We start from the raw sequence: 230,686 nt of genomic DNA on the forward strand, positions 1-230,686 counted from the left end.
TTTGGCAAAGTTATGCTCACCCATCCATCCGGTTGCCACAGGAATCAATGAAAGCCAAAAGAGCAAATGTAAATTGGCCCAAAGAATTTTTCCATTAACCTTACTGAGGCTATGAATTAAATAATGGTGATTGTTCCAGTAAATACCCACATAAACAAAACTCAAAACATAACTTATGAACTTCGGAATCAGCGGTTTTAAATCGGCGAATTCATGACCTGCCGGTACTTTAATTTCTAAAATCATAATGGTTATGATAATAGCCAATACACCATCACTAAAAGCCTCAAGTCTTGTTTTGTTCATTTATTGTGTTTGTTGGTAAACATTTATTTTTGCCACGAATTAGAACGAATTATTCTTTTTATAATTAAGAATAAAAAATTAAATTTTACCGTAATACATTGCTTTTACGATTCCGTCAGAAAGTCCAATTTTTGGAACGTAAATCTGGCGTGCTCCACTCCATTTCATGGCATTCAGATAAATTCTGGTCGCATGAATAATAACGTCGGCACGATCTGAATTCAGACCCAATTCGGCAATTCTTTGCTCGTAACTTAACGAATTCAGGAAAGCATACTGCGAATTGATATAGATGTACGAAAGCGGTTTTTCCTGCTGTTTTCCGGACATTTTAAACAATTTATTGATGTTTCCACCCGAACCAATCAGGGTGACTTCTTCATAATCTGCGGTATTGGTTTTGATCCATTTTTCGATTTCATCCCAAACCACATCGTGCACCATATTATTTAACAAACGCACAGTTCCGGCTTTGAAAGATCGCGAATTGATCATTTTTCCATCAGAAAACAAGGTAAATTCAGTACTTCCACCACCCACATCCACAAAAAGATAGGTCTCGTCTGTTTTTAGTAAATGATGTAAATCTGTCGAAGCAATAATTGCGGCTTCTTTTTTACCATCAATAATCTCGATTTTTATGTCGGCTTTTTTCTTGATCAGGGCCACAACTTCTTTTGCATTATAGGCCTCGCGCATTGCCGAAGTGGCAAACGCCATATAACGTTCTACTTTATGTACTTTCATCAAAAGGTTGAATGCTCTCATCGCATCCACCATTCGATCTATATTTTCTGCTGAAATTTCTCCTACGGTAAAGGCATCTTGTCCCAAACGAATTGGCACACGAACAAGTGAACTTTTGTTAAACTGAGGTTCTTTCCCATCTTGTTCTACAACATTCGATATCAGTAGCCTCATGGCATTGGATCCAATATCTATCGCTGCAAATTTCCTTATATTAATCATGCTCACTTATGATTTTATTTTTTATTGTTTTTATTAATTGATGTGTTATACCACTTCTTCCTGAACCGTTATTTTATTCTGATAATATTTATACGTTTCAAACTGCGCTCTAAATGGAGCATGGTGATTTCTGGGCTTGTATTTATTATCAAGTTTATAGGAATGATATCTCACTTTAACATTCCCTTTCCACGCAATATTGAAATTGTCTATTAGTTCTTTCTTTATCTGAAGATCATAAATCGGACAGGTGACTTCGACTCTTCCGTCAAGGTTTCGGGTCATGAAATCGGCCGATGAAATATAGACTTCCGTTAATCCTGCATTTCCAAAAATATAAACTCTTGAATGTTCCAGATAATTGTCGACGATACTTATGGCTTCGATGTTTTCGCTCATACCCGGAATTCCCGGAATCAACGAACAAATTCCTCTTACCTGAAGCTGAATTTTAACTCCTGCATTACTGGCTTCGTACAATTTATCGATCATTTTAAAATCAGACAAACTGTTCATTTTTAATTTTATGTGTGTTTTTCTGCCTGCCAGTGCATGCAGAATTTCACGATCGATGAGTTTGATAAATTTTGATCGGGTATAATGCGGGGATACAATTAAATGTTTGTATCGGTGCACCCTGTAGTTGATATCAAAAAACTCGAATATTTTAGAGATGTCTTTCAAAATTTGCTGATGACAGGTAAACAGGGTTACGTCGGTATAAATTTTAGCCGTCGATTCGTTAAAATTCCCGGTTGAAATAAAGCCGTAACGACGTGTTTTGCTGTCTTCTACTCTTTCGATGACACAAATTTTACTGTGTACTTTTAAGCCTTTTATTCCAAAAATAAGATCAATTCCTTCTGTCTGCATTTGCTCGGCATAGGAAATATTGGATGCCTCATCAAATCGTGCCTGAAGCTCGATCTGAACGGTTACTTTTTTACCATTTTTCGCTGCATTAATCAAAGAACTGATAATCTGTGAGTTCTTTGCCAAACGGTATAATGTAATTTTTATACTGGTTACTTTTGGATCTAAAGCGGCTTCACGCAAAAACTTTGTCAGATACGAAAAGGACTGGTATGGAGCATGCAGCAAATAATCTTTTTTACTGATTTTTTCCAAAATACTGCCTTCAAGACTCAAGCCCGGAATTGGCAAAGGTTCGTTTGGCTTGTACAGCAAATCGTATCTTCCCAAATTGGGAAAACTCATATAATCACGTCGGTTATGATAACGTCCACCCGGAATTATACTGTCGGTTTCTACAATTTTCATTTTATCCAAAAAGAAACGCAAGGTATCTTCTTCGATTAAGTTGTCGTAAATAAAGCGAACGGGCTCTCCTATTCTTCTGTCTTTTACAGAGGATGCAATTTTTTCGAGCATACTCTTACTCAAATCACTATCGATATCCAGCTGGGCATCGCGTGTAATTTTGATCATGTGTGCCGAAACGCTTTTATAATCAAAAATATTGAAGATGTTTTTCAGATTGTAACGAATTACATCGTCAATCAATATCACATACTGCTTGTCACTTTCCGATGGCAGGACTACAAATCGGTTTATGGTTTTTGGAATTTCAATAACAGCGTAGCGCACTTCATCGTTGGTATTCATTTCCAATCGAACAGCCAAATAACCCAGGGTATCTTTAAGAACCGGAAATTCAGCCAGATCGTTTAAGATAATGGTCACCAGTTCAGGGCTTAACTTCTCTAAAAAAAAGTCTTTCAGATAGCTTTCCTGCTCTTTTGTAATTTGATCTTCATTGATGATAAAAATATTTTCGGCTTCGAGTTCTGCTTCGATATTGCCTAAAATACGCAAACTTTCAGATTGTTGCTGAATAACAATTTCGGTAATGTCTTTAATGAGCTGGTGTGCCGAAACTCCACCTAAATATTTTTCACCGGAAATTCCGGAAAGACTTAATCTTCGAATTGCAGCATAACGGACTCTGAAAAATTCATCTAAATTATTTGAAAAAATTCCAACAAAACGCAACCTGTCTAAAAGTGGAACCGAATTATCTCCAGCTTCCTGAAGTACTCTTGCATTAAACGCCAACCAACTTTTTTCTCTATCGATATATTTCTGTTCGTACACTTTATTTATTTTAAATCTTTGGGGAAAATTGTTTTATGAGTTTTACCTTTATTAATGGTGTTCCAACTGTCTGCATCAAACTGTAGTGATACAAAGCCTGAAGTAGGTACATTTTCGATAAAAACATCCCCAAATTTATTAACAAAATTTGTAATAGCCTCGTTATGTCCGAAAAGAATAACGCTTTCAAAACTATTATCACATGATTTGATAACTTTTTCGAGCTGTTTGTCATCAAAGGTATAAAGGTCGTCTTTATAAACGATACTTTCTATAGGATAAGAAATATTTTGCGCAAAAATAAGTGCCGTTTCTAAAGCTCTCGCCGCAGTACTACTCCACATGATATAGGTTTTAGGAAGAAACTTTGAAATCGTTGCCGATACTTCATGTGCATCTAAAATTCCTTTTTTCATCAATGGTCTGTCGAAATCTTTTAACGGGGCTTCCCAACTTGATTTTGCATGGCGTATTAAAATTAAGTTTTTCATAAGCTGAAGGTTTACATTCCTCATTAAAAGAGGTTGGTTTTTTATTGAACTTCTAATTTACAAAAGAAATCTTAAACCTTTTCTTTTTTTTATTTCTGTTAACATTTCAACAAAATTTTTAACGACGAACTGAAAAGTAAAAATCTAAAATCCTTAACAAAGGAAAACTTTCCTTATTTAACAAAAAGTGTTCTTCATCTATTAAATCAGACACTTAGTCGATATTTTCCATATTCATAAAAAATTAACCAAATAATTGATTATTAATCACTTACAAGAATCAAAAAGCAGCCTTTTTAACAAATAAAACAAAAAATTAGCCTCCATTTTTTTGTCAGAAATGGCAAAAAAAAGTGTTTTTTGCCCCCTTATTTAACAAAAAAAATACACTTCAACGAGTTTTTAGGTTAGTTGCGGAGAAAAAAAATCAAAAGTAATTACACGTTATAACTTTGATTCTGTTAAAATATCACAAGTACTTTCAAAAACAAAATCCTAAAATATGAAAACTAAAACTACTCTTCAAGAAGTGGGAAATTTCATTAAATGTGGTAAGTATATTTTCCCTTTTCACCAAAACATTCAACATGATGTCTTTTCTAAAATTAACTTAAAATCTTTATTGATTTTAATTTTAGGATTAACAATGTATTCTTCGGCAGTTTTTGCTCAGGAGATCCCTGTTAGGATTGGAAATACTATTTCATCAACTAAACTAACTTCCAAGACAGCAAAAACGGCAGCCACAACCGAAGCTGTTAGTGCTCTGGCAGCTGTTGCCGGTTCAATTGATGTTGCCAATCCTGCTGCAGGCTACAATGGTTATAATGCCGATCAGCTTGTTCGTAATGTATTAACGTCTGGCTGTTTAACCATCGACAATGTTCGCTTTGGTTATTACAGAAGAAACAATAACAACACCTGGACCTGGGTAAATCATACCTGGTCTTCGACTGCCGGAGACCGACAATTGGGGTACTACAGCAAAGGAACTTCTACATTCCCAATAGACGAAGGGCTTCTTTTGTCTACAGGGAAAATCAGTTCAGCCATGGGACCTAATACGTACACCAACAGGTCTGATGAAATGGTAAACGAAGCGAGTGATCCTGATTTGGCTGGAATTGCCGGCAGAACCATGCACGATGCCTCCATATTAGAATTCAATTTTATTCCGGACGGAAATCTTGTAGAGTTTAAATTTATTTTTGCATCTGAAGAGTATCTGGAATATGTAAATACGCAATTTAATGATGCTTTTGGATTCTTTTTAAGCGGCACCGGAATTACCGGGACGTATACCAATAATGCGATTAATCTTGCCCAATTACCAAATGGTGATGCGGTAACCATAAACAACATACACTCTGCCGGAACTAACGTAAATAATGTTGCGTTCCCGGCAGTAAACGACGCTTACTACTTAAACAATCCTCCTGGTTCTACCACTATGGAATATGATGGTTCAACTGTTGTTCTTACTGCTACTTATGCTGTTACACCTGGAAATACTTATAAAATAAAAATGGCTATTGCCGATGCATCAGATCAAAGATGGGATGCCGGTGTGTTTTTGAAAGCAAAAAGTTTTGCGACAAACACTCTGGTTATTACTAATCCTGCCCCTGTATGCGTTAATGGTACAGCAAACCTTACTTTGCCAGCAGTTACTGCAGGAAGTACTGCCGGACTTACTTATACGTACTGGCAGGATGCTGCAGCAACTATTCCTTATAACACTCCAACTGCAGCGCCAGTGGGGACTTATTACATTAAAGGTACAAATGTACAATCGGGCTGTTCTGATACGAAACCGGTTGTTGTGAGTCAGACCAATATTGTGATTACCGAAACTGCCGGTTCACATGTTGATGTAAAATGTAAAGGAACTACAACCGGATCAGCTACTGTAACAGCTACGGGAGGAACTGCACCTTATACCTATTCCTGGGCACCATCAGGTGGATCAGCAGCAACGGCTTCGAATTTAGCCGCAGGAACTTATACTGTAACCGCTACTGATTCAAAAGGATGTACCGGTACCAAACAAATAATTATTACGGAGCCAGCAGCTATCTTGACTGCAACCACTTCGCAAACCAACGTACTTTGTAATGCCGGAACTACAGGTTCTGCAACCGCTACTCCTGCCGGAGGAACTGGGCCTTACACCTATTCCTGGGCACCATCGGGCGGATCGGCAGCAACAGCTTCTAATTTAGCAGCTGGAACGTATACCGTAACGATTAAAGATGCGAATCTTTGTACGATAACCAAAACGGTTACCATTACAGAACCAACGGCGCTAACTGCTACCACGACACAAACCAACGTACTTTGTAAATCTGCAACAACAGGTTCTGCAACTGTAACTCCTGCGGGAGGAACAGGAGCTTACACGTACTCTTGGGCACCATCTGGAGGTTCAGCAGCAACAGCTTCTAATTTAGCAGCAGGAACGTATACGGTGACGATTAAAGATGCGAATCTTTGTACAATAACCAAAACGGTTACCATTACAGAGCCTGCAAATGCCTTGACTGCAACCTCTACGCAAACCAACGTACTTTGTACATCTGCAACAACAGGTTCTGCAACCGTGACTCCTACCGGAGGAACAGGAGCTTACACTTACTCTTGGGCACCATCAGGTGGATCAGCAGCGACAGCTTCTAATTTAGCAGCGGGAACTTATACGGTGACGATTAAAGACGCTAATCTTTGTACAATAACCAAAACAGTTACCATTACAGAGCCTGCAAATGCCTTGACTGCAACCACTACCCAAACCAACGTACTTTGTACATCTGCAACAACAGGTTCAGCAACCGTTACTCCTACGGGAGGAACAGGAGCTTACACGTACTCTTGGGCACCATCAGGTGGATCAGCAGCGACAGCTTCTAATTTAGCCGCAGGAACTTATACCGTGACGATTAAAGATGCGAACCTTTGTACGATAACCAAAACGGTTACCATTACAGAGCCTGCAAATGCCTTGACTGCAACCACTTCACAAACGAATGTAGCTTGTAATGCCGGAACTACAGGTTCTGCAACTGTGACTCCTACCGGAGGAACAGGAGCTTACACTTACTCTTGGGCACCATCTGGAGGTTCAGCAGCAACGGCTTCAAATTTAGCAGCAGGAACTTATACCGTGACGATTAAAGATGCTAATCTTTGTACGATAACTAAAACAGTTACCATTACAGAACCAACGGCACTAACCGCTACAACCACACAAACCAACGTACTTTGTAAATCTGCAACAACAGGTTCTGCAACCGTAACTCCAGCAGGAGGAACAGGAGCTTACACGTACTCTTGGGCACCATCAGGCGGATCGGCAGCAACAGCTTCTAATTTAGCCGCAGGAACTTATACCGTGACGATTAAAGATGCTAATCTTTGTACAATCACCAAAACAGTTACTATTACAGAGCCTGCAAATGCCTTGACTGCAACCACTACGCAAACTAATGTACTTTGTAATGCCGGGACTACTGGTTCTGCAACCGTGACTCCTGCTGGAGGAACCGGAGCGTATACTTACTCTTGGGCACCATCAGGTGGATCAGCAGCAACAGCTTCTAATTTAGCAGCCGGAACATATACCGTGACGATTAAAGATGCGAATCTTTGTACCATTACAAAAACAGTAACGATTACAGAGCCAACGGCGCTAACCGCAACAACTACACAAACCAATGTGGCTTGTAATGCCGGAAATACAGGTTCTGCAACAGTGACTCCAACAGGAGGAACTGGAGCGTATACTTACTCTTGGGCACCATCAGGTGGATCAGCTGCAACAGCTTCTAATTTAGCAGCAGGAACATATACGGTAACTATTAAAGATGCGAACCTTTGTGCCATTACTAAAACAGTTACCATCACGGAATCATCTACTTTGACCGCAACAACCACACAAACTAATGTGGCTTGTAATGCCGGAACGACAGGTTCTGCAACCGTAACTGTTGCCGGAGGAACTCCAGGTTATACTTACTCTTGGGCACCATCAGGTGGATCAGCTGCAACAGCTTCTAATTTAGCAGCCGGAACCTATACGGTAACGATTAAAGATGCCAATCTTTGTACCCTTACTAAAACAGTAACGATTACAGAGCCAACTGCTTTGACTGCTACAACCTCACAAACTAATGTGGCTTGTAATGCCGGAACTACAGGTTCTGCAACTGTGACTCCTGCAGGAGGAACAGGAGCGTATACCTACTCTTGGGCACCATCTGGAGGTTCAGCAGCAACGGCTTCTAATTTAGCAGCAGGAACGTATACGGTGACGATTAAAGATGCAAACCTTTGTACCATTACTAAAACAGTAACGATTACAGAGCCAACTGCATTGACCGCAACAACTTCACAAACCAATGTGGCTTGTAATGACGGAACAACAGGTTCTGCAACAGTAACTGCTGCCGGAGGAACCGGAGCGTATACCTACTCTTGGGCACCATCTGGAGGATCAGCAGCAACAGCCTCTAATTTAGCGGCAGGAACTTATACCGTGACTATTAAAGATGCCAACCTTTGTACGATTACTAAAACCGTTACCATAACAGAGCCAACGGCGCTGACCGCTACAACTACACAAACCAATGTGGCTTGTAATGCCGGAGCTACAGGTTCTGCGACAGTGACTGCTGCCGGAGGAACCGGAGCCTATACGTACTCTTGGGCACCATCTGGAGGTTCAGCGGCAACAGCTTCTAATTTAGCGGCAGGAACATATACCGTAACGATTAAAGATGCGAACCTTTGTACCATTACTAAAACCGTTACCATCACGGAATCATCTACTTTGACCGCTACAACCTCACAAACTAATGTGGCTTGTAATGCCGGAACTACAGGTTCTGCAACCGTAACTGTTTCCGGAGGAACTCCTGGTTATACTTACTCCTGGGCACCATCAGGTGGTTCAGCAGCAACAGCTTCTAATTTGGCAGCGGGAACTTATACCGTGACTATTAAAGACGCTAATCTTTGTACCCTTATTAAAACCGTTACCATAACAGAACCAACGGCGCTGACCGCTACAACTTCACAAACCAATGTGGCTTGTAATGCCGGAACTACAGGTTCTGCAACTGTAACTGCTGCCGGAGGAACCGGAGCGTATACATACTCTTGGGCACCATCAGGTGGATCAGCTGCAACAGCTTCAAATTTGGCAGCAGGAACTTATACGGTGACTATTAAAGATGCTAATCTTTGTACCCTTACTAAAACAGTAACGATTACAGAACCAACTGCTTTGACTGCAACAACTACACAAACTAATGTGGCTTGTAATGCCGGAACTACAGGTTCTGCAACTGTAACTGCTGCCGGAGGAACCGGAGCATATACATACTCTTGGGCACCATCTGGAGGCTCAGCAGCAACAGCTTCTAATTTAGCAGCCGGAACCTATACCGTAACTATTAAAGATGCTAACCTTTGTACGATTACTAAAACCGTTACCATAACAGAACCAACTGCACTAACCGCAACAACCTCACAAATTAATGTGGCTTGTAATGCCGGAGCTACAGGTTCTGCAACCGTAACTGCCGCCGGAGGAACCGGAGCGTATACCTACTCTTGGGCACCATCTGGAGGTTCAGCAGCAACAGCTTCTAACTTAGCTGCAGGAACATATACCGTAACTATTAAAGATGCTAATCTTTGTTCAATAACAAAAACAGTAACGATTACAGAGCCAACTGTATTAACAGCCACTACTTCACAAACCAATGTAGGCTGTGGAGGTGACAATACAGGATCTGCTACCATTACTGTTTCCGGTGGAACTCCAGGTTATACTTACTTGTGGTCTCCATCTGGCGGAACTGCTGCTACAGCAAATGCACTTGTTGCCGGAACTTATACGGTGACTGCAACAGATGCGAACTCTTGTACCATAACGAAATCGGTTACTATTATTGATGGAGATTCTACTAAACCAATCATAGATCCTCTACCACAAAGTACTACTATTAATTGTCCTGCAACACCAGTATTTGCAACTGCTACTGCAACGGATAACAATGGCGTGATTTCATCATTAACTTATACAGATGTAATTACTCCGGGTGGATGCGCGGGTTCTTACACTCAAACCAGAACCTGGACCGCTGTTGATGCCTGTGGAAATGTTTCACTTCCTGTGAGCCAGGTTATTGTTGTACAAGATATTTCTGCTCCAACATGGTCTACTCAAACTGCTTCTTTGGATAAAACTATCGAATGTAGTGATACAGCAGCCTTAACTTCTGCACAAGCCTTGTTCCCAACGGCAACTGATGCTTGTGATACCAATGTTTCAAACATTGTAAAAGTAAGCGGTGCTTTTGTAGCCTCTCAAGGTTGTTCTAATGCAGGAACCTATACCAATACCTGGACAGTAAAAGACGATTGCGGAAATACTTCGGATACTTTCACTCAGGTGATTACCATTCAGGATACTTCTAAACCAACATGGTCTACTCCAACTGCTTCTTTAGACAAAACTATAGAATGTAGTGATACAGCAGCCTTAACTTCTGCACAAGCCTTGTTCCCAACGGCAACTGATGCTTGTGATACCGATGTTTCAAACCTTGTAAAAGTAAGCGGTGCTTTTGTAGCCTCTCAAGGTTGTGCCAATTCAGGAACTTATACTAACACTTGGACAGTAAAAGACGATTGTGGAAATACTTCGGATACTTTCACTCAGGTGATTACTATTCAGGATACTTCTAAACCAACATGGTCTACTCCAACTGCTTCTTTAAACAAAACTTTAGAATGTAGTGATACAGCAGCCTTAACTTCTGCACAAGCCTTGTTTCCAACAGCAACTGATGCTTGTGATACCGATGTTTCAAACCTTGTAAAAGTAAGCGGTGCTTTTGTAGCTTCTGAAAGTTGTTCTAATGCAGGAACCTATACCAATACCTGGACGGTAAAAGACGATTGCGGAAATACTTCTGATACTTTCACTCAGGTGATTACCATTCAGGATACTACAAAACCAACCTTTACCGGAACGTTACCTGCCGACATTACTGTTTCCTGTGATGCTGTTCCGCAGCCTGCAAATATGGAAGCCTCTGACAATTGCAATGGCAACTTACCAATTGTTTTCAGTGAAACAAAAAGTAATATTGAAAATCAATGTGCTACAAATTATACTTTAACCCGTAAATGGACGACCAGTGATTGTGGTGGAAATACCATTTCTTACACTCAAATTATAACTGTAAGAGACACTACTCCGCCTACAGGAACAGCTCCTCTTAATGTAGCCAATTTGCAAACTATCGCTAATATTCCTGCCGGAAATCCAAGTGACATCAAAGACGCTAAGGATAATTGCAGCAGTACAGTTAACATTACAGTAAGTGACACTAACAATGGCGGAAGCGGCTGCGACGGAAGTCCTTACATCCTGACCAGAAGCTATACCCTAACCGATTGTGCAGGAAATAAAACCGTACTGGTACAAACCTTTACAGTAGCCAATACAGTTTCGGTAAGCGGAGTGGCTACCAATGTGAACTGTCTGGACGGAAAAACCGGTTCAATTCTGGTAACCAATAGTCCTGGTTCGACTGTGGTAATTAGAAACGCTAACAACGAAATTGTTGGAAACACCAATTTACCAGCCGGAACATACACACTTACAGCAACATCGCCTGTAAACAATCAGAATCAAACGTGTACGGCTACGGCAACAGTTACGATTACTGCAACTCCTAGTGGAACAACAACGATCAGCAGTAAAGCCTGTAACGATGATTCGACTCTTATAAACTTGTTATCCTTATTACCGGAAAACACTCCTACTACAGGAACCTGGGTGGACAACAATAATACCAACAGCATACAAGGAAATAATTTTAATCCTTTTGGTCTGGCGCTGGGCACTTATACCTTCGAATACAGAATACCGGATACATTCTGCCCAAGAACTATTGTACTGAATATGGAAGTAAATGATGATTGTAAAGTACTTGCCTGTGGAAGCGTAGTCGTTCATAACGCCTTCTCGCCTAACGGAGACGGAATCAATGATATCTTCAAAATAGACAGTATTGACGATACCACTTGTTATCCTGAAAATGATGTAGAGATTTACAACCGCTGGGGAGTATTGGTATTTGAAACACATAATTACAACAATCAAACCAATGCCTTTGATGGAATTTCAAGAGGCCGAACTACCGTCAAACAATCTGACGGACTACCAACAGGAACTTATTTCTATATTATTAATTATAAATCATTGGACGGAAATAATGTGCTTCAAAACAATAAAAAAGATGGGTACTTATATCTATCAAAATAAGAAAGAAAAAATATATTCTATTGTATCACAAACACATAAAGAAGCTTTTTACAATTAATTAATAAAAAAATCCTTATTTTTGAATATACAAATGCATAGACTTTTTTTCGATTTTCTTGGATAAAAAGTAGTACTAATGAAAATAATAAATACCACTATGAGAACAAAATTATTTTTCTTCGTCATTATGTTTGTAACAATTGCTGGTTATGCCCAACAGGATGCACAATTTACGCAATACATGTACAATACCATAAACATCAATCCCGCTTATGCCGGATCACGAGGAGCTTTAAGTGTTTTTGGATTGTACCGCACCCAATGGGTTGGACTCGACGGGGCACCTGAAACCAGCGCTTTCTCTGTAAATAGCCCGATAAACAACAGTAATCTGGGAGTAGGAGCCTCTTTAGTAAACGACAAAATTGGTCCAACCAATGAAAATAACATTTCTGTCGACCTCTCTTATACTGTTCAAACCTCAGCCGATTTTAAACTTTCGTTTGGTATTAAGGGAACAGCAAACCTGTTCAATCTTGATGTCAGCAAATTAAATCCGGAGAGCCAGGGAGATCCACAGTTTCAGGATCTAAACAATAAGTTTTCACCAAATGTGGGGGCCGGAGTCTACTGGCATTCTGATAAAGCTTATATCGGTTTGTCTGTACCCAACTTTATCGAAACCAATCGGTTTGATGATAACGACTATGCCATTTATAAAGATAAAATCAATTATTACTTAATAGCCGGTTATGTGTTTGATTTAGATCAATACCAATACATCAAATTCAAACCTGCTTTACTGACCAAAATGGTTGAGGGAGCACCGCTTCAGGTAGACGTTTCTGCAAACTTTATGTTTATGGACAAACTTGTGGTTGGACTAGCGTATCGTTGGAGTGCTTCAATAAGCGCCATGGTAGGGTTTCAAATAACCGACGGCCTTTATCTTGGTTATGGTTACGATCGTGAAACCACCCGACTGAACAACTATAATTCGGGATCACATGAGATATTCCTGCGTTACGAATTCTTCAAAAACAATGGTAAAATGACAACGCCACGTTTCTTCTAAAAATAATGATTATGAAAAATTATATACTCCTTTGCTTAACAATTATCTGTTCTTTTTCATTCGGCAGTTATGCGCAACAATCGAAAATTAATACTGCTGATAAAAACTACGATAATTATGCGTATATCAACGCTATTAAAACCTACGAACGTGTAGCCGATAAAGGGTACAAATCAGACGATTTGTTTAAGAAGCTCGGAAATTCTTACTACTTCAACTCTAACTTTGAAGCAGCCGCGAAATGGTATGGTGAATTATTTGCCATGAATACCGCTGTTGAGCCTGAGTATTACTATCGATATGCACAATGCTTGAAATCGACCGGGCAAACAGCTAAGGCTGCTAAAATCATGGAAGAGTTCGCGGCTAAATCGAAAAACGACGACAGAGCGAAATTATACGCCGAAGATGTAAACTATCTCGACAAAATTAAAGCCAATTCAGGCCGATACAAAATCGAAGATGCCGGAATCAATTCTAAATATTCCGACTACAGTTCTTTTGTGTACAATGGTAAAATATATTTTGCCTCTGCCAGAGATACCGGAAACTTTTCACAGCGCAAACACAAATGGACCGGAGAGTATTTTACTAATCTGTATTTTGCCGATACTGACCCTGCTTCCAACAGTGTTGTTAAGGTCAATAAATTTAAAACATCCCTAAATACGAAGTTTCACGAATCTTCTCCTGCTTTTACAAAAGACGGAAAAACGGTTTATTTTACGCGAAACAATTACATCAATGGTAAAAAAGGAAAAGATGACAACAAAATTACTTTAATCAAAATATACAAAGCTACTCTTGAAAACGGAAAGTGGACCAATATCACGACACTTCCTTTTGACAGCGACAATTACAGTACCGCACATCCGGCATTGAGTCCTGATGAAAAAACACTGTACTTTGCCTCTGATATGCCCGGAACTGTGGGACAATCTGATATTTACAAGGTGAGTATTAACGGAGACAGTAGTTATGGTACACCTCAAAACTTAGGAAAAACCATTAACACCCAAGGGAAAGAAACCTTCCCGTATGTGACCAGTGATAATGAAATTTACTTTGCTTCTGATGGGCATCCCGGTCTGGGAGGATTGGATGTTTTTGTGGGTAAAATTGAAGATAACGGAACCATTAGCAGCATTCAGAATCTTGGAGCAGATGTCAATTCGCCAAAAGATGATTTTGCCTATATTATTGATCCCGCTTCCAGAATAGGCTATTTCAGCTCTAATAAAGATGGCGGACAGGGTTCTGATGATATTTACAAATTCCTTGAGACCCGAAGACTACAATGCATCCAGGAGTTAAATGGAGTGATTACAGATGCCGAAACCTTAGCGATTTTACCAAATACAAAACTAACGTTGTACGACAATCAGGGAGCGGTAAAAAACAATACCATTTCAGATGCTACAGGTTTTTACAGTTTTCCGGTCGAATGCGGAAAAACGTATAATGTAAGAGCTGAAAAAGAAGATTATACTACCAAAGAAATAAACATCACTATTGGCAAACTTACCGGAAAAACGAGTCTTCCTATTGCTTTGGATAAAGCAACCTGCAAAGTCACCATTGGTGATGATTTAGGAAAATGTTTTGGTATTAAAATGATCTATTTTGATCTGGACAAATCAAATATTCGTACCGAAGCTGCTCTGGATCTGGAGAAAATACTTGATGTACTAAACAGTCATCCAACGATGAAACTTGATATTCGTTCGCATACCGACAGCCGTGCTACACACAAATACAATGCGGCCTTGTCTGATAGAAGAGCAAAATCAACTATTGCATGGCTGGTTAAAAACGGAGTCGCTAAAAACAGACTAACCGGAAAAGGATATGGAGAAACCCAACTGGTAAATGGCTGTTCTGATGGCGTACCTTGTACGGAAGAACAACATCAAATGAACAGAAGAAGCGAATTTATTATTACAGCCTTGTAAACTTTAATATTTTAAAAATTCAAATTCCAAATTCCAAAACCCGGTTCGGGAACTTTGGAATTTGGAATTTCTTTTTTTGGAATTTGCTTTTTGGAATTTGGAATTTGCTTTTTGGAATTTGTCTTTCGTAAAAATATTGGCACAAAAAAAATCGTTGCAATTCTGTGAATTACAACGATACATAAAAACTAACCAGTCCAAAATTCTCTTTACATCTTCACAAAGATGTTTGTATAGTATTTTTTACCTGTTTGAGGATCAATAGAAACTGATAGACCAAAGTGGGTATAATCTCCTTCGATATTTGCTTTATGTCCTGGGCTATCCAGCCAGGCTCTTAAAGCTGCTTCTGAAGTTTTATAATTGTAAGCAACGTTCTCGCCTACTTTTTTAGCTCCTAAAACACTCATGATATTATTAGAACGAGAAGTAAAATCATTATGATCAACCACATTGTTTGCGATCATGTACTTGTTATGCTCTTCGCATTTAAAGGAAACGTGATTTACTCTTTGCAGCGCATTAAGACCGATACTTACCCGATAGTCATTGATAAGTTTCATAGATTCGATTTCTGAATCATTGTACGTGTAGCTGGCAACAACCGTTTCGGTTTTAGTACCGTTTTCGGTAGCCTCTGCACTATCCGATGAACAGGAGCTCATTGCAACAAGTACGAAAACTATTGCAACGAACCTCATGTTATGCATCATCTTTCTCATAATCACATAGTAGTTTAACTTTTAAAGTAGATGTTGGGGCAAATCCTTTAAATTCTTTATTTAGACAAATTGATCTGTTATATTTTCTTACTCAAACATATCAAATCTACCGGTAAACTACAAAAATAATCGATGAACTACATAACAATTCTATATTAACATGTGTTTTTCTTACAAATTAAGACGATAGTCGTTCAATCTTCCACGAAAAGTCAGACTGACTCTGATAACGAATCCTGTCGTGCAATCTGTTGGGCCTTCCCTGCCAGAATTCTACCTCTAAAGGAGTTACTAAAAAGCCTCCCCAATTTTCAGGTCTCGGAATGTGTTTTCCTTCAAATTCTTTCTCTAATTTTTTCAAATTTTCTTCCAGAAAAGTTCGGGACGGGATCACTTCACTTTGCTTCGAAACAATCGCTCCGAGCTTGCTTCCGTCGGGACGAGAATCAAAATAACCATCAGATATGTTCTCCGCTGTTCGGGTGGCGATTCCTTTTATAATTACCTGACGTTCCATTTCCTGCCAGAAAAAAGACAAACAAACATGGGGGTTCGCTGTTATTGCTTTTCCCTTTTCTGAATCGTAGTTGGTATAAAAAATAAAACCTTCCTCTGAAAATTTCTTCAACAACACTACTCTGGATTTTGGAAAACCGTCCAACCCAATTGTTGAAACAGTCATAGCATTGACTTCTCCATTTCCGCCAAAATCTTCTACCTCATGAAACCATCGGTTAAAAAGATTAATTGGATCTTCCGGAATATTCGTTTCTAATAACTCACTCTTTTCGTAAGATTTTCTATAATTGCTTAAATCGTTCATAATTGCTGATTTTAGATTGTAGACTTTAGATTTTTACTTTGATTTATGAATACACGTAACCATTGGTAATTCATCCTCAAAAAACTCAAAACTCAAAACTCAAAACTTCTTCCATCATCTCCTAAGAGAACGTTTGGAAAAACAGTTTCAGCTTCTTCTTTAAAACGTTCGATACCATCGTATCGCGTTGAGTAATGCCCGAGTATCAATTGTTTTGCATTTGCTTTAAGAGCAATGGTCGCTGCTTCTTTTGCGGTTGAATGCAGCGTTTTCTGTGCTAATGCCGCTTCTGACTCCAAAAAAGTAGCTTCGTGGTATAAGACATCAACATCCTTTATTAAAGGAAGTACAGCTTCATAATAGGCGGTATCCGAGCAAAAAGCATAACTCATTGCAGGAATTGGATCAAAGGACAGCTTTTCGTTTTTTATTACAGTGCTATCATCCAGTGTAACATCGCCGCCGCCTTTTATTTTTTGATAGTACGCCGTATGAATATCATATTGCTGCACGGCTTCAACATTCAATTTTCGATCACCGGGTTTTTCCTGAAATAAAAATCCGTTGGTATACACACGATGTTTTAACGGAATCGTTTTTACAATAACCTTGCTGTCTTCAAAAATAACTTCGCTCTCTGTTGATTCTAATTCATGAAAAAACAAATCATAACTCGTCCAGGAATTGGACAATCTCAATTGCAAAGTAATAATCTCCTTCACTCCTTTCGGTCCATAAACATGTAAATCAGTCGTACGGCCTAAAAGCGCAAAAGTTGAGATCGTACCAATTAATCCATAAAGATGATCCCCATGCAAATGCGAAATAAAAATATGATTTATTTTAGAGAATTTAATTTTGTTCTTGCGCAGCTGTACCTGAGTTCCTTCACCGCAATCAATTAAAAACATTCTGTTTTTAATCTCTAAAACCTGCGAAGTCGGATTGGTAATTGTTCTGGGAGTTGCGGCATAACAGCCTAGTATGGTAAGCTTCATTTTAGATTGTTGATTTTAGATTTTAGATTGAATATATATTTTAGATTTCAACATTCAAAATCTAAAATCTGAACTCTAAAATCTACAATTAAAACCCGAGGTCTCTTTCAATTTCTTCCATTTCGATAATGTCATGTGCTTCCAAAAGTGATGGAACCACTAGTAATTTATCTGAAACAGCATTAAAGTCAAGATCAGAAACTACTACTACAAATGATTTTTTGGCTTTTTTCTGTTGTTTGGCCAAAGGCAGAAAAAGCTTTACTTCTTTTTCAGAAACATCAGTATCTGCAGACAAATCGATTATAATATTTTGTTTTTCAAAGGTTTTAAACTGTTGCGTTACTTTTTCCAAAAAAGCATTAAAATCTCCCTGGGTATCTTTAATGGTAACGGTATGTCCTTTTTGATCTACTTTCATCTTCTAATTTATAGGCTCTGTTAGAGAGCTAAGGTACGATTTTTTTGTGGTTTCAGGTTTCAAGTTTCAGGTTTCAGGTTTTATAACGTTCAGCTTATCGAACTTGAAACAAAAAAACTTGAAACAAAAAAATAAAAACTACTGAATCTTAGAAGCCAATAAATAAATAACGGCCATTCTGATCGCGACACCATTTTCAACCTGATTCAAAATCACGGAATGGTCTGAGTCTGCTACTTCAGAAGTTATCTCTACCCCTCTGTTGATTGGTCCCGGGTGCATGATTACGATTTCTTTTCCAAGAGAATCCAGTAAGGGTTTATCTACTCCGTACTGTTGTGCATATTCGCGTGTAGAAGGAAAAAAGTTTACATCCATACGTTCGTTTTGTACGCGAAGCATGTTGGCAACATCACACCATTCTAAAGCTTTACGCAAATTTGGTTCAACCGTAACACCAAGCGATTCGATGTATCTTGGAATCAGTGTTTTTGGACCGCAAACTTTTACTTCGGCTCCCTGCATCTTCAAAGCATATATATTGGACAAAGCCACTCTTGAATGCAGAATATCACCTACAATAACTACTTTTTTTCCGGCCACATCGCCTAATTTTTCTCTAATCGAGTAACTGTCTAATAAAGCTTGTGTTGGGTGCTCGTGTGCTCCGTCTCCGGCGTTCACGATACTGGCTTTGACATTTTTGGATAAAAAATAAGCCGCTCCGGGGTTGGAGTGGCGCATTACAACCATATCAACTTTCATTGAAAGGATATTATTTACAGTATCAATCAGGGTCTCTCCTTTTTTGACCGAAGACTGAGCTGCCGAAAAACTAATCACATCAGCAGAGAGTCTTTTTTGTGCCAACTCAAAAGAAAGTTTTGTTCTGGTACTGTTTTCAAAGAAAATATTGGCAATGGTAATATCTCGTAATGAAGGAACTTTTTTAATGGGTCTGTTAATGACTTCTTTAAAATGATCGGCAGTTTCAAAAATCAGGTTAATATCATTTTCATTGATATATTTAATTCCTAATAAGTGATTTACGCTTAATTCTTTCATTGTGTTTGTTTATATATTTATTTGTTTAATCGTTCAATCGCTTTCTTTACGACTAAATAGTTGACCGATTTAACGGTTCAACTATTTTTTAATTTCACTAATCATTTAATCGTTTGGCTTTTCCGATTAAACAATTAACCGGTTAACCGATTAAACTAATTGGTAATCAAATGCACCACATCTTCGCCGTCATTTTCTTTCCAGCTTACTTTTACTTTTTCACCATTAATAGCATCTACCTGACGACCACGATAATCGGGCTGAATAGGCAGATTGCGACTAAAACGCCTGTCGATTAACACTAACAATTCAATTTCTGAAGGTCTCCCAAAAGACTGAATTGCGGTTAAAGCAGAGCGAATGCTGCGTCCGGTAAACAAAACGTCATCAATAAAAATGACTTTTTTATTTTCAACTATAAAATTGATTTGGGTTTTATTGGCTTCAAGCGGTTTATCTGTACGACGGAAATCGTCTCTGAAAAATGTAATATCTAAATATCCCAGAGAAATTTCAGGTGTCTTGTACTCGCTCTCTAATATTTGTTTTAAACGTTCTGCTAAAAAAACACCTCTCGGCTGAATTCCGATTAAAATAGTATCTGAAAAATCAAGATGTTTTTCGATTAACTGACAAGCCAAACGATGGAGTATGATAGTAACTTCTTTTGAATTAAGTAATACTTTTTGGCTCATAATTAAGTATAATGTTTGGTTGGGCAAATATACAAAATCAGAATTTATTTGTTGCCTCTTTCTAAATACAAATATTGGAATAAATTTTTAAGGCTGTACGATCACAAAGCAGTATTCTAAATTTCGTAGGAATGAACAATATTCCGGCAACCAATTTCAATCCGTTGCCTATGAAACAACATTAGGGAAAGTTCCATAGGAACGATACCCATTACAAGCCAGTATTCCAAATTCCGTAGGAATGAACAATGCTGTAACAACGGATTTTAATCCGTTGCCTATGAAGCAAAAGAGATAAAAGTTCCATAGGAACGATCCATATCGCAAGCAGCTTATTTTAACCCTTGAAACAACACACTAATTATAATTCGCTTCTGCAACACCATCAACCCGCATTAATTCAGTCCAATATTTCTTGTTATTTTATTATATTTGAGAAACCAAAAACTAAAAATCATGAGAAAAATAATCGCCTTAGCAATGATTACACTCGATGGGGTGATGCAGGCACCGGGCGGCCCTCAGGAAGATACTTCGGGCGGTTTTGAATACGGAGGCTGGGTCGCACCATTTGGTGATGAATCATACAGCAAGGCCATGGAGAAACAAATGGAACCTTCGGATATTCTTTTGGGTCGAAAAACCTTTGATCTTTTTGAATCGTATTGGCCCGCGAATGCTGCTAACTGGCCCGGAATCAATGAGGTTACCAAATATGTCTTATCTACAAGCCGAAAAGATTCCCAATGGGAGAACTCGGTCTTTCTAAAAAACACAGAAGACATTCAAAAGCTTAAAAATTCAGAAGGCGATGACATTAAAGTTTGGGGTGGTGCCCACATGATTCAGTTCCTGCTTAAAAATGATTTAGTTGATGAGCTTTGGCTCAAAATTCATCCTTTACTACTTGGAAAAGGAAAAAAACTATTTGATGAGGGTGCAGTTCCAACTTCATTTGTACTGACTGACCATACGATCACCTCTACAGGAGTTATTATAGCCAATTACAAACGATCAGAACCCGTGAGAACCGGTACAATTGGAGGTTAAAAAACCGTATTTAAGCAACAACCACCTGGCATTGAAAAGATTTCTTCCGTGCCTGTGGTAGTTCTTTTTATTACGGCAACAAACTAAAACCTGCCAACAAGTAAAGCGCTCTTAAACCGAATATTTACCGAAAAAATGAATTCCTATCTCACCAAAATAGATGCTTTTATAAACAGCCTTGATCCGGAAACCTTAGCCGTTTTAAATAACATCTCGACTACCAAAACATTAAAAAAAGGAGCATTTTTGTTACGGCAAGACGAAATATGCAGTAAAAGTTACTTTATAGAAGAAGGGATCGTCAGAAAGTATTATCTCGATGACGGGAAGGAAATCACAACAGAACTCTACTTTCCTGATGATATAGCCGTATCTTTTAATAGTTATTGCCTGCAACATCCCAGTAAGGAATTCATTGAGGCTGTTACCGAGATTACCATTTCACAAACTGACTTTACCGCATTTCAGAACGCGAAGAAGCAATTTCCAAAATTAACAGAATTAGATTTGATGCTCACCGAGTATTACGCCATTTGGCTGGAGGACCGCTTGTTTCAGTTTCGCACCCTCGATGCTACCACGCGTTATCTTAAGCTAATCAAAGAACATTCGCATATTATTAAAAATATCCAGCTCACCCACATTGCTTCTTATCTTGGAATATCGCTGGAAACTCTGAGCAGAATCCGTTCCAGAATTTAAATGTATTATTTGACCTAAGTCAAATTTCACACAACTATTCATTTCGACATTTGTTTCCTAAAATATAAAAAAATGAAACAAAGAATTATAGGATTTGACCTGGCAAGAGCTTATGCCATTTTCGGAATGTTTATTGTGAATTTTAATATGGTTTTTGGCTCCCATAGCGACCCAAGTACTGTTGCTCAATTTATGTCTCTTTTTAGCGGCAACTCAAGTTCGGTATTTGTAATACTCGCCGGAATGGGTGTTGCGCTTATGACCAACAGAGCTGCCTATACTCCTTCCGAGAAGAAGCAGCTGAGAAATACCATTCTTAAACGAGCCGCTTTTTTATTTATTATTGGACTTTTACTCAACCTCATCTGGCCCGCCGATATTTTACATTTCTACGGTTGTTATATGTTTCTAATTGCTTTTTTTGTCTTTTTAAACAAGAAGTTTTTTCTGCTCCTGGCTGTGGTGGCGGTCTTTGGTTTTCACGTTTTAATTTTTATCATCCCCTATGAAACAGGCTGGAACATGGATACTTTTCAATACACAGATTTTTACACCCTCAACGGATTTATCAGAAACACTTTTTATAATGGCTGGAATTCTGTTTTTCCCTGGATTGCTTATTTTCTTTTAGGAATGTATCTTGGAAGACTAAACTGGAGCAGTACAAAGATTCAGAAGAAAATGTTTGCGATTGGATTTTTAGTGTATGTATCAATCGCATTACTTCAATTATTATCCGGTCAATTTGTACTTTCTGAAAATCTACATTTATTTATCAATGCCGATTACCTCCCGCCGTACCTCCCCTTTTTGTTAAGCACATCCGGATTTGCTCTGATGCTGATTGCCTTTTTTATGTACCTGGGAGAAAAATACGGAACGAACCGATATGTACAAAATTTTGCTCCAACAGGTCAAATGACGCTAACACACTATATTTCGCATCTCACTATTGGACTCATCCTGTTCTCTGTACTGATGAACAGGAGTTTAACCCAAGATCCAATCGATCAGGAAGCGACAAAACCAATTTATATTTTGCTGTTTTCAATTGCATATTTTGTGCTCAGTTATTACTTTAGTAGTCTTTGGGCAAAACGCTTCAATAATGGTCCGTTTGAAACTCTTATGCGTAAAATAGCCCGTTAATTAAAAATGCATCAAAGTTGTATTCAATCCTTTTAAAACGATAGATAATGAGAGTAAAAGTAATCGGAATTCCAGTTCAGGATCAGGAAAAGGCCTTACAGTTTTATACTAAAAAATTAGGTTTTGTAAAAAAGCATGATGTGCCTCTGGGCGAAAACAACAGATGGCTCACCGTTGTTGCTAAAGACGAACCAGACGGAGTCGAAATTTTACTGGAACCAGCACCCAATCATTTTGAACCGGCCAAAACCTATCAAAAAGCACTCTTTGACGCCGGGATCCCCTATACTCAATTTAACGTTGATCATCTTCAGGAGGAATACGATCGTCTGATTGGTCTTGAGGTTGAATTTAGTATGAAACCAACGGAAATGGGAAATGTAAAAATTGCTATACTGGATGATACCTGCGGAAATAAAATTCAGCTGATTGAAATGTTATTCTAATATTCCGTCAGATCTTCTTATCTAAAAAAACAAAATCCCATTCGCCGCGGCAAATGGGATTTTGATATTTATTTGTTTGTTTATTACTTCACAATTAGTTTGGCTGTAAACAATTTACGGGAATGTATTTTTAAAATATAAACTCCTTTTGGCAAATCCTGATTGATAAGTGAAAACTTATTGTTATTCACATTTTTAGTAGCATAAAGCAACTTTCCTTCCATGCTGTAAATTTCTATTTCGTCAATAGGATATTCCGACTGAATGAACGTTTCTGTATTGTTATTCGTTGGATTTGGATATACTCTCAAACCATTGTCAATTTTAAACTCATCGTTACCCAAATGCGGATCAATTACTTCAAAAGTAACTCTGTTTGATACTTCATTGTATGAATCATTGGTAAACATCACTAAAAAGTATTTTCCTTTTTCGGTAGGCAATTCGGGAGCCACAATGTTTTTAGTTCCTTCAGAAAGTCCTTCAAAATAGGTATAACTCACCAACGGTTTTTCGTTAGGATTATCCCCTTCATGGTAAATTCCCAACCAGTCTTTTACAATTCCCGGGGCATCTGTCCATGAGGCTGTAATTTGTTCCCCAAGATCGTAAACGGGTTTGTTGATCCATAATTCGGTAACAACAGCACCAATTTTAAAGAACACTTTATTTCCAATAGGATTAAATCCATCCTGTAAATAATATTCGGCATAATAATACCCTTTTGGCAATCCGGTAAAAGATTTAGCGTCTGCAACGGTTGTCACATATTGCCAGCTTGTTGCTGTAACTCCCGATCCCGGGTTAACGCCCATTCTGTAGATTCCAATCCAGTCTTTTGCCAACTGTGGACCATTCGTGTAATTAATAATCACCGGAGTACCCACAGAATATTCGGTTTTATCGGTAGTTAAGGTCGGAACAGGTCCTACGTAAAAATACTTTCGGGCTGCTATTTCGGTATACCCTCCATTTGAAAATATAGCAGCATAATAACGCCCTTTATTCGCCAGTCCGCTAGGGAAATTAATAAAACCACTTGTGCTGCCATCGGTATATTTCCAAGTTTGTGATGGTGTCGAACCTCCCGGCGTCTGCCCTTCTTTGTACAAACCAATCCAGGTCGAAGTACTGGCCGGAGCATCCGTATAATCAACTTTTATAGCTGCACCTTGCAAATAGGTCGAAGCATCTGTAACTATTGCCGTGTTTACGGTATTACTTCCGGTAATGGTAAAAGTCTGAACATCACTCCAAGGCGACCATTCCAAATTGCGGTCTCTGTATCTTAATTTTACATAGTACTTACCATTTGGAAGCGAATTAGAAGCCAGATCCATTTTGGTAATGTCTACGCCAAGATTAATATTTACGGTTGAATCTTTTTTGGTTCCATACTTCCCGTATAAGTTTTCGAAATCGCGGTATACTTCTTTCTTAACAATATCGAATGTTGGGGTCTGAGAAATCAAAAACTGACTGGTGTTTAACTTCTCGTCTGTAGTAGTGCTATAAGTAGATCCGGATACGGTTAACGGTAACGTATTTGTCGCTGTAAAAGTATTGGTGATTGAAGGTTTGGCCGGTGCAGCCTTGTTTTTATAGCGGTGAAATTCATCCATCAATTGGTTGTTCTTCCACTTATCAACGCTTCCGATCGAGTAACTTTCGATGTCCATTTTTCCGTTTGTAACGTCAATATCTACAATTTGATAAATCCAGTTACAGATTGTTTTCTGTACGTCATCAAAATCCTGTTCTGTCGAAGATCCCCAATATTGATCCCAGGCCGTACCTCCTGAAATGATATTATAAGTAGGCGTGTTTTTCAACTGTCCTCTGTGATAAAGATGATGGTGTGCCCCGATATGCATCGAATATTTTGGAGAAGTTACCAATAACGGAACGGCAGTATTACGCACCCAGGTCGAAATATCCCCCACATACTGTTCGGCCTGATAAGGTCTGTGACTTAGAGAAAAAATCCAATCTACTGTTGAATCTGCATTTGCTGCCGCAAGAACCTGTTGTAGCCAGCTAAGTTGTGCCGCTCCGGTATGTTCTGAACTTAAACTAATAAACAAAACATTACCGGCTTGTTGTGCGTAGTAATTCTCTGTTCCTGATGAAATGCCTTTATACGAAAGTTCACTAATATAAAAATGATCGTAATAGGAGTTCATTCCAAGAGTTCCGTAGGTTTCATGATTTCCTACTGTTGTCTGAATCGGTACATTCCCTGACAAACCTCTGTTCTTTTTAAAATGTACATTTTCATAATGATCTAAAGTCCCTACATCCACCTGATCTCCAACCATAAAAGTCATGGAGATATTATCATCTGGAGATAAGTCTTTCCCCCATTTTTGTCTTATCTTTCTTTTGGCAGCAGATACCAGAGAATCATAACGAGGCACCGCTTTCAATTGGTTATCGCCCATTATCAAAAAGCGAATGTGCCCGTTTGATGTGGCGGCCTGCCCCGGATTCGGTAGTGTTTTAAAAGAATAAACCGAAGACACATCCGCTCCGGTTTTTATTCTGTAGTAATATTTCGTATTCGGCGAAAGGTTAAGCAACTTCGCACTATGGTAAAAATAATTCCCAGGATAACCCGAATCTGTAAAAACGTTTGTGTTACCGGTAACGGTAACATTAAGACTAGTAGCTGTCGTCCCATATTCTACAATTGACTCCGGATTGCTCTCTGTTTTCCAGTTCACATAAATCGAGGTCGGTGTGGCATTTTGCAGATATGGAAATAAATTTTGTGCTTTGGAAGCATAACTCAGCCCCAGCAGCAGGAATAGAAAGTAAAGTTTTTTCATAGGTTGTTTTTGTTTTAGACCCAACAAAAGTATCCTACGAAAACGCAATAGCTTTTAAGAGAACATTACCTTTCCCTTATCTTTACTTCTCTTTATTGTAAAGTTGTTTAACTTTTTGAGCACAATTGGTTTTGATCTAAATCATAGAACTTTACCATCAAATTATGTAAGATCTTTTTTATTTTTTGGTGTAATTTTAAACTATATCAATTAGAATAACAGATTCTTAAAAACTCAAAGTCATGCAAAATATACTTAAACGTTTGTTAATGGTATTCGTGATACTATTTTCATTTACCAGCTGTGAAGTTATCGAGGGCATTTTTAAAGCCGGAATGGGTGTTGGAATATTTATCGTTGTCTTTATTATTGCGATACTTATATTCATTTTCGCTAAAGTGTTCGGCAAAAAATAGCAAAAAAAAATCCCGTTCGCAATGCGAACGGGATCTCTCTTATTATAAATTATAAAATTACAAATTGTACATCTTCTTTCTTAATTCCTGAATTTTTTCATCGTCCAGGTATTCGTCAAATGTCATGTAACGGTCTATCGCTCCGTTTGGTGTTAATTCTACTACTCTGTTACCAACGGTTTGTGCAAACTCGTGGTCATGTGTGGTAAAAATCACGGAACCTTTAAAATTTTTCAATGAGTTGTTGAAAGCGGTGATCGATTCCAAATCCAGGTGATTGGTTGGTTCGTCAAGCATTAAGATGTTGGCTCTTTCCATCATCATTCGGGATAACATACAACGTACTTTTTCTCCTCCTGATAATACACGGCTAGTTTTTAGTGCCTCTTCACCTGAGAAAATCATTTTCCCTAAGAATCCTCTAATAAAAACCTCATCACGCTCTTCTTCTGTTTTTGCGTATTGACGTAACCAGTCTACCAAAGTCAAATCATTTTCAAAGAAAGAATGATTTTCAGCCGGTAAATAAGCCTGATTGGTCGTAATACCCCAGTCGAAAGTTCCGGCATCTGCATTTTGCTGGTTGTTCAAAATTTGGTAGAAAGCTGTTGTAGCACGTGAATCTTTAGAGAAAAGAACGATTTTATCGCCTTTTGCCATATTCAAATCAACGTCTTTAAACAAAAGATCTCCTTCGATCGAAGCGGCTAATCCTTCAACATTCAAAATCTGATCTCCTGCTTCGCGATCCTGATCAAAAATAATCGCCGGATAACGACGGCTTGAAGGTTTAATTTCTGAAATGTTCAGCTTCGAAATCATTTTTTTACGAGAAGTAGCTTGTTTAGATTTTGCAACGTTCGCACTAAAACGACGAATAAATTCCTCAAGTTCTTGTTTCTTCTCTTCTGCTTTTTTGTTTTGCTGTGCACGTTGTTTCGCTGCTAATTGGCTTGACTCGTACCAGAAAGTATAGTTTCCAGAATAGTGATTAATTTTTCCAAAATCAATATCCGAAATATGTGTACAAACCGCATCTAAAAAGTGACGGTCGTGAGATACTACAATTACAGTATTTTCATAATTTGCCAGGAAGTTCTCTAACCAAGCGATGGTTTCAAAATCCAAGTCGTTGGTAGGCTCATCCATAATAAGCAAGTCCGGGTTTCCAAAAAGCGCCTGCGCCAAAAGCACACGTACTTTAATTTTTCCCTCTAAGTCACCCATTAAAGTGTAATGATGCTCTTCGTTAATTCCAAGGTTAGACAACATCGAAGCAGCATCAGAATCTGCATTCCATCCGTTCATTTCTTCAAACTGAACCTGAAGTTCTCCAATTCTGTCTGCGTTTTTATCGTTGTAATCCAGATAAAGTTCATCCATTTCTTTCTTAACAGCATACAAAACTTTATTTCCCATCAAAACAGTTTCCAAAACGGTATGCTCATCGAACATGTTGTGATTCTGGTTCAAAACCGACATACGTTTTCCCGGTTCCAAATGAATGTGCCCCGAAGTTGGATCGATATCACCTGAGATGATTTTTAGAAAAGTAGATTTTCCAGCACCGTTGGCTCCAATAACTCCATAAATATTCCCATGAGTGAAAGTAGTATTTACTTCGTCAAACAAAATTCGTTTGCCAAATTGAACTGATAAATTATTGACTGTTAACATGAATGTCTTTTTAATTAATTTTGTGCAAAAGTATGAAAAAAGGTTCAGAGTTGCAAAGATGTAAAGGCTCTAAGTTTTTTGTTTTGTGAAATGTGATTTGTAAGATGTTATTTGTGAAATAGGTCGTTTCATTAAACACAATAAGTTTTCACATCTGACAAATCACATTTTACAATTTACAAATCACATCTGACTTTCTTTCCTCAAAGCCACTTCTAAACTCTCAAAATTAGGAAGCACTTTAGCAATCATCCCCTCTTTGTTTAAGATAAAATGAGTTGGAAATGAATTCAGTTGTAAAGCTTCATTCATATATACTTTCATGTTTGGAATTACCGAATAGGCTAAAGGCCTCTTTACCAGAAACAGTTTCAGTTTTTCGGGAGCATCTTCGGCCAGACTCATGAAAACGATGTCTTTTCGGTTTTTGTATTCTTCTGCCAGACGATTCACCTGTGGAAATTCGCGTATACAAGGAGTACAATGGATGTACCAGCATTTTATAACGATTATTTTTCCTTTCATCGATTCATTTGAAACCAGGTTTCCATTGAGGTCTTTAAACAAAAACTTTGGGAATAGAGTTCCTTCCATTTTATAATTCTTAAGCGCATCAAAACCAATCTGATTGATGGTCGCTTTAATACTGGTATCGGAACCAGCCTCAATTTCGAATAATTGATAATAGTATTTGGAATCTTCTGATTTTAATCGAATTGGGATACAATTTCCATTGGCCAATTGGTCCAGAAAAGATTCTTTTGAAATTTCTTTGGAATGAAGGTCCAGTGCTGTGAAATATCTCGAAAGCATAATATTTTTCCCCTGATAGGCCGACCAGTCACTGAAATTCTTTTGAATCTGATTGGTATCAACTTCCGGGGCTCCGAATCTGTTCTGAGCGGTACTTATGGTGAAAAAGAGAAGAAATGTAATTAGGCTGATAAATTTCTGCATGGATTCTGAGATAATTGTATTTGATTTCAAAAGTAGTGAAAGTTTTGTTTTACCGCAAAGACGCAAGGTTCTCGCAATGTTCGCAAAGTTTTTTTTAAAGGTTTTGACGCGGATGGGACAGATTCGTTTCACGAAAACGCGGATTTACACTGATTTTTAAAATCCGTTCTATCTGTGTTCTTTATCGCAACATTACCATTAAATCATTTTAAACAAAAAAAAACCTGACAGCAAAAACTGTCAGGTTCATAATGCTCTCCTTCAGGTGAAAACCAAATAACAAATCACCTGAATTCGATGCATTTATTCGAAATAAAACTTAGATTAAAAAATAAATAACCAAACTCAATTTTAACCATTCCAATATTCTATTTCTGTATTTTTCATTCTTCAGTACTGTCCTTTAGTTCAAAAAGTTCATTACTTTGAATGATTTTTTATTTCCTGCTTTGTCTGTTACTACAACGATAAACAATTGTTTGCTCGAAAAGTTTACATCCTGAAGCAGTACTTCTTTATTATTCTGAATGTTTCTATGACGCACTAATGGCTGTCCAATAGTATTGAAAACCTCTACCTGAGCGATATCTCCAGTTTCACTGGAAACGGCTAATGCATCGTTTTTAAAATAAGCTACTGTACTGCTTTTCGTTTCGATTCCTTCAGGCAATGCTCTTGCTGCGGTCAGTCCTGCAAAATAAGCTGCATACGCTTTAGACAATTCAGCTGAATTACCACAAGAAGAGAAATCCCAGTTTACAGACCAAGTCATTAAACCTCTTAAAGAAGGATATGGTCCGCCTGGCTGCATGGTGTAGGTTCTTCCTGAAAAAGTAGTTCCTGTTCTTAGATAATGCATCGCATTAATTCCTTCAGCCGGCGTTATAAAACCGCTACCTGCTGCACTTGGACAAGCTGGTAATGCGATAAGAACTTTTGAGGCTGGTAAACCGTCATAACGCATTCCTGTAGTACCAATGGTGTGTCCTTTTATTACCATATCCGTTAGAGCTGTTACCATGTTTGCTCTCTTAGCTGAACCATAGTACTGACCATCTAATCCGTTTTCTCCTCCTGTGTTATACAATTGTACGGCTAACAAATCCAATTCATTACGTAAGTTTTGAATGATTGGCAGGAACGAACCAAAAGTGTCATTATAGGTAGAATATCCTCCTTGTACGTATTGTGTTTCAGGAGCTGCAGTTAATAAAAATCCAGGACCATAGTGCGCTTTTAATTCTTTGAAAGCATCTACTACGTTTTTCAATCTTGGATAAGCAGAAATACCCGCATACGAAATATCTCTTAAACCTCCTGCACTAAAATTCATCGATCCGCCTTCAAAATCAATATCAACTCCATCAAATTGATACTCATCAATGATTGCTTTCAGACCATTAACAAAAATGTTTTTTTGATTTACATTCTCCAAAACAACATGACCATTTTGACCTCCAATAGAAACAATAACAGGAACGCCGCTATCTCTTAAGGATTTTATATCATTTTTCAATAATTGTTTATTGAAAACTCCATTGGTCAAATATCTGGTATCATTTGTAGTTAATACTGGCGTATAACCATCACGATTAACGGTTTCTACGAAAGCATAATCCACTACGTTAAATTTACTTCCCACTATTTGAGAAAAATATAAAAATGGAGCAGAACCATTTTCCCAGGAATGTGCATATCCTAAAATAATTTTCCCTGCTGGAAGCGGAACGAATCTAGTTCCTACCTGAGTAATTTTAATGGTATTGTTTAATGTAGTTACCCCTAATTTATTATCGGTCGCTTTGATTACAATCGGATAATCCTGATAAGCAGCTGGTGTAAAATTATACGTATAGGTATTATTTGTACCTGCTGTCATGTTGAATGTACCTCCATTTATTGTAATCGTTACACCTGAAACCGATCCGTCACTATCAACAGCTGTAACCGAAATTGGAACAACCTGGAAAGTAGGCTGAGTTATAGTAGTATTAGATGGTGAATTCCAGGTCACTACAGGCAATGTATTCGGGCAGTTGGCACCTGAACAGTTTAATACAAAATTATATGTTTTTGTATCTGTTGTACCGTTTGACGCAGTAGCCGTAACCGTTAAGGTATGACTAAGCGAAAACTGATTGGCTACTGGTGTCCAAGTCGCAGTATAAGTTCCAGAAGAATTGGTAGCACTCAGGCTTTGTCCATTTATACTAAAGGCAACTGATGAGATTGTAGTAGCATCTGCAGCACTTAATCCAACACTAGCCACAAAATTAATTGCGGATCCTAAATTTATAGCAATCGTCGGAGTTGTTGGCGCTGTAATGGCAACTACTGGTTTAGTTACAACTGTCGCCTGAGTATTAAAGTTATAAACCTGTGGTGTCGTTGGCATCGCAAAATTTACCAGATTGTTTGGGTAATAATTTGTTCCGTTATTCTCCCATCCATTCAATTTTAAACTTAAAACTTGTGCATAACCTGCTACAACTGAATTGTCATAAGAAAAGTTCCCCTGAGCATCTGTTGTTGCGATAACACTTTTCCATCCGTGTGTATTATCGGTCCAAGGCACAACTAATTCTACTTTCGCTCCTGAAACCGGAACTGAACCATTTTTAACGGTTCCGCTAATTAGATTTGTACTGGCCAAATTTTGTGCGAAATCAAGTGTTCTGGCACCGGAAGCCGTTGTTGAAACTGCTGATGCCGGAGCAAACGTTAGATTTGTTTTGGCAGCTGTTACTTTATAATCTGCTCCTGAAGCCAGGTTTGCAAAAGAATAAGCTCCATTTGAATCGGTCACAGCAGTTAAAGTTGTTGCTCCCGAAACTGCCGAAACTACAGCACCCGATACTGGATTGGTTCCGTTTAAAACTCTGCCGTTCATCGTATAAGACGACGTTCTTGCAGTAGCAGTTGTATTGAAGTTATAAACTGTAGGTGTTGCAGGAACTGCAAAGTTGGCCAGATTGGATGGTAAATAAACCACCTCGTTATTCTGCCAGCTATTCAATTTCAAACTTGATATGATGGCATAACCGTCTATCACTGAATTAGCAAAGCTGTAATTTCCCTGAGCATCAGTTGTCGCGATAACACTTTTCCATCCATGTGCGTTATCCGTCCACGGTACAATTAATTCAACTTTCGCTCCTGAAACCGGAACTGAACCATTTTTAACGGTTCCGCTGATTTTATTTGTTCCAACATTAAATTCAGCAAAATTTAAAGTTTTATCGGCTATTAAGTTATTATAAACTGTTGAAGCCGGAGTATACGTTTTTCCAGCAGCGGCAGCCGTTACTGTATAATTTGCACCAGATGGCAGACTTAATGTGTAAAAACCACTTGCATTAGAAGTTGCAGAAACAGGCGCTCCCGCAGAAGTTGCGGTAACAGTAACTCCTGAAGCCGCTGTGGTTCCGTTTAAAATAGTACCGCTAACGGTATAGTATACAATTGCATCACCTTGTGTAAAATTCAACGTTTTATTGCTGTTTATTGCAGTGTATAGTGTTGAAGCAGGTGCATATAGAAAACCAGTTTTGGCAGCTGTAACGGTAAAGTCAAGTCCTGCTGTTAAACCTGTAACACTATATACTCCACTTGCATTAGAAACAGCTGTTAAAACTGTTGTACCGGAAGTGGCTGTAACCGTAACTCCTGAAACTGGTACAGCTGGTGTGGCATTACTTAAAACCGTTCCGCTTACCGTATACAAAGGTTGTGTTCCTTGGATCACAACTCCGGTTTGATCAGCAGCAACGTTTGTTAAACTAACTGCTGTAAAATTAAAAGCAGCTTTTGTTGCTGTAAGCGTATAATTCTGATTTTTAGGTAAATTATAGAATGTAAAATTACCCGTTGGAGACACTACACTTTGTAAAACTACATTAGTTGCGTTTTTAACCTCCACAGTAACGTTAGTTACCAAAGTAGTTCCATTTTTCACGGAACCTCCAATACTAACCGTTTCTGGCAAAATGCTTCCAAATGAAGTATCCACCTGAGTCAATAACGAATTTGGAATACTTCCTCTGGTATCCTGAGAAACTTCCCAAATCATACCTCCTCCAAGACTTTTGGACTTAATGTATTGTACTTTAAGATCCATTGATTGTTTATCTTCATACGTGATAAACTCCTTGGTAGTATTATTATATAAGTAAGGAACTTTTGTGGTATTGTCAAAATATCTAACCCAACCGGCAGCAGCCGCTGTTGGTGTCACCATCATCGTATTCGGATCCAAATAAGGATGCGGATTGGTAACCGGATTACCCACTAAGTCACAAATTTCGATACTTCCGGATCGCTCACATGCCCCGGCGCCATCCCAGGTTCCTGCAGGCGGTTGCGGATTCGTACAGCCCGGTGAAGTATTTCTTGGTGCAGCCACAAACAATCCATTAGTGGAGTTAACCGCTACATTTTTGAATATTTTACCATAAAATGGCAATCCCATAATTAGTTTACTAGGAGGAAAACCGATCACATTAAGATACTGATTGGTTAGTTCATCCAATGATTCAGATTGTGTAGCACCATAAAGTGGATCATTTGGGTTTCCACTGGCATACAAAGGAGCATTATAGCAGGTTTTATCGTACCAGTTACCTCCAAAATCATATCCGAAATAGGTAATATAATCGCAATAAGTCGAAATATCATCGGTCATTCCGTACTGCGCTTTGGTATTAGGTCCTACGTATTGAATTTTAACATCTCTAACGTTATTTCCCGCTGCAATGGTAATTAATTTATTAGGCATAGCCTGACGCATTGCTTTTAACAAAAACACTAAGTTTTTATTATCATCCGGATGATGTTTCTGTGCAGGTACAGGAGATCCGTTGACTATTTCGGTACCGTCTGTTCCTCCTTTTACAGGATATTCCCAGTCGATGTCGAATCCGTCAATAAACGGGTAAGTAACAATGAAGTTTGCCATATCTGCAGCCAGAGCAGCTCTTGCCACAGGACTTGCGGCAATTGGAGAAAGATCCTGACCTTTGGTCCATCCTCCAACAGAGATTAAAATTTTCAAGTGAGGATACTTTTCTTTTAACTTCTTCAAGTCATAAAAGTTCCCTTTTACAGGGGCATCCCATGGAATTCCGCCTTCCGTATGCTCAAAATCAGCATAGGTATCCAAACATTTTAATTTAGTATTCTCCGGACGGGCGGGGTCAAAAGTTGTCCCGTAAAAAGAATAATTCAAATGGGTCAATTTGCTCCCGTCTATCTTGGGAACATTGAAATCCCGGGCGTAAATAGCCCATTGCGCATAATACCCTACTACTTTTTTACCGTGGGCTGGTTGGGCCGACGCAAGCAAGGGAAACAGTAACAAAAAGAGTAATCTGTAATAATGTTTCATAGTTAATAAATATTGGTTAATAGAAAATAAATATTCCAATTACAATACCTTACCTGCCAAAATGCGGCAAATAAATACGATAACCGGGGTTCAATACAGCGCGAATAAAAAACATCGCGATACACTGGATTTTTAATTCATTACTTCTAAAAATAAATATTACTATTACTGATTCTAGCCATAATCATTTGTGAATAGTAGTGACTGATATTTATTTAATTTTTAAAAAAATTAGTTTAAACACAGAAGATAAATTTGGGATTCATCAATCTAAAATACTTTACTTTTTGTCATGTTTTGTTTTATGCGTCTTATTTGGTTTTTAAATGTTAATACTATTTTTGATGGTTATTTTTTTTTTATTACGAATTGGTTTTAAGTTAAAAAGACCGTCTAAATCACCATAATTACCTCTGCCAGAAGCCTCTGGCAGAGACAATAATTTACTAAATAACGTGGTAAAAAAACTTACTAAATACTAACTCAAACAAATCTTTAAATTAATTTTTTAAAACTTTCATACACTGATAATTCAACATCGGCGTGATCTTTACTGTTAATCTGCTCGATTAAATTTTTCAGATCCTCTCCTTTTAAAGTTGATTTATTGTCTAAAACAAGTAATAATTCCTGCGATGCATCATTCAATTTTTTAGACAACGGTAGTATATGCTGTATCAGTGGCGCATTGGCACTCAATTCAACCAACCCTTTGTTTACAGCGATCCATTTGTTAAAAAATGCTGCTACCTTTGCTTTATTCTCCGGAGTTTTACTCGCTAAATATTCTGCTACAGCAGCATCAAAAGCTAAAGAGTCTTTGGCATCCGGTGTACAGGCATCTGCAAAAAGGGTAAGCGGAGAATACATTTGATATTCCGTCCCTCCTTTGTTTCTTTTATAACCTTTTAAGGGCTCGCAAACGTTTGTAAATTCTTCTACAAAATCAATCTTCTGATTGTTCGAAATGTTTCTTAAAATAACATCCTTATTGCGAAGGTGTGTTATTCCTAGTTCTTCCAGTCTGAACGAAACGACATCAAGACGTTTGCGCATGCTGGCCAAATCTGTAATGTCTTCAGCCGACCAAAGTCTTTCAGCAATTGCAGCTGTTCTTGGCCAAAGTCTTGAATCGATTGTTGCTGGCGATACAAGTTCGCTCCACATTGTTGCTTCACCACCTAATACTCTCGCTTTTTCTTCGGCGGTTAAGTTGGCTCCTTTTGGCATTGGATCATTTAAATAATGACTTGCCACCGGATACAACAAATCGACATAATAGCCATTGGACATCACTGTTTTATAGCCTTTTTTTACTGATTCAATTAAGGACTGACCTGCTACTACTCCTTCATTAGGGCCTCTCCACGCATGAATAATGGCATCTTTTGACATGTTCTTGGTCAGAATTTCTTCCCAGCCCATTAACTGTTTCCCATGTTTTTTAAGCATCGGAATTAATTTCATGGTAAAATAGGTCTGTAATTCATGATTCGTAGTCAGATTATTTTTCTTCTTGAATTCCTGAATTTTTGGATTTGAATCCCAGTCTTTCCCTTCATTCTCATCTCCTCCGATATGAAAATAAGCTCCCGGAAATAAAGGGCACACCTCATCAAAAAGTTCACTTAATAGTTGATAGGTTTTAGGATTTGAAGGATCTAATGTTGGCGAAAAAATACCCGCATTTCTTTCAATTCCATAGGTCGCAATTGCGGTTCCCTGAATATTTTTTTCAGAAGTTCCTCCTGTCAGTGTAATCACTTTGCTTCCGATTTCCGGATAAGCCGTAAGTATTGCAGATGCATGACCAGGAACATCTATTTCCGGAACGATCAAAATACCGCGCTCATCAGCATATTTTACGATATTTTTAATTTCCTCTTGTGTGTAATACATTCCATCCGAAGCTTTTTCAATTAGTTTTGGATGTTTTTTCATTTCAATTCTCCACCCCTGATCGTCTACTAAATGCCAGTGAAGGACATTCATTTTCATAGCCGCCAAAGCATCAATATTTCTTTTGATCACGTCTACCGGCTGAAAATGTCTGGCAGCATCGACCATCAAACCTCTCCAGGTAAATCTCGGAAAATCGGAAACTTTTGATACCGGAAAGTAAAAAGAGTTGTTGTTATTCTGCATAATTTGCAATAAGGTTTCCAGACCGTGTAACGCTCCTAAATCACTTGTTGCATTTATTGTAATTTTGTTTTGTTTGATCTCCAAATGATAGCTTTCGTCTTCATACAAACCAATTTTTCCGCTCTTGGAACAATTGATTTGAAGCTCGGCTGTGGGAACTTCATTCAATTTGGTAATAAATCCCTGTTCGAAAAAAATACCTGTTCTACCATCCAATCGACGCAAAAAGCGTGTTACTCCTCCAAAAATTCGGGCATTAGGATTTCCGGTAATGTTTACTTTAAAATTTTTAGTTAAAGTAAAGTTACCATCGTTTAAAACAACACTTTGAGGCCAAGGCATAAGGTTTAGCTGCTCTTTTTGAACCTGAGCACTAGCTGTCACACCCGCTAATAGTAGGACTAATAAATATTTCATTTGTAATGTTTTTGGAAAGATGTTGCCTGAGACAACATTAATAATAAATAAAAGAAACAAAACTCAGAATGATTTCGATTGAATCCTCACTCCTCATGAAATCAATCTGAATTTTGCAATGCGATCCGCTCTCACCCGAATCTTATAACCTAATTTTAATAATCAAAACGTTTAAAAGCTTCAATAGCTTCATATTCTGCCAATCCTAATTCATCGTATAAAACGGCTGTATTTTTGTTACGGTCTTCGGCTCTTACCCAGAATTCTCTGGAGTCATTACCCTGGAACATTACCCTGTCTTTTTGAGACTGATGGTACAAAATGGCGTGACGTTTTAATAATACTTCTGAAGGAGAAAGCGGAACGGCCATGTCAATTTCGTGAATGTCCCATTCGTGCCATGCACCTCGGTAAAGCCACAACCAGCAGTCGTCCATGTACTTTTGTGGTTTTAATTCCTTCATCGCTGCAAAGATGGCATTCAGACAAACTTCATGTGTACCATGCGGATCGGCCAGATCTCCTGCCGCAAATACCTGATGGGGTTGTATTTGTGCAATGATATCTTTTACAATCGCTATGTCTTCAGCTCCCAATGGATTTTTCTTCACCTGTCCGGTTTCATAAAACGGCAGATCTAAAAAGTGGGTGTTCTCATCTTTTAAACCAATGTATCTGGTTGCCGCGTACGATTCTCTTCTTCGGATAAGTCCTTTTAATTTGCGAACTTCCAAAGAATCAATTTGATTTTCAGATTTGTTATTCAAAAATTCAATTACAGCTTTAAAGTTAATTCCCGAGGCAGCATCGCCAAGAAAATCTTTAGCCACTTCGGCAAATTTTAATGCCTCATCGTCTGTAACCGCTATATTTCCGGAGGTTTGATATACTACATGTACATCGTGACCTTGTTTTATCAATTTTGAAAAAGTTCCTCCCATAGAAATCACATCATCATCGGGATGCGGACTAAAAAGAATCACTCGTTTTTTTGCCGGATTGGCTCTTTCCGGACGATGCGAATCGTCGGTATTGGGTTTTCCACCCGGCCATCCTGTGATGGTATGCTGCAAAACGTTGAACATATTGATGTTCAAATCGTAAGCAGAACCTTCCTGCGCCAAAAGATCAGACATTCCGTTGTTGTTGTAATCTCTGTCTGTTAATTTTAAAATAGACTGTTTTGTTTTTTGGCACAACCAAACAATCGCTTTGCTTTTTAATTCCTGTGTCCAGATGCATTCACCCACTAACCATGGCGTTTTGAAACGCGTTAATTCTGAAGCTGCTGACTGGTCTAATACAAATGTAGCATTGGCATGATTCTGTAAAAAAGTAGCCGGAACTTCTGAACTGATATCGCCCTGAATAGTTCTCTTGATAATATCGGCTTTGTTTTGTCCCCAGGCCATCAATACAATTCGCTTTGATCTCATGATGGTCGAAACTCCCATCGTAATCGCTCTTTTAGGAACGTTGTCGATACCATTAAAATCAGAAGAAGCGTCGACTCTTGTAATGTGATCAAGTGTAATGATTCTGGTTCCGGAGTTGATATGGGATCCCGGTTCGTTGAAACCTACGTGACCTGTACGACCAATTCCTAATAATTGAAAATCAAGACCTCCGGCATTTTTAATATTCATTTCGTAGTCGATGCAATACTGATTGAGTTCTTCAATAGCAACGGTTCCGTCAGGAATATTTACATTCTCAGGTCTGATATCAATATGATTAAAAAGATGCTGGTGCATGAAATAATGATAGCTCTGATTGTTCTCTTTGCTCATCGGATAGTATTCATCCAGATTAAAAGTGATCACATTGCTAAAACTTAAGCCTTCTTCTCTGTGCATTCTCACCAATTCTTCATAAACTTTTATAGGAGAAGAACCAGTAGCCAAACCTAATACGCAAGATTTATTCTTTTCTTGTTTCGATCGGATCAATTGCGCGATTTCCTGTGCTACAATTACCGAAGCTTCTGCAGAATTCCTGAAGATTTCATTGTGGATTTTTTCAAATCGTGTCTCTTCAAACTTCCCCGCGCTTTTATAGCTGATATCAGGTTTTATTTCTAAAGCACTTTTCATTTCTTTTCTTTTTATAATAATTACAATTTTGGTTTTTGAAATGGTATAAGCAACTTGCGTCACTTATACCATTTACTAACCAAACTTAAATTCTTTTACTTCTTGGATTTATTTTTTTTAGAAATTTGGAGCATTAACATCCCACCAAAGTCTGGTTCCACCATTGTCTGGTCCTCCTAATTTGGCAAGTCCTGTCTCGTAACCACCTTTGTTACCTGCTTTCTCAGCAACAACAAAATTGATTCTTCTCACACCAAGATCTGTAGAAATTGTACCTCCACTATAATTTTTAAGTACTTTAAAAAGTTTAGGATATCCTGTTCTTCTGTAATCAGACCAAGCTTCTTGTCCTTCCGGGAAACCGGCAATCCATTTTTGAGTAACAATTTTTTGTAGTTTTACCTCATTAGTTGCTGCCGCATCCCAGGCAACAGTCACATTGTTTAATGGTGCTGCATTGTTTTCCGGGAACTTAGGATCGACATAAGCTACAGCAGTACCAATATTGTTTGCTGTATAAGCCGCCGCACCAGAAACTCCTCTTTGATCAAATGACGCCTGAATACCTGCTTCATATAATGATTTAGCATCTCCAGCCATATTCCAACCTCTCAAAGCTCCTTCAGCTCTTAAAAAATAAGCCTCCGCTGTAGTCATTAGTGTTATTTCTTTCGTTTTAATCACTGATCCAACTCGCGAAAAATTCTCGTGATCACTTTTTGAAGCCATAGCTATACCTGTACGTATACCTTTATACTGACCTGGAAATTCCGTTGAAGTCTCAAAATAAACCGGTAATCTTGGATCATTGTATCCTTTTAAAATAGATTCCATATCAGCAGACATCGCAATATCTCCCCATCCATTGCTTATAGTTTGAATTGGATTAGTATAAACAGGAGATACAATTTTGAACAAATCTGCATTTGTAGTGAAAACCCCAAATTTGTGTGCCACAGCTTTTTCAGCCTGAGTCTTAGCCAAATCTGGTTTAACTTTTACAACACGCATAGCTAATCTCAAACGCAACGTATTAGCAAATTTTACCCAAGCTTTATAGTCACCTTTATAGTCAGATATATCAGTTCCTGTAAAAACACTAACCTCACCAGCATCCACTCTTTTAGTTAATTCTGCCACTGCAAAATCCAGTTCACTAAACATTTGAGTATACACTTCTTCTTGTGAGTCATATGGAATAGTAGTCTCCAGAGTACCAAACTTAGAGTAAATAATAGGCCCATAAGTATCTGTAAGCCTATGCATTCCTTCTACTTTTAAAATCAAAGACAAGGCGTAAAACTGATCGTATTTTCCTTTTGCTTTGTTGGCAATATCATTGGCATTATACATTATATTCTTATAAGCAGTCTCCCAACAAGTACCATTCCAGTTATCAAGAAGATAGTAAGTCGTATTATTTAAATTCCCAAAAGGATGAGGAGTTGCCATATAACCGGACCAAACATCGCTATTTAATCCTTGTTGCAATTGATAAATATCTGGCGGAGTTAAAACCTGGATGTTATTAAACATCGGAGAAAATCCACCTTTAATATGATTAAAATCCTGCTCAAAAAGCTCTGGTGTGATACCATTTGGATTCGTATTTATGTCCTCAAAATTATCTGTACACGCAACCACCGTAAGTAACGAAGCACAGATTGTTGTTGCTTTTATTATTCTATTTAGTTTCATCTTTTTAATTTTTTAGAAAGTTACATTTAAATTAAGACCGATACTTCTGGTAGAAGGTAAACCATAGATATCAACACCTTGTAGACCTTGACCTGTACTTAATGCAATGTTTGGATCAAAAGGAGCATCTTTGTATATAAAAAATAAGTTTCTGGCGATTAAAGAGATACTGGCTGCCTGGATAAAAGGTAATGCTTTTGGATTAAAATTGTATCCAATTGAAACCTCTCTAACGTTTACATTTGTTGCACTATAAACATACTCTCCACTAATTCCTTGTCTACCTCCAACTTGTTTGTAATAAGACTCAGCACTCATTGTAGGAACAGCAACACCGTCGCTTGCTCTCACTCCGTTAATATTAACACCTCCAGCATTTCTGGCATCTCCAGATGCTTTCGAAACTCCATTAATATCGTTTACTGCTTCTGTTAAACTCATTACATCACCTCCAAAACGACCATCAATTAATACACTTGCAAAGAAAGATCCGAATTTAAATGAGTTAGAAAGACCTAACATAAAATCAGGATTAGAATTACCTACTTCCTCAAAACCAGTTTTTTGAATAGTCCCATCATCGTTTAACAATGGTCTGCCTTGCGCATCTTTCTTAATATTGATTCCTTCAATAACTCCAAATGGTTTTCCTTCAATTAATGCATATCTGTAACTGTTTACACCAGCATTGGTAAGGTTAATTCTACCTCCTAATTCAGTAGGAATTTCTTTTACTTTATTTCTGTTATGAGAATAGTTCACAGCTGCATCCCAAGAGAATTTATCTCCTCTAACGATTCCTGCATTTAAAACAACCTCTATACCTTTGTTCTCTATACTACCTGCATTAATTCCGTAAAAATCAACACCTTGTACGTTTCCAATCGGAGCCACTACTTGTAAATACTGATTCTTAGTTTCTGAATGATAGTAAGAAAACTCAAATCCTAATCTATTATTAAACAATCTCCATTCCGTTCCTAGCTCGTATTCTGTTTTTAACTCAGGTTTCAAACTTGTACCTGTTTTTGGTGCAACAATTGGATTGTATTTTGTACCGCTTCCTTGTGGAAAATAGTTTGTAGGAGACGTTATAAAAGGAGCGACATCATTACCAGCTCTAGCATAAGCTGCACGAACTTTACCATAGTTAATAAATTCCGGTAAAGTAGTCATCTCACTAATAATACCTGTTAAACCAACTGATGGATAAAAATATCCTCCTTCATCTGTATTCACTAAAGTAGAAGACCAGTCTTTTCTACCTGTTAGATCTAAGAACAACATATCTTTATAACCAAAAGTTGTTGCTGCAAATATGGATTGAATTTCTTTGTTGGATTCAATTAACTGATAATTTTCAGCATTGTTATTAAAATTATGCAATGTAAACCAGTTTGCATATTGTAAACCTCCACCAACTCCAGAATCCAGAACGGTTCTTTGATTGATCAATGTATTTCTTACACTGGTTCCAATGTTTGCATTGAATGTGAAATCTGAACCGATTTTTGTATTTATCGTTGCGATTAAATCGGCATAACGTTGTGTACTTAAAGAATTTTCATGGTAATATCTACCATTTACATGAGATAAGGCTCCCTGAGTCGTTGCATAAATAAATTTATCAAACTCACTTGATGCTCTATTATAACTATATCTGCTGGCAATACTTAACCAATTAGTTGCTTTATAAGTTAAAGCTAAAGACCCGTTAAAAAAATCATTCTTATCTTCTGATTTATTTCTGTTTATTACCCAATATGGATTTTGCATAAAATCTACATTAGATACCCAATTTTGAGCCATCAAATTTCTTGTTGGATCAAAAACTTCGAAATTATCTTTATAGAAATTAAAGTCATTTCCTCTTGGCATTAAATAAACACCCGTAAGTGCATTAAAATAAAGACCATTTACCGGTTTGTTTGCAATTGACTGAGAAGTATAATTTGCATTTGCAGCAAAAGTCAATTTATCTCCAAAAAACTTAGCGGTTTGACGAACTCCAAAGTTATTTTTCTTTAAACTATTTCCCGGAGTAATTCCAGAAGAAGAAGTGTTAGCATAAGAAAATGCAGTAGACGAATTTTCATTAGCAGTCGAGTACCCTACTGAACTAATTTGAGTAACTCCTGTATTAAAGAAATCTTTAACATGATCATCCGTTTTTTGTTTTGCTCCCCATGTTTCTGTTGCTCCTTTTAATGCAACGTAATCGGATTGAAATTTAGGCAAATAAGCTGCCGATTCAAAAGTAGTTACTGAAGAAGCAGTAATATTTGCTTTCCCAGTTTTAGCTTTTTTAGAAGAAAGTAAAATTACTCCATTTGCTCCCTGAGATCCATACAATACAGAAGCAGCTGCACCTTTAAGAACTGTCATTCCATCGTAATCATCAGGATTAACTAAAGAAACAACATCACCACCGTCACGATTACCTCCTGACAAACTTCCAAATGATTCAGTTGGCTGACCAGCTGTACCAGGGCTCAATATCGGAATACCATCAATAACATATAATGGCTGGCTATTCACAACAGATGAATTTCCACGGATAACTACTTTTGTAGATCCACCAGTACCTCCTGAACTTCTAGTTACAGCAACACCGGCAATTTTACCTGCAATTGTATTGATAACGTTGGCATCTCTTACACGTGTTAGCTCTTCTCCTTTAAGTTCCTGAGCGGCATAAGTCAAAGATTTTCTTGTTTTCTTAATACCTAATGAAGTAACCACTACTTCATTTAAAGCATTAGAAGCCGCTTGTATCATTTTTACATTAATTGTAGCAGCATCACCTACAACTATTTTTTGTGTTTCAAGACCTACATAAGTAAAAACTAAAGTCTGTCCTTTTTGCACCTCGATTGCGTATAGTCCGTCAAAATCGGTAGTAGCCCCCTTTTGACCTCCTTCTACTGCAACTGATGCTCCTGGCAATGGCAATCCATCAGAATCTGTAATCACACCTTTGACATTTTTTACCTGAGCAAGCGAAACTTGCGCCGTAAAAGCAATCATAAAGATTAAGAAAATTTTTTTCATGTTTATTTATTTTGTTAGTTATAGGGTAAAATTATTCTTAAGGGATTGTTAAAAAAAATAATTTATACAAACAGCACAAAATTTTAAACAAACGACATAAAACAATCAATAATATGCGATTCGAAAACGTTTTCTAGGCAATATCCTATAAAATTTTATAACAAAATAAATATTTACCACAAAAAAAAGAGCTTTTTAGGTACAATCGTTTAACAATCATTAACATTTTAATCACAATTACAAAGGAACGACACTCAATATTTCAGAATATACTTTACGAAAACGTTATCCGTTTAAAATACAGCAACACATTTCTCTTTTTCAAAATTTTCTTTAAAAGAATTGTGTTTTAGCAAGTAATTGTTTAAAGTTGCACAATATTATTAATCAGAGCATCAAGCCCTGTAAACTGTTAAATAAAAGTTGAACGAGATACGAAAATTAAAATTTGACATCAAACTTAAAAACCACGTTTGGTTTTGGGGCAGCTATTTTACTCTTAACTTTTTAAGATGGGGAGCTTACTTTAATGATTACCCTTATTCGTTTAAATCGAACCTGATCGAATTCTCGTTACACATTCCATTAGTCTATTTCAATTTATTTGTACTGGTGCCCCGTTACGTACTCAAACAAAAATATATTCAGTACACTTTTTTGATGGTCCTGAGCTTGTTGGGAGTCTATTTAATAAAAACCGGTCTTACCTATTATATTATATCTGAAAATATATGGCCCGAAGCCAACCGCGAGTACCATACTTTCGACATCAACCACGTATTGGCGGTTTGTATTGGTGAATTGTATGTGGTTGCCATGGCCTCTTCTGTCTACCTTACTTTAACCTGGTTGAGAGAAAGGGAAAGAAACAGATCTTTACGAGAAAATCAGTTTAGGATAAAGTTAAAATATCTTGAAAACCAGATTCAGCCTCATTTCTTTTTCAACACCCTGAATAATCTGTATGCTTTATCACTTGAATCTTCGGATAAAGTTCCGGATGTCATTATAAAACTATCCAATTTGATGGAATATGTTTTATATGATGTAAAAGGAACCAAATCTGTTCCGTTAATTAAAGAGATTGATTACATCCAAAATTATATCGAAATTGAGAAGTTACGCTTTGAGAATGTTGAAGTTACCATCAACTTAGAATCGAATATCGAGGATATTGTAGTCCCTCCGCTACTCTTTATTTCATTGGTCGAAAATGCCTTTAAACACGGCGGGGTCAACAATAATAACCTAAAAATTAAAATCAATTGTAAAGTTATTGACAATAAAATGTTAGACTTTGAAATCTTAAATAATTTTGTAATTTCACAAAATATTAATGCGAAAGGCGGAATTGGTCTCGCGAATACCAAAAAGAGATTAAAGCTGATTTACAAAAATGACTTCAGTCTAAAAAACACAACTAAATTAAATTACTATATAATCCGTTTGCAAATACCTCTTGATAATGAAAATTAAATGCGTGTTGGTTGACGATGAGCCTTTAGCAATCAAAGTCCTGCAAAATTATTTTACCAATTTTACAGATTTTGAGGTAATTGGCACATTTAATAATTCTCTGGAAGCACTTGATTTTATAAACAGCACTACTGTCGATGCTGTATTCTTAGACATTAACATGCCTATGATGACAGGTTTTGAACTTATTAGCTTGATCGAAAACAAAACCAAAGTTATCATTACAACTGCCTTTAGAGAATTTGCCGCAGAAAGCTACGATCTTGATGTTCTCGATTACTTAGTAAAACCTATTCCCCTTCCAAGATTTATAAAGTGCATCAATAAAATCACCACCGAATACAATTTAAAAAACAATATTAAAGTCGAAGCCAGCAAAGGAGACTCCCATATTTTTATCAAAGTCGATAAAAAAATGATGAAAATTAATATTGAAGAAATTCTGTTTGTGGAAGGAATGAAAGAATACATAAAAGTGGTGACTTCAGACAAAACTTATATCACTCATAAATCTTTAACCTCATTGTCTGAAGAATTACCGGCCGACCGGTTCCTGCGCATCCACAAATCCTATGTAATTGCACTCAACAAAGTAAAATCAATTGAGGGCAACCGCATTCAGATACAATCTTATACCATTCCAATTGGAAGAAATTACAGCAAAGAAGTAAAAAACAAAATTCTGGAATAAATTCAGCTTACTAAATCGATTTTCTAACTCGGTAAAAATTAACACATTGTTGAAAAAATCACGTCGTTGGTTTAAATTTAACATTATTTGTGGCTTTTTATTTTTTTTTGATACACTTAACAAATATATTTACGGTCTTCAAAAAACAATAAAATAAAAAATTAACCTCTTAAATTATGAGTTCAGAAAATGTTCAAACCAAATGGGGACAGTTTATCTCGTTGATAATTGTTTTCTTCTTTTGGGGTTTTGTTGGTTCGGCCAATGATATCCTGATTCCAGTTTTCAAGAAAGTATTTACCTTATCGCAAGTGCAATCGCAATTAGTAGCCTGGGCCTTTTATGCAGCTTACTTCGTAGGATCATTGATTTTCTTCCTGGTATCTTTAAAATTAGATGTTTTACAAAAATTCGGATACAAAAAAACACTTTCTGCCGGTTTACTATTATCTGCTTGTGGTTCATTTTTATTCATTCCGGCTGCAACAATGGAAAGCTTTCCTTTCTTTTTAACAGCTTTATTTACAGTAGGTTTAGGATTTTCAATCCAACAAATCGTAGCAAACCCTCTTGCAATTAAAATGGGAAGCCCTGCAACAGGTGCACACCGTTTGACTTTAGCAGGTGGAATCAACTCTTTCGGAACTACTATTGGGGCTATTTTACTTGGAATCGCTTTGTTCGGAATGGGAGACAACAAAAAAACAGCCTTATCATTAGAAGACATCAAACTTCCTTTTATTATCCTTGGACTTGCTTTTATCGTCGTAGCCATTTTCATGAACTTCTCTAAAATTGAAGATCCTGCCAAAGAAGACGAAGAAGAAATTAAAGTAGCACACGAAAAATTCAATATCTTAGATTATCCACAACTCTATCTTGGAATGTTAGGGATCTTCATCTACGTAGGTACAGAAGTAACTATTATCAGTAACCTTCCCGCTTTATTACACACAGCCGAATTTGGTAACATCCTCGAGGATGCTATTGCTCCATTTATTGCCCTTTACTGGGGAAGTTTAATGATTGGCCGTTGGAATGGTGGAGTTAACGTTTTCAACACTTCCAATCTGGTAAACACAGCACTTAAATTCATCGTACCAGCTATAGCATTTGGAGTAATTATTGGCGCTAACCTTTTTGCTGCACACGATGTTTCTTCGTTTTACATCTATCCAATCTGGATCTTATTGTTTATCGCAGTGAGCTTTGTTGGAGGTAAAAATGCCGGAAAAACATTAATGCTTTTCGGAATATCAGGTGTATTAATGATGTTTGCCGGATTGGTTTGCCCGGATCCGCAAATTGCTAAATTCTTTTTCATCTCAGGAGGTTTATTCTTGTCTATCATGTGGCCGTCTATCTTCGACTTAGCCATTGCAGGTTTAGGAAAAAACACTGGAAAAGCGTCTTCATTCTTAATTATGATGATTCTTGGAGGAGGAATTATTCCTTTAATTCAAGGCAGCATCTGTGATATCGACCTTACAAGTCCAAATGGAATTTTCGGAATTACATGGACCCATTTCTCTTATATTGTACCTCTTATTGGTTTTGCTTATTTAGGATTCTACGGTTTCTATTGCCCTAAGATTTTAAAAAGACAAGGTATCAACCATGTTGAAGGTGGTGGCGGAGGTCACTAAACCTGGATAAAATTTTAAATTCCAAATCTCAAATTCCAAATTCCAAATTCCAAATTCCAAACGTTCACTAAAGTTTTGGAATTTGGAATTTGTTTTTTTACCCTAATTACAAACAAACCCGACAGATTTACTTTAAAAATTTGGAATTTGGAATTTGAGATTTGGGATTTTTTATCCTAATTACAAACAAACCCGACAGGTTTCAAAAACCTGTCGGGTTTACATAAAACAAAAAAAACGCCATCTTTCTATTGAAAAATGGCGTTTTTAATTTATAACTAAGGACTACTTGTTTCCTTTTTCAAAATCAGCTACAAACTGAGCCAATCCAATATCTGTTAATGGGTGTTTCAACAATCCGTAAATTGCAGAAAGAGGTCCGGTCATTACATCAGCGCCAATTTTAGCACAGTTTACAATGTGCATCGTGTGACGTACAGAAGCTGCTAAAATTTGAGTTTCGTAACCGTAGTTATCATATACCAATCTAATTTCTTCGATCAAATTCAATCCGTCAGTCGAAACGTCATCTAAACGACCTACGAACGGAGACACATAAGTTGCTCCTGCTTTTGCAGCCAAAATAGCCTGTCCTACTGAAAATACAAGCGTTACATTTGTTTTAATTCCTTTATCAGAGAAATATTTTGCAGCCATAACACCTTCTTTTGTCATAGGCAATTTCACCACGATTTGATCATGCAATTCAGCCAGCTCCTCACCTTCTTTAATCATTCCGTCAAAATCAAGCGCATTTACTTCAGCACTTACATCTCCTTCAACCAAATTACAGATGTCAACATAATGCTTTAAAATGTTGTCTTTTCCAGTAATTCCTTCTTTAGCCATCAATGATGGGTTAGTCGTTACACCATCCAAAACGCCTAAAGCCTGTGCTTCTTTAATCTGAGCTAAGTTAGCCGTGTCAATAAAAAATTTCATAATCTATTTATATTTAATTGTGTGTTTAAAAATTTCGTGCAAAATTACAACTTATAATGATTCATCAGCATTTTTTCGTAAACTTTATCCGGAAGTGCACGCTTTAAAACAATCGAAAACTTCTGCATAAAAGCACCTACTTTGTAATGCACTTTTGGTTTTTCCTGTTGGATGATTTTATAAACTGCTTCGGCCATTTCATTTGGATTCCCTCCTGCATCAACATGCTCGTTCATCGTGGAAAGAATATCACCGTAGACTTTTTCGTAAGCCGAACCTTTTACAACTGGTGCGTGGTAACGTCCTGCTGCAATATTGGTTGCAAAATCTCCCGGTGCCACATTGGTAATATCAACTCCAAATGACTTCACCTCCATACGCAAAGCCTCCGTAATCAATTCCAAAGCCCCTTTTGAAGCCGAGTACACACTGCGGTAAGGCAATCCCATATAACCCGCGATTGAAGTGATATTAATAATCAAACCCGATTTTTGTTCCCTCATTTGAGGTAAAACAGCTTTCATCACTTCGATAGGTCCGAAAAAATTAGTTTCAAAATTATTTTTGATTTCCTCCGTCGGAATTTCTTCCAGAGGTCCGGTAATTCCAACACCCGCATTATTAATAACAACATCGAGTCTTCCCGAAGTAGCAATAACCTCAGCTACTGCCGATTTTATAGAATCGGCATTGCGAACATCTAAAGCAACTAATGGAAAAACTGAATGCTGTACCTTTTCAGGATTTCGGCTCGTTCCGTATACTACGAAACCTTTTTGATGCAAGAACTCTCCAATTGACTTCCCAATTCCTGAAGATCCTCCGGTAATTAAAACAACTTTACTCATTGTAAGTTTTATGTTAGATGTGAAATGTTATTTGTGAAATGCTCTCTGTGAAATGCTCTCTGTGAAATGAAATATACTTGACGCAGACTTTTAATTATGATCGTTAAATGTACTTGTTTATAAATAGAATCTCTGCAATACGAAAATCTTCTTCCCTAAAACATCTTACATCTTACAAGCAACATTTTACATTTCACAAAAAGGTCAAAAATAAAAAAATCCTCCATAAGGAAGACTACTTTTAAATTAATTCTAAAAAAAAATCCCGAAACATCGGGACTACAAAAAAAAAAAAAATGGCAAGCGACCTACATCGCACCGCTCAACCACGTACCCTTGCTATGTTCCCATCCTGGGGGAGTCTGCAGGAGCTGGTCGTGTAGGACTTGCCGGTGCAAATATACAATCTTTTTATATTTTTGCAAGACCTTTGTTGCTATAAAAATATCATCGTATATTGGCTTATTCAAATTTTAAACTATGAAAAAATATAACTTCCTAACTGTCATTTTATTAGGAATCACATTAATTGGATGTGGAGATACAAAAAAAGGTGAAAATTCTTTATTCACCATCGATGATTCGGCTTTTCCGGCTCATTTTTTGCCTCAGGAAGCCATTTCGATCGGCATTTTGAACCCGAATTCGAAAGAAATCGACAGCATTGCCTACTTCATAAACGATAAAAAAGTGGGAAGCACTAAAGGTGCTGAAAAATTCAAATTTGAATTAAAAGATCAAAAATTAGGATACCAATATTTAAAAGCGACCGTTTATTTTGGATCAGACTCCTCTGATGCTACCAAACGTGTTGAGCTGGTTTCGAATATTGAGCCTAAATTATTAAAATACAAAATAATCAATACCTACGCGCACGACAAACAAGCTTTTACGGAAGGATTAGAGTTTTATAAAGACACTTTATACGAGAGTACAGGGCAGGAAGGCGCTTCTTACTTAAGAAAATACGACTACAAAACCGGAAAAGTTTTCAAACAAGTCGATTTAGACAAAAAGTATTTTGGTGAAGGAATTACTTTTATCAATGGCAAATTATTCCAGCTGACCTGGCAAAACAAAACCGGTTTTATCTACAATGCCAACACTTTAAAACTGGAAAAAACTTTTGCTTACGAAAAAGATATCGAGGGCTGGGGAATGACGAATGACGGGAAATACATTTACCAAACCGATAAGACAGAAAAAATCTGGAAAATGGATCCTGCAACTCAAAAAATGATCGATTACATCAACGTTTACTCGGGAACTTCAAAAATTAAAGCCATTAATGAATTGGAATGGATTGACGGAAAAATCTACACCAATGTATGGTTTAAAGATGCAATTGCAGTTGTCAACCCTACTTCGGGAGCTGTTGAAGGGATTCTGGACATGTCAGGATTACGCAAACTGATGAGTGATGTGACCAAAGACGACGTTTTAAACGGAATCGCTTACAACCCAAAAACCAAAACTATTTTTGTTACCGGTAAAAACTGGAGCAAAATATTCGAAATAACAGTCTCAGAATAAATACAAACCCTTTGGGTAAAATTGAAAATTAAATTTCAACACATAGAAATATAGTTTACTAGATGCATTTTAACTAGTGAAACGCCTTTTTTAAGTTTACAATAACTATGTTTCTATGTGTTAAAACAATTTCACTCAACAAATTAAATACAAATTACATAAGCATGAGTTTCATTAATTCTCACAATTCATAGTGAAAATTCGTGAAATTTGTCTTTTACAACAATACCAACAATGACAACTCTTATAACAAACATCAAAGAATTACTTCAGGTTCGCGAAACTTCAATAGCTAAGGTTTCAGGAGCAGAAATGGCAGTACTTCCCACCTTAAAAAATGCGTATTTAATTTTAAAAGACAATCTTATTTACGATTTTGGTCTGATGGAAAATCTTCCTGAAGTTCCTGCCGATTTAACAATTGATGCTACAGGGCGAATTGTGATGCCAACTTGGTGCGACAGCCATACACACATTGTATATGCAGGAAATCGCGAACAGGAGTTTGTAGACCGAATCAACGGATTTTCGTATGAAGAAATTGCGAACCGTGGTGGCGGAATTCTAAACTCGTCCAAAAAACTCAATGAAACCTCAGAAGAAGAGATCTACGAGCAATCGAAACTTCGTTTAGAAGAAGTGATGCATTTAGGAACAGGCGCTGTAGAAATAAAATCGGGTTACGGACTTACGATCGAAGGTGAATTGAAAATGCTTCGCGTCATTCAGAAACTTGCTCAAAATTATCCTATTGCCATAAAAGCTACTTTTCTGGGTGCGCATGCTTTTCCTTTACATTACAAAGAAAACAAAGCAGGTTATATCGATGAAATCATCACCAAAATGCTGCCCGAAATTGCCCAAAACAAACTGGCCGATTATGTGGATGCCTTTTGCGAAACCGGATATTTTTCTGTTGAAGAAACCGAAAAAATCATGGAAGCGGGAATACAATATGGTCTGAAACCAAAAATTCATGTCAACCAGTTCAATTCTATTGGCGGTATACAGGCAGGAATCAAATACAAAGCCCTTTCTGTCGATCATCTCGAAATTATGAACCCGGAAGACATTGAAGCTTTAAAAAACACCGAAACAATGCCTGTCGCATTGCCGTCCTGTTCTTATTTTTTAAGCATTCCTTATACTCCGGCACGCGAAATGATCAAAGCTGGTTTGCCAATTGCTCTGGCTACCGATTTTAACCCTGGTTCTACTCCATCCGGAAATATGAATTTTGTAGTAGCAACGGCTTGTATCAAAATGAAAATGACTCCCGAAGAAGCCATAAATGCTGCCACCATAAATGGCGCTTATGCTATGGACCTTTCTGAAACACACGGAAGTATTACCAAAGGCAAAAAAGCCAATTTAATTCTTACCAAACCGATTTCATCTTACTATCAAATTCCTTACGCATTTGGCAGTAATTTAATCGAAAACGTTTTTCTTGAAGGTAAAATTCTTAAATAATAAAGCATAAAAAAAGGTCTGTGATTTTCTTCACAGACCTTTTTTATTTTAGTGGTATTTGTCCTAAACGGCTCGGTATTATCTTAAGCTAAAACTAGTTTTAGAAACCAATTCGTCATTATCAAAAACATTAATAAAGTAAGTACCTTTTTCAAAATCTTTACCAATTAAATCTTCTGAAACGTTTACTGTTTTGTTCTCATATCTAACGGTAGTTTTAAAGCTATACGTTAAAGTATTATCTCCAAAACTTTCTGTTTTCTTTTCTCCTAAAACATTGTTTTTAGAATCGATAACTTGTACATAATACGTTTTATCTCCTGATTTAGCGATTTGATTTTCAGCAATAGTAAAACTTACTTTCAAAACATCGGCACGGCTTGCTTTATCGGTTTCGATTTGTTTACCTGAACCTTTTACTTTGTAAGCGATCGTTTTTGTATTTAATACAGATAATTTAGCTCCTTTTTCAACAGTTTTAGCCAACTCTTCGTTTTGACCAACTAAAACTTCATTGTACTTTTTAGATTCTCCTAAAACTACAATTGTACTGTCTCTTTGAACTGTTAAAACGCCATTTTGTTTTTTCAACTCATCGTTTTCAGCAACTAAAGTTTTCATTTTACCTTGCATTGCCTGAACTTGTGATCTGTATTTAGATACATCTCCTTTAGATTTATTTAAATCATCCATTAGAGCTACTACTTTATCTCTTTCCTGAATTAACTCATCAGACATTGAAGTATTCTCAGCAATTGCAGCATCATAAGTTGATTTCAATTCCTGTAAATCTTTCATAACAGATTCTTTTTCTGTCATCGTCGTAGTAAGTTCAGTCTTAACTACATCTGTATCAGATGATAATTTAAAAATATACACTAAGCTACCAATCAGTAGGACTGCTAAAACTGCGATTACCGCTTTTAGACTTGAGTTGTTGTTCTTTGGGTTTTCCATATTTAAAAAATTTTCTTTAAAACAAATTTAAGAATTAATATAAGGTAATAACGTAAGTTGCCACAATTATATTATTTTTGGAAAATATTTTTTTTTCATGGAGAAACTAATTCCTTTTACTGTTAACGATTTGGCAAAAATCACCAATCATAGAAGTGGTGAAATAAAATTCGGAGAAAAAATGGTCATCATACCCAAAGGGGCTGATAAGATCAATTTTCTAAAAGAAAGCGAGGCCAAATATGTGCTTTTTGGGATACCTGAAGATATTGGGGTACGTGCCAATTATGGCAGACCCGGAGCAGCATCGGCATGGGAAAGTGCGATAAAAAGCATTGCCAACATTCAGCACAATCGTTTCTCTAAAGGCAGTCAGATTTTGGTTTTAGGACAATTGGATGTCGCTCAGGAAATGCGCGATGTCGAAAATCTTGATTTTAATGATATCGACGACAGGTCTAAACTTAGTCAGTTGGTAGAAAAAATTGACAAAGAAGTTTCGCATATTATTTTTACGATCATAAAAGCCGGAAAAACGCCAATCATTATTGGGGGCGGACATAATAATGCCTACGGAAACATAAAAGGCTCGGCTTTAGCCAAAGGAAAACCAATCAATGCTATTAATTTTGATGCGCATTCTGATTTTAGAATCCTTGAAGGCCGTCACAGCGGTAATGGTTTTTCTTATGCATATGAAGAAGGTTTCTTAAAAAAATATTTCATTTTTGGTCTGCACGAAAACTACACTTCCAAAAGTGTTTTAGACATCATCAAAAAACTCGAAGACCGCGTTCGTTACAACACCTACGACAGTGTAAAAATCCGCAAGGAAAAGGATTTTGACAGGGAAATGGCTTTAGCACTGGAATTCATCAGAACCGATTCTTTCGGGATCGAAATCGATCTGGATGCTATTCCTAATATTGCGAGCAGCGCCATGACCATCAGTGGTTTTTCGGTGGAAGAATTGCGTCAGTTTATTTCCTTTTTCGGACAGCATAAAAATGCCGCTTATCTGCATATTTGCGAAGGCGCTCCGGATTTGGCCGACTCTCCAAACAACAATCTAATTGGCAAGCTTATAGGGTATCTGGTAACGGATTTCATCAAAGCGAATAACGAAAAAATCTAATCAAAGCAGCAAGTACAGCTGTTGAAAATTAAGGCATTTGCCAAATAAAATGATATTCAAATAAAGGATTAACCGAATAAACCTATCTTTGCACAGAATTTTAGTACTTAAAACTAAATTCTTAATATGTAAGATATGTTATTCGAAGATCTATCACTCTCAAAAAGTATACAAAAAGCCGTATTTGAAGAAGGCTACCTAAACCCCACTCCTATTCAGGAACAATCTATTCCGATCGTTTTATCGGGAAGGGATTTAATTGGTTGCGCACAAACAGGTACAGGAAAAACAGCAGCATTTGCTATTCCAATCATACATCAGTTACACCGAATTGTAGGTTCTTCTAAAAAAGCCAAACAAATTCGTGCCCTTATAGTTACTCCTACACGTGAATTAGCGGTTCAGATTGGACAAAGTTTTGACACTTATGCCAAATATACCAACTTAACGCAATTGACCATTTTTGGAGGAGTTTCGCAAAATCCGCAGGTAGATACGCTAAAAAATGGAGTTGACATTTTAGTTGCCACTCCGGGCCGATTGCTTGACTTACACAAACAGGGATTTCTGGATCTGGATCATTTACACACTTTGGTGTTAGACGAAGCCGATCAGATGCTGGATATGGGTTTTATCAATGACGTGAAAAAAATTGTAAAACTTACTCCTAAAAACAGACAGACTTTACTGTTCTCGGCTACTATGCCAATTGCGATTCGCGAACTGGCCGAAATGTTTTTAAAGGATCCTGCAAAAGTAGAAGTTTCACCGGTTTCATCAACAGCAGAAACTGTGGAGCAACGCATTTATTTTGTAGAAAAAACAGAGAAAAGAAACTTACTGTATCATTTGATTAAAAATGAAAATCTATCCAATGTTCTGGTTTTTTCAAGAACCAAACATGGTGCTGACAATGTAGTTAAAGCGCTTCGCAAAAAAGACATTCCTGCTGAAGCGATTCACGGAGATAAGTCTCAAAATGCAAGACAACGTGTTTTGGATGCTTTTAAAAACAAAGAAGTTGGCGTTCTTGTTGCGACAGATATTGCCGCAAGAGGAATCGATATTGACCAGTTGCCATTTGTAATCAATTTTGATTTACCGAACATTCCGGAAACTTATGTACACCGTATCGGGCGTACCGGACGTGCAGGAAACGGAGGTATAGCCATTTCGTTTTGTGGTAAAGACGAGCAGCCTTACTGGAAAGACATTCAAAAACTAATAAAGGTAGATGTAAAAACCATTACAGATCATCCTTACCCATGGCACTCCGGAAGTCCGGAAGCAACGGAAGAGAAACCAAAAAACTCGAACCGAAGCGGTGGTGCTCACAAATCAAGAAAATCAAATGCTTCTAAGCAAAACAAAAAACGCTGGTATTAACCGTGTGGATACAAGCATAAATAATAACACGAATTACACAAATTGTCACTAATTTGTTTGTGGAATTTGTGTTCAGACGGCAGACTACAATTATCCCTTTTGGTATCAATATTTTACTATATTGGGGATAATTCATTTTAACACATAGCAACATAGGTGCTGCACCTGCAAAAAGGCGTTTCACTTCATTTAAATACACATATCCGACTATGTGAAAGAAATATATTTCTTTTTGTATCCTCTTTTAGCAATACAAATCTATGTTTCTATGTGTTAAAAATTTTAGCGTTCAAATCATCGAAACATAGATTACAGCTATAAAAGCAGACTATCATTGCTAACGTGTGGATACCAGTATAAAAAGTAGCACCAATTGGCCCTAATTAGTTTGTGAAATTAATTTCACAAACAAGGTTATCCTATTAAGATTTGTGCAAATTAGTGGAATTTGTGTTCAGACGGTAGAGTATTAACCAGCGTTTTTTGCTTCCAATATTAAGTAATTCATAATTTTAAAAAGCCTGACAGGTTCAAACGGCTTAATAATAATATCGTTTATTCCCGACGAAATAGCCTCATCTGTAATTTCATCCTTATCAAAGGCTGTCAGTGCTACTATAGGCGTTTTAAGCCCACTCAAACGAATTCTTTTGGTCGTTTCAAACCCATTCATCAAAGGCATATTGATGTCCATTAAAATCAGGTCGAAACTTTCGTCCTCCAGTATTTTCAGAGCCGAGAAACCGTCATCAACTACTTTACAGATGTAATTGTGTTTTTCGATAATCTTTTTGGTCACCAGCTGATTGATGAGATTATCTTCCACAATCAAAATTTTATATACTTCGTTTGAACTCAAATCCACTTCTATTTCGTCAATAATTTGTTTTGTTTTTTGAGGATCAAACTCAAAAGGAATTGTAAACGTAAAGGATGTTCCCAGACCAATCTCACTCTTCAGTGCAATTGTGCTTCCAAAAAGCCCCAACAATCGTTTTACAATACTCAGCCCCAGGCCTGTTCCCTGATAGTCTTCATCTTTTCTGCCAACCTGTACAAATTTTTCAAAAATTTTGCCCTGATCCACAATTGCAATTCCAACCCCATTGTCTTTTATTAAAAAGTCCAAAAAGTACATTTTTTCCTCCGAGCGGTTAAGTTTTACTATTATTTCGACTTTCCCATCTTTGGTAAACTTCAACGCATTACTGACTAAGTTCATCAAAATCTGAGCGAGCCTTAGCTTATCGCCAATGAGATACTCCGGAATACAGGGATCTATAGAAACTGTAATTTTATTGTTGTTTTTTTGCCCCAAAAAGGAGAGTGAATTTTTGATCATCATAATTTCATCCGAAATATTGAAGGTCAAATTCTCCAGTATCACTTTGTTTTCCTCAATTTTATTAATCTGAAGAATATCATTTACGAGCGACAATAAATACCTGGCCGAAAATTTCAACGAACTCAAATGCTGGCTTCTCGACAGTTCTTTGTGTTCTTCCAGCAGCATATTGGTTATTCCCACCACACCATACAAGGGGGTGCGGAGTTCATGGCTTATGGTCGAAATAAACTGAGTTTTGAGCAGTGAGGCTTCCTCCGCAATTTCTTTTGCCCGTAAAAGCTCGGCATTGTGCTTTTTCTTAAACCTGATGTTTTTTACTAAAGTAATAATAAGAATTAAAAGAATCAGCGAAATCAGTACAAATAAAACGACGATAATTCTCGACTTTTTAAGGCTCTGATATTGAGAATCTTTCTCGCTTTCGATCTTATCAATCTGTCTTTTATACTCGTCTAATTCTAAATTAAAACCCGCAATTGAAGCTTTTTTGAGTTTTTCCTCATTGTACAATTCTGCTGTTATAGCATTATAGGAAGCCAGATTCTCATAAGCTTCTTTGTGTCTTCCAATTTTACTTAAAAACTTAGAATATTCCTGATGCGCATAGGACAGATCGGATTTTTCTTCACTGTTTCTACCCGCCTGAATGGCTTTCAGAAAAAAAGTATTGGCCAGATCGTATTCGTTACTATAACTCGCATACATGCCGTTTAACATGTTTACAACGATCTCTGTCGACTCATCTCCATATTTGCTTTTGTTGCTGTTTACAAATTTCAAAAACGGATAGCCCGCCTTAAACTCTGCAATATCAAAATAGGCCCAGGCTATGTTTACGTTTGTAAAATAGACCTGCGACATCTCATTTAATTTTAAACTGTAGGCGATGGATTTTTTATAATAATTTATCCCCTTGTTGAATTGCTTCTTTTCGAAACAATAAATATTACCAAGGTTATTATGAAGACTGTATTTTAAGGAATCATTATCGGTGCGGTTGGCGTAGAACAATCCTCTGTTGTAGAAGAAAATAGCTTTATCAAATTCCGACAATTCGTTGTAATTCCCGGCGATTATTTTATACGATTTTGCTATTAAAATATCATTTTTTGAGGCGGTGGCATAGTTTAATGCTTTGCGGGAAGTGATGAGCGATTTTTCAAAATTCGATTTCTTGTAGTCTTCCCAGGCCTCTTTGACCAGTTTATTGGTCCTTGCTTCCGATATCGTTTCGGATTGTGCGGTAGCGGAATTGGTAAAACAATTCAGACATATCAGCAACAATAAAAAAATCCGTATTCGGGGCATAAATAGGCTAATTTCATCAAATATACATTAAAAATAAAAAGAAGCTGTATTTCCTATAAAAATACAGCTTCTTTTTTATTGAAACTTTAACAAGAATTGATGTTTTTTCCTACTATACTAAAATTAATTATACGTTTTCCGAAGAAATTTCAGTGTCTTTATCATCCTCCCATTGCCCAACAACCGATGTTGCCAAAGCATTTCCTAAAACGTTTGTAGCACTTCTGAACATATCACAAAAATGGTCAATTGGCAGGATTAATGCAATTCCTTCAACCGGAATATCAAACATACCGCAAGTAGCCGCTACTACAACCAAACTTGCACGTGGTACACCCGCAATACCTTTACTGGTTAACATTAAAACCAAAAGCATTACCATTTGAGTTCCCAAATCCAGGTGTACGCCATAAAACTGAGCAATAAAAATACTCGCAAAAGTCATATACATCATACTACCATCGAGGTTAAACGAGTATCCAAGCGGCAACATGAATGCTACAATTTTATCTTTAACACCAAAATCTTCCAATTCCTCTGTTAATTTTGGAAAAACAGCCTCACTACTCGTTGTACCAAAAGCAATCGCCAGAGGCCCTGTAATACGTTTTAAAAGCTCTGTCATTCTTCCTTTAAGGAAAATATACCCTACTGCAACTAAAACCACCCACAAAGTACCAATTCCGACTAAAAACGATCCGAAGAATTTAAAATAAGTAATCACCAGTTCTTCCGCATCTCTGATCGCAAATACTCCCGCAATGGCTCCAAAAACTCCAATTGGAGCGAAGTTCATTACATAGTTTACCATTTTTAAAACGATATGCGAAGTCTTGTCTAAGGCATTGATTACCGGTTTTACGGTACTTCCCAAAGAGGCACCAGCTAATCCGAAGAAGATTGAAAATACAACAATCTGTAAAATTTCGTTGGTCGCCATTGCTTCGAAAATACTTTTAGGAACGATGTGTTCCACAAAATTCTCAACCGATAATGTTTTTGTTTTGGCTGTTACTTCTGAAGCTGCAGCCATATCCACATGATCCAGTTTCAAACCTACACCCGGCTCCAGAATGTTTACATAAAACAATCCGATCAACAAGGATATAAAGGAAGCAGTAAAAAACCATCCAAGCGCTTTTCCACCAATTCTACCCACCGTTTTAATATCTCCAAGTTTAGCAATACCCACTACTAAAGTGGTAAATACCAAAGGAGAGATAATCATTTGTACCAATCTGATAAAGATCGTGGCAAGCATTTTTATTTTATTGCTAAAAGACTGTGCTGCTTCAGGCGAAATCGAATTGTGCAAAATAATTCCCAAAGTGGCTCCAAGAACCATTGCAACTATAATTTGCCCTGTTAATCCTTTTAGAAAAGGCTTCTTTTTAGTTTCTGTAACTTGCATTAATTTGTTTGTTTTAAATTAAAAAACTAAGACCCTCATGTCCTAACTTTTACTAATAGGTTTTGTTGATTAAATAAAAATCAGCCAAAACAATCGCTGCCATTGCTTCAACAATTGGTACAGCGCGAGGTACTACACACGGATCATGACGGCCTTTACCGGTCATTGGTGTAATATTTCCTTTGTTATCTAACGAATCCTGAGTCTGCATGATAGTCGCAACAGGTTTAAAGGCTACTCTGAAATAAATATCCATCCCGTTACTGATTCCGCCCTGAATTCCTCCTGAAAGATTTGTTTTTGTTGTTCCGTCAGGATTGTATAAATCGTTATGTTCACTTCCTTTCATTTCAGAACCCGAAAATCCGCTGCCGTATTCAAAGCCTTTTACCGCATTGATCGAAAGCATTGCTTTTCCTAATTCAGCGTGCAATTTGTCAAAAACCGGCTCTCCTAAACCTACCGGAACATTTTGAATGACACACGAAACCACACCTCCAACAGTATCCCCCTGTTTGCGGATATCGCGAATGTATTCTTCCATAATCGCAGCCGATTTTTCATCCGGACAACGAACAGGATTACTTTCTATTTTAGAAAAGTCCAAATCCTGATAAGGTGTATCCAAATGAATTGGACCAACCGAAGAAACATAGGCGTTAATTTTTATTTCAGGAAGCATTTGTTTGGCAATCGCACCAGCCACTACCCTGCTTGCGGTTTCTCTTGCAGAGCTTCTTCCGCCACCACGATAGTCGCGAAAACCGTATTTCTGGTCGTACACATAATCGGCGTGACTCGGTCTGTAATTGTCTTTTATATGAGAGTAATCATCCGATTTTTGATTGGTGTTCGGAATAATAAAACCAATTGGTGTTCCTGTTGTTTTACCTTCAAAAATACCTGATAAAAACTGAACCGCATCCGGCTCCTTACGTTGTGTTACAATTGCTGACTGTCCGGGCTTTCTTCGGGACATTTCAACTTCAATTGCATCTAAATCAAGTTCAATTCCAGATGGACAACCATCTATAATTCCGCCTAAAGCTTCACCATGAGATTCTCCAAATGTTGTAACTTTATATAGGGTGCCGTAGCTATTTCCTGCCATTGTAGTTTGTTTTGAGCAAATGTAAGTTTTATGAATTAAATTAAAAAATTTAAAATTGGTATTATTAAGTAAAGGTTAACTAGATTAAAAATCACAATTATTTAAAATTGTAGCTAAATTGGTAACCTTTTGATAAAATTTATCCTACCGAATTTTCTTTTATTTGCTAAACTTCAAAAAAAGAAAAATTGAAAAAACGAAATGTCGAATTGGTCATTCTATCGGATGTCCATTTGGGAACTTACGGAAGTCACGCTAAAGAACTAAACAACTACTTATCAAGCATTAAACCTAAAACATTAGTCCTGAATGGCGACATTATTGACGCCTGGCAGTTTAGAAAATCATACTTTCCGAAATCGCATTTAAGAGTCATTCAGCGCGTTATTGGCATGGCTTCTAAGGGTACAAAAGTGTATTACATTACCGGAAATCACGATGAGATTCTGCGAAAATTCAGTGATATGCACATGGGGAATTTTGCATTGGTCGATAAATTAGTTCTGGAACTGGACGATAAAAAAGCATGGATTTTTCACGGAGACGTATTTGACGCCTCAGTTCAGCACTCTAAATGGATCGCTAAGTTAGGAGGATTAGGATATGATTATCTGATTCTAACCAATCGATTTGCCAACTGGTGTCTGGCCAAATTAGGACGTGAACCTTACTCCTTTTCAAAAAAGATAAAAGCAAGCGTTAAAAAGGCGGTAAAATTCATCTCTGACTTTGAAACCACAGCTACCGATCTGGCCATTGAAAAAAAATACGATTATGTAATTTGCGGGCACATTCACGAACCGAAAATCATTACCAAAGAGAACAAACACGGATCGACTTTATACCTCAATTCCGGGGATTGGGTTGAAAACCTCACGGCATTAGAGTACCATAAAAAACGATGGAAATTATACTCTTATGCCGAAAGCAATTTTACCGAAGAAGAAAATCTCTTTGAAATGGAAGATACACTAAGCTCGCAGCTAATCTCTTCTATTATCTTAAAAAAATAACCTTTAAACACGCTAGCCTATAGCAGATAAAACTACTTTACACTTCATAATGGTTCTCTACGGAAATGTGAATTATATAACAATTTTCAATAATCCTATACGTTTGAAAATTATAACACCCCTTACATTTGACGTAAATTAATAACCATTTTTATGAAAAGAATCATTTTATCTGCCCTTATGCTATTAGGATTAGCATTTACGGCACAATCACAAGAAATTTCAAAACATGCCTTGGGTATCCGTTTAGGAGATAATAACGGTTTTGGCGGAGAAGTATCTTATCAGTTAGGATTAAACCAAAAGAACAGACTGGAGTTTGATTTAGGCTGGAGAAACAGCAGTGATGTTGATGCGATCAAAGGAGTAGCGCTTTACCAATGGGTTTGGAATATTGATGGAGGATTTAACTGGTACGCTGGTGTTGGTGGAGGTCTTGCTACCTGGAACCACGACTATTATACAAACAACAACAGATACAAAGATAACGGAACGTATGTTTTTGCGGCCGGAGATATTGGTATCGAATACAGATTTAAAGAAGCACCAATTACCTTGTCATTAGACGCAAGACCAGAAATTGGTTCAGGATATTATGACGATGACAATTTTGGATTTGACGTTGGTTTAGGCGTAAAATTCAGATTCTAAATACAACTAAAAAATAGTTACAAAAAAACCTGTCGTTTGATTCGACAGGTTTTTTTTATGTTTTAAAATTTAAAGAAATTGTTATTGCATAAATGTAAAGGGCTTCGACTCCGCTCAGCCTGACACGCCATAACTCATAACTTATTTCACAATAATTTCTTTTTTAGAGTGCACTTTGATTACAGTATACGGATACGTAATGACCTGAATAACCATCGCATCTGCAGCCGGATTATTTTCTTTAACAGTTATGATGATGTTTTTATCCGTTTCTTCAACTTTTTCAATACCAATTGAATAACCACCGGTATTCTTTTCTCCCATATTCAGGATCACGTAATTGGAATTATTGATATCATCCTGTTTCATTTTTGCTTTCAGATGAGGATCGCTTTCTAACATTTTGATTTCGTTTGGCTCCGTCAAAATTTCAAAAAACTTAATATTACCACCTCCGTCAGACTGCTCTGTCAGCACCTCATACAGCACTTTAGAAGTCCCGTCAGATGTTTTCTGGACTCCACAAGAAACCAAAACTAAAATTACCAGAACCGAAATTACTTTTTTCATTTATGTTAATTTTATAAGATTACTGTTTTTCGTGTTTATAATCATTAATTGCTTTTTGATACAAGGCTTCGTATTGAGGCAATATGGTTTTGATGTCAAATTTTTTAGCAACTTCTAATGCATTTGCTTTAAACTGATTTAAAACATCATCATCTTTTAGTATTTTGATTGCATTAGCGGCCATTTCTTCCACATTACCCACATTACTCAAATAACCTGAAAATCCGTCAAAATTAACTTCCGGCAAACCGCCTGAGTTACTAGAAATTACAGGAACCCCGCTGGACATTGCTTCTAAAGCTGCCAAACCAAAACTTTCGGTTTCTGAAGGAAGCAGGAACAAATCAGTAAAACACAAGATTTTATCAATCTCATTACTGTTTCCAAAGAAAATTACTTTGTCGTAAATGCCAAGTTCCATGCATAAAATTTCAGCTTTTTCTTTCTCAGGACCATCCCCCACCATCATCAGTTTCGCCGGGATTTCTTTCTGAATATTATAGAAAATCTTAATAATATCTGGTATTCTTTTCACTTTTCTAAAGTTACTGATGTGCGTAATAATACGCTCGTCTTCCTTCGCCATCACATAACGATGACAAGGTACCTGAGGGTCTTTTTTAATCTTATCCAGTTCTATAAAATTCGGAATCACTCTAATCTTATTCTTGATGTTGAATAATTTCAAGGTATCGTCTTTCAAACTTTGAGAAACCGAAGTCACATAGTCTGATTTATTGATACTAAAGGTTACCGCAGGTTTATAAAATGGGTGATTTCCAACCAGCGTAATATCAGTTCCGTGAAGCGTAGTGATCATTGGAAGATTAATTCCTTCATTCTTCAACATCTGCTTCGCCATATAACCCGCATATGCATGAGGAATGGCATAATGCACATGAAGTACTTCAATTTTATATAATTTCACCATATCAACCAATTTGCTTGACAGCGCCAACTCGTAAGGCTGATAGTGGAAAAGAGGATATTCAGGAACGTTTACTTCGTGATAATGAACATTAGGATTTAAAAGTGCCAACCGTACCGGCTGACTGTAGGTAATAAAATGGATTTCGTGTCCGCGTCTGGCTAATTCAAGGCCTAATTCAGTTGCAACTACACCACTACCTCCAAATGTCGGATAACAAACTATTGCTATTTTCATGTATTAAATTTAGTAACTACGAAAGTACTTAAAAATAGCTTTTAATTAATCTTTTAAAATGTTAGATTTTTGTGAATAATAGACTTTATACTTTTTCGATTTTAAACCCGACAGGTTTTAAAAACCTGTCGGGTTTAGAATAATCCGTTAAAACAAGAAAGGCGCAAAATCTAAATTTTACGCCTTTTCTTTATTTTAAATTCTTCTTAGAAAAATCTGCTATGCCAACTATCGGCAGCAGGAACTTCCCATGATTCGTTGAATTCTTCAATATTATTTACCAGATTGTTAAATACAATTGTATTCTCTGATACTGATTTGTCTTTAACCATTTTCTTGAAATCGATTAAAGGTTTGTGTGCGATATGCTCACCCAGTTTAAAAGTCACGTTCATTTTGTCTAACAAATCAACGTTGTACTTTTTTTCCAAGCTTTGGATAAACTCCACCGAGCTATCGATCGAACAACCTGTTGCAGCCTGCACTTCCTGATTTACAGCCAAAATAATAAATCGGTTGTATTTCAACAGGTACGAAGCCTCCAGACTTGTTCCGTGTGCTGCCCATCCTTCTACAAAAGTTTTCAGATCGGCTTCTATTTCAGAAAATTCTTCCTCAGAAAACTTTCTGTTTGATTGATAAATCCAGACTCTGGATTCACCAGGTAAATTTTCAAAAGGTATATACATTTTTTAATTTTAGATTGTTGATTTTAGATTTTATATTGGGAAAGTTTCAAGTTTCAAGTTTCAGGTTTCAAGTTAAAAACTTAGTTCCTTAGCTCCTCAGAACCTTAGCCCCTCCTTCTACAAATCCTGTGCATTTGCAATTAACTCTGCAATATCCATTACTTTCACTTGCCCTTCTTTCTCCTGATGTTTAATACCATCGGTTAACATCGTATTGCAAAACGGACATCCGGCTGCAATAATATCCGGTTTTACTTCCAAAGCATCTTCGGTACGCAAAACGTTCACTTCTTTATTTCCCGGTTCGGCATCTTTAAACATTTGTGCTCCACCAGCTCCACAACATAATCCGTTTGCTTTTGAGCGCTTCATCTCAACCAGCTCAACATCCAGTTTCTGAATTAAGTCTCTTGGTGCTTCGTATACTTTATTTGCTCTTCCTAAATAACAAGGGTCATGAAAAGTGATTTTCTTCCCTTTAAACTGACCACCTTCAACGGTTAATCTGCCATCATCAATCAATGACTTTAAAAACTCTGTATGATGAATAACATCGTACTGACCTCCTAATTCCGGATATTCATTTTTTAAAGTATTGAAACAATGCGGACAAGCGGTAACAATTTTTTTGGCTTCATATGCATTAAGCACCTCGATATTCATCATGGCCTGCATTTGAAACAAAAACTCATTTCCGGCACGTTTTGCCGGATCTCCGGTACAGCTTTCTTCCGTACCCAAAACCGCAAACGAAACGTTAGTACGATTTAAGATTCGTACAAATGCTTTTGTAATTTTCTTTGCTCTATCATCAAAACTCCCTGCGCAACCAACCCAAAATAAAACTTCCGGTTGTGTTCCCTGGGCTAGCATTTCAGCCATTGTTGGCACTACTAAACTTTCTGACATCTTCTTTTGTTGTTAAATCGGTTAATTGTTTATTTGGTTAATCGCACTCCTTGCCATAACCCTACTAAAAAACCTTATATTTTATTCCAATCGATTAAAGGGTTGAACCAATAACCAATTAAACTTTTTTTTTTTAATTTTCGTTTTTCCAATTCAAGCGGTCCTGCTGGCTGTATTGCCAAGGCGCTCCGTTGTTTTCGATATTCGTCATCATGGCATTCAATGACATCGGAGCAGCACTTTGTTCCATTACCAAATAACGACGCATGTCCATAATAATAGACAACGGACTGATGTTTACAGGGCATTCCTCCACACAGGCGTTACAAGATGTACAAGCCCATAATTCTTCAGGAGTGATATAATCGTTTAATAATGTTTTATTATCCGGAACAAAAACTCCTTTATTGGCGTCTATGTTTTTACCCACTTCCTGCAAACGATCTCTTGTATCCATCATAATTTTACGAGGAGACAATTTTTTACCCGTTTGATTTGCCGGACATGATGATGTACAACGACCACACTCTGTACAGGTATAAGCATTTAAAAGCTGTACCCAGTTTAAATCCTGAACATCACTTGCTCCAAATTTTGCCGGAGCAGTATTTTCATCAACAGGAGCAGCCGCAAACGGATCTGCATTTGGATCCATCATTAACTTTACTTCTTTGGTAACCGATTCCAAATTATCAAACTGTCCTTCCGGGTTCAGGTTGGCAAAATAAGTGTTCGGGAAGGCCAAAAGAATGTGTAAATGTTTGGAGAAGTACAAGTAGTTCATAAAAACCAAAATACCCGCTATATGCAGCCACCAAAAGACTTCAAATAATAGCACCACCAATTCATTGGACATTCCGTTAAAAATTGGTGCGATGAACTGACTGATTGGAAAGCTGCCTGCTTTATGAAAAACAGCATCCGGAACATTCTGTAAATGCAGATCGGAAGCGTTCATTAACAAAAACAACATCATCAAAACAGTTTCGAAGTACAAAATGTAATTGGCATCACTTTTTGGGAAACCATCTAGATCAGGATTTATGAAACGTTTCAATCGAATCACATTTCTTCTGATCCAAAAAACAGTAACAGCAAAAATTACAAGTACCGCTAATATCTCAAATGAAGCAATTAAAACATCATATACTACTCCTAAATAAGGCGCAAAAATTCTATGTGTTCCAAACAACCCGTCGATAATGATCTCGAGTAATTCGATATTAATAATTATAAAACCAACGTAAACAAAGATATGAAGTATTCCAGCTACAGGGCGTCTCACCATTTTTGACTGCCCAAGAGCAATCAATGCCATGTTTTTCCAACGTGCTTTAGAATTATCTTTTCGGTTTACATCTACTCCCAGATTAATATTTCGGATGATTTTTTTTACGCTCGATGCAAAAAAACCGAAACCAATAATAAGAAGTATAGCGAATAAAATATTATCTAAATAACTCATTCTAATTAATTTTTAGTAGTTGGGTTAGCTTCTTCAGTTGGTGCTACATAAGGTTTGTTTTTCTTTCCGAAAAGAGAAACATTTACATAACGTGTCGGGTAAAGACGAACGTCCTGCAACAATAATTCAAGCTCTTTTGAAGTTTTCGCTAAATTATTATACAAAGCATCATCATTTAACAATTTACCGGCAGTACCTTTTCCTGAGTTTAAATTACTCATAAGACCGTCAACTTTAGCCAAAGTCTGATTCAGGTTTCTAACCGTTTTTCCTAAATCTGCCTTGTTTAAAGAATCTGATATTTTATTAAAGTTACTTGACATTTTATTAAAGTTGGTTACCACTCCGTTAATCTGCCCTTTATTGGTATCCAGAATCGAATTGATACTTCCCGAAGCTTTGTGAAACTGCTCCATCGTCTGGCTCAGTTCAGCTAAAGTTTTCTTCAGGTCCTCTTGTCCTTTTTTGTCTAAAACATTGTTCAATCCGGAAACCAGATTGTCAATATTCACCAACATTTTCTCTAATTTTATCTGAATAGGCTCAATTTTTCCGCCTAAAGATTCTTTCAGTCCTAATTCCACAACAGGAGTTAAAGTCTGCCCGTCAGCAGCAGGTTCTTTATCTGTTAGGTTTGGAATAATCTTGATCTGTTTTCCGCCAATTAAACTTGGGGAGTATAAAGATGCCTGACTTGTTTTAGAAATTGGAAAATCAGTTTTTAATTGAAGTTCAACTAATAATTTCCCTGTTACTTCATTGATTGTAATTTTAGTTACTTTACCAACAATAAGTCCGTTTATGGTAACGGGAGCTGATGCTGACAAATCTTCTACATTATCATATTCTACATATAATGTTTTGTAATTTGTAAAAAGGTCTCTGCCTTTTAAAAAACTATAGCCCCAAATAAATAATAAAATTGACGCGATGACTAAAATAGCCGTTTTAATTTCTCTTGTTAGTTTCAAAATTCTTAGTGTTTGTACAAAATTAATATAAATATTCGAACTAGAAGCTATTATTTAATGGCGTCTTGAATACTGATCTTTTCTCCATCTTTGGTTGCAACCAAAAACGCGGCTCCATATCCTTTATCTTTAGCTTCTTCCAAATATTTTTTGGCAGCATCGTAACTTGAAGTTTCCTGATAGAAATATTTGTAAATATTATTTTCGAATAACATTGTTACGTTTTTAAGTCCTTTAAAATTTCTAGGCTCTAGTGGTGTTTTTTTAATACTTGCGATAAGCTGTACTTTGAAGAATGTACCTTTTGGAGCGTTTTTGACCGCTGCAGTGTTTTCCACCTCTTTCGGTTTTGCCGGAGTCGAAGTATCTTTTGCCGGTTTTGCCTCCACTATTTCGGGAGTACCTGAACCGAAATATTCACTTTTGTAACTCAAAATCGCTTCGGCTATCGCTTTTGCAATATCATTTTGTCCTTCTTCTGAATTTAAAATATTTCCTTCTGTAGGATTAGATACAAATCCTGTTTCTACTAAGACTCTTGGCATATAGGCTTTGTGAAGTACCATAAAAGGCGCTTGTTTCACACCTCCCTGTCTCAATTTTTTTCCCAGTTTATCAAAATTATCTTCGATTTTACTGGCCAGCGAAATACTGTTGTCCAAATATTCTTCCTGCATTAAAGTCATTCCAACCATAGATTCAGGAGAGTTTGGGTCGTAACCTTCGTATTTACGTTTATAATCTTTTTCTAAGGTAATTACGGAGTTCTCTTTTTTCGCAGCTTCAAGATTCGATGCTACCTTACTCAAACCCATTACGTAGGTCTCTGTTCCGTCTGCAGCAGTATTTTTATTGGCATTACAATGTATAGAGACAAAAATATTTGAATTGGCTCTGTTGGCAATATTGGCTCTTTCGACCAAATCGATAAAAACATCTGTTTTACGCGTATAAATCACATGAACATTTGGACTTCCTTCTAAGATTTTACCCACTTTTAGAACAATAGCCAAAGCAATATTTTTTTCAATTCGTCCGCTGTAAACAGCCCCAAAGTCGTGATCACCATGTCCAGCATCAAGTGTTACCTTAAAAACATTTGCCTGGCTATAAGCACAAAAAGACAATATCGTTAGAAAAAAAGTAAATATTACTTTAATTTTGTTAAATCTATTCATAAATCTAAAAGTTAATTTTAATAAAACGCAACAGCTATAATTTTTACAATTGATTATTTTTGACAAAAAATTATATGTAAGTTTGACATGTCAAAAAACAAGCCATAATTTTACAAAAATAGCATTTAAACCTTTGCATACAAACTTATTTAATATCGTTTTATTATCATTTTTCCTAACTTTAGGATGTGGTAATTTATATTCGCAAGAGATAAAAAACAAAAAGAAGTCTTTACCCACTGTAAAACAAACAGATAAACCTACAACTGTTGCTCCAGCCAAACCTGAAGCCGCTACAACAGACACTATAAAGCTGGATACGGTTAAAGCCAAAAAGAATTTTCTGGACGCTGTTACCAAATATAAAGCGAAAGATTACGCGAAATACGACAAAAAAGCAAAAACGCTTACCTTATATAATGAAGCCGAACTCTACTATAAAGATGTAGAACTAAAATCGGGAATCATTGTTTTAAACATGGAAAAGGAAGAAGTTTATGCTGGACGTATCCGAGATTCTGCAGGTGTTTTGATACAATATCCAAATTTCAAACAGGGAGCCAGCGAAGTTCAGCCGGATTCTATCCGATTTAACTTTAAAACCAAAAAAGCATTAATTTATAATTCGAGAACCGAACAGGGAGAATTTAAAATTAAAGCAGCGGTTACCAAAAAAGAAAACGACTCGGTTTACTTTTTGCGTGGTGCCCGTTTTACAACTGCCAAGGACATTGATAATCCTGAATACTACTTTCAAACCAATAAAGTAAAATTTATTCCGGGCAAAAAAGTAATCACCGGTTTAACCAATATGGTTATTGCCGATGTACCTACTCCTCTGGCATTGCCTTTTGCCTATTTCCCGATGAGTCAGGAAAAGAGTGTTTCGGGTATTATTCTACCAAGCTACAACGACTCTAATACAAGAGGATTCTCTTTACAGAATGGAGGTTACTATTTTGCGTTAAGCGACAATTACGACCTTACTGTTTTGGGTGACTACTACACCAATGGTAGTTACGCCATGCGTTTTGAATCGCAATACGCTACAAAGTACAAGTACAGAGGAAATCTTAATATCCGTTATGAAAATTTAATCAACAGCGAACGCGGTTACCCTGATTATTCTAAAGAAAAAATCTACAACATTCAGTGGTCCCATTCAAAAGATACGAAAGCAAATCCTAATTCTACCTTTTCTGCCTCTGTAAACATGGGTAGTAGTAAGTATTTCAAACGCTCTATCAATCAGGCGAACGCAGGATCAAATTTAAATAACACTTTAAATTCATCCATCTCATACAACAAAACATTCAATACGATCCCTCAGGCGCGTATCTCTTTAACGGCAACACACTCGCAAAATACTCAAACGGAAAAAATCGACATGACGTTACCAACTCTGCAAGCCAGTGTGGATCGTGTATACCCGTTTGTTGGAAAAGACGGCGTTAAAAAAGGTTTCATCAAGAACATCAATTTTCAATATAACCTAAGCGGTAAAAACAGTATTTCAACAACAGATTCATTGTTTTTCAAACCACAAATGTTTAGAGATGCTAAAATAGGAATGCAGCACAGTATTCCTATTAGTACCAATTTCAAGCTGTTTAAATACTTTAGTGCGGGAGCCTCTACCAATTATCAGGAAACCTGGGTAACTAAAACCATTGCCAGAAATTATGATGCGACTAAAGGACAAGCCGTAACATCTACTATAAATGGGTTTGATGCTTTCAGAACCTATAACTTTAGCACCAACTTAGGAACTACAATTTATGGTACTTTCAATTTTGGTGAAGACAAAAAAATTCAGTCTGTACGCCACGTCATGAGACCAAACATAACGTATTCTTATACGCCTAGTTTCAATCAGTATTATGACAATTATACCGTTGACGCAACCGGAAAAATTAATACGTACTCCAGATTTGATGAAGGTATTTTTGGCGCTCCGGGCAACAACAACTCCAATATCGTATCCTTTGCCTTAAGCAACACTTTTGAAGCCAAAGTAAGAGATCGCGACAGCACAAAGACGGAGCCTAAAAAGATCATGTTATTAAACAATTTAAACTTTAGTACGAGTTATAATTTTAATGCTGACGGAAAAGAAACTTTAGCGTGGCAGCCTGTAATTGTAAGCGGTGGAACACAGCTATTGGACAATAAAATGAATGTCAATTTTGGGGCTGTTTTAAACCCGTATGCAATTGACAATGCAGGACATGTTATGAATGTTTTCAACATTGACAATGGCGGAAGCTTGTTCCGATTAACCAGCGCCAATGTTACTTTAAACTATTCGTTTTCCAACAAGGGAACAAAGGAAGAAAAGAACACACAAAGCCAGCGAAATGGTGGTCGTAATGATGATTTATTCGGAACAAATACCGACTTAAACGATCCACGAAACAGCCAGTTTGCTAACGAGAAGGATGATGATAAAGATGTGATAAGCGAATTTTTCAGTTCAAAGCTTCCATGGGATATGACAATGGCCTACTCTCTAACCTACTCGAATGCCGCCAGAGAAAATAAAATTACCGGAAATTCCATCATGATATCCGCCAATATGGACATCACTCCTAAATGGAAAGGCGGAGTTTCTACGGGTTACGATTTTGTACAAAAAGGGGTTACTTTTACGCAGTTTCGTTTTGAAAGAGATTTATTAAGCTGGAGAATGGCATTTAACTGGACGCCAATTGGTCCAAACTCAAACTGGAATTTCTTTATTGGAATTAAATCCGGAATGTTGAGCGACATCAAATGGAACAAGCGTAGTACTTCAAATCGATAAACGATCGAACAAAAATAATTTATTATGAAAAAAATCATCTTTACTGAAAAAGCACCAGCGCCAATTGGTCCTTACAACCAGGCCGTATTATCAGGAAACACACTTTATGCATCAGGTCAGATTGCGATCAATCCGGCTTCTGGCGAACTTATTACGGACAACATCAATGATGAAACAAAACAAGTAATGGAGAATATTGCTGCAATTTTAGAAGCTGCTGATATGACTTTTGAAAATGTGGTTAAAGCAACTATCTTCATTATGGATATGAATAATTTTGGAGCAATAAACACGGTTTACGGTTCTTATTTTAACGAAAAAACAGCTCCTGCACGTGAAACTGTTCAGGTTGCCTGTTTACCAAAAAATGTAAATGTTGAGATTTCAATAATTGCAGTACAATAAAAAATTGTTTCAAGTTTCAAGTTTCAGGTTGTACTCAAACTATCGAACTTGAAACTTGAAACCTGAAACCTGAAACAAAAAAACCATTACGAGTCGTAATGGTTTTTTTATTATATCTAAAAATAGAAATTCTATAATTGCAAAGCGATAGCATTTAACAGCAGCTGCGCCGAAGCTTCATTTGTTGCCAGAGGTACATTATGCACATCACAAACACGAATTAACATATTAATATCAACTTCATGAGCATGACTTGCCAGAGGATCTTTAAAGAAGAAAACCATTTTTGTTTTCCCTTCGGCTACTCTTGCAGCAATTTGTGCATCACCCCCCATTGGTCCGGAAAGCATTCTTTTTACCTTAAAACCAGCATTAACAGCTTTGCTTCCTGTAGTTCCCGTTGCGATTAATTTAATGTTTTCCTGAAGCAGCAAGTCTTTGTTTTTATTCAAAAACTGAACCATGTCTGCCTTTTTTCCATCGTGAGCTATAATAGCAATTTCCATATTTTAATTCTATTTATTGATTTGCAACGTGGTACGCAATTAATCCATCAATAGGCCTTCTTAAAACATTACCCAATTGAAGTTCGTACTTATCAAAAGTTTCCTGTAATTCCTCTTTTAGATAAAAAGCGATAGAACCTACAAAATGAACCGGAACTTCTTTGCAATTATCAAATTGCTTGATGTAATTTTTAACGAAAGATTTCATGCCTTTGAAGATAATCTTTCTGCAAAACTGCGTGTCTTTATGTTTGATTAAGAACTTTGCAAAGGTCGCTAAATAAGCATTTGGATTTGGTTCTTTGTACAATTTATTCTTGATAAAATCAGGATCTAAATTATACTCTTTCTCAAATTCAACAGCCAGTTCTTTTGGCATTTTATTGAAATAGTACTTTCTGATTAATTCTTTTCCAAAAACATTTCCACTACAATCGTCCATGGCGATAAACCCTAACGACTGTACTTTCTGATGCAATACTTTTCCATCAAAAAAGCTACAGTTAGAACCTGTTCCAAGGATGCTTACAATCGCAGCTTCTCCTTTTGGAGTTGTTGCATATACCGCAGCATAAGTATCTTCCTGAACTTCGACAATTGCATTCTCAAAATACTGCTGAAATATTTGCGAAAGCTCTGTTTTCATTCGGTCTGTCCCACAACCTGCTCCATAAAAGAACAAATGTGTGGCGGTTTTTTTATTTTGCAAAATATCAAAACGATCGTTTAATCTTTCGATTATTTCCGGACCGTCAAGAATTTCAGGATTTAATCCTAAAGTTTGTGTGGTGAATAATACTTTTCCATTATCATCAATTGCAATCCAATCGGCTTTAGTAGATCCACTATCAACTATTAATTTCATTTTATTTAGTTTTTGGATTAGGTTTTTCTTTAGCTAAATAAAAAGTATGCTTTTAAATTAATTAAAGAAGTAACAAAATAAGAAAATCCCATTACTATACAATAACGGGATTTTGCAAAAATATATATTATTATTTTAAACCTGCGATATGCACAGACAAATCAATCAATTTACTTGAATATCCGTACTCATTATCATACCAGGATACTAATTTGAAGAAAGTTGAATTTAAACCGATTCCGGCACCTGCATCTACAACTGAAGTTCTTTTGTCAGAAATAAAATCCTGAGAAACAACTGCATCTTCTGTGTATCCTAAGATCCCTTTCATTGTAGTTTCAGAAGCGTTTTTCAAAACAGCCATAATTTCTTCGTATGAAGTTTCTTTGGCTACTTTTACTGTTAAATCTACTACAGAAACGTCAGCAGTAGGAACACGGAAAGACATCCCTGTTAATTTTCCATTCAAAGCAGGAATTACTTTTCCAACAGCTTTAGCAGCTCCTGTTGAAGAAGGAATGATGTTGATGCTTGCAGCACGTCCACCTCTCCAGTCTTTTCTTGAAGGACCGTCAGCTGTCATTTGAGTTGAAGTTGTTGCGTGAACTGTTGTCATTAAACCTTCAACAATTTCGAAATTATCGTGAATTACTTTAGCTAAAGGAGCTAAACAGTTTGTAGTACAAGAAGCATTAGAAACTACTAAATCTGTAGCTTTTGCCGTTTCATGATTTACTCCCATTACAAACATTGGAGCATCAGCAGACGGAGCAGAAATGATTACTTTTTTAGCACCTCCTTTGATGTGTTCGTTTGCCGTTTCGATAGTAGTAAAAATACCAGTACATTCAGCCACTACATCTACATCAACCTCGTTCCATTTTAAGTCAGCAGGGTTTCTTTCAGCAGTGATACGAATATTTCTTCCGTTTACGTAAAGTTTTCCTTCTTTTACTTCTACAGTTCCATTGAAACGACCGTGAACTGAATCATATTTTAACAAGTAAGCCAAGTGATCTACATCTAACAAATCATTGATTGCTACTACTTCTACATTATCTCTATTGAAAGTTTCTCTAAAAACGATTCTTCCGATACGTCCAAATCCGTTTATTCCTAATTTTACTTTTGACATTTTACTTAATTTTTTGTTTTTTATTACACTAATTCAAAGTCTAATTTCCTCACAATAAACTTCTTTCCTTTTTAAACTTTTTTTTATGTCGACATGATATCGGACACTCTCAACAATTCTCTGTCAATCTCAGATTTACCTTTGATTGCCTGTTCAAGAGGTGTCAAAACAACTTTGTCAGCCTGCAAACCAACCATATAATTTGATTTTCCTTCTATTAAGGACTCTACCGCTTTTACTCCTAAACGGCTTGCCAAAACACGGTCAAAACAAGATGGAGAACCACCTCGCTGCATGTGTCCTAACACAGATACCCTAACATCATACTCAGGCAGGTTGGCTTCTACGTAATCTTTTAGTTCGAAAACGTTTTTACCAATTTTATCTCCTTCGGCGATCACTACGATACTTGATGATTTTCCTGAAGCTTTACTTTTTTGAAGAGAATCTAATAATCGGTCTAAACCTAAATCTTCTTCAGGAATAAGAATTTCTTCGGCACCGGCTCCAATTCCGGCATTAAGAGCAATATGACCTGCATCTCTACCCATTACCTCTACAAAAAACAGACGGTTATGCGAACTTGCAGTATCTCTGATCTTATCGATACAATCTACAACAGTATTTAAGGCTGTATCATAACCTAAAGTATGACTGGTTCCAAAAATATCATTATCAATTGTTCCCGGGATTCCCATTACTGGAAAACCATATTCTGAATTAAAAATTAATCCTCCGGTAAAACTTCCGTCTCCTCCAATAACAACCAAAGCATCAACTCCGGCTTTTAAAAGATTCTCGTGTGCTTTTTTTCTACCTTCAGGGCTTCTAAACTCAACTGAACGAGCTGATTTCAGAATCGTTCCACCTTTGTTTACAATATTATTTACGCTTCGGGGTCCCATTTCTTTGAAGTCTCCTTCAATCATTCCCTGATACCCTCTATAAATTCCTATGCATTCTATATTATGATAAGCGCATGTTCGAACAACTGATCGTATTGCGGCATTCATTCCTGGTGAGTCACCTCCCGATGTTAGAACACCAACTTTTTTTATTGTTTTTGGCATTATTTAAGTATTAAAGTGTAAAATTAGCAAACATTCACCACTTCTTGGGTTATGTTTATAATAAATTAATAAAATATGTTAAATTCAAACGTTTTCGTTAATAAGTTTTTCTATTACTAAAAATTCATTTACAATAATAAATGTCCCTTATTTTAATTGAATGTTTAAAATTAACAATACATAAATGAAGTGTTATAAAATTTCAGGGCATCCTCCCCTTTTCAAAAAAATAAGTGGATCTATAAATTTAGCACAAAAAAACCATTCGCAGCAACGAATGGTTTCTTATGAGTGTATTTTTAACAAATTTCCTAAAAATCATTATCCGGAATCAATCCTTCATTGTTTATAGGCGGCGGAACTTTTCGTTCTTCCTCTTTTTTCTCTTCTTTCTTATCCTTCTTTTTGTTCTTGTCTTCCTTCTTTTTATTGGAGAAGTTCACAAAATCCGGATTTAGATTGGAATCCTGTAAATCATTCGAAGAGTTTTTTATCGCTCTTTCCAATTTGTGGTTTTTAAACAGTTTATTGACCAATTCGCTAAAAGTATCAAAGTCGACTTCATACGAGATACCCACTCCCTGCGTATACCCAATTCCCTGTCCGATATAATTAATATCATTTTCTTTATTGAACAAACGAAGATTCATGGATCCGTCCTCATTTACCCTGTACAGTATCTCAATATCTCCTACGATAGCAGACTCATTAACCCCACCCACAGGAACTCCGAGTTTTCCATTGATTGTGATTCTTTCATTGATCTGCGAAGAGATGTTTGCCACAAACTGCCCGTCAGCTTCCTGACCCAATCTTTTGTCTGCCGAGATATAATTTAAATCGATATTCACCTTATCGTTATCCGATTTGATAATCCCTCCCAGTAAACTCGAAGCGGTTTCGGTTAATGTTCCCGACAAATCGCCCTGGCTAAATCCATCAGTACTCATAAACGAACCTGTCGATAACAAATACAAGGCCTGTGTTTGACGAATGTCTTTGTCATCTAACTTATATTGGATCTCCGATTTAAGTACGTTACTGACAGATGGGAACTGTATATCAAAATTAGGCTCCGGACTGGCTAAATCTCCACGCAATCCAATTACCACTTCTACCGGTACTTTTTTATTAAATGAAGAGGTATTGTCTAACAATACAGCCGGATTTGCAGTTGTTTTATAAACGGCTTCCAAATTCAGCTGTGCTTTCATAGGGTTTCCTTCCCAAATGATAGACCCACCTTTCTTAACCGAGAATTTTTTATCAATTAAACCACCGTATTTAAAATTGTAAGTTCCTTCATAGGCCTGGAAATCCCCCCACATATTAAATTTACCCAGTGTGTTAATTTTAAACAATAACGAACCGTATCCTTTTCCTTTCATCCCGTGTCCGGAATTTCTATCCAGAATTACTTCTACTTCGGCATCAGGCGTAATATCAAAATCAAACTCCAGCTCCAATCCGTTATAGTTTTTGGTCTTTTCGAGGATTCCATTTGCCAGGTTATATTTTTCCTGAGGAGTAACAAAATGAATCCAGCTGCTTTCCCCAACACTTTGCGCATTGTTTATCGGAATCTTAACCTGAGTTCCTTTTTCTGATTTTGCGTCTACCTTTATAAACAGGCTTTCTGTTGGTCCTTTAATACTTGCGGTACCATTTATAAATGCCGTACCAAAATAGGCCGCATCTTCACTGTCTTTGGTATCCAGTGCCACCAAGCGTTTAGAAGTAATCGTTAAATCGAGCTTCCAATCGCCAAAGTTATGATGTTCGATACTTCCATTGAGCAAACCTTTAGTTCCGTACTTCGTATCCGTCAGTTGATTGTTTCTGAAAAGGAATTTCTCATCAGTTAAGTCAATTACGGTACGATCACTTAACTCGTAATCGGTATTTAGATACGGAATAGTCATTCCCGCTTTCTCGACATACAAACGTCCGTTAATTTCAGGTTTTTTTAAATTTCCAACCACAGCGGCATTTCCTGAAACCGATCCGCGAACATTGGATAAGACATCTCCTCCAACGGCTCCTAAAGTAGCCAGATTAAACCCTTCGAGTTTCAAACTCAAATCCAACATCGTCTCTTTGTTCTCTACCGCAAAAGTTCCTTCTGCTTTAAAAGACTCCGTAAAGCCGTTTTGGATAGTCGAGTTTATGGTAAATTTCTTAAAGCTTTCATCTCCGGAAATATCAAAATTAAGCGTTCCTAAATCTGTTTTATTCAGGTTGAGATGATCAATCACAATCGATGCTGTGGGCTGATAGACGTCTTTATTTTGTTTGTAATTTACATTTCCGTTCAGGTTACCATTAAAGACAAACTTAGAATTGAATGGCGTAATCTTATTAATATCAACATCTTCAAAATTCAGCACCAGATCTTTATAGTCCTTGCCTTTTATAACACCATTTAAATCAATTTTCTGATTCTCATGCGACAATACAATGTTCTCAATGCTAAAGTTTTTAAAATACTGATCAAAGATAATCTGATTGTCTTTTTCCGCATCTTCATTTAAATACCATAAATAGTCTTTAAATTTCATTTCCGATTTCTTAATCCCGACGATATTGTTTTTGTTTTTATCGATGGTATGATAAAGATCCAGATTGTAATAATCCTCTCCCTTATCCCCACCTTTAAATTCAGATCTTACAAACAGGGTGTCTTTAGCCGTAACGTTAATCAGGTTGAAATCGCGTATCTTATAATAAGGTGTTTTAATACTGTCTAACTCCACATAAGCATTGTACAGCGTGTTTTTATTGTCGATGCTAATTCGGATATTGTCAAAGGTATTTTTCGCAGCAGTGATTTTTTCAGAATTAAATTTGAATTTAAATTCTTGCAAATCCGAGTCAATTTTCCCTCTAACCACAGTACTGGAGTCAATCTTGATATCGGGATACAACATTTCGACGATCTTGTCATACACATGAAAGTTGAAGCGCAAAAACTGCCCTTTCTTGACTTTGTACGGTTTATAATTGGTATACAAACTTCCTACCGAATTCATCACTAGCTTGTCCAATTGTGCAAACTGAAACTTACCTACTATTTCTCCGTTTACCACATCATTAGAACTAATGGTTATGGTGCGCAGTTTGTCTGCATCAAAATTGGAGTTAACCGAAATCTCGTCGAAAATATAAGTGTCTTTAGGATTTTGATAAACCGCATCTTTGATGGAGATCGCTCCCTGTAAATTCTCTATCGAATTTCCGGTCATTTCTACGACAACATCACCTCTGAATTGTGAAATAGAATCGTCGACAAATTTAAGTTTTCGCAAGTCGGCATTGTCTACGTTAATATGAAAATCATAACGGTTTTCACGTTTACTCAAATCGACCATACCGTCAAACATCAAATTCAAATTGGGGTCATTTATAGAAACCTGTCCTTTATAATACGGCAATTTAAAATTCCCGTTAACCACAATATTATTATAGGTGTATTTATTGTAATCTAATTTGGTGATATCCCCTTTGACAATCGTATTGAGGTATTTTTCTGTAAAACCTTTTCCGTCTACATCTACATTCAAAGTCGTTCTGCCAATATCCTTGCGATCAAGCACTGCGCCAATGTTAAAATTGTCCAGAATGATATTTCCGGAATAGGAGGCTTTATCAATAAAATCGATATTGTTCATATGCAAATCGACCTGCCCGTTACCCAAATCGGTAATCATCTTAAAATCGGTTTCTAAAGCCGTGGTCGAGACTTTTGCCTTTCCAACAATATTGAATCTGCCAATCTTCTGTAATTCTTTCGGCAGTTTTTTACCTAAAATACTCGGCAGTAAAACCACCAGATTATCGTAACTCGAAACCAGTTTTTCGAACTTACCGTCCATAGAAAACTTCTGAGTTTTGCTTCCTAAAAGATTTTTGAAATTAATGGTTCCGAAGATCTTCGAACCATTGGTATCACTCAATCTAAGACGTCTTAAATTCAGGTCATTCAGTGTTCCTTTTATTTTTGTCTTAATTTTAAAATGCTGATTTTTACCCAATCCGTCATAAAAATAACGAATATCATTTGAAGCAATAGAAGCGGAATCTAGTGCTACATCAAATTTTACTTTATCGGTAAAATGGAGGAAATCCTCTATTTTATAATTTAAAATCGCTTTTCCGTAAAGAGAAGATCTTTTCGTTTTTATTGCTAAATTTTCAACCTTGATCTGCTTTTTGGTATAACTGAATTTCCCCGCAAAATTGGAAACATACAAACCGCGATGATCCAAAAAGGAAAACCGATGAATGTTGGTGCTCACATCCGGTCCGTATAACTTAAATTCGCTTATATAAGCGTTTAACTTTTTAAAATCAAGAAATCGTGGTGTAGTTTTATTCTCATCAACGACAGAAAAAGCTCCTTTTGAAATGTAAGCGTTTTTGGCTGTCATCAAAAAATGCTTGTCTGATTTGGGCGTTTTTTTTCCCGTTTCAAACAACTTAATAAACTTGTTGATGTTATTCTCGTCTTCGTTTTTATACGTTTTCAGATTAAAAATCATACCCGTCAGCCGAAGATCTCCAAAAAGCAAATCACCATCTAATAATCTTTTAATACTAAGAATATCAGTGGTAATTATATCAGAATAGATTAAAGTCTTCTTATGATGGTCCCGAATCAGGACCTTCTTGAGTTTTACACCTCCAAAAATGTTTATGGCTACTTTTTCTACACTAATATCTGTCTTAAAGTCAGTGTTTAGAGATTCTGTAACATAGTTTGCAATTTTTGTCTGAACAACAGGCAAAGCCAGAATGATAGCAAGTGCTAACAAAAGTAAAATTAAACCAATTAGGGTTCGTGATATTATTTTCTTTACTTTTCTGATAGCTGCTTTATTTTAGTTTTCTTTTAAATTTACTTTGAACAGACAAAGAACGGCTGTTTTTGATAAAAATTCTTTAATTTTGGCTTCTCCTTATATAATAAGAAATTCAAATATTTGATTTGTCAAATATAATCCAAAATTCGTGCTTTTATATGCAAAATTCAGAGGTTTTTATTCTTGCCATCGAAAGTTCATGCGATGATACTGCTGCCGCGGTTCTACATAACGACAAAGTACTCTCAAATGTTGTGGCCAATCAGTTAATTCACAATCAATATGGAGGTGTGGTTCCTGAATTAGCTTCAAGAGCGCACCAGCAAAATATTGTTCCGGTAATTGATGCCGCACTTCGCAAGGCAAATGTACAAAAAGATCAATTAACAGCGATTGCTTTTACACAGGGTCCGGGCCTAATGGGGTCATTATTAGTGGGCAGTTCTTTTAGTAAATCGTTATCCTTAGCTTTAAAAATTCCGCTAATTGCTGTAAATCACATGCATGCGCATATTCTGGCTCATTTTATAGACGAAGAAGGTTTTGATAAACCGGAGTTTCCTTTTCTGGCGCTGACTATTAGCGGAGGACATACTCAAATTGTTAAGGTAAATGGCTTTTTTGATATGGAAATTATCGGAGAAACTACTGATGATGCTGTGGGTGAAGCTTTTGACAAAAGTGCCAAGATTCTCGGACTCCCTTATCCGGGCGGACCGCTTATCGATAAATATGCAAAATTAGGAAACCCAAAAGCTTTTGCGTTTACCAAACCTAAAGTTCCTGGACTTGATTTTAGTTTCTCAGGACTAAAAACGGCCATTTTATATTTCATTCAAAAGAAGAAATTGGAGAATCCGAATTTTATTGAAGAAAACCTCAATGACATTTGCGCTTCTATTCAACATACGATTATCGAAATTTTGATGGATAAGTTGAAATTAGCGGTAAAAGAAACCGGAATCACACAAATCGCAATTGGCGGAGGAGTTTCGGCCAATTCAGGCATCAGAACCCGATTGAAAGAAAGTGAAGGCAAATACGGCTGGAAAACTTTCATTCCAAAATTTGAATACACTACCGACAATGCTGCAATGATAGGAATTGTAGGGTATCAAAAATATTTATCAAGTCGTTTTGAAACTTCAGCAGTAGTTTCGAAAGCGCGAATCCAATTTTAATTATGCAATTATTTTACAACCCAGATATTGATGAAACTACAGAACGTTTTTCTTTTGATAAAGAAGAAAGCCGTCATATTATAAAGGTTTTACGCAAAAAAGATTCTGACATCCTACACGTAACAAATGGCTTAGGCTTATTGTTTGAAACAGAGATTACTTTAGCCTCCGACAGTAAATGCATTGTAGAGGTGCTTTCGATCACAAAATCACCGGCTCCAAAGTTTAAACTGCATCTGGCGGTTGCTCCAACCAAAATGAATGATCGTTTTGAATGGTTTTTGGAAAAAGCGACAGAAATAGGAATCCAGGAGATCACACCTGTTTTTTGCGATCGTTCGGAACGAAAAGTAATCAATCCGGAACGTTTTGAAAAAATTATCTTATCGGCAATGAAACAATCCAATGAGACCTTTTTACCAAAACTGAACGAGGCAATTTCGTTTAAGGAATTCATCAAACAAAAAAACGAAGGCTTACAATTGATCGCACATTGTGAAGAAACGGATAAAAAATCGTTGAAAGAAGTTTTAAAACCGAATGAGAATGTTACCCTGCTCATTGGTCCTGAAGGTGATTTTTCTGAAAAAGAAATTGCACTCGCTTTAGAACATAACTTTGTGCCGGTTACTTTAGGAAATACCCGATTGCGTACCGAGACGGCTGCCATTGTAGCTTGTCATAGTGTTGTTTTTTTTAATGAAGTTTAATCATCCGCGAGTTTTGTCAATTCGACGAAGGAAAAATATCCGTTAGAAACTCCGCCAAGAAAATCACCAATCATTGTTGAGCTGTTTATCTAAATGACAAGAGGAACTTGTAATAAAAGTTAAACGACTAGTTAAATACCATCCTATGAAAAAAATATTTCTCTTATTACTATTGGTTTCCGTTTCTTCCTTTTCACAGGAAATTGCGTTGCTAAAATACAGCGGTGGTGGTGATTGGTATGCAAATCCGACCTCATTACCCAATTTAATAAAGTTTTGCAATGCGAATATAAACACCCGAATAAAAGCAAAACCGTCAACAGTGGAGCCTAGCAATCCGGATCTGCTCTCCTATCCGTTTGTTCACATGACGGGACATGGAAATGTTGTTTTTAGTGATGCCGATGTGAGTAATCTTAGAAATTATTTAAATGGCGGCGGTTTTCTTCATATTGATGATAATTACGGAATGGATCAATACATTCGAAAAGAGATCAAAAAAATATTTCCAAATAATAATTTAATCGAAATTCCGGCAAACCATCCCATATTTCAAAAACCGTATCCCTTTCCAAATGGTTTACCCAAAATTCACGAACACGACGGAACACGTGCGCAGGCCTTTGGTATTTTTGTAGAAAACAAACTCGTATTACTCTATACTTACGAATGTGACTTAGGAGATGGCTGGGAAGATCCTGAAGTACATAATGACCCTGCCGCGGTTAGAGATAAAGCTCTAAAAATGGGTGCCAACATTATCAATTATATTTTTACCAATTAAATTTTAGAAGGTGCAACTTACTCACGAAGAAAATCAATTTGAAAGAAAAACATTTCCGATTACATTAGTTTGTGATCACATTTATTTTCAGCAAAATATCGGTTCTCTTTTTAGAATCAGTGAGGCATTTGGTGTCGAGAATATCATTTTTTTAGGAAAAGATATTCCGTTAACTCCCCGAAAAATCAACAAAACTTCACGAAGCACTCATCTTCATGTAGCCCATACCATAATTGAAGAAACAGCCGATCTTGCTGATTACCTGCTTCAAAATAATTTTGAAATTATTGCTTTAGAAATCGCAAGCAATAGCAAACTTCTAAGAGAAGTTCTTATTCCTGAAAATCAAAAAATTGCACTTTTAATTGGAAGTGAAATTAATGGAATCTCTGAGGATCTTTTAAAAATTTCAAACCAAATTGTCCACATCAATATGTTTGGAAAGAACAGCAGTATGAATGTTGTGCAAGCGGCGAGTATTGCACTTTATGAGATTACTTCTTTTTAAACTTTTTCACATTTTAAATTGTAAGTATAAAATTCCACCTATTGCTGTTTTTTCTGGGATTCCATGACTAATCAGCACCAAATATTACCATTATTTTAACAGTTATTCTTACGTGTAAATACGCATTAAAATTTCATTCTGTAATATTTGTCAATAAAATCCTCTATAAAGAACAAAAATCAACTCAATAACATTCTCAAAAACAACATTGTACGAATTTACTTCTTAATAATTTTAGTGATTTTTTTGTAAGAACTAGATTGTACAAGGGATTGTAAAATTCTCACAAATAATATATTGTAATTATTTTGTTACAATAATTATTTTGTTATAAAATTGCAATATAATTAACCAAAGCAAATTTTTTATAACAAAAACCCAAGTTATTATGAAAAAAATCATTATTACTGCATTCACAGCATTAGTGCTGTTTTCTTGTCAAAACGACCAATCTGAATCTACTGATTCAAAAATTGATGCTATTGCACATCGCGGATGCGCAAGCCAGGAAGTTTTAGAGGCTCAACTGAAAGCTGATCCTACTTTAGCAATCAGAATGAACGAAATCAATGCCTTTACCGAAAATGCCATCTTGACAAAACGTCTTGTAAACGGTAAAATTGAAATTCCTGTGGTAGTGAACGTTCTTTACAGAACTGCAGCAGAAAACATTTCTAATGCACAAATTCAAACTCAAATTGACGTCTTAAACAAAGATTTCAATGCATTAAACTCAGATTACAATAGCGTACCAGCGCTTTTTTCAGGTGTAAAAGCCAATGTTGGAATTACTTTCGTTTTAGATCAGGTAATTAGAAAATCGACTACAAAAACTTCATGGGGAACAAGTGACGCCATGAAAAAAACAGCTCAGGGTGGTCTTGCACCAACTTCTCCAACAACAAAATTAAACATGTGGTCTTGCACCATTGGAGGAGGTATTTTAGGTTATGCACAATTTCCTGGAGGAGCTGCTGCTACAGACGGAGTTGTTGTTGATCCGAAATATTTTGGTCTTTCAGGAGCTGCAAATGCACCATTTAACTTAGGAAGAACAGCTACTCACGAAGTAGGACACTGGATGAACCTACGTCACATTTGGGGAGATGCTACTTGTGGAAGCGATTTAGTTTCAGATACTCCTACTCACAATACAGCAAATTACGGTGTACCTGCATATCCTCACTATAGCACTTGTTCAGGAACTCCTGTTGAAATGACAATGAACTATATGGATTATGTTGATGACAACGCTATGTACATGTTCTCACAAGGACAAAAAAGCAGAATGGCTGCGATATTTGTTACCGGAGGTGCCAGAGCTTCTTTTGGAATCTAAATATAGACAAGCATAAAAGACAAACTTGAAAAGCGGGATGGCAACATCCCGCTTTTTTTCGTTTACCTGTAAACTTCAAAAGCTTTTTCCTATATTTATCCTTTAAAACCGAATCATGATCACATCGAAAATTATTTCAAACGGAATTTTAAGAGCTTTAACTACCATCCTGGTTGTCGCCGCTATTTTGTATTTTCTATACCAAATTCAGACTGTAATTGTCTATTTATGTATTTCGTTGCTATTGTGCTTAATCGCAAATCCATTAATACAATTTTTAAAGAATAAATTAAAGTTCAGCAATTCACTGGCAGCCACTACAGCGCTAATTTTATTCATACTTGCCATCGTTGGCTTCATTTTATTGTTTGTTCCGTTAATCATTTCACAAGCCAATAATTTATCACTATTGGATACCCAAAATCTGCAACAGCAATTTCTACAAACGGAGCGCACTATTGAAACTTATTTTAATATTCAGCATCTTGATTTAAATAAAGTTTTAAAAGAATCTAAAATAACATCGATAATCGATTTCAGCTACTTTACCGGTTTTCTAAATTCAATTATAGGCTTCATGGCGAATATCGGAATGGGGTTGGTTTCGGTATTCTTTATTACGTTTTTCTTTATCAAAGATCAGGACGCCTTTAAGGTTAGTGCCCGAAAAATTCTTCCTGATACGAATGAAGACAAAATCTTAAATTCGATCACTAAAATCAACCATTTCCTGACCCGTTATTTTATAGGTCTGTTGCTGCAATTAACGGTTGTATTTATTTTGTATTTAATCGTTTTAATGATATTTGGAAATAAAAACGCTTTTGTTATCGCCTTTTTATGTGCCATTTTGAATGTTATACCTTATATAGGACCAATTATAGGAACTATACTGGCGGGAATTTTAACCATGATCAGTATGATTGGAAGCGATTTTCAATCTGAGATACTTCCTAAAACCATCTATGTAATCATCGGGTTTTTATTGGTTCAGGCCATTGATAATAACATCAGCCAGCCTATAATCTCATCAAAAAGCGTAAATTCGCACCCGTTAGAAATATTCCTGGTTACTTTAATCAGCGGAATTACTTTTGGAATTGTTGGAATGATCATTGCCATTCCGGTATTTACGATGCTGAAAGTAATTTTAAAGGAATTTTTTCCTGACAACAAAATTGTCTCTGTATTAACCGAAAGAATTTAACATTGAATACTGCTATTTTAAACCAAAACATTCAGGAATTCATAACTCAAAATAGTGGTGTCCCAATTACAAAATTAGCGCTTCAGAAAAATCCTTTTCCTGAAATCGACTGGATTGTACTTTTAAATCAGATTGAAGCAAAATCAAAAGCAAAAGACAAGCTGCCAACCTGGTTTGAGACCGCAAATATTATTTATCCTTCTAAAATATCCGTTGAACAAACTTCATCTGAAAAAACGGCAGCCTATAAAGCTTCTTTAATTTCCGGTGAAAGTTTAATTGACCTTACCGGAGGTTTTGGTGTCGACGATTATTATTTCTCTAAAAAATTCAAAAAAATAGCGCACTGCGAAATAAACGAAGATTTATCGGCTATTGTCAAGCATAATTTTGAACAGCTAAAAGTCGAAAATTGCACTTTCTATGCCAATGATTCTACTTCTGTTTTAAATGATTCTGATCAAAAATGGGATTGGGTTTATATTGATCCGTCCCGCAGGAACGATGCTAAAGGTAAAGTTTTTATGCTGAAAGACTGTTTGCCTAATGTTCCCGATTTACTGGATTTCTACTTTAAAAAAACAGCTGCTGTCTTAATAAAAACGGCTCCGTTATTAGATCTTTCTGCTGGCTTATCCGAACTTCAATTTGTCAAAAACATTCACATTATTGCGCTTGAAAACGAAGTAAAAGAATTGCTTTTTGAAATCCATCATCAGTACTCCGGCGAAATCACCATAAAAACGGCCAATATTTTAAAAGACAAAATAGAGACTTTCGAGTTTGTTATGGGCCATGAAACGGTTATCCCTTCTTACGGTCTTCCTCAGAAATATATTTATGAGCCCAATTCGGCTATAATGAAATCGGGAGGATTCGAAGAAGTCAGTGCATTTTTTAAGATCGATAAACTCCACAAACATTCACATTTGTATACTTCCGAAAATTTAATAGATTTTCCGGGACGCCGTTTTGAGATCGAAAAAGTGATTCCCTACAGTAAGAATGAAATGAAAACTGAGCTTGTCAATCAGCAGGCCAATATCACTACACGAAACTTTCCGGACACGGTGGAAAACATTCGAAAAAAGTGGAAAATAAAAAATGGCGGAAATTTGTATTGTTTTTTTACAACTGATAAAAATGATACCAAAATAGTTTTAATTTGCAGAAAAATAACTTAAAAATGAAACAACTAATTACACTAACCTTTTTCTTATTAACCTTTACTGCCTTTGCACAAAAACCATGTGAATACAGTACAAATGTAAACGACTCTATAGGCAGCTACAAAGTAACCAACGAGTATATGATCAGTGAAAAATACTTTGGCGGAACATTTGATTATGTTTTCTTCGCACTGGCACAAACCGATGGTTTACCAACCTTAAATTTACAGCTTATCCAAAAAAGCAAAGACTTCATAAAAGCAAACTGCTTCGATAAAAACTCAAAGGTTTTTTTACAATTAGAAAACGGAAAAATAGTAACGTTGATTCATATTGATAAAGAAAGCTGTGGAACGCTTATTCGTGATGAAAAAGGTTTTGACAACCGAATCAATACCGGAATTTTTATGTTTATGAAAGACAACTTCGAAGATCTTAAAAAATCGCCAGTTTCGATTATGCGAATAAAATACCTGACCACTGTAGAGGATTATATTGTAAAAAGAGATCTAACTTCGGAATTGAATGGTAAAGTTTACCATCCGAATACTTATTTCATGGAAAACATAAGATGTGTTGAATAATTAATCGCATTTCCACTTTTGGTTGGAGACTTTATCGTTTAAACCTGTTTTTAAATTATAATGCCACCACTCTGAATCAAAAGAATTGAATCCATTTTTGATCATCACACTTTTCAAATATTTTCGATTTGCTTTAACCGACACCGGAAATTTTTTATAATTATGACTGGCTTCAATGCCAAAAAAATCAAAATTAGTACCCATTTCCAGTTCTTCGCCCTTAGCATTGACTAAAGTAATATCAACGGCTCCTCCTTTATTATGGATGGAGCCTTTTTTTGGATCGGCCACATACTCCGGATTTGATACAATCTCCCACATTTTTTTCTGGATGGACAAAGGCCTGTAACAATCGAATAGTTTTATTTTACATCCGTTTTTCATAAAATCTTTATTTGCTGCTATTAAAGCTTTAACGGTTTTATAGCGCAGTAAACACTCGGCGCAATCGTAAACTTTTGCCTTTAAAAAATTATCTTCAGTAGCATATTTCATGTCATAAACGAAATCATTACTGTAATCTTTAAGATTTACAAAAGTGGTATCGGCAATTTCACTTCCCTCTTCAGATGAATAAGTTTCATTCTGTGCATTTGCTGTAAGTATACAAAAGAAAAGACTAAACAGAAGTATTACGATACGAGATAAAGACAGTTGCATTTTCATGGTTCTATAAATTGAAAGAAGTAAATATAAACAAAACCATTTAAGGTAGTAGAATCAATCTTCTAAATCTCACCTACTTTCCTTTACTCCCTTGCCTTTTAACACTCTAAAATGTGACCTGACAGCATGGTAAAACGGGCGTTGCAATTTTTCCATAACAGCTATTACTCGAAATTCTTATAACAAATTTAACAAAATCATAAAACAATAGTAATCAATTGTTTACAATATTTCTTTCTTCAACATAAAAAAATGTCCGTCTCCTATTTATTCGATTAACTCAAAAATTAACCTTTGCAGCGGTAAAAAAAATCAAAACTAAACTTACCATCCTTTAGAACAAAAAAAACGTAACTAAATATAAATCAGCCGATTTAACTTATAACTCTTTCTGTATTCTATAAATTAGTCTGCGATAATTTCTACTATTTTTTTATGGTACCTTGTATACAATCCATTTTAAACAGTACTACTTCCTATAATTTGCCATTTCTAAAAAAACATCTTGGAAAGCTTAAAATTCTTATATTTACTTTTTACCTAGCCAAATAACACTATGGACACAATCGATTCCACTGTTATGCTGGTTCATAATTAAGCAGTCAAGATGGAGAAATATACAACAGAAACCACACCCTTAACACTAGACGTAAATCTAACATGGGATAATAAACTAAAAAGAGCCGATTTATTGCCAAATCCTCAATCCCGTTTAGATTCTGTTTACATGAAAGAAAGACCCCTTTCTGACTCCAGCATTACCTTTAGAGATCAAACAGATGTTTTCAGTAAGAAAAAAAGTATTGGCCAACTTATCGATAAACTCGATGTCGAAACCAATATTAGATATCAAAGAACAGTAGAAGATACCTACTGTAATGTTTACTCTTATGATTATTGCTATTTCAGCGGTGTCTATCTCCCAACTGTTTGGTGGACTGAAGAAGCACTCGAAAAAATAGCACAAGGAAAGGAAGTGGAAGCTGTTTTTGAACAAACAGTCGAACGTATTTACTCCAGTGCTATACACGATTGGTTTCTAAAATGGGGATCTCAATTTGGCTGGCAAAGAATGTTTACTCCCGATGAAATTCAAAACAAAGTAAATACCAATGGTGGAATTGGAATAATTTGTGCCAAAAGAAGAGAAAAAGGACTATCCGGTCATATCGTTCCCGTTGTTCCTGAAACAAATTTAAATCTGGCCTATCGAGAAAATGGCATAGTCGTATATCCCTTGCAATCACAGGCAGGAAAACTAAATTATAATTATTTTTCGGAAGTTAGAAAAGACTGGTGGAATGATGAATTATACTCGTCCTACGTGTTTTATTACCATGAATAAATAAAAAGAATACCTTCAATTCTCCGCACAACCAAAAATAACTGATTTACAAGCTTTTAACTGTTTGGAAATAACATAATAAAGAACTACTTTCGCAATCTGAAAAAACAGAAATCGCAAGAGTTGTAATTCGGCTATACGCTTACCCAAATCATTGATAAAAAGACAATTAACAAGAATAGTAATTTTTTATCCCCATTATAAAATTATTTAATCAATTTTTCAATCGATACAAGTATACAATTTCCCAGACTACTACTAATTCATACCATTTTACAAACAAAACAAAGCTTTTTTAAGGGATGCAAACCATTAGGCATTATCCGTTAAAAGATCTTACGACTCAGAATTTCAGTAGATGAACTGCTGTATTTTAGCATAAAAACAAACACTTTAAAACAACCTTAAAAAAGAAAATTAGTATAAATGAAAGACAATCAGACACAAAAATATTATTGGGGAATTGGATTAGAAAACGAAACCTACATGCAATTTGAAGAATCCCTAATAGTTTCTGGTGAATTTATACAACAAAAAATTGGTTTTGAAAAATATAGCATAGACTATCGAAAATGCTACAAACCAGAGAGCTTGGCACCTGTACTTCAAAAAGCTTTTGACACAAACGAGAACTATAAAGTGAGCCGAATGATGAACAGTCATTCGCTGGAAAAACTGGATATAAACTATCAGCACAAAACATTATCGCCAGCAAAATCATTGGTTCCTACTGCCGAATCTGCTGAAGCAAATCCACAACCACTTGAAAATCCTGAATATCTCGGAAAATCTATCATGGAACTTTTCCTTGAAGATCAACCCTATAATATTCAAAGCATGATTACCCAAAGAAACAAAACTATGGGATCTGTTCATTTCGATGGTGATTCTATAGAATTTGTAACTAAATATTTTGAAAATCGAACAATAGCTGATTCATGTAAAGAATTAAAGGCCACCAAAAAGTTATTTCTTGATAAAATCAATGACTCAGCAATACTTAATGGTAAATTAAATTTTCCTGATTACAACAATGGCCTTAATATGTTTATGACCAACCAGGAAAATCTCGTTTTGTTTAATAACGGAACGTACCATTTTCACATTACTTTACCCTCACTAACCAAAGACAGCCGCATTCTCGATTATAGCGATTTTGACAAAACACATGCCAACGCTATTTATTTGTTGCAATGGTTCGAGCCTTTTTTTATTGCCACCCTTGGAAGTCCTGATATTATGGGAGTGATAAGCAACACCTATAGTTTGGACAAGAAATTTACTCTGGGTTCTATGAGAAATGCCATGTCACGCTACATCGGTGTAGGAACTTTTAACAAAGCAATGCCTAAAGGTAAAATTCTAACCTATAAAGTCGATGACTTTAGAAAATTGCTAAAATTCAAAAAAGAAGACAATATTTGGTGGCGCGATCAGATTGAGACAGAAATGGAGTACGAATTACTTTCGGAAGTGGGTCTGGATTTTAATCAGGAAAAAATGTACCAAAGCGGTTTTGAATTCAGAAGCTTTGACGAATTTCCGGCAGAATACTTAAATGATGTTCTTTTTTCGATTATTCTAATTTGCGAACATTCCTTAAATCTTCCTGACGTTCAATGGGGACACGATAGTGAGGTTTGGAACAATTTAGTATTCAAAACCTTAAAAACCGGCTACCTTACTGAAATCAATGAGACTGAAAAGGACACAATCCTAACCTTATTGCAATTGCTAAATCCATCAGATCGTAATTATAATGAACTAAAATCCGAATTTGAAGGCATTGTTATGCTGGATCAGTTTTTCTTTAAGATTTTGGCTGTTTTACACGATAAATACAAAGACAATAACGTCTGCTTGGATCTTATGTACGGAAAAAAAACAAGTTCACCTCCAAAATGGGATAACTTTAATAAATATCAAACCGAAAAACACCTACAACAGATAGGAGTGTTTATTAAGAACTAAAAGAAGCATTCTTAAAATACGATCAAACTTTATACAACTTTAGCTTTTGTATAAAGTTTGATTTTTTTTAGCTACAAGATTCGCTATATTAGTCAACAATTATTGATTTCATAAAAGAATACTCTTCAAAACCTTTAGCTGTTCTATTCCCGAACAAAGTAGTGTCATTGATCCTATCTAACCTTTTTTCACTTCTCCTGGTCTATTCTTGATTCGATTATTGCCAGGTGGCTTAATCTGCGAGATTAGTGCTGTCACGATCTCTTGCCGTTCGCTACGAGAGTTATTTACTTTATTAAAATGATTGAAATCATTGCTAATGTTTATCTCCACATAGCTTAGTTTTTCAAAATTCCAAACTTCTAAACCTGATCCCTCTATTCCTGCTGAGCCGCGTTAATAAAACCACTTGAAAACAAAAAAGCCACTCGTTTTGAGTGGCTTTTTGTGAACGCAGAAGGATTCGAACCTTCGACCGTCCCGATTGGAAATCGGGATGCTCTATATCCTGCTGAGCTATTTCTTTGATTCATTTATTAATTTTTCAACTCTAACTCTACTTTTCCATTTCTTGACTTCTAATTCACGTTTATAAGCCAATGATTTGGTTTCAAATTCTTCAAAATAAATTACAATCCAATCCTTTGTTCTCCCAGTAAATCCTGAATGATTTGATAAATGTTTGCGTAATCGCTCTTCTAAGCCTTCAGATGTATGACCAATATAATATTGATTTAATGTCTTTGAATATAGAATATAGAAAAAGTTCATATCATTTCTAGTTTAAATTATTTTAAACAAAAACACTCGTTTGAATAGCTTTTGCGAACGCAGAAGGATTCGAACCTTCGACCGTCCCGATTGGAAATCGAAATGCTCTATCCTGTTGAGCCGCGTTAACAAAACCACTTGAAAACAAAAAAGCCACTCGTTTGGAGTGGCTTTTTGTGAACGCAGAAGGATTCGAACCTTCGACCGCCTGCTTAGAAGGCAGGTGCTCTATCCAGCTGAGCTATGCGTCCAATATTTTTTTAGAACATTCAATGTTCTCTTTTATTCGAAAAAAAACTTCAACTAGTAAAACCAGTTGAAGTTTTTTAGTACTCAGAGCGGGACTTGAACCCGCACGAACATTGCTGTTCACTGGATTTTAAGTCCAGCGTGTCTACCAATTTCACCATCCGAGCATTATGTGGTACCTCCAGGGATCGAACCAGGGACACATGGATTTTCAGTCCATTGCTCTACCATCTGAGCTAAGGTACCGTTTCTACTTATATAAGTAAAATTTAGAATAAAAAACCCCGTTTTGTTACGAACAGGGTTTTTAAAAAGAAAGGCGACGACATACTCTCCCACATAACTGCAGTACCATCTGCGCAGGCGGGCTTAACTACTCTGTTCGGGATGGGAAGAGGTGAGCCCCGCCGCAATAACCACCTTAAGGTTGTTAGTTATTTTGTTTGTTGTTTATAGCTTATCGTTTTTCAACTCCTAACTTATAACTCAAAACTCATAACTGCTCGCGTCGAGCTAATATCTTAACATACTGAGATAAAGAAACATAAATTGTTTAGAAAGTTTCTTCCTCCGGGTTGCCCCGAGGAAAAGGGTGTACATAAGCTTACGGATTATTAGTACTACTCGACTATGACATTACTGCCTTTACATCTATAGCCTATCAACGTGGTCATCTTCCACGATCCTTAAAAGAAATCTCATCTTGTGGTGGGTTTCGCGCTTATATGCTTTCAGCGCTTATCCCTTCCAAACGTAGCTACTCTGCGGTGCCCCTGGCGGGACAACAGATACACTAGAGGTTTGTCCAATTCGGTCCTCTCGTACTAGAATCAGATCCACTCAAATTTCTAACGCCCACAGTAGATAGAGACCGAACTGTCTCACGACGTTCTGAACCCAGCTCGCGTGCCACTTTAATGGGCGAACAGCCCAACCCTTGGGACCTTCTCCAGCCCCAGGATGTGACGAGCCGACATCGAGGTGCCAAACCCCCCGTCGATATGAGCTCTTGGGGAGATCAGCCTGTTATCCCCGGCGTACCTTTTATCCTTTGAGCGATGGCCCTTCCATGCGGAACCACCGGATCACTATGCTCTACTTTCGTACCTGATCGACCTGTATGTCTCTCAGTCAAGCTCCCTTATGCCATTGCACTCTACGCACGGTTACCAAGCGTACTGAGGGAACCTTTAGAAGCCTCCGTTACTCTTTTGGAGGCGACCACCCCAGTCAAACTACCCACCAAGCAATGTCCCCCGCAATACGGGGTTAGGCCTCAGATAAACAAAGGGTTGTATTTCAACAATGACTCCACAACGCCTGGCGACGCCACTTCACAGTCTCCAACCTATCCTACACATCATTTATCCAAGGTCAATACTAAGCTATAGTAAAGGTGCACAGGGTCTTTTCGTCCCACTGCGGGTAAACGGCATCTTCACCGTTACTACAATTTCACCGAGCTCATGGCTGAGACAGTGTCCAGATCGTTACACCATTCGTGCAGGTCGGAACTTACCCGACAAGGAATTTCGCTACCTTAGGACCGTTATAGTTACGGCCGCCGTTTACTGGGGCTTCAATTCAATGCTTCTCCGAAGATAACATCTCCTCTTAACCTTCCAGCACCGGGCAGGTGTCAGGCCCTATACTTCATCTTACGATTTTGCAGAGCCCTGTGTTTTTGATAAACAGTCGCCTGGACCTCTTCACTGCGGCCCGATTGCTCGGGGCGACCTTTCTCCCGAAGTTACAGGTCTATTTTGCCTAATTCCTTAGCCATGAATCTCTCGAGCACCTTAGGATTCTCTCCTCAACTACCTGTGTCGGTTTACGGTACTGGTACTAATTACCTGAAGTTTAGAGGTTTTTCTTGGAAGCCCTTAGGCGCACTATCTCTTTGTCCGAAGACTCCGAGTACTATCGTATTTCCCCAAGACGCGTGGATTTGCCTGCGCATCTTATAGGTAGGTACTTCAACGAACTATTCCGTCAGTTCGCGGCGCTTTCATCACTCCGTCACCCCATCACAGTAATTAGTAGTACGGGAATATTAACCCGTTAGCCATCGACTGTCCCTTTCGGGTTCGCCTTAGGACCAGACTAACCCACAGCTGATTAGCATAGCTGTGGAAACCTTAGTTTTTCGGTGTGCGGGTTTCTCGCCCGCATTATCGTTACTTATGCCTACATTTTCTTTTCTAACCAGTCCAGCATACCTGACGATACACCTTCAACCCTGTTAGAATGCTCCCCTACCACTTACAATTGCTTGTAAATCCATAGCTTCGGTAATACGCTTATGCCCGATTATTATCCATGCTCGTCCGCTCGACTAGTGAGCTGTTACGCACTCTTTAAATGAATGGCTGCTTCCAAGCCAACATCCTAGCTGTCTGGGCAGACAAACCTCGTTCTTTCAACTTAGCGTATATTTGGGGACCTTAGCTGATGGTCTGGGTTCTTTCCCTCTCGGACTTGGACCTTAGCACCCAAGCCCTCACTGCTGAGAAACATTATATAGCATTCGGAGTTTGTCAGGAATTGGTAGGCGGTGAAGCCCCCGCATCCAATCAGTAGCTCTACCTCTATATAACTTTACGCTCAGCGCTGCACCTAAATGCATTTCGGGGAGTACGAGCTATTTCCGAGTTTGATTGGCCTTTCACCCCTACCCACAGGTCATCCGAAGACTTTTCAACGTCAACCGGTTCGGTCCTCCACTGTGTGTTACCACAGCTTCAACCTGCCCATGGGTAGATCACACGGTTTCGCGTCTAACACTACTGACTAAAGCGCCCTATTCAGACTCGCTTTCGCTACGGATCCGTGACTTAATCACTTAACCTTGCCAGCAACGTTAACTCGTAGGCTCATTATGCAAAAGGCACGCCGTCACCCCACGAAAGGGCTCCGACCGCTTGTAAGCGTATGGTTTCAGGATCTATTTCACTCCGTTATTCACGGTTCTTTTCACCTTTCCCTCACGGTACTGGTTCACTATCGGTCTCTCAGGAGTATTTAGCCTTAGCGGATGGTCCCGCCAAATTCAGACAGGGTTTCACGTGCCCCGCCCTACTCAGGATACCACTATCTATTATACTCGTTACCCATACGGGGCTATCACCCTCTATGGCGTCACTTTCAGTAACTTCCGTTCCTTGTACATAAAATGTCGTGGTCCTACAACCCCAACAATGCCGTAACATCATTGGTTTGGGCTAATCCGCGTTCGCTCGCCACTACTTACGGAATCACTTTTGTTTTCTTCTCCTCCGCCTACTTAGATGTTTCAGTTCAGCGGGTTTGCCCACCTATCGGTGTACTATGTCTTCAACATAGTGGGTTGCCCCATTCAGGTATCTACGGATCAATCGGTGTGTGCCCGTCCCCGTAGCTTTTCGCAGCTTATCACGCCTTTCATCGCCTCTGAGAGCCTAGGCATCCCCCATACGCCCTTATTTTGCTTATTGTACCAATCATAAATTTAATTATGACCGTTTTTTTTTGTCTTTTGTTATTAAATAACAAAAAACGCTTTCTACTTTTTATTATTTTCTTATCTCAATATGTCAATGAACTTTTATCCTTTCGGATCTGTGGAGAATAACGGAGTCGAACCGTTGACCTCCTGCGTGCAAGGCAGGCGCTCTAGCCAGCTGAGCTAATCCCCCATTTTTCAATCTTAGATTGTAGAATTCAGATTTTAGATTTCTAATTCTTCTCTAATTTCCTTTGGTGAATTCCAACTTCTAGAATTTCCTTATTTAAGTATTTCAGTCTTTTTTAGTTTGTTGTTATTGTTGTTGTTTTTTATTAATAATTAATAATTAACAATCAACAATTCTAAAAAAGTAGTCCCGGGCAGACTCGAACTGCCGACCCCTACATTATCAGTGTAGTACTCTAACCAGCTGAGCTACGAGACTCTGTTTTACTTAATTTTCATTTTTTTTTAAATTAACAGCAAGAGTAATTGAATTTAGCGATTCAGATCCTTTAAATAAACATCTTTTTTCCTTAACGTGCATTACTGCTAACATTTAAGGCTCTAGAAAGGAGGTGTTCCAGCCGCACCTTCCGGTACGGCTACCTTGTTACGACTTAGCCCTAGTTACCAGTTTTACCCTAGGCAGCTCCTTGCGGTCACCGACTTCAGGCACCCCCAGCTTCCATGGCTTGACGGGCGGTGTGTACAAGGCCCGGGAACGTATTCACCGGATCATGGCTGATATCCGATTACTAGCGATTCCAGCTTCACGGAGTCGAGTTGCAGACTCCGATCCGAACTGTGACCGGTTTTATAGATTCGCTCCTGGTCGCCCAGTGGCTGCTCTCTGTACCGGCCATTGTAGCACGTGTGTAGCCCAAGGCGTAAGGGCCGTGATGATTTGACGTCATCCCCACCTTCCTCACAGTTTGCACTGGCAGTCTTGTTAGAGTTCCCGACATGACTCGCTGGCAACTAACAACAGGGGTTGCGCTCGTTATAGGACTTAACCTGACACCTCACGGCACGAGCTGACGACAACCATGCAGCACCTTGTAAATTGTCTTGCGAAAGATCTGTTTCCAAACCGGTCAATCTACATTTAAGCCTTGGTAAGGTTCCTCGCGTATCATCGAATTAAACCACATGCTCCACCGCTTGTGCGGGCCCCCGTCAATTCCTTTGAGTTTCATTCTTGCGAACGTACTCCCCAGGTGGGATACTTATCACTTTCGCTTAGCCACTGAGATTGCTCCCAACAGCTAGTATCCATCGTTTACGGCGTGGACTACCAGGGTATCTAATCCTGTTCGCTACCCACGCTTTCGTCCATCAGCGTCAATCCATTAGTAGTAACCTGCCTTCGCAATTGGTATTCCATGTAATCTCTAAGCATTTCACCGCTACACTACATATTCTAGTTACTTCCTAATAATTCAAGTTTAGCAGTATCAATGGCCGTTCCACCGTTGAGCGATGGGCTTTCACCACTGACTTACTAAACCGCCTACGGACCCTTTAAACCCAATGATTCCGGATAACGCTTGGATCCTCCGTATTACCGCGGCTGCTGGCACGGAGTTAGCCGATCCTTATTCTTACGATACCGTCAAGCTCCAACACGTTGGAGTGTTTCTTCTCGTATAAAAGCAGTTTACAATCCATAGGACCGTCATCCTGCACGCGGCATGGCTGGATCAGGCTTGCGCCCATTGTCCAATATTCCTCACTGCTGCCTCCCGTAGGAGTCTGGTCCGTGTCTCAGTACCAGTGTGGGGGATCTCCCTCTCAGGACCCCTACCCATCGTAGCCTTGGTAAGCCGTTACCTTACCAACTAGCTAATGGGACGCATGCTCATCTTTTACCGTTGTGACTTTAATAGTGATCTCATGCGAGATTGCTATGCTATGAGGTATTAATCCAAATTTCTCTGGGCTATCCCTCTGTAAAAGGTAGATTGCATACGCGTTACGCACCCGTGCGCCGGTCTCTAGTTCCGAAGAACTATACCCCTCGACTTGCATGTGTTAAGCCTGCCGCTAGCGTTCATCCTGAGCCAGGATCAAACTCTTCATCGTATATTTTTATATTATATTGCGATGTCGTCTCTATCGGTTCTTTGCGAATCTCTCGATTCCATTACTCTTATTCTTTTGTTTTAACATCTCTGTTAAAACGGCTGTCAATTCAATATGTCTACGAACGTGTCTTCTTGTGTTTGGCTTGTATTTAAAAGCGGGTGCAAAAGTAGAAAACTTATTTCTAAATGGCAAGAGTTTTTTGAAGTTTTTTTTAGAAAATTTACTTTCCTTTTTCTTCTTTCTCCTTCCAATCTTTCAATGAGCTTCGCATATTTTGCGGGGTGCAAATGTAATATCCGTTTTCCATTCTCGCAAGCTTTTTTGAATTTTTATTTGAAATTTTATTTTCGTTTTGATTCTCTTTCTTGCCAGTATTTCGGTGAACGTCTGTCGCTGTTGCGGGTGCAAAAGTAGACACTTTATTCGCTTTTACAAGCTTTTTAATGAACTATTTTTGATGTTTTTGAAAACTTTTTGTTAACACTCTGATAACACCCCTTTTAGAATTTAACCTATTTTTGGTTTTGAAAGGTTTTTCTTTAGTGAGTTAGATTCAATACTACACCTGCCTTTGAAATACCCCGATTTTACTGGTCTCGCAAAACAAACCCGACAGGTTTTGAAAACCTGTCGGGTTTAAAAGGGTGCTGCGTTTTTGTTTTTTCGGTTGTTTTCTTTTGAAAACCTATCCCCTAGCCCCGATAGAAGTGGAAATCCTTTTGCTTTTTCCTTTAAAAAGCAAAAGATTGTAGCGGATAGCGGGACGAAGCTTCAAAAAAATTCAAATACCAAATTCCAAATTCCAAACTTGATGGCTTCGACTTCGCTCAGCTGGACAAAAGCACTCTTATTATATTTTCGTTCAGCTGGGCAAAAAGTATTCTTATATATAGGTAGCAAAAAATAAACCCGACAGGTTTTGGAAACCTGTCGGGTTGGTACTATATATAAGTAGGTGTTTAATTTAAACTATCAATAACTTCTTTTGTAATACGAGTACATGCGATCATCATTGTTTTTGCAAATAAAGATAATCGGTAGTAGTACCAACATCACGTAAACGAATTTGAGAGTTATTAAACTCAAATAACTTCCAGCTGCGATTCAATTTACTTAAGGGTTCTGAATTGAACTCTATTTTAACTTCTCTAACTCCACTTTGTAATGTACTTTCCCATTGACCAGTTTGCGATACCCCTGCTTTAGTAGCAACTACGGATTTATCACTTTTAAAAACAAATGAATAATCAACATAAGTGGATGTCTTTTCTGAGTCATCAAAAAAATAGGGTATCACCCAGCCCCCCTTTGTTATCGTTTGTGAAAAATCAAGTGTTACGATATTATTTTCAGGAGCATTGTCAATTGCATATTTAATCGCATTTTCGAATTCTAAGTTATTAGAAATTGATTTTGTTTGATTATTGTAATCCGCTATGGTAATTGGATATTTTAATGAAATATACTGACTGCTATTCAAATTTTTTATAAAATTGAAAAAGGCCTGATCGCTAACAATCGAAACAGAACTTGCAATTTGATTTGCGCTGTTATAGCTATTAATTGTTATAGGGTAGTTTATGTTTAGTCCATTAATTTTGGATAACAAATCAGGATGAAGATTCCAGTAGTCTATTAAAGTATTGAAGTCAGATTCAGTCGGAATGTTTTTTTCAATATAATTATAGTACACCATCATTACGGGGAAGTCTATTTTTACAATATCGTCATCGTACGTACTTGCATTTATATTGTCTGTTACTTTTTTATAATCGGCAGTCGTATTTATTGCGATTTTTGCATTATTAACAGTAACTGTATAAGGGAGTTTGATCGTGCAATAACTAGACCTGTCGATTACATTATCCTGCACGGTTTGAACCATTGCAACCCTTTGCAAATAAGTCGTAAGAGGCGAAACATTTGTAACTGTTCCCTGCGCATTATTATCTTTCTCGTCCATTTCGCTTTGACAAGACAGCAAGAACAAGAAAATCACTATTGATAAATATTTTTCAAGGGGAACATATTTATATTTTTACAAAGGTAACAAAATTAAAGAAACTGTTTTTTTAATAAATCCTCTCCAAGGACTTTCATTCGATTCTACAAAACATTAATTATCAACCAAAAACAACACTTCCTGTTTGTATAAAACAATCGGCTTTGCTTTTACCCTACTTAAACCAAAAACAAATACTTTTGCAAGGTAACAACTGAAAAACCAAATGTCACAAAAAAACCAATCAAATACTTGCGACGAAATAATCTTTTCGACTTTTTTTAAAAGTCAGGTAAAAGCACTGCGCAATTTTCTTTTTTACAAATTTGGCAATATTGATCAGGCGGAAGATTTAGCTCAGGAAGCATTTGTAAAACTTTGGCAAAATTGTGCTTCGGTGCCTCTTGAAAAAGCAAAGTCATACCTCTATACTATCGCGAATAACAGCAGCCTCAACGCAATTGCGCATCAAAAAGTTGTTTTGAGGTACGAGAAAAACTTCACTGGCCTAGATAAAACAAATGAAAATCCGGAATATATTCTGGAGGAGAAACAATTTCAAACTAAACTCTTGAAAGCCATTGAAAATTTAAACGAAAAACAACGCATCGCTTTTCTGATGCATCGAATTGACGGAAAAAAATACAGTGAAATTGCCTCAGCCCTTAATATTAGCGTGAAGGCTGTTGAAAAGCGTATTCATCTTGCTTTGCTAAGCTTACGCAAAGAAATTGATTTATAGAAGTAGGGTAAATTTAGATTCAATTGTTTTAACAACATAATACCAGTGTAATGAAAAAAAATCGCTTATTAGCAAAATGGCTTAACAATGATTTATCTCAGGATGAATTAGCTGAATTTGAAGCAAGTCCCGATTTTGAAAAATACCAAAAAATAAAGAATTATACTGATCATTTGGAAGTAGATGATTTTGATGAGAATAAGATGTTGTCTAACATCCTCAATCAGAAAAAAGAAACTCCAAAAGTAATTCCTTTATACAAAAAATGGATGTTTAAAGCTGCCGCTGTATTTGTGTTAGCTCTTGGAATTACGTTTGTTATGAAACTTTTGGTGCCTCAGACTCAAACCGCAAATTTTGGAGAGAAAACCTCTTTTTCATTGCCTGATAACTCTGAAGTTGTGCTAAACTCCGGTTCTGAAATAAGTTATAAAAAATGGAACTGGGCCAATAACAGACATCTTGAATTAAAAGGAGAAGCCTATTTTAAAGTTGCTAAAGGCCGACGATTTGAAGTACAGACCAACCTGGGAAAAGTATCCGTTCTGGGAACTCAATTTAACGTTAAAGTTAGAAAAAACAAGTTTGATGTCGTTTGTTATGAAGGACGCGTAAAAGTGAATTATGCAAACACTCAAATTGTACTAACCCACGGGCAAAGTGTTAATTTTGAAAACGGTAAACAAGTAAAATTGAATGTAAGATCATTGAAACCAGAGTGGATTGACAATCAAATATCTTTTTACCAGGAAAATATCCGAGCGATATTAGACGAGGTTGAAAGGCAATATAACATTACAATTGAATTAAACACAAAGGACACGGTCTCTTTATTCACCGGAAAATTACCTGCAAAGGATTTAAACACAGCCATACAAATTATTAGTACAACCTATCATTTAGAGGCTAAAAAAGTCTCGAAAAATAAAATAATTTTTGACGAAAAATAAATGTCTCTCCCCAAACAATTTCATTTTTTGTTTTTTATGTTTTTCCTTGTCCTGAACGGCTTCGCTCAAGACAAAGCAAAACCTGTGCCATTTAAAAAAATTATCGCAGCAATAGAAAAGCAGCATCATGTAAGTTTTAATTATACGGAAGACAATATTACCAACCTACAACTAAACCCTCCTAAAAGTGCCCTTACTTTAGATCAAAAACTACAATACCTTACAGAAAAAACCAATCTGTCATTTGAAAATATCGAAAACCAATTCATTAATATTTATAAAAATGATAGCGAATCGCAAATGATTTGTGGTTATGTTTTTTCTACTGATCATAAAAAACCTATTGAAAACGCCAATGTTAATCTGCTTAACAAAACTCAAACTACAACCGATTCCAATGGCTATTTTGAATTTAAAAAAGACCTAAAAAACACATTTCTAATCAGTCATATTGGTTTTATAACCAAAAAAATTGTAGTCAATAATTCCCCTTCCAAAAACTGTCTGCAAATAACATTAGAGCCTGAGATCACAGAACTTCAAGAAATTAAAGCCAGTGCTATTTTAGCTTCGGGGATTTCAAAAAGCACAGATGGATCCTTTGAAATTAAACCTAAAAAATTTGGTATTCTACCCGGACTTATAGAGCCTGATGCTTTACAAACCATGCAGCAAATTCCAGGTGTAAACAGTCTTGACGAAAGTGTATCCAGCATCAATGTACGTGGTGGTACACACGATCAGAATTTATTTTTGTGGAATGGAATACGAATGTTTCAAACCGGACATTTCTTTGGTTTAATATCCGTTTTTAATCCCAATTTGGCACATACCATTTCTATTTATAAAAACGGGAGCTCTGCCTTTTACGGCGAGAGTGTATCTAGTGTAGTAGCCATTTCCTCTACTCCTGAAACAACCGAAAAAAATACTTTTAGTGCAGGAATAAATATGATTAATGCTGATATTTATGCAAAGTACAATCTCTCCAAAAAGAGTTCTATCGAAATTTCGGCACGTAAATCGATTACCGATTTTGTAGAAACACCCACCTACAAAGAATATTTTAATAAAGTATTTCAAAATACTACGATCACAGACTTTTCAGACAAACAAAATATAGATTATCGCAGTGATAAAAAATTTGACTTTTATGATGCTACACTAAAATACGCGCACAAAATTGGCAATAAAGATCAAATCATACTCGATTTAATTACCATTAAAGATAATCTGGAAGTTTTTCAAAGTGCCACTGTGTACAACATGAACAAATCGGAAAACAATGTTTTACGCCAACAAAATTATGGTGGAAATTTGTCATGGAAAAGAAACTGGAACAACTACAATACAACTAAAGTCAATATCTACAATTCTGCTTACGAACTTTTGGCCAACCAAAAAACTACTTTTGGAGATCAGATCGTAATTCAGGAAAATACCGTTAATAATAATGGAGTTAATCTGGAGAACAACCATATTATTAATTCTAAATTCACTTTTAGCAATGGTTATCAGTTCAACGAGATTGGCATTACCAATTTAGAACAAGTAACTAATCCAGATTTTTATCGCAAAGTGAAAAATGTGCTAAAAACTCATGCTTTAATTTTAGAAGGAAAATACAACGACACGCTTTCCAGAATCTATTTTAAGGTAGGAACACGCATTAATTATATTGAAAAATTCAGAAAACACAGTATCGAGCCCCGCATTCAATTTAATTATGGCATCAACAAAAGTTTAAATTTAGAATTGCTGGCTGAGTTAAAAAGCCAAAATTCGCAGCAAATTATTGATTTGCAAAAAGATTATTTTGGCATCGAAAAAAGGCGCTGGATTGTTTCCAATAACACAACTATCCCCATTCAAAGGAGCAAACAAGTCTCTTTAAATTTATTTTACAAAAAGAACGACTGGCTACTGGATATCGAAAATTTCTATAAAAAAGTATCCGGAATTATAACATCCAGTCAGGGCTTTCAAAATCAATTGGAATTCGTTCGAATGACCGGCGACTATGAGGTTCTGGGAACAGAAATGTTGATTCAGAAAAAAATGAATCACTTTCTGACCTGGCTGAGTTATACCTATAACCATAATAATTACTATTTCTCCAATTTTGAACCTCCTAGTTTCCCTAACAATTTTGAGTTAATGCATACGGTATCGTGGGCGGGAATTTACGAAAAGAACAATTTCAAAATAGCCCTGGGCACAAAATGGTCTTCGGGCAGACCAAAAACTTCTCCTGATCTTTCTCAAATTAATCTGTCAGATCCTGTATTGGTGTACAACAAACCCAACAATACCAATGTGCATGTTTTTTCACAAGTTAATATTTCCTCTACTTACAAGTGGGAAAGCGCAAATGGAATTCAATATAAAATAGGCTTGTCTATTTTGAATATCCTAAACAGAAAAAATGAAATCAGCGAGTATTACAGAGTAAGTTCTTTAACAAATTCTATAGAAGAAGTTGAAACTTTCTCACTGCAAAGAACTCCAAACATGAGCTTTAGAGTTTCATTTTAACCTTATTCTACAAGGTTAACAAAAATTACTTTTCTTTTTTTTTAAAAAATAACAATTCTTTGGTAGGGTAACCTTTATCAAAGCTGTTTTACTATTGAATCTTATCAAAAAAAAGTAAAAGTGACTCTATCAAAAGACTTAATCCAATACCGACTGACGTATTTTTTCTACGACAGTTCGTAGCCATCAAATTCACTACACTAAGTGCCTGTTAGAAGCAAATACTTATTGCTGCTACCACAATTAACATTTTACAGAATATGCAACACATATTCCCCACTTCAAATTAACTAAACTAAAAAATAATGAAATCAAAACAACTTAAACTGGCTTTTGCTGCCATTGCAGCAACACTATTTTTTACAAGCTGTAGCAATGACAAGGATAGCGACACTGTTACTCCGGAAGCAAAAAAAGAAATTGCACTTTCTACAAGTACAACATTGGGCTCTTATCTTTCTGATAAAGATGGTAAATCTTTATACTTTTTCGCAACAGATGCAAAGGGACAAGCCTCATGCACGGGTGGATGTGAAGCCGTGTGGCCTCCATTTTATGTAGATAATTTAACCGCTGAAAAATTAAGCACCGGATTGGCACTTTCTGATTTTGCAACTATAACTACCACATCGGGCAAAAAACAGCTAACCTACAAAGGATGGCCATTGTATTATTATGCACCAAGTATAAATGGAACAAATACACCGGAAACTGCCGGACAAACCACAGGAGATGGTGTTGGCGGTGTTTGGTTTATAGCAAAACCGGACTATTCGATTATGTTAGTCAGAAGTCAGCTTCTTGGGCATGACGGCAAAAACTACAAATCTGATTACACCGTTGGTGATGGCCTAACAACCTACTTTGCAGATGCAAAAGGACTAACACTGTATACTTTTAAAAATGATAATTTCAAGAAAAACAATTTTACAAAAGCAGATTTCTCAAACAATGCGGTTTGGCCTATATACGAAACAGACAAAATAGTTGTCCCTTCTATTCTTGATAAATCTAAATTTTCTGTAATTACTGTATTTGGTAAATCTCAATTGGTTTACAACGGCTGGCCTTTGTATTATTTTGGGCAAGATGCCAGCGTAAGAGGTTCCAATAAAGGAATCAGCTTCCCAAGCCCCGCCGTTTGGCCGGTACCTGTAAAAGACTCGCCACTTGCGATCTAAAAAGGCACACTTTTTCAATCAAATTCATTCATAGGTTCACCTAACCTATTGTTGTTCAAATTAGCTCAATGTACTGTTGAGCTAATTTGAATCTTCATCATTTCCTCAACATTACAAAAACTAAGGGTCCGGATGTTAGAATTTCATGCTTCTTTCTTTTTATGCGGGCTAATCCGCATCAAAGCTGTTTTACTACTGAACCCCATCCAAAAAAATAAAAAATGATCCCAAAAAGAATCGCATTTATAACTACAGCCTCGTTGGTATTGATTTCGGCAGGCCTCTATTTTTATTATGGTTTTGTCTTTAAAGAGGCACGCAATATAGCATCTGAAATACCTGAATTTAGTATAACTACAACAAAATTGCTTCATGATTATAACTCAAATACAGAAAAAGCAGATTCATTATATCTCAATAAAACCATAGAAATAACAGGCAAAGTAACCAAAGAAACCGATTCTGTTGTGATACTTGAAAACAATATTTTTTGCCTGTTTACCAAAAAAACAAAAGACAAGCTATTGAACAACAAAGTAACCGTTAAAGGCAAATGCATTGGCTTTGATGAACTATTTCAAGAAGTCAAACTGGACCAGTGCACCATTAATAAATAAATCAATTCATCCATTTATGAAAAAATTTTTAGTCCCAATCTGCTTTTTCCTGGCTACCATAGCCTATTCGCAAGATGATTTACTAAACAGCCTTGATTCGACTCAGGTACAGGAAAACTTTTCTACAGCCACTTTTAAAGCATTGCAGCTGGTAACCTTACAAACCACAAAAATGCCCGCGAAAAAAGAGTTCTATTTTGTAGTCTCCCATCGTTTTGGCACCGTTAAAGACGGTTTAGACAGTTTTTTTGGTCTTGATAACGCCACTACAAAACTTGGCGGTATTTATGGGGTTACCGATTGGCTGTCTGTGAGTCTTTCCAGACATACATTGAATAAATTGTATGAAACAGGAGTTAAATACCGAATGATGAGACAAAGCAATAGCTTCCCTGTAGATATTGTTGGTTACAGTGTTGCAGATATCAATACATTCCTGGAAAAAGATCAATATCCAGGTTTAGAATTTAAGCATCGTACGACCTACGTACAACAATTGCTGATATCGAGAAAAGTTAGCGAAAAACTATCGGTAGAACTAGTACCCTCATTTGTGCATAGAAATCTTTACAATCCAGACTTAGAAAGAGACAACCAATTTTCTTTTGGTGGTGGCGGACGTTATAAAATCACAAAAAGATTATCTGTCAATTTAGAATACATGCACAATTTTAATAAACCCAATTTTTATGAAAATCCATTGTCAGTCGGTCTCGATGTTGAAACCGGAGGACATGTTTTTCAATTAATCTTTACCAATTCACAAGCCATGAGCGAAAGCGGATACCTAACCAATGCCGCTGGAAACTGGGGAAAAGGCGATTTCTTTTTCGGATTTAACTTATACAGAGTATTTTAATAACTATAAACAAACCAACTATGAAAAAAACAGCAGCAATTACAATTTTAGCAGCCGCACTAACACTTACAAGCTGCAGTGATTCTGATACCTACCAAGATATAGAAACTCCTCCGTTACAGAAACTCCAGGACCAAACCCGGTAGTTACTATTAGCTATTCTAAAAATGTAAAAGCAATTATTGATGCCAACTGCGTAGGCTGTCATCAAAGTGGAAGATCAGCAGGTTTCAGACCTTTAACCACTTATGCTGAAGTAAAAACAGCTACTGAAGGTGCAGGTTTACTGAACCGAATTCAACTACAAACTGGTCAACAGGGCATTATGCCTCAGGCCGGAAGAATGTCACAGGCAAATATTGATTTGATTGTGAAATGGAATACAGACGGACTAAAAGAAAACTAATTATTATGAAAAAATCGTTTATTAATTTCTTTATAGTGCTCTTACTCATTTTGATGCATCCCAATGGATATGCACAAAAAGTAATCACAAAAACAGGTAATATAAAATTTCAGGCTACTGTGCCTTCCTATGAAGAAGTTGCCGCCGAAAACAAAAGCGTGTCTGCAATTTTAGATCAATCCACAGGGGATTTTGCAGCTCTGGCTCTTGTAAAAGGTTTCCGATTTAAAGTTGCTTTAATGGAGGAACATTTCAACGAAAATTACATGGAGTCTGAAAAGTTTTCAAAAGCAACTTTAAAAGGTAAATTAGAAGATTTTGACATTTCTAAAATTACCGGTACTCCTAAAAATTTTACCCTAAAAGGAGATCTTACCATTCATGGAAAAACAAAGCCTGTAGCAGTAATCCTCAAAATAGCCAAAGCAGCTAATGGTCTTAGTACTGTAGGTTCATTTGAAGTCAAACCCGAAGATTTTGATATCGAAATACCAAGTCTGGTCAGAAAGAAAATTGCGGACAAAATCAAAATTAGTTACAATTTTTTATTGGTTAAATAATCCATTTCAACAGATCAGGCTTAACTAGTAAGTAGAATTCCCCAATTCAACATTTACTAACCCTATAGCTTTTCACTTTGAAAGATTATTAAGCATGACTATTAACCAGAGGTCAGTTTCATACTTAGCTGGCCTCTTTTTTACTAACCCAAATAAAATTCAAATGATCTGCAAAAATTATGTTGTGACCGGTGAAGATGTAAACGATGTTATGATTATGGAAAAGGCCGCTTACAATTCATACACGCTACGATTACTATACCATTTTTTATTTCAAAATGGATTTTCGAGAGAGAAGCTAAATTCTTTACAACTCGATTTGCAAGAAGGAAAATATGTACTGGTCTGCTATAAAAACCTGATGTTTACTGAACCTTTTTTTATTGAGATGAAACATTGTTTTATGAATGACAAGATCAATATTAAAAGTTACTTTTTTAATGCTAAAAACGAATGCTGTGCTGAGCTCGTTACAGAAGTCGAATGGTTTGATTCTATTCGCAAAGAAGTCATCAGAGCGCCTAAAAAAATTCTAAAGCATTTTAATACGAGTAACCCGGTAAATTTCCAGAATCCGTAAACATCCAACTCATTACCTCTGAGTAGCTATTATTCTGCTAATAATATTATTTAACTTTAAAAATTAAAGGCTTAACCTCTCAACATTAGTCCGTTTTCCTGCTTTTTTGATACTCGTTTAAAATAGCACCTAAACCCATTAAAAGGAAAAATACGCCAAGACCGCCCAAAAGTACTGGGTCTACCATATAACCGTAAACCCCATCAATCTCCGCTTTATTCGGATTGGTTGGATCATACAAAACCTTAACTGAACTTCCGTTAATGTAACTCGGAAGAGAAGTACCCACATTAGAAGTGAAATCTATTTGTTTACCTGATTTTATAACAAATGAAACATGTGGGTAATAGAGTGATCCATTCTTATTGCCAGCAAGAGGTATCGATTCGATAACTGTACCATAAACAATATTTGCCTTTTCAATAAAATTTAATTTCTGTTGAAAAAGATAAAATGCCCCCATCAATAGAATCAAACCAGGTATAAAACACACATAAATAACAGCACGAATTAGTCTTTTATTCATAATTTATTTTATTATTTAAATTAATGATTGTGTCACATTGTCCTGCAGGCTATTACTAATTGTTATACCAGAAAACACAAAACAAAAAAGCCACTCGATTTGAGTGGCTTTTCGTGAACGCAGAAGGATTCGAACCTTCGACCGTCCCGATTGGAAATCGGGATGCTCTATCCAGCTGAACTACGCTACGAAAAACCAGACTAACACATAACAAAAAAAGCCACTCGATTTGAGTGGCTTTTCGTGAACGCAGAAGGATTCGAACCTTCGACCGTCCCGATTGGAAATCGGGATGCTCTTTCCAGCTGAGCTACGCTACGAGAAACCAGTCTAACACAAAACAAAAAAGCCACTCGATTTGAGTGACTTTTCGTGAACGCAGAAGGATTCGAACCTTCGACCGTCCCGATTGGAAATCGGGATGCTCTATCCATCTGAGCTACGCTACGAGAAACCAGTCTAACACAAAACAAAAAAGCCACTCAAATTGAGTGGCTTTTCGTGAACGCAGAAGGATTCGAACCTTCGACCGTCCCGATTGGAAATCGGGATGCTCTTTCCAGCTGAGCTACGCTACGAAAAACCAATCTAACACATAACAAAAAAGCCACTCAATTGAGTGGCTTTTCGTGAACGCAGAAGGATTCGAACCTTCGACCGCCTGCTTAGAAGGCAGGTGCTCTATCCAGCTGAGCTATGCGTCCATTTTTTATAAAACTTCCGACAAAGTTTTTGTCGGGGTGGCAGGATTCGAACCTGCGGCCTCCTGCTCCCAAAGCAGGCGCGATAACCGGGCTACGCTACACCCCGAGGCAAAATTAAGCGGAGAGACAGGGACTCGAACCCTGGCGACGGTTACCCGTCGACAGATTAGCAATCTGCTCCATTACCGCTCTGGCACCTCTCCAAGCTCAAGAAACGTGTTCTGTTTTGCGGTTGCAAATGTAAGACAACATTCCATATCTCACAACTATTTCGACGCTTTTTTTTGTCTTTTTTCAATCTTTTTTTTAAACCTCTTCACTATCAAACAAATAGAATTAACAAAAATTTGATATTAAATTTAAAATCCAATCGAATTGCCTCAAAATTTGAATTTATTCAAATAAAGAGTAAATTTGCTTGATTAACTAATATTAACAGAAAATGAACAAAAGAGTTGTTATCGTTTCTGCCGTTAGAACACCTATCGGAAGTTTCATGGGAGGTTTATCTACCGTACCCGCACCAAAATTAGGTGCTGCCGCGATAAAAGGCGCACTTCAAAAAATTAACCTTGACCCAAAATTAGTTGATGAAGTTTTTATGGGTAATGTGGTACAGGCCGGAGTTGGCCAGGCACCAGCACGTCAGGCTGCACTTTTTGCAGGTTTATCTGAAGAAGTTGCCGCTACCACTGTAAACAAAGTTTGTGCTTCAGGAATGAAAGCTGTTATGTTCGCCGCACAGGCTATCGCTTGTGGTGATGCCGAAATCGTAGTAGCCGGAGGAATGGAAAACATGAGTTTGATTCCGCATTACGTACAAATGCGTAACGGAACTAAATTTGGTCCAGCTTCTTTGCTTGACGGAATGCAGAAAGATGGTTTGACAGATGCTTACGATAACAACGCAATGGGAGTTTGCGCTGATTTATGTGCGTCTGAATACAACATCAGCCGTGAAGAACAGGATAATTTTGCGATTCAATCTTATGAAAGAAGTGCAAAAGCCTGGGATGCCGGAAAATTTGACAACGAAATTGTTCCTGTAGAAGTTCCGCAAAGACGTGGTGAACCTATCATCGTTTCAAAAGACGAAGAATATACCAATGTAAAATTAGACAAGATCCCTTCGTTAAGTGCTGTTTTTACTAAAGACGGAACAGTTACTGCTGCAAACGCTTCTACTATCAACGACGGAGCTGCTGCTTTGGTTTTGATGTCTGAAGAAAAAGCAATCTCGTTAGGATTAAAACCCCTAGCCTACATAAAAGGTTATGCCGATGCCGCTCAGGAGCCAAAATGGTTTACTACAAGCCCGGCAAAAGCATTACCAAAAGCCTTAGACAAAGCAGGAATTTCAATAAGTGATGTTGATTATTTCGAGTTCAACGAAGCATTCGCTGTTGTTGGATTAGCCAATTCAAAAATTCTTAGCCTTGATAACGACAAAGTAAACGTAAACGGAGGAGCTGTTTCCTTAGGACATCCACTGGGATGCTCAGGAGCAAGAATCATTGTAACTTTACTAAGTGTTTTAGAACAAAACAATGCTAAAACCGGAGCTGCAGCAATTTGCAACGGTGGTGGCGGTGCTTCGGCAATTGTTATCGAAAGAGCCTAAATACTATTTTATTAGGAGTTATTTCATTTGTAAATAACTCCTAATTTTCAACTCATAAATTACCCTAAATGTTCGGAATTTGCAATCTAGCCATAGTACCTGTACGAGCTGAGCCAAGTGACAGAAGTGAAATCGTTACTCAACTTTTGTTTGGTGAACATATCGAGATTTTAGAACGCCAAAATCAATGGGCCCGAATAAGAATTCAGTTCGATGACTATGAAGGTTGGGTAGATTCAAAACAATACCAGGTTATTTCTGAAGCAAATTTCAATCAATTAAGCAGTGAAGCTATTATTCTAAATGCCGACCTGATTGATTATATTACTTCTTCAAATAATTTACTACTACCAATTCCGCTTGGCGCTTCTTTATCCTTTTTAAACAATAATGAAATCAACATTTCAAATTTTGATTTTGAAGGCACCAAAACCAGCGGTATAAAACCTAAGAGCGCTATTATAAGCACGGCTTTTATGTATTTGAATGCTCCCTATCTTTGGGGAGGAAAAACTCCTTTTGGAATTGACTGTTCGGGTTTTACCCAAATGGTCTACAAATTAAACGGCTACAAAATTCATCGTGATGCCTCACAACAGGCTCTTGACGGAGAACCTTTGAGTTTTATCGAAGAAAGTGAGCCCGGCGATCTGGCCTTTTTTGATAACGAAGAAGGGAACATCACACATGTTGGTATCATTATGGACAATAATTACATCATTCACGCCAGTGGAAAGGTTCGTATTGATCGTTTAGACCACTTAGGAATCTACAATCCCGAAATAAACAAACACACCCATAAATTACGAGTGATCAAGAAGATAATCTAACTTTTTCATCCTCCCTCTAAGTTAATTTTTCTCTAAACTCCAAAGCAAACAACAAAATTGTTGTATCTTTATAGCAAATTTGTTGTGTCATGGAAAAATTAACGCAGAAAACAGAACCTTTTGATACTAAAAGAAGTATTCGAAATGCCTCAGGAAAAGTAATCTCGATTAAAAGATCTACTTTAAGTTCTGATGGTAAAGAATACAGCTGGAGCAGCAAACTGGAGCGCGTTGGAGTCATCCGATCCGGTATTCCTTATGATTCAATCGAAGTCATCAGCAGGCGATTAAACAATCCAGTAAAATCGGTTCTGGCCATTGTAGGGATTCCTCAAACTACTTACAACAAGAAAAAAAGCGAACATTTGCTTTTAGACAGCAGAGACAGCGAATTGGTTATTTTAATCAATGAGCTGATCGATTACGGCCTTGAAGTTTTTAACAATGAAGAAGAAAAATTTCAAAGATGGCTCAAAAAACCCAATTTATCTATTGGCGGAAGCACTCCTGAAAACATGCTCGACACCGTAACGGGAATTAACGAAGTGAAGTTTAGTTTGAATCGATTAGAGTTTGGAAACTTAGCTTAGATGAAGGTTTTTAGAATCGAAAGAGAAAAATACTTAAGCACGACTTTAGCAGGAATTGGAGCTTCAATGTCTGAGGGTTTCCGATGGAACAGCCTTAATACCCGCATGGTTTATACTGCCGAAAGCAGAGCACTGGCAACACTTGAAGTATCTGTTCATTTAGATTTAAGTGAAGATTTGCCTTTGGATCGTTTTTATGTCGAAATCGAAATCCCGGATGACATTACCATTCAGGAGGTTCAGTTAGAAGACTTACCGGAAGACTGGAATTCGAAACCTCCCATAGTAATAACACAAACGATTGGGGATGATTTTATAGATTACAACGAAGCTTCAGTCTTAAAAGTCCCGAGTTGCATTGTACCACAGGAATTCAATTATTTAATAAATCCAACCCATCCAGACAGCAAAAAAATTAAGGTTGTAAGCACTACCCGGATGAATTTTGATTCAAGATTTCAACATTAATTCCACAAATTGACACCAATTTAAAATCTATTTAATGGGTGTAATCTGTGGCAAAAAAATTAGTACCAATTCGTGTTTAAGCACTGATTCTGATGGTTTTCCTGAATTCAGAAGGGCTATTTCCTTTTTGCTTTTTAAAAAATTTATTAAAGTGGCTTTCATCGGTAAAACCAAATTCGTAAGCGATCTCATTGATTCGTTTATCACTAAACTGCAGGCGATGTTCAATCAGTTTTGTTTTATAATTGCTGATATACTGTTGCATGGTTTCGTTGGCATGCTTTTTAAAATAGCGTCCTAAATAGGTATTTGAAATTCCGAAATAATCACTAATCGATTCTGCTTTGATTCTTTCAGGATAATAAATGTTGTTTTGAATGTATTGTAGAATGTCCATGGCTTTAGCCTCGCAGCCAATATTTACCTGTTCCGGCAAATACTTCGCGATATTTCTTGCCACGACAATAATTAAGGTGTTGACCAATTGCTGAATCAATTCTTTATTATAGACATCTTTATCTTCATACTCCCGAATAATAGCCTCTACCATAACTTTCACCAAACATTTATCGGCAACATTTTTTAAAATGCAGCCCGGCTGATGATTTGCATTTTGCAGGATATACTCTAAACGCTGAATGTTTTCGTTTTGCAGGCTTGAATTTTTTAAATAAATATCATTGAACCTCAAAAAGAAAAAATTGGTTTTGGTCTCAATTGTAAAATTATGACAATCCTCAGGCGTCAACAAAAACAGATGTCCCGCATCATATTCAAAGACATTTTTATTGATGCACTGCAAACCGGTTCCACCCAGAATATAAACCAATTCAAAAAAATTATGACGATCTCCTACATCCGGATATTCATCTAAAGTCTCAAAGGAAACACTAAACGGTTCGTATAAATTTTCTTTTTTCATAATCGCTGTTATTATATCGTGGCTGCAAATATACCTAAAAAACACAAATATATACCATTTAACACTCTTAAAAATGGTATAATTTTGTCAAAAATTTTTAAACGATCTAAAACATCACTTATGGAATATAGAAAATTAAGCAATACTGAACTCGAATTATCCACAATTACTTACGGCGCATTTGCTATTGGCGGGAATATGTGGGGCGGAAATGATAAAGCAGATTCAATTGCTTCTGTTCATGCTTCAATCGATCATGGTGTTACTACAATTGATACTGCTCCTTTCTACGGATTTGGTTTAAGCGAGGAAATGATTGGCGAAGCTTTAAAAACTCAAAATCGTTCGAAAGTACAACTATTGACAAAATTTGGTTTGGTTTGGGACGGAAGTACCAACGGAAAGGGCGAATTTTTTTTCGATGCTGAAGACAATAGAAAAAAAATCCCTGTTTACAAATATGCTTCTAAAAACAATATTATTAAAGAAGTTGAAGAAAGCCTAAAACGTCTTCAAACCGATTATATCGACTTGCTTCAAATTCACTGGCCGGATGCTACAACTCCCATTCACGAAACAATGGAGGCATTGGAAAGCCTAATTCAACAAGGAAAAATCAGAGCAGCAGGTGTAAGCAATTACAGTGCATCGCAAGTTCAGGAGGCACAAAAAACCATTCAATTAGCCTCCAATCAGGTTCCTTTTAGTATGTTAAATCGCAGTATTGAAACGGATCTGATTCCATTAACCCTTGCTGAAAATATTGGCATTATTGCTTACAGTCCAATGGAAAGAGGTTTATTGACTGGTAAATATTTCACCGATGGTAAATTAAAAGACAACGATCATCGAAATGGCTATTTTGGTCAGTTTGATCTTCAAAAAGTAAAAACTTTGGTGGAAGAGCTGAGCTCATTAGCCAATGTCAAACACATTTCTATCTCGCAATTGGTTTTGCGTTGGACCACTTTACAAAAAGGAATTACAATTGTTCTGGCCGGAGCCAGAAATGCCGAACAAGCCATTTCAAATGCCAAAACAATGGATTTTGATTTATCGGTTTCTGAATTAGATTTCATTAATCAGGCCATTTCAAAATTAAAATAGTTCCCCGAGCAGTTTTACCTTCTTTTAAAAGCATAAAAAATTAAACTATACCGAAGAGATATCACTCTTATCTCTTACACAAACACATAAGAGCAATTCATAGTATGAAAAAAATATTTATTATCAACGGCGGGCAAAATTTTGCTCACTCAGGCGGAAAGTTCAATCAAACAGTTACTGACTGGACTTTGGAATACTTAACAAACAGTAAAAAATTTGAAATAAAAACAACCAATATTCAGGATGAAATTGATCTTGAAAAAGAGGTCGAAAAATTCGTTTGGGCCGATTTAGTGATCTACCACACTCCGATCTGGTGGTTTCAGGTTCCTAATCTTTTCAAAAAATATATTGACGACGTTTTTACTGCCGGACATGAAAAAGGAATTTACAAAAACGACGGCAGAACAAGAACAAATCCGGACATTAATTACGGTACAGGCGGACTTTTACACGGACGAAAATACATGCTTACTACCAGCTGGAATGCTCCTGCAACGGCTTTTACCCTTCCGGGAGAATTTTTTGAAGAAACAACTGTAGACGAAGGTGTTATGTTTGGTTTCCATAAAATGAATAAATTTGTAGGAATGGAGAAATTAGACGGTTTCCATTTTCATGATGTAGAAAAAGGTGCCACAGCCGAAAATATTGGTATCTTTAAGGTTAACTATACCAACCATTTAGAACAAATCTTTAAAACTTTATAATTATGATCTCAATAACTGCTATTTTAAAAAGTAAACCGGAAAATACAGCACAAATCAAAAACATGCTAAATCATTTGATTACAGAAACCAGAAAAGAAGAGGCTTGTGTACGTTATGATCTTCACCATAGTGAAAATGTTTTTATTATTTGGGAAGAGTGGAAAGACCAACCAGGACTTGATATTCATAACAATCAATCGTATTTACTGGATTTCATTAAAGAAAGCGAAACTTTGATCTCCTCTCCTATACAGGTTTACAAAACGGCACAAATCTTATAATTTAAAGAAACAATGAAAGCACTTTTTACAAATACTTACGAGTCTGATTTTGTCAGTACTGAAATAGAAATACCTACTCCAAAAAGCGGAGAAGTTTTAATTAAAATTCACGCAAGCGGTGTTAACCCGATCGACAACAAAATTCGCATTGGCGTTTCGCCTTACGCATCACCTGTTTTACCTGCGATTTTAGGAACTGATCTCGCGGGCGTTGTTGAAGCCATCGGAAAGGATGTTACTGATTTTAAAGTTGGTGATGAAGTTTACGGACTCGCCGGAGGTGTACTGGGGCTTCAGGGAACTTTAGCCGAATATACAGCCGTTGATGCAGCTTTACTGGCTTTAAAACCTAAGAACTTAAGCATGAAAGAGGCCGCAGCTGTTCCGCTTGTATTGCTAACAGCCTGGGAGGGTCTAGTTGACAGAGCAAAAGTAAAAAAAGGCGATCAGGTTTTGGTTCATGCCGGAGCCGGAGGTGTTGGGCATATGGTCGTACAGTTGGCCCGCATTTTTGGTGCCGATGTTTATGCAACCGTTTCGCCTGAAAAAGCTGCTATTGCAGAAGCGTTTGGAGCCACTCCAATTGATTACAGAACCGCAACTGTTGAAGATTATGTCGAGCAATTTACAGCTGGAAAAGGTTTTGATATTATTTATGATACCGTAGGCGGGACATCCTTAGACGATTCTTTTAAAGCCATTCGCCATTATGGTCAAATTGCCAGCTGTTATGCTTTTGGAACACACAATTTAGCTACCGGATCTCTTCGATCTGCAAGTTTACACGGTGTTTTTGTTTTGCATCCGATGATTAGCGGTGAAGGCAGAAAACATCACGGAGACATCCTGAAAGAAGCTACAAAATTTATCGAAGAAGGAAAATTAAAACCTATTATTGATCCTCGAAAATTTACTTTAGATAATGCAATAGAGGCTCATAAAGCGGTTAGCGATGGTTCGGCTATCGGAAAAATTGTAGTGGATATCGTTTAATTTCAAAATTCTACTCTTTTTTGTGATATTAATTTACTTACAAAATTAATTTCGATAAAAAAACTAACTTACCTCTTATTCAAAACTTTACAATTTTATGAGCGAGTACCATTTAGCCGAAATTAATATTGCCCGAATGAAAGGTATTGATATAAACGATCCTATCATGAAAGAGTTTAAAGACAATATAGATCTTGTGAATATTTTGGCCGAAAACAGTGATGGCTTTGTGTGGAGGTTGAAAGATGAGAGTTATAATACGACAAGTCCTAATCCGTATAATGATGAGCAGGTTATTATTAATATTTCCGTTTGGGAAAATGTGGAAACATTAGAGCATTATATGTACAAGACTTTTCACAGCGATTTTTTAAAACGCCGAAAAGAATGGTTTTTTAAATATGGAAAAGCACATACTGCAATGTGGTGGATTCCTAAAGGTCATGTTCCAACTCTTGAAGAAGCGGTAGAAAAATTAGATTATTTGCAGCAAAACGGAGTTTCGGAATTGGTGTTTGATCTTCGAAACAAGTTTCCGGCACCACAATTAAAAAATATTTCTTAGTAAAATAATTAAATAAAAAAGAGACTGTATCCCAAACGGACACAGTCTCTTTCTTTTTATAGCAGACTAAACTACTGCTTTATGATTTTCTGAGTGAAAGTTTTTTTAGCTGAAGAAGTTACGTTAAGGAAATATACTCCTCTTGTTTTTCCCGACAAATTAATCGCTTTTTCGGTGTTATTTCCTCCGGCAAAAGTTTCGGTATAAATCATTTTTCCTTCTGCGCTATGAACGGTAACTGTATAATTATCAGCAGTAGATGGCGTTACCACATGAAAAACATTAGTGGAAGGATTTGGATATACCTGAACTCCTTTCAGATTGTTTATGTCTCTCGGTTTTGTTACTGCCAAATTAGGGCCGTTGTCTACTTTTAAATTATCAAACCAGATTCTGGTTCCAAAACCTGAAGTACTTTTAAATTTAATTAAAACATTTTTCTGTTGTTTTACGATACCTAAATCAATCTTTTCGGCTCTCCAGTCAGAATCTTTGGTTGGAGTCCAATCGTTTGTTTCGTTTGATGTAGTGGTTGCAGGATCGTCCTGAATTGGAGGTGAAACCGTTTGCAACTGTATTTGATTTTTAGAATAGACATTCGTCCACGTCACACCACAATCGGAAGATACCAAAATATCAATCTTATCGGGAGCTGGTTCAGGATCAAAAACGCTGAAATATTGGGTATAAGCCAGATCAAAATACAAATAAGGTGTTGCAGCAGACGAAAGATCAACTGCTTTTAAAACAAGCTCATCAACCTTAGCTGCCGGGTTGTCGGCATTATTGATTACCAGACAGGATAAGTCTCCTTTACCAACATCCGAACGTTTTTCCCATGTAATAGCATCCTCACCCGGATTAATGATTTGCCAATCCTGAACAGGAAAACTTCCCTCAAAATTTTCTAAATATGGAAGGCTGTTTTTACTTTTTATAACTACCACACCGGTTTTTGTCATCGCAGTTCCTGTTCCATAAGCATTAGAAGCTGTTAAAGTCACATTATAAGTTCCCGGGTTATCATAAACCACAGTAGGTACTTCACTTGTTGAAGAAGACGGTGTGCCTCCCGGAAATGACCATGACCATGCCGTAGGCTCTCCTGTCGAATTATCTTTGAATGCAATTGGAAGATCACTGCACAATTTATCGCTCTTCAAAACAAATTCTGAGAATGGAGTTTCTTTGCTATCGAAATTAAATTTCAAATTGTCAATCCATATTCTTGCACCAAATCCTGAAGTATTTTTGAATTTAAATAAAACGTTCGGTTCTCCTTTAAATCTGGATAAGGTAACTCTTTCAGTTCTCCAGTGTGAGTCTAAAGACGGAATCCAATTGTTGGCATCGGCGCTTTCAAATGTTTCCAGCTCCATATGAGTCTTTTTATAAATGCTTTCCCAAGTAACTCCGCAATCTTTTGAAACGAGAATTTCCAGAGCATCCGGACTCACAGCATCAAATTTGGCATAGGCTACATCGAATGAAAAATCGGTTACTCCAACTGACAAGTTAGCTGGTCTCAGAATAATTTCATCTACCTCACCCACCTTATCATTGTCGGCATTATTCATAACCATACAAGAGGAAGAGTTATGCCCTACTCCGATGCGTTGTTCCCAGGTTAATTTGTTGTCCGGATTAATAATTTCCCAGTCTGCTGGTGGAAAAGAACCTTCAAAACCTTCGGTAAAAGATGTTTTATAAGGATCAACAATGGTTATAAAATTATTTTTAGTTGTTGTTGTTCCGCTACCATTGGCATTTTTAGTAGCCAGTGTTACGGCATAAGATCCCGGTACATCATAGGTTACTGTAGGATTCTGATCTGTAGAACTTGACGGTGTTCCTCCCGGAAACGACCAGTTCCATGATGTTGGATTTCCTGTTGAAACATCTACAAATGGGGCTGTAAGACTTGTACAACGCGTATCTCTCATACTCGATGCAAAATCGGAAACCGGAGTAGCAGCCTGTGTCACAGCAACGTTTACATTATCAATCCAAACTCGTGTTCCATAGCCCGACACGTTTACAAAACGAATCGAAACATTGTTGTTCCCGATATAAGCATTAAGATCAACTACTTCTTTTCGCCAATTGGCATCTGTAACGGGTATCCAATTATTGGCCTGAGCAGTAGGAACAGCTGTAGTTTGTAAAACTGTATGCGTTTTCGAATAAACATCATTCCAGGTAAGTCCGCAATCTGTGGAAACCTGTACTTTTAAAACATCGGGGCTTACATCATCAAACTTGGTATAAGCAACGTCAAAATACATTTGACTGTTTTGTCCCGCCGTAAAATCAAAATAAGGCAATCTGATATAATCCAAAGCACCTAATACTGAGTTATCGGCATTGTTCATAATCATACACGAACTGTCATTGTGCCCCACTCCTTTACGTTTTTCCCAGCCAAGACCTTTGTCCGGGTTTGTAACTTCCCATCCTCTTGGAGGAAAAGCTCCTGCAAAACTCTCCGTATAATTTGTATTTGATTTTTGATCTACTTCGATATAATTCTGTACTTCTTTGGTATTTGTTCCCAGCGAGTTGGTTACCTCTAAAGTTACTTTGTACTTTCCTGATGTATTGTAAGTAACAACCGGATTCACGTCTGTTGAAGTTGCCGGAGCCCCTCCTTCGAAAGTCCACACTCTTGAATTGGGCAATCCCAAAGAAACGTCTTTAAAAGCGATTGCTTTTCCGGAACAAACAGCGGTTGTACTGTTACTAAAATTAGCCAGAGGAGCAGTTTCAATAAGTCCAACTGCACCAAGATTAGCGGGCTCCCACAATAATCCTCGCGGATATTTGGCAACCGTTTTATCTTCCAGCCAATACGTCATTGCATTGGTCTGATCACGGGTGTACATATTCTGGCATTCCGTATTATAGTCCATGTGGTTTTCGGTGTTGGCATACACTCCGCAACTGTTTAACACATTTCTGGCACAGCCTTCCGCAACTTTCGTTGGAGGAGTATCGGCCATCCCGTCATTAACCGGATCACAATCGTCCTGGAAAGTGTGTTTTAATCCAAAATAATGGCCAAACTCATGTGTCATTACCTTTGCAAAAGTAGCACTCGCATGTGATCCGCAGGTACTTCCAATGTACCTGTGGTTGAAAGCTACACGCGGTATGGCATCCTGAATGGGTAAAAAAGCATGTCCTGAACCAGTAGCTCCCTGTCCCGTATTGGGTTCATCCACCACCAAAACATCCAGATAATACCTGTTGTTTTTGCCGTACCAGATGTGGTCATAAATTCTGGCATCATAACCGTCGGAAACGTGTGCTTCGGGATGCCAGTCTAAACCCGGAATTTCTAAAGGATTCCCCTCCGGATCTACAGTCGCCAAGACAAACTGAATGTTCATTTTACTTTTAACAGCGTCAAAACGAGGATCGGTTGTGGCGTATCCCGGAAACAAACCATTAAAATCTTTGTTCACGATTAATAATGCATCATCAATTCTGCATTTCATCTGCTCTTTGGTAAAAGCATTATTGATATTGGTTCCATCGGTCAAAATGTGAAACACGACCGGAATCAGGTAAGGAGTGGTAGCCGCTTTCTTCGTATTCCCTTTTTTCCAGGTTTTAATTTTGGAAAGCGATTTCTGAAATGCCGTTTCTTCCTTCTGGGACAATTGGGTTCCGCAACCAATAGGGTTTTGTTTTTGCCCAAAGGAAATGAAGCATTGAAGCAGAAAAACTGCAGCAATAAGGTAGTTTTTTTTCAAAATAATAGTTTTTTGTTAGTTGTTATTCCGAATGTAAAATTGTCAGAAAATTTGTTAAAAATTTAAACTTTCAAAACAAATCATTATTTATAATTTTATATTCGATGGTTTTTTTGATAAAATTATCCATTTAACACTTATAAAAAAGATATTATCTTATTGTAAAACAATTGTATCTTATCTGGTTTTTGTCGTTGTAATACATTCTAAAAAACAAAAAGCTGTCCTCTTGTGACAGCTTTTCTTAAAAAAAGTTTTCAATTCATCTTATCTTACTTACTTAATTCCTCCAAAAGCTCCAAAACACATGTTTTTGTGTAAAATTTCCACTTTTGTGAAACCCACTTTTTTCATCAGATCCAATTGGTAATTCATCGATCTTGGAGAATCTTCTTTTTCCACATAGTCCAGAACTTTTTGTCGGTATTCGGCTCCTCCAATTTCTTCCAGATAATCGCCATAACGCTGCCAGGTATAGCTGTTTAAAACTTCGGTATCCTGAGTAATTAAATCTGAAATAAAGAAACAGCCACCGGGTTTTAATAATTTAAAAATTTTAGCAAAGGTCGTTTCCCAGTCCTGATCGTCTCTCAAATGATGCAAAACTGCTCCTGCCAAAATAATATCAAAATGGTTTTCTGCCAAAGCGACTTCTCTGATATCGCCTTGTTGTACCTCTACTGTTCCATTTGTTTCTTTTGAAACTCTTTCAACGGCCCTGTCCAGCATCGGCAAACTCAAATCGACCAGAGTGCAATTTAAATTCGGCACTTTCGAAAGCATTTTTAAAGTATAATTTCCGGCACCACAGCCTATATCCAAAACATTCACCGCAGTAGGAACAATCCTTTTGGCGGCTTCGGTAATTAATTCCAGCGAAATAGTCGCATCGATAGTGGCTACCTGTCCGGTTTCTAAATTTGAAAATCGTTCGACATCCTTATCAAAACGCTCTCTGATTTCTTCAATAGTTGATTTTTTCATAGTTTTTTTGTTGCTCCCGAATAAGACAGGTTTATTAGTTATATTTTTTTCTTACCACGAATTCACGAATATTTATTGCTAAAATCGATATGAATTCGCGGCTAAAAAAATCATTACAATTTATAACACCAATCCCAATAATAAAAAGAGAACTTTTAAATATCTTAGCAAATTATAATTCTACAAAATAAAACCAACAAAAATGGCTGAGCAATCTTCAATCCAGTGTCCAAATTGCGGCACCCCAATCGATGTAAATGATGTTTTGAAGCATCAATTGGAAGATAGTATCCGTAAAGAATTTCAACAAAAAGCTAACGCTCAATCCAAAGAAATGGAGCTTAAAAACGAGCAGTTTGAAAAAGCAAAAGCTGAATTTGAAGCCAAAAAGAAACAGGAGAATGAACTTTTTGCTGAACGACTGGACCGCGAAAGAAAGGTTGCCGAAAAAGAAATTACTCAAAAATTAAAAACCAAACTCGAAGAAGAAAATAAAGACCGTTTGCAGCTGATGGAAAAAGAGCTTTCAGAGAAATCGGAAAAACTGCGTGAACTTAATAAAATGGAGGGCGAAATTGCTAAGCTTCAGCGCGAAAAACTCGAAATGAAGGAAGCCATCGAAGCCGAAGCTCAAAAACAGCTTAACGCGACTTTAGTTTTAGAACGCGATAAGATCAGAAAACAGGAAGAGGAAAAAAACGAGTTAAAAATAAAAGAATACCAAAAACAGTCTGACGATCAGAAAAAGCTGATTGAAGAAATGAAACGCAAGCAGGAACAAGGTTCTATGCAATTGCAGGGTGAAGTAATGGAACTGGCGATCGAAGAATGGCTAGCCAGTAATTTCCCGTTAGACACCATCGATGAAATAAAAAAAGGGGCCAACGGAGCGGATTGTCTTCAGGTTGTAAATACCCGGGAGGTACAAAATTGCGGTTCTATTTATTACGAAAGTAAACGTACTAAAGCTTTTCAACCCGCCTGGATTGAAAAATTCAAAAACGATATTAGAACCAAAAGAGCCAATATTGGGGTTTTAGTGACTGAAGTTATGCCCGCCGGAATGGACCGCATGGGAATGCGCGACGGAATCTGGATTTGTACTTATGAAGAATTTAAAGGCTTAAGTGCTGTTTTACGACAATCTTTAATACAGGTTAGCCAGGCTGTTCAGGCACAGGAAAACAAAGGCGATAAAATGTCGATGTTGTATGATTTTTTAACCAGCAATGAATTCCGTTTACAGGTGGAAGGAATTGTTGAGGGCTTCACACAGATGCAAAGTGATCTGGACTCCGAAAAAAGAGCTATGCAGCGTATTTGGAAGCAACGTGAAAAACAGATCGAAAAAGTAGTTCACAACACTTTGGGAATGTACGGTTCGATTCGAGGTATTGCCGGAAATGCTGTTCAGACGGTACGAGCTCTAGAACTTGATTTTGTAGAAGACGAGGAAGAACAAAAAACAAAGGAACTGGAATAAGTACACCAACTGTGTATTTTTTACTCCTTTCCCTTTTTATCTAAATGCAATTTGCCATTCCAATCAATGAGTTCTCCTAAACAATACTGTCTTTTTACAGCATTAACTCCGGAGATTCATCACAATCGGAATGGCAAATTTTATAGTTTTTTATAAGATGGGATTTAATCTACCTTTCTAAACACCAATAGTTTTCCATTAGGATTAGACAATGTCAATCTTAGATCTCCAATTGAATAGGTGTTTGTACTTTGTAATGCCTGTACAAACTCTCCTTCTTTGTTACCCGGCATACAAGCCATCATAGTTGAAATTACATCCGAGAATCGCAACAATCCTTTTTCGAAGAAAATGGTTCCTCCTATTGAATTACATCCCCCAAATCCCATGAATTTATTCTCCGCTGCGTTAATTTCAATTCTTGGCAATTCTTTTTGGAAATCAGAAGCAGTCACTTTTTTTCCATTTAACTCTTCCAATACCCAGATATCATGCAAACGATAATCGGTAATGTATTTACCACAGCCGTTTAAGGTCTGATCCTTCATCTCTACCTTAACCGTATAAGGAAAAACAGTTCCCGACATTGAATCGGTACATTCGAATTGCTGAATGGTAATGGTAGCCGAAGTTTTCCCATTGTTTACTTTGTACATCTTTACATTGGCATCCATTGCTCTGATGGGTTCAACAGCATTAAAACTGATGGATTCCATTCCTTCGATCAACGATGTAAAAACAATTTTATCTTTTCCAAATTTCAATCCCCAAAACGGTTCATTTCCAGTAGCTTCAAAATAAACACTTAAATCTTCTTCTTCTGGAGTTGTTTGAGAAGTTGTTTCATTCGTGTTTGTTTTTTTAACTGCAACCGACTTACAACTTAAGATCACAGACATTAGGGCGCATAGTAAAAGTACTTTTTTCATATCATTAAATTTTTATTATGACTCCACACTAGAAAAAACCGGGCCAAAAATCGTTACTGCCCATTTTTTATGATTTTTTTAAGCAGAACCCTTCCTCTAATTTAAGAAAAATAACACAATTACAAAAGAAAGTATAAAATACTGGCAAACTCAACGGATTTGCAGGGTGGAGCAAACAAATCGATACTTCTCACTGCTGAAAAAATCTACCTAATCACTAATTTCTGTATCTTTGAATTCTATTATTTCTCTAAAAAATGAACACACCTTTTCAAAAAGCCAGCCAATTGATTGATGCTGAGAACGCTCAGGATCCTAATATCGAAACCGATCAAAATACAACCTATCCGAAGGAATTACTGTATTCTGACAGGATGTATAAGCGATTGATGCAATTTGAACCTGAGGCTTCAGAAGAAATTCAGATTGCTTCAAAAGCACAGCACATATGCCGATGGAAAGTAGCACGCGAATCCTATCCAATGGATCGTGTGGGGTATTTAAAATGGAGAGAAGAGCTTAAAAAATTTCACGCAAAAAACACTGCAGGAATTTTAGAGAAAGTAGGATATGCTCCTGAATTTATCGATCGTGTTTCCTTTTTGATTGAAAAAAAACTACTTAAAAAAGACGCTGAGACACAGCTGCTTGAAGATGTTATTTGTTTGGTTTTTTTAGAATATTACCTCGATCCGTTTGTGCACAAACACGATGAGGAGAAACTCAAAAACATCATCAAAAAAACCTGGGATAAAATGTCAGACAAAGGACATCAGGAAGCCTTAAAAATCAATTATTCCGAAGAAAACCTAAATCTGATAAAAGCCTCTTTAGGACTATAATTTTCAAACTTAATTTAAGAAACATTTCCTTCAGCCCCCACACCTACTTGATTCTTAATCCATATTACGTATATTTGCTTAGTCAATTTAGACAAATATACGTAGCATCTTGAAGTAACAATTAAATAAATAATGAGTAAAACGATTCGGGTAGTCCTCGCGGATAATCATGTTTTTGTAAGGGATGGAATAAAATCTTTGTTGGAAAACGAAGTAAACATAGAAGTTGTAGGCGAAGCTACAGATGGAATCGATACACTCGAAGCTGTTGCTGCAAGTGAGCCAGACTTACTTATACTAGACATACGTATGCCGCATTTAACTGGTATTGAAGTAGTCGAAAAACTTAGAAGTGAAAATAATAAGGTTAAGATTATTATACTCACCACACATGAATCTGAAGAATACGTATTAGGTGCATTGAAAGCAGGTGCCGAAGGGTATTTACTAAAAGATTCCAGCAAAGAAGAATTTTTAAAAGCCCTACATACAGTTTTAAATGGAGGAAAATATTACAGCGGTGATGTTTCAGGAATTTTGATTCATCACTTTGTGCATTGTACTGTTTCATTAGGGCCTAAACAAGCTTTAGCCGAAGAAATCACGATTACTAAGAGAGAAAAAGAAATTCTGTCTCTTTTATTATCCGGAAAAGGAAATAAGGAAATTGCCGAAACCCTCAAAATCAGCAAGCGTACTGCCGAAGTGCATCGTTTTAACTTAATGAAAAAACTAAAAGTAAAAAACCTGATGGAGCTTTCAAACAAAGCAAGCGAGTATTCTTTGTTATAAAAATTACGTACAATTACGTAACTAATTTGCCAAAAATCACGATATTCTACCTGCCCTTTTCGATTTCTGAAAAGGGCATTTTTGTTCTGCAAATTCCTTGATAAATCTCATTAATTTGGTATATTTGAGAGGGTCTTTTCTCAGACAGGAAAATCAGCTTATGAAAATTATAGCATGGAATTGTAATATGGCATTCAGAAAAAAAGCAGGCTTTCTTGACGCTTATAATGCCGATATTGCTGTTATCTCTGAATGCGAAAATCCTGAAAATCTAAAATTCCAAACCGATACAAAATTGCCAAACGACATTCTTTGGTACGGAACCAATCCCCATAAAGGACTTGGTGTTTTCTCCTATAGCACTTATAAGTTTGAATTGTTGGACTGTCATAATCCGCTGTTCAAAAACATTTTGCCAATAGCGGTTACGGGCGGAGCCATCGATTTTACATTGTTTGCGGTTTGGGCCAATAATCCGCAGGATAAAGACGGGCAATATGTAACTCAGGTTTGGAAGGCGATTAATTACTATACAGATCTGATCAAGGAACATAAAACCATTTTGATTGGAGATTTTAACAGCAACACGATTTGGGACAAACCCCGAAGGGAAGGAAACCATAGTACCGTTGTAAATAAACTGAGCGAAAAAAAGATTTTCAGCACCTATCATACCTATTTCAATCAGGAACAGGGCAAAGAAGAGCATCCTACCTTATATCTTTACCGGCATGAAAACAAACCCTATCATTTGGATTACTGCTTTGCCTCGCAAGACTTTATAGCCGTTTTAGATACTGTCGAAGTTGGCACTTATCAGGACTGGACGATGCTGAGCGATCATAAACCTTTAATCATTAATTTCAATATATAAATCATGACCAACTCCTGGACCGAACGGTGGAACGACCGTTACAGCACCGAAGAATTTGCCTATGGCACCGCGCCCAACAACTATTTAAAAGAAACCTTAGAAAAACTATACCCCGGAACCATTCTCTTCCCTGCCGAAGGTGAAGGCCGAAATGCCGTTTTTGCTGCTAAACTAGGCTGGAACGTTTCAGCATTTGATATTAGTTCAGAAGGGAAAAACAAGGCTCTAAAACTAGCCCAATCTCAAAATGTCGCTATCAATTATCAGGTTGGAGAACTTGAAACCTTAAACTATCAACCGGAACAATTTGATGCCATCGCTTTAATCTATGCACACTTTCCGGCAGAAATTAAATCGGAGATCCACAAAACACTCGATCAGTATCTGCGCAAAGGAGGTTATATTCTTTTTGAAGCGTTTAGCAAAAAACACCTCGAATATCTGGCCATCAACGATAAAGTGGGCGGACCAAAAGATATTGCTTCTTTGTTTTCGATCGAAGAAATTCAATCTGACTTTCCCGATTATGAGATCATCATATTGGAAGAAAAAGAAATCGAACTCAATGAAGGTCTTTTCCACAACGGAAAAGGTTCCGTTATCCGATTTATAGGGAAGAAAAAGTAATTCGCTTTACAACCATTTCGTAGAGGCGCAGCAGTGCGTCTCTACACCGCATCTCTCTCCCCTCACACAATTGCGTCCTGCTCTCTTCCATTACAATGGAGCAATCTCTAAAATAATATTTAATATAAGGAGCTGTTTCCAGCTGTCCGTTGTATCTTTTGTCCCGAACCCCGGCACAAAAGGATGCCACTCCCATCTGGGCTAATGAGCTCAGTTTTCAGTTTACAGTTTACAGTGTACAGTTTGCATTACACAGTTTACATTTCACAGTTTACATTTCACAGTTTGCATTTCACAATTCACAATTAACAATCAACAATTAACCCCCATTTTCCATGTAGAATTGTTAAGAAATTTTGGTTTCCCATTTCAGCTAAAAAACCAAACAATTCACTTTCAAATACTTAATGTTAATTTTTATAAGAAAACTTAACATTGAATACCATGTTTTATAATTATCTTTACTTAACTGTAACTTAACAATTTAGTTACATTGCTAATAATAACCTTACCTAAAAGCACATTTATATGGAAAACAAACCCGAAGAAAGCACCCCGGAAAAAATCGATTCTGTAAAACCTGAAGCTGTTCAACCGGCTACAGAAACTGCAAAACCTGCCAGCACTCCTGTTAAAAAAGCACCCGTTCGTAAAGCGGCGCCTGCTAAACCAACAACGGCAGCGGTAAAACCAACAGCAGCCAAACCGGTAACCCCTAAAGCTCCTGCAGCTTCTGTTACCAAAGCTGCAAGTACTACAGCAAAAGCACCTGCCAAAGCGGTTGTAAAAACGGCTGCAGCGACTCCAACTACACCAAAACCGGCAGCAAAAGCACCGGTAAAAAAAGTAGTAACACCAGCCGCTAAGCCAGTAGAAAAAACTGCTGTACAAACAACTGTTACGAAATTAAAAGAAGAAGATACTAATCAGGCAGTTAAAACCGAGGAAACCGGAAAAGATAAAGCCGCTAAAAAAGCCAAAAAAGTGAAAGACAAAGAAAAAGACAAAGCCAAAAAGAAATTAGCTAAGAAAAAAGAGAAAGCTAAAAATGATAAAAAGAAAGAAAAAGCTAAAAAAGCAAAACTAAAAGCTGCAGCTAAGAAAAAAGAAAAAGCGAAAAAAGCGAAAGACAAAGCAAAAGCTAAAAAAATTGCAAAAAAGAAAGCTAAAGCTCAGAAAAAAGCGAAAGCCAAAAAGAAAAAAATAATATTCAGAAAGGTTTGACTTGATAAAAGTTGAACCTTTTTGTGTTTTTAAAGGGCTTCGACTTCGCTCAGTCGGGCAAACCGAATATCATTCTGAGTGCTGAAAGAAGGGCTTTTTAAATTACTTGTAATTTATCCCCCAATGGCGATCATGCTGCGGTTATCAAAATGTTTTGCAGGATCATTCATTTCATCCATCGTTACCATTCCGGCACGAACCTTCTTTTTACTTTGAACAGCTGCTGAAATGAGATCCGTTATCGGCAGACCGTTTCTAAAAGGGGTTAAAAGATCGGTTTCTGCATTAGAGAAAAGACAGTTTTTTATTTTTCCATCGGCAGTTAAACGAATTCGGTTACAGCTGTCGCAAAACGGATTTGTAATTGAACTTATAATTCCGAAATCTCCCTGAAAGTCTTTTATTTTATAGGTTCTCGCCGTGAAGTTTTCTTCGTCTTTGAGTTTTATAATTTCCTGTTTTGAAAAACCATTCTCTACCCGGAAAGAATCTCCTGTTGCGAAACCATTCTGCTCCTGTCCCACTCGTTTCCCGCAAACGGCATAAACTCAATAAATCGCACCGAAATGGGCAAAAAACGGGTTAGTTTAACAAAATCAACAATTTCGTTATCATTAAAACCTTTTATTAAAACGACATTTACTTTTACCTGAAAATCATGATTCAAAAGTAAATGCAGATTGTCGACAACTTTGTCAAACTGATTTCTAAGCGTTATTGAATGAAATTTCGACGCAACCAGCGTATCCAGACTTAAGTTGATCTTTTTAATATTAAACTGCTTTAAAACCTCAATATGGCGGTCGATCAAAATTCCGTTTGTAGTCATCGAAACCGAAATATCGAGAGCAGCCAGTTTTGAAATGATTTCCGGAAAATCTTTTCGTAAAAGCGGTTCACCGCCTGTTAATCGTATTTTATCAACACCCTGTTGCACGAAAGTCCGGGCAATGCCAAAAATCTCATCGGCAGTCATTAAACTGGCTTTTGGAGAAAGTGCAATACCGTCAGCCGGCATGCAATACGTACAACGCAGATTGCATTTTTCCAGCAGCGAAATGCGCAGATAATTGTGTCTGCGTCCAAAACCATCCGTCAAACTAGTGTTAAAGGCTGTCATGATTTTTACCTTTAAAACATGAAAAACATGCATCACATGCGGAAAAACCGCATCCATAGACTCTCTTGCTCCGTTTGTCGAACCCGGCAAAGCCAAAACTAAACTCTTACCCAAAGTTCCGGCTACGCTTCTGGACAACATCGCATAAGGCATTCTCTGTTGCCCATAGTCCCGAATCGCTTCCTCAATACCGGGAATTCTGCTTTCTAAAATTGGCGCTAAAGCTTCCGGTGTAACATCTCGTGGAGACAAACCTGTACCGCCCGTAAAAATCACCAATTGATGTTCTTTGGCAAACGTTTTTGTTCTTTCCTGAATAATAGCAAGTTCGTCAGGAATAATTTCATAATGCGGCGTCTCAACGCCATACGAATTTAATTTTTCGACTATAACTTTTCCCGAACGATCTTCCTTATCACCCGCAAAAATAGAATCAGAGCAAACAAAAACAGCCGCTTTTATTGCGTTCGGAAATTTATTTTTAAAAGACGATTTCCCGCCTTCTTTCTCAATCAATTTTATGGTCGAAATTTCGATTTCTTTATCAATCGGTTTCAGCATATCGTACATGGTAAGGGCTACAATTGATGCTCCATGCATCGCCTCTACCTCAACACCGGTTTTATAAACGGTTTTTACCGTAAAGATGATCTGAACCTCCAGGCCTTCTATTTTATATTCCACCGAAGTAAATTCAATCGGAATCGGATGGCAATCCGGAATCGATAAATGCGTGTTTTTAACCGCAAACAATCCCGCTGTTTTTGCCATTTCGAGTACGTTTCCTTTGGGCACTAAATTATGGGTCACCGCGTCAATTGTTTCTTGTTTACTAACTTTTACAATTGCGGTGGCGGTTGCTTTTCTTAAGGTGCTTATTTTATGCGTAATATCTACCATTTTATCTTATTAGGAATTCTGTTTCCAGGTGAAGGTATCGTTTTCAAACATTTCTTTCCCAAAAATGGGCACATCGGTTTTAACCCAGTTTACAATAGCCTCTGTTGCTTCATAAACCTGTTTGCGTCGCGTTGCTGAAACAAAGACAAACAAACAAATTTCGCCCGCTTTTACAACGCCCAGACTATGGTAAATGTGCATGCAGGTCAAATCAAATTTAGTAAACGCTCGTTCGCGAATGGTGTGCAAAGCTTCGTTGGCCATATCCGTATAAGCCGAATAATCGATAGCCACAACGGTATTATTATGAATGACATCGGCACGAACTTGTCCTAAAAAAATATTGTGCGCCCCAATCGTGTGTTTGGATTGGTGTTTTGCGATCGACTCGGCTATAAATTCAGGACTGATTGGCCCTTCTACAAATACATTTTTACTCATTACTTCTATTTTTTTTACCACAGATTAAAAAGATTTTTCTTTGGCCACGAATTCTATTTCAAAAAAAAAACTCGTGAATTCGTAGCCAATAAATCTGTATGTTTTTTCACTTCTTTACAGACGCTCTGTTTTTTGATTATCCTCCTGCAAATGGAGGCAATAAAGCAACCACATCATTGGTCTGCAACGTACAGTCTACTGTTTTTGAAACTATTTTTTGATTTACCGCTACGCTGAAAACAAGCGAATCAAATTGGTATTTCTGGTCTAAATCGCGCAATAGTTCCTGCAGTGACACTTCAGAAAAAGCTACTTTTTCAAGTTCACATTGGGTTCTTTCGGCAACAGCTCCAAAATATTTAATCTCAATCATTTTTATAAATTTAAATTCTGAAAAATAAACTCATCTTCAAAATGTTCCTGAAAATAAGAAATCCAGCTTGACGTATTTTTCACTACTTCACCAATGACAATTATAGCCGGCGATGTTATATTTTTCTCAGCAACCAATTTAGCAATTGAACCAATAGTTCCAATCACTTTTTGTTCTGTTTTTTTCGTTCCGTTTTGAATAATGGCAATGGGAAGATTGTCGGTTCTGTTCTGCTGATAAATAGAAATGATCTCCTCTAATTTGTGCATTCCCATCAAAATAATAACGGTCGCATCCGATTTAGAAGCCAGATGAATATCCTTCGACAGCTTATGATCTGAGGTTGTTCCGGTAATGACCCAAAAGCTTTCGGCCACTTTGCGCTGTGTAACACTAATTCCAGCCGAGGCAGGAACTCCCAACGCAGATGAAATTCCGGGAACAATTGCCGTTTCGATTCCAAATTGTTCTGTAAATTCGATTTCTTCACTTCCTCTTCCAAAAACAAACGGATCGCCTCCTTTTAAACGAACCACATGTCCGTGTCGCTTTGCCATTGACACAATCAGTTCGTTAATCTGATCCTGTGTATAAGCATGGCAGCCCAGTCGTTTTCCCACAAAAATAATTTCGGCATTTGATGCATAAGCTAACAATTCTTCATTGACCAAAGCATCATATAAAACCACATCGGCCTGCTCTAAAACCTTTATCGCTTTCATCGTAATCAGTTCAGCATCACCCGGTCCTGCGCCTACAATCGTTAGTTTTGGTATTTTTAAGCTTTGCATAATCTTTTAACTTAAATTGGCATTCAAATCATTTAATTCGTCAGCCGAATTAATATTGGTCAAAGGAATAATCTCACTTTCATCCAGATTAATAATCTGATGCGGTATTCCCGCCAGTAAATCCATCATTTTTAGTGCATCCGTATCAATAGCCTTTTTGATAAAAGGGATCATCTTTTTGGAATAAATTCCAATCAGTGGATGCATTCGACTCTCTGAAGCAAAAACGGTAATTCCGGCTTCTTCCGTATGTTTTGAGAGTAACTCCTGTAATAATTCTGTTGAAATTAACGGAATATCACAGCTCAAAATCAGGTTAAATTCGGTTTCAGACTGTAATAAAGCAGTGTAAATCCCTCCCAAAGGTCCTTTATCTGCAATAACATCGGGTATTTTTTGATACGGGAGATAATCATACTCTTTTGATGCCGTAACCAATCTAATTTCTGCTGTAACAGGCAAAATCGCACTGATGATGTGTTCTATAAAAGGCTTTCCCCGAAACAAAACCAATCCTTTCTCTGACTGCATCCGGGAACTTTTTCCTCCACAAAGAATAAATGCTGTTAGTGTTTCCATGGTTTTTAGTTTTTGTTTCAGGTTTTTCTTGTTTCAAGTTTCAGGTTTTCTTTGTTTCAGGTTTCAGGTTTCAAGTTTCAAGTTTCAGGTTTCAAGTTGAAATGAGAGAAAGTTTCACTTTAAGGGATAGACCTAGCATTCCTACTCTCTTTTTAGTATTCCATTATTAAGGAAAAATCAATTTGACGCTTGCCATTAAAATTACAGTTCCTAAAACTATTTTCAGCGTTTTGTTTGAGAAATAACCACTTCCGTAAAATCCTCCCAATACTCCTCCCACAACTGCAATTGGAACCAAATAAAAACTTTCGACAGGGATTGTTTTTCCGCCCATAAAAAAGCCTAACATTCCCGCAAAAGAATTCACAAATATGAATAAACTCGAAATGGCCGCTGATTCTTTTACGGACGCCCATCCCAAAAACAATAAAATAGGACTTAAAATTATACCGCCCCCTATTCCCAACATTCCGGATAATAATCCGATTGCAAAACCAATTGTTAGGGCAAACGGCAGGTTAATTTTAACAGCCTCTTTTTCTTTAAAATTAAAAACCCCAAACAGCCTTAACGCTGCAAAAGCCAAGACTACTCCTAAAACTGCTTTATAAATACCGTTATCTAATGTGACAAATCCACCTATAAATGCTGCCGGAATTGACGCGATTGCAAAGGGATAAAACAATTTTGGCCTGAAATAATTCATCCGATAATAAAAGAAAAACGAAATACTCGATACAAACAAATTCAACAACAAAGCCGAAGGTTTCATCACCGCCACCGGAAAAGCAAAAATGGTCATCAAAGCCAAATATCCCGATGCTCCTCCATGTCCCACACTAGAATATAAAAATGCAATAACAATTAATGCAAAACTAAATAGCAATAGGTTTTCGGAACTTAATAGGGTCATTTTTTTTATTGTTTAATCGCTTGGTTGTTTAACTGTTTATTTGTTTCAGGTTTCAGGTTTCAGGTTTCAGGTTTCAAGTTTCAGGTTTGCTCCTCAATATCGTTTTATTTACATACCGCTTCTCTTTGTTCTAGCATCTTTCTTCTACAATCTAGTTTCAAGTTTCAGGTTTCAGGTTTCAGGTTTCAGGTTTGCTCCTCAATATCGTTTTATTTACATACAGCTTCTCTTTCTTCTAGCATCTTTCTTCTACAATCTAAAATCTAAAACTCTTCTAATCAATCGGCAATACAGTTACTAAAGTTCCTTTTTCATAGGCTTCAACATCCTCGGGAACGATTAGTAAACCGTTGGCAACGGCAAATGTATTGAGCATTGCGGAGCTTTGTCCGTCCAAGACTGTGACATTTGTTTCGTCGTATCTTGCCTTTAAGAATAATGTTTTGCCTGTATCGTTTTTAACATCCGAATTTAGCGTTCGGACTATTTTTGTTCTGTGAATTTCAGAAAGCCCGATTCTGTTTCTGATGGCCGGATAAACATAGATATAAAAATTGGTCAGTGATGAAGCCGGGTTTCCGGGTAAAGCAAAAACTAAGGTTCCATTTTTTGACCCAAAAAACATAGGTTTCCCCGGTTTTTGGTTGATTTTATAAAAATGTTCATTGACATCATTGTGCAATAACGCTTCTTTGACAAAATCATAATCCCCGACCGAAATTCCGCCTGAGACTAAAACAATATCATACTTTTTTAAAATCTCTTTTAATGACTTTTTTGTCGCTTTCAAATCGTCTTTTACGCGATAGACTTTTGTTTTGTTTATTCCTGCCGTTTCAAGAGCAGCCTGAAGCATAACGGAATTACTTTCGTAAATTTTTCCTTTTTTTAGTTTTTCACCAGGTTTTACTAATTCATTTCCTGTTACTAAAATAGCCACTTTCGGTTTTTTGTACACTTCAATTTCTGTGATTCCTAAGCTGGCTAAAAAACCAATTGCCGCAGGAGTTATTAAAGTTCCTGCTTCAAAAACAACATGATCTTTCGCAATTTGTTCTCCTTTTAAGCGAACATTTGTACCTTTTGAAGGCATAACAGCAATCAAAATAGAATCTTTATTGGCGATCACATGCTCCTGCATTACTACCGTATCTGCATTATCGGGTACAAAAGCACCGGTAAAGATTCGGACTGCTTCATTGGCCTTTAATTTCAAATTGGAATGATCGCCCGCCTGAGAAGTACTTACGATATCGTACTGATGTTTTATACTGTGAATAAAAGCATAACCATCCATCGCCGATTGACGAAACGGCGGCATATCGATTGGCGAAATCACCTTATTGGCCAAAACATAACCCAATGCTTTGCGTATCGCTATTCGCTTCGTGGGCATTTTGACACAGTTCGCTTCAACTCTTTGTAATGCTTCTTCAACTTTAATCATAACGGTTGTTTTTTAAGCAAAAAACACTTTTTGTAAAAACATAAATTTTTACTTCTCACAAGTCTCTCTTATCACTTTTTTAAGAATATAAATTTAGCTTAATTCTTTGGATTACTCCCCGAAAAAATCAAATAGCTTTTTAGGATCGGAGGTTTTGGTTTCTTTGTTCCGGAAATTCCCTTTCGGACGATCCTACAACCTATAAAATTACGCACAACTTAACACACAAACAACTAATTCACAATACTTTAATTAATTTCTCTACTTCATTATCTCCACCTCAACCTAAAATGCATTTTCCGACCATCATTCTTATAATAAAGTCGTACCTATAAAAGTTACGTTTTTAAAAAAATTCTTCTTTTGAAGACGCAAACGACTTTTAGCTGACGTTTTTACCTTATTTTAAAATGAGATAAGATCTTAAAAATTAGAAAATTAAGTATAAAGTACTACATTTTTTAATTGGAAAAATAGAAGCTTATACTTTTTTTTAACATCTTGCTTAAAAACACAATTCATTGAAAAACAAATAATTAACTTATTTTTACAAATAAAAAACACCTCAAAATTTTATCTTTTTCAAAAAAAAAGAAGCAAACTTTTGGTTTTTATTATATTAAAATTAACTTTGTCTATAGGATTAGTAGAGTTTAAAATAATATTTGAAACCAAAAAAATTATATTTTGAAAACAACCGAAAGCATATCGTATTACATTCTTCCTAAAAAATATACTTATAACACTTTTTGTTATATGTGCTTCTGTTGCTAAATCTCAGCCTTTTTTCGTTTGCATTCGATTCCTTTTTTGTACCGAATCATTTTAAAAACGAATTTTTAAATACACCACAAAATCTTTATTGAAATTTCCAAGTCGTTTGATGCATTCATTTGTATCAAAAGGAGTACTGAAACTATACCTATACTTTAAAAAGAAAATAATTAACAACTAAAAAAAACAAAATGAAAAATATGCAAGGCTGTTGCTGTAAATAAAAAAAGCCATTTCTGCGGCAACAGAAATGGCGAGGCTTAAAGAACATTTATCACTAAATCAAGAATACCATCAGAGAGTTGAAAATTCAACTTTCAGGGCTTCTTGTTAATTACTTAAACCAGTACAAAGAAATGAAAAAAAAATTAAAAATATACTCATTCCTGTTTCTCCTGCTGCTATCGGCAGGAATTAATGCCCAAAATACAACACCACTTATACAATCGAAATTGGATGGAACAGTCGTAGACGACATCACCAACCAGCCTATTATTGGCGCTTCTGTTGTGATTAAAGGAACTACACACGGTGTTCAGACAGACGCCGAAGGAAAATTTTACTTTCAAACCGGACAAAAGTTCCCATATACTTTAATCATAAGCTACATCGGATATAAAAAATTAGAAGTTGTAGTCGAAAAAAATCCAATTACCATTCATCTAAAAGAAGAACGTCAGGAACTGGACGAATTGGTGGTTGTTGGTTATGGTTCTCAAAAGAGAAAAGACATTACGGGTGCTGTGTCCTCCGTACCAAAGGCCAATTTAAGTCAGGTTACCTCATCGGCAGATAACTTACTGCGCGGTGCCATACCGGGGGTGGTAGTCACACAAAGTTCGGGACGTCCCGGAGCCTCTTCCAGTGTTCGTATTAGAGGAGGAAACTCTATTACGGCCGGTAACGAACCGCTTTATGTAGTGGACGGAATTTTAATCTACAACGACAATAACAACAGTACGGCAGGAGTTTCCAACGCCGGAGCGACTGTCAATGTCCTTTCAACGATTAACCCGGGTGATATCGAATCTATTGAAGTACTGAAAGATGCCTCTGCAACGGCTATTTACGGCTCCCGTGGGGCAAATGGCGTGGTGATCATCACAACCAAAAAAGGAACAAAAGGTCAGGACAATATTTCGTATCAGGGTTATGTTGGGTTTCAGAATGTATCAAAAAAACTAAATTTAATGAACGCCAGCCAATGGGCAAGCCTGCGCAATGATGTTCAGGCCAGTATTGGTCAGGCTCCTTCTTTTACTGCTGCTCAGATCGAAGCTTTAAAAACTTCGGGAGGATACGACTGGCAATCGGCTGCTTTTAGAACGGCTGCACCTATTCAGAATCATCAGTTGTCTTTTTCAGGTGGTGACGAGCGTTCTCGTTATGCTGTTTCAGCAGGTTATTTCCAACAGGACGGAATTGTAATTGCCTCTGATTTCAAACGTATTTCGCTTCGTGTTAATTACGAAAGAAACTATTCTCAGAATTTTAAATTTGGAGTGAATGCCAACTACAGCAATTCGGTTGCAAATGGTATTGGTACCAATGGCGGTTCTTCTGCCGGAAGACAGCCTAATCCGCTAGTAGTCGCTTTGTATCAGCCACCGGTAGTTCCGATTAAAAATCCCGACGGAAGCTATAATTTGACCAATAATCCTTATGCAACAGCGGTTAACGGAGTCATTGCCAATCCGATAAACGATCTTGTTAGCACCACCAATGAAACTAAAATCAACCGAATCCTGACCAGTTTATTTGGCGAATATAAAATCACCAAAAAACTAACCGCAAAAGTGGCTGTCAGCGGCGATGTGATCAATACCAAGCAAAATTACTATGCACCGGCAACTACCACTACAGGTGCAGGAACTAAAGGTTTTGGTTCGGTTGGAGACCGTTTAGTAAGCTCTGTACTGAATGAAAATACGTTGAATTACAACACTAATTTTGGTGAAAACCACAAATTTTCAGCCTTGGGTGGCTATACCCTTCAATATACACAGGGGGAAGTTGTGAATGCAGGAGCTCAATTTTTTGTTAATGATGCCAATACTTTCAGCGCTTTGCAGGATGGTGTGCCCGTAAAACCGTATACCGATGCTTTCGAAAGTGTTTTAAAATCCTGGCTAACCAGAGTCAACTATTCGTATAAAGGAAAATACAATTTTACACTTTCTGCCCGTGCAGACGGATCTTCAAGATTTGGTTCGAAGTCACTTTGGGGGTATTTCCCATCAGCAGGATTTTCGTGGAATATTACCGATGAATCTTTTGCAAGCAACATCAAAGGAGTAACCGAAGCGAAGTTAAGAATAACTGCCGGAACAACCGGTAACCAGGAAATTGGGAATTACCTTTCCCTTGCCCAAATGGCCTCTGTTAACTACGCTTTCGGAGGAACACTACAAACGGGTCTAGCCCCTACCCGACTGGCCAATCCGGATCTGAAATGGGAAAAAACAAATCAATACAATGTTGGATTGGATTTATCCTTGTTAGACCGCAAAATCAATTTTGTTTTTGATGTGTACTACAAAAAAACAAACGATTTGTTGATCAATGTACCGATTCCGTTGACTTCAGGATATGCAACGGTACTTCAAAACATTGGAGGGGTTGAAAACAAAGGGATTGAAATTGGTTTGATCACCGAAAATCTAAAAACAGAAAACTTTTCATGGAATTCCAACATCGTTTTCTCTGCCAATAAAAACAAAGTCGTTTCTATTGGAAATGGAGTCGATCAATTTTTCCCTGTAGTACCAAACGGTTCTTTACTGCAGCAACAACCGGTAACGGTAAAAGTAGGATTGCCATTGGGAACTTTTTGGGGATACAAAACCAATGGTATTTTTCAGACACAGGAAGAAGTAAACACTCAGCCCAAAATAAACAGTTTGGCTAACACAAAAGTTGGAGATCGAAGATATGTTGATACCAATGGAGATGGCGTAATTACAGCTTTGGACAAAGGCAATCTGGGAAGCTCACAACCTAAGTTTGTGGGAAGTTTTAGCAACACGGTTTCGTATCATGACTTTGATCTTAACTTTTCATTCCAGGGATCTTATGGCGGTAAAGTATTCAATGCTTTAAATCAGCAACTGGAAATTTCTACGCTGGGTACCAATGCCAATGTTACGCTGGAAGATCGCTGGACCCCAACAAATCCAAGCAATGAAGTTCCGAGAGCCACCAGTTCTCCACTGGGAATTGTTTCAGAACGTTATGTGGAAGATGCTTCTTTCCTGAGATTAAAATTAATCACCTTAGGCTATACTTTACCCAAAAGCCTTTCGAAAAGACTGGGAGCTAAAAGCATCAAATTTTATGTCTCTGCCGAAAACTTAATTACATGGACAAAATACACAGGTTATGATCCTGAGGTAAGTTCCTACGAACAAAACAACTTATATCCGGGAATTGATTTTGGTTCGTATCCAAATTCAAAAACATTCATCTCCGGCCTGAACGTAACTTTCTAAGTAAAAAAATATAACATGAAAAAGATAATTCTAACATTCCTATTAAGTGCCGGACTATTGGTATCGTGCACCGATCTAGAGGTCACACCTACCTCTTTTGTAACCGAAGACAACTACTTTAAAACCCAGGACGATGCCGTAGCAAGCGTAACAGCGGTCTATGCTTCACTAAGTCTTGATCCGGGAGAGCAGAGTTTGTTTGGACGAAATTTATATTTCCTGACCGATATGGCTTCTGATTATGCTGCCGCGGGAGTTTCGGCAACCAATCCACAGGTTAGGGCTTTAAGCAGTCTGACCCATGACGCTACTTCTGATCGTGTTCAGGTAGCGTGGCGCCAAATCTATGCCGGAATAAACAGAGCCAATGTAGCGATCGATAACATTCCAAAAGTAGTTGGCTCAGATGCTGTTAAAAGCAGATTGATTCTGGAAGCTAAATTCATCCGAGGGTTACTGTATTTTCAGGCCGTACGACTTTGGGGCGGAGTTCCAATTGTTTTGCACGAACCTACTTCGATTCAGTTAGAGAGTTTAAAATCGAAAAGAGCGACGGTACAGGAAGTTTATACTCAGATTATTTCAGATTTAAAAGAGGCCGAAGCGCTGCCGTCTACTTATGCTGCAACAGATGCGGGACGTGCTACATCGGGAGCTGCGAAAGCTATTCTGACAAAGGTTTACCTTACCAGAAAAGACTATCCCAATGCGATTTTAAAAGCCAGAGAAGTCATTAACGGTGGATACGGATATGCCCTTTTTGAAAATTTTCAGGATATTTTCACGAAAACTAAAAAGAACGGAAAGGAACATATATTCTCGGTTCAGTTTGAGCCTAATCAGGCTGGAAACGGCTCCAGTGGAAGTACGTTTCAGGCCACTTCTTTTACCGGATTTACTGCCACAGAACCTGCTGATATTATTTCGGATGTCGCTTTGTTCTATGACATTTATGCCGCCGGAGATACCAGACGCGATGTAAGTTATGCCAAACAATTACCAATTCCGGGTACCGCAAACGTTTATACATTTCCAAAACCAATCTTTAAAAAATACCTCGATTTAACCAATCTGGCTACCCCGTCTAATGTCGCCATCAATTTTCCGGTGATTCGTTATGCCGACATTTTACTGTCGTTAGCAGAAGCGATAAACGAACAGGGGCCACCCACAGCTGAAGCTTATGAATTAATCAATCAGGTAAGAAGGAGAGCTTTTGGAAAACCCATCAACACACCCGATGCAACAGTAGATTTAGCCGGATTGACACAAACAACGTTTAGAGCAGCCCTGCAGGAAGAACGCAAAAAAGAATTTGTTCAGGAAGGACAACGCTGGTTTGATTTGGTTCGTTGGGGAACTTTGGTTACCGAAGTCAAAAAAGTACTGGCGAAAAATTCCGTTTCCGAACGAAATAATTTATACCCGATTCCGCAAAGCGAAAGAAATATTGATCCTGTTGGATTGCCACAAAACCCCGGATATTAATTCAAACCACAACTATAAAAACGAATAAATTATGAAAAATTTCAAATACCCTCGTAAAATTGAGAGTCCGAAAAAAGGGCTCTTAATCACTGCGCTGCTTGTCGCACAATTGAGTTTTGCACAAAACAATCCGAATCCTGATTTTAAAGGTGTTGTCGGAAAAACGCTGGCCGATTCAAAAGAATATTGGCCCGATCCTGTGAAAGCACCGACAGACGCACCAAATATTGTCTGGATACTGCTGGATGATGTTGGTTTTGGAGCTTCAAGTGCTTTTGGAGGTTTGATTCAAACGCCAACTTTTGATGATCTGGCCAACAATGGTCTGCGTTACACCAACTTTCACACCACTGCTATTTGTGCCCCTACCCGCGCCGCTCTTTTAACCGGAAGAAATTCAGGAAAAGTACACGTAAGCGGATTTTCACATACCGTTTTATCGGCAGGTTTCCCGGGTTGGGATGGAAGAATCCCATCTGATAAAGGTACCATTGCCGAAATTTTAAGAGACAAAGGATACAATACTTTTGCAGTAGGAAAATACGGTTTGACTCCTGATGAAGAAGCGACCGATGCAGGACCTTTTGACAGATGGCCTACCGGAAAAGGATTCGAACACTTTTTTGGCTTCTTAGGATCTCAAACCGATCAGTACAAACCTGATTTGGTAGAAGACAATGCACATGTTACGCCTGACGGAAGACATTTAACCGATCAGATTACTGATAAAGCCATCAGTTATATTACCAAACAGCATAAAGCTGCACCCAACAAACCTTTCTTTTTGTACTATGCCCCGGGAGCGGTTCACGCACCACATCAGGTGGCAGAATCCTGGAGCGATCCGTACAAAGGAAAATTTGATGAAGGCTGGGATGCCTATCGCGAGAAAGTATTGGCCAACCAGAAAAAACTGGGCGTAGTTCCTGCTAATGCCATCTTACCGGAACGCAATCCACTGATTGCCGACTGGAAAAAACTAACACCGGATCAAAAGAAAGTCTACGCCAGATTCATGGAAGTCTATGCCGGATACCTTACCTATACCGATCACGAAATTGGACGAATCGTAGCACATTTGAAACAAACCAATCAGCTGGAGAATACTTTAATTTTTGTTGCAATTGGCGACAACGGTGCGAGTAAAGAAGGTACTACGCAGGGTACAATCAATCAGAGTTTGTTTGCTCAGGGCGGATCTGATGAAGAAAATCTTCAGAAAAATCTAAACAATATTGGAGAAATCGGAACTTCAAAAGGACTGAACACCAACTATCCACTGGGATGGGCTCAGGCAACAAACGTTCCTTTTAAAAACTGGAAACAAGATGCACAATCGGAAGGGGGAACACGTAACCCGTTGATTGTTTTTTATCCAAAGGGAATTAAAGACAAAGGCGGAATCAGAAATCAGTACAGCCACGTAACCGATTTATTGCCAACCACTTTAGACATTGCAGGAATTAAAGCTCCGGAATATATTAGAGAAATAAAACAAGATGCGCTTCAGGGCTCTACGTTCTACGCTTCACTAAACGATGCCAAGGCACCCTCTTTACACACCATTCAATACTACTATATTTTTGGAAACAGAGCCATTTACAAAGATGGCTGGAAAGCGGGAGCAGCACACCTTCCGGATTCTTTTGCTGTGAAAAAATCTTTAGGTAAAAACGAAAAACCTGCCGAAAGCAACTTTGATGCCGATGTATGGGAACTGTATAACCTCAACGAAGATTTCAACGAACGTAATAACCTCGCTAAAAAATACCCTGAAAAATTGGCTGAACTAAAAAAACTGTTTGATGAACAAGCCAAAGAAAACAATGTTTATCCGCTGATCGACTGGCAGGATGTGTACAACAGAAGAATACACAATACTACAGCCGACAAAGGTAAAACACTGCAAGACCTTATTCAGCAAGCTACCAGACCGGGAAATTCTAAATAAGTAATCCACTAGCGATTCAGGTCTTTTGACAACGTTCTAAAAACCTGAATCGCTTTTAATTCCATCATTATGAAAAAAACAGATTTCGAAATTATAGGGAAAAAAATCATCGTGGGAGCGATAATTTTTTTAGTTCCGCTAATTATTCTGGCGGGAGGTTTAACATTAATTAATAACTTTTTAAAATAAGAAATCATGGCAACAATAGCTTATAATTCAAAGAGCAAACTTACCAGAGATTTAAGCATTAGTCTCCTTATTTATGCACTGCCTGTCGTGGCAATTTTTCTTTATTTCAAATTGACGAATGGTTTGGTCACTCAATCTCATCTGACGTTACCGTCATTTTTAGAATTTGCAAAACCCGCTTTCGAAAACATCAGAACTTGGGGATTAACTGCTTTTATGTTAATTCTGGGGATTATCGAATTTACAGCAGGTTTGTACGATGACCAATGGACGGGCGAAGAACGCAAAGTCGATATCGTTTGTTTTCTGGCTCCCAAATTGCTTTTGCCTCCCGTGATTGCTTTTTTTAGTCTGACGGCATTGCCGTACTTAATCCCTAATCTTGCCAACTCGCTTTCGTGGGTTCCGTTTTGGGGAGGCTTTTTCCTTATCGCAATAGCCGACGATTTAACGCAATACTGGTACCACCGTTTGCATCATCAGGTTCCTTTTTTATGGCGTTTTCATCGAACGCACCACTCCGCACCTTACATGGGTATGGCAATGGCATCCAGACAAAATTTTATTTATACGATTTTCTTTTCTCAAATTTACTTAACCGCAACTCTAACCTTTTTAGGATTAGGATTGCCGGCTTTGTTTGTATTGGTCATCAAAAGCTTCATTACTTTAGGGGCGCACTCCAGCATTGCGTGGGACAAACCTTTTTACAAATACAAAGTTTTACATCCAATTGCATGGGTTTTAGAACGTTTAATTTCGACGCCCGCAACCCATCACGCGCACCACGCTGACACCAGCGGAGACGGTGTTGGACATTTTAAAGGCAATTTTGGAAATATGTTTTTCATCTGGGATATCATTTTCGGAACAGGCTTGATCACTCGAAAATTCCCAAAATCATACGGAATGAAATCGTACAAGCAAGAAGAATGGTACGCACAGTTTCTTTGGCCGATTTTCAAATCCAAAAAAGAAGGAAGTGCTTTGGCCGAAGGAGTACTAGCCGTTCCTATTCGACAAAAAGCAGAAAATACCATTCCAAATCCGGCTTACTACGAGCAGGTTCAATCTTAAAGGTCATGAAAAAAAATAAGATTCTCCAAAACAGTATTGCCATTGTGATACTGTTTTTATCCGGAATTGGCTTTGCGCAGCAAAAAGCATCCAACACTGTTTCTTTAGACGTTTTTTATGCTAAAATTCAAAGCGAGAAAAAGCCCCAGATCATTGACGCCCGTGGTCCCGAAGAATTTGCGCTGAACCATATCAATGGCGCTCAAAACTTTAATCTGGAATCAAAAGATTACGCCAAACGTGTTGCTGCCTTAGATAAAACAAGACCTGTTTTTACCTATTCCATTGGAGCCGGAAGAAGTGTATGGCTCGCAGACGAGTTGCTGAAAAATGGTTTTAAAGAAGCCTACAGTTTAGAGGGCGGAATTGCCAATTGGATTGGAAACGGAAAACCCTTTTACTCCAATTCAAAAAGTAAACTAACCTTAGCCGAATACAACAAAATTATAGCTGAAAACAATGACGTTCTCGTTGATATTGGTTCTGTTTACTGTGGTGCCTGCAAAAAAGTAAAACCGGTTTTAGAAACCATCAGAGCACAATACGGCACTAATTTAAAAATCATCGAAATTGATCTGGAAGACAGTCCGCAGGTAATTGCCGATTTAAAAACCGTAAAAGTACTCCCGACTTTGATTTTATACAAAAAAGGAAAAATTGTCTTCAAAAAAGAAGGTCTGGGTGATTTAAAAAATGATGTTGATGTCGCTTTGGCTTCGAAATAAAAACCGCTAAATAATCGAATACAAACCAAACCCGACAGGTTTTTGAAACTTGTCGGGTTTAATTCGGCTTGCGTTTAATAAATAAACATTCTCCTCTACAAAATAATCAACACAAACCCGACAGGTTTTCAAAACCTGTCGGGTTTAATACAGTAAAACAACCCATAAAATGGCATCCCAAACCAAACAATTTACCCTTCACGAAGACTGGACTGTCGTAGTCCTTGGGTTTATCATCATCGGAATTTCCCTTTTTGTTTTTCTTCCTGAAATCCCTGTTTTCAAATGGTCAACCGGAACAGATTTACTAGCGGAAGTATTTAATTCCGGAAATCTGAAAATCCTTGGCTTACAATTTATATATCTGACTGCGATTGGAACACTTGGTGTTTTGTTAATTGGAAAATCGGTCAAAAATTTTCTCTTGGGGTTCCCGATAGTCTATCTTTTAACCCTTTTAGCTTTGGTCATCTCCGGAAACACAACGGTAAAAGGACTCAACCTCGAAGCGGTCATTTTCAGTTTAATCATAGGTTTATGCATAGGCAACTTTTTCCAACTGCCTCGATGGTTCCGTTCGGCACTTTCGACAGAAGTTTTTGTCAAAATCGGATTGGTTTTACTGGGAACCACGGTTATTTTTTCAGACATTCTAAAAGCCGGTTCCCTCGGGCTTCTTCAGGCACTGGCAGTAGTGCTATCGGTTTGGTACTTTGCCTTTTGGCTGTGTAAAAAACTAAAAGTCGACGATGAGTTAACCCTAATGATCTCAAGCGCTGTTTCGATCTGTGGTGTTTCTGCTGCGATTGCCACATCAGGTGCTATTAAAGGCGACTCTAAAAAACTGTCTTATGTAATTTCTGTCGTTTTGGTAACCGCTATCCCCATGATGATTTTCATGCCTGTAATTGCCCAATACTTCAATTTCCCAGAAGAAGTAACCGGAGCCTGGCTGGGTGGCAGTATTGATACCTCGGGTGCTGTTGTGGCTTCCGGTTCATTAGTAGGCGAAACGGCTTTGAAAATTAGTACGATTGTCAAATTCTCTCAAAATGTATTGTTAGGACTGGCGGCATTTGCCATATCGGTTTACTGGACGTACACCCACAACAAATCAGCCGTTGCCCTTACTTCAAAACCTACTTTAGCTGTGATCTGGGAACGTTTTCCGAAATTCGTCATCGGTTTTATTGCCGCTTCACTCCTCTTTTCTTTCCTGCTGACGGCAGAGGTTAGAGACGAGGTAAAAGACAGTTTAAAAAACCTGCAGACGATCTGGTTTGCATTGGCTTTTACCAGTATTGGACTAGAGACCCGCTTTAAAGATTTATGGAACCATAGCAGCCGAAAACCACTGTATGCCTTTTTAATCGCGCAATTATTCAATATCATTATCACCCTGATCATTGCTTTTTTACTGTTTGGCAAATAACAATCGGAATCCTTTGTTACCCCAAAACATTCCACAAAAAATAAAAAGCATAGTTATCTAAAAAAATCATAAATTTCTATTTTTATTAAAGACTATCTTCCTATGTATCAACCCGATTCCACGAAATACAAAACCAACCTCAGCAACTCACAACATGAATTAAAATGAAAAAGACACTTCTTACACTAAACCTACTGTTTTCGGCCGTACTTTTAGTTTCTGCACAAAATAAAACGACTCCCGATTCTTCAAAACCAAACATCATTTTGATTATGGTCGATGATATGGGCTATTCTGATTTAGGCAACTACGGCTCCGAAATTAAAACTCCCAATCTGGACAAACTGGCGAGTGAAGGTTTGCGCCTGCGCGAATTTTACAACAACTCCATTTGCGCGCCAACCAGGGCCTCTTTGTTAACAGGACAATACCAGCATAAGGCCGGAATGGGATTTTTTGATATCAACCTCGGACTTCCCGCTTATCAGGGGTACTTAAACAAAGAATCTTTAACATTGGGCGAAGTTTTCCGTTCCGGAGGTTACAGCACTTTGCTTTCGGGAAAATGGCATGTAGGCTCACTAGATCAGTCGCAATGGCCCAATCAGAGAGGCTTTGACAAGTTTTACGGAATCTTAAAAGGAGCTTCCAGTTATTTTGACGCCAAACCTTTGCCTTTCGGAAAAACACCATATCCGGTAAAATTGCTTCTAAACAATGAAGAGCTGCACCCAAAAGACGATTCGTATTATTTTACAGACGAGATCGGAAACAATGCTGTGACTTTCCTCGACGAACAAAACAAAGAAAACAAACCTTTCTTCCTGTATCTAGCCTTCACGGCACCACACTGGCCATTACAGGCAAAACCGGTAGACATTGCCAAATACAAAGGTAAATTTGACGAAGGTTGGGATGTTCTAAGAGAAAAAAGAATCGAAAAGCTAAAAGCAAACGGCATTTTACCCGCCAATCAAACCGTATCGTCAAGAGATCCCGAAGTTCCGGAATGGAACAAACTGACCTATGATGAAAAACAATTCTGGAAAGCCAAAATGGAGGTCTACGCTGCTATGGTAGACAATATGGATCAAAATGTGGGCAAAGTTTTAAACAAACTAAAAGCATTAAAGAAAGACAAAAACACCCTCATTATTTTTATTTCCGACAATGGCGCTCAGGGAGGTTTTAATACCTACAATCCATTGGGAAGAGGTTTGGTTCGAAATGACGGTCCAATTGGAACCTCGGGTTCCTTTGATTATCAGGAGCAAAACTGGGCTTACTTGTCTAACACTCCTTTACAGCAATACAAAAACAACATGCACGAAGGCGGTTTCAGCTCTCCATTTATTGCCTGGTTCCCGTCCAAAATAAAAAGCGGACGAATTGATAAAGGAACCGGACACATTATTGATCTGGCTCCTACTTTTTATGAATTGGCCGGAATTGAATATCCAAAAGAATACAATGGTGTAAAAGCTAACCCCTTAGCTGGGAAAAGTCTGCTGCCTGTTTTATTTGATAATGCTCCGGAAGTCAGCAGAGGAGCGCCCCTATTTTGGGAAAGAGCCGGAAACAGGGCTGTACGTGATGGAAAATGGAAACTCGTTTCGACTTACCCTTCCTACGAATGGGAACTTTATAATATGGAAACGGACCGTGGAGAAACGACCAATGTAGCACAACAAAACCTCGATATCGTCAACAAACTGTCTGCTTCTTACTTTGATTGGGCCGATCAGACAGGAGTTGTAGAATACAGTAAATTCAAACTAAAACAGGAAGTTATGCCAGGCGGTGCTGCCTTAAAAAAATAATTAAATCGTCTTTATACCTTCCATCAAGCCTTTAAAAGACAGAAAAATAAGTACAAAACAACGCGTACTTCTTTTTCTGTCTTTTTTTTAAAAAACCACAAACAACTAACAACAAACAAGTTAACAATTAAAACCCCCTTCCCTAATCTGTTTTTCTTTCAGCTGAAACAATAAATTATAAAAAACATTTGGATATTATTATTTTAAATTTAACTTTGTCTATAGAATTAGTAGAGATTAAAATTAAAAAGAACTACATTTTGAAAACAACAGCAAGCCAATTCAGTTACATTCTTCCAAAAAAATATACCTATAACACTTTTTGTTATATGTGCTTCTGTCGTTAATTCCCCACAATCTTTGCATTTGGAACCCATTTCAGTTCTAAAATCAAAATCCAGTTCCAAAGACAAACTGAACCTTATTTTGCTATCGATCACTGAGCCGGGCGAAGAGGTCTTTCGCTTGATGAGTAGTCCAATCTGCGTTGATAAACCCTATAATTCAATATTTTAGATATTATTTTACTGTAAATTAAATCATATTTATTTCGGAGACTTTTACTTTTAAGCTAAATTTACTAGTACAATAAAATTGTTTTTTACGAATGTAAGTTCTTAAAATAGTTCAACAAAAAATAAATTAACCATTAAACCATTAAGCCATGGCTGAAAAACAACAACAACAAACAGCATTAGGAGATGTTGCAGCAAGACAGTTAGCAATTGCAACACGTACAGTTCCTCAAATTGGAACTATAACACCACGTTGGTTAACGCATCTTTTGCATTGGACACCTGTCGAATCAGGTGTGTTTCGTTTGAATAAAGTAAAAGACGGAAGCCATATCGAAGTAGATTGTTCTGCGAGAGACGAAAGGGTTTTACCCAACACTTTTGTCGACTATATCGACAATCCGAGAGAATATAATCTGGCGGCAGTTCAAACCATTGTCGAAGTACATACAAGGGTTTCAGATTTATACAGTAAACCTTATAATCAAATTTCGGAACAGCTTAGATTGGCAATCGAAACCATCAAAGAGCGTCAGGAAAGCGAATTAATCAATAACAAAGATTATGGTTTATTAAGCAATGTGGCACCTTCACAAATTATTAAAACCAGAACTGGTGCACCAACTCCCGATGATTTAGATGAATTACTGACCAAAGTATGGAAAGAACCGGGATTCTTTTTATTGCATCCCTTAGCAATTGCTGCTTTTGGCCGTGAATGTACACGCCGTGGTGTACCGCCTCCTACTACTTCTTTGTTTGGATCTCAATTTTTAACATGGAGAGGAATTCCGCTTATTCCATCCGATAAATTGCCTATCAAAGACGGAAAGTCAAAAATCATTTTGTTGCGCACAGGCGAAAGCCGTCAGGGAGTCATCGGCTTAATTCAGCCGGGATTACAAGGCGAACAATCACCGGGACTATCCGTTCGTTTTATGGGAATTAATGAAAAAGCAATTGCCTCCTATCTGGTATCCCTATATTGCTCACTAGCCGTATTGGTAGACGATGCCATAGCCGTTCTTGAAGATGTAGAAATTGGAAAGTACCATGAGTATAAATACTAACAACAACGGTTTACCCAACATTGAGGATTTACAGCTTTTGGCTAACGAATTGTTTCATACGCTACCTAACGAATTTCCCAAAGAGATTTCGTTAAGTCCTGATCGTAATGAACATCCCCGTGCCACAAAAGTTGCAGAAACCTTCCTTAATTCGGGGAACTTAAGTGGCCACAACCCGGCAGCCCTGCCCTTGCAGGATGCGCCAGCTTCACCTACTGCTTCACCAGCAGTTAGCGGATTTGGAGCAGCGCCAAACGTTGCCAATTATGGTTCAGGAGCTTCGGCTTTATATCCAAATGCCGGAGCCGGATTTGATCCTAAAAGCGAAACTTCTCCATTGGGAATTTCACACGGAAATAATGTAAATGTCAACAATCCGCAAACCGGTTTTTATGACGAAAATTTCGGGAATAACGGAGCCGCTCAGCTAAATGAAGAAAGTTTTTTCTCTAAACTTCTTTTAAACAATGAGTACCTGCCTTTTCAAACCCAAAATTCTTCGTTTGAAACCGAATTAAAAGCGGCATTGGCTTTTGTGGATACACAATTTACAAAACGTATCAACCTTCCGTTAAACGGAAATGAGAGCTCCAATTCGTATTACTTTTTAGAACAAAATCCGTTTGCTTTTGATCAGAGAAATTCGAATTTAATTGTTGGAAATACTTTTGAAAAACAAGATTTCGGTGCGATTTCCGGTTCCCATTTTGATGCCAATCGAATTAAAAAAGATTTTCCTATTCTACAGGAAACCGTAAACGGAAAACCTCTGGTTTGGTTTGATAATGCCGCTACGACACAAAAACCGCAATCAGTTATTGATCGTATTGCGTACTTCTACGAGCATGAGAATTCGAACATTCACCGTGCGGCTCATGAATTAGCGGCCCGTGCATCAGACGCTTATGAAGCTGCCCGCGAAAAAGTAAAAACGTTCCTGAATGCCGGCTCGGTAAACGAAATTGTATTTGTTCGTGGTGCCACCGAAGGTATTAATCTTGTTGCACAAAGCTGGGGCGATCATAATTTAGTTGCCGGTGACGAAATCATTGTCAGCCATTTGGAACATCACGCGAATATTGTTCCGTGGAAACGTCTGGCCGATAAAAAAGGACTAAAACTCCGCGTTATTCCGGTTGACGATGACGGACAAATTTTGCTCGATGAATATGCAAAACTGCTCAATTCAAAAACGCGTCTGGTTGCTTTTACCCAGGTTTCGAATGCACTGGGAACAGTAACACCAGCCAAAAAAATAGTCGAAATGGCACATGCCGCCGGAGCAAAAGTTTTAATTGACGGTGCACAATCGGTTTCACATATGAAAGTTGATGTTCAGGATTTAAATCCCGACTGGTTGGTTTTCTCAGGACACAAACTTTTTGGCCCAACCGGAATTGGTGCTTTATACGGAAAGGAAGATTTACTGAATGAAATGCATCCTTATCAATCGGGCGGAAACATGATTCAGGATGTCACTTTTGAGGAAATAAAATACCACAAAGCTCCTAATCGTTTTGAAGCCGGAACAGGAAATATTGCCGATGCAATTGGTCTTGGTGCCGCAATAGACTATGTGACAAAACTGGGAATAGATGCCATAGGCCAGTACGAACATCAGTTATTAGACTATGCGACAAAATTGCTCAAAGAAATTCCCGGTGTCCGACTGATCGGTACAGCCGCGAATAAGGCCAGCGTACTTTCTTTTAATTTGCAAGGCTACACCAACGATCAGGTTGGACAGGCTTTAAATAACGAGGGCGTTGCCGTACGAACCGGACATCATTGTGCACAGCCTATTTTGCGAAGAATGGGAGTCGAAACGACTGTACGTCCTTCGCTGGCTTTTTATAATACCACTCAGGATGTTGATACCTTTATCAAAACCATAAGAGAACTTAAAAAAGTCAGGTTCTAAAAATACTACAGAGAGCTTTCTTGATGAGTTTCTCTAAATGAATAATTACTTTTTTTGATATTTTGAGTAATTATAACCAAAAGCGATTGTTTTCGGACAGTCGCTTTTTTGCATTAAAAAAAGCACGCAAAACCAATAGTCATCCAAACCAAAACAGCATACTTGTTAAAACAAAACATTTAATTCAAACAAAAACAAACAATACTAATGTATGATTAAACAAAATAACCCTTGCTTCAACAAAAGAATCAATTCTTATTAAAAAGTTACAGATATTACAAAAATGATTATTTATGTGATTTTTATTGTTAATTAAGAACAATCCTTTAACAATAAATTATGATATTTGAAAGAACTAATCCAAATATATTAAAAAATGAAAACCAATTTTAAGCTATTTATGGGGCTATTGTTAGCATTATTTGTACAAATAGCCAATGCACAGGAAGAATCTATTACGGGTAAGGTTACAGATTCAAAACGAAACCCGCTTCCGGGAGTAAACATCGTCGTAAAAGGAACCAAAACCAGTACTCAAACTGATTTTGACGGGAATTTTAAGATCACAGCAAAAAAAGGAGACATCCTTTCTGTGAGTTATGTAAGCTTTACGACAGTACTTGTTCCTGCTTCAAATTCGATGAACATTAAGCTCACCGAAACTCAAAACGAACTTGAAGCTGTCATGGTTGTAGGTTATGGAACACAGACCAAAAAGAATCTAACGGACAATATTGCTCGTGTTACCGCAAAAGACATCCAGCAAATCCCCGTTTCAAACGTGCAAAACGCGTTGGTTGGTAAACTTGCCGGTGTACAAATTACGCAGACAAATGGTAAAGTCGAAGGAGGAATAAACATTAGAGTTCGTGGTGCTGCCAGTATAAGTGCAGGTACACAGCCCTTATATGTTTTAGACGGAATTCCGTTAATTACAGACGACGAATCCAGCAACGGAGCTCCAACAAACCCGTTACTGACTTTAAGTCCGAACGAAATTGAGTCTATTGATGTATTAAAAGATGCATCATCGGCAGCTATCTACGGGGCACGTGGAGCCAACGGAGTTATAATCATCACCACCAAAAAGGGAAAAGAAGGCAAAGGAACTTTCTCCCTTAATTTCTCGCAAGGGGTTAGTGAACCTACTCACAAAAGAAAATGGCTTAATGCCAAACAATATGTGGAATTAATACGTGAAGCAGGAAAAAATGCTAATGATTTAGCAGCTGTAGACGAAGAACTGGAAAAACTGTCTCTGGGAACAGACTGGAGAAACGGAGAAATTGATACCGACTGGCAGGCTATTGCTTTTCAGTCAGGATTTACAACCGATGCCGATTTTTCGGTTTCTGGTGGAAACGATAAAACAAGGTATTTCTTTTCCGGAGCCTACAACAATACAACCGGTATTATCGACAGCAATCATCTGGAAAGAATAACAGGAAGGTCCAACATATCACATAAGGTATCGGATCGTTTTACAGCCGGAATGAATATTGGTTTTTCAAGAGCAGTCATCGACAGGGTTCAGGATGACAACTCCTTTGTAACACCTATGCAAGCTGTAGCTCAGGCTCCTATATCTCCGGCAAGACTAGCAGACGGAAAAGCAAATCCAAACACAGAATACGCCAACTATTTATTGGAAAAAGACAATGCTTTCTGGAAAACCGTAATGCGCAGACTTACCGGAAAAGTGTATGGCGAACTAAAATTAGTACAAGGTCTGAAATTAAATTCTGATTTCTCTTATGATTATTTATCTCAGACTGAAGACTACTGGCAAGGCAAAAACTCCCCGTTTATGGCGACAAGCGGTGCTGTATTTGCTTCTTCCGTAAATACCGAAAATTATGTATTCAGCAACTACTTTACTTACGACAAAACATTTGCCGAAAAACACGTTTTGAATGTTGTGGCCGGTATGGAACTTAACAAATACAACCGAAGATATCAGGATGTAAACAGCATCTACTTCCCTAATGACGGTTTTCAGACTATTGATGGTGGAGCCGAAGTTAATGAAGGTCATGGAAAGCAACAGGACTACACCTTTGTTTCTCAATTCGGAAGGCTGAATTATGCTTTTGACGGCAAATATCTTTTCAAAGCCAGTATTCGTCGTGACGGTTCTTCCCGTTTTGGAAAAAACGAACGTTTTGGGGTTTTCCCGGCCTTATCTGCCGGTTGGATCGTATCACAGGAAAGTTTTCTAAAAGAAAATCCGGTTCTGACCTATTTAAAAGTAAAAGGAAGCTGGGGTAAACTGGGAAATGCCGAAATTGGAAACTTTGCTTCACGTCAATTGTACATGCCAAATCCGTATAACTTAAAATCAGGATTAACATTTGACCAACCTGGAAATGATAATTTAACCTGGGAAAAATCGACTCAAATTGATTTTGGTACAGAACTGGGCTTTTTAAATAAAATTACATTTGAAGCCGATTACTATCAAAAAGATACCGACGGATTGCTGTTTGATGTGCCGCTTCCAAAAAGTGCCGGTGCCGGTGATTATGGGACCGTCAGCAAAAACATTGGAAAAATTAGAAGTAGTGGTTTTGAATTCACTTTGAACACCAAAAACATCACCACCGAAAATTTTACCTGGACAACAAGCTTCAATTTAACCACCAACCAGTCTAAAGTACAATCATTACCCAATAACAATACAGATGTAGTAGGTACTGTCACCATTAACAGAGTTGGCGAAAACATTTCATCTTTCTATCTTGTTGAATACGCAGGAGTTGATCCGGCAAACGGAGATGCGCTTTTTGTAAAAAACAAAAAAAATGCCGACGGCAGTATTGATAAAAGTACAACCAACAAATATAGTGAAGCACAGAGAACAATTCTTGGAAATCCATTTCCAACATTAATGTCAGGCCTAACTAATACTATCCTCTACAAAGGTTTTGACTTTACCTTTACTTTCCAGGGCGAATGGGGAGCAAGTATCTACAACACTGCGGGAATCTACCAGTCTACGGCAGCTGATTATTTTGACAACCAGACCTTAGACCAGTTAGACCGCTGGCAAAAACCGGGTGATATTACAAATGTACCTCAGGCGAGGTTTGGAGGTGCAAACGGTACACAAGACTCAAGCCGTTATCTTGACAAATCTGATTTTGTGCGTCTAAGAAACCTGACTCTGGGCTATTCATTACCTAAAAAATCGGTAACCGACATGGGAATGAGCAGCTTAAGATTCTATCTGACAGCTGTAAACTTATTGACTTTCACCAACTATAAGGGTTCTGATCCTGAAGCGCGAAGAGATAATACTGTAAAAACGAGTCCTATTATTGGACAAGAATTTTATTCGGCTCCCCCTGCAAAAACTATCGCTATGGGAGTAAATATTAATTTTTAAATCGATCAAAATGAAATCAAATACTATAGCACTATTGATACTTTTTACCGTCTTTTTTACAAGCTGTCAAGACGAATTAAATGTAGAACCAAAGCAAAGGGAAGACGCTTCTATAACTTTAAGTACGGAAGAAGGCATCACCAACGTACTAACCGGAACATACGCTCTTGCCGCAAGAGGAAATGCCTATGGGGGAAGAATCTTAGCTTATGCTGAATTATTGGGAGTAACAGGTGTCAACGCAACTACCGATTTTAGATTTAGAGGGAGTTTCAGCGAATTAAGACAAATATACCTCAAACAAATGCAGGCCGACAATGGAATCCTTACAGGAACCTACTCCAGAAGTTACGAGATTATAAACGCCGCCAATACCGTTATCGAGAATATCAGCAAAGTAAAAGACCCTGCCAAACAAAGTCGAATGATTGGTGAAGCCAATTTTTTAAGATCACTTGCCTATTTCGATCTGGTGCGATTCTTTGCCAAACCTTATGTTAGTGGTCAGGCTAACAATCAATTAGGAGTGGTGATAAGACCTAACGCCATTTATGATTTCAATGCCGATTTATCCAAAGAAAGAAGTACGGTAGACGAAGTGTACAAAGTAATTATTGACGGATTAAACATTGCTTATACCAATCTGCCTAAAGACAATAGTTTTTATGCCGATAAATACGCGGCAAAAGCACTATTGGCAAGAGTATATCTGCAACAAGGTAACTATGCTCAGGCAAGAGATGCTGCAGATGACGTGATCAAAAATAGCGGTCACTCTCTTTCAAAAAAATACGCAGATGCCTTTAATCATGATACCGATCAGGCCGAAGATGTGTTTGCCATACAAATTACAAAACAAACCGGAGTGAATGATGTCGTTACCTTTTATGCAGCAGAAGACAACGGAGGCCGCGGAGGTGATATTTCGATCCGATCTCCTTATCTGGACAAATTTACAGATCCAAATGACGATCGTGCAAAATTCAATTATGTAAATCCAGCGAACGACCGTATACTCACACTAAAATTCACCAATCAGTTTGCGAATGTTGGCGTAATTCGTCTGGCCGAAATGTATCTAATCAGAGCCGAGGGAAATTTACAGGCCGCAACAACAGTAGGCAACACTCCTCTTGACGACATCAATATCGTTAGAACAAGAGCCAATGCTAAAAATTTAAGCACAGTAACCCTTGATAGTATTTTATTGGAACGTCAATTAGAATTAGGCATGGAAGGATTTTTAATTCACGATATTCGTAGAACCAAACGTTCCATTGATGTAAGCAGCGATGGCGATGGCACTGAATTGTTACTTTATGATGCTAATGAATTGGTATTCCCTATTCCGATTTCAGAAATGGATGCCAACAAAAAAATCACTCAAAATCCGGGTTATATCAAGTAAAATAGTAGTCCAAAAAAAAACATCCCGCCAGGCGGGATGTTTTTACATACTAAAATCAAAAAAATTAATTTTTGAAGTCGTTCAGTGATTTCTCGATAATTTCAAGACATTCCTGAATTTGAGTTTCTGTCATCACCAATGGCGGTGCCAGTCTGATTTTATTTCCATGTGTTGGTTTTGCCAATAATCCGTTATCTCTGAATTTAAGGCAAATTTCCCAGGCCAGATCCGAATCTTCACCACAATTAATTACAATTGCATTCAATAAACCTTTACCGCGAACCAGTGTAATTAAGTCGTTACGCTCTGCAATTTCATTTAAGCCTTTTCTTAAAATTATTCCCAGGCGTTCTGCATTTTCGGCAAGATTTTCTTCTTTTACCACTTCAAGAGCAGCGATTGCAACCGCAGCCGCAACAGGATTTCCTCCAAAAGTAGATCCGTGTTGTCCCGGTTTAATCACATTCATGATTTCATCATTACACAATACTGCCGATACAGGATATACTCCGCCAGAAATTGCTTTACCCAAAATTAAAATATCAGGCTGCACATTTTCATGGTGTACCGCCAATAATTTTCCGGTACGGGCAATTCCGGTTTGAACCTCATCAGCAATAAACAAAACATTATGTTTTTCACACAAAGCTTTTGCTTTTGCCAAATATCCTTCAGAAGGCACATATACTCCGGCTTCTCCCTGAATTGGTTCTACTAAAAACCCTGCAATATTTTTTGAGGACTCCAATGCGTTTTCAAGAGCATCCAGATTATCATATTCAATTTTTATAAATCCCTCCGTAAAAGGTCCGAAATTTTTACGTGCTCCCTCATCATTTGAAAATGAAATGATTGTCGTTGTTCTTCCGTGAAAATTGTTTTCGCAAACAATAACCTGAGCCTGGTTTTCAGGAATTCCTTTTACCTCATAAGCCCATTTTCTACATACTTTAAGCGCCGTTTCAACTGCTTCAGCACCTGTATTCATTGGAAGAACTTTATCAAAACCAAAATATTTGGTTACGAATTCTTCGTAATTTCCTAATTTATCATTGTAAAAAGCACGGGAAGTCAGCGTAAGCTTTTGTGCCTGATCCACCATTGCTTTCACAATCTTAGGATGGCAGTGTCCTTGATTCACAGCAGAATAAGCAGACAAAAAATCAAAGTATTTTTTTCCGTCTACATCCCAAACATATACCCCTTCTCCTCTTTCTAACACAACAGGAAGCGGGTGATAATTGTGAGCTCCGTATTTATTTTCTTTTTCAATCAAAACCTCTGATTTTGACGATAGGCTATTTTCAGTATGAATCATGATCTTTTATTTTATTTATAGAAAACGCAAAAGTATTAAAAATTATTCATTACTGATAATAAAATCTATTTTTTGACTTTAAAAATCGTTTAAAAAGTCAAAACTAAAACTTTTTATCTTTAAAAAAATCAAATTCACTTATTACATGATGCATTTTTTAACTCTTATAATTAAAAAAAATAATTACTTTTATAAATGTAAAAATCGTACCCCGTGTTTGGGGATGGTTAAGTTTTAACACAATTTAAAAGAATGGATATATTAGACGAATTTGATATTAGCATCATTAAAGAATTAGAAAAAGACGGAAGAATGGCTTTTTCTGCCATTGCTGCAAATTTGAAAATATCAAACACTATGGTGCATCAGCGTATTAACCGAATGATCGAGCAAGGTGTAATTGCTGGCATCAAACCTATAATCCAAGAGAAAAACATCGGTTATGACTGGGCTTCTTTTACGGGAATCACCCTGAATAAGGATTCTGACTCTGATCGAATTATTGAAGAATTAAAGGGAATTCCTGAAATCACCGAATGTTATTACGTAACAGGGTCCTTTACGCTTTACATCAAAATTATCGCAAAAAATCACGAACACATGCGCCGAATCCTCTACGAAAAAATCGACGGGATTCCCGGCATTGCCAAAACCGACTCGATTATAGAGTTAGGTTGTGCTTTCAAGCGTAATATTTCTTTATAATCATTTTCTAAATTTGAAACGATGGTATTACGAAAACTACTTTTGCTTGCTTTACTTAGCTCCAAGTCAGTCCTGTTTTCACAAACCGTTGTTTCCAATCCGTCAAAAAGTGATTTTTCACCCACGCTTTCTTTTTTAGCTTCCGACTGGATGCAGGGCCGCGGCACCACTCAAAAGGGCGCTTTTATGGCCTCGGAATACATCGCCTCCATGATGGGATTATACCAGTTGGTTCCATATGATACTGTATCTGGCTATTATCAGAATTTTAAAATTGCAGAGCACACGGTAAAAAAAGTCACACTTGAAGTAAAAAAAGGAGCTAACGAAATCTTTTCACTTTCTCCTGAAACTGATTTTCAGGTCACTCCCATTGCGCAATCCATTCAAAAAGAAGCGCAAGTCGTTTTTGCGGGTTATGGACTGAGCCTGCCACAGGAAAAGTATGACGACTACAAAAATCAAAATGTAAAAGATAAAATTGTTATCGTTCTCCGAGGATTTCCAGGGCATCAGGACAGCACCTCTGCATCTTATCAAAAATTAAAAAAAAACTATCCCGACACAGACAATCTGAATGAAATCAAGCTTCAGACCGCGATCGATAAAGGCGCAATAGCATTAATCTTTGTTGATGGAAAAAACGATATTAAATTTAAAAACAAAAAAGAAGATGTCATTTTTCATTCTCTGGAAAACCCAACTATTAGCTCGATTCCAGTTTTTAAAATAAGTAAATCAGCTGCCGATATTTTATTTACGCGCAACTCTATATCCTTAGAAGGTATTGAGAAAAAAGCAGCGCAAAAACTAACTGTTGCTTCCGCTCCACTAAAAAAAACAAAAATTAATTTCTCTGTCTATCTGCAATCCAAAACCTTTGCCGTCCGTAATGTATTAGGAATGATCCCCGGAAAAGACAGCAGCAAAACCATTATTGTGGGTGCACATTATGATCATTTAGGAATTAAAAATGATTCGATTTTTAATGGTGCAGATGACAATGCCTCAGGGACTTCAGGGATGCTGGCGTTGGCAAAAAAATGGTCAGAATCAAACCTAAAACCGGAATACAACATTCTTTTTGCAGCCTGGACTGCCGAAGAAATGGGACTTTTAGGAAGTGAATATTTTGTTCAGAATTTGAATTTGAAAGATCAAAAAATCCTTCTCTGCATTAATATGGATATGATTTCGAGAAGTGCACCCGAAGATAAAAAACATCGATTTTTGAGTATTGGAACCGAAAAAGAAACAGAGTATTTAAAGAAAATCGTTAGCGAAAGCAACGCTAAACTTCAAAATCCGTTTACGTTAGATTTATGGGAAACCAACGGACATTCCGGCAGTGATTATGCCTCATTTACCGCAAAAGGAATTCCTGTTTTGACTTTTTTCAGCGGCTTTCACGAAGATTACCACACCCCCGGAGATGTTGCTTCAAAAGTAGATTTAGATAAAATTCAGGATGTTTTGTTTATTGTAAACCATTCTCTTTTAAAATTCATTGAAACCAGCAAAACTAAACCAAAATAAACCATGAAAAATCAGCTAATTTTTAAACTGACTCTTAGGATATTTACATCCCTGCTTTTTTTAGCTACCGGTTTTGTTCAGGCACAAACTCCTAAAGGGAGACTATTTATCATTGGCGGCGGTGATCGCTCTGATGCCTTAATGAAGCAGGTTTTGAGTGTGGCCGATTTATCCCAAAAGGATTATATCGTGGTTTTACCCATGTCGAGCGAAGAACCGGACAGCTCGTTTATTTTCTTCAAATCACAGATGGTAAAACTAACACCCCATCCCATTGTGATGCTCAATTTCAACAAAGAAATGGCTCAGAATAAAAGGCTGGCAGATTCATTACAAAAAGCAAAACTGATTTTTATAAGCGGCGGAGATCAGACCCGTTTTATGAATGTCGTTCAAAACAGTCCGGTTAAAACGGCCATTCAAAAAGCCTATGAAAATGGAAGTACCATTTCGGGAACAAGTGCCGGTGCAGCAGTAATGTCAGAGACAATGATCACGGGAAATCAGAAACTACAAAAAGAATATTCCGGAACCTTTGACAACATCCGCTACGATAATCTCGAAACCGCCGAAGGCTTAGGATTACTTCAAACCGCCATCATCGACCAACATTTTTTAAAAAGAAACCGCTACAACCGATTGCTATCGGCACTAGTTGAATTTCCTGCCCTGACCGGAATTGGAATTGACGAAAGTACCGCTATCATTGTTCGGAACAATCAGATTGAAGTTGCAGGTGAAAGCGAAGTAATTGTAGTTAAAAAACCAAAAGGAATCCTCAAATCCAAAAATAACAATCTCATTTCGATCGAAAATCTGCAAATGAGCATTTATACAGCCGGACAAAAATTTAATATCAAATAAGCATGTTTAAAACTCTAAAATTAGCCTTTGTAATTTGCTGTGTCAGTTTTCAGCTTTCCGCACAAAAAATTAATCCTAAAGAAGTAGCCCGTCTTGAAAATCTAGCCCGTCAGGTGACCATTATCAGGGACAACTGGGGCATTCCGCATGTTTACGGAAAGACGGATGCCAATGCGGTTTTCGGATTACTCTATGTGCAATGTGAAGATGATTTTAAACGGATTGAGATGAATTATATTGAAAAGCTGGGCAGGCTTTCGGAAATAAAAGGACAATCTGTTTTATACAATGATTTAGAAATTAGACTTTTAATAGACTCCGAAGAAGCAAAAGCCGATTACAAAAAAGCACCTTTATGGCTTAAAAAACTACTGAACAGTTATGCCGATGCCATCAACTTTTATTTGTACAAACATCCCGAAGTAAAACCGGCACTCCTAACCCATTTTGAGCCCTGGTTCCCACTGCTTTGGACGGACGGAAGTATTGGAGCCATAAGTACAGCCGATCTTACCACAGCAGAATTAAAAGCTTTTTACTCCGGCAATTCCGATAAAGTAGCCTACGTGGAAAGAGAAAAAAACGTTCAGACAGGTTCTAACGGTTTTGCTTTTGCACCCTCAAAAACAGCTGACGGTAACGCTATTTTATACATCAATCCGCATACTACCTTTTATTTCAGACCTGAAGTACAGGTAACTAGCGAAGAGGGACTAAACGTTTACGGAGCGGTGACCTGGGGACAGTTTTTTGTCTATCAAGGCTTTAATGAACATTGTGGATGGATGCACACCTCATCCAATGTAGATGTCGCCGACATGTATGCCGAAAAAATTATCGATAAAAAGGGCAAATTGTTTTATGAATTCGATAAAAAATTAATCCCGGTTATTGAAAAAGAAATAACGATACATTATACCGAAAACGGAAAACTGATTCCTAAAAAGTTCAAAACCTACTTTACCAACAACGGTCCGATTATGGCAAAACGCGATGGAAAATGGATCAGTTTGAAGTCACATAATCGTTCGATGACCAGTTTAATTCAGAGTTGGGTCAGAACCAAATCTACCAGTTTTGAAGATTACAAAAAAGCAATGGATTTGAAAGCCAACACCTCCAACAATACTGTTTATGCAGATAACAAGGGAAACATTGCGTATTGGCACGGGAATTTTATTCCGGTCAGAGACAAAAATTTCAATTGGTCTAAAGTAGTAGACGGATCAATTTTAGCAACACAATGGAAAGGCCTGCACGAGGTAAACGAAACTGTTCATTTGTATAATCCGGTAAATGGCTGGTTGCAAAACTGCAATTCGACTCCTTACTCCGTTGCCGGAGAAAACAGTCCGAAAAGAGAAAACTATTTGCCTTATATGGCACCTGACGGAGAAAATTTCAGAGGCGTAAACGCAGTTCGAATTTTCAGCAAAGGCAATCAATATACTTTAGACAAAGTAATTGCAGACGGATACGATACCAAACTGTCGATTTTCGAAATTTTAATTCCGTCTTTGATTAGCGTTTTCGAAAAAAACAGCAACCCAACAAATCCTGAATATGCGGAATTAAAAGAAGCCATTTCACTCTTAAAAAACTGGGATTATTATGCTCAGGAAAATTCGGTAGCAACCACATTAGCGGTGGAATGGGCGTATAAACTAGACCCTATTATACTCAAAGCCTATATCGATGAAGGAGAACCGGATCAGGTAGAAAACACCAAAAAATTTGCAAAAAACGCAACCGCCGATCAGATGCTTCCGCAATTACAGGCAGTTTTAAAAGAACTGACCTCAAAATGGGGAACCTGGAAAATTGCCTGGGGAGAAATGAACCGCTTTCAGCGTTCCAACGGCGACATCGATTTAAAGTATGACGATGCGCTGCCAAGTTTGCCTATCGCTTTTGGTCCGGGTTCATGGGGAAGTTTACCTTCCTTTAAAAGCAGCTATCAAAAAGGCTCTAAAAAACGATATGGTTACAATGGCAACAGTTTTGTTTGTGCTGTAGAATTTGGTCCAAAAATAAAAGCAAAATCCCTATTGGCAGGAGGTAACAGCGGCGACCCGAACTCCCGACACTTCAACGATCAGAGCGAAATGTATCAAAAAGGAAGTTTCAAAGAAGTCTTATTTTACAAAGAAGATGTGATCAAAAATGCGGAGAAAACCTATCATCCCGGTCAATGATTTTCATGGTAAGAAAACAACAGACAAAAACCTCGGAAGAAATAGATCCCGAGGTTTTTTTGTAACATAATATTTCTGATATTTGTTAAAAATTGTACCCTTATGAAAAATTCGGCCCTTCTCCTTTTTGCTACCCTACTGTTTTCTAACGGTATAAATGCGCAATTAAAAGCTGTAAAATATAAAGATGGTTCTCAGGCTTTAAACGGACTATTTGTAAAATCTCTTAAAAAAAGCACTCAAAATCCGGGTATTTTACTTATTCCGGCCTGGCTTGGAATTGACAAAGCGTCTAAAGATATTGCAGAAAACTTATCAAAATTAGGTTACCATGTTTTCATAGCCGATATCTATGGCGAAGGAAACTATCCTGCCAATACTGCCGAAGCAGGAAAACAGTCCGGCTACTACAAAAGCAATTACGAGATCTATCAAAAACGCATCAATGCTGCCTTACAGGAATTAATCAAATCCGGAGCCAATGCTGACAATATTGTGGCTATTGGCTATTGTTTTGGAGGAACCGGAGTTCTTGAAGCTGCACGTGGCCATTTGAAATTAAAAGGAGTAGTTTCGTTTCACGGAAGTTTAGCCAGAGACGCTGCCCGCAAGATTGAACCAATCACCTCTAAAGTACTGATTTGTCATGGAGCTGACGATCCTTATGAATCAAAAGAAGAAATCACTGCTTTTCAACAGGAAATGCGCGATGCAAAAGCCGACTGGCAAATGATTTATTACGCCAATGCCGTACACTCTTTCACAAATCCGGAAGCAGGAAATGACAACTCAAAAGGCGCAGCCTATAATGCTGTTGCTGCAAAAAGATCTTTTGAACACTTACAGCTTTTCCTGAACGAAGTACTAAAAAAATAAATAACAGCACACCAATTTACATTGATTGCAATACAATTAATTCGCGTTAACTCGTGAAATTCGCCTAAAAAAACCAACGTAAACTCATTTAAATCTGCAACATTTGCAGATTAAAAACAAACCAAAATTAAACCAAAGTAATTTATAATCAATGTCACACAGTCCGATTAGAAAAGACAAAACCTGCTTAAACTGCAGGCATGTTGTTGAACAAAAATTTTGTCCCAATTGTGGACAGGAAAACACCGATTCCCGAAAAACATTTCATCATTTGTTCGTTCACTTTTTGAAGATCTGACACACTACGAAAATGCTTTTTGGCGAACAATCAAAAACCTTTTGTTTAAACCTTCTGCTTTAACTAAAGAATATCTTTCGGAAAACGTTTATCTTATTTAGCTCCTGTTCGTTTATACATTTTTATCAGTTTTGTTACTTTTTTAATGATCGCTTTATTTCCGGGTCATTCCGAGGATGCCGCAGCTGATTTTAATCTGGAAGTAAGCAACAAAAAAGAAGCTCCAAAAAACGTTTTCACAGGAGATCTTAACGATTTAAAACCCGGAGACGGTTTTGATAAATTCACCCGAGAAGTCGATTCCGTTCAAAAATATGCCCCCGAGGACAAAAAGCTGGATTCTTTTAGTTACTGGTTAGTTCAAAAAGCGAAATACGTAAAAGAGCACAATACCAAAAAAGAGATCATTAACAAATTCACAGAGTCATTTGTACACAACATTCCAAAAGTTCTGTTTATTATAATGCCTCTATTTGCTTTCATTCTATGGATCTTTCACGGCAAAAAAAGATGGTATTATTTTGACCATGGTATCTTCACCTTGCATTATTTTTCTTTTTTACTACTGGTAATCTTCATCTTATTTGTCATCCGAAGATTGGTTGGATTATTTGGAGAAGACAGTCCAATATCTTTTATCTCAAGCGTAACCGATTTCTTTGGAGGTCTCTGGATGTTCTACTATTTTTTCCCGGCACACCACCGTTTTTACGGAGAAACAAGATGGATTTCCTTTTTTAAAAGCATTGTACTGTTGACCATCAATTTTATGATCATCACATTCTTATTAGTTTTCTACGTTTTCTATACCTTTATCAATTTACACTAAACACAACATGAAAAAAATCATACTATTATTGCTAATAGGCACTGCATTTTCCTGTAAAAACACGCAGTCAGTTGCCTCAAAAGACAATTCAGATCCGTCTAAATACATCGAATTTATTTCTGAAAAAGATCTGAAAACGATGCTTTATGTTGTCGCTTCAGATGAAATGGAAGGTCGTGAAACCGGATCGAAAGGACAAAAGAAAGCAGGTCTTTACATGATCGAACAATACAAAAAAAGTGGAATTTCGTTTCCTAAAAGAGCGACTGATTATTACCAACACATTCCTGCCGCTTTTTTAAATGCCAGACGCAATGAAAATTTACCGGATTCAGAGAATATCTGGGCTTATATTGAAGGTTCTGAAAAACCTGATGAAGTTTTGGTAATTTCAGCGCATTACGATCACGTTGGAATCAAAAAAGGCGAAATCTATAATGGTGCCGATGATGATGGTTCCGGAACAGTTGCTGTTATCGAGATGGCAAAAGCATTTGCAAAAGCAAAAAAAGACGGGCACGGACCAAAACGTTCCATCCTGTTTTTGCATGTAACCGGTGAAGAACACGGTTTACATGGTTCGCGTTATTATTCTGAAAATCCGTTATTCCCAATTGCCAATACGATTACCGACATTAACATCGATATGATTGGGCGTCGTGATGTTGAACACGCACAAACAAACAATTATGTTTACGTAATTGGAGCAGACAGACTTTCAACTGACTTACACAATATCGTGGTGGCTCAAAACGAGAAATACACCAAAATTGACTTGGATTTTAAATTTAATGACCCGAAAGATCCAAATCATTTTTATGAGCGTTCTGATCATTATAATTTTGCAAAATATGGAATTCCAGCTGTTTTCTTCTTTAACGGCGTGCACGAAGACTACCACGGAAAAGGCGACGAACCTCAAAAAATCGAATACGATGCTTTGACTAAAAGAACAAAATTAGCCTTCGCCATCGCCTGGGATTTAGCCAATAGAGAGAACAGACCGGTAGTCGATAAACCGATTAAATAAGCTACTAAGGCACTGAGATACTAAGGTTCTGAGAAACTAAGTTATCGGTTTATTTTATAAAATAGGAGGCTGTCAAAAAAAGACAGCCTCTTATTTTTTTCTATTACTTAGAGATTACGATTGCATCATAGAGTAACATTTAAATAAATAATCGCAATGATTTCTTATTTAAGCGGGTACTCCTGATTTTAATTTCTGTACAATTTCTAAACATCTGTTTTCAAAAATAGATTCTTCGACTGGCACAACAACCGATTCAAATAGTTGCATCAAATCATCAGAATGAGAGGCACGTTTTGTGCTCTGAATATTATAATGAAAGAACTTTATCCATAAAATTGCTTTAATTCGGTTTCATTTTCATTCCACATTTTCATTTCAACCAGCAGAAAATTATCGCTGTACTGAATCAATTGTGACTCAATCAGTACTGTTTCCATTGTAGAAGCAGGTCGCATATAACTGATCTGATTGGATGCTACCACCCAGCTAATTCCTGTTTCCCTAAGATATTTAAAGATATCCAAATTGTAATGCTCCGCAATCTGATCTTCCCTGGTATTAATAAAATACTCCAGATATTTTGCGTTGTTTAAATGATTAAAAGGATCACAATCCTGAAATCTGATTTTCTTTTTTGTTTTTAATACTTTTTCCATTCTTTGAATCTATTGCATCAGATACCAATCGGTATTTGACAGGTTAAAAAAAAACTATTTTCTAATTTTATCAATTATTGTACTGTCTATAAAGTCCATTGCACTAATGATGTAACTCTCGTCATTATGTGTAAAGGCCAAAAGCGAGCTGCCTTCAATTAAGGACAATATTATTTTTGCGTATTTCAGAGCATCCGTAGTTGGTAGTATCTCTTCTTTATCAATACCTTCAGTGATAATATTCGTCAGTCCGGTAATAAATTTTTGGGATAAATTCTGAGCGGTCTGAAACAATAATGGATTGATAAATTTGGTATCAACTCCTACCCGCAGCATAGGACATCCGCCTCTATCTTTGACCAAATCATAATAACTTCTCTGATAATGGGTAATAGCATAGAGTTTATCAAGACTTCCACTCTTAGCAGCTACAAGTTTGAATAAGGGTGTAATCGCCAAATCGACATTGAACCGAAACGACTGCAACGCCAAATCTTCTTTATTCGTAAAATTGCAATAAATAGCTCCTTTCGTAAGGCCGGTTGCATTGGTTATGTCCGTCAGACTGGTACCAATGTATCCCTGCTTGTTAAAAATCGGGGCTACTTTATCCAATATAAATTCAGAAGTATTCATCATTTTCCGTTTGAAATAGAAATTTTCAAAACAAATATAATCAAAATACCGATCGGTATGTAACGGGATTGAATTATTTTTCTTAGAAATTCTAAGTTGCCCAAAAGTCAAGTGATTGAGTAGCTGTGATATTAAAAAAAATAAGGTCCTGAGTTCCAAAGTGCATTTCACTTTAAAACTCAGGACCTTATATCTTATAGTGACCTTTGTATTTTAATCTTAGTATCTTAGAACCTCAGCACCTCAATATCTCAGCACCTTCCTCCTAGTCATTCATAGAAATCAAAAACTCTTCATTGTTTCTGGTTTTCTTGAAACGGTCGTTTACGAAATCCATAGATTCTACCGGATTCATATCAGACAGGTATTTGCGCATGATCCACATTCTTTGTAATGTTTTCTCGTCCAGTAATAAATCATCACGACGTGTACTTGACGAAGTAAGATCGATAGCCGGGAAGATACGTTTGTTGGCAATCTTACGATCCAATTGAAGCTCCATGTTACCGGTACCTTTAAATTCTTCAAAGATCACCTCATCCATTTTAGAACCTGTTTCTGTCAATGCTGTTGCGATAATACTTAACGAACCTCCGTTTTCTACATTTCTTGCCGCTCCAAAGAAACGTTTTGGTTTTTGCAATGCATTAGCATCAACACCTCCACTTAAAACTTTACCTGAAGCAGGCTGAACTGTATTATAAGCTCTTGCCAAACGCGTAATAGAATCGAGTAAAATAACCACATCGTGTCCGCATTCTACCAATCGTTTTGCTTTTTCAAGTACGATATTGGCAATTTTCACGTGTTCCTGCGGTTCTCTGTCAAAAGTAGAAGCAATAACTTCTCCTCTTACACTGCGCTGCATATCAGTTACCTCCTCAGGACGCTCATCGATCAAAAGAACAATAAGGTATACTTCGGGATGGTTGGCTGCGATTGCGTTGGCAATGTCTTTTAGTAACATTGTCTTTCCCGTTTTAGGCTGAGCGACAATCATACCACGCTGTCCTTTTCCAATTGGAGAAAACAAATCGATAATACGGGTTGAAACTGAACTGCCTTTTCGGCTAATTTGAATTTTTCAGAAGGGAAAACCGGGGTAAGATGTTCAAAAGAAACTCTGTCGCGAACAACTTGCGGATCGTGACCATTAATTTTAAGTACACGAACAAGAGGGAAAAATTTCTCCCCTTCTTTTGGAGGACGAACCACTCCTTTTACAGTATCTCCGTTTTTAGACCAAACAATCTGATTTGTGACGTTGATAAATAAATATCATCGGAGAGGCTAAATAATTATAATCGGATGAACGTAAAAAACCATAACCGTCCGGCATCATTTCAAGAACACCTTCGCTTTCGATAATTCCGTCAAACTCAAAGTCTGAATCTCTGAAATTACTTTTTTATTTTTATGGTTTGGATTTTGATTCCCGTTATTTCCATTCCCGTTCTGGTTAGAATTTGGATTCTGATTTGGGTTTTGGTTGGGATTCTGATTTTGATTTTTATTCTGGTTCGGATTGACCTTTTTTTTGAACCGGTGCTTCTGCTTTTTCAGCTGTCGGAACTTCTGCTACCGTTTCGTTTTCCGGAATTGCTTCTTTTGTTGCTTCTTTTTCTTTTTGCAAAGCGACCTTTTTCTCGTAAGCTGATTTATTAAATTTTACGATCTTCGGTCCTTTTTTCTCTACTGTTTGATTCTCCGTGTTTTCAGTATTCTCGGTATTTTCGTTGTTTTCCTGAACCTCCGGAGCTGCTTCGGCAATTTTAACTTCTGCTGTTTCTTTCGCCGCTGCATTTCCTTTTATCTTAGGATTGGTTTTAGGATTTGCTTTGATCGCCGGGTTTTATTTGCTGCAACCGGTGCTGCGGCTTTTTCAGGAGTTTCCTCTACTTTATCAAATTCCAGAACTGGTGCATTCTTGCTGATTGGTGTTTTTTTGGCCGGAACAATTCTTGCTCTTTTCGGTTTATCATCAACTATTTCCGCTTCTGCCACAGGATTTGCCGGCGGCGCTACAGTCGCTTCTTGATGTGCTAAAATCTGACTGATTAAAGTCTCTTTTTTAACACCATTAAACTTTATAGTTTTAGCTAACTTAGCTATTTCTTGAAGCTCAGAAAGCTTCATTTCTTTTAATGCAGAAATATCAAACATGAATGTTCTATGAATTTAATTATTTTAACGGAAATACTGTAAAAAGAATAGGTAGATATTTTTTTTCGATTGACCGCAGTATGAAGTGCTTACGGTATTATGATGCAATAATACGAATAAAATTTAATCATACAATAGTATTTTATAAAAAGAAATATATTTTTGTAAAACAATTTTAGACCATGATACAACGAATTCAAACCGTATATTTAATTCTTACCTTTTAATCACAGGGGTATTACTTTTTTTTATTCCGCTTTGGACCTTAAATAATGGTAAGCCATTTTACTTTATGCAGGATAAGTTTTACGCTGTTCTTTTAAGCTTAAGTACCATGCTTACTATTCTTAGTATCATTTCATACAAAAAAAGACAAAATCAGTTTGTAATGGGCAGACTGAACATAATATTAAATTTAATTTTATTGGGATTATTTGTATATCGATCTCTAAATTTATCTGGAGATACTACTACCATTGTATCAGAGAAAGGTATTGGGATGTTTCTACCTATTGTTGCTATCGTATTATTAGTGTTAGCTAATAAGGCCATCAAAAAGGATGAAGATCTTGTAAAATCTGTAGACCGTTTGAGGTAAACCTATAAACTTAAATTTTTTGTGCGAAGAGAACCCGAATTTAAAATTCGGGTTTTTTTGTGCCTTACATTTTCTGTCATTTTAAACAGAACAGCCAAAACAACCTTAAAAAGAAACCTTGTAAGATAATTTTTGCTTAATTTTGTATTTCAGCTCCTAAACTAATTATGAAACACAAAATAAGAATACACCTTGCAGATGATCATCAGGTGCTTATTGATGGCCTGACCAATCTGCTGCAGACCGTTGAAAATTTTGAAGTAGTCGGCAATTCACTGGACGGCACCACTGTTTATAATGATATCCTCCAAAACAATCCTGATATTTTGATCCTGGACATCAGCATGCCTAAAAAAGACGGCATAGAAGTAGTCAAAGAGCTGCTGCAGAAAGATTTTCAATGCAAAATCATTATTTTGTCCAGCACGATGATTTAAAAATCATCAAAGAAGTAATGAAACTAGGCGTGAAAGGCTACCTCACCAAAAAATGCGCCGGAGAAAATATAATCGAAGCCATAGAAACCGTTTATCAGGGACAGGAATATTTTTGCGATTCGGTAAGAGAAAAATCTTTAATATCTTCTCTCATAACAATCCAAAACTCAACAAAAACATTCAGGTCGAAAACCCTATTCTAAGCGCGCGTGAAGTTGAAATCATCACTTTAATTGCCTTAGAATACAGTGGAAAAGAAATCAGCGAACAGCTATTCATCAGCACAAATACCGTAGAAACACACCGAAAAAATATCATGAAAAAACTACAGATAAAAAGTACCATTGGCCTTGTAAAATATGCCCTGAAAAACAATCTGATCAATTCCTGATGCCTATACCAACACACCTAAACAATTCAAATCGCCATGTCTCTTTTTAGAATTCTTCTATTTTTCAGTCTTTTAATTTCTTTAAATAGCAGCCTTGCAGCTTCTCAGCAGAAGACGACTTCTGAAAAAACGACTATAGCAGTTGCCAAAAATTCGCAAGAAAATGGCACTTCTCCTTCAGAAAACATGCGAAACAAACAAATCATCAGCCTGTCGATTGTACTGGTAATCCTGTTGTTCTTCCTGTTCTATTTTTTCTATCAGAACAATAAACTGAAGCAAAAAATAAAACGAAAAGAGATCAAGCAAAAGATATTGCTAAATGTAATTAATGCCGCTATTGACAGCCAGGAAGTAGAACGAAAAAAAATCGCATCGTTTTTACACGACAACATCAACTCTTTGGTTTCTTCTGTCGGACTTCACTTAAAACTTTTACAACACAAAATAATATAGAATCTGACGAGATTAAGAAAGCAAAAGCTATTTTGCAGGAAGCACATGATCTTTTACGGGATGCTTCACACGATCTGGTTCCTACCCTTTTGGTTCGCTTTGGTTTAATTTATGCCCTGGAAGATTTATGTGAAAGAAACTCCAATTCGCATATTCATTTTGAATTTTCAAGTGCCATTCCGACTAAAAAAAGATACACCGAAAAATTTGAAATGAAGCTTTATTTATTGTGACAGAGCTATTCAACAACATCATCAAACACAGTGACGCGCAAAAAGCTAAATTTCCTTATCCGAAAAAAACAACCAATTTCTCATTGTAATTCAGGACAACGGAAAAGGTTTTGAAACCGAAAAACTAAACCATGTCGAAGGTTTTGGTCTCAACCGAATCAGAGCCCGAATCAAGAAATACAAAGGAACTATCTCGATTACCTCAAAAAAAATGAAGGAACCTTTATCAAAATTCAGGTCCCTTTACCGCTTTAAGTCAAGTTTATTTCTTCCCGATTTCTACGATCTCCAGGTCTTTAATTTTATCGCCGTCAATTACAAATCGCAACATCGTTCGAACCTGATGAAACCCACTTTTCCCGGCTGCTCCGGGATTCATATGCAACAGATTATTTTTTTTATCAAACATAACCTTCAGTATATGTGAATGCCCACAAATGAATAATTTGGGCGGATTCAGTGCCATTTCTTCTTTTATATTGGGATTATACTTTCCCGGATATCCTCCAATATGCGTAATCCAGACCGAAACATCCTCACATAAAAACCGATTGTGTAAAGGAAATTCCAATCGCGCCTGTGCATCATCAATATTACCATACACACAACGAAGCGGTTTCAACTTTTTAATAGTATCCGTAACATTCAGATCGCCAATATCTCCCGCATGCCACACTTCATCAGCCTGAGCAACGTATTTTAAAATGGTATCATCAATATGACTGTGGGTATCCGAAAGCAGAAGAATTTTTTTCATTCAAGTAGGTAAAGAGGTTCAGAGGGGCAAAGGTACAAAGGTTTTTTAAAAGGTGCTAAGGCGCTAAGATACTAAGGTGCTAAGTTTTTTTTACATCTCACATCTCACAATTAAAAAAAATCCGACTCGTAAAAAACGAATCGGATTTATTAGATGTTACGTATTTCAATAAAAAAACCCACCTTTCAGGACTATAACTTATTATCCTTTTTGGGTGTTTTTGTTTCTTTTAGGTCTTTGGTACAATCATTTCCATAAGTTTTAACCCAAGTAAACCGCTAATAGAACCATCAGAACCGCCATTTCCGGAGATTAGTACATCAGGAATTACTTTGAATTTCCTTACCAATTTCTTCGGTTACTTGTATCTGGTAAAATTATCCCACCCCTCGCGCTAACTTGCAATTGGTACGATTCTGCTGTCGATTTACCAACTGCCATAATTTTCTCTGCTTCGGCCAAACCGGTTTTGAGATACGCTCTGCCTCGGCGCTTGCATTTAATTTGGTCGCTTCGGCCTGTGCGCCTGCTCTTGCTTTCGTTGCTTCGGCCTCAGCATTTGCACGCATTTTAGTTGCTTCGGCTTCAGCGTTCACATTCAGTTTTAAAACTGGAGCAACACCTTCCGCTTTCTTAACCGTCGCATCGGCGGTACGCTGTGCAATTTCAACACTTTGTGAAGCACGCACAATCTCTTTCTGCATATCTGCAATTGCCGTTTCTTTTTCCATTCCCTGACGCTGTTCCTGAGCCATTCTTTGGGTTTGATATGTTTTTGTTCTTCTTCGGCCAGCTTCCTGTCCGTTAAGGTTTTCATCAGCGAATCCGGCGGAACAATATCTCCAATCAAGGTATCAACAGCATTCACATTATTCATCAAGCACTAATTTTATGTGATTCTTAGCAGATTCCTGACGTTCTTTTCTGGTACTTAAGAAAGAAATTACGTCACTGTCCTGAGCCGAGTTTCTGAAATAGTTACCAATTGTAGGCTCTAAAACCTGAGAAACCAGATTGTTCATGCTTCCAAAACGCGCAATTACTTTTGGGGCCTCATTTGCCGGTACATGGATAATCTGTGCTACGTCAAGATTAAAAGGGAAACCGTCTTTCGAACGAACTGTAATCGTAGACAGGTTTTTATCTAAATCATGCGATTCACTACGTGCATTTGCCCAGTTTAAAACTAAATTAGTTGTTGGCACGGGTTCCAGTTTGGTCGTGTACTTGTTCAGGGCATATTTCCCTGGTCCAAAAGGCTCCATCCAAACACCTCGTTGTCCTTTTGAAACAATATTTCCGTGTTTAAAAGTATCTCCCGTAACATCCTGACCGTCTTCTCCAATATAAGAAATCACCACACCAACATATCCGATTGGCACATCTGTCATCGGGTTTTGTTCGATTAAGATTCCCCACGTATTAATGTAGTACGACCCTGCCAGCATTACCTGTGGCTGCAGACCACGGTTTCCTCCTTTGTCCAAAAATTGATCAAAATCCTGAAAGTTATTGTGTCCTTCGACAAACTTCCCGGCAATTTGTCCCTGCGGAATAGGCTCTCCGTCAAGGGCGGTCACAATACCAATCATATTCTCATAAATCTTGATCTGATCTGCAATTATAATTTCAAACAAAAAGGTATTAATACGATACGATCCTGTTGTAATAAATGCGGTCTGACGTCCTTTTTGTCCGCCATTGTTTAAAAAAGAAGTAGCGTCCTGAAAATTATCACTGTCCACTCTTCTTGCCAGGATTCTTCCGGTTGGAATCTCCTGTCCGTCTTTACTTAAAACCAATCCAATTTTACCTTCCGGAATAACCGTAAATCCAGTCATATCAATTGAATATTGCCAGATCCACATTCCCCAGTACAAACCCGGAGCAAGTGTTTGCGCCTGATAACCGGCTTCTCCTTTTGTAGCGATAATACGCCCGTCGGGAAGCGATTTATCAGCTCCGAACAAAACAAATTTCTTGGTTACCAAACCAATTTTATTTTCCGGAACCATAACCATTCCGAAAAATACACGCAAAATAAATTTGTAAAAAACAATGGCAAATAAGATTAAAATTATCCACCAATAAGAAGTAATTTCATTCATAGTTTTAATATTTAGTATTACAAACATAGGAGAAATACTTCCTGTTAAAATGAAAAATTTTAAAATTTAACTCTTATTAATTTTTACTTAAAAAAGTTAAAATTTGACTTCTTCTCCATCGTTAGAATTGTCAATTTCTGACACGATTTTTTAGTCTGTCAACTGCGGTTGGCATTTTGGGTTTTAACAATTTCTGGCTAAAGCCAGAGGTCCTGAGTGACTAAGACGCTAAGGTTCTAAGATTCTGAGAAACTAAGTAACTTAAAAAAATCAAACCTCATAAAGAAAGACCTTAGAACCTGAGTATCTCAGCATCTTAGAACCTTCAAAAAAAAACCTCAGAACCTTAGTCCCTCAGAACCTCAGCCCCTTTTTTAAAAAAACCTTCGTACCTTTGCCACTCTGAACCTTTGAACCTTTACTTTGAGATATTTTATTCAATTTGCTTACAACGGAACACATTATCATGGGTGGCAGTTTCAACCCAACGCGTCTTCTGTTCAGGAAACTTTAAACAAAGCGCTTTCTATTTTATTAAACACTCCTATAAATGTAATGGGTGCGGGACGAACGGATACCGGAGTTCATGCACAGGAAATGTATGGGCATTTTGATGTTGAAACTCCATTGGAGGTTCCAACTTTGATTCATAAGCTCAACTCCTATTTACCAAAAGACATTGCTATTTTTAATATACTTCCGGTTCACGATGACGCGCATTGCCGATTTGATGCCACCAGAAGAACCTATGAATACCACATCAACACTGTTAAAAATCCGTTTTTAGAGGAATTGAGTTGGTACTTTAATCAAAAATTAGATGTAGATTTGATGAATGAAGCTGCGAAAATTTTACTGCTCCACACCGACTTCCAGTGTTTTTCGAAAGTAAATACAGATGTCAACACTTTTGATTGCACGGTTTTTGAGGCCTATTGGAAACAGGAAAACAATAAGCTGATATTTACCATTTCGGCCAATCGTTTTCTTCGAAATATGGTTCGCGCAATTGTTGGAACATTAGTAAATATTGGTTTGCATAAAATTTCTCTGGACGATCTTGAAAATATTATCGCCAGTAAAAGCAGGGAAAAAGCCGGTTTTTCGGTACCGGCACACGGATTGTATTTAACCGAAATTGATTACGATTATATATAGCTTTAGGCTATAGGCAGTAGGCAATAAGCCTAAAGCCTAATGCTTAATGCTTAATGCCTCAATAAATAAATGAAAGCAAAAGCATTTGATACCGGATTATTCAAACGAATTTTAAAATATACCAAACCTTATAAATGGCGTTACTACGGCGTTATTATTTTTGCTGTTTCGCTCTCTATTTTTGCAGCCCTTCGTCCGTATTTATTAAAACAAACGGTCGACGGCTATATCAAGACGCATGACAAAGAAGGTTTACTTCTTTACATCATCTTAATGGGAGTTGTTCTTTTGATGGAAGTATTCTCACAATTTTATTTTGTTTACTGGGCCAACTGGCTTGGACAGGACATTGTAAAAGACATCCGTACCAAACTTTTCAAACACATACTGAGCTTCAGAATGAAGTATTTTGACCTTGTACCGGTAGGACAATTGGTGACAAGATCCGTTTCAGACATCGAATCCATTGCCCGTATTTTTAGTCAGGGGCTTTTTATGATCATCAGTGATTTGATGAAAATGCTGGTGGTCCTTATTTTTATGTTTTACATGAACTGGAAATTAACATGGATCGTAGTAGTCGCCATGCCAATTCTGGTGTACATTACCCGAATTTTTCAGCGCAAAATGCAGGTCGCTTTTGAAGAAGTGCGCACGCAGATTGCCAACATGAACTCTTTCGTGCAGGAACGTGTTACGGGAATGAAAATCGTACAGCTTTTTAACCGCGAACAAATCGAAGCCGATAACTTTAAAGAAATCAACAACAAACACAGAGTTGCCTGGATCAAAACCATTTTATACAACTCGATATTTTTCCCGATTGCCGATATCATCTCTTCCATTACTTTGGGATTGGTTGTCGTTTACGGCGGCTTTAAAATCCTGAACGGAGATCATTTTACCACTTTTGGGGATTTGTTTTCGTACACCATGTTCATCGGAATGCTGTTCAATCCACTACGTCAGATTGCGGATAAATTCAACGAGATGCAATTAGGGATGATTGCTGCCAATCGTGTGTTTGATATTATCGATACTCAGGATCATATTCAGGATACCGGAACTATCGAAGCACCCATTTTCGAAGGAAGCATCGAATTTAAAGACGTCCGCTTCAGTTATATTCCGGAAGAAGAAGTAATAAAAGGAATTGATTTATCTGTTGCATCAGGGCAAACGGTTGCCATTGTAGGTTCGACAGGAGCCGGGAAGTCAACTATTATCAATTTATTGAATCGTTTCTACGAGATCAACAGCGGTACCATTTGCATTGACGGACATAATATCGAAAATTATACTTTGGCATCCCTGCGAAAACAAATTGCCGTGGTTTTACAAGATGTCTTTTTGTTTGCCGATACCATTTACAACAACATTACTTTACACAACCCCGAAATTACGCGCGATCAGGTTTTAGAGGCTGCCAAAAAAATTGGTGTCCACGATTTCATCATGAGTTTGCCCGACAATTATGATTTTGATGTAAAAGAACGAGGCGTAATGCTATCATCAGGTCAGCGTCAGTTAATTGCCTTTTTAAGATCGTATGTCAGCAACCCGAGTATTTTGATTCTCGACGAAGCAACATCATCCATAGACACCTATTCTGAAGAATTGATTCAGCGCGCTACCGAAACGATTACCAAAGGAAGAACTTCGATCATCATCGCGCACCGTTTGGCAACCATTGTAAACGCCGACAAAATTGTGGTAATGGACAAAGGTTTGATCGTAGAACAGGGAACGCACCACGAATTACTCCTTAAAACCGACGGTTATTACAAAAATCTGTACGACTCTCAATTTGCTGTGGCCAACTAGAGATTTCGAAATGCTAAAAAAGTTCTTAAAAAAGTTAAATTAGCGTTATAAGAATCATAAATCTACTGGTTCACAGGCCTTAGGATAGCATTCCTTTTTTTTGAATTATTTATCTTTGAGAGACAAAATTCAAATGCAAAAGAAAATGCCACAAAACAGATTTTATCCTAACGAAGAATTCAAAGAAATAGAAATAAACGCCTCATTACAACTTAGATATGCCATTTCAAACAAGGGCCGACTGATTAGTTTTTCAGATGAAATTCAAAACGGACGCATCCTGAAAGGCGGCTTAAGCGATGGTTATCCTACCTTTAGATTTAAGGTCAAAAAAGACGACAAAATTGTCAACAAATATCTTTTCCTGTACAAATTAGTCGCGCATTACTTCATCCCAAAAGAGTCCGAAGAACAAACTTATGTACTTCATCTGGATTACAACCGCAGCAACGATGATGTAAAAAATTTATGCTGGGCAACTAAAGCCGAAATGATGGCGCACAGCCGTAAAAGTCCGCATGTGATTCAGGCTAAAAAGAACCTGATCGAACACAATTTAAAAGCCGACGGAAGAAAATTAACCACCACCAAAGTCATGTTAATCAAAAAAATCCTCGCGCGTCCGGAACAAAAAACACGTCTGAAAATGATTGCCAAACAATTTGGCGTAAGCGAAATGCAGATACGACGTATCGCCAGCGGTGAAAACTGGGGACATGTTAAGGTGTAATTGTTAATTGTTAATTCGGTATAATATACGCTGAGCGGAGTCGAAGAACTTTTGAACACGAAAGGTCTTTGGCTCCGCTTTGTTAATGAACGTTTTATTTTGCAGATTTAAAGCAAAAAACATAATTTTAAATTTATAATTCATAATTAACAATTAACATTTCGCACAATCTCTGTGAAAAGATCAAAATCAGTAAGGCTAAAAATAAATTTTAAAGTATTTTTTAAAATAAATCCTTAAATTCGCAAGCACAAATAACAAAAGAATAAATCGATAAATGAGTTTCGGAATTAAACTTCATTTTCGGTAATAAATACTAAAAACCAAACAAATGAAATACGACGTTATTGTTTTAGGAAGTGGTCCCGGTGGATATGTAACAGCAATCAGAGCTTCACAATTAGGCTTTAAAGTAGCTGTAGTTGAAAAAGAAAACTTAGGTGGTGTATGTTTAAACTGGGGATGTATCCCAACAAAAGCATTATTAAAATCAGCTCAGGTTTTTGATTATCTAAAACATGCATCTGACTACGGATTGAAAGTTTCTGAGTTCGACAAAGATTTCCCGGCAGTGGTTCAACGTAGCCGTGGAGTTGCTGAAGGAATGAGCAAAGGAGTTCAGTTTTTGATGAAAAAGAACAAAATTGACGTTATCGAAGGTTTTGGAAAACTAAAACCAGGAAAAAAACTTGACGTTACAGACAAAGACAATAAAGTTACTGAATATAGCGCTGATCACATTATCATCGCAACCGGAGCTCGCTCTCGTGAGTTGCCAAACTTACCACAAGATGGTGTAAAAGTAATTGGTTACCGTCAGGCAATGACCTTACCAACACAACCAAAATCTATGATTATCGTAGGTTCTGGGGCAATTGGAGTTGAGTTTGCTCACTTCTACAACTCAATGGGAACTGAAGTTACTATTGTAGAATTTATGCCAAACGTTGTTCCTGTAGAAGACGAAGATATCTCAAAACAATTTGAGCGTTCTTTGAAAAAAGCCGGAATTAAAATCATGACTAACTCATCTGTTGAGCGTATTGACACAACTGGTGCAGGAGTTAAAGCATTTGTTAAAACTGCAAAAGGTGAAGAAGTTCTTGAAGCTGACATCGTACTTTCGGCAGTTGGAATTAAAACTAACATTGAAAACATCGGTTTAGAAGAAGTTGGAATCGCTGTTGACAGAGATAAAATCTTAGTAAACGCTTACAACGCAACTAATATTCCTGGATACTATGCAATTGGAGACGTTACTCCGGGACAAGCTTTGGCTCACGTAGCTTCTGCAGAAGGAATTAACTGTGTAGAAAAAATTGCAGGTTTACACGTAGACCCAATCGATTACGGAAACGTTCCTGGTTGTACCTATGCAACTCCTGAAATCGCTTCTGTAGGTTTAACTGAAAAACAAGCTAAGGAAAAAGGATACGAATTAAAAATTGGTAAATTCCCATTCTCAGCTTCAGGAAAAGCTAAAGCTGCCGGAACACCAGACGGATTCGTAAAAGTAATCTTTGATGCTAAATACGGAGAATGGTTAGGATGCCACATGATTGGTGCAGGTGTTACTGATATGATTGCTGAAGCAGTTGTAGCTCGTAAACTTGAAACTACAGGTCATGAAATCCTTAAATCGATCCACCCTCACCCAACCATGAGCGAGGCTGTTATGGAAGCTGTAGCAGATGCTTACGGCGAAGTAATTCACTTGTAAAAAATAGACCGTTTACGGTTACATATAATTTTCAATTTAAAGAATCCGATTTGTGAAAACAGATCGGATTTTTTTATACCCATTTTTGTCTCACTCTTGAACATTATCCGCAAAGTAAATTATCAATTATAAGTCGTTTTTTATAGCGTGCCCCTCCGGGTCAGGCTGTCCGCTGTATCTTTTATGGCAAACCCCGCCATAAAAGGATGCCGCTCCCATCCTTCACGCTAAATTGTTTTCAGTTAAAAGAGTTCTACTGCAAGATTTTCAAAACGTTAAGAATCTCCAAGAGGCTTATCCACAACGTATGTCATTTCGAGGAACGAGACTCGAGCGATAGCGAACTGGCGAAGTCAATCACACCCGAATGTCGACAAAGAAACTCCACAAAGTATGTCATTTCGAGGAACGAGGCTCGAGTGACAGCAAACTGGCGAAGTCAATCACACCCGAATGTCGACAAAGAAACTCCACAAAGTATGTCATTTCGAGGAACGAGGCTCGAGTGACAGCAAACTGGCGAAGTCAATCACACCCGAATGTCGACAAAGAAACTCCACAAAGTATGTCATTTCGAGGAACGAGGCTCGAGCGATAGCGAACTGGCGAAGCAAATCCCCACAAGAAATCCCACAAAGTAGATCTTCAATCATTGTCGATATGCGAATGTGATTTCTCCCTTCGGTCGAAATGACAATACAAGGTTTTTAAAATTTTAACAAACGAAAAGTTGTTAAAAACTTGACATAAAAAGAGCGCATCGTCGTCTTATAATTCTTATTTTTATTTCTTATAAATAAGAATTCATGAAACTACCTTTTATAGAAATAATTGAAGCCACAACAAGTGACCCAAATTTACTGATGTGGAAATTTTATGATGAAGACAAAGAAATCAAAAACGGAGCAAAACTAACCGTTCGGGAAAGTCAGCACGTTATGCTTTTAAATGAAGGGCAACTTGCTGATATTTTTTCTCCCGGGCTTTACACCTTATCTACCGAAAACATTCCTGTTTTAAGCAAACTAAAAGGCTGGAAATACGGTTTCGAAAGTCCGTTTAAAGTAGATGTTTATTTTTTCAATACCCATCAGTTTATCAATAATAAATGGGGAACTCCCGCTCCTATCCTGCTCAATGATCCGCAATTTGGTCAAATCAGAGTTCGCGCTTTTGGTAGTTTTGATCTTAAAATCGCCGATGTTGCCAAATTCTTTCGACAATATGCCGGAACCTATCCGCAGCTCACGATTTTCGAATTACAAAATCAGTTGAGAGATTTTGTGGCTCCAAAATTTGGAGAAGTTCTCGCAAACGAAAATATAACCGTTACAGACATTGCCGGAAATAGTACACAATTAGGAAAAAAAATCGAACCCTATCTAAAACCTTATTTTGAGCAATTAGGAATCGAGCTAACCCAGTTTGTCATCACAAGTGTAACCTTGCCGGAAGATGTTACAGCACATTACGATAAAATCACTAATATGAATATGGTGACCGATATGGACAAATTTACCAAATTCAATACCGCGACAGCTATTGGCGATAAAGGAACAGCGCTTCACGATGCGACCCAAAATGCGTTGAGTATGGGAATCCTCCTCAATCAATTACAGCAAAATAAAGAAACTCCGAAAGAAGAAGTCAAAGACGATATAACTTCAAAACTTCAAAAACTAAAATCTTTATTTGATGCCGGTTTAATTGACGAAGACGAGTTTAAAAACAAAAAAACCGAATTGTTAAATCAATTGTAATGGAAGAGAAAAAAGTCAATTCGTTTTTAGACAAGCTCAAGGCCAATGCGAAAAAGCAAGCCAATTACGGCGGTGAGTCTGAAAGCAGCGAGGCACAGCTGAATGCAAGAGACTGTCCAAACTGTGGTGCCGGAAGAGCCAAACAAGACGGTGTAACACATTGCGCCTATTGCGGATTTGAGTTTATAACCGTCAAACTTACAGACGGGGTTTACATTAAAAAAGAAGACAATTCAATTTAAAAATAAAACATAGTGTTCGGATTATTCAACAAACAAAAAGGCGAAGATGCTGTTCCTGAATGGTATTCAGAACTTAAGGAATCACAGGAAAGATGGTTTAATTTCTTAGAAAAACTAGAAGCCAAAATGGAAGAGTTTGCCACGGCAGCTATTCCGGAACTGAAAGAAATTTTACAAACCGATGACGATTTATACAAAAGAACCTTTCATAAAGTCTATTCGGGCGTAAACGGACAATTGTCTAATATCAGAGAAAAAGCCAGAACGACCTATGACGAAAAAATAATAAACGTTTATTACAACTACAATTCACAGATCTCTGTTTTAAGCAAACACCACAATCTGGTTTCCGATTTTAGAAACCACTGTTCTGATCGTTACCATGCTTTTGAAGATCAATACGAATATTGGAGAAATCAAATCGAAAAAACACAGGAACGTGACCTCGAAATCGAATATCAAAAAATAGTCGACGAATACGAAGCCATTAAAGACAAATTCAGCTGTACACAATGTGGCGGCAATATTCAAATCGAAAAAATATTTTTAATCGAAACCTATATCGCTTGCCCTTATTGCAAAACACAAAACACCTTTGCGCCTAGTACACAGGGTAGAAATCTGCAAAATATTGCAAGAGGTCTGGCCGAACAAAGAACTGCGCATTTGTATGAAGCCTTTGAAACCGAAAACAACAAAGAACGCGAATTGTACCATCAGCGTCATGAATTAAGTTTGAGTAAAATTCACGAATCAAACAAAAAGGTTTTAAGTGAAATTCAGTCTAAAATGGATGATTTAGAAGAACAAAGACAATTTGTGATTAAAAATGCTCCCAAATTATATCAGGTTTATTTGCGCGCTATGTACGACGAATGGAATACAATTACACCCGATTTAAAAGAGCACAACGAAAAAATGTATCAAAATCAAATACAATCCTAATAATTTATTAACCCTAAAATTTGAAAAATGTTTAAAAAACTTTTTGGAGCTCTAACTGGAGACAACAAGCAGGAAAACCAGAATTATGAAGCACAAACTTCAAATAACAATTATGAAAATGAATACGAAAATGAGGATCAGGAAGTAGAATACGATCCGGAAACTTTACATGGAACACATTATACTGTAGAAGATTTTGATGCCGAAGTTGCCGAAAGAGCCGAAGCATGGATCGCAGACGAGCGTGCAAGTGGAGAAAATCTGGAAGACAAAGACATTCAAAACATATATTTCAATTACAGAAGAACGGTTTACACCGAATGGAACAACTGCGATTCAGATCAAATGATTCGTTTTGAGCACGCCAATTCTTTAAAATACAGCGGAGTTCAGGTTTCGGGATTTGTAAAAGTTGACGACAACAATCCGTTTCTAGAGCCTGTACATGGCGTAGATTTAAGAACGTATACCGCAATGTGCCTTAAGATCAGTGCCGGAGTCGATTACCTTGAAGTTTGCAAAGCAATGGGATTTGAGCCTGTAATCTGGGAAGAATTAAACACCATCTGGCCACAGCGTATGGGAGAAGATACTTCGTTTACGGTTACCACTTTGTTTGGACAATATTATGCCGAAAATGTAACGGTTCCGCAATTAGAAAACCTGAATGCTGAAATTTCGGAAGAAGGAGCTGCTAATCTTGAAAAAATCAGAACCGACCGTTATTTCTATGAAGAACTTGCAGGTGCCAGACAAGCGGCGTACGAGTACGGAATCGATGGTGCTCAATGGATTCTAGAAAACTTCGGAATCAATCTTGCCGATTTCCAATCGGTAGCCATGCAATGGATGACTGAGCAAAATCAAAACTGGAATTCAGCAGATATCACAGAATTTCATGACTATCAGCAAGCAAAACAAAAAGAATATGCTGCAAAATTTGCTGCAGAACAAGGAGGAAACATTGCAGACGATGTAAATTTCTAATTTGACTTTCTTATCAGGATAAAAAACCGATTTGCAAAACAAATCGGTTTTTTGTTCGTTTAAAACATTTCAGAATTCTATAAAAGTTACTTCATAAAAACAATACCAAATGGAAAACACACCTACCTTCTTTGCCGACGGGGAAAGCCCAATAATGATCGAAGCCTATAAAAGAGCACAAGAAACCTTCAAATATTTCTGGAGAGAATTATCGTGGGAATACCGCCGAATCGTTCCGGGACTTGATGTTGCCTGTGTAAAACTGGCCTTCACACAAGAAATAGACGGAGAAACCGTAGTCGAGCATATGTGGATTAACGATATCAATTTTGACGGCGATACCATTTATGGCATCCTGGTAAATCAACCCAATGATTTAACCAACGTCAATAATGGCGACGAAATACAAATACCTGCTAATCAAATAAGCGATTGGTTGTTTGCCAGCGATGGAAAAACTTACGGAGCTTTCACCATACAGGCCATGCGTTCAGAAATGGATGAAGACGAAAGAGAAGATCACGACGAAGCCTGGGGATTAGATTTTGGAGATTACAACGACATACTGGTTGTTTCAGATCAAAAAGAAAAGCCCGAAAATCTGGTAGAACATCCAATGAGCAAAAACATGAAGGAGAGCCTTATTGATTTTGTAAAAAATAATCCCGAAGAACTTAGCGCAACAGATGAACTGGGATATACTTTTCTGCACCGCGAAACCATTGCAGGAAACAAAACAAGTGTAGAAATTTTATTGGAATTTGGAGCTGATGTGAAAGCCGAAACTGTCAATGGAAAAACCGCTCTTGATTTTGCAAAACAGCTAAACTGGGAACATTTAATTCCTTTGTTGTAATATTTAACCTTTAAAGTCCGATTTTCATAAGCAAGTCGGACTTTTTTTTGAAATTTCTATGAAAATAAATATTAATTTATAGTAACCATTAAGACACCTTTTTTTAATAATAAAGCATTAATTTTGCGGCACCCAAAACAAATCTGCCATGAAAAAAATATTGCTAGTAGTAACCTTTACTCTTTTTTTACCCTATGCCCTTCTTGCGCAAACCAAAACCGAAGCACAGGCCATTTTTGCAAAATCAACTAATTATGTAAACGATTTTGAAAAAATCCTTACTGCAAGCCAGATCAAGAATCTGAACGACTTTTTAAAAGCGGGCGAGAACAAAACTAAAACTAAAATTACTATTGTAACCACTTCTTCAATAGCCCCTTATACCAACCTTACCGATTATTCATCCGATTTTGAGCAATACCTGGTTTCTACCTTAAAAATTGACTCCTCTATTTTAATTGTTTTAAGCAAGCAACTCAGACAAATTCAGATTCAGGGGGTTAATAAACTGCGTCCTAAAATGAGCGATCAGGAAATTAAAGATATAGTATCGGCCTATGTGCTTCCGGAACTAAAAAAAGGCGATTACCATAAAGCCTTACAGGAAGGTGCAATTCAGCTTATTAAGAAGCTCGAATAAAAAATCCATTTTATCGACAACGGATTTAATCCAAAAAAATAGCAAAATCTGACTTGTGAAAACGGGTCGGATTTTTTTTATCAATAAAAAACGTTTATTGCCCCACAAACAATCCCCCACAAACATAGCCGCATCCCCTCTTTGCGCGCGATTTATTTTCATAACTTTAGCACTAAATAAATAAGGTTATGAAAGAAATATGCATTGTTGAATTTCCATCAAATTTGGGTTTAAAAGAACCTCAACCCGGAAAAGAACCAGGCGTAAAAAAACTGCCGGATTGGTTATGGAAACATAATTTACACAAAGTCATTCTCCCTAAAAACATCATCAGGCTTGATCCTCCAAAATATTCAAATAGCCGTGATCCTGAAACTCAGCTTCTCAACAGCAATTCATTGGTTGGTTATGCCAGAGAGCAGGCCTATTTGCTAAACAACTTGCTTTCTCAAAACAAATTTCCGTTTATTCTGGGCGGAGACTGCAGCATTCTACTCGGAGCAGCTATCGCTTTAAAGCAAAAAGGAAATTACGGATTGTTTTATCTGGACGGGCATACCGATTTTATGGATGTCGCTTTATCCGAAACCGGAGGTGTTGGCGGAATGGCCGCATCAATAGTTACCGGAAACGGAACTGAAAAACTAACCAATATTCTAAACCTGCGTCCTTATATCAACGAAGAGAACCTATGGTGCGTGGGCAACCGCGAATATGATGATGCCTATGAAAATGAAATTCGCAATTCGGCTGCCACTTATGTTAGTCTTGAAAACTTGCGAAAAGAAGGAATTTTAAAAAGCGTACAATCTTTTCTTTCAGAAGTAAAGAACAAAAAACTGGATGGTTTCTGGCTGCATATTGATCTGGATGTTCTAAACGATGCCGTAATGCCTTGCGTAGACAGCCGAACGCCTGACGGACTTACTTATGAAGAGTTCAATGAGCTACTTGCACTCCTTTTTCAAAGCAATCAATTAACCGGGCTTGAAATTACCATTTTAGACCCTGATCTCGACGTTACCGGGCAATACACCAAAGAGTTTGTACAGCAATTTACCACTACTTTTAATACCCATATCAATCTGGAGGTATAAAAACTTTTTGTCCTGATTTTGTCAAACTAAAAAACGTATTTTAGCTACTACCATTGAAGCAAAAAACACAGCCAAAACAATTGCATCATGAATACAGCGATACAGGATTACAATAATTTACAAAGCAGTTCCGATCAGGAAATCTGCGATCGACTGGCGGTGCTAATCGACGAAAATCTACCGGAGGCCGAGAATAAAATCTGGCACGCACATCCGGTCTGGTTTTTAGACGGAAATCCTATTGTAGGCTACAGCAAGCTAAAAAACAATGTTCGGCTATTGTTCTGGAGCGGCCAGTCTTTTGAGGAAAAAGAGCTTATCAACGAAGGTTCTTTTAAAGCGGCAGAATTTCGCTATACCTCAGTCGACCAAATTAACCCATCCGACTTAAAACGCTGGCTAAAAAAAGCAAGCGAAATTCAGTGGGATTATAAAAATATTGTCAAACGAAAGGGCGTTCTGGAACGATTAAAATAGGTCATCAACTCTCTTTTACCAAAGCCAAATAACCAAAACAATTAATGAGTCGAAGACACAAAACAAGTATCCAAAAAAGTAATTCCCAAAAAAACACTATTGCTTTTTTTATAAAAACACTCTCAATTATCCTTTGTCCAATTAGTCTCATGTATGCACTAAGACAGTATTACAATTTTATAATTATTGAGTTTCATTTTTTGTTTTACATTTATTTAATTTCAAGCCTTGTTTTTGGACTATTATTCTATAAATATCAAAAAAATCACGAAGGGAAAAGTTTTAAAATATGGAATTATTCCCTTTCAATTATTATAATTTATGGCTCTATATCGTGTGCCACTTTTATTTTGTCCAATGACTATTTATCCACTAACAAAGAATATTCAATAATTTCTCCTATTCTGGAAAAACATGAAAACTACAGAAATTCTCCCAATTATATTGTAGTCGATATTGAAGGAACCAAAAGAGAAATCAACATTCATGATTATGATTTTAAAGAAATCAGTATCTATAATTTTGCAAGAATCACTATTAAAAAAGGATACTGGGGTTTTCCCATCATAATTGAAACCAAACTAAAACTAGATCAATGAGATGGAGAGCCAAGAAATAATACAAGTCCTAATTTACTTTCATGCCCTGTTTGGCGCTATTGCGCTTGTTTCGGGATTCATCTCGTTACTCTCGCAAAAAGGAAAAAAAACGCATAAAAAACTCGGAAAACTCTTTTATTACACCATGCTTTTGTCGGCCATAAGTGCTTTGATTATTTCGGTTCTGCCTCAACATCAAAGTCCGTTTTTATTTTCAATTGGAATTTTTAGTTCCTATTTCGTACTAACAGGCTATAGGGCTTTGCGCTTTAAAAAGAATGATGTCAACCTGAAAAACGATAAAATCATTTCGGGAATTATGATGATTACGGGACTTATAATGATCCTGTACAATCCGATAGTGCATCAGACTATCAATATTGTTTTAACTGCTTTTGGTCTTGTTGGACTGATTTTTTCAAGCAGAGATTTAATACTGTTTAAAAATAAAACCAGACTTAAAAGTGTCTGGCTCAAATTGCATTTAGGAAAAATGCTCGGCGGTTATATTTCTGCCACAACCGCTTTTGTTGTCGTAAATGAATTTTTTCCCAGTTTTTATGGCTGGTTTATCCCCGGAACAATAGGAGCATTTTATATTGTTTACTGGATGAGAAAAGTCAATAACAAACAAACCGCAATAAGAATAGAATAGAATTATTGAAGAAACAAAAAAAAGAAAGAAGAGAGACAACTTACTCCTTAAACTAAAATGAAAAAACGAATAACCTATCAAATTGATTCCTTTACCAAAGAAAAATTCAAAGGAAACCCGGCAGGAGTTGTGATAAATGCAGATGGAATGAGTGATTATGAAATGCAGCAAATTGCCAGGGAACTAAATAACTCAGAAACGGCATTTCTTTTCTCTCCCGATAGTCCCGACTGCGATGGAATTATACGCTATTTTACACCAAATACCGAAGTTCCCATCTGCGGGCACGCCACAATTGCAGCCATGTACGCAAAGGCAATCGAAGAAAAACTGAACTCCTGTATTCTAAGATACAAAACAAAAGTTGGTATTCTCCCATTTGAAATCATCCGAAAAAATGACGATTATCAAATTGTAATGACACAGGGAAGCTTCGAACTTAGTAAACCCTTTAATGCAACGATCACACAAAAAATGTTAACGGCCTTAGGAGTGGAACAAGCAGAAGTAGATGAAAGATGCCCGATTCAAATTGCCTCTACAGGTCATTCTAAAGTAATGATCGGAATCAAAAGCAGAACAAAATTAAACGCTTTAACTCCTAACTATACTGATTTAGCCAACTTAAGCCAAGAGATTAACTGCAACGGTTATTTTGTTTTTACATTTGATTCTGACGATACAGATGTTTTGACCTATGGCCGAATGTTTGCACCCGGAATTGGTATAAATGAAGATCCTGTTACCGGAAATGCAAACGGACCTTTGGGTGGTTATTTGATTCAAAACAAAATTGTTGCTTTCAGTGGTAACGAATTTCAGTTTAACGGAAGACAAGGAGAAAAAATAGACCGTCTTGGAGTCATACAGGTTAGAGTGACAATTGACGATAATCGCCCAAAATTAATTCAAATCAAAGGGGATGCCGTTGCTGTTTTTAGAACCGAGATCCTTCTTTAGAGGTAGTATTCAACTCCTTAATCCACTAAAAAAAGCACAATGGAAATAACTGCCTTCCGAAAAAGCGACTACGAACCTTTAAGAACTTTATTCTTAAAGGAGAGACGACGCACTTTTTCGTGGCACGATCCTTCTGAATTTCAATTGAAAGATTTTGACCGGGATACTAAAGGTGAGTTGATTTTAGTGGCGCGAGAAAACGAAGTTCCTGTTGGCTTTATTTCGATCTGGATGAAGGATTATTTTATTCATCATTTATATGTCGACGAGCAATATCAGGCCAAAGGCATAGGAACCGAATTATTGAAAGCGGCAATCAAAGTAACCAAACTGCCCCTCACTTTAAAATGTTTAGAAAACAACTCCAAAGCCGTTGCCTTCTATCTCAAAAAAGGCTTTTGGGCCACCGAAAGAGGACAATCAGAACATGGCCCTTATATTTTATTTGAATTGAATGGAAATATAAATTAAGAAGTAAGATATCAAAACTAAAACCTACCAAAAAAAAATGAATAACAAAGAATTACCATTAGACTATAAACAAATAATTGAAAATGCAAAATCCAAATCAAAGAAAAGATCCTACGACCTCGTATTTTGACAAATTAAAAGTTTTATCATCTTTAAATAATCTAGAATTCGATCATAGCTCTAAACTCAACAAACCCTAAAAATGACAGAAGATTTTATAACCTACAAAAGATTCAACAATATAAATTCAGCCGAAGAATTTGGGCAATTACTGAAGAAAGAAAAAATAGAATATGTTATTGAAAATAATTCTTTAAGCTTAGACGCAACGTTAACAGGAAATGCTTTCGGAAATGAATTTTGTGTAAAAATCGATAAAAGCCAATTGAAAGTAGTAGATGAGATATTGCTAAAAAAAGGTGAAGAGGACATTGAAGAAGTACCAAATGATTATTATTTGCTTAGTTTTTCAGATGACGAATTGATCGATGTTATTACCAAAAGCGATGAGTGGAATACATTTGATATAGCACTTTCTAAAAAATTACTAAAAGAAAAAGGAAAAGAAATTACTCCCGCAGATATTGAAGAAATAAAAAACAAAAGATTGGAACAATTAGCTAAACCAGAAAAAAGCCAAAAAACTTATATTATTGCCGGTTATATTTTCGCCATTCTGGGCGGATGGTTATCACTTTTTATTGGATGGCATTTACTGACCTACAAAAAAACATTACCAAATGGTGATAAAGTTTATGCTTATTCTGAAAATGACAGAAAACAAGGGAATAGAATTTTTATTCTTGGTATAGTGTTTTTAATAATCTGGCTTTTATATTGTTTTCTTAAATAATCTATTCATTTTCCAAAAAGAAACATGGAGCCTATATTTTATTTGAATTGAATGGAAATATAAATTAAGAAGTAAAACATCCGCATCAAATAGAAGCCTGCTAAAGAAATGAGTACCATCGCATTGCCTGTCGATCTTAAAAAAATAATCGATAACAAAAAAAAACAATTTTGGTAATTTAAAGATACAAGACAGCAACGCAACCATTTAACAAAATTTACATCTATTAATTAAACCAATGTAAATTTTAAACCAGTTAACATGAAAAATTATTTTCTACTACTTGTAATAATGATCTTTAGCTCTTGTAGCAGCGCTGATCCCGAAGTTACTCCACAAAAAACATTAGAGGGCAAATGGAGTTGGATTGGTTCCAGCGGCGGGATAGCCGGAACCTACGAGACGCCAGAATCAACAAACAAAGTAATTTATCTTGAATTTTCAGGAGCTACTTTTAAAAAATATATTAACGGAAAATTAGATATTGAGTCCGCATATACCATAAAAACTGAAAAATCAATTTTTGGTGGCGAAAGACCAATGATTGTAAGTAATGAGCCTTCGAAGAAATTTGTTGCCATGTCATTCGAATTTGACGGCACTAAACTATACCTATACGAAGAATGTTACGACTGCTACGGATCAGGTTACGTCCGCGCAAAGTAATAGTACAAACAACTAGGCCTTCCAAAAAAAAAAAATCCGCTCTTCAAAAAGATCTGAAGAGCGGAAATTAAAAATTAAAAAATGTTTTAGGGAACTAGAAAAAGGGCATTGCTGAATAACAAAATTCCATTTTCCCAAAAGCCTCTGAAAAGCGGATTATCCATCATATAAATTACCGTGCCGTCACCCCTTTTATCTACGGCAAAACTTACCGTTTCGTCCAGTTTTTTTCGGATGTCATTACCCACAAATCCGTAACTTAAATACCCTTTTGGGATATACGCCACATTAATCGCTTTTTTGAGTAACGAGAACGATCTTTCGTTGCTTTTAAGACTGAAATAGGTATTTCCTAATCCGAAAGCCATTGGATAGGTTTTGTCGAGTTTATTCTCGATTATTGCTCCGGGAATCGAACCCGAAATTCCTCTTCGTTCCGAACCTTCAAAATCCAGAAAACGCTTTTTAAGCTCAAGCTCTTTCTCTTCTTTTTCCGATTTCTCTTTGTCTTCTTTACTTGCAAACTGACTCAAAGCATAACCGTCGCGATCCTGAAATACTGAAATTGCATTGGCCATGGCGATAACTTTTCCACCATTTTTTACCCATTCATCGATTTGTTTTTTCTGGTCTTCGGCCAATTCATAACTTCCGTCTGACAGTATCAAAGTGTTGTAATTGTATAATTTAACGCGGTTCAGATTGGCCGTCTCTACTATACTCACCGGATAAGCAACCGTTTCATCGAGATAAAACCAGGTCGCACCAAACTCTGTTGAAACCACCCCTTTTCCGGATAGCATTAATATTTTTGGAGCTTTAAGCAAAGTAAAATTCTCTCCTCCAATATCTTTCGAATTTGTCGAAAATCCTGTGCTTATAAAACTAAAATCGGTTTTGATTTTAATAATCGCACTCACCGTTTTTTCAAAATCAGTTAGTTTTGGATTATCGGCTCTACTTATAATTAATCCGCCTGGTTCAACGGTAACCGTTCCGAAAACCGCTTTTTTCATGGCCGATCGTACTTTTATTCCCGCCTGATGCAATAAGGAAACTACCTGCGCCGAAGTCCTGTTATTCCACGGTACATAAAAAGCATATACCGATTCCGGGATGTTTTTAGTCGCGGTCTCCACTTTATTCTTTGTTTTGATCGGAAGACTATTTTTAACCGCATACCCTTCAACACCATACGCCAAAGGCAAAGCCCAGGCTGTAATATCATACGACAAACTATCGTTTAATTTTTGATTGGGTTCAAACAATACCTGTGTTAAAACCGATCTCGGCTGGTCGGCTTTAATGATTAAATCGTTGGGTTCTATTTTAAAACTCTCGTCTTTCTTGGTTTGATAATGAAATCCCGAGGCATTCGTGGAGGCATCAGCATAACTAAATTCAACATTGTTTTTTTGAAGCAATTCTGTCAACTGCTCCAGTTTAGGATTGCTTTTCAACACATAAGTATTGTAAACACCTTTGGCTTTTTTACGGGCATTGATATGAAAATCTCTAAACCCTTTAAGCAATACTTCTTTTTGCGAAGCGGCACTTTCTACCACGGTCAAAACTGCAGTTGCATGATGGGTTAGTCGGTCTTTTATCGTAACATTTGCACCATTTTCCATGGTTATTTCACGCCCTGCGCCTATCCCGCCTTTTTCCAGCGTTAGACCAACCGCACCATTGTACGTGGGATAAGTGTCTCCGTAACTCGGATAAAACAAATCAAATCGCTCTCTGGTATTGTACATCCAGTTTTGCTTGTCAAATTTCTGCGAAATATTTTTCCCCAAAACCGTATAAAAATCCTTCTGATATTGTTCGATAAATTCATGCAAAGGTTCTGCAGCCGGAGGAAAAAAGTAGGCTGAATTGTAACTCATTTCATGTACATCGGTGTGTACCTGCGGCATCCACTGGTTGTACAGTTTAATACGCTGTTGGGATTCGGTTTGTGTTTGCCAGGCCCAATCGCGGTTCAAATCAAAAAGATAGTGGTTGTATCTTCCGCCCGGCCAAACTTCCATATGTTCTCTGTCGTACAAACCCGGATGTGTTTTTTTACCCGAAATCTCTCTTAGCCAGTTTCCGTATCTTGAATAGCCATCGGGATTAATGCAGGGATCAAGAATGACAATGGTATTTTTGAGCCATTGTTTAGTGGTTTCATTTGACGGATTCAACAGCTCGTAGGCCACGGTTAAAGCGCTTTCGGTTCCGGCAAATTCATTTCCGTGAACATTAAAACTCAACCAGACGATAATTTTATCATCGGTCCCGCTACTTTTTTGATCCGATAATCCGATTGCCGCTAAATTATTGTTTCTGATTTGTTCCAGATTGGCCAAGTTTTCGGGCGTCGAAATATAATACACATTCAGATCTCGCTGCTCGTTGGTTGCCCCGTACTTCTGCTTTTTGATCGATTGGGATTGTTCCGTCAGGTACTTAAAATAATCTTCGACCTGATGGTAATAACTAATTTGTTTTCCGTAATTCGGAATAAATTCTGAAGGCGTTTTTAATTGCGCCAAAGCAGTAAAAGAAATGGTTAACAGCAGAACTGTTACAAAGAATAGTTTCTTCATAATTAATTTTAATTTGGATAGTTTTTCAAAAGTAAGAATTAACTTAGTTATTTTTCAAAAATCACAAGGAATATTATCATTTTAAATTCTTCCTGCTAGTTATTTAAAACATATAAATGCATCAATTTTTAAAACCATAAATAAAGACATTTCACTTGTAATAAGCAACATAACATTATAGGAGAGAAGTTTACTTGTCTTACACCTTCTCTTCTGTACAAAACAAGCTCTGTTTTACTTCCATCAGACATTAATTTGTATTTTTGACCTTTTGACACGGACTATTAAAATAAAAAAAACTCAATACTATAGTATGGAAGAAGCAGCAATTGAAAAATCAGTTTTTGAAGAAATACCAACAGAAAAAATTTATACCGACAACGCCATTCGTGTTGGCACTTTTTTAGGAGGACCTTTGGTTGCCGGTTATTTTTTAGCAGAGAATTTTAAAGTTTTTGGTGAGTCAGCCAAAGCCAAAAAAACCTGGATTATAACCATACTTACCACTATTTTGATCTTTGCCCTGATATTCTTAATTCCGGAACCCATCAGTGCTAAGATTCCAAATATCGTTTTCCCTTTAATTTATATGGGAATCGCCACTTATTTCACCAAAGAATATCAGGAAAAACAAATTAGCAAACACCTCGAAAATGGTGGCGAACATTTTGCCTGGCCAAGAACCATTTTTATTTCGGTAATTGGTATTTTGGTTCTTCTGGGAGGGATATTCGGTATTGCCTTTTTAACCGAAACAGCAAACGGTGGTCTCACAGAGTCAACTAAAAAATATGGCGTTATGAATCATGAAATTGCTTATCAAAGCAATATTAATGAAAACGAAGCGGATAAAATTGCTGAAGCGCTTCAAAAAACAACTTTTTTTGATGACGCCATAACCAAGTATGTCTATCTGGAAAAAATCAATAACAACTACGAAATATCCATTTCCTGTAACGAATCGGTTAAAGATGATCCATCAGCCTTTGAGCCTTTTGTACAACTGAGAAACGATATGCAAAAATATTTCCCACATGATAAAATCATTCTGAAACTTGTGGTAAATGATCTTGATAATGTGGTCAGGAGAATTGAGTAAATCCAAAATCCAACAGTCTAACAATCTAATTATCTAATTATCTTGTCCGATTCACCCCTCATTTTTGTCTCTTAACAGCCCTAACACATTGATTTTTAAACCGTAAATTTGTGTTACAACTTTTTAAAACCAAACAAAATGAGTGCAACAAATTTTACCACAACTATACTAGTAGATCAGTCACCACAAGAAGTTTTTAAGGCTGTTACAAATGTCCGCGGCTGGTGGTCGGAAGAAATCGAAGGGAATACAGCTCAAATAAACGATGAGTTTGACTATCATTACGAAGACATTCATCGCTGCAAAGTAAAACTAATAGAAGTGATTCCGAATCAGAAAATTGTCTGGCTGGTAGAGAACAACTATTTCAAATTTACAAAAGATGAAACGGAATGGACCAATACCCGCCCTACTTTTGAGATTTCAGAAAAAAACGGAAAAACCGAACTTCGTTTTACCCATGTAGGTTTGGTACCCGACTACGAATGTTTTGAAATTTGCAGAGGTGCCTGGACCAATTACATCGGGAATAGTCTGCTTAAACTAATTACTACCGGAAAAGGAGAACCTAACGCAACCGGAAAGCCTCAGACCGAAAACGAGAAAAAACTATCTGAAAAACCATAGATTGCTCTTTCTCGCTCATTTTTTAACTTTAAAAATAAAAGTCCGACGCATTATTTAATTACGATACCAGCTATAATTTTCATAAATTCGTAGTACTAAAACTATGACTATGAATCCTATTTTAAGAAATACAATAGCCGTTATAATTGGTCTTTTTGTTGGAAGTATTGTCAATATGGCTATCATTCTGATGAGCAGCTCTATCATTCCGGCTCCCAATGGCGCTGATGTTACCACTATCGAAGGCCTAAAAGCTACGATGCATTTATTTGAACCGAAACATTTTCTGTTTCCGTTTCTGGCGCATGCCATCGGAACATTTGCAGGTGCGGGAACAACGGCTTTAATTGCCATCAGTCATAAAACAAAACTTGGACTGGTTATAGGCGCTTTCTTTTTATTGGGCGGAATTATAAATGTGTGCTCCCTGCCTTCACCGGTTTGGTTTAATATCACAGACCTATTATTTGCCTATATACCGGCAGCTTATCTGGCTACGAAATTGGTGGTAAAAGAAAAGTCTTAAAATCTGTTTTATTTGCCAATAAGGCTAACAAAAAAATGTTTTAACACATAGAAACATAGATTCTTAGGTGTAAAAAAGAAAACAAAATGTATCGTTCCGCTAGAACTTATACTGATGACGCTTTTTTTCAACGGATTAAAATCCGTTGCTATAAAATTTGTCGTTCCTTCGGAACTAAATTATGCAGCTGTTTTTGTTGTTAACGAACCATAATTCATGAGTATAAATTAGCATAGAACAATTAAAAGTCGCTATAAAATTTGTAGTTCCATCGGAACTAAATTATGCGGCTGTTTTTGTCGTTGACGTGCCGTAATCCATGCGCATAAATTAGATAGAACAATAAAAATATGGTAGGATCATTATAATCGATTTTCGTAAAATAAACGTTAAAGCTGTAAAAGAGCCATTGGCTCGAATAATATTGTAACAACGGATTTTAATCCGTCGTAGAAAATAAACACCATAATAAAAAGAGCCATAGGCTCGGCCCATATTCTTTTCGGGATTAATATAACCCGTTGAGCATTATTAACAAAAATGTTTTAACACATATAAACATAGATTTTTAGATAAAAAAAAAGAAAGCAAAGAGAAATATATTTCTTTCACATTAGGGCAATCAGGTGCACTTAAATAAAGCAAAATATATCGTTCCGCTGGAACTTATACTGATGACGCTTTTTTTTCAACGGATTAAAATCCGTTGCTATAAAATTGTCGTTCCTTCGGAGCTAAATTATGCAGCTGTTTTTGTTGTTAACGAACCATAATTCATACGCATAAATTAGATAGAACCATAAAAGTATCGTAGATTCAGTATAATCCATTTTCGTAAAATAAGCGTTAAAGTTGTAAAAGAGCCATTGGCTCGAATGATATTGTAACAACGGATTTTAATCCGTTGTAGAAAATAGACACCATAATAAAAAGAGCCATAGGCTCGGCCCATATTTTTTCGGGATTAATATAACCCGTTGAGCATCATTAACAAAAACGATTTAACACATAGAAACACAATTTTTAAGGTGCAAAAAAGAAAGCAAAGAGAAATATATTTCTTTCGCATAGGAAAACTATGTGTACTAAAATAAAGTGAAACGTCTTTTTATGCGCACAGTATCTATGTCTCTATGTGTTAAAACAATTAAGCACAACAGCTTAACCGACAATTTTACTAATTAGGAAGGCTTGTTTTTTCTTCCAAAATCATAAAGTTCTGCTTTATAAATGCCCCTCAAAACAATGAAAAAAATAGGCCTTGTAGGCGGAATCAGCTGGGTTTCTACCATAGATTATTACAAATTAATTAACGAAGGTGTTAATAAAAAACTTGGCGGACTACAATTTGCCGAATGTCTTATATATTCTTTGAATTTTGGTGATGTTCAGGAAAAAACCTGGGCTCATTCTTATGAGCTTCTGTTGAATGCCTGCTTAAATTTGAAGAAAAGCGGTGTTGACGCTATCGTATTGTGCGCAAACACAGCACATATGTTTGCCAATGAAATTGAAAAAGAAATTGCATTACCGCTGATTCACATCGGGACCGAGACTGCCAGAGTTATATCAAAAGAAAAAATCACAACAATTGGACTTTTAGGAACCTCATTTTCGATGGAAATGGATTTTTATAAAGATCGTCTGAAAAGTTTTGGGTTAAACGTGCTTATTCCCGAGCAACAGGAAACCCGAAATTACATTCAGCATGTTCTCAAAGAAGAACTCGGAAGAGGTATTATCAACCCCGACTCCAAACAGAATTATATCAATATTGCAAACGAACTCATTTCGCGAGGCGCGGAAGGCATCATTCTGGGCTGTACCGAAATTCCATTGCTCCTGAATCAGTCTGACTTTTCTGTTCCTATTTTTGATACCACAAAAATACATTCTGAAGCCATTGTCGACTTTATATTGTCTTAAGATCAAAGACATGCCCGCAGGACTTCCATTAATAATTTCATAATTCTTTTTATTACAGGAACTTATTTTCATAACTTAGTTAGCTATTAAATTCCAAAACCATGAGTAAGACTAAGAAAGAAATCGCCCGCGACTTTTTAAAACTTGCCGCAAACGGGCATTCGCACGAAGCTTTTCGTCTTCATGTTGGCGAAAATTTCAAACATCACAATGCCTATTTTAAAGGAGATGCCGATACTTTGATGCTCGCAATGGAAGAATCGACCCGAAAAAACCCTAATAAAACCTTTACCATTCACCATATACTCGAAGATCAAAATCTGGTTGCTGTGCATTCGCATTTAAAACAGACTCCCACTGATATCGGTTTTGTAGTGATACACATTCTTCGGTTTGAATCGGACAAAATTGTAGAGCTTTGGGACTTAGGGCAGTCCATTCCAACCGAAATAGTGAATGAAAACGGCATGTTTTAATTGCAATTGATTACAGAGACAGAAAACACAACACCAAACCACTAAAAAACATTAATGAATACGATTCGAAAAATTTCAACACTACTCTGTTTTCTATTTCTATTTTCAAACTGCAATTTGGTCGCGCAGAAAAAAGACAAGCTCTCATCTCAAATTGACAGTATTCTTAAAAATGCTTCTCCCGTTTTTAATGGAGTCGTTCTGATTTCAAAAAAGGGAAAAACAATCTATTCGAAAGCACAGGGTTTTGAAAATTTTGAAACCAAAAGGCCTTTAACCATCAACAGTCACTTTGAAATTATGTCGAACGGCAAACAAATTACGGCCGTTTTGATTTTACTCGAAGTTGAAAAAGGAAAAATAAACCTGAATGATCCAATCAAAAAATACCTGCCGGACTTAACCCAATCCTGGGCCGACTCCGTAACCGTTCAGCAGCTGTTAAACCACAGTCACGGCATTACAAGTTTGCAAAAACCTCTGGCTTTTCCTCCCGGAACTGATTTTAAGTATGGAGATCTCAGTTTTAGTCTGCTTGGTAAAATTGTGGCAAACACCACTAAAAAAAGTTATTCCGAAAATGCGAATTTGCTTTTCAAAAAACTAAAGATGAAAAATACTTTTGTCTACGATGCTGCTAAAAATCAAAATATAGTGTCGGGATATATAAATAAAAACGGCGTTTTTGAATTGGCAAAAAATTCTAAAATCACCCCTGAAAGCTTAGGTGCTGATGGGATTGTCTCCACGGTAAACGATCTGGACCTTTGGAACGAAAATCTTCATAAAGGGAAAATTCTCCGACCGAAAACGTATCAGTTAATGATTACTTCAAAGATTACTTCACAGCATAATTTCTTCGGGAAAGAAAAAGAAGGATATGGTTCCGGGATACGCATTATCCAAAAAGAAACCGTAAAATATTTAGGGCACACTGGTTTAGGGGATGGTTTTTCTTCCGTAAATTTGTACTTCCCCGAATCTGAAACAACTGTCATTATTCTAGAAAATCAAATGAATACAGAGCCTAATTTGTTTTATGCATCTGAATTCAAAATCAAAAATGCAGTCTTAAACAGTAATTTATTAAATCCATAAAAATGGCAAAAAATAAAACTACAGCAACCGAAAGCAGTGTCGTTGATTTTGTAAATGCGATTGATGACGAAGTTAAAAGAAATGATGCTTTTGAACTCATTAAAATCATGCAGAACATAAGTGGTTTTGAAGCCAAAATGTGGGGACCAAGCATTATTGGCTTTGGCAGTTATCATTACAAATATGCCAGCGGTCACGAAGGCGATGCTCCTCTTGCAGGATTCTCCCCAAGAAAAGCCGCAATCTCGCTCTATGTTTATCTATCGGATAAAAAACGAGAAGAACTTCTTTCAAAATTAGGAAAACACACGGCTGCAAAAGCTTGTATTTATATCAAAAAACTAAGCGATGTTGATCTCGAAATTGTTAAAGAAATGATTAAAATATCGCTTGAACTGACACTAAAACTTTATCCACCACAGCAAAAATGATCACACCCATACTTATTGTACTTCTCGTTTTAGCCATTACGCTTTACTTTTTTCTACAGCATCCAAAATTTGGAAAAGCCCCCTCAGGAGAACGATTGGCACTGATTCAGAAATCGCCTCAGTATAAAAACGGTAAATTTGAAAATCAGAATTTTACACCGGAACTTGCAGAAGGTTACGGATACTCGAAAGTACTTTATGATTTTTTCTTCAAGAAAGTAGACCGAAAAATTCCGTCCGACTTCATACCGTCAGTCAAAACCAATTTATTGACACTCGCTCCTGAAAAAGATGCGCTGGTTTGGTTTGGGCATTCTTCCTATTTTATTCAGCTTGAAGGAAAACGTTTTTTAATCGACCCTGTTTTTAGCGGAAACGCCTCCCCGATTCCCGGCACCACAAAAGCATTTAAAGGAACCGATATTTACACGGTCGATGATCTTCCTGAAATTGATTATTTACTGATCACACACGATCATTACGATCATCTGGATTATGATACCATCCTGCAATTAAAACCTAAGACAAAAAAAGTAATTTGCTCCCTTGGCGTGGGGTCACACTTTGAGTTTTGGGGATTTCCAAAGGAAAACATCATCGAAAAAGACTGGTTTGAAAAAGTCGAACTCGATCAGAATTTAACGCTTTATACCACTCCTTCAAGGCATTTTTCGGGCAGAAGTTTTAAGCGCTGTAACACGCTTTGGAGTTCGTTTGTTTTAGAAGCCAGAGATTTTAAAATGTATTTGGGCGGTGACAGTGGTTATGATACACACTTTAAAGAAATTGGGACTCAATTTGGTCCTTTCGACCTTGCCCTTATCGACAACGGTCAATACAATCCGGCCTGGAAGTACATTCATAATTTACCCGAAGATGTAATCAAAGCCATGCAGGATCTGAAGGCAAAAAGAGTATTTCCGGTACATTCGGCTAAATTCTCACTCGCCCTTCATTCTTGGGATGAGCCTTTAAAAAAAGTGACCGAATTAAACGATTTATCTGCGAATCCAATTCCATTAATTACTCCAATGATTGGAGAATTAGTCGATTTAAAAAATGGAAAACAGCCCTTCCAGCAATGGTGGAAAGGGATCCACTAAACCCATACTTAGCATTAATACCCTAAAAAGAATGACTCCATCCACTTATACCATCCGAAATGCTTTTTCTTCAGAATTTGAAGAAATTGGAAAATTACTTATCAGCGTTTATTCGCAATTGGAGGGGTTCCCTAAAGAAAATGAACAGCCTAATTATTATAAAATGCTGGCCAATATTGGTGATTTTACCCATTACCCCCAAACAGAACTTTTAGTTGCGGTTGATGAAAACAACACCCTCTTTGGTGCAGTAATTTACTTTAACGACATGCAATACTATGGCTCTGGTGGCATTGCTACTCAGGAACAAAACTCAGCCGGATTTCGATTGCTGGGAGTCGCCACAACTGCAAGAGGAAAAGGCATTGGTAAACTTTTAACGCAGGAATGCATTGAGAAAGCAGCCCTTAACAAACGCGGGCAAGTGATCATTCACTCTACTTTAGCCATGAAAACAGCCTGGGAAATGTATGAGAAATTGGGTTTCAAAAGATCCGAAGATTTAGATTTTATGCAGGGAGAACTGGCTGTATTTGGCTTTCGCCTGCCCCTTCTTTCCTAAAACTATTGTGTAACTAAAAAAACAACTCAAAATGAATACCGCTCTATTAAACCTACAGCCTGAAATTTTAGAAGATGACTTAACCCAATTAATTCCGCTGCAGGAAAGTGATTTTGAAAAACTCTATCAAGTGGCTTCAGATCCTTTGATTTGGGAACAGCATCCGAATAAAAACCGCTATGAAAAAGAAGTCTTTCAAAATTTCTTTGAAGGTGCCATGGAAAGCAAAGGAGCTTTTTTAATACTGGATAAAACGACAGGCGAAATAGCCGGAAGTACCCGATTTTATGAATATGACCCCGAAAATAAAACTGTTTTTATCGGCTATACCTTTTACGGAAGAAAATTCTGGGGCACCGGATTTAACGCACAGGTGAAGAAAATGATGCTGAATTATGCTTTTAAAGCGGTTGATAAAGTTCAATTTCACATTGGAGCAGAAAACTACCGTTCGCAAAAAGCCATAGAAAAATTGGGCGCTGTAAAAGTGGAAGAATTAGAAGTTGCCTATTATAATGAACCTTCCCGACATAATTTTGTTTACGAAATAAAAAAATAATGAAAAGAATAACTGTTTTCTGCGGTTCGAGTTTTGGAACCGATGAAATTTACAAAGAACAGGCAACCCTGCTCGGAAAAACTTTAGCCAAACAAGAGATAGAACTGGTTTATGGCGGAGCAAATCTGGGGTTAATGGGTGCTGTGGCCGATGGTGTTTTAAACGAAGGCGGAAGAGCGATTGGTGTCCTGCCTAATTTTTTAAGATCGAAAGAAATTGCACATTTAGGTCTGACCGACTTGATTGTAGTAGAAAGCATGCACGAAAGAAAGACCAAAATGAACGATTTATGCGACGGCGTTATTGCTTTACCGGGCGGCTTTGGAACCCTTGAGGAACTTTTTGAAATGCTTACCTGGGGACAATTGGGGTTGCACAAAAAACCAATCGCCATCCTGAACATCAATGGTTTTTATGATTCGCTGATTGAATTAACGAAAGTTATGGTAGAGAAAGGTTTGCTAAAAGCTGTCAATCAACAAATGCTGCTGGTAAGTGATAACATCGAGGATTTACTAACTCAAATGAAAAATTACATCCCGCCAACCACCGGGAAATGGATTGATAAAACACAATCCTAGCGTTTTTGCTTTTTCTTTCTCCAAAAAGCCTGAAGAATATTTCAAAAAAAATCTTTTCAGACAAATTATAGTGCTTTTCGAACAAGTATCAGATAATCAATCTTTTTAATTTTACCCTATGAACTAAAACACAACATCATGGATACTTTTATTACAGATACTAAAACCGTTACACTACTGCTGGCCACCTTATTTACAGGCCTTTTAGCCGGTATATTTTTTACCTGGGGCAACGCTGTGACGCCGGGAATTGGAAAACTTGATGACATCGGTTATCTCAGGGCTTTTCAGAACATGAATCGTGCGATCCAAAATCCTTTATTTTTTCTGGTTCTTTTTGGCCCGTTATTGTTTTCTTTTGCAGCTGCTTATGGTTATAAATCAGATACTATTCTTTTAAAACTGACGCTGACTGCTGCCCTTATCTATTTCGCCGGTGTTATTCTTGTGACCATTATCGGAAACGTCCCTCTTAATAAAATTCTTGACAAAGCAGATCTGCTTCATATTTCAATCGAGCAGGCAGCCCTTTTAAGAAGTAAATTTGAAGCAAAATGGAACAATCTTCACCTTATCCGAATCATTGCTTCCTTAATTTCTTTTTCACTTTTGATCATTAGCTGCTTGCTAAAAAACAATACCGTTCGTTAACGATAAAGCAAACCATAAATTTTATAAATTAGAAGTCAAGAAAAAATGAAGTTGAAAATTCTAAATTTCAGCTTTCACAAACTCATTCCACATCTAACATTTTACATCTAACACAAAAAATGAAAACAGAAAACAACCACTTCTCAAAAGCCGAAATGCTAATAAGAAAACCTGTTTCAGAAGTTTTTCAGGCTTTTATCGATCCGGAAATTACCAGTAAATTTTGGTTTACAAAAGGCTCCGGAAAACTAGTGCAAGACACCACAACTGAATGGACCTGGGAAATGTATGATTTTTCACTAACCGTAACCACTCATGTTTTAGAGGAGAATAAAAAAATCGAAATCGAATGGGGAAACGGTAACGAAACCACTATCGTAGAATGGATATTCAGTCCGTTAAACGATAATGAAACCTTTGTCAGCATTACAAATTCAGGTTTAAAAGGAGATTCCGATAAAATCATCGATCAGGTTCGAAATTCAACTGAAGGTTTTACATTAGTTTTGGCCGGTGCAAAAGCGTACTTAGAACATAATATCCAACTGAATTTAGTTTTGGACCGATTTCCTAAAGGATTGGAATAAAAGTCTTCTTTTAGTAAAATTCCAAAAATGAAATTCCAAAAACTCAAAACCCAAATTCCAAATTCCAAATTCCAAAACTTGAAACCTGAAACTTGAAACTTGAAACTTGAAACCAAAACTCAAATTCCAAATTCCAAAACTCATAACTCATAACTCAGAGCCTATGGAAACCAAGAAACCCGAAAACATCGATGCTTATATTGGCGGTTTTCCGAATGAGGTGCAGGAGGTTCTGGAAAAGATTCGAATGACCATTCAGGAAGCAGCTCCCGATGCCAAAGAAAAAATAAGTTATGCCATGCCGGCTTTTGAACAAAACGGAATCGTAGTGTATTTTGCTGCGTTCAAAAATCATATCGGACTTTATGCTTTGCCCAGCGGACATGCTGCTTTTAACGAAGAATTATCCAAATACAAATCCGGAAAAGGTTCGGTACAATTTCCGTTGAATGAGCCTATGCCTTATGATTTGATTGCCAAAATTGTAAAATTCAGGGTGAAAGAAAATCTCGAAAAAGTAAAAAAGAAATAACGCGGCGCAAACCTGTCCAATTACCTTTTACTTATTAAACTTCCCAAAATGCCACAAAACACCCGAAGGGTCGTGCAGGAAACATTCGCTTCCCCAGTCTAAATGGACGGTCGGGGTTAATTTTACACCGTATTTTTCAGTTAAATTAAGTGCTAACAGCTGATTATAATAGTAATCAACATCTTCCACTTCCAAAAAAATCATGGTGTTTTCATTCCAGCTTTTATCGTAATAATCCTGAAGATAAAAGGCTAAATCACCAATTTTAAAAACAGAAAACTTAGGGTCTAAAACGCCTTCCTCAAAACCTAAATCCCGATAAAAACTTCTGGAAATTTCAAAATCTTTGGCTCCGATAAAAGGACGAATGGATGTTGCTTTGTGATTCATTTTGCTAAATTTTATAAATGAAATTATAATTTTTGACGAAATAAGTTTAAGAAAACCATTCAATTTTATGGTCCAGACGAACGAGAAAGTCTGTAAATGATTTCCCTATTTCAGTATTGTATTTGCTATTCAAATCCATAAAAGGCGAAAGAATTATTTTTACCTGATCAAATTGATCTATTTCAATCCCAATAAATTCTCCGCTTCCGTTGGAGCCAATTCCAATCGTTCCGGTCATTTTTTCAACTATATGGTAACCTTTGTTGGTTTCGATAATTTCTTCTAAACTCCAAAGGTTTATAAATTCCACACCAATAAATTGATCAATCCCAAAATAGTTTTTAAGATAAAAGACATAATCTTCCGGAAGTTTTAAATTGGCATAAAACTCAACATCATCAATTTTAACATGACTAGCTGTATCTCTCTTCGGAAAACTATATTTTGCAATTATTTTTTCTAAGTCCTCCATAAGCCAAATTTTCTTTTATAAAACTATATTGTTCTAATCAATCAAGAAGAATTTATTTTAACTCCCCAGTTTTAAACCGGGGTTCTATTTATCAAAACCAAGCTGTTTGCGCAAATCCAGATTTAAATTGTATTGTTCCTGAATTGAAATGACTTTTCGCGAAGTTTTATTGATATCGCTTCCTGCCTTCGTCCAAAGAAAAGGGTAAAAATTAAAAACGTCGTCTCCTTTTATTTTCGAAACTTCTTCTCTCCATCCTTCCCATCTGCTCCCCGAATAAAACTTATCGAGGTCGTTGTTAAAACAGAATTCTAAAAACTCCGAGTACGTAACATCCAGCTGTTCGTATTCAAGACTATCCGGAGAAAAGTAATAAATTTTACCTAAATCACTTCCCAGTCCACCACCATTCAACAAATAAAAACCTCCAATTGCATCATCGGCGATTAACAAAAAACCGGGGTTTTCTCCAAATTCTTTAAAGGATTTACCCTGATTCCAATCGGGAAGACTACGGTTGAATTTTGAACTTCCTGATCCCAGAATCCGAATCCAGCCGTCATCGATCAAAAGTCCACCAGTCATAAAAACAATTGCTCCCATTGGCGAGCGTGTCGTTACCTGCGTTTTATACAAGGCATCCTTTGCTTTTAGTGCATCGACAGGCAAAATCTCTACTTTATTTTTTGCCTTTTTAATCCCTGCTTCTACTATCGCCCAGCCGGGTTCTTTTTTATCTATAAGTTCTTCTGTAGTTTTCATTTTGTTTTGTGCACCTGCAAAAAAAGTGATCAAAATCACCGTAGTCATTAACAGTTTTTGTGTCATTACTTCAATAGCTATATACTTACTTTATCTCTTATCCTTTCTTCAGAATATTCCCCAAACCACGGCCAATTTGCTCAATGGCTTCAAGACCTTTGGTTAATGGTGTTGCGGTGAAATCTTCATACGCATCCATGGCAGTCTCCTTACGATCGTCTTGTGCATAAACCAAAATCAGATTGTTATCGCTGAATGATTTTTCAAATTTCTGCGGCAATTTATCAAAAATCGATTGGTACGACACAGATCCTTTTCTGGACAAATTGAAAACGATCAGATCGGTCGGTTTAATTTCATCCGAGATCGATTCAAAATCTTCCCAGTTCAAAATACTTTTAAAACCTAATTTGGCATTTAACTTCAATTTGGTTGCAATCTGCAAAATGGCCTCATGCGTTTTGTATTCGGAATAAATGACAATCGGAATGCTTAGTTCCTGCGACAATCTGGAAATCTTCTGCAAAAGCAGGTGAAATCCAACCCCTCTTTCGGAAAAAGGCGGACAGATGAAAACCAGTCTTTTTTCTTCAATAAAGGTCTTTTGAAACCTGCAGATAAACAAACACTTATCTACATTGTTGATAATCGAATCTACATTTTCTCCGAAAATTTTATCAAGAAAACCGGTTTTTCTTGGCCAGCCTACTATCACGATATCCGACATGATTTCTTTGGAAGTTCTTGCAATTCCACTTGCCGGATTGTGGTCAATTCGGGCAATGGTGTTGATTTTTACTTCGGAAGCCGAGCCCTGAATCACAAATTTATCAACTGCTTTTCGGTAGTTTAAGATATTAATTTCCGCCTGATCATTATTCGGAACAATCGTTAACAGCGTCACCGGATTAGACGATTTTTTATCTTTTATCAAAAGTGCAAAATCTAACAAACTGGCTGTAGCTGACGTTTTGGCTAAAGGAATTAAAATATGCTCGTCTAAAATCTGATCGCCGTTGGCATCTTCATTTGAAACTTCTTCTTCGCAAATAGCAATCTTTTTAGCCGCTTTTTCTGTGGCAAAAGAGGCCACAATACACGTAATCAGGATTAAAATAATGGTCCCGTTTAGTATGTTTTCGTCTAATATTTTTGCTTTAAATCCAACCAGAATAACGGCCAGAGTTGCTGCGGCATGCGCACTACTCAATCCAAAAATAAGCTGTCTTTCGGTTTTGGTATATCTAAAAACGATTTGTGTAAAAAAAGCAGCAATCCATTTTCCAAAAATAGCAACAACACTCAGTGTTCCGGCTACAATCAGAGCCGTTGGTCCGCTCAGGATCACGCTGATGTCTACCAGCATCCCCACTGAGATCAGGAAAAACGGAATGAACAAGGCATTTCCTATAAATTCAATTCTGTTCATTAAAGCTGACGAATGCGGAATTAAAGGGTTTAGAGCTAAACCGGCAACGAATGCTCCTATGATTGGCTCTACCCCAGCTACTTCTGCCAAAAACGCTGCAAAAAACACCACTGAAAGCACAAAAATATAATGGGCGTGTTTTTCACTTTCTAATTTTTTAAAGAACCATTTTGCTATTCTCGGAATAACCAAAAACATGATGGCCGAGAAAATGGCTAATGAAACCGTTAGTTTGATCCAGAAAGCCTGATTTAAATTTCCCTGACTGCTTCCCATAATCACTGCCAGAATAATTAAAACGGCCGTATCGGTCAAAATAGTTCCGCCAACCGTAATAGCTACTGCCTGATTCTTTGCGATTCCCAGTTTGCTCACAATCGGATAGGCTACCAAAGTGTGGGTCGCAAACATACTTGCGGTTAAAAAACTTGCGTTAAAATCGTAATTCAGCAGGTAAAAACAAACCGGAAACCCGATCGTTAATGGAAAAATAAAGGTGAAAAAGCCAAACAATAAACTCTTATTTCTATTGGCTTTAAACTCGTTCATGTCCAATTCCAGACCAGCAATAAACATGATATATAAAAGTCCGATTGTAGAAAATAAATCAACGGCCGAGTTTTTTGCCAGAATATTCAATCCGTGAGGTCCAATAATTACTCCTGAAATGATAAGCCCGATAATTCCGGGAATGTTTATTTTTTTGAGTAAAATAGGTGACAAGAGAATGATGAAAAGTATCAAAGAAAAAATCAATACTGGATTGCTGAGTGGTAATTCGAATTCTTGTAAAAAATGCCTGAAAAATTCTATCATAATGTAATTTTATCTTCTTTAAACTTTTTTAGTTTTTCGCAAATAAAACGCTAAAACCAAACTAAAATCTCAGAAGTTATTATTTGCCGATTCTTCGAAAAGCTATAAAAACGGCTTCTTTAGTGATTGTTTCATTACAAAAATACCTAAAAAAAACGCGAACTTTCTATGAAAATACCATATTAAGCAATTAATTTTGTTTCGTTGCCAAATTATTAATATTTAATATTTATTTTAACAAAACGGCAACATTAACTATAGAAAATTAAGCGACATTGCATTATTCAATTATCTTTGTCTTAATAAAAATTGCACAATGGAAGAATGTATCTCAGTTTTTGATATGCTTAAAATTGGCGTTGGTCCCTCAAGTTCACATACTTTAGGGCCATGGAGAGCCGCAGAACGTTTTTTGGAAGAGCTGAAAGACGAATCAATTTTAGACCAGATTAAACGTGTAAAAGTCGATTTATACGGATCACTTTCCTTAACCGGAAAAGGTCATGCTACCGATTTATCGGTGATGCTGGGATTAAGCGGGCAAGACCCCGAATACATTCCGGTGGAAAATATTGCCGGAATTATAAAAAACATTGAAGAGCAAAACGAAATTATTCTGGCTAATGAATATAAAGTTCCGTTCTACTTTCTTCAGGACATTGTATTCAATAAAGACTTCCTTCCTTTTCATGCCAACGGATTAAAGTTCACGGCTTATAAAGCCGACGATTCTGAATATGAATCTACTTTTTATTCGATTGGAGGAGGATTTGTTGTTAAAGAGGAACGTACAAATGCCAAAATCAAGGAGGTCATCAAATGCGCCTTCCCTTTCCCGATTCAAAATGCTGTTGAGCTTTTAAATTATACGGTTACCGAAAACAAATCGATTTCTGAGATTGTTTACGAAAACGAAAAATCAATGCGTCCTGAGCCCGAAATTCACTCCGAATTAATGCGCATCTGGCATACCATGTTAGAGTGTATGTACATTGGCTGCCATTCTGAAGGAATTCTGCCAGGCGGTCTAAATGTTCGCAGACGTGCTTTTGACATGCATCAGAATTTAATCGGACTGTCTAACTATTCCGATCCGCAAAGCTGGCTGGAAGAAATTAGAAAAACCGAAGTGAAATTCCGTCAGATCTTAAAATGGGTAAGCTGTTTTGCACTAGCTGTAAATGAAGTGAATGCTTCTTTGGGCCGTGTAGTTACTGCACCTACCAATGGAAGTGCTGGTGTAATTCCGGCCGTTTTAATGTATTATCTGGTAATTGAAAACCATGATGCAGGCGAAAAAGAAATCAAACAATTCCTAATGGTTGCCGGAGAAATTGGAAGTATTTTCAAAAAAGGATCAACCATATCAGCAGCAATGGGAGGCTGTCAGGCAGAGATTGGCGTTTCGTCATCGATGGCCGCAGCAGCACTTTGCGAATTAATGGGCGGATCTCCTGCTCAGGTTTTAATGGCTGCCGAAATTGCAATGGAACATCACTTAGGATTAACCTGTGACCCTATTGGTGGTTTGGTTCAGATTCCATGTATCGAAAGAAATACAATGGGAGCCATAAAAGCCATTAATGCTGCCGAACTGGCCCTTGAAACCGATTCTAAAAACGCAAAAGTGCCTTTAGATAAAGTGATCAACACCATGTGGCAAACAGCTAAAGACATGAATTCTAAATACAAAGAAACCTCTGAAGGCGGATTGGCAATTGCCGTAAACATGGCGGATTGCTAAACTATTTGCTTCATATATTACAGCCACAGATTAAAAGGATCAACACAGATTAGATATTTCTTTAATCTGTAATTAAAAATTCTTTTACTCTTTTTAATCTGTGGCAAAAAAACAAACTGAACTTCATGAAAAAGCACTTCATACGTACAGCACTACTGCTTTGCGCTGTTATGATGCATTCGCAGCAGCGTTATTTCCTAAATTCAGATACTCGTTTGTATACTTCAACCAATGCAACCGGTGATTTTTTAGGCTACTTTAAATACGGCGCAGAGGTACAGTTGTTATCGGAAAGTAAAAATGGATGGTATAAAGTAAGATCCGACAATTTCTCTGAAGGTTATGTGCCTGAAAATTTTGTTGCGACCCGATTGAACGCAAAAGATGTTCAAACAAAAGACCGTGAAAACCCCATTCTTGAAGGCAACGACAATTACTATGGCGGTAATCACCTTTTTGTTCTGGTGGCCGGTCTGAAAGCAAGAGCACTTCCTGATAAAAACGCAAAGATCAGGGAGATCTTATTCACCGGTGATCCTGTAGCAGTTAACTATCTTCCTAAAAACCCGGACGAATGGGTAAACATACAAGGCCGAATCGACGACGAATATGCGCAGTATACGCTTGGGAAATTTCTCGGAAAAAGACCCGATTTTAACTCTTTACTCAAAGATTTTGACCAACTCAATGTCAATGCTGTTGCGGAACGAAAAACGATAGGTGAAAGAATTGTCGAATTAGCCTGGAACAGTGACAATACCACACTGGCTCCCGCCTACCAAAGATATTATGAAGTTGTAAAACAGCTCAACGATCCCAAACTTCTTGCGGATACCGAACTGAATATAGCGATTGCCAAAGGATTAGCCAAACACAAAACGTCGGAAGAAATTACCGCTTTCAGCAAAAAAGCCGAATTTGTTTTGAAAGGAGTAAAAACCAAATCGCTCTTCTTCTCCCAAAAAGATTTAGTGAAAGCATTTGGAAATCCTCCCAAAAAAGGAACGGTAAGCGATGAATGTGGCATTTACCTCAGTGAGCTTTTTTATTATTACCCGGATTTTGAAGCCTCTGTAGACGAACACCAAAATAAGGCCGAAATCACCAGAGTTTTCATCAACGAAAACAACAAACTTGTTTTTAGTCCAACGCATTCTCTGGACCACAACCTGTCTGAAAATGCATTTATTGAAAAATACGGGGCCTATATCGGAGCTTCCATAAAAAGTCCGCATTTGTATTCTATCCAGGTGGAAGACAGCGAGTTTAGAATAAAATTCAAAGATGGAAAGTTATTTACCATTGAAATAATCTTCTATTGCTGATTTCAATCTATAATTATTCAATACTTTTACACATTCAAAAAAACTCAAAAATGTCAGTAGCAAAAAAAGATTATAAAAGAATCACAACAAAGTCATTGATCGAAATGAAAAGCAATGGAGAAAAAATCTCAATGCTTACGGCTTACGATTATACTATGGCTAAAATTGTTGATACCGCAGGTATTGATGTAATTCTGGTAGGCGATTCAGCATCCAACGTTATGGCGGGTCACGAAACGACATTGCCTATTACTTTAGACCAGATGATTTATCACGCTTCCTCTGTAGTTCGCGCTGTAGAGAGAGCCTTAGTAGTGGTAGATTTACCTTTTGGAAGTTACCAGTCGGACCCGAAAGAAGCTTTGCGTTCTGCGATCAGAATCATGAAAGAAAGCGGTGGACATGCTGTGAAACTAGAAGGAGGAAAAGAAATTAAAGAATCTATCAAAAAAATATTAAACGCGGGAATTCCGGTAATGGGACATTTGGGTTTAACACCACAATCGATCTATAAATTCGGAACTTACAGCGTTCGTGCAAAAGAAGATCAGGAAGCTGAAAAGCTAATTGAAGATGCTAAACTCCTGGAAAAAATTGGTTGTTTCGGTATTGTTTTAGAAAAAATTCCGGCACATTTAGCAGAGCAGGTTGCCAAAAGCATCTCTATTCCCGTGATCGGAATCGGAGCCGGAGGCGGAGTAGACGGACAAGTGCTCGTAATTCATGATATGTTAGGAATGAACAATGAATTCAGCCCTCGTTTCTTACGTCGTTATTTAAACTTATACGAAGAAATGACCAAAGCCATCGGTCAATATGCTGCCGATGTAAAATCTGCAGATTTTCCTAACGAGAGGGAACAATATTAAGTTTAGACTTACTTAGATATTAGACTTACTTAGACTTGCTTAGATGTTAGACTTTTTAGATTTGTTATTTTAGAATTAAATGTACAAAATCTAAAAAGTCTAAATTCTTCTAAAAATCTAAATAAATCTAAGCAAGTCTAAGGAGTCTAAGAAAGTCTAAGGATGTCTAAGCAAGTCTAAAAATCTAAAAAAATGCATCAGTTTAAAGAGCTTCTAATTTGGAAGAAAAGCAGGTTATTTTGTTCTAAAATTTATAGTGCAACAGCTAATTTTCCGAGTGAAGAAAAATTCGGAATAACAAATCAATTGAGAAGGGCTTCCGTTTCTATTGCTTCAAATATAGCAGAAGGCTCTTCAAGAAATTCGAATAAAGATTTTGCCCGATTTTTAGAGATTGCGATTGGCTCAGCCTATGAAGTAGAAACACAACTTCTTATATCATCAGATTTAGGCTTTATAAACGAAGAAAACTTAACCGAACTAACAAATCTGTTAGAAGAAATAATTAAAATGACATCCAGATTTAGGGCAACTTTATTATAAAGTCTAAGAAGTCCAACATCTAAGAAGTCTAAGCAAGTCTAGAATGAAAATCGTTTCCAACAAAAACAACCTCCAAATCCTGCACGAAGACAATCATATTATTGTGGTCAACAAGCGTGTGGGTGATATTGTACAAGGAGATAAAACAGGGGATAAACCTTTATCAGATATTGTAAAAGAGTACATCAAAGACAAATACAATAAACCCGGAGATGTTTTTCTGGGGGTGATTCATCGTTTGGACAGGCCAACAACGGGAATTGTTGTTTTTGCCAGAACCAGTAAAGCATTGTCGCGCATGAACGAAATGTTCAGCAATCGCGAAACTCAAAAGACGTATTGGGCAGTGGTGAAAAACAAACCTCAGGAAACCAAAGCCAAACTAGTTCACTATCTTAAAAGAAACGAAAAAAACAATACTTCCAAGGCCCATTTAAAAGAGGTTCCCGACAGTAAACTGGCCAGTTTGGACTATACGGTTTTTAAAGAACTTCAGAATTATGTGGCGCTCGAAATCAATTTACATACGGGACGTCATCATCAGATACGTGCTCAGTTGGCTGCAATTGGCTCACCTATAAAAGGCGATTTAAAATATGGTGCTGATCGAAGTAATCCTGACGGCGGAATTCATCTTCACGCCCGTAAATTAGTTTTTGTACATCCTGTTTCTAAAGAAAACATCACCATTATCGCTCCTACTCCCGACGAGTCAATCTGGAACGCCATATGATTTTTATGATTTAATTGTTAAAATTCTAACTTTTATCGATTAACTTGCATTGACAAAAAATCAATCGGATTATACATTATGGACTATAAAAACGACATCGCATACAGAAAAGAAACGTTAAAGAAATTGTTGTATAACATTCAAAAAAGCGAGGATTTAATTGTAAAAGCTTTGTACGATGATTTTAAAAAACCCGAATTTGAAGCGGTTTTAACCGAAACCAACTATGTGATTTCGGAGTTGAAAGATACCATCAGAAACATCCATAAGTGGGCAGGACGAAAACGCATTTTACCTTCCCTGCTTAATTTTCCTTCTACCGATTATATTTTTAAAGAACCTTACGGAAATGTGCTGGTGATTGCTCCCTGGAACTATCCGTTTCAATTGGCTTTATGCCCTTTAATTTCAGCCGTAGCAGCCGGAAACAGGGTTGTTTTGAAACCTTCAGAACTGACTCCTCATACTTCGGCCGTAATCGCCAAAATTATCGAAAAGACCTTCCACGTCAGTCATGTTGAAGTATTTGAAGGCGGTATTGAAGTATCCAACAAATTACTGGCGCAGCGCTGGGATTATATTTTCTTTACCGGAAGTGTTGCGGTGGGCAAAATTGTCGCCAAAGCCGCTGCCGAAAATTTAACTCCTGTAACTTTAGAACTAGGCGGAAAAAACCCTTGTATTGTCGATGAAACTGCCAATTTAAAACTGGCTGCCAAACGAATCGTCTGGGGAAAATTTATCAATGCCGGACAAACCTGCATTGCACCGGACTATATATTGGTTCAAAAAAACATGAAAGTCAATTTTATTTCTTTTTTAATAGAAGAAATTCTAAAGGCTTACGGTAAAAAAATAGAGAAATCTCCTGATTTCGCAAGAATCATCAATACCAAAAACTGGGTACGCCTGGACAGCATGATCGAACGTGAAAAGGTTGTTTTTGGAGGGGAAACAGATGCCGAAAACAACTACATCTCTCCTACCTTAATCGAAGAACCTGCTTTGGACAGTCCGGTCATGAAAGAAGAGATATTTGGCCCTATACTTCCGATCTTAACGTACGAAACCGAAGCTGATATTCATAATGTAGTCAGTCATTACGAAAAACCTCTTGCGTTTTATGTTTTCAGTGAGAATAAATATTTTGCCAAAAAACTAATTACCTCCCATTCTTTTGGAGGAGGCTGTATCAACGACACAGTAGTTCATTTCTCGAATAAAAGACTGCCTTTTGGAGGAGTTGGTCACAGCGGTATCGGTGCTTATCACGGCCAGCTGAGTTTTGATATTTTTTCGCACCACAAGGCTGTCGTAAAAAAAGCAAACTGGCTTGACCTGCCCATGCGTTATGCTCCTTACAAGGACAAACTAACGTCCCTGAAACGGTTACTGAACTGGCTATGATGATTAAAAACAATTTCGTAATGTTTAGTAGATTTTTATATGGAATTGATTAAAAATATTATATTTACGCCTCAAATAATCAACTAAATTTTCGGCGACATAAAATAATTCTACCCCAGTTAAAATGAAATCCACATCTGATCAGGTCAAAGACATTAAAAATCATGGTTATACCTTAGATTTTTCAACTGTTTTCAATCATGCTTTTGAAAATTATAAAAAAATAGCCGTTTACGCCGGATTAATGCTACTGGTTTTTTCGGTTCTTTTTGGAATTATCGCCTACATAATACTGCTTACCGCTTTTGGTATCGACAAAATAACAAATGCGAATTTTCTTAATATTCAGCCACAAAACCTGTCGCAAATTCAATTGCTTTATTATATTTTGGGAACCGCATTTGCATCGGCAATTATGAGTCCATTTACTGCCGGATTTTTAAAAATGGCCGATTGTGCAGAAAAAGATGAGGAGTTCAACGTCTCCACCATCTTTTACTATTACAAAACCAGTCATTTTTCACAAATTTTTGCGGCCACCTTCCTTATTTCATTGTTTAGTGTAATCATCACAACCGCTTTAGAGATTTTTAAATTAAATGCATTAGGTCTGGTGTTTTCATTGTTTATTTCCTTTTTCACGTTTTTAACCATTCCACTTATCGTATTTGGAAATTTAAAAGCAGTTGAGGCTGTCAAATCCAGTTGTATTGTAATCGCAAAACAACCTATGGTACTAATCGGACTAATCATTACGATTATTGGGGCTATATTGGTTGGATTCTGTGCGTTTTGTGTTGGAGTACTCTTCACCATTCCGTTCAGTTATTCTATGACATATGCTATTTATCGAGCCATTTTTAAGATTGATCAACAAGATCCTATTGACTCTATCGGTCAGTCTGATCTTTAAAAAATAGAAAATTCCATCAAAAAAGAGCCTAACCTACTCTGTTGAAATTTTCAAAAACTATTTACTAAACCAAACATACCCCCGAATTCTATGGTAGCAAACTATAGTCTCTTCAATTCGTTGATATCAGGAATTGCCCATTTTGGCAGTGCCCTGAAATCAATTATTACGAAGTGGTATGTACTCAATTCCGATATTATCTTTTACAACAACCCTAAGCTCATCATGTTAGGATTGTCTCTGTTTGCTTTTCTGGCGCTTCTGGTGTATCAATTTTTCCGGATCAAAGCCAGAATTGGTTACTTCATCGAAAAAAAACCGGAAGCCGAAACGTTAAACAAAGAATATCAACTTTACATATTATTCTTTGGTCTTGCGGTAATTGTAATCGAAATTATCAATGAAATCTTCAAAATAAGACCCAAAAGCTTACTCGTTGTCAATTTATGTATTGGTTTCTCCGTCCTTTTAGTTTACGTAATAATCGACAAAATTCAGTTTTTACGGGAGCAGGTCCAATCCATATTCATTTCATTCTTCTTTATTTACGTTTTTTACATTGGACACAATATCATTTACCACGAAGATGATATTATTCCTGTAATTGTTTTTCTAATTTCCTTCTACTTTTCCTATAGCATCTTAAAGCCCATAAAATTATACTGGCTTTATATCGGATTGGTTTTTGCCTTTCTTATTGCCACTATTATCTATCAATTAGTTCCAATAAAATCATCCATTTTATTACTTAATTATTGCATCCTGATCTTCATTCTTAATCAGGTTAAATATGCTGTTTTACTCAATAACAGTGATAATTTCAGATTCACCAATGAAATAGTACACAAAGGAAATTCGTTGACAATTGCTACGAACGAAAAAAATGAAGTGCTGTTTTGCAGTGAAACGATCACTTCAATCCTGGGCTATTTACCGGACGAAGTTATGGGACCCAAATTTTGGGATTTAACTACCGAAGCGGACTGTCCCGAAAACCTCAACAACATCAATCACGAAGAAGATAAACTCTACATCCGTAAATTAAAAAGCAAAAACGGGGAGTACAAATACATTCAGTGGAAAGACAAAAAATTTTCGCAGGGTTTAATCATTAGCATTGGTCAGGATGTTACCGAGCAGATTACCGTACGCGATCAGTACAAAAACCTGATTCAGACTGCCACCGATATTATTTTCGAAATCGATGCTGATGGTTATTTTACCTTTATCAATGATTTTGGATTTTCGATCTTAGGGTATAGCGAAAATGAAATCATTTCGCAGCATTACTCTAATTTCATCCATGAAAATTACCAGCGAAATGCCGTCGATTTTTATGAGAATCTGGAAGTAAATGAAAACAATTTTCCGACTATTGAAATTCCAATTTTAAAGAAAAACGGAAAAAAACTATGGATTTCACAAAAGATCATTGTTCGAAAAAATGACCTTGGACAAACCATTGGTTTTGCCGGAATCGCCCGTGATATTACCGAGATCAGAAATATAGAAAACGATAAAAGGAAACGTCTCAAAAAAATTGAATCTTATAACAATTCGACCAACAAATTATCGACTACGGATTTTAGCAAATACGATAATTTAAACACGGTTATCGATTATATCATCAAAGAGGCCGCAACCGTAACCAAAACCAATCGCGTAAGTTTCTGGAAGTACCATAAAGACCTAATCACCTGCAAAAACCTTTTTAGCAGCAACAGTCAGCATTGTAATGACAAAAACATTCTGGATAAAGAATCTTATCCTATTTACTTTGAAACCCTAAAAAGTAAAACCATCATAAATGCACCGGATGTTTTCAACAAACTGGAAACTTCTGAATTTCAAAAACTTTACTTCACCAAGAACCAGATCAAATCGATGCTGGACGTCCCTATTTTTCTAAACGGGCAACTGGCGGGTGTGGTTTGTTTTGAAAGTACTGACGAAAAAAGAGACTGGGACAACGAAGACATCAATTACGCCCGTACCATTTCGGATGTAATCTCATTGGCCATTTCGTCACAGATGCGTTTGGAGGCCGAAAGAAAACTAGAATTTAAGAGTCAGCTGTTGTCTGCGCTTTCGTTATGTACCGAGAAATTTTTGATGAGTAAATCGACTCAGGAAATGTTTCAGGAGACCTATAATTTAATTGGTAAAGCAGCCAAAGTAGATCATATGTACTACTACGAAAAAGATTTCACAACCAATACCGTAAGTCAGAAATACAAATGGTCGAGACAAGGCATTGAACATCAGATTACAAAATTGCAGCGGCTTACCAAAGATCACTTAAGCGAAATTTACGAGGCTGCTCAAAACAAAAAAATCGTCAACACGCTTACCCGTAAACTCGACGATACTTTTTTCAGGCAGTTACTGATCGCAAACGAAATTAAATCAATCCTGATTTTACCGTTGTACATCAACGATATTTTTACCGGTTTTATAGGTTTTGACGATTGTACCAAGGAAAGAAAATGGTCTGAAGAAGAAATTTATATCTTTCAGGTTCTGGCCAATAACATCTCATCGGCACTGGAAAGAAACCGAAACGAAACCAAAATTCTGGAAAGCGAAGAAAAGTTCAAGTTAATCGCCAACAACATTCCCGGCACCGTTTACTTGTCAAAATTTGATGCATTCTCTACCAAAATATTCCTGAATGATGAGATTTTGAACCTTACCGGTTACTCAAAATCTGAATTTATAGAAAACAACTTATCGTTTTTATCCCTTATTCATCCTGACGACAAAGACGAGGTGATCAACAATCAGATCGACAATTTACAAAAGGGAATGCCGCTGCACAATATCTATCGCATCCGACGTAAAACGGGCGAATACATTTGGGTGGAGGAATTTGGAGACGTTATTAAAAAAGGCGATGAAATCGAATTTGTGGGTGGAATTTACTTTGACATTACCAACAAAAAAGAGACTGAAGACGCCATAAAAGCCAAGCAACTGGCAGAAGCCGCGAATAAATCCAAGTCCGATTTTCTGGCCAATATGTCTCATGAAATCAGAACTCCTTTGAATGGAATTATTGGTTTTACCCATTTACTGATGAATACGGGTCTTGAAGAAATTCAGGAAAAATACATGACCACGATCAATCAATCGGCGCATTCGTTATTAGATATTATAAATGATATACTGGATTTCTCTAAAATCGAAGCGGGTAAACTCGAACTTTTTATCGATTTATACGACATTAAAAAAGTCCTCGGACAGGTTTTTGATTTAATCGTATACGAATCCAACCAAAAAAATCTGAGGTTAGAACTAAATGTCGCTCCCGACGTTCCGAAATACATCTGGACCGATATTGTGAGAATCAAGCAAATCTTAATCAATTTGCTTTCGAATGCTGTTAAATTCACCAACGAAGGCTCTATCAAGCTGAATGTTTCTGTTTTGGAAAAAAGCAAAAACAACAATTGTACGATCCGCTTTTCAGTCGTTGATACGGGAATTGGAATTCTCGAAAAAAACCAGAAGAAAATTTTCAAAGCTTTTTCACAGGAAGACAGCTCTACAACGAGAAAATTTGGAGGTACCGGTTTAGGACTGACCATTTCAAATCAATTGCTTGCTTTGATGGAAAGCCGTTTACAACTGGAAAGTAAAATCGATGAGGGAAGTAATTTTTATTTTGATCTGAATTTAAAAACCAGCAATCAGAGCATTAACGACAAATATAAGGCAGAACTTCAAAGCATCAACCTTGACCTGAGTTCTGAAAGCCTGAGTTCTAATCATAAAAACATTACCTTTTTGATTGTAGAAGACAACAAGGTGAATATGTTACTTTTAAAAACCATCATCAAAAACTTGTACAGCGGTGCATACATACACGAATGCGAAAATGGTTATGAAGCGGTGAGTCAGTTTGAAAGCATCAATCCTGATTTGGTTTTTATGGACATTCAGATGCCAATCATGAACGGTTACGAAACCACAAGAGCCATTAGAAACACCATTATCGGAAAAGATATCCCGATCATTGCGGTAACTGCAGGTGCTGAAAAAGAGGAACGTAATAAATGCCTCTCAGCGGGGATGGATGATTATATTTCAAAGCCCATAATGAAAGGCAGTGTAGAGGAAGCTTTAGTAAAATGGCTAAAATAATTTAGAACTAAATCGGACTATTACTGCGCGTTATTCCTAAAAAAAATATAAATTCGTACAACACAAATCCTAATCAACTAAAATTCAAATTACTATGAAATGGCAAGGTAGAAGACAAAGTGATAATGTTGAAGACAGACGATCCATTTCTGGCGGTAAAGTTGCCGTTGGCGGTGGAATTATTGGTATTATTATTTTACTGTTAAATGTTTTTGGCGGCGAAAATGCCCAGATGATCACCCCTATACTGGAACAAATGCAAGGCGGACAGCAATCCACCGAAGCGGCTGCTCCATTGAGCAAAGAAGATGAAGAACTAGGGCAATTTGTGAAAGTTAATCTTGCCGATAACGAAGACATTTGGGGTAAAATATTTGCAGAAAACGGCATGACTTACAAGAACCCAAAATTAGTACTTTTCAGAGGAGCTGTTAACACGGCATGCGGAGGCGCATCGTCGGCATCAGGGCCATTTTATTGCCCGGGTGACCAAAAGGTTTATATGGATTTAGGCTTCTTTGAGGAACTAAAAACTAAATTTGGTGCCAAGGGTGGTGATTTTGCTATTGCGTACGTTATTGCGCACGAAATTGGGCACCACATACAAACATTACTAGGAACCTCAGCAAAAATGCATCAGGCACAGGAAGGAAAGAGTCAGGCAGAAGCCAACAAGCTTTCGGTAGCCCTGGAATTACAGGCCGACTTTTATGCCGGAGTATGGGCACATTACAATCAGAAAAACTTAGACGCAGGTGATATTGAAGAAGCTTTAAGTGCTGCCAATGCGGTTGGAGACGATGCCATTCAGAGTAAAATGCAAGGACAAGTTGTCCCGGATTCCTTTACTCACGGTACCTCTGAACAAAGAATGTATTGGTTCAAAAAAGGTTTTTCTACAGGAGATATCAAACAAGGGAATACTTTTGATGAAATATAATATTCATAAACCAAATTATAACAACCAATTTAGCATGACTTAATCGTCATGCTTTTTTGTTGTTTTTAAATACAACTACTCTTTAAAGTAAAAACTCCCAAGTCGAAACGATTCTCTACATTTTTGTTTTTATTGGGGTCTATTACAAAATATTCAAATTATAAATTTGTATTCGACTCAGGAGAAAGCGGCACAACCTTGACCGTGCAGCTTTTTTTTACTAGACGATATCCTTCCAAAAACTAAATATCTGTTTAGTGGGGTAAAGATAGTAGCACGCTTCCTGCTATTTCATGATAAAAATCATGGAACACTATTTTTAATTGAATAATACCATACTGGATTGCCCTACAGTTGAAACCATAGACCACCATAGAAAAGAATAAAATTTCGGAGATTCCCACAATGGAACAAAGTGGAATTTATAAAAACTGGCGTTTTCAATTCAGCGCACAAAAAAAGCCTTGAATTTCTTCAAGGCTTTAAATTTCTGGGTGGCTGACCGGGTTCGAACCGGCGACCCGCGGCACCACAAACCGCTACTCTAACCAACTGAGCTACAACCACCATTTTTCTGCTTGTGCATTTCTGCTTAGCGAGTGCAAATATATAACTAATGTTGAGTTCTGCAAAGAAAAAAATGAAAAATTTACAGTAAATTTTCTAAACTATTGACTGCCAAACACCTTTCAACAGTAAAACCTTCGGCAAATTCTTTACCAACCAGCCTTCCTAAATCCTTCGCACGATAATCTAAACTTTCAAAGAAGTTTTTACTCGTAATTGGCGTTGCAGGCTCTTTCGAATTCGGATCGTAAAACTGCGTTTTGTATGCCGAAACAGCTTCTACCTTTTTCTTTTCAAAACCTGTAATATCCACTACAAAGTCAGGCACGATGTTTTTCCATTGAATATAATGGTACACCACCTTTGGTCTCCAGGCTTCCTGCCCTTCTCCATCTATCGAGGTTTCGATTTTTGACAATCCAGACAAAAAGCAGGCATCCGACACTAATTTACTTCCTTTACCATGATCAATATGACGGTCGTCAATTGCATTACACAATACAATCTCCGGTTTGTACTTCCGAATCATTTTAATGACTTCCAGCTGGTGCTTTTCGTCGTTTGTAAAAAAGCCATCACGCATGCCTAAGTTTTCACGAACCAGCACCCCTAATATTTTTGCCGCCTCTTTTGCCTCTGCATCTCTAATTTCAGCTGTACCACGGGTTCCCAATTCCCCACGCGTTAAATCGACGATACCTACTTTTTTACCCAGTGATATCTCTTTTAAAATGGTTCCCGCACAACCTAATTCTACATCATCCGGATGTGCCCCAAAGGCTAATATGTCTAGTTTCATTGTTTTTGTTTTTTGTTTTCTTTGTTTTAAGTTTCAAGTTTCAAGTTTTCTTTGTTTCAAGTTTCAAGTTTAGTCGCAGTCTCAGTAACTGAAAACTGCGACTGCGACTGAAAACTCATAATTTCTAACTCATAACTCTTAATACTCTTTTCATCGTCATCGATTTGTTTACGCTTTCCTCCCATTCCTTTTCAGGAACGCTTTCTTTGGTAATACCGCAACCCATATATAAAATGGCAGTATTCTCCTGAATTTGCATGCTTCGTAAATTTACATAGAAATCAGAACTTATATCTTCATGGGCAAAGCTGCTGTTTAACTCTCCCAGAAAACCGGTATAAAAAGTCCGGTCGTAATTTTCATTCTCTATAATAAATGCTTTTGCTTTTTTCTTTGGCAAACCACAAACTGCCGGCGTTGGATGCAGTGTATCGATCACTTCTTCCAAAGTCGAATTGTCATTTAATACTCCCGAAATATCTGTTTTAATATGCCAGATAGATCCTGCTTTCACGCTATAAGGTTCCGTTACCTCAACCGAAGAAGCTACTTCCCGCAATCTCTTGACAATAAAATCGGTTACATATTGCTGCTCGTCCTTTTCTTTTTGCTGCCATAAGATATCGGTTTCCAGCGTTGCTTTCTGTGTTCCGGCCAAAGCCACAGTTTCAAAAACATTGCCATTGGCTTTCAGCAATCGCTCAGGAGTTGCTCCCATCCAGAAACCAATCTTTGGATGAAAAAACACATACGATAAAGTCGTGGGATACAACTGAATCAAATGCTGAAAAGTAGCAACAAAATCAAATTCGGCTAAAGCTACTTTTTCGCTTCTGGACAGCACTACTTTTTTGAATTCATCGTTTTTAATCGCCTGAATTCCTTTTGAAACCAACGTTTCATATTGCAACCTGGCTTCACTATCAAGCTCTGAAGTTTCTATTTCTGTACTTTCAAAAAGAATTTCTTCCTGTACTGTTGTTAGAATTTCAGATTCATTTTCCGGAATCAGTATCAGTTGTTTTTCATCAAAAGAAGCAAAAACAAAACCTTTTTCTTTATAATCAGCAATTTTATGCAGCCTGTCATTTTGCTGCAAAAGCGCAAAAATAGTAGTGGAATTGGGTTTAGAATACATCACAAAAGGCAAACGCTTTTCGTACTGTACTTTAATTTTAGAAAAAAAATCATTCATATTTCTATACTGTTTTCTTTCTGTCCAAAACCATATTGGTCAGTTTGCAAAGCGAAATCAAATTTCCGGCCTCGTCGGTAATTTTAATCTCCCACAGATGAATACTTTTTCCTTTGTGAATGATTCGCGCTGTTCCGAAAACCCATCCTTCTCTGATACTTTTCAGGTGATTGGCCGAAATTTCTATTCCGCGTACTTCTTGTTCATTTGGATTGATAAAAAAGAAGGATGCCGCACTCCCTACACTTTCCGCCAGAGCAACCGAAGCACCGCCGTGTAACAAGCCCATTGGCTGGTGAACAGAAGGGTTTACAGGCATTTTTGCAGTTAAAAAATCAGCTCCTGCGTCAACATATTCTATTTTTAGCGTTTCCATCAATGTGTTTTTAGAAAACTCATTACAGTGTGCTAAAATCTGTTCTTTTGTATAATTCATTAAAATAGACTTTAAAATCGTAAAATTAAAGAAAAGATGAGATACAAATTCGAAAATCACATTCTAAAATTAAAATTCAACTTCAAACATGTAAGTTTTTTGCTATTTTTACAAAAACATTAATATTGATCTGTTGCAAAGATTTTTTTTATGCCACAGATTACACAGCTTATTACCGATTTTTTTTGCTTCAGGCAAAATCATTTAAATCCTTATAATCTGTGGCAAAAAAGCCAAACAAATGCGTCAATACTTTATACTTCTTATTCTCGGATTACTTATAACTTTCAGCTCTTGCCGAACTGATTTTGATACCGTTGCCAGTTCCGGAGATTTGAAGTTTTCAAAAGACACCGTTTATCTGGATACTGTTTTTAAAAATATTGGCTCTGCTACCTACCAGCTTAAGGTGTACAATAGAAGCAAAAATGACATTTCAATTCCGGTCATTCAGCTCAAAAACGGCTTAAATTCAAAATACCGAATGACGGTTGACGGGACGAGCGGAAACAATGGTAAAATCTTCAAGGACGTTACACTTTTAGCCAAAGACAGCTTGTATATTTTTGTAGAAACCACTGCAGATATTACAGATGCCAACCCAACCGACTTTTTATATACCGATAAAATTCAGTTTGACAGCGGTGCTAACCTTCAGGAAGTCGCTTTGGTCACGCTGATTCAGGATGCTGTTTTTCTTTATCCGAAGCAAAATCCCGACGGAAGCAAAGAGAAAATTAAAATTGAAGGCAAAGATGTAGATGGTTTTTATCTCGATGACAATGATCCTGTAAACGGAAATGAATTGCTTTTCACCAAACAAAAACCCTATGTTATCTACGGATATGCTGGAGTTCCCAAAAATAAAACCGTCACTTTCGAAGCAGGAGCACGTGTGTTTTTCCACGCCAATTCAGGACTTTTTATTGACGACAAAGCCTCTTTACACATTAACGGAACAACATCTGCAACTCCTAAATTAGAGAATGAAGTGGTATTTGAAGGCGATCGCTTAGAGTCACTTTACGACAATATTCCGGGGCAATGGAACTCGGTTATTTTTGCGAACGGAAGCACCAATCACACCATAAACCATCTTACTCTGAAAAATGCTGTTATTGGTTTAAATTTCAAAAATCCTGATGCTGCTTCGACTATTCAAATCAAAAATACTCAGATTTACAATTCTGCCGAATACGGAATACTAGCTCAAAATGCCCGCATAAACGGAGAAAACATCGTTATTAATTATGCCGGTCTGGCCAGTTTGTCCTGCGTATATGGCGGAAATTATAAGTTCACACATTGTACTTTCAACAACAGCTGGTCCAACAATTCACAATTTGCGGTTCAGCTCAGCAATAGCCTGGCCAATGCCGTACCGGAAACAAATCCGCTGACACAGGCAACTTTTAACAATTGTATCATTTACGGATCGGGCACTAATGAATTCAATCTGAGTAAAAATGCTGCGACAGCCTTTGTATATCAGCTCAACAATTGCTTAGTAAAATTCAGCAGTTCTACGACCAATCCCGATTATCAATTTAAAACAGATCCCGCGCACTACAACCAGATCATTCTAAACGAGAATCCAAAGTTCTTTAATGTAGCCAAGAACCTGTTCAACATTGACAATACTTCTGCCGCTTTCGCGAAAGGAAATCAGGCTTATAACGTTCCTCAGGATATTATTGGAAAAACCAGAACTTCTCCACCGGATTTAGGAGCTTATCAGAGTGCGGCATTTCCAAAATAAAGACTACTGAAAAAATTGCTCGCTAAGACGCAAAGTTTTTTTCCTCTTTACACATCTTCTTTTTGGTCTATAGTTCTTTCTTAAAAGTCTAAACTTTTTCTCTAACCCAACAAAACCAATGGGCTTGCCGCTGTGTGCTAAAAAGTCAAAAACGTAGCATACTCGCGCCTTCGCGGCTCTCTTTACAACCGTAAGAAAAATTATCTTAATTTAAACATCGCTTAACGCAACGTGTTTCATAAAGTAGTAAATTTGAGACAATTAATAAATTAAAACAGGAAACACTCATTTATTAAAAAACCAAATTTAACTACTGCTATTTATGAAAAAAATCTACTCGTATGTATTATTCTTTTTTATTACCGCATCATTTGCACAAATTCCATCCGGCTATTACAGCACCGCAACAGGCTCGGGTTACACTTTAAAAACACAATTGTACAACATCATAAAAGGACATACCAATAACGGTTATGCTGGCTTGTACACCACTTATCAAACTTCAGATATTGATAATTTTTACGAAAACGACGGGACAGTTTTAGACATGTACTCAGAAAACCCTGCCGGAACCGACCCTTACAATTATAGCATAGCATCCACACAGCGTTGTGGCAACTATGTCGTAGAAGGCGACTGCTACAACAGAGAACATATCATTCCCCAATCTGTTTTTAACGAACAGTCTCCAATGGTAGCCGATGCTCATTTTATCACCCCAACCGATGGAAAAGTAAACGGAGTCCGCTCCAATTTTCCACATGGCGTAGTGAATACACCAACTTATATTTCTAAAAATGGAGGAAAACTGGGAGCAAACTCCACTTCAGGATATACCGGAACTGTATTTGAGCCTATCAACGAATTCAAAGGCGATATTGCCCGAATGTATTTTTACTTTGCCACCCGTTATGAAAATACCGTTTCAGGCTATTCTTATCCTATGTTTGACGGTTCGAGCAACAAAATTTTTACAGCGACATTCTTAAACATTCTTCTGGCTTGGCACACGCAAGATCCGGTAAGTGCCAGAGAAATTGCCCGAAACAATGCGATTTATGCCCGTCAAAATAACAGAAACCCTTTCATCGATCATCCGGAATATGTAAATCAAATCTGGAATACTTCAGCAGATACTCAGGCACCAACTGCTCCAACCAGTTTAGCCTCTACCGCTAAAACTGCGACTTCAATTACAGTGAGCTGGACCGCTTCAACAGATAATGTAGGCGTAACCGGTTACAACGTTTATTCAAACGGAGTTTTGAAAACAACCGTGACGGGATTATCTGCCACAATCACAGGACTAACAGCTTCTACCAGTTATAACATTAACGTGAATGCAAGAGATGCAGCCGCCAATACTTCAGCGTTGAGCAACACCATTGCCGTAACAACCGACAGCAGTGGAGGAACCGGAGGAACAACAAGTGATTTGCTTTTTTCTGAATACATCGAAGGATCCGGAAACAACAAAGCAGTGGTTATTGCCAACAATACCGGAGCAGCTGTAAATTTATCAGCCTATACCATAAAAAAACAAACCAACGGTGCAGGTTCCTGGAGTACGGGCTTAGCGCTGACCGGAACTTTGGCTTCGGGAGCTAAATTTACAATCGTAAACAATCTAATGTCTTCCAGTTGTTATTCGACCGGTTCGGCCAACCTTTCAACAACAGCAACTGAGCTGGCTTTTAACGGAAATGACCCTATCGGATTATTCAAAAATGGCGTTCTGATTGACATCATCGGAACTTTTAGTGGCGGAGCGGCAAATTTTGCAGCCGATGTTACTATAAGAAGAAAAGCAACCGTTACTGCCCCAAGCACCACTTTTAACCTGTCGGCGCAATGGGATTCATTTGGAGTTGACACCTGTTCTAATCTGGGTACCAAACGGATAAAAGATGGTCTTTCTGAAACAGAAGAAGCTTCAACAAAGGAGTTGGTTATCTACCCAAACCCTTCACAGGGCAACTTCACGGTTTATTTTAACAATTTAGAAGCACCCTATTCTATCGGGATAATTTCAATATTAGGTCAAAAAGTATTTGAGAAATTAAATACTACTGATTCATTATCAACGATAAATAATGTACCAAAAGGCGTGTACATTGTTCGTATTAGTAAAGGTTCTGAAAATTTCAGTAAAAAAATCGTAATCAACTAATTACATACGAGTGCTTACTAAAGAAAAACAGCGGCAATAGTGTCGCTGTTTTTTTATACCATTTAAAGAAGAACGCTATCCTTATTTTTTCTCGCAGATTTTGCAGATCAGGCAGATCGAAAACTCACTACATAATTTGCGCAGATTTACAGCATTAGAATATCTTATCATCCATTCACTGCGAAAAACTAAAAACTTTGCGCCTTTGCGTCTTCGCGAGATCAAAACATCAAGAACAATTACACCAACTTCTAAAAGGAGCTCATAGCATTTATAGGGTTTCAAAAAGCAGCTTCATTTTTTTTCAAAAGAGTTTATTTTCAAATTTGCGCTTGCTATTTATTTACACTAAATTTGCACTTCAATACAACAAACTACACATCACAATGATCCATTTCTTTGAAAACCAAAGCAAAACTGTTTTTGCAGTACAAACGCAAAACGAAATTTCGGCTCAAGACATTTCAAAACTAAACTGGCTTTTTGCCGACTCCAATAAGATCGAAAAATCCGCACTGACGGATTTTTTTGTTGGCCCTCGTGCCACTATGATCACTCCATGGAGTACAA

At 37.3% G+C, this 230,686-nt stretch carries 180 protein-coding genes, 11 tRNA genes, 3 rRNA genes, 1 other RNA gene and 5 pseudogenes (2 of these 200 only partly in view); 118 read left to right on the forward strand and 82 right to left on the reverse strand.

The window, feature by feature from the left end; all coding sequences use genetic code 11:
- The 4 genes from OLM61_RS00260 to OLM61_RS00275 form a co-directional block, all read right to left on the reverse strand.
- Positions 1-306: the 5' portion of a TMEM175 family protein gene (locus OLM61_RS00260; RefSeq protein WP_264524555.1), read on the reverse strand. Its footprint begins 276 nt before the window's first position; only the first 306 of its 582 coding nucleotides appear in the window; it begins with the start codon at positions 304-306; its stop codon lies off the left edge, out of view.
- A 78-nt stretch (positions 307-384) separates the two neighbouring features.
- On the reverse strand, positions 385-1,275 hold the full coding sequence (locus OLM61_RS00265; protein WP_264524556.1) for a Ppx/GppA phosphatase family protein: 891 nt from the start codon (positions 1,273-1,275) through the stop codon (positions 385-387).
- A 45-nt stretch (positions 1,276-1,320) separates the two neighbouring features.
- Positions 1,321-3,390: a polyphosphate kinase 1 gene (ppk1, locus tag OLM61_RS00270; RefSeq protein WP_264524557.1), complete on the reverse strand. Its 2,070-nt coding sequence runs from the start codon at positions 3,388-3,390 to the stop codon at positions 1,321-1,323.
- 5 nt (positions 3,391-3,395) lie between these two features.
- Positions 3,396-3,881, reverse strand: coding sequence for a SixA phosphatase family protein (locus OLM61_RS00275; protein ID WP_173964568.1), 486 nt, complete (start codon positions 3,879-3,881; stop codon positions 3,396-3,398).
- Between the two features lie 502 nt (positions 3,882-4,383).
- Between OLM61_RS00275 and OLM61_RS00280 the strand changes: the two genes are divergently transcribed.
- From OLM61_RS00280 to OLM61_RS00290, 3 genes are all read left to right on the forward strand, one after another.
- Positions 4,384-12,219 (forward strand): choice-of-anchor L domain-containing protein, encoded by a 7,836-nt coding sequence (locus OLM61_RS00280; RefSeq protein ID WP_264524558.1) that lies wholly within the window; start codon positions 4,384-4,386, stop codon positions 12,217-12,219.
- 157 nt (positions 12,220-12,376) lie between these two features.
- On the forward strand, positions 12,377-13,294 hold the full coding sequence (locus OLM61_RS00285) for a type IX secretion system membrane protein PorP/SprF (protein ID WP_264526344.1): 918 nt from the start codon (positions 12,377-12,379) through the stop codon (positions 13,292-13,294).
- 11 nt (positions 13,295-13,305) lie between these two features.
- Positions 13,306-15,246, forward strand: a complete 1,941-nt coding sequence (locus OLM61_RS00290; RefSeq protein WP_264524559.1) for an OmpA family protein — start codon at positions 13,306-13,308, stop codon at positions 15,244-15,246.
- 209 nt (positions 15,247-15,455) lie between these two features.
- Here OLM61_RS00290 and OLM61_RS00295 read toward each other — a convergent pair whose 3' ends face one another.
- From OLM61_RS00295 to pyrR, 6 genes are all read right to left on the reverse strand, one after another.
- Entirely contained in the window at positions 15,456-15,968 is a 513-nt protein-coding gene (locus tag OLM61_RS00295) for a CAP domain-containing protein (protein WP_264524560.1), read from the reverse strand.
- Positions 15,969-16,146: 178 nt separating this feature from the next.
- Positions 16,147-16,791 carry a pyridoxamine 5'-phosphate oxidase gene (gene pdxH / locus OLM61_RS00300; protein WP_264524561.1) on the reverse strand — a complete coding sequence of 215 codons (645 nt, stop codon included), beginning with the start codon at positions 16,789-16,791 and terminating at the stop codon, positions 16,147-16,149.
- A gap of 92 nt (positions 16,792-16,883) precedes the next feature.
- Positions 16,884-17,789 (reverse strand): ribonuclease Z, encoded by a 906-nt coding sequence (locus OLM61_RS00305; protein ID WP_264524562.1) that lies wholly within the window; start codon positions 17,787-17,789, stop codon positions 16,884-16,886.
- 88 nt (positions 17,790-17,877) lie between these two features.
- On the reverse strand, positions 17,878-18,210 hold the full coding sequence (locus OLM61_RS00310; RefSeq protein ID WP_264524563.1) for a ribonuclease Z: 333 nt from the start codon (positions 18,208-18,210) through the stop codon (positions 17,878-17,880).
- A gap of 138 nt (positions 18,211-18,348) precedes the next feature.
- Positions 18,349-19,275: an aspartate carbamoyltransferase catalytic subunit gene (locus OLM61_RS00315; protein ID WP_007805228.1), complete on the reverse strand. Its 927-nt coding sequence runs from the start codon at positions 19,273-19,275 to the stop codon at positions 18,349-18,351.
- 155 nt (positions 19,276-19,430) lie between these two features.
- Positions 19,431-19,970: a bifunctional pyr operon transcriptional regulator/uracil phosphoribosyltransferase PyrR gene (gene pyrR, locus OLM61_RS00320; RefSeq protein ID WP_264524564.1), complete on the reverse strand. Its 540-nt coding sequence runs from the start codon at positions 19,968-19,970 to the stop codon at positions 19,431-19,433.
- 456 nt (positions 19,971-20,426) lie between these two features.
- Here pyrR and OLM61_RS00325 point away from each other — a divergent pair, with 456 nt between their 5' ends.
- The 4 genes from OLM61_RS00325 to OLM61_RS00340 all read left to right on the forward strand — a co-directional run bounded on the left by OLM61_RS00325 (position 20,427) and on the right by OLM61_RS00340 (position 23,317).
- On the forward strand, positions 20,427-21,020 hold the full coding sequence (locus OLM61_RS00325) for a dihydrofolate reductase family protein (RefSeq protein ID WP_264524565.1): 594 nt from the start codon (positions 20,427-20,429) through the stop codon (positions 21,018-21,020).
- 135 nt (positions 21,021-21,155) lie between these two features.
- Complete coding sequence (locus tag OLM61_RS00330) at positions 21,156-21,722, forward strand: Crp/Fnr family transcriptional regulator (protein WP_264524566.1); 567 nt, start codon at positions 21,156-21,158, stop codon at positions 21,720-21,722.
- 72 nt (positions 21,723-21,794) lie between these two features.
- Positions 21,795-22,871 carry a DUF418 domain-containing protein gene (locus OLM61_RS00335; RefSeq protein ID WP_264524567.1) on the forward strand — a complete coding sequence of 359 codons (1,077 nt, stop codon included), beginning with the start codon at positions 21,795-21,797 and terminating at the stop codon, positions 22,869-22,871.
- 47 nt (positions 22,872-22,918) lie between these two features.
- Positions 22,919-23,317 (forward strand): VOC family protein, encoded by a 399-nt coding sequence (locus OLM61_RS00340; protein ID WP_264524568.1) that lies wholly within the window; start codon positions 22,919-22,921, stop codon positions 23,315-23,317.
- 83 nt (positions 23,318-23,400) lie between these two features.
- On the opposite strand, the gene OLM61_RS00345 is transcribed toward OLM61_RS00340, so the two are convergent.
- From OLM61_RS00345 to OLM61_RS00380, 8 genes are all read right to left on the reverse strand, one after another.
- Positions 23,401-26,145 carry a fibronectin type III domain-containing protein gene (locus tag OLM61_RS00345; protein ID WP_264524569.1) on the reverse strand — a complete coding sequence of 915 codons (2,745 nt, stop codon included), beginning with the start codon at positions 26,143-26,145 and terminating at the stop codon, positions 23,401-23,403.
- Between the two features lie 473 nt (positions 26,146-26,618).
- Complete coding sequence (locus tag OLM61_RS00350; protein ID WP_264524570.1) at positions 26,619-28,238, reverse strand: ABC-F family ATP-binding cassette domain-containing protein; 1,620 nt, start codon at positions 28,236-28,238, stop codon at positions 26,619-26,621.
- 183 nt (positions 28,239-28,421) lie between these two features.
- Complete coding sequence (locus OLM61_RS00355) at positions 28,422-29,225, reverse strand: TlpA family protein disulfide reductase (protein WP_264524571.1); 804 nt, start codon at positions 29,223-29,225, stop codon at positions 28,422-28,424.
- Positions 29,226-29,598: 373 nt separating this feature from the next.
- On the reverse strand, positions 29,599-34,578 hold the full coding sequence (locus OLM61_RS00360) for a glycosyl hydrolase family 18 protein (RefSeq protein WP_264524572.1): 4,980 nt from the start codon (positions 34,576-34,578) through the stop codon (positions 29,599-29,601).
- Between the two features lie 495 nt (positions 34,579-35,073).
- A complete protein-coding gene (locus OLM61_RS00365) occupies positions 35,074-37,140 on the reverse strand; it encodes a beta-N-acetylhexosaminidase (protein ID WP_264524573.1) in 2,067 nt (688 codons plus the stop codon).
- A gap of 155 nt (positions 37,141-37,295) precedes the next feature.
- The gene (gene nagB / locus OLM61_RS00370) at positions 37,296-39,233 is read right to left on the reverse strand and encodes a glucosamine-6-phosphate deaminase (protein ID WP_264524574.1); all 1,938 of its coding nucleotides are present in this window, start codon (positions 39,231-39,233) and stop codon (positions 37,296-37,298) included.
- 117 nt (positions 39,234-39,350) lie between these two features.
- The gene (locus OLM61_RS00375) at positions 39,351-40,931 is read right to left on the reverse strand and encodes a RagB/SusD family nutrient uptake outer membrane protein (protein ID WP_264524575.1); all 1,581 of its coding nucleotides are present in this window, start codon (positions 40,929-40,931) and stop codon (positions 39,351-39,353) included.
- Positions 40,932-40,943: 12 nt separating this feature from the next.
- The gene (locus OLM61_RS00380; protein WP_264524576.1) at positions 40,944-43,982 is read right to left on the reverse strand and encodes a SusC/RagA family TonB-linked outer membrane protein; all 3,039 of its coding nucleotides are present in this window, start codon (positions 43,980-43,982) and stop codon (positions 40,944-40,946) included.
- Between the two features lie 423 nt (positions 43,983-44,405).
- On the opposite strand from OLM61_RS00380, the gene OLM61_RS00385 reads away from it, so the two are divergent.
- The 3 genes from OLM61_RS00385 to OLM61_RS00395 all read left to right on the forward strand — a co-directional run bounded on the left by OLM61_RS00385 (position 44,406) and on the right by OLM61_RS00395 (position 47,795).
- On the forward strand, positions 44,406-45,458 hold the full coding sequence (locus OLM61_RS00385; protein WP_264524577.1) for a sensor histidine kinase: 1,053 nt from the start codon (positions 44,406-44,408) through the stop codon (positions 45,456-45,458).
- A complete protein-coding gene (locus tag OLM61_RS00390; protein WP_264524578.1) occupies positions 45,448-46,149 on the forward strand; it encodes a LytR/AlgR family response regulator transcription factor in 702 nt (233 codons plus the stop codon). The genes OLM61_RS00385 and OLM61_RS00390 overlap by 11 nt, the downstream gene beginning before the upstream one ends.
- Positions 46,150-46,325: 176 nt before the next feature.
- Positions 46,326-47,795, forward strand: coding sequence for an MFS transporter (locus tag OLM61_RS00395; protein WP_264524579.1), 1,470 nt, complete (start codon positions 46,326-46,328; stop codon positions 47,793-47,795).
- Positions 47,796-48,080: 285 nt separating this feature from the next.
- On the opposite strand, the gene fsa is transcribed toward OLM61_RS00395, so the two are convergent.
- The 3 genes from fsa to ffs form a co-directional block, all read right to left on the reverse strand.
- Positions 48,081-48,737 (reverse strand): fructose-6-phosphate aldolase, encoded by a 657-nt coding sequence (gene fsa / locus OLM61_RS00400; RefSeq protein ID WP_173968024.1) that lies wholly within the window; start codon positions 48,735-48,737, stop codon positions 48,081-48,083.
- 44 nt (positions 48,738-48,781) lie between these two features.
- Entirely contained in the window at positions 48,782-49,585 is an 804-nt protein-coding gene (locus OLM61_RS00405) for an SDR family oxidoreductase (RefSeq protein WP_264524580.1), read from the reverse strand.
- Between the two features lie 294 nt (positions 49,586-49,879).
- Positions 49,880-49,977, reverse strand: an RNA gene (gene ffs / locus OLM61_RS00410) — signal recognition particle sRNA small type.
- Positions 49,978-50,065: 88 nt separating this feature from the next.
- Here ffs and OLM61_RS00415 point away from each other — a divergent pair.
- The gene (locus OLM61_RS00415) at positions 50,066-51,118 is read left to right on the forward strand and encodes a glutaminyl-peptide cyclotransferase (protein ID WP_264524581.1); all 1,053 of its coding nucleotides are present in this window, start codon (positions 50,066-50,068) and stop codon (positions 51,116-51,118) included.
- A 234-nt stretch (positions 51,119-51,352) separates the two neighbouring features.
- The gene (hutI, locus tag OLM61_RS00420; protein ID WP_264524582.1) at positions 51,353-52,591 is read left to right on the forward strand and encodes an imidazolonepropionase; all 1,239 of its coding nucleotides are present in this window, start codon (positions 51,353-51,355) and stop codon (positions 52,589-52,591) included.
- Positions 52,592-52,669: 78 nt separating this feature from the next.
- On the opposite strand, the gene OLM61_RS00425 is transcribed toward hutI, so the two are convergent.
- Positions 52,670-53,548, reverse strand: a complete 879-nt coding sequence (locus OLM61_RS00425) for a hypothetical protein (RefSeq protein ID WP_173968029.1) — start codon at positions 53,546-53,548, stop codon at positions 52,670-52,672.
- Positions 53,549-53,645: 97 nt separating this feature from the next.
- On the opposite strand from OLM61_RS00425, the gene OLM61_RS00430 reads away from it, so the two are divergent.
- Positions 53,646-54,683, forward strand: coding sequence for a formimidoylglutamase (locus OLM61_RS00430; protein WP_264524583.1), 1,038 nt, complete (start codon positions 53,646-53,648; stop codon positions 54,681-54,683).
- A 135-nt stretch (positions 54,684-54,818) separates the two neighbouring features.
- A complete protein-coding gene (locus tag OLM61_RS00435; protein ID WP_264524584.1) occupies positions 54,819-56,069 on the forward strand; it encodes a DEAD/DEAH box helicase in 1,251 nt (416 codons plus the stop codon).
- Between the two features lie 469 nt (positions 56,070-56,538).
- Here the strand turns inward: OLM61_RS00435 and OLM61_RS00440 are convergent, their stop codons facing one another.
- From OLM61_RS00440 to aroC, 3 genes are all read right to left on the reverse strand, one after another.
- Positions 56,539-58,725, reverse strand: a complete 2,187-nt coding sequence (locus OLM61_RS00440; protein WP_264524585.1) for a response regulator — start codon at positions 58,723-58,725, stop codon at positions 56,539-56,541.
- 127 nt (positions 58,726-58,852) lie between these two features.
- A complete protein-coding gene (locus tag OLM61_RS00445; protein WP_264524586.1) occupies positions 58,853-60,136 on the reverse strand; it encodes a dicarboxylate/amino acid:cation symporter in 1,284 nt (427 codons plus the stop codon).
- 52 nt (positions 60,137-60,188) lie between these two features.
- A complete protein-coding gene (gene aroC, locus OLM61_RS00450) occupies positions 60,189-61,247 on the reverse strand; it encodes a chorismate synthase (RefSeq protein WP_264524587.1) in 1,059 nt (352 codons plus the stop codon).
- Positions 61,248-61,435: 188 nt separating this feature from the next.
- Here aroC and OLM61_RS00455 point away from each other — a divergent pair, with 188 nt between their 5' ends.
- Complete coding sequence (locus OLM61_RS00455) at positions 61,436-62,260, forward strand: UDP-2,3-diacylglucosamine diphosphatase (protein ID WP_264524588.1); 825 nt, start codon at positions 61,436-61,438, stop codon at positions 62,258-62,260.
- A 153-nt stretch (positions 62,261-62,413) separates the two neighbouring features.
- Positions 62,414-62,911: a hypothetical protein gene (locus OLM61_RS00460; RefSeq protein WP_264524589.1), complete on the forward strand. Its 498-nt coding sequence runs from the start codon at positions 62,414-62,416 to the stop codon at positions 62,909-62,911.
- Positions 62,912-63,052: 141 nt separating this feature from the next.
- Here the strand turns inward: OLM61_RS00460 and OLM61_RS00465 are convergent, their stop codons facing one another.
- From OLM61_RS00465 to OLM61_RS00495, 7 genes are all read right to left on the reverse strand, one after another.
- Positions 63,053-63,481 (reverse strand): protease complex subunit PrcB family protein, encoded by a 429-nt coding sequence (locus OLM61_RS00465; RefSeq protein WP_264524590.1) that lies wholly within the window; start codon positions 63,479-63,481, stop codon positions 63,053-63,055.
- Positions 63,482-63,500: 19 nt separating this feature from the next.
- Complete coding sequence (bshA, locus tag OLM61_RS00470) at positions 63,501-64,646, reverse strand: N-acetyl-alpha-D-glucosaminyl L-malate synthase BshA (protein ID WP_264524591.1); 1,146 nt, start codon at positions 64,644-64,646, stop codon at positions 63,501-63,503.
- 206 nt (positions 64,647-64,852) lie between these two features.
- Entirely contained in the window at positions 64,853-65,335 is a 483-nt protein-coding gene (locus tag OLM61_RS00475; RefSeq protein ID WP_264524592.1) for an ABC transporter ATPase, read from the reverse strand.
- 117 nt (positions 65,336-65,452) lie between these two features.
- Entirely contained in the window at positions 65,453-66,244 is a 792-nt protein-coding gene (locus OLM61_RS00480) for a (Fe-S)-binding protein (RefSeq protein WP_264524593.1), read from the reverse strand.
- Between the two features lie 133 nt (positions 66,245-66,377).
- Entirely contained in the window at positions 66,378-67,709 is a 1,332-nt protein-coding gene (locus OLM61_RS00485; RefSeq protein ID WP_264524594.1) for a (Fe-S)-binding protein, read from the reverse strand.
- Between the two features lie 5 nt (positions 67,710-67,714).
- Positions 67,715-68,680, reverse strand: coding sequence for an MlaD family protein (locus OLM61_RS00490; RefSeq protein WP_264524595.1), 966 nt, complete (start codon positions 68,678-68,680; stop codon positions 67,715-67,717).
- Positions 68,681-68,730: 50 nt separating this feature from the next.
- The gene (locus OLM61_RS00495) at positions 68,731-69,858 is read right to left on the reverse strand and encodes an N-acetylmuramoyl-L-alanine amidase family protein (RefSeq protein ID WP_264524596.1); all 1,128 of its coding nucleotides are present in this window, start codon (positions 69,856-69,858) and stop codon (positions 68,731-68,733) included.
- A gap of 82 nt (positions 69,859-69,940) precedes the next feature.
- Between OLM61_RS00495 and OLM61_RS00500 the strand changes: the two genes are divergently transcribed.
- Positions 69,941-72,661: a putative LPS assembly protein LptD gene (locus tag OLM61_RS00500; RefSeq protein WP_413614368.1), complete on the forward strand. Its 2,721-nt coding sequence runs from the start codon at positions 69,941-69,943 to the stop codon at positions 72,659-72,661.
- Between the two features lie 24 nt (positions 72,662-72,685).
- Complete coding sequence (locus OLM61_RS00505) at positions 72,686-73,066, forward strand: Rid family detoxifying hydrolase (RefSeq protein WP_264524598.1); 381 nt, start codon at positions 72,686-72,688, stop codon at positions 73,064-73,066.
- Positions 73,067-73,197: 131 nt separating this feature from the next.
- On the opposite strand, the gene OLM61_RS00510 is transcribed toward OLM61_RS00505, so the two are convergent.
- The 5 genes from OLM61_RS00510 to OLM61_RS00530 all read right to left on the reverse strand — a co-directional run bounded on the left by OLM61_RS00510 (position 73,198) and on the right by OLM61_RS00530 (position 81,453).
- The gene (locus tag OLM61_RS00510; RefSeq protein ID WP_264524599.1) at positions 73,198-73,572 is read right to left on the reverse strand and encodes a methylglyoxal synthase; all 375 of its coding nucleotides are present in this window, start codon (positions 73,570-73,572) and stop codon (positions 73,198-73,200) included.
- Between the two features lie 13 nt (positions 73,573-73,585).
- Positions 73,586-74,437, reverse strand: a complete 852-nt coding sequence (locus OLM61_RS00515; RefSeq protein WP_264524600.1) for an N-acetylglucosamine kinase — start codon at positions 74,435-74,437, stop codon at positions 73,586-73,588.
- Between the two features lie 130 nt (positions 74,438-74,567).
- Positions 74,568-75,572, reverse strand: a complete 1,005-nt coding sequence (gene gap, locus OLM61_RS00520) for a type I glyceraldehyde-3-phosphate dehydrogenase (protein ID WP_264524601.1) — start codon at positions 75,570-75,572, stop codon at positions 74,568-74,570.
- An 83-nt stretch (positions 75,573-75,655) separates the two neighbouring features.
- Positions 75,656-76,642: a 6-phosphofructokinase gene (gene pfkA, locus OLM61_RS00525; protein ID WP_017497661.1), complete on the reverse strand. Its 987-nt coding sequence runs from the start codon at positions 76,640-76,642 to the stop codon at positions 75,656-75,658.
- 311 nt (positions 76,643-76,953) lie between these two features.
- Positions 76,954-81,453, reverse strand: coding sequence for a translocation/assembly module TamB domain-containing protein (locus OLM61_RS00530; protein WP_264524602.1), 4,500 nt, complete (start codon positions 81,451-81,453; stop codon positions 76,954-76,956).
- Positions 81,454-81,659: 206 nt separating this feature from the next.
- Here OLM61_RS00530 and tsaD point away from each other — a divergent pair, with 206 nt between their 5' ends.
- The 8 genes from tsaD to OLM61_RS00570 all read left to right on the forward strand — a co-directional run bounded on the left by tsaD (position 81,660) and on the right by OLM61_RS00570 (position 88,983).
- Complete coding sequence (gene tsaD, locus OLM61_RS00535; protein WP_264524603.1) at positions 81,660-82,682, forward strand: tRNA (adenosine(37)-N6)-threonylcarbamoyltransferase complex transferase subunit TsaD; 1,023 nt, start codon at positions 81,660-81,662, stop codon at positions 82,680-82,682.
- A 2-nt stretch (positions 82,683-82,684) separates the two neighbouring features.
- Complete coding sequence (locus tag OLM61_RS00540) at positions 82,685-83,392, forward strand: 16S rRNA (uracil(1498)-N(3))-methyltransferase (protein ID WP_264524604.1); 708 nt, start codon at positions 82,685-82,687, stop codon at positions 83,390-83,392.
- A 145-nt stretch (positions 83,393-83,537) separates the two neighbouring features.
- On the forward strand, positions 83,538-84,176 hold the full coding sequence (locus OLM61_RS00545; protein ID WP_264524605.1) for a DUF4159 domain-containing protein: 639 nt from the start codon (positions 83,538-83,540) through the stop codon (positions 84,174-84,176).
- Between the two features lie 10 nt (positions 84,177-84,186).
- Positions 84,187-84,684 (forward strand): TrmH family RNA methyltransferase, encoded by a 498-nt coding sequence (locus OLM61_RS00550; RefSeq protein ID WP_264524606.1) that lies wholly within the window; start codon positions 84,187-84,189, stop codon positions 84,682-84,684.
- A gap of 388 nt (positions 84,685-85,072) precedes the next feature.
- The gene (locus OLM61_RS00555; RefSeq protein WP_264524607.1) at positions 85,073-86,023 is read left to right on the forward strand and encodes a zinc metalloprotease; all 951 of its coding nucleotides are present in this window, start codon (positions 85,073-85,075) and stop codon (positions 86,021-86,023) included.
- Between the two features lie 115 nt (positions 86,024-86,138).
- Positions 86,139-87,230 carry an AI-2E family transporter gene (locus OLM61_RS00560; protein WP_264524608.1) on the forward strand — a complete coding sequence of 364 codons (1,092 nt, stop codon included), beginning with the start codon at positions 86,139-86,141 and terminating at the stop codon, positions 87,228-87,230.
- Positions 87,231-87,232: 2 nt separating this feature from the next.
- Positions 87,233-88,414, forward strand: coding sequence for a class I SAM-dependent methyltransferase (locus OLM61_RS00565; RefSeq protein ID WP_264524609.1), 1,182 nt, complete (start codon positions 87,233-87,235; stop codon positions 88,412-88,414).
- Positions 88,415-88,416: 2 nt separating this feature from the next.
- Positions 88,417-88,983, forward strand: a complete 567-nt coding sequence (locus OLM61_RS00570) for a hypothetical protein (protein ID WP_264524610.1) — start codon at positions 88,417-88,419, stop codon at positions 88,981-88,983.
- On the opposite strand, the gene OLM61_RS00575 is transcribed toward OLM61_RS00570, so the two are convergent.
- Positions 88,984-89,649, reverse strand: coding sequence for a M15 family metallopeptidase (locus tag OLM61_RS00575; RefSeq protein WP_264524611.1), 666 nt, complete (start codon positions 89,647-89,649; stop codon positions 88,984-88,986).
- A gap of 607 nt (positions 89,650-90,256) precedes the next feature.
- Here OLM61_RS00575 and OLM61_RS00580 point away from each other — a divergent pair.
- Together OLM61_RS00580 and OLM61_RS00585 are read left to right on the forward strand one after the other, a co-directional pair.
- The gene (locus OLM61_RS00580; RefSeq protein ID WP_264524612.1) at positions 90,257-90,994 is read left to right on the forward strand and encodes a hypothetical protein; all 738 of its coding nucleotides are present in this window, start codon (positions 90,257-90,259) and stop codon (positions 90,992-90,994) included.
- Positions 90,995-91,420: 426 nt separating this feature from the next.
- The gene (locus OLM61_RS00585) at positions 91,421-92,965 is read left to right on the forward strand and encodes a hypothetical protein (RefSeq protein WP_264524613.1); all 1,545 of its coding nucleotides are present in this window, start codon (positions 91,421-91,423) and stop codon (positions 92,963-92,965) included.
- A 448-nt stretch (positions 92,966-93,413) separates the two neighbouring features.
- On the opposite strand, the gene OLM61_RS00590 is transcribed toward OLM61_RS00585, so the two are convergent.
- The 12 genes from OLM61_RS00590 to OLM61_RS00645 all read right to left on the reverse strand — a co-directional run bounded on the left by OLM61_RS00590 (position 93,414) and on the right by OLM61_RS00645 (position 101,520).
- Positions 93,414-93,488: transfer RNA gene (locus OLM61_RS00590), tRNA-Gly, on the reverse strand.
- On the reverse strand, positions 93,482-93,736 hold the full coding sequence (locus tag OLM61_RS00595) for a GIY-YIG nuclease family protein (protein WP_264524614.1): 255 nt from the start codon (positions 93,734-93,736) through the stop codon (positions 93,482-93,484). Before OLM61_RS00595 ends, OLM61_RS00590 begins: the two co-directional genes overlap by 7 nt.
- Before the next feature lie 54 nt (positions 93,737-93,790).
- Positions 93,791-93,863, reverse strand: a tRNA-Gly gene (locus OLM61_RS00600).
- Positions 93,864-93,913: 50 nt separating this feature from the next.
- Positions 93,914-93,987 (reverse strand) — tRNA-Arg (locus tag OLM61_RS00605).
- Positions 93,988-94,066: 79 nt separating this feature from the next.
- A tRNA-Leu gene (locus tag OLM61_RS00610) sits at positions 94,067-94,152 on the reverse strand.
- Between the two features lie 6 nt (positions 94,153-94,158).
- Positions 94,159-94,231, reverse strand: a tRNA-Phe gene (locus OLM61_RS00615).
- Between the two features lie 68 nt (positions 94,232-94,299).
- Positions 94,300-94,409, reverse strand: a 5S ribosomal RNA gene (gene rrf, locus OLM61_RS00620).
- A gap of 170 nt (positions 94,410-94,579) precedes the next feature.
- A 23S ribosomal RNA gene (locus tag OLM61_RS00625) occupies positions 94,580-97,458 on the reverse strand.
- Positions 97,459-97,585: 127 nt separating this feature from the next.
- Positions 97,586-97,659 (reverse strand) — tRNA-Ala (locus OLM61_RS00630).
- Positions 97,660-97,840: 181 nt separating this feature from the next.
- Positions 97,841-97,914: transfer RNA gene (locus tag OLM61_RS00635), tRNA-Ile, on the reverse strand.
- A gap of 126 nt (positions 97,915-98,040) precedes the next feature.
- Positions 98,041-99,554: ribosomal RNA gene (locus OLM61_RS00640) — 16S ribosomal RNA — on the reverse strand.
- Together the 16S, 23S and 5S rRNA genes with 6 tRNA genes alongside form the textbook arrangement of a ribosomal RNA operon.
- A gap of 1,012 nt (positions 99,555-100,566) precedes the next feature.
- Positions 100,567-101,520, reverse strand: a complete 954-nt coding sequence (locus OLM61_RS00645; protein ID WP_264524615.1) for a hypothetical protein — start codon at positions 101,518-101,520, stop codon at positions 100,567-100,569.
- 265 nt (positions 101,521-101,785) lie between these two features.
- Here OLM61_RS00645 and OLM61_RS00650 point away from each other — a divergent pair, with 265 nt between their 5' ends.
- The 8 genes from OLM61_RS00650 (at position 101,786) to OLM61_RS00685 (ending at position 109,989) form a co-directional block, all read left to right on the forward strand.
- Entirely contained in the window at positions 101,786-102,301 is a 516-nt protein-coding gene (locus OLM61_RS00650; RefSeq protein WP_264524616.1) for an RNA polymerase sigma factor, read from the forward strand.
- Between the two features lie 50 nt (positions 102,302-102,351).
- Complete coding sequence (locus OLM61_RS00655) at positions 102,352-103,251, forward strand: FecR family protein (RefSeq protein ID WP_264524617.1); 900 nt, start codon at positions 102,352-102,354, stop codon at positions 103,249-103,251.
- A gap of 84 nt (positions 103,252-103,335) precedes the next feature.
- A complete protein-coding gene (locus OLM61_RS00660) occupies positions 103,336-105,786 on the forward strand; it encodes a TonB-dependent receptor (RefSeq protein WP_264524618.1) in 2,451 nt (816 codons plus the stop codon).
- Positions 105,787-106,091: 305 nt separating this feature from the next.
- Positions 106,092-106,967: a hypothetical protein gene (locus OLM61_RS00665; RefSeq protein WP_264524619.1), complete on the forward strand. Its 876-nt coding sequence runs from the start codon at positions 106,092-106,094 to the stop codon at positions 106,965-106,967.
- 221 nt (positions 106,968-107,188) lie between these two features.
- Positions 107,189-107,584 (forward strand): OB-fold putative lipoprotein, encoded by a 396-nt coding sequence (locus OLM61_RS00670; protein WP_264524620.1) that lies wholly within the window; start codon positions 107,189-107,191, stop codon positions 107,582-107,584.
- 16 nt (positions 107,585-107,600) lie between these two features.
- Positions 107,601-108,443 (forward strand): DUF5777 family beta-barrel protein, encoded by an 843-nt coding sequence (locus OLM61_RS00675; protein ID WP_264524621.1) that lies wholly within the window; start codon positions 107,601-107,603, stop codon positions 108,441-108,443.
- Positions 108,444-108,854: 411 nt separating this feature from the next.
- Positions 108,855-109,409 carry a YceI family protein gene (locus OLM61_RS00680; RefSeq protein ID WP_264524622.1) on the forward strand — a complete coding sequence of 185 codons (555 nt, stop codon included), beginning with the start codon at positions 108,855-108,857 and terminating at the stop codon, positions 109,407-109,409.
- A gap of 163 nt (positions 109,410-109,572) precedes the next feature.
- The gene (locus tag OLM61_RS00685) at positions 109,573-109,989 is read left to right on the forward strand and encodes a hypothetical protein (RefSeq protein WP_264524623.1); all 417 of its coding nucleotides are present in this window, start codon (positions 109,573-109,575) and stop codon (positions 109,987-109,989) included.
- 85 nt (positions 109,990-110,074) lie between these two features.
- Here OLM61_RS00685 and OLM61_RS00690 read toward each other — a convergent pair whose 3' ends face one another.
- The 4 genes from OLM61_RS00690 to OLM61_RS00705 form a co-directional block, all read right to left on the reverse strand.
- The gene (locus OLM61_RS00690) at positions 110,075-110,515 is read right to left on the reverse strand and encodes a DUF3592 domain-containing protein (protein WP_264524624.1); all 441 of its coding nucleotides are present in this window, start codon (positions 110,513-110,515) and stop codon (positions 110,075-110,077) included.
- Between the two features lie 630 nt (positions 110,516-111,145).
- Positions 111,146-111,219: transfer RNA gene (locus tag OLM61_RS00695), tRNA-Arg, on the reverse strand.
- 31 nt (positions 111,220-111,250) lie between these two features.
- Positions 111,251-111,325, reverse strand: a tRNA-Pro gene (locus OLM61_RS00700).
- Positions 111,326-111,338: 13 nt separating this feature from the next.
- Positions 111,339-111,422, reverse strand: a tRNA-Ser gene (locus OLM61_RS00705).
- A gap of 239 nt (positions 111,423-111,661) precedes the next feature.
- Between OLM61_RS00705 and OLM61_RS00710 the strand changes: the two genes are divergently transcribed.
- The 4 genes from OLM61_RS00710 (at position 111,662) to OLM61_RS00725 (ending at position 114,728) form a co-directional block, all read left to right on the forward strand.
- Complete coding sequence (locus OLM61_RS00710) at positions 111,662-112,840, forward strand: acetyl-CoA C-acyltransferase (protein ID WP_264524625.1); 1,179 nt, start codon at positions 111,662-111,664, stop codon at positions 112,838-112,840.
- A 68-nt stretch (positions 112,841-112,908) separates the two neighbouring features.
- On the forward strand, positions 112,909-113,670 hold the full coding sequence (locus OLM61_RS00715; RefSeq protein ID WP_264524626.1) for a C40 family peptidase: 762 nt from the start codon (positions 112,909-112,911) through the stop codon (positions 113,668-113,670).
- 89 nt (positions 113,671-113,759) lie between these two features.
- Complete coding sequence (locus OLM61_RS00720) at positions 113,760-114,260, forward strand: antitoxin Xre/MbcA/ParS toxin-binding domain-containing protein (RefSeq protein WP_264524627.1); 501 nt, start codon at positions 113,760-113,762, stop codon at positions 114,258-114,260.
- On the forward strand, positions 114,261-114,728 hold the full coding sequence (locus OLM61_RS00725; RefSeq protein ID WP_264524628.1) for an RES family NAD+ phosphorylase: 468 nt from the start codon (positions 114,261-114,263) through the stop codon (positions 114,726-114,728).
- Positions 114,729-114,804: 76 nt separating this feature from the next.
- On the opposite strand, the gene OLM61_RS00730 is transcribed toward OLM61_RS00725, so the two are convergent.
- The gene (locus OLM61_RS00730; protein WP_264524629.1) at positions 114,805-115,650 is read right to left on the reverse strand and encodes an AraC family transcriptional regulator; all 846 of its coding nucleotides are present in this window, start codon (positions 115,648-115,650) and stop codon (positions 114,805-114,807) included.
- Between the two features lie 120 nt (positions 115,651-115,770).
- Here OLM61_RS00730 and OLM61_RS00735 point away from each other — a divergent pair, with 120 nt between their 5' ends.
- The 5 genes from OLM61_RS00735 (at position 115,771) to OLM61_RS00755 (ending at position 119,306) form a co-directional block, all read left to right on the forward strand.
- Positions 115,771-116,757, forward strand: coding sequence for an aldo/keto reductase (locus OLM61_RS00735; RefSeq protein ID WP_264524630.1), 987 nt, complete (start codon positions 115,771-115,773; stop codon positions 116,755-116,757).
- Between the two features lie 104 nt (positions 116,758-116,861).
- Positions 116,862-117,467: an NAD(P)H-dependent oxidoreductase gene (locus tag OLM61_RS00740; RefSeq protein WP_264524631.1), complete on the forward strand. Its 606-nt coding sequence runs from the start codon at positions 116,862-116,864 to the stop codon at positions 117,465-117,467.
- 2 nt (positions 117,468-117,469) lie between these two features.
- On the forward strand, positions 117,470-117,748 hold the full coding sequence (locus OLM61_RS00745) for a putative quinol monooxygenase (RefSeq protein WP_264524632.1): 279 nt from the start codon (positions 117,470-117,472) through the stop codon (positions 117,746-117,748).
- A gap of 12 nt (positions 117,749-117,760) precedes the next feature.
- Positions 117,761-118,741 (forward strand): zinc-dependent alcohol dehydrogenase family protein, encoded by a 981-nt coding sequence (locus OLM61_RS00750; protein WP_264524633.1) that lies wholly within the window; start codon positions 117,761-117,763, stop codon positions 118,739-118,741.
- A gap of 97 nt (positions 118,742-118,838) precedes the next feature.
- A complete protein-coding gene (locus OLM61_RS00755) occupies positions 118,839-119,306 on the forward strand; it encodes a DUF3291 domain-containing protein (RefSeq protein ID WP_264524634.1) in 468 nt (155 codons plus the stop codon).
- A gap of 71 nt (positions 119,307-119,377) precedes the next feature.
- Here the strand turns inward: OLM61_RS00755 and OLM61_RS00760 are convergent, their stop codons facing one another.
- Both OLM61_RS00760 and OLM61_RS00765 read right to left on the reverse strand, forming a co-directional pair.
- Positions 119,378-123,061 (reverse strand): PKD domain-containing protein, encoded by a 3,684-nt coding sequence (locus OLM61_RS00760; RefSeq protein WP_264524635.1) that lies wholly within the window; start codon positions 123,059-123,061, stop codon positions 119,378-119,380.
- A gap of 276 nt (positions 123,062-123,337) precedes the next feature.
- Positions 123,338-124,045, reverse strand: coding sequence for a class I SAM-dependent methyltransferase (locus OLM61_RS00765; RefSeq protein WP_264524636.1), 708 nt, complete (start codon positions 124,043-124,045; stop codon positions 123,338-123,340).
- Positions 124,046-124,247: 202 nt separating this feature from the next.
- Between OLM61_RS00765 and OLM61_RS00770 the strand changes: the two genes are divergently transcribed.
- Positions 124,248-125,528: a DUF2130 domain-containing protein gene (locus OLM61_RS00770; RefSeq protein WP_264524637.1), complete on the forward strand. Its 1,281-nt coding sequence runs from the start codon at positions 124,248-124,250 to the stop codon at positions 125,526-125,528.
- 164 nt (positions 125,529-125,692) lie between these two features.
- Here the strand turns inward: OLM61_RS00770 and OLM61_RS00775 are convergent, their stop codons facing one another.
- Complete coding sequence (locus tag OLM61_RS00775) at positions 125,693-126,457, reverse strand: META domain-containing protein (RefSeq protein ID WP_264524638.1); 765 nt, start codon at positions 126,455-126,457, stop codon at positions 125,693-125,695.
- A 257-nt stretch (positions 126,458-126,714) separates the two neighbouring features.
- On the opposite strand from OLM61_RS00775, the gene OLM61_RS00780 reads away from it, so the two are divergent.
- From OLM61_RS00780 to OLM61_RS00800, 5 genes are all read left to right on the forward strand, one after another.
- Positions 126,715-127,299 carry a DUF4202 domain-containing protein gene (locus OLM61_RS00780; RefSeq protein WP_264524639.1) on the forward strand — a complete coding sequence of 195 codons (585 nt, stop codon included), beginning with the start codon at positions 126,715-126,717 and terminating at the stop codon, positions 127,297-127,299.
- A gap of 132 nt (positions 127,300-127,431) precedes the next feature.
- Positions 127,432-128,091: a response regulator transcription factor gene (locus tag OLM61_RS00785; protein ID WP_264524640.1), complete on the forward strand. Its 660-nt coding sequence runs from the start codon at positions 127,432-127,434 to the stop codon at positions 128,089-128,091.
- Between the two features lie 160 nt (positions 128,092-128,251).
- A complete protein-coding gene (locus OLM61_RS00790; protein ID WP_264524641.1) occupies positions 128,252-128,965 on the forward strand; it encodes an endonuclease/exonuclease/phosphatase family protein in 714 nt (237 codons plus the stop codon).
- A gap of 3 nt (positions 128,966-128,968) precedes the next feature.
- Positions 128,969-129,592, forward strand: coding sequence for a class I SAM-dependent methyltransferase (locus OLM61_RS00795; protein ID WP_264524642.1), 624 nt, complete (start codon positions 128,969-128,971; stop codon positions 129,590-129,592).
- 528 nt (positions 129,593-130,120) lie between these two features.
- On the forward strand, positions 130,121-130,816 hold the full coding sequence (locus OLM61_RS00800) for a hypothetical protein (protein WP_264524643.1): 696 nt from the start codon (positions 130,121-130,123) through the stop codon (positions 130,814-130,816).
- Positions 130,817-130,929: 113 nt separating this feature from the next.
- On the opposite strand, the pseudogene moaA reads toward OLM61_RS00800, so the two are convergent.
- From moaA to glp, 8 genes and pseudogenes are all read right to left on the reverse strand, one after another.
- A pseudogene (gene moaA / locus OLM61_RS00805) lies at positions 130,930-131,936 on the reverse strand (GTP 3',8-cyclase MoaA).
- A gap of 69 nt (positions 131,937-132,005) precedes the next feature.
- A pseudogene (gene moaCB / locus OLM61_RS00810) lies at positions 132,006-132,836 on the reverse strand (bifunctional molybdenum cofactor biosynthesis protein MoaC/MoaB); the annotation flags it as partial.
- A 9-nt stretch (positions 132,837-132,845) separates the two neighbouring features.
- Positions 132,846-133,277: a molybdenum cofactor biosynthesis protein MoaE gene (locus OLM61_RS00815; RefSeq protein ID WP_264524644.1), complete on the reverse strand. Its 432-nt coding sequence runs from the start codon at positions 133,275-133,277 to the stop codon at positions 132,846-132,848.
- A 136-nt stretch (positions 133,278-133,413) separates the two neighbouring features.
- Positions 133,414-133,650: a MoaD/ThiS family protein gene (locus OLM61_RS00820; RefSeq protein WP_264524645.1), complete on the reverse strand. Its 237-nt coding sequence runs from the start codon at positions 133,648-133,650 to the stop codon at positions 133,414-133,416.
- 2 nt (positions 133,651-133,652) lie between these two features.
- Positions 133,653-134,441, reverse strand: coding sequence for a uroporphyrinogen-III C-methyltransferase (cobA, locus tag OLM61_RS00825; RefSeq protein WP_264524646.1), 789 nt, complete (start codon positions 134,439-134,441; stop codon positions 133,653-133,655).
- A gap of 6 nt (positions 134,442-134,447) precedes the next feature.
- Positions 134,448-135,020 carry a molybdenum cofactor guanylyltransferase gene (locus tag OLM61_RS00830; protein ID WP_264524647.1) on the reverse strand — a complete coding sequence of 191 codons (573 nt, stop codon included), beginning with the start codon at positions 135,018-135,020 and terminating at the stop codon, positions 134,448-134,450.
- A 166-nt stretch (positions 135,021-135,186) separates the two neighbouring features.
- Entirely contained in the window at positions 135,187-135,933 is a 747-nt protein-coding gene (locus tag OLM61_RS00835) for a sulfite exporter TauE/SafE family protein (protein WP_264524648.1), read from the reverse strand.
- A 274-nt stretch (positions 135,934-136,207) separates the two neighbouring features.
- Positions 136,208-137,380, reverse strand: a complete 1,173-nt coding sequence (glp, locus tag OLM61_RS00840; protein ID WP_264524649.1) for a gephyrin-like molybdotransferase Glp — start codon at positions 137,378-137,380, stop codon at positions 136,208-136,210.
- 1,130 nt (positions 137,381-138,510) lie between these two features.
- On the opposite strand from glp, the gene OLM61_RS00845 reads away from it, so the two are divergent.
- From OLM61_RS00845 to OLM61_RS00895, 11 genes are all read left to right on the forward strand, one after another.
- Positions 138,511-141,642 carry a SusC/RagA family TonB-linked outer membrane protein gene (locus tag OLM61_RS00845; RefSeq protein ID WP_264524650.1) on the forward strand — a complete coding sequence of 1,044 codons (3,132 nt, stop codon included), beginning with the start codon at positions 138,511-138,513 and terminating at the stop codon, positions 141,640-141,642.
- Between the two features lie 15 nt (positions 141,643-141,657).
- Positions 141,658-143,130, forward strand: a complete 1,473-nt coding sequence (locus tag OLM61_RS00850) for a RagB/SusD family nutrient uptake outer membrane protein (RefSeq protein WP_264524651.1) — start codon at positions 141,658-141,660, stop codon at positions 143,128-143,130.
- A 31-nt stretch (positions 143,131-143,161) separates the two neighbouring features.
- Complete coding sequence (locus OLM61_RS00855) at positions 143,162-145,081, forward strand: arylsulfatase (protein ID WP_264524652.1); 1,920 nt, start codon at positions 143,162-143,164, stop codon at positions 145,079-145,081.
- A 195-nt stretch (positions 145,082-145,276) separates the two neighbouring features.
- Positions 145,277-146,347, forward strand: coding sequence for a sterol desaturase family protein (locus OLM61_RS00860; RefSeq protein WP_264524653.1), 1,071 nt, complete (start codon positions 145,277-145,279; stop codon positions 146,345-146,347).
- A gap of 5 nt (positions 146,348-146,352) precedes the next feature.
- A complete protein-coding gene (locus tag OLM61_RS00865) occupies positions 146,353-147,072 on the forward strand; it encodes a thioredoxin domain-containing protein (protein WP_264524654.1) in 720 nt (239 codons plus the stop codon).
- A gap of 169 nt (positions 147,073-147,241) precedes the next feature.
- Positions 147,242-148,504, forward strand: coding sequence for a YeiH family protein (locus OLM61_RS00870; protein WP_264524655.1), 1,263 nt, complete (start codon positions 147,242-147,244; stop codon positions 148,502-148,504).
- Positions 148,505-148,668: 164 nt separating this feature from the next.
- Positions 148,669-150,324, forward strand: coding sequence for an arylsulfatase (locus OLM61_RS00875; RefSeq protein ID WP_264524656.1), 1,656 nt, complete (start codon positions 148,669-148,671; stop codon positions 150,322-150,324).
- 664 nt (positions 150,325-150,988) lie between these two features.
- Positions 150,989-151,909, forward strand: a complete 921-nt coding sequence (locus OLM61_RS00880; protein ID WP_264524657.1) for a family 2A encapsulin nanocompartment shell protein — start codon at positions 150,989-150,991, stop codon at positions 151,907-151,909.
- Positions 151,893-153,830, forward strand: coding sequence for a family 2A encapsulin nanocompartment cargo protein cysteine desulfurase (locus OLM61_RS00885; RefSeq protein ID WP_264524658.1), 1,938 nt, complete (start codon positions 151,893-151,895; stop codon positions 153,828-153,830). Before OLM61_RS00880 ends, OLM61_RS00885 begins: the two co-directional genes overlap by 17 nt.
- 376 nt (positions 153,831-154,206) lie before the next feature.
- Positions 154,207-157,215: a SusC/RagA family TonB-linked outer membrane protein gene (locus OLM61_RS00890; RefSeq protein WP_264524659.1), complete on the forward strand. Its 3,009-nt coding sequence runs from the start codon at positions 154,207-154,209 to the stop codon at positions 157,213-157,215.
- 10 nt (positions 157,216-157,225) lie between these two features.
- Positions 157,226-158,623, forward strand: coding sequence for a RagB/SusD family nutrient uptake outer membrane protein (locus OLM61_RS00895; RefSeq protein ID WP_264524660.1), 1,398 nt, complete (start codon positions 157,226-157,228; stop codon positions 158,621-158,623).
- Positions 158,624-158,687: 64 nt separating this feature from the next.
- Here the strand turns inward: OLM61_RS00895 and rocD are convergent, their stop codons facing one another.
- Positions 158,688-159,941: an ornithine--oxo-acid transaminase gene (rocD, locus tag OLM61_RS00900; protein ID WP_264524661.1), complete on the reverse strand. Its 1,254-nt coding sequence runs from the start codon at positions 159,939-159,941 to the stop codon at positions 158,688-158,690.
- Between the two features lie 252 nt (positions 159,942-160,193).
- On the opposite strand from rocD, the gene OLM61_RS00905 reads away from it, so the two are divergent.
- The 7 genes and pseudogenes from OLM61_RS00905 (at position 160,194) to OLM61_RS00940 (ending at position 168,274) form a co-directional block, all read left to right on the forward strand.
- A complete protein-coding gene (locus tag OLM61_RS00905; protein ID WP_264524662.1) occupies positions 160,194-160,646 on the forward strand; it encodes an Lrp/AsnC family transcriptional regulator in 453 nt (150 codons plus the stop codon).
- A gap of 21 nt (positions 160,647-160,667) precedes the next feature.
- Complete coding sequence (locus OLM61_RS00910) at positions 160,668-162,182, forward strand: M20/M25/M40 family metallo-hydrolase (RefSeq protein WP_264524663.1); 1,515 nt, start codon at positions 160,668-160,670, stop codon at positions 162,180-162,182.
- Between the two features lie 3 nt (positions 162,183-162,185).
- Positions 162,186-163,046, forward strand: a complete 861-nt coding sequence (locus tag OLM61_RS00915) for a cyanophycinase (RefSeq protein ID WP_264524664.1) — start codon at positions 162,186-162,188, stop codon at positions 163,044-163,046.
- A 2-nt stretch (positions 163,047-163,048) separates the two neighbouring features.
- The gene (locus tag OLM61_RS00920) at positions 163,049-165,241 is read left to right on the forward strand and encodes a penicillin acylase family protein (RefSeq protein ID WP_264524665.1); all 2,193 of its coding nucleotides are present in this window, start codon (positions 163,049-163,051) and stop codon (positions 165,239-165,241) included.
- 102 nt (positions 165,242-165,343) lie between these two features.
- Positions 165,344-166,117, forward strand: coding sequence for a dienelactone hydrolase family protein (locus OLM61_RS00925; protein ID WP_264524666.1), 774 nt, complete (start codon positions 165,344-165,346; stop codon positions 166,115-166,117).
- Between the two features lie 151 nt (positions 166,118-166,268).
- Positions 166,269-167,244: pseudogene (locus OLM61_RS00935) on the forward strand (DUF3667 domain-containing protein).
- 7 nt (positions 167,245-167,251) lie between these two features.
- Positions 167,252-168,274, forward strand: a complete 1,023-nt coding sequence (locus tag OLM61_RS00940; protein WP_264524668.1) for a M28 family peptidase — start codon at positions 167,252-167,254, stop codon at positions 168,272-168,274.
- Positions 168,275-168,600: 326 nt separating this feature from the next.
- On the opposite strand, the gene OLM61_RS00945 is transcribed toward OLM61_RS00940, so the two are convergent.
- The 3 genes and pseudogenes from OLM61_RS00945 to rho form a co-directional block, all read right to left on the reverse strand.
- Positions 168,601-168,933 (reverse strand): acyl-CoA thioesterase, encoded by a 333-nt coding sequence (locus OLM61_RS00945; RefSeq protein ID WP_264524669.1) that lies wholly within the window; start codon positions 168,931-168,933, stop codon positions 168,601-168,603.
- Positions 168,934-168,987: 54 nt separating this feature from the next.
- Positions 168,988-169,572 carry a TetR/AcrR family transcriptional regulator gene (locus OLM61_RS00950; RefSeq protein WP_264524670.1) on the reverse strand — a complete coding sequence of 195 codons (585 nt, stop codon included), beginning with the start codon at positions 169,570-169,572 and terminating at the stop codon, positions 168,988-168,990.
- Positions 169,573-169,834: 262 nt separating this feature from the next.
- Positions 169,835-171,732: pseudogene (rho, locus tag OLM61_RS00955) on the reverse strand (transcription termination factor Rho).
- Between the two features lie 182 nt (positions 171,733-171,914).
- Here rho and OLM61_RS00960 point away from each other — a divergent pair.
- The 5 genes and pseudogenes from OLM61_RS00960 to OLM61_RS00975 all read left to right on the forward strand — a co-directional run bounded on the left by OLM61_RS00960 (position 171,915) and on the right by OLM61_RS00975 (position 173,847).
- Positions 171,915-172,330, forward strand: a pseudogene (locus OLM61_RS00960) (DUF4293 domain-containing protein).
- Positions 172,331-172,497: 167 nt separating this feature from the next.
- Positions 172,498-172,767: a response regulator transcription factor gene (locus OLM61_RS20875; RefSeq protein ID WP_319800537.1), complete on the forward strand. Its 270-nt coding sequence runs from the start codon at positions 172,498-172,500 to the stop codon at positions 172,765-172,767.
- Positions 172,768-172,819: 52 nt separating this feature from the next.
- A complete protein-coding gene (locus OLM61_RS20880; RefSeq protein ID WP_319800538.1) occupies positions 172,820-173,158 on the forward strand; it encodes a response regulator transcription factor in 339 nt (112 codons plus the stop codon).
- 36 nt (positions 173,159-173,194) lie between these two features.
- Complete coding sequence (locus OLM61_RS00970) at positions 173,195-173,614, forward strand: hypothetical protein (protein WP_264524671.1); 420 nt, start codon at positions 173,195-173,197, stop codon at positions 173,612-173,614.
- A 32-nt stretch (positions 173,615-173,646) separates the two neighbouring features.
- Complete coding sequence (locus tag OLM61_RS00975; RefSeq protein WP_264524672.1) at positions 173,647-173,847, forward strand: hypothetical protein; 201 nt, start codon at positions 173,647-173,649, stop codon at positions 173,845-173,847.
- A gap of 262 nt (positions 173,848-174,109) precedes the next feature.
- Here OLM61_RS00975 and OLM61_RS00980 read toward each other — a convergent pair whose 3' ends face one another.
- The 3 genes from OLM61_RS00980 to OLM61_RS00990 form a co-directional block, all read right to left on the reverse strand.
- A complete protein-coding gene (locus tag OLM61_RS00980) occupies positions 174,110-174,604 on the reverse strand; it encodes a metallophosphoesterase family protein (RefSeq protein ID WP_264524673.1) in 495 nt (164 codons plus the stop codon).
- A 377-nt stretch (positions 174,605-174,981) separates the two neighbouring features.
- Entirely contained in the window at positions 174,982-175,359 is a 378-nt protein-coding gene (locus OLM61_RS00985; RefSeq protein ID WP_264524674.1) for a hypothetical protein, read from the reverse strand.
- A gap of 114 nt (positions 175,360-175,473) precedes the next feature.
- Entirely contained in the window at positions 175,474-176,712 is a 1,239-nt protein-coding gene (locus OLM61_RS00990) for an SPFH domain-containing protein (protein WP_264524675.1), read from the reverse strand.
- A gap of 423 nt (positions 176,713-177,135) precedes the next feature.
- Between OLM61_RS00990 and truA the strand changes: the two genes are divergently transcribed.
- From truA to OLM61_RS01080, 18 genes are all read left to right on the forward strand, one after another.
- Positions 177,136-177,870: a tRNA pseudouridine(38-40) synthase TruA gene (truA, locus tag OLM61_RS00995; protein ID WP_264524676.1), complete on the forward strand. Its 735-nt coding sequence runs from the start codon at positions 177,136-177,138 to the stop codon at positions 177,868-177,870.
- Between the two features lie 69 nt (positions 177,871-177,939).
- On the forward strand, positions 177,940-179,694 hold the full coding sequence (locus OLM61_RS01000; RefSeq protein WP_264524677.1) for an ABC transporter ATP-binding protein: 1,755 nt from the start codon (positions 177,940-177,942) through the stop codon (positions 179,692-179,694).
- Positions 179,695-179,839: 145 nt separating this feature from the next.
- Positions 179,840-180,424 (forward strand): NUMOD4 domain-containing protein, encoded by a 585-nt coding sequence (locus tag OLM61_RS01005; protein WP_264524678.1) that lies wholly within the window; start codon positions 179,840-179,842, stop codon positions 180,422-180,424.
- A gap of 331 nt (positions 180,425-180,755) precedes the next feature.
- Positions 180,756-182,144, forward strand: coding sequence for a dihydrolipoyl dehydrogenase (lpdA, locus tag OLM61_RS01010; RefSeq protein ID WP_121329580.1), 1,389 nt, complete (start codon positions 180,756-180,758; stop codon positions 182,142-182,144).
- Between the two features lie 806 nt (positions 182,145-182,950).
- Positions 182,951-183,904, forward strand: coding sequence for an SPFH domain-containing protein (locus OLM61_RS01015; RefSeq protein WP_264524679.1), 954 nt, complete (start codon positions 182,951-182,953; stop codon positions 183,902-183,904).
- Positions 183,904-184,146, forward strand: a complete 243-nt coding sequence (locus OLM61_RS01020) for a hypothetical protein (RefSeq protein WP_264524680.1) — start codon at positions 183,904-183,906, stop codon at positions 184,144-184,146. Before OLM61_RS01015 ends, OLM61_RS01020 begins: the two co-directional genes overlap by 1 nt.
- Before the next feature lie 12 nt (positions 184,147-184,158).
- On the forward strand, positions 184,159-185,091 hold the full coding sequence (locus OLM61_RS01025) for a hypothetical protein (protein WP_264524681.1): 933 nt from the start codon (positions 184,159-184,161) through the stop codon (positions 185,089-185,091).
- Between the two features lie 27 nt (positions 185,092-185,118).
- Positions 185,119-186,078, forward strand: coding sequence for a DUF6620 family protein (locus OLM61_RS01030; protein ID WP_264524682.1), 960 nt, complete (start codon positions 185,119-185,121; stop codon positions 186,076-186,078).
- A gap of 109 nt (positions 186,079-186,187) precedes the next feature.
- A complete protein-coding gene (locus OLM61_RS01035) occupies positions 186,188-186,934 on the forward strand; it encodes a DUF2314 domain-containing protein (protein ID WP_264524683.1) in 747 nt (248 codons plus the stop codon).
- Positions 186,935-187,082: 148 nt separating this feature from the next.
- Positions 187,083-187,574, forward strand: a complete 492-nt coding sequence (locus tag OLM61_RS01040; RefSeq protein ID WP_264524684.1) for a TPM domain-containing protein — start codon at positions 187,083-187,085, stop codon at positions 187,572-187,574.
- 188 nt (positions 187,575-187,762) lie between these two features.
- On the forward strand, positions 187,763-188,671 hold the full coding sequence (locus tag OLM61_RS01045; RefSeq protein WP_264524685.1) for an arginase family protein: 909 nt from the start codon (positions 187,763-187,765) through the stop codon (positions 188,669-188,671).
- A gap of 87 nt (positions 188,672-188,758) precedes the next feature.
- Complete coding sequence (locus OLM61_RS01050; protein WP_264524686.1) at positions 188,759-189,148, forward strand: DUF1801 domain-containing protein; 390 nt, start codon at positions 188,759-188,761, stop codon at positions 189,146-189,148.
- A 149-nt stretch (positions 189,149-189,297) separates the two neighbouring features.
- Positions 189,298-189,747 carry a hypothetical protein gene (locus tag OLM61_RS01055; RefSeq protein ID WP_264524687.1) on the forward strand — a complete coding sequence of 150 codons (450 nt, stop codon included), beginning with the start codon at positions 189,298-189,300 and terminating at the stop codon, positions 189,745-189,747.
- Position 189,748: 1 nt separating this feature from the next.
- Positions 189,749-190,402, forward strand: a complete 654-nt coding sequence (locus tag OLM61_RS01060) for a DUF2306 domain-containing protein (protein WP_264524688.1) — start codon at positions 189,749-189,751, stop codon at positions 190,400-190,402.
- A 57-nt stretch (positions 190,403-190,459) separates the two neighbouring features.
- Complete coding sequence (locus tag OLM61_RS01065) at positions 190,460-191,362, forward strand: PhzF family isomerase (protein ID WP_264524689.1); 903 nt, start codon at positions 190,460-190,462, stop codon at positions 191,360-191,362.
- 39 nt (positions 191,363-191,401) lie between these two features.
- Positions 191,402-191,833: a GNAT family N-acetyltransferase gene (locus OLM61_RS01070; RefSeq protein WP_264524690.1), complete on the forward strand. Its 432-nt coding sequence runs from the start codon at positions 191,402-191,404 to the stop codon at positions 191,831-191,833.
- A gap of 202 nt (positions 191,834-192,035) precedes the next feature.
- On the forward strand, positions 192,036-192,686 hold the full coding sequence (locus tag OLM61_RS01075; protein WP_264524691.1) for a hypothetical protein: 651 nt from the start codon (positions 192,036-192,038) through the stop codon (positions 192,684-192,686).
- 261 nt (positions 192,687-192,947) lie between these two features.
- Positions 192,948-193,352: a hypothetical protein gene (locus OLM61_RS01080; RefSeq protein ID WP_264524692.1), complete on the forward strand. Its 405-nt coding sequence runs from the start codon at positions 192,948-192,950 to the stop codon at positions 193,350-193,352.
- Positions 193,353-193,438: 86 nt separating this feature from the next.
- Here OLM61_RS01080 and OLM61_RS01085 read toward each other — a convergent pair whose 3' ends face one another.
- A complete protein-coding gene (locus OLM61_RS01085) occupies positions 193,439-195,946 on the reverse strand; it encodes a M14 family zinc carboxypeptidase (RefSeq protein WP_264524693.1) in 2,508 nt (835 codons plus the stop codon).
- 313 nt (positions 195,947-196,259) lie between these two features.
- Here OLM61_RS01085 and OLM61_RS01090 point away from each other — a divergent pair, with 313 nt between their 5' ends.
- From OLM61_RS01090 to OLM61_RS01155, 14 genes are all read left to right on the forward strand, one after another.
- Positions 196,260-197,045, forward strand: coding sequence for a hypothetical protein (locus OLM61_RS01090; protein ID WP_264524694.1), 786 nt, complete (start codon positions 196,260-196,262; stop codon positions 197,043-197,045).
- Positions 197,046-197,183: 138 nt separating this feature from the next.
- Positions 197,184-197,672, forward strand: coding sequence for an SRPBCC family protein (locus OLM61_RS01095; protein ID WP_264524695.1), 489 nt, complete (start codon positions 197,184-197,186; stop codon positions 197,670-197,672).
- A 109-nt stretch (positions 197,673-197,781) separates the two neighbouring features.
- Positions 197,782-198,198, forward strand: coding sequence for a hypothetical protein (locus tag OLM61_RS01100; RefSeq protein ID WP_264524696.1), 417 nt, complete (start codon positions 197,782-197,784; stop codon positions 198,196-198,198).
- 1,245 nt (positions 198,199-199,443) lie between these two features.
- Complete coding sequence (locus OLM61_RS01105; RefSeq protein ID WP_264524697.1) at positions 199,444-200,124, forward strand: aspartate/glutamate racemase family protein; 681 nt, start codon at positions 199,444-199,446, stop codon at positions 200,122-200,124.
- Positions 200,125-200,225: 101 nt separating this feature from the next.
- Positions 200,226-200,600: an ester cyclase gene (locus tag OLM61_RS01110; RefSeq protein WP_264524698.1), complete on the forward strand. Its 375-nt coding sequence runs from the start codon at positions 200,226-200,228 to the stop codon at positions 200,598-200,600.
- A 54-nt stretch (positions 200,601-200,654) separates the two neighbouring features.
- The gene (locus OLM61_RS01115; protein ID WP_264524699.1) at positions 200,655-201,698 is read left to right on the forward strand and encodes a serine hydrolase domain-containing protein; all 1,044 of its coding nucleotides are present in this window, start codon (positions 200,655-200,657) and stop codon (positions 201,696-201,698) included.
- Between the two features lie 2 nt (positions 201,699-201,700).
- Positions 201,701-202,129 carry a DUF1801 domain-containing protein gene (locus tag OLM61_RS01120; RefSeq protein WP_264524700.1) on the forward strand — a complete coding sequence of 143 codons (429 nt, stop codon included), beginning with the start codon at positions 201,701-201,703 and terminating at the stop codon, positions 202,127-202,129.
- On the forward strand, positions 202,126-203,232 hold the full coding sequence (locus tag OLM61_RS01125; RefSeq protein ID WP_264524701.1) for an MBL fold metallo-hydrolase: 1,107 nt from the start codon (positions 202,126-202,128) through the stop codon (positions 203,230-203,232). Before OLM61_RS01120 ends, OLM61_RS01125 begins: the two co-directional genes overlap by 4 nt.
- Complete coding sequence (locus tag OLM61_RS01130) at positions 203,189-203,794, forward strand: GNAT family N-acetyltransferase (protein ID WP_264524702.1); 606 nt, start codon at positions 203,189-203,191, stop codon at positions 203,792-203,794. The genes OLM61_RS01125 and OLM61_RS01130 overlap by 44 nt, the downstream gene beginning before the upstream one ends.
- Positions 203,795-203,825: 31 nt before the next feature.
- On the forward strand, positions 203,826-204,353 hold the full coding sequence (locus OLM61_RS01135) for a GNAT family N-acetyltransferase (protein WP_264524703.1): 528 nt from the start codon (positions 203,826-203,828) through the stop codon (positions 204,351-204,353).
- A complete protein-coding gene (locus OLM61_RS01140; protein ID WP_264524704.1) occupies positions 204,353-204,934 on the forward strand; it encodes a TIGR00730 family Rossman fold protein in 582 nt (193 codons plus the stop codon). The genes OLM61_RS01135 and OLM61_RS01140 overlap by 1 nt, the downstream gene beginning before the upstream one ends.
- Positions 204,935-205,072: 138 nt before the next feature.
- Positions 205,073-205,585 carry a DUF1772 domain-containing protein gene (locus OLM61_RS01145; protein ID WP_264524705.1) on the forward strand — a complete coding sequence of 171 codons (513 nt, stop codon included), beginning with the start codon at positions 205,073-205,075 and terminating at the stop codon, positions 205,583-205,585.
- A gap of 119 nt (positions 205,586-205,704) precedes the next feature.
- A complete protein-coding gene (locus OLM61_RS01150; protein WP_264524706.1) occupies positions 205,705-206,172 on the forward strand; it encodes an SRPBCC family protein in 468 nt (155 codons plus the stop codon).
- Positions 206,173-206,335: 163 nt separating this feature from the next.
- Positions 206,336-206,704, forward strand: a complete 369-nt coding sequence (locus OLM61_RS01155; protein ID WP_264524707.1) for an iron chaperone — start codon at positions 206,336-206,338, stop codon at positions 206,702-206,704.
- Between the two features lie 27 nt (positions 206,705-206,731).
- Here the strand turns inward: OLM61_RS01155 and OLM61_RS01160 are convergent, their stop codons facing one another.
- The 4 genes from OLM61_RS01160 to OLM61_RS01175 form a co-directional block, all read right to left on the reverse strand.
- Positions 206,732-207,094, reverse strand: a complete 363-nt coding sequence (locus OLM61_RS01160; RefSeq protein ID WP_264524708.1) for a VOC family protein — start codon at positions 207,092-207,094, stop codon at positions 206,732-206,734.
- A gap of 46 nt (positions 207,095-207,140) precedes the next feature.
- Complete coding sequence (locus OLM61_RS01165) at positions 207,141-207,566, reverse strand: SMI1/KNR4 family protein (RefSeq protein WP_264524709.1); 426 nt, start codon at positions 207,564-207,566, stop codon at positions 207,141-207,143.
- 84 nt (positions 207,567-207,650) lie between these two features.
- Positions 207,651-208,394, reverse strand: coding sequence for a DUF2625 domain-containing protein (locus tag OLM61_RS01170; protein WP_264524710.1), 744 nt, complete (start codon positions 208,392-208,394; stop codon positions 207,651-207,653).
- Positions 208,395-208,425: 31 nt separating this feature from the next.
- Complete coding sequence (locus OLM61_RS01175; RefSeq protein ID WP_264524711.1) at positions 208,426-210,573, reverse strand: cation:proton antiporter; 2,148 nt, start codon at positions 210,571-210,573, stop codon at positions 208,426-208,428.
- A gap of 316 nt (positions 210,574-210,889) precedes the next feature.
- Here OLM61_RS01175 and OLM61_RS01180 point away from each other — a divergent pair, with 316 nt between their 5' ends.
- The 9 genes from OLM61_RS01180 (at position 210,890) to OLM61_RS01220 (ending at position 223,190) form a co-directional block, all read left to right on the forward strand.
- A complete protein-coding gene (locus OLM61_RS01180; RefSeq protein WP_264524712.1) occupies positions 210,890-212,317 on the forward strand; it encodes an L-serine ammonia-lyase in 1,428 nt (475 codons plus the stop codon).
- Positions 212,318-212,442: 125 nt separating this feature from the next.
- Complete coding sequence (locus OLM61_RS01185; protein WP_264524713.1) at positions 212,443-213,642, forward strand: SH3 domain-containing protein; 1,200 nt, start codon at positions 212,443-212,445, stop codon at positions 213,640-213,642.
- A 50-nt stretch (positions 213,643-213,692) separates the two neighbouring features.
- Positions 213,693-214,511 (forward strand): 3-methyl-2-oxobutanoate hydroxymethyltransferase, encoded by an 819-nt coding sequence (gene panB / locus OLM61_RS01190; protein ID WP_264524714.1) that lies wholly within the window; start codon positions 213,693-213,695, stop codon positions 214,509-214,511.
- 192 nt (positions 214,512-214,703) lie between these two features.
- Complete coding sequence (locus OLM61_RS01195; protein ID WP_264524715.1) at positions 214,704-215,054, forward strand: four helix bundle protein; 351 nt, start codon at positions 214,704-214,706, stop codon at positions 215,052-215,054.
- A gap of 43 nt (positions 215,055-215,097) precedes the next feature.
- Positions 215,098-215,787: an RluA family pseudouridine synthase gene (locus tag OLM61_RS01200; RefSeq protein WP_264524716.1), complete on the forward strand. Its 690-nt coding sequence runs from the start codon at positions 215,098-215,100 to the stop codon at positions 215,785-215,787.
- A gap of 78 nt (positions 215,788-215,865) precedes the next feature.
- Positions 215,866-217,194, forward strand: coding sequence for an aldehyde dehydrogenase (locus OLM61_RS01205; protein ID WP_264524717.1), 1,329 nt, complete (start codon positions 215,866-215,868; stop codon positions 217,192-217,194).
- 124 nt (positions 217,195-217,318) lie between these two features.
- Positions 217,319-218,107, forward strand: a complete 789-nt coding sequence (locus OLM61_RS01210) for a hypothetical protein (RefSeq protein WP_264524718.1) — start codon at positions 217,319-217,321, stop codon at positions 218,105-218,107.
- 90 nt (positions 218,108-218,197) lie between these two features.
- Entirely contained in the window at positions 218,198-222,250 is a 4,053-nt protein-coding gene (locus OLM61_RS01215; protein WP_264524719.1) for a PAS domain S-box protein, read from the forward strand.
- A gap of 94 nt (positions 222,251-222,344) precedes the next feature.
- Positions 222,345-223,190 carry a neutral zinc metallopeptidase gene (locus OLM61_RS01220; RefSeq protein WP_264524720.1) on the forward strand — a complete coding sequence of 282 codons (846 nt, stop codon included), beginning with the start codon at positions 222,345-222,347 and terminating at the stop codon, positions 223,188-223,190.
- Between the two features lie 493 nt (positions 223,191-223,683).
- Here the strand turns inward: OLM61_RS01220 and OLM61_RS01225 are convergent.
- The 4 genes from OLM61_RS01225 to OLM61_RS01240 all read right to left on the reverse strand — a co-directional run bounded on the left by OLM61_RS01225 (position 223,684) and on the right by OLM61_RS01240 (position 226,187).
- Positions 223,684-223,757 (reverse strand) — tRNA-His (locus OLM61_RS01225).
- An 82-nt stretch (positions 223,758-223,839) separates the two neighbouring features.
- Positions 223,840-224,556 carry a bacillithiol biosynthesis deacetylase BshB1 gene (gene bshB1 / locus OLM61_RS01230; protein WP_264524721.1) on the reverse strand — a complete coding sequence of 239 codons (717 nt, stop codon included), beginning with the start codon at positions 224,554-224,556 and terminating at the stop codon, positions 223,840-223,842.
- Positions 224,557-224,680: 124 nt separating this feature from the next.
- Positions 224,681-225,751, reverse strand: a complete 1,071-nt coding sequence (locus tag OLM61_RS01235) for a chorismate-binding protein (protein ID WP_264524722.1) — start codon at positions 225,749-225,751, stop codon at positions 224,681-224,683.
- Positions 225,752-225,755: 4 nt separating this feature from the next.
- Positions 225,756-226,187 carry a PaaI family thioesterase gene (locus OLM61_RS01240; RefSeq protein WP_264524723.1) on the reverse strand — a complete coding sequence of 144 codons (432 nt, stop codon included), beginning with the start codon at positions 226,185-226,187 and terminating at the stop codon, positions 225,756-225,758.
- A gap of 241 nt (positions 226,188-226,428) precedes the next feature.
- Between OLM61_RS01240 and OLM61_RS01245 the strand changes: the two genes are divergently transcribed.
- The 3 genes from OLM61_RS01245 to purL all read left to right on the forward strand — a co-directional run.
- Entirely contained in the window at positions 226,429-227,946 is a 1,518-nt protein-coding gene (locus tag OLM61_RS01245) for a hypothetical protein (protein WP_264524724.1), read from the forward strand.
- A 322-nt stretch (positions 227,947-228,268) separates the two neighbouring features.
- On the forward strand, positions 228,269-230,116 hold the full coding sequence (locus OLM61_RS01250; protein ID WP_264524725.1) for an endonuclease: 1,848 nt from the start codon (positions 228,269-228,271) through the stop codon (positions 230,114-230,116).
- Positions 230,117-230,502: 386 nt separating this feature from the next.
- A protein-coding gene (gene purL / locus OLM61_RS01255; RefSeq protein WP_264524726.1) for a phosphoribosylformylglycinamidine synthase crosses the window boundary here: on the forward strand, positions 230,503-230,686 show its start. The gene runs 3,470 nt beyond the window's last position; the window shows 184 of its 3,654 coding nt (coding positions 1-184); the start codon lies at positions 230,503-230,505; its stop codon lies off the right edge, out of view.

It is taken from the genome of Flavobacterium sp. N502536 (genome assembly GCF_025947345.1).
GTDB lineage: Bacteria > Bacteroidota > Bacteroidia > Flavobacteriales > Flavobacteriaceae > Flavobacterium.

Bases quoted from the DNA above. Each gene is read 5' to 3' on its own strand.
- OLM61_RS00265 (WP_264524556.1), bottom strand. From the start codon at position 1,275: ATGATTAATATAAGGAAATTTGCAGCGATAGATATTGGATCCAATGCC.
- OLM61_RS00275 (WP_173964568.1), bottom strand. From the start codon at position 3,881: ATGAAAAACTTAATTTTAATACGCCATGCAAAATCAAGTTGGGAAGCC.
- OLM61_RS00280 (WP_264524558.1), top strand. From the start codon at position 4,384: ATGAAAACTAAAACTACTCTTCAAGAAGTGGGAAATTTCATTAAATGT.
- OLM61_RS00285 (WP_264526344.1), top strand. From the start codon at position 12,377: ATGAGAACAAAATTATTTTTCTTCGTCATTATGTTTGTAACAATTGCT.
- OLM61_RS00290 (WP_264524559.1), top strand. From the start codon at position 13,306: ATGAAAAATTATATACTCCTTTGCTTAACAATTATCTGTTCTTTTTCA.
- OLM61_RS00295 (WP_264524560.1), bottom strand. From the start codon at position 15,968: ATGAGAAAGATGATGCATAACATGAGGTTCGTTGCAATAGTTTTCGTA.
- pdxH (WP_264524561.1), bottom strand. From the start codon at position 16,791: ATGAACGATTTAAGCAATTATAGAAAATCTTACGAAAAGAGTGAGTTA.
- OLM61_RS00305 (WP_264524562.1), bottom strand. From the start codon at position 17,789: ATGAAGCTTACCATACTAGGCTGTTATGCCGCAACTCCCAGAACAATT.
- OLM61_RS00310 (WP_264524563.1), bottom strand. From the start codon at position 18,210: ATGAAAGTAGATCAAAAAGGACATACCGTTACCATTAAAGATACCCAG.
- OLM61_RS00315 (WP_007805228.1), bottom strand. From the start codon at position 19,275: ATGAAAGAATTAAGCGTAAATCACTTATTAGGAATTAAATATATCAAT.
- pyrR (WP_264524564.1), bottom strand. From the start codon at position 19,970: ATGAGCCAAAAAGTATTACTTAATTCAAAAGAAGTTACTATCATACTC.
- OLM61_RS00325 (WP_264524565.1), top strand. From the start codon at position 20,427: ATGAGAAAAATAATCGCCTTAGCAATGATTACACTCGATGGGGTGATG.
- OLM61_RS00330 (WP_264524566.1), top strand. From the start codon at position 21,156: ATGAATTCCTATCTCACCAAAATAGATGCTTTTATAAACAGCCTTGAT.
- OLM61_RS00335 (WP_264524567.1), top strand. From the start codon at position 21,795: ATGAAACAAAGAATTATAGGATTTGACCTGGCAAGAGCTTATGCCATT.
- OLM61_RS00340 (WP_264524568.1), top strand. From the start codon at position 22,919: ATGAGAGTAAAAGTAATCGGAATTCCAGTTCAGGATCAGGAAAAGGCC.
- OLM61_RS00345 (WP_264524569.1), bottom strand. From the start codon at position 26,145: ATGAAAAAACTTTACTTTCTATTCCTGCTGCTGGGGCTGAGTTATGCT.
- OLM61_RS00350 (WP_264524570.1), bottom strand. From the start codon at position 28,238: ATGTTAACAGTCAATAATTTATCAGTTCAATTTGGCAAACGAATTTTG.
- OLM61_RS00360 (WP_264524572.1), bottom strand. From the start codon at position 34,578: ATGAAACATTATTACAGATTACTCTTTTTGTTACTGTTTCCCTTGCTT.
- OLM61_RS00365 (WP_264524573.1), bottom strand. From the start codon at position 37,140: ATGAAATATTTATTAGTCCTACTATTAGCGGGTGTGACAGCTAGTGCT.
- nagB (WP_264524574.1), bottom strand. From the start codon at position 39,233: ATGAAAAGTGCTTTAGAAATAAAACCTGATATCAGCTATAAAAGCGCG.
- OLM61_RS00375 (WP_264524575.1), bottom strand. From the start codon at position 40,931: ATGAAACTAAATAGAATAATAAAAGCAACAACAATCTGTGCTTCGTTA.
- OLM61_RS00380 (WP_264524576.1), bottom strand. From the start codon at position 43,982: ATGAAAAAAATTTTCTTAATCTTTATGATTGCTTTTACGGCGCAAGTT.
- OLM61_RS00390 (WP_264524578.1), top strand. From the start codon at position 45,448: ATGAAAATTAAATGCGTGTTGGTTGACGATGAGCCTTTAGCAATCAAA.
- OLM61_RS00395 (WP_264524579.1), top strand. From the start codon at position 46,326: ATGAGTTCAGAAAATGTTCAAACCAAATGGGGACAGTTTATCTCGTTG.
- fsa (WP_173968024.1), bottom strand. From the start codon at position 48,737: ATGAAATTTTTTATTGACACGGCTAACTTAGCTCAGATTAAAGAAGCA.
- OLM61_RS00405 (WP_264524580.1), bottom strand. From the start codon at position 49,585: ATGAGTAAAGTTGTTTTAATTACCGGAGGATCTTCAGGAATTGGGAAG.
- OLM61_RS00415 (WP_264524581.1), top strand. From the start codon at position 50,066: ATGAAAAAATATAACTTCCTAACTGTCATTTTATTAGGAATCACATTA.
- hutI (WP_264524582.1), top strand. From the start codon at position 51,353: ATGACAACTCTTATAACAAACATCAAAGAATTACTTCAGGTTCGCGAA.
- OLM61_RS00425 (WP_173968029.1), bottom strand. From the start codon at position 53,548: ATGGAAAACCCAAAGAACAACAACTCAAGTCTAAAAGCGGTAATCGCA.
- OLM61_RS00430 (WP_264524583.1), top strand. From the start codon at position 53,646: ATGGAGAAACTAATTCCTTTTACTGTTAACGATTTGGCAAAAATCACC.
- OLM61_RS00435 (WP_264524584.1), top strand. From the start codon at position 54,819: ATGTTATTCGAAGATCTATCACTCTCAAAAAGTATACAAAAAGCCGTA.
- OLM61_RS00440 (WP_264524585.1), bottom strand. From the start codon at position 58,725: ATGCCCCGAATACGGATTTTTTTATTGTTGCTGATATGTCTGAATTGT.
- OLM61_RS00445 (WP_264524586.1), bottom strand. From the start codon at position 60,136: ATGCAAGTTACAGAAACTAAAAAGAAGCCTTTTCTAAAAGGATTAACA.
- aroC (WP_264524587.1), bottom strand. From the start codon at position 61,247: ATGGCAGGAAATAGCTACGGCACCCTATATAAAGTTACAACATTTGGA.
- OLM61_RS00460 (WP_264524589.1), top strand. From the start codon at position 62,414: ATGAAAAGAATCATTTTATCTGCCCTTATGCTATTAGGATTAGCATTT.
- OLM61_RS00465 (WP_264524590.1), bottom strand. From the start codon at position 63,481: ATGAAAAAAGTAATTTCGGTTCTGGTAATTTTAGTTTTGGTTTCTTGT.
- bshA (WP_264524591.1), bottom strand. From the start codon at position 64,646: ATGAAAATAGCAATAGTTTGTTATCCGACATTTGGAGGTAGTGGTGTA.
- OLM61_RS00475 (WP_264524592.1), bottom strand. From the start codon at position 65,335: ATGTATATACCTTTTGAAAATTTACCTGGTGAATCCAGAGTCTGGATT.
- OLM61_RS00480 (WP_264524593.1), bottom strand. From the start codon at position 66,244: ATGTCAGAAAGTTTAGTAGTGCCAACAATGGCTGAAATGCTAGCCCAG.
- OLM61_RS00485 (WP_264524594.1), bottom strand. From the start codon at position 67,709: ATGAGTTATTTAGATAATATTTTATTCGCTATACTTCTTATTATTGGT.
- OLM61_RS00495 (WP_264524596.1), bottom strand. From the start codon at position 69,858: ATGAATAGATTTAACAAAATTAAAGTAATATTTACTTTTTTTCTAACG.
- OLM61_RS00505 (WP_264524598.1), top strand. From the start codon at position 72,686: ATGAAAAAAATCATCTTTACTGAAAAAGCACCAGCGCCAATTGGTCCT.
- OLM61_RS00510 (WP_264524599.1), bottom strand. From the start codon at position 73,572: ATGGAAATTGCTATTATAGCTCACGATGGAAAAAAGGCAGACATGGTT.
- OLM61_RS00515 (WP_264524600.1), bottom strand. From the start codon at position 74,437: ATGAAATTAATAGTTGATAGTGGATCTACTAAAGCCGATTGGATTGCA.
- gap (WP_264524601.1), bottom strand. From the start codon at position 75,572: ATGTCAAAAGTAAAATTAGGAATAAACGGATTTGGACGTATCGGAAGA.
- pfkA (WP_017497661.1), bottom strand. From the start codon at position 76,642: ATGCCAAAAACAATAAAAAAAGTTGGTGTTCTAACATCGGGAGGTGAC.
- tsaD (WP_264524603.1), top strand. From the start codon at position 81,660: ATGCAAAATTCAGAGGTTTTTATTCTTGCCATCGAAAGTTCATGCGAT.
- OLM61_RS00540 (WP_264524604.1), top strand. From the start codon at position 82,685: ATGCAATTATTTTACAACCCAGATATTGATGAAACTACAGAACGTTTT.
- OLM61_RS00545 (WP_264524605.1), top strand. From the start codon at position 83,538: ATGAAAAAAATATTTCTCTTATTACTATTGGTTTCCGTTTCTTCCTTT.
- OLM61_RS00555 (WP_264524607.1), top strand. From the start codon at position 85,073: ATGAAAAAAATCATTATTACTGCATTCACAGCATTAGTGCTGTTTTCT.
- OLM61_RS00560 (WP_264524608.1), top strand. From the start codon at position 86,139: ATGATCACATCGAAAATTATTTCAAACGGAATTTTAAGAGCTTTAACT.
- OLM61_RS00570 (WP_264524610.1), top strand. From the start codon at position 88,417: ATGAAACAACTAATTACACTAACCTTTTTCTTATTAACCTTTACTGCC.
- OLM61_RS00575 (WP_264524611.1), bottom strand. From the start codon at position 89,649: ATGAAAATGCAACTGTCTTTATCTCGTATCGTAATACTTCTGTTTAGT.
- OLM61_RS00580 (WP_264524612.1), top strand. From the start codon at position 90,257: ATGGAGAAATATACAACAGAAACCACACCCTTAACACTAGACGTAAAT.
- OLM61_RS00585 (WP_264524613.1), top strand. From the start codon at position 91,421: ATGAAAGACAATCAGACACAAAAATATTATTGGGGAATTGGATTAGAA.
- OLM61_RS00595 (WP_264524614.1), bottom strand. From the start codon at position 93,736: ATGAACTTTTTCTATATTCTATATTCAAAGACATTAAATCAATATTAT.
- OLM61_RS00645 (WP_264524615.1), bottom strand. From the start codon at position 101,520: ATGGACGAGAAAGATAATAATGCGCAGGGAACAGTTACAAATGTTTCG.
- OLM61_RS00650 (WP_264524616.1), top strand. From the start codon at position 101,786: ATGTCACAAAAAAACCAATCAAATACTTGCGACGAAATAATCTTTTCG.
- OLM61_RS00655 (WP_264524617.1), top strand. From the start codon at position 102,352: ATGAAAAAAAATCGCTTATTAGCAAAATGGCTTAACAATGATTTATCT.
- OLM61_RS00665 (WP_264524619.1), top strand. From the start codon at position 106,092: ATGAAATCAAAACAACTTAAACTGGCTTTTGCTGCCATTGCAGCAACA.
- OLM61_RS00670 (WP_264524620.1), top strand. From the start codon at position 107,189: ATGATCCCAAAAAGAATCGCATTTATAACTACAGCCTCGTTGGTATTG.
- OLM61_RS00675 (WP_264524621.1), top strand. From the start codon at position 107,601: ATGAAAAAATTTTTAGTCCCAATCTGCTTTTTCCTGGCTACCATAGCC.
- OLM61_RS00680 (WP_264524622.1), top strand. From the start codon at position 108,855: ATGAAAAAATCGTTTATTAATTTCTTTATAGTGCTCTTACTCATTTTG.
- OLM61_RS00685 (WP_264524623.1), top strand. From the start codon at position 109,573: ATGATCTGCAAAAATTATGTTGTGACCGGTGAAGATGTAAACGATGTT.
- OLM61_RS00690 (WP_264524624.1), bottom strand. From the start codon at position 110,515: ATGAATAAAAGACTAATTCGTGCTGTTATTTATGTGTGTTTTATACCT.
- OLM61_RS00710 (WP_264524625.1), top strand. From the start codon at position 111,662: ATGAACAAAAGAGTTGTTATCGTTTCTGCCGTTAGAACACCTATCGGA.
- OLM61_RS00715 (WP_264524626.1), top strand. From the start codon at position 112,909: ATGTTCGGAATTTGCAATCTAGCCATAGTACCTGTACGAGCTGAGCCA.
- OLM61_RS00720 (WP_264524627.1), top strand. From the start codon at position 113,760: ATGGAAAAATTAACGCAGAAAACAGAACCTTTTGATACTAAAAGAAGT.
- OLM61_RS00725 (WP_264524628.1), top strand. From the start codon at position 114,261: ATGAAGGTTTTTAGAATCGAAAGAGAAAAATACTTAAGCACGACTTTA.
- OLM61_RS00730 (WP_264524629.1), bottom strand. From the start codon at position 115,650: ATGAAAAAAGAAAATTTATACGAACCGTTTAGTGTTTCCTTTGAGACT.
- OLM61_RS00735 (WP_264524630.1), top strand. From the start codon at position 115,771: ATGGAATATAGAAAATTAAGCAATACTGAACTCGAATTATCCACAATT.
- OLM61_RS00740 (WP_264524631.1), top strand. From the start codon at position 116,862: ATGAAAAAAATATTTATTATCAACGGCGGGCAAAATTTTGCTCACTCA.
- OLM61_RS00745 (WP_264524632.1), top strand. From the start codon at position 117,470: ATGATCTCAATAACTGCTATTTTAAAAAGTAAACCGGAAAATACAGCA.
- OLM61_RS00750 (WP_264524633.1), top strand. From the start codon at position 117,761: ATGAAAGCACTTTTTACAAATACTTACGAGTCTGATTTTGTCAGTACT.
- OLM61_RS00755 (WP_264524634.1), top strand. From the start codon at position 118,839: ATGAGCGAGTACCATTTAGCCGAAATTAATATTGCCCGAATGAAAGGT.
- OLM61_RS00765 (WP_264524636.1), bottom strand. From the start codon at position 124,045: ATGAAAAAATCAACTATTGAAGAAATCAGAGAGCGTTTTGATAAGGAT.
- OLM61_RS00770 (WP_264524637.1), top strand. From the start codon at position 124,248: ATGGCTGAGCAATCTTCAATCCAGTGTCCAAATTGCGGCACCCCAATC.
- OLM61_RS00775 (WP_264524638.1), bottom strand. From the start codon at position 126,457: ATGAAAAAAGTACTTTTACTATGCGCCCTAATGTCTGTGATCTTAAGT.
- OLM61_RS00780 (WP_264524639.1), top strand. From the start codon at position 126,715: ATGAACACACCTTTTCAAAAAGCCAGCCAATTGATTGATGCTGAGAAC.
- OLM61_RS00785 (WP_264524640.1), top strand. From the start codon at position 127,432: ATGAGTAAAACGATTCGGGTAGTCCTCGCGGATAATCATGTTTTTGTA.
- OLM61_RS00790 (WP_264524641.1), top strand. From the start codon at position 128,252: ATGAAAATTATAGCATGGAATTGTAATATGGCATTCAGAAAAAAAGCA.
- OLM61_RS00795 (WP_264524642.1), top strand. From the start codon at position 128,969: ATGACCAACTCCTGGACCGAACGGTGGAACGACCGTTACAGCACCGAA.
- OLM61_RS00800 (WP_264524643.1), top strand. From the start codon at position 130,121: ATGGAAAACAAACCCGAAGAAAGCACCCCGGAAAAAATCGATTCTGTA.
- OLM61_RS00815 (WP_264524644.1), bottom strand. From the start codon at position 133,277: ATGAGTAAAAATGTATTTGTAGAAGGGCCAATCAGTCCTGAATTTATA.
- OLM61_RS00820 (WP_264524645.1), bottom strand. From the start codon at position 133,650: ATGATTGAGATTAAATATTTTGGAGCTGTTGCCGAAAGAACCCAATGT.
- cobA (WP_264524646.1), bottom strand. From the start codon at position 134,441: ATGCAAAGCTTAAAAATACCAAAACTAACGATTGTAGGCGCAGGACCG.
- OLM61_RS00830 (WP_264524647.1), bottom strand. From the start codon at position 135,020: ATGGAAACACTAACAGCATTTATTCTTTGTGGAGGAAAAAGTTCCCGG.
- OLM61_RS00835 (WP_264524648.1), bottom strand. From the start codon at position 135,933: ATGACCCTATTAAGTTCCGAAAACCTATTGCTATTTAGTTTTGCATTA.
- glp (WP_264524649.1), bottom strand. From the start codon at position 137,380: ATGATTAAAGTTGAAGAAGCATTACAAAGAGTTGAAGCGAACTGTGTC.
- OLM61_RS00845 (WP_264524650.1), top strand. From the start codon at position 138,511: ATGAAAAAAAAATTAAAAATATACTCATTCCTGTTTCTCCTGCTGCTA.
- OLM61_RS00850 (WP_264524651.1), top strand. From the start codon at position 141,658: ATGAAAAAGATAATTCTAACATTCCTATTAAGTGCCGGACTATTGGTA.
- OLM61_RS00855 (WP_264524652.1), top strand. From the start codon at position 143,162: ATGAAAAATTTCAAATACCCTCGTAAAATTGAGAGTCCGAAAAAAGGG.
- OLM61_RS00860 (WP_264524653.1), top strand. From the start codon at position 145,277: ATGGCAACAATAGCTTATAATTCAAAGAGCAAACTTACCAGAGATTTA.
- OLM61_RS00865 (WP_264524654.1), top strand. From the start codon at position 146,353: ATGAAAAAAAATAAGATTCTCCAAAACAGTATTGCCATTGTGATACTG.
- OLM61_RS00870 (WP_264524655.1), top strand. From the start codon at position 147,242: ATGGCATCCCAAACCAAACAATTTACCCTTCACGAAGACTGGACTGTC.
- OLM61_RS00875 (WP_264524656.1), top strand. From the start codon at position 148,669: ATGAAAAAGACACTTCTTACACTAAACCTACTGTTTTCGGCCGTACTT.
- OLM61_RS00880 (WP_264524657.1), top strand. From the start codon at position 150,989: ATGGCTGAAAAACAACAACAACAAACAGCATTAGGAGATGTTGCAGCA.
- OLM61_RS00885 (WP_264524658.1), top strand. From the start codon at position 151,893: ATGAGTATAAATACTAACAACAACGGTTTACCCAACATTGAGGATTTA.
- OLM61_RS00890 (WP_264524659.1), top strand. From the start codon at position 154,207: ATGAAAACCAATTTTAAGCTATTTATGGGGCTATTGTTAGCATTATTT.
- OLM61_RS00895 (WP_264524660.1), top strand. From the start codon at position 157,226: ATGAAATCAAATACTATAGCACTATTGATACTTTTTACCGTCTTTTTT.
- rocD (WP_264524661.1), bottom strand. From the start codon at position 159,941: ATGATTCATACTGAAAATAGCCTATCGTCAAAATCAGAGGTTTTGATT.
- OLM61_RS00905 (WP_264524662.1), top strand. From the start codon at position 160,194: ATGGATATATTAGACGAATTTGATATTAGCATCATTAAAGAATTAGAA.
- OLM61_RS00910 (WP_264524663.1), top strand. From the start codon at position 160,668: ATGGTATTACGAAAACTACTTTTGCTTGCTTTACTTAGCTCCAAGTCA.
- OLM61_RS00915 (WP_264524664.1), top strand. From the start codon at position 162,186: ATGAAAAATCAGCTAATTTTTAAACTGACTCTTAGGATATTTACATCC.
- OLM61_RS00920 (WP_264524665.1), top strand. From the start codon at position 163,049: ATGTTTAAAACTCTAAAATTAGCCTTTGTAATTTGCTGTGTCAGTTTT.
- OLM61_RS00925 (WP_264524666.1), top strand. From the start codon at position 165,344: ATGAAAAATTCGGCCCTTCTCCTTTTTGCTACCCTACTGTTTTCTAAC.
- OLM61_RS00940 (WP_264524668.1), top strand. From the start codon at position 167,252: ATGAAAAAAATCATACTATTATTGCTAATAGGCACTGCATTTTCCTGT.
- OLM61_RS00945 (WP_264524669.1), bottom strand. From the start codon at position 168,933: ATGGAAAAAGTATTAAAAACAAAAAAGAAAATCAGATTTCAGGATTGT.
- OLM61_RS00950 (WP_264524670.1), bottom strand. From the start codon at position 169,572: ATGATGAATACTTCTGAATTTATATTGGATAAAGTAGCCCCGATTTTT.
- OLM61_RS20875 (WP_319800537.1), top strand. From the start codon at position 172,498: ATGAAACACAAAATAAGAATACACCTTGCAGATGATCATCAGGTGCTT.
- OLM61_RS20880 (WP_319800538.1), top strand. From the start codon at position 172,820: ATGCGCCGGAGAAAATATAATCGAAGCCATAGAAACCGTTTATCAGGG.
- OLM61_RS00970 (WP_264524671.1), top strand. From the start codon at position 173,195: ATGTCTCTTTTTAGAATTCTTCTATTTTTCAGTCTTTTAATTTCTTTA.
- OLM61_RS00980 (WP_264524673.1), bottom strand. From the start codon at position 174,604: ATGAAAAAAATTCTTCTGCTTTCGGATACCCACAGTCATATTGATGAT.
- OLM61_RS00985 (WP_264524674.1), bottom strand. From the start codon at position 175,359: ATGGCTCAGGAACAGCGTCAGGGAATGGAAAAAGAAACGGCAATTGCA.
- OLM61_RS00990 (WP_264524675.1), bottom strand. From the start codon at position 176,712: ATGAATGAAATTACTTCTTATTGGTGGATAATTTTAATCTTATTTGCC.
- OLM61_RS01000 (WP_264524677.1), top strand. From the start codon at position 177,940: ATGAAAGCAAAAGCATTTGATACCGGATTATTCAAACGAATTTTAAAA.
- OLM61_RS01005 (WP_264524678.1), top strand. From the start codon at position 179,840: ATGCCACAAAACAGATTTTATCCTAACGAAGAATTCAAAGAAATAGAA.
- lpdA (WP_121329580.1), top strand. From the start codon at position 180,756: ATGAAATACGACGTTATTGTTTTAGGAAGTGGTCCCGGTGGATATGTA.
- OLM61_RS01015 (WP_264524679.1), top strand. From the start codon at position 182,951: ATGAAACTACCTTTTATAGAAATAATTGAAGCCACAACAAGTGACCCA.
- OLM61_RS01020 (WP_264524680.1), top strand. From the start codon at position 183,904: ATGGAAGAGAAAAAAGTCAATTCGTTTTTAGACAAGCTCAAGGCCAAT.
- OLM61_RS01030 (WP_264524682.1), top strand. From the start codon at position 185,119: ATGTTTAAAAAACTTTTTGGAGCTCTAACTGGAGACAACAAGCAGGAA.
- OLM61_RS01035 (WP_264524683.1), top strand. From the start codon at position 186,188: ATGGAAAACACACCTACCTTCTTTGCCGACGGGGAAAGCCCAATAATG.
- OLM61_RS01040 (WP_264524684.1), top strand. From the start codon at position 187,083: ATGAAAAAAATATTGCTAGTAGTAACCTTTACTCTTTTTTTACCCTAT.
- OLM61_RS01045 (WP_264524685.1), top strand. From the start codon at position 187,763: ATGAAAGAAATATGCATTGTTGAATTTCCATCAAATTTGGGTTTAAAA.
- OLM61_RS01050 (WP_264524686.1), top strand. From the start codon at position 188,759: ATGAATACAGCGATACAGGATTACAATAATTTACAAAGCAGTTCCGAT.
- OLM61_RS01055 (WP_264524687.1), top strand. From the start codon at position 189,298: ATGTATGCACTAAGACAGTATTACAATTTTATAATTATTGAGTTTCAT.
- OLM61_RS01060 (WP_264524688.1), top strand. From the start codon at position 189,749: ATGGAGAGCCAAGAAATAATACAAGTCCTAATTTACTTTCATGCCCTG.
- OLM61_RS01065 (WP_264524689.1), top strand. From the start codon at position 190,460: ATGAAAAAACGAATAACCTATCAAATTGATTCCTTTACCAAAGAAAAA.
- OLM61_RS01070 (WP_264524690.1), top strand. From the start codon at position 191,402: ATGGAAATAACTGCCTTCCGAAAAAGCGACTACGAACCTTTAAGAACT.
- OLM61_RS01075 (WP_264524691.1), top strand. From the start codon at position 192,036: ATGACAGAAGATTTTATAACCTACAAAAGATTCAACAATATAAATTCA.
- OLM61_RS01080 (WP_264524692.1), top strand. From the start codon at position 192,948: ATGAAAAATTATTTTCTACTACTTGTAATAATGATCTTTAGCTCTTGT.
- OLM61_RS01085 (WP_264524693.1), bottom strand. From the start codon at position 195,946: ATGAAGAAACTATTCTTTGTAACAGTTCTGCTGTTAACCATTTCTTTT.
- OLM61_RS01090 (WP_264524694.1), top strand. From the start codon at position 196,260: ATGGAAGAAGCAGCAATTGAAAAATCAGTTTTTGAAGAAATACCAACA.
- OLM61_RS01095 (WP_264524695.1), top strand. From the start codon at position 197,184: ATGAGTGCAACAAATTTTACCACAACTATACTAGTAGATCAGTCACCA.
- OLM61_RS01100 (WP_264524696.1), top strand. From the start codon at position 197,782: ATGAATCCTATTTTAAGAAATACAATAGCCGTTATAATTGGTCTTTTT.
- OLM61_RS01105 (WP_264524697.1), top strand. From the start codon at position 199,444: ATGAAAAAAATAGGCCTTGTAGGCGGAATCAGCTGGGTTTCTACCATA.
- OLM61_RS01110 (WP_264524698.1), top strand. From the start codon at position 200,226: ATGAGTAAGACTAAGAAAGAAATCGCCCGCGACTTTTTAAAACTTGCC.
- OLM61_RS01115 (WP_264524699.1), top strand. From the start codon at position 200,655: ATGAATACGATTCGAAAAATTTCAACACTACTCTGTTTTCTATTTCTA.
- OLM61_RS01120 (WP_264524700.1), top strand. From the start codon at position 201,701: ATGGCAAAAAATAAAACTACAGCAACCGAAAGCAGTGTCGTTGATTTT.
- OLM61_RS01125 (WP_264524701.1), top strand. From the start codon at position 202,126: ATGATCACACCCATACTTATTGTACTTCTCGTTTTAGCCATTACGCTT.
- OLM61_RS01130 (WP_264524702.1), top strand. From the start codon at position 203,189: ATGGAAAACAGCCCTTCCAGCAATGGTGGAAAGGGATCCACTAAACCC.
- OLM61_RS01135 (WP_264524703.1), top strand. From the start codon at position 203,826: ATGAATACCGCTCTATTAAACCTACAGCCTGAAATTTTAGAAGATGAC.
- OLM61_RS01140 (WP_264524704.1), top strand. From the start codon at position 204,353: ATGAAAAGAATAACTGTTTTCTGCGGTTCGAGTTTTGGAACCGATGAA.
- OLM61_RS01145 (WP_264524705.1), top strand. From the start codon at position 205,073: ATGGATACTTTTATTACAGATACTAAAACCGTTACACTACTGCTGGCC.
- OLM61_RS01150 (WP_264524706.1), top strand. From the start codon at position 205,705: ATGAAAACAGAAAACAACCACTTCTCAAAAGCCGAAATGCTAATAAGA.
- OLM61_RS01155 (WP_264524707.1), top strand. From the start codon at position 206,336: ATGGAAACCAAGAAACCCGAAAACATCGATGCTTATATTGGCGGTTTT.
- OLM61_RS01160 (WP_264524708.1), bottom strand. From the start codon at position 207,094: ATGAATCACAAAGCAACATCCATTCGTCCTTTTATCGGAGCCAAAGAT.
- OLM61_RS01165 (WP_264524709.1), bottom strand. From the start codon at position 207,566: ATGGAGGACTTAGAAAAAATAATTGCAAAATATAGTTTTCCGAAGAGA.
- OLM61_RS01170 (WP_264524710.1), bottom strand. From the start codon at position 208,394: ATGACACAAAAACTGTTAATGACTACGGTGATTTTGATCACTTTTTTT.
- OLM61_RS01175 (WP_264524711.1), bottom strand. From the start codon at position 210,573: ATGATAGAATTTTTCAGGCATTTTTTACAAGAATTCGAATTACCACTC.
- OLM61_RS01180 (WP_264524712.1), top strand. From the start codon at position 210,890: ATGGAAGAATGTATCTCAGTTTTTGATATGCTTAAAATTGGCGTTGGT.
- OLM61_RS01185 (WP_264524713.1), top strand. From the start codon at position 212,443: ATGAAAAAGCACTTCATACGTACAGCACTACTGCTTTGCGCTGTTATG.
- panB (WP_264524714.1), top strand. From the start codon at position 213,693: ATGTCAGTAGCAAAAAAAGATTATAAAAGAATCACAACAAAGTCATTG.
- OLM61_RS01195 (WP_264524715.1), top strand. From the start codon at position 214,704: ATGCATCAGTTTAAAGAGCTTCTAATTTGGAAGAAAAGCAGGTTATTT.
- OLM61_RS01200 (WP_264524716.1), top strand. From the start codon at position 215,098: ATGAAAATCGTTTCCAACAAAAACAACCTCCAAATCCTGCACGAAGAC.
- OLM61_RS01205 (WP_264524717.1), top strand. From the start codon at position 215,866: ATGGACTATAAAAACGACATCGCATACAGAAAAGAAACGTTAAAGAAA.
- OLM61_RS01210 (WP_264524718.1), top strand. From the start codon at position 217,319: ATGAAATCCACATCTGATCAGGTCAAAGACATTAAAAATCATGGTTAT.
- OLM61_RS01215 (WP_264524719.1), top strand. From the start codon at position 218,198: ATGGTAGCAAACTATAGTCTCTTCAATTCGTTGATATCAGGAATTGCC.
- OLM61_RS01220 (WP_264524720.1), top strand. From the start codon at position 222,345: ATGAAATGGCAAGGTAGAAGACAAAGTGATAATGTTGAAGACAGACGA.
- bshB1 (WP_264524721.1), bottom strand. From the start codon at position 224,556: ATGAAACTAGACATATTAGCCTTTGGGGCACATCCGGATGATGTAGAA.
- OLM61_RS01235 (WP_264524722.1), bottom strand. From the start codon at position 225,751: ATGAATGATTTTTTTTCTAAAATTAAAGTACAGTACGAAAAGCGTTTG.
- OLM61_RS01240 (WP_264524723.1), bottom strand. From the start codon at position 226,187: ATGAATTATACAAAAGAACAGATTTTAGCACACTGTAATGAGTTTTCT.
- OLM61_RS01245 (WP_264524724.1), top strand. From the start codon at position 226,429: ATGCGTCAATACTTTATACTTCTTATTCTCGGATTACTTATAACTTTC.
- OLM61_RS01250 (WP_264524725.1), top strand. From the start codon at position 228,269: ATGAAAAAAATCTACTCGTATGTATTATTCTTTTTTATTACCGCATCA.